Source organism: Nocardioides sp. Leaf285, assembly GCF_001422955.1.
Classification (GTDB): Bacteria; Actinomycetota; Actinomycetes; order Propionibacteriales; family Nocardioidaceae; genus Nocardioides; species Nocardioides kribbensis.
On record NZ_LMNH01000004.1, the window covers coordinates 455,226 to 685,911 of the forward strand.

Annotated in this window: 197 protein-coding genes and 3 tRNA genes (2 of these 200 only partly in view); 110 read left to right on the top strand and 90 right to left on the bottom strand. The window is 74.2% G+C overall.

The genetic code is table 11. The features are described 5' to 3' along the window. Positions 1-54, bottom strand: the 5' portion of a protein-coding gene (locus ASF47_RS21730) for a DUF2332 family protein (protein WP_200919172.1). The gene continues 636 nt to the left of window position 1, outside the view; only the first 54 of its 690 coding nucleotides appear in the window; its start codon is at positions 52-54; its stop codon lies beyond the left edge, outside the window. Between the two features lie 186 nt (positions 55-240). Here ASF47_RS21730 and ASF47_RS16385 point away from each other — a divergent pair, with 186 nt between their 5' ends. The 3 genes from ASF47_RS16385 (at position 241) to ASF47_RS16395 (ending at position 3,520) form a co-directional block, all read left to right on the top strand. Next, on the top strand, positions 241-753 hold the full coding sequence (locus ASF47_RS16385; protein WP_056865043.1) for an NfeD family protein: 513 nt from the start codon (positions 241-243) through the stop codon (positions 751-753). 128 nt (positions 754-881) lie between these two features. Continuing rightward, positions 882-2,405, top strand: coding sequence for a flotillin family protein (locus tag ASF47_RS16390; protein WP_056865044.1), 1,524 nt, complete (start codon positions 882-884; stop codon positions 2,403-2,405). Further along, complete coding sequence (locus ASF47_RS16395) at positions 2,402-3,520, top strand: hypothetical protein (protein WP_056865045.1); 1,119 nt, start codon at positions 2,402-2,404, stop codon at positions 3,518-3,520. Before ASF47_RS16390 ends, ASF47_RS16395 begins: the two co-directional genes overlap by 4 nt. 108 nt (positions 3,521-3,628) lie before the next feature. Here the strand turns inward: ASF47_RS16395 and ASF47_RS16400 are convergent, their stop codons facing one another. The 5 genes from ASF47_RS16400 to ASF47_RS16420 form a co-directional block, all read right to left on the bottom strand. After that, a complete protein-coding gene (locus ASF47_RS16400; protein WP_056865046.1) occupies positions 3,629-5,098 on the bottom strand; it encodes an NAD-dependent succinate-semialdehyde dehydrogenase in 1,470 nt (489 codons plus the stop codon). 245 nt (positions 5,099-5,343) lie between these two features. Then, complete coding sequence (locus ASF47_RS16405; RefSeq protein WP_082500421.1) at positions 5,344-8,220, bottom strand: helix-turn-helix transcriptional regulator; 2,877 nt, start codon at positions 8,218-8,220, stop codon at positions 5,344-5,346. 692 nt (positions 8,221-8,912) lie between these two features. Further along, entirely contained in the window at positions 8,913-10,916 is a 2,004-nt protein-coding gene (locus tag ASF47_RS16410) for a penicillin-binding transpeptidase domain-containing protein (protein ID WP_056865048.1), read from the bottom strand. A 123-nt stretch (positions 10,917-11,039) separates the two neighbouring features. After that, positions 11,040-12,143, bottom strand: coding sequence for an SGNH/GDSL hydrolase family protein (locus ASF47_RS16415; RefSeq protein WP_082500422.1), 1,104 nt, complete (start codon positions 12,141-12,143; stop codon positions 11,040-11,042). Positions 12,144-12,205: 62 nt separating this feature from the next. Next, entirely contained in the window at positions 12,206-12,625 is a 420-nt protein-coding gene (locus ASF47_RS16420) for a MerR family transcriptional regulator (protein ID WP_056865291.1), read from the bottom strand. Between the two features lie 221 nt (positions 12,626-12,846). On the opposite strand from ASF47_RS16420, the gene ASF47_RS16425 reads away from it, so the two are divergent. Beyond that, positions 12,847-13,914, top strand: a complete 1,068-nt coding sequence (locus tag ASF47_RS16425) for an NAD(P)/FAD-dependent oxidoreductase (RefSeq protein WP_082500424.1) — start codon at positions 12,847-12,849, stop codon at positions 13,912-13,914. Between the two features lie 15 nt (positions 13,915-13,929). Here ASF47_RS16425 and ASF47_RS16430 read toward each other — a convergent pair whose 3' ends face one another. The 3 genes from ASF47_RS16430 to ASF47_RS16440 form a co-directional block, all read right to left on the bottom strand. Next, the gene (locus ASF47_RS16430; protein ID WP_082500425.1) at positions 13,930-15,783 is read right to left on the bottom strand and encodes a DEAD/DEAH box helicase; all 1,854 of its coding nucleotides are present in this window, start codon (positions 15,781-15,783) and stop codon (positions 13,930-13,932) included. A 130-nt stretch (positions 15,784-15,913) separates the two neighbouring features. Further along, positions 15,914-17,743 (bottom strand): glutamine--fructose-6-phosphate transaminase (isomerizing), encoded by a 1,830-nt coding sequence (glmS, locus tag ASF47_RS16435; RefSeq protein ID WP_056865049.1) that lies wholly within the window; start codon positions 17,741-17,743, stop codon positions 15,914-15,916. 99 nt (positions 17,744-17,842) lie between these two features. Continuing rightward, on the bottom strand, positions 17,843-18,130 hold the full coding sequence (locus tag ASF47_RS16440; RefSeq protein ID WP_056865050.1) for a hypothetical protein: 288 nt from the start codon (positions 18,128-18,130) through the stop codon (positions 17,843-17,845). Between the two features lie 296 nt (positions 18,131-18,426). Here ASF47_RS16440 and ASF47_RS21205 point away from each other — a divergent pair, with 296 nt between their 5' ends. The 3 genes from ASF47_RS21205 (at position 18,427) to ASF47_RS16450 (ending at position 20,532) form a co-directional block, all read left to right on the top strand. After that, positions 18,427-18,576, top strand: coding sequence for a hypothetical protein (locus tag ASF47_RS21205; RefSeq protein WP_156697959.1), 150 nt, complete (start codon positions 18,427-18,429; stop codon positions 18,574-18,576). A 206-nt stretch (positions 18,577-18,782) separates the two neighbouring features. After that, a complete protein-coding gene (locus tag ASF47_RS16445; protein ID WP_056865051.1) occupies positions 18,783-19,391 on the top strand; it encodes a YceI family protein in 609 nt (202 codons plus the stop codon). A gap of 397 nt (positions 19,392-19,788) precedes the next feature. Further along, positions 19,789-20,532: a DedA family protein gene (locus tag ASF47_RS16450; protein ID WP_056865052.1), complete on the top strand. Its 744-nt coding sequence runs from the start codon at positions 19,789-19,791 to the stop codon at positions 20,530-20,532. 72 nt (positions 20,533-20,604) lie between these two features. On the opposite strand, the gene ASF47_RS16455 is transcribed toward ASF47_RS16450, so the two are convergent. The 4 genes from ASF47_RS16455 to ASF47_RS16470 all read right to left on the bottom strand — a co-directional run bounded on the left by ASF47_RS16455 (position 20,605) and on the right by ASF47_RS16470 (position 23,976). Then, complete coding sequence (locus ASF47_RS16455) at positions 20,605-21,366, bottom strand: TetR/AcrR family transcriptional regulator (RefSeq protein ID WP_082500426.1); 762 nt, start codon at positions 21,364-21,366, stop codon at positions 20,605-20,607. A gap of 67 nt (positions 21,367-21,433) precedes the next feature. After that, positions 21,434-22,072 (bottom strand): hypothetical protein, encoded by a 639-nt coding sequence (locus ASF47_RS16460; protein ID WP_056865053.1) that lies wholly within the window; start codon positions 22,070-22,072, stop codon positions 21,434-21,436. Between the two features lie 19 nt (positions 22,073-22,091). Further along, the gene (locus ASF47_RS16465; RefSeq protein WP_156697960.1) at positions 22,092-23,216 is read right to left on the bottom strand and encodes an FUSC family protein; all 1,125 of its coding nucleotides are present in this window, start codon (positions 23,214-23,216) and stop codon (positions 22,092-22,094) included. A 133-nt stretch (positions 23,217-23,349) separates the two neighbouring features. After that, positions 23,350-23,976, bottom strand: a complete 627-nt coding sequence (locus tag ASF47_RS16470) for a TetR/AcrR family transcriptional regulator (protein WP_056865055.1) — start codon at positions 23,974-23,976, stop codon at positions 23,350-23,352. 112 nt (positions 23,977-24,088) lie between these two features. On the opposite strand from ASF47_RS16470, the gene ASF47_RS16475 reads away from it, so the two are divergent. After that, on the top strand, positions 24,089-25,465 hold the full coding sequence (locus tag ASF47_RS16475) for a cytochrome P450 (RefSeq protein WP_200919174.1): 1,377 nt from the start codon (positions 24,089-24,091) through the stop codon (positions 25,463-25,465). An 82-nt stretch (positions 25,466-25,547) separates the two neighbouring features. Next, positions 25,548-26,375 (top strand): SDR family oxidoreductase, encoded by an 828-nt coding sequence (locus ASF47_RS16480; protein ID WP_056865056.1) that lies wholly within the window; start codon positions 25,548-25,550, stop codon positions 26,373-26,375. A 543-nt stretch (positions 26,376-26,918) separates the two neighbouring features. Here ASF47_RS16480 and ASF47_RS20755 read toward each other — a convergent pair. Next, a complete protein-coding gene (locus ASF47_RS20755) occupies positions 26,919-27,356 on the bottom strand; it encodes a DUF1707 SHOCT-like domain-containing protein (protein ID WP_200919176.1) in 438 nt (145 codons plus the stop codon). A 175-nt stretch (positions 27,357-27,531) separates the two neighbouring features. Between ASF47_RS20755 and ASF47_RS16490 the strand changes: the two genes are divergently transcribed. The 4 genes from ASF47_RS16490 to ASF47_RS16505 all read left to right on the top strand — a co-directional run bounded on the left by ASF47_RS16490 (position 27,532) and on the right by ASF47_RS16505 (position 31,666). After that, on the top strand, positions 27,532-28,671 hold the full coding sequence (locus ASF47_RS16490; protein ID WP_082500427.1) for an ABC transporter ATP-binding protein: 1,140 nt from the start codon (positions 27,532-27,534) through the stop codon (positions 28,669-28,671). Beyond that, positions 28,668-29,537, top strand: a complete 870-nt coding sequence (locus ASF47_RS16495; protein WP_056865058.1) for an ABC transporter permease — start codon at positions 28,668-28,670, stop codon at positions 29,535-29,537. The genes ASF47_RS16490 and ASF47_RS16495 overlap by 4 nt, the downstream gene beginning before the upstream one ends. Before the next feature lie 192 nt (positions 29,538-29,729). Continuing rightward, positions 29,730-31,055 carry a sensor histidine kinase gene (locus ASF47_RS16500; RefSeq protein ID WP_056865059.1) on the top strand — a complete coding sequence of 442 codons (1,326 nt, stop codon included), beginning with the start codon at positions 29,730-29,732 and terminating at the stop codon, positions 31,053-31,055. Further along, positions 31,052-31,666 carry a response regulator transcription factor gene (locus ASF47_RS16505; RefSeq protein WP_056865060.1) on the top strand — a complete coding sequence of 205 codons (615 nt, stop codon included), beginning with the start codon at positions 31,052-31,054 and terminating at the stop codon, positions 31,664-31,666. Before ASF47_RS16500 ends, ASF47_RS16505 begins: the two co-directional genes overlap by 4 nt. A gap of 159 nt (positions 31,667-31,825) precedes the next feature. Here the strand turns inward: ASF47_RS16505 and ASF47_RS16510 are convergent, their stop codons facing one another. The 3 genes from ASF47_RS16510 to ASF47_RS20760 form a co-directional block, all read right to left on the bottom strand. Beyond that, on the bottom strand, positions 31,826-32,893 hold the full coding sequence (locus ASF47_RS16510) for an LLM class F420-dependent oxidoreductase (protein WP_235558781.1): 1,068 nt from the start codon (positions 32,891-32,893) through the stop codon (positions 31,826-31,828). Positions 32,894-33,058: 165 nt separating this feature from the next. Beyond that, entirely contained in the window at positions 33,059-33,529 is a 471-nt protein-coding gene (locus ASF47_RS16515) for a DUF1707 SHOCT-like domain-containing protein (protein WP_056865061.1), read from the bottom strand. After that, positions 33,526-34,410 carry a PadR family transcriptional regulator gene (locus ASF47_RS20760; RefSeq protein WP_082500428.1) on the bottom strand — a complete coding sequence of 295 codons (885 nt, stop codon included), beginning with the start codon at positions 34,408-34,410 and terminating at the stop codon, positions 33,526-33,528. The genes ASF47_RS16515 and ASF47_RS20760 overlap by 4 nt, the downstream gene beginning before the upstream one ends. Positions 34,411-34,687: 277 nt before the next feature. Here ASF47_RS20760 and ASF47_RS16525 point away from each other — a divergent pair, with 277 nt between their 5' ends. After that, positions 34,688-35,107 carry a VOC family protein gene (locus ASF47_RS16525; protein ID WP_056865062.1) on the top strand — a complete coding sequence of 140 codons (420 nt, stop codon included), beginning with the start codon at positions 34,688-34,690 and terminating at the stop codon, positions 35,105-35,107. Positions 35,108-35,224: 117 nt separating this feature from the next. Here the strand turns inward: ASF47_RS16525 and ASF47_RS16530 are convergent, their stop codons facing one another. From ASF47_RS16530 to ASF47_RS16545, 4 genes are all read right to left on the bottom strand, one after another. Beyond that, positions 35,225-35,731 (bottom strand): DUF427 domain-containing protein, encoded by a 507-nt coding sequence (locus ASF47_RS16530; protein ID WP_056865063.1) that lies wholly within the window; start codon positions 35,729-35,731, stop codon positions 35,225-35,227. A gap of 23 nt (positions 35,732-35,754) precedes the next feature. Continuing rightward, positions 35,755-36,051, bottom strand: coding sequence for an antibiotic biosynthesis monooxygenase family protein (locus tag ASF47_RS16535; protein WP_056865064.1), 297 nt, complete (start codon positions 36,049-36,051; stop codon positions 35,755-35,757). A 64-nt stretch (positions 36,052-36,115) separates the two neighbouring features. Continuing rightward, positions 36,116-37,000 (bottom strand): DUF6885 family protein, encoded by an 885-nt coding sequence (locus ASF47_RS16540; RefSeq protein WP_056865065.1) that lies wholly within the window; start codon positions 36,998-37,000, stop codon positions 36,116-36,118. Then, complete coding sequence (locus ASF47_RS16545) at positions 37,000-38,400, bottom strand: glutamine synthetase family protein (RefSeq protein ID WP_082500429.1); 1,401 nt, start codon at positions 38,398-38,400, stop codon at positions 37,000-37,002. The genes ASF47_RS16540 and ASF47_RS16545 overlap by 1 nt, the downstream gene beginning before the upstream one ends. Before the next feature lie 148 nt (positions 38,401-38,548). On the opposite strand from ASF47_RS16545, the gene ASF47_RS16550 reads away from it, so the two are divergent. From ASF47_RS16550 to ASF47_RS16560, 3 genes are all read left to right on the top strand, one after another. Continuing rightward, a complete protein-coding gene (locus ASF47_RS16550) occupies positions 38,549-39,838 on the top strand; it encodes an MFS transporter (protein ID WP_235558782.1) in 1,290 nt (429 codons plus the stop codon). Positions 39,839-39,918: 80 nt separating this feature from the next. Continuing rightward, positions 39,919-40,704 (top strand): hypothetical protein, encoded by a 786-nt coding sequence (locus ASF47_RS16555; protein WP_156697961.1) that lies wholly within the window; start codon positions 39,919-39,921, stop codon positions 40,702-40,704. Next, positions 40,701-41,444, top strand: coding sequence for a peptidase E (locus tag ASF47_RS16560; RefSeq protein ID WP_200919177.1), 744 nt, complete (start codon positions 40,701-40,703; stop codon positions 41,442-41,444). Before ASF47_RS16555 ends, ASF47_RS16560 begins: the two co-directional genes overlap by 4 nt. A 73-nt stretch (positions 41,445-41,517) precedes the next feature. On the opposite strand, the gene ASF47_RS16565 is transcribed toward ASF47_RS16560, so the two are convergent. Together ASF47_RS16565 and ASF47_RS16570 are read right to left on the bottom strand one after the other, a co-directional pair. Next, positions 41,518-42,021, bottom strand: coding sequence for a mycothiol transferase (locus ASF47_RS16565; RefSeq protein WP_056865067.1), 504 nt, complete (start codon positions 42,019-42,021; stop codon positions 41,518-41,520). 116 nt (positions 42,022-42,137) lie between these two features. Next, positions 42,138-43,865 carry a DUF429 domain-containing protein gene (locus tag ASF47_RS16570; protein ID WP_056865068.1) on the bottom strand — a complete coding sequence of 576 codons (1,728 nt, stop codon included), beginning with the start codon at positions 43,863-43,865 and terminating at the stop codon, positions 42,138-42,140. Positions 43,866-44,133: 268 nt separating this feature from the next. On the opposite strand from ASF47_RS16570, the gene ASF47_RS20765 reads away from it, so the two are divergent. Then, complete coding sequence (locus ASF47_RS20765) at positions 44,134-44,742, top strand: GNAT family N-acetyltransferase (RefSeq protein ID WP_235558783.1); 609 nt, start codon at positions 44,134-44,136, stop codon at positions 44,740-44,742. A 117-nt stretch (positions 44,743-44,859) separates the two neighbouring features. Here ASF47_RS20765 and ASF47_RS16580 read toward each other — a convergent pair whose 3' ends face one another. The 4 genes from ASF47_RS16580 to ASF47_RS16595 all read right to left on the bottom strand — a co-directional run bounded on the left by ASF47_RS16580 (position 44,860) and on the right by ASF47_RS16595 (position 50,385). Beyond that, complete coding sequence (locus ASF47_RS16580; protein WP_056865069.1) at positions 44,860-46,107, bottom strand: PQQ-dependent sugar dehydrogenase; 1,248 nt, start codon at positions 46,105-46,107, stop codon at positions 44,860-44,862. 75 nt (positions 46,108-46,182) lie between these two features. Beyond that, positions 46,183-47,028 carry an Fpg/Nei family DNA glycosylase gene (locus ASF47_RS16585; protein ID WP_056865300.1) on the bottom strand — a complete coding sequence of 282 codons (846 nt, stop codon included), beginning with the start codon at positions 47,026-47,028 and terminating at the stop codon, positions 46,183-46,185. A gap of 142 nt (positions 47,029-47,170) precedes the next feature. Next, complete coding sequence (locus tag ASF47_RS16590) at positions 47,171-48,769, bottom strand: aldehyde dehydrogenase family protein (RefSeq protein ID WP_082500430.1); 1,599 nt, start codon at positions 48,767-48,769, stop codon at positions 47,171-47,173. After that, the gene (locus ASF47_RS16595; RefSeq protein WP_056865070.1) at positions 48,766-50,385 is read right to left on the bottom strand and encodes a GMC family oxidoreductase; all 1,620 of its coding nucleotides are present in this window, start codon (positions 50,383-50,385) and stop codon (positions 48,766-48,768) included. Before ASF47_RS16595 ends, ASF47_RS16590 begins: the two co-directional genes overlap by 4 nt. A 354-nt stretch (positions 50,386-50,739) precedes the next feature. Between ASF47_RS16595 and ASF47_RS16600 the strand changes: the two genes are divergently transcribed. Further along, positions 50,740-51,018: an HU family DNA-binding protein gene (locus ASF47_RS16600; RefSeq protein ID WP_056865071.1), complete on the top strand. Its 279-nt coding sequence runs from the start codon at positions 50,740-50,742 to the stop codon at positions 51,016-51,018. 101 nt (positions 51,019-51,119) lie between these two features. Here the strand turns inward: ASF47_RS16600 and ASF47_RS16605 are convergent, their stop codons facing one another. Next, positions 51,120-51,596: a hypothetical protein gene (locus ASF47_RS16605; RefSeq protein WP_056865072.1), complete on the bottom strand. Its 477-nt coding sequence runs from the start codon at positions 51,594-51,596 to the stop codon at positions 51,120-51,122. 56 nt (positions 51,597-51,652) lie between these two features. On the opposite strand from ASF47_RS16605, the gene ASF47_RS16610 reads away from it, so the two are divergent. Both ASF47_RS16610 and ASF47_RS16615 read left to right on the top strand, forming a co-directional pair. Beyond that, complete coding sequence (locus tag ASF47_RS16610; protein WP_056865073.1) at positions 51,653-52,741, top strand: WXG100 family type VII secretion target; 1,089 nt, start codon at positions 51,653-51,655, stop codon at positions 52,739-52,741. Further along, positions 52,738-53,166 (top strand): hypothetical protein, encoded by a 429-nt coding sequence (locus tag ASF47_RS16615; RefSeq protein WP_056865074.1) that lies wholly within the window; start codon positions 52,738-52,740, stop codon positions 53,164-53,166. The genes ASF47_RS16610 and ASF47_RS16615 overlap by 4 nt, the downstream gene beginning before the upstream one ends. Positions 53,167-53,247: 81 nt before the next feature. Here the strand turns inward: ASF47_RS16615 and ASF47_RS16620 are convergent, their stop codons facing one another. Beyond that, positions 53,248-56,091 carry an alpha-amylase family glycosyl hydrolase gene (locus tag ASF47_RS16620; protein WP_056865075.1) on the bottom strand — a complete coding sequence of 948 codons (2,844 nt, stop codon included), beginning with the start codon at positions 56,089-56,091 and terminating at the stop codon, positions 53,248-53,250. A gap of 120 nt (positions 56,092-56,211) precedes the next feature. Between ASF47_RS16620 and ASF47_RS16625 the strand changes: the two genes are divergently transcribed. Then, a complete protein-coding gene (locus ASF47_RS16625; protein ID WP_056865076.1) occupies positions 56,212-56,952 on the top strand; it encodes an ABC transporter permease in 741 nt (246 codons plus the stop codon). 57 nt (positions 56,953-57,009) lie between these two features. On the opposite strand, the gene ASF47_RS16630 is transcribed toward ASF47_RS16625, so the two are convergent. Both ASF47_RS16630 and dnaB read right to left on the bottom strand, forming a co-directional pair. After that, a complete protein-coding gene (locus tag ASF47_RS16630) occupies positions 57,010-58,257 on the bottom strand; it encodes a hypothetical protein (RefSeq protein WP_156697962.1) in 1,248 nt (415 codons plus the stop codon). 266 nt (positions 58,258-58,523) lie between these two features. Continuing rightward, positions 58,524-59,957, bottom strand: a complete 1,434-nt coding sequence (gene dnaB, locus ASF47_RS16635) for a replicative DNA helicase (protein WP_056865078.1) — start codon at positions 59,955-59,957, stop codon at positions 58,524-58,526. Between the two features lie 487 nt (positions 59,958-60,444). Here dnaB and ASF47_RS16640 point away from each other — a divergent pair, with 487 nt between their 5' ends. From ASF47_RS16640 to ASF47_RS16650, 3 genes are read left to right on the top strand one after another with little or no spacing between them, the layout of a single operon-like run. Then, the gene (locus tag ASF47_RS16640) at positions 60,445-61,770 is read left to right on the top strand and encodes an MATE family efflux transporter (RefSeq protein WP_235557708.1); all 1,326 of its coding nucleotides are present in this window, start codon (positions 60,445-60,447) and stop codon (positions 61,768-61,770) included. A gap of 43 nt (positions 61,771-61,813) precedes the next feature. Continuing rightward, positions 61,814-62,368, top strand: a complete 555-nt coding sequence (locus ASF47_RS16645) for a hypothetical protein (RefSeq protein ID WP_056865080.1) — start codon at positions 61,814-61,816, stop codon at positions 62,366-62,368. Between the two features lie 60 nt (positions 62,369-62,428). Then, the gene (locus ASF47_RS16650) at positions 62,429-63,631 is read left to right on the top strand and encodes a hypothetical protein (RefSeq protein WP_056865081.1); all 1,203 of its coding nucleotides are present in this window, start codon (positions 62,429-62,431) and stop codon (positions 63,629-63,631) included. A 128-nt stretch (positions 63,632-63,759) separates the two neighbouring features. Here ASF47_RS16650 and rplI read toward each other — a convergent pair whose 3' ends face one another. The 4 genes from rplI to rpsF all read right to left on the bottom strand — a co-directional run bounded on the left by rplI (position 63,760) and on the right by rpsF (position 65,609). After that, entirely contained in the window at positions 63,760-64,206 is a 447-nt protein-coding gene (gene rplI / locus ASF47_RS16655) for a 50S ribosomal protein L9 (protein WP_056865082.1), read from the bottom strand. A 14-nt stretch (positions 64,207-64,220) separates the two neighbouring features. Further along, positions 64,221-64,457: a 30S ribosomal protein S18 gene (gene rpsR / locus ASF47_RS16660; protein WP_056865083.1), complete on the bottom strand. Its 237-nt coding sequence runs from the start codon at positions 64,455-64,457 to the stop codon at positions 64,221-64,223. A 124-nt stretch (positions 64,458-64,581) separates the two neighbouring features. Continuing rightward, positions 64,582-65,172 carry a single-stranded DNA-binding protein gene (locus ASF47_RS16665; protein WP_056865084.1) on the bottom strand — a complete coding sequence of 197 codons (591 nt, stop codon included), beginning with the start codon at positions 65,170-65,172 and terminating at the stop codon, positions 64,582-64,584. 146 nt (positions 65,173-65,318) lie between these two features. After that, positions 65,319-65,609, bottom strand: a complete 291-nt coding sequence (gene rpsF / locus ASF47_RS16670; RefSeq protein ID WP_082500432.1) for a 30S ribosomal protein S6 — start codon at positions 65,607-65,609, stop codon at positions 65,319-65,321. Between the two features lie 285 nt (positions 65,610-65,894). On the opposite strand from rpsF, the gene ASF47_RS16675 reads away from it, so the two are divergent. Next, complete coding sequence (locus ASF47_RS16675) at positions 65,895-66,887, top strand: serine/threonine-protein kinase (protein WP_235558784.1); 993 nt, start codon at positions 65,895-65,897, stop codon at positions 66,885-66,887. Between the two features lie 199 nt (positions 66,888-67,086). On the opposite strand, the gene ASF47_RS16680 is transcribed toward ASF47_RS16675, so the two are convergent. Next, on the bottom strand, positions 67,087-68,571 hold the full coding sequence (locus ASF47_RS16680) for a hypothetical protein (RefSeq protein ID WP_056865087.1): 1,485 nt from the start codon (positions 68,569-68,571) through the stop codon (positions 67,087-67,089). A 443-nt stretch (positions 68,572-69,014) separates the two neighbouring features. Here ASF47_RS16680 and ASF47_RS16685 point away from each other — a divergent pair, with 443 nt between their 5' ends. The 3 genes from ASF47_RS16685 to ASF47_RS16695 all read left to right on the top strand — a co-directional run bounded on the left by ASF47_RS16685 (position 69,015) and on the right by ASF47_RS16695 (position 72,351). After that, positions 69,015-69,839 (top strand): deoxyribonuclease IV, encoded by an 825-nt coding sequence (locus ASF47_RS16685; RefSeq protein ID WP_056865088.1) that lies wholly within the window; start codon positions 69,015-69,017, stop codon positions 69,837-69,839. A 255-nt stretch (positions 69,840-70,094) separates the two neighbouring features. Next, a complete protein-coding gene (locus tag ASF47_RS16690; protein ID WP_235558785.1) occupies positions 70,095-71,264 on the top strand; it encodes a lipid II:glycine glycyltransferase FemX in 1,170 nt (389 codons plus the stop codon). Positions 71,265-71,268: 4 nt separating this feature from the next. Next, positions 71,269-72,351 (top strand): alanine racemase, encoded by a 1,083-nt coding sequence (locus ASF47_RS16695; protein ID WP_056865089.1) that lies wholly within the window; start codon positions 71,269-71,271, stop codon positions 72,349-72,351. On the opposite strand, the gene ASF47_RS16700 is transcribed toward ASF47_RS16695, so the two are convergent. Both ASF47_RS16700 and ASF47_RS16705 read right to left on the bottom strand, forming a co-directional pair. Next, positions 72,312-73,823, bottom strand: a complete 1,512-nt coding sequence (locus tag ASF47_RS16700) for a glycosyltransferase family 87 protein (protein WP_056865090.1) — start codon at positions 73,821-73,823, stop codon at positions 72,312-72,314. The two genes, ASF47_RS16695 and ASF47_RS16700, sit on opposite strands and share 40 nt — an antisense overlap. A gap of 6 nt (positions 73,824-73,829) precedes the next feature. Beyond that, the gene (locus ASF47_RS16705) at positions 73,830-76,166 is read right to left on the bottom strand and encodes a transglycosylase domain-containing protein (RefSeq protein WP_235558786.1); all 2,337 of its coding nucleotides are present in this window, start codon (positions 76,164-76,166) and stop codon (positions 73,830-73,832) included. A 218-nt stretch (positions 76,167-76,384) separates the two neighbouring features. Here ASF47_RS16705 and ASF47_RS16710 point away from each other — a divergent pair, with 218 nt between their 5' ends. Continuing rightward, the gene (locus ASF47_RS16710) at positions 76,385-77,011 is read left to right on the top strand and encodes a PadR family transcriptional regulator (RefSeq protein ID WP_056865091.1); all 627 of its coding nucleotides are present in this window, start codon (positions 76,385-76,387) and stop codon (positions 77,009-77,011) included. A 12-nt stretch (positions 77,012-77,023) separates the two neighbouring features. Then, positions 77,024-78,109, top strand: a complete 1,086-nt coding sequence (locus ASF47_RS16715; protein WP_056865092.1) for an inositol-3-phosphate synthase — start codon at positions 77,024-77,026, stop codon at positions 78,107-78,109. Between the two features lie 148 nt (positions 78,110-78,257). Here the strand turns inward: ASF47_RS16715 and ASF47_RS16720 are convergent, their stop codons facing one another. The 3 genes from ASF47_RS16720 to ASF47_RS16730 form a co-directional block, all read right to left on the bottom strand. Then, entirely contained in the window at positions 78,258-79,436 is a 1,179-nt protein-coding gene (locus ASF47_RS16720; protein WP_056865093.1) for a MerR family transcriptional regulator, read from the bottom strand. A gap of 97 nt (positions 79,437-79,533) precedes the next feature. Then, on the bottom strand, positions 79,534-80,007 hold the full coding sequence (locus ASF47_RS16725; protein ID WP_056865094.1) for an SRPBCC family protein: 474 nt from the start codon (positions 80,005-80,007) through the stop codon (positions 79,534-79,536). 32 nt (positions 80,008-80,039) lie between these two features. Then, positions 80,040-81,503: a CCA tRNA nucleotidyltransferase gene (locus ASF47_RS16730; protein ID WP_442937581.1), complete on the bottom strand. Its 1,464-nt coding sequence runs from the start codon at positions 81,501-81,503 to the stop codon at positions 80,040-80,042. A gap of 75 nt (positions 81,504-81,578) precedes the next feature. Here ASF47_RS16730 and ASF47_RS16735 point away from each other — a divergent pair, with 75 nt between their 5' ends. From ASF47_RS16735 to trxA, 7 genes are all read left to right on the top strand, one after another. Then, positions 81,579-84,089 (top strand): DUF6049 family protein, encoded by a 2,511-nt coding sequence (locus ASF47_RS16735; RefSeq protein ID WP_056865095.1) that lies wholly within the window; start codon positions 81,579-81,581, stop codon positions 84,087-84,089. After that, positions 84,086-85,879, top strand: coding sequence for a murein biosynthesis integral membrane protein MurJ (gene murJ, locus ASF47_RS16740; RefSeq protein WP_082500435.1), 1,794 nt, complete (start codon positions 84,086-84,088; stop codon positions 85,877-85,879). The genes ASF47_RS16735 and murJ overlap by 4 nt, the downstream gene beginning before the upstream one ends. A gap of 276 nt (positions 85,880-86,155) precedes the next feature. After that, on the top strand, positions 86,156-88,411 hold the full coding sequence (locus ASF47_RS22130; RefSeq protein WP_056865096.1) for a protein kinase domain-containing protein: 2,256 nt from the start codon (positions 86,156-86,158) through the stop codon (positions 88,409-88,411). Further along, positions 88,408-89,151 (top strand): RNA polymerase sigma factor SigM, encoded by a 744-nt coding sequence (gene sigM, locus ASF47_RS16750; protein ID WP_082500436.1) that lies wholly within the window; start codon positions 88,408-88,410, stop codon positions 89,149-89,151. Before ASF47_RS22130 ends, sigM begins: the two co-directional genes overlap by 4 nt. 136 nt (positions 89,152-89,287) lie before the next feature. After that, positions 89,288-90,124, top strand: coding sequence for a hypothetical protein (locus ASF47_RS16755; protein ID WP_056865097.1), 837 nt, complete (start codon positions 89,288-89,290; stop codon positions 90,122-90,124). A gap of 178 nt (positions 90,125-90,302) precedes the next feature. After that, positions 90,303-91,328 carry a thioredoxin-disulfide reductase gene (gene trxB, locus ASF47_RS16760; protein ID WP_056865098.1) on the top strand — a complete coding sequence of 342 codons (1,026 nt, stop codon included), beginning with the start codon at positions 90,303-90,305 and terminating at the stop codon, positions 91,326-91,328. 88 nt (positions 91,329-91,416) lie between these two features. Beyond that, complete coding sequence (gene trxA, locus ASF47_RS16765; RefSeq protein ID WP_056865099.1) at positions 91,417-91,746, top strand: thioredoxin; 330 nt, start codon at positions 91,417-91,419, stop codon at positions 91,744-91,746. Positions 91,747-91,776: 30 nt separating this feature from the next. Here the strand turns inward: trxA and ASF47_RS16770 are convergent, their stop codons facing one another. After that, the gene (locus tag ASF47_RS16770; protein ID WP_056865100.1) at positions 91,777-92,466 is read right to left on the bottom strand and encodes a GNAT family N-acetyltransferase; all 690 of its coding nucleotides are present in this window, start codon (positions 92,464-92,466) and stop codon (positions 91,777-91,779) included. 153 nt (positions 92,467-92,619) lie between these two features. Here ASF47_RS16770 and ASF47_RS16775 point away from each other — a divergent pair, with 153 nt between their 5' ends. Together ASF47_RS16775 and ASF47_RS16780 are read left to right on the top strand one after the other, a co-directional pair. Beyond that, the gene (locus ASF47_RS16775) at positions 92,620-93,939 is read left to right on the top strand and encodes an aminotransferase-like domain-containing protein (RefSeq protein WP_056865101.1); all 1,320 of its coding nucleotides are present in this window, start codon (positions 92,620-92,622) and stop codon (positions 93,937-93,939) included. Further along, a complete protein-coding gene (locus tag ASF47_RS16780; RefSeq protein ID WP_327138666.1) occupies positions 93,939-94,709 on the top strand; it encodes a lysophospholipid acyltransferase family protein in 771 nt (256 codons plus the stop codon). Before ASF47_RS16775 ends, ASF47_RS16780 begins: the two co-directional genes overlap by 1 nt. 101 nt (positions 94,710-94,810) lie before the next feature. Here ASF47_RS16780 and ASF47_RS16785 read toward each other — a convergent pair whose 3' ends face one another. From ASF47_RS16785 to rpmH, 8 genes are all read right to left on the bottom strand, one after another. Then, positions 94,811-95,860, bottom strand: a complete 1,050-nt coding sequence (locus ASF47_RS16785) for a ParB/RepB/Spo0J family partition protein (RefSeq protein ID WP_056865103.1) — start codon at positions 95,858-95,860, stop codon at positions 94,811-94,813. After that, entirely contained in the window at positions 95,857-96,777 is a 921-nt protein-coding gene (locus ASF47_RS16790; protein WP_156697963.1) for a ParA family protein, read from the bottom strand. Before ASF47_RS16790 ends, ASF47_RS16785 begins: the two co-directional genes overlap by 4 nt. A 206-nt stretch (positions 96,778-96,983) precedes the next feature. Next, positions 96,984-97,679: a 16S rRNA (guanine(527)-N(7))-methyltransferase RsmG gene (rsmG, locus tag ASF47_RS22135; protein ID WP_082500438.1), complete on the bottom strand. Its 696-nt coding sequence runs from the start codon at positions 97,677-97,679 to the stop codon at positions 96,984-96,986. Positions 97,680-97,781: 102 nt separating this feature from the next. Next, on the bottom strand, positions 97,782-98,405 hold the full coding sequence (locus ASF47_RS16800) for a Jag family protein (protein ID WP_414855745.1): 624 nt from the start codon (positions 98,403-98,405) through the stop codon (positions 97,782-97,784). Further along, positions 98,402-99,403 (bottom strand): membrane protein insertase YidC, encoded by a 1,002-nt coding sequence (gene yidC / locus ASF47_RS16805; RefSeq protein ID WP_056865106.1) that lies wholly within the window; start codon positions 99,401-99,403, stop codon positions 98,402-98,404. Before yidC ends, ASF47_RS16800 begins: the two co-directional genes overlap by 4 nt. Before the next feature lie 3 nt (positions 99,404-99,406). Further along, complete coding sequence (gene yidD, locus ASF47_RS16810) at positions 99,407-99,676, bottom strand: membrane protein insertion efficiency factor YidD (RefSeq protein ID WP_056865107.1); 270 nt, start codon at positions 99,674-99,676, stop codon at positions 99,407-99,409. Beyond that, on the bottom strand, positions 99,673-100,005 hold the full coding sequence (gene rnpA / locus ASF47_RS16815; RefSeq protein WP_056865108.1) for a ribonuclease P protein component: 333 nt from the start codon (positions 100,003-100,005) through the stop codon (positions 99,673-99,675). Before rnpA ends, yidD begins: the two co-directional genes overlap by 4 nt. A 25-nt stretch (positions 100,006-100,030) precedes the next feature. Beyond that, on the bottom strand, positions 100,031-100,168 hold the full coding sequence (gene rpmH, locus ASF47_RS16820; RefSeq protein ID WP_056156542.1) for a 50S ribosomal protein L34: 138 nt from the start codon (positions 100,166-100,168) through the stop codon (positions 100,031-100,033). Positions 100,169-100,723: 555 nt separating this feature from the next. On the opposite strand from rpmH, the gene dnaA reads away from it, so the two are divergent. The 17 genes from dnaA to ASF47_RS16900 all read left to right on the top strand — a co-directional run bounded on the left by dnaA (position 100,724) and on the right by ASF47_RS16900 (position 118,773). Then, positions 100,724-102,157, top strand: a complete 1,434-nt coding sequence (gene dnaA / locus ASF47_RS16825) for a chromosomal replication initiator protein DnaA (protein WP_082500439.1) — start codon at positions 100,724-100,726, stop codon at positions 102,155-102,157. A 461-nt stretch (positions 102,158-102,618) separates the two neighbouring features. Next, entirely contained in the window at positions 102,619-103,758 is a 1,140-nt protein-coding gene (dnaN, locus tag ASF47_RS16830; protein ID WP_056865110.1) for a DNA polymerase III subunit beta, read from the top strand. Between the two features lie 58 nt (positions 103,759-103,816). Beyond that, the gene (gene gnd, locus ASF47_RS16835; RefSeq protein ID WP_056865111.1) at positions 103,817-104,734 is read left to right on the top strand and encodes a phosphogluconate dehydrogenase (NAD(+)-dependent, decarboxylating); all 918 of its coding nucleotides are present in this window, start codon (positions 103,817-103,819) and stop codon (positions 104,732-104,734) included. Between the two features lie 13 nt (positions 104,735-104,747). Continuing rightward, entirely contained in the window at positions 104,748-105,980 is a 1,233-nt protein-coding gene (gene recF / locus ASF47_RS16840) for a DNA replication/repair protein RecF (protein WP_056865112.1), read from the top strand. Then, positions 105,973-106,596, top strand: a complete 624-nt coding sequence (locus tag ASF47_RS16845; protein ID WP_056865113.1) for a DUF721 domain-containing protein — start codon at positions 105,973-105,975, stop codon at positions 106,594-106,596. The genes recF and ASF47_RS16845 overlap by 8 nt, the downstream gene beginning before the upstream one ends. 184 nt (positions 106,597-106,780) lie before the next feature. Beyond that, positions 106,781-108,964, top strand: a complete 2,184-nt coding sequence (gene gyrB / locus ASF47_RS16850) for a DNA topoisomerase (ATP-hydrolyzing) subunit B (RefSeq protein WP_082500440.1) — start codon at positions 106,781-106,783, stop codon at positions 108,962-108,964. A gap of 138 nt (positions 108,965-109,102) precedes the next feature. Then, on the top strand, positions 109,103-111,778 hold the full coding sequence (gyrA, locus tag ASF47_RS16855; RefSeq protein WP_235558807.1) for a DNA gyrase subunit A: 2,676 nt from the start codon (positions 109,103-109,105) through the stop codon (positions 111,776-111,778). Then, a complete protein-coding gene (locus tag ASF47_RS16860) occupies positions 111,778-112,368 on the top strand; it encodes a DUF3566 domain-containing protein (RefSeq protein WP_056865115.1) in 591 nt (196 codons plus the stop codon). The genes gyrA and ASF47_RS16860 overlap by 1 nt, the downstream gene beginning before the upstream one ends. 117 nt (positions 112,369-112,485) lie before the next feature. Beyond that, a tRNA-Ile gene (locus ASF47_RS16865) sits at positions 112,486-112,562 on the top strand. A gap of 73 nt (positions 112,563-112,635) precedes the next feature. Then, positions 112,636-112,761: a DLW-39 family protein gene (locus ASF47_RS21995; protein ID WP_228941994.1), complete on the top strand. Its 126-nt coding sequence runs from the start codon at positions 112,636-112,638 to the stop codon at positions 112,759-112,761. A gap of 68 nt (positions 112,762-112,829) precedes the next feature. Then, a tRNA-Ala gene (locus ASF47_RS16870) sits at positions 112,830-112,905 on the top strand. Between the two features lie 174 nt (positions 112,906-113,079). Next, complete coding sequence (locus ASF47_RS16875) at positions 113,080-113,556, top strand: hypothetical protein (RefSeq protein ID WP_056865116.1); 477 nt, start codon at positions 113,080-113,082, stop codon at positions 113,554-113,556. Positions 113,557-113,716: 160 nt separating this feature from the next. Continuing rightward, a complete protein-coding gene (locus ASF47_RS16880; protein WP_056865117.1) occupies positions 113,717-114,625 on the top strand; it encodes a hypothetical protein in 909 nt (302 codons plus the stop codon). 794 nt (positions 114,626-115,419) lie between these two features. Continuing rightward, a complete protein-coding gene (locus ASF47_RS16885) occupies positions 115,420-116,430 on the top strand; it encodes an SURF1 family protein (protein WP_056865118.1) in 1,011 nt (336 codons plus the stop codon). Continuing rightward, positions 116,427-116,867, top strand: coding sequence for a DUF3817 domain-containing protein (locus ASF47_RS16890; RefSeq protein WP_056865119.1), 441 nt, complete (start codon positions 116,427-116,429; stop codon positions 116,865-116,867). Before ASF47_RS16885 ends, ASF47_RS16890 begins: the two co-directional genes overlap by 4 nt. A gap of 2 nt (positions 116,868-116,869) precedes the next feature. Continuing rightward, complete coding sequence (locus ASF47_RS16895) at positions 116,870-117,721, top strand: patatin-like phospholipase family protein (protein WP_056865307.1); 852 nt, start codon at positions 116,870-116,872, stop codon at positions 117,719-117,721. Beyond that, positions 117,718-118,773 (top strand): 1-acyl-sn-glycerol-3-phosphate acyltransferase, encoded by a 1,056-nt coding sequence (locus ASF47_RS16900; RefSeq protein ID WP_235558787.1) that lies wholly within the window; start codon positions 117,718-117,720, stop codon positions 118,771-118,773. Before ASF47_RS16895 ends, ASF47_RS16900 begins: the two co-directional genes overlap by 4 nt. Before the next feature lie 144 nt (positions 118,774-118,917). On the opposite strand, the gene ASF47_RS16905 is transcribed toward ASF47_RS16900, so the two are convergent. Beyond that, positions 118,918-119,721: a hypothetical protein gene (locus ASF47_RS16905; RefSeq protein ID WP_056865120.1), complete on the bottom strand. Its 804-nt coding sequence runs from the start codon at positions 119,719-119,721 to the stop codon at positions 118,918-118,920. A 165-nt stretch (positions 119,722-119,886) separates the two neighbouring features. Between ASF47_RS16905 and ASF47_RS16910 the strand changes: the two genes are divergently transcribed. Both ASF47_RS16910 and ASF47_RS16915 read left to right on the top strand, forming a co-directional pair. Then, on the top strand, positions 119,887-120,399 hold the full coding sequence (locus ASF47_RS16910) for a peptidylprolyl isomerase (protein ID WP_056865121.1): 513 nt from the start codon (positions 119,887-119,889) through the stop codon (positions 120,397-120,399). Positions 120,400-120,573: 174 nt separating this feature from the next. Beyond that, positions 120,574-121,398: a rhomboid family protein gene (locus ASF47_RS16915; protein ID WP_082500502.1), complete on the top strand. Its 825-nt coding sequence runs from the start codon at positions 120,574-120,576 to the stop codon at positions 121,396-121,398. Positions 121,399-121,750: 352 nt separating this feature from the next. Here the strand turns inward: ASF47_RS16915 and ASF47_RS16920 are convergent, their stop codons facing one another. Further along, the gene (locus tag ASF47_RS16920) at positions 121,751-122,209 is read right to left on the bottom strand and encodes a cell division protein CrgA (protein ID WP_056865123.1); all 459 of its coding nucleotides are present in this window, start codon (positions 122,207-122,209) and stop codon (positions 121,751-121,753) included. A 92-nt stretch (positions 122,210-122,301) separates the two neighbouring features. On the opposite strand from ASF47_RS16920, the gene ASF47_RS16925 reads away from it, so the two are divergent. Then, the gene (locus tag ASF47_RS16925) at positions 122,302-123,174 is read left to right on the top strand and encodes a DUF881 domain-containing protein (RefSeq protein WP_056865124.1); all 873 of its coding nucleotides are present in this window, start codon (positions 122,302-122,304) and stop codon (positions 123,172-123,174) included. Here the strand turns inward: ASF47_RS16925 and pknB are convergent. The 7 genes from pknB to ASF47_RS16960 all read right to left on the bottom strand — a co-directional run bounded on the left by pknB (position 123,146) and on the right by ASF47_RS16960 (position 132,359). Continuing rightward, on the bottom strand, positions 123,146-125,029 hold the full coding sequence (gene pknB, locus ASF47_RS16930; RefSeq protein ID WP_082500441.1) for a Stk1 family PASTA domain-containing Ser/Thr kinase: 1,884 nt from the start codon (positions 125,027-125,029) through the stop codon (positions 123,146-123,148). The two genes, ASF47_RS16925 and pknB, sit on opposite strands and share 29 nt — an antisense overlap. Next, positions 125,026-126,726 (bottom strand): serine/threonine protein kinase, encoded by a 1,701-nt coding sequence (locus tag ASF47_RS16935; protein WP_056865125.1) that lies wholly within the window; start codon positions 126,724-126,726, stop codon positions 125,026-125,028. The genes pknB and ASF47_RS16935 overlap by 4 nt, the downstream gene beginning before the upstream one ends. Further along, positions 126,723-128,222 (bottom strand): peptidoglycan D,D-transpeptidase FtsI family protein, encoded by a 1,500-nt coding sequence (locus ASF47_RS16940; protein ID WP_056865126.1) that lies wholly within the window; start codon positions 128,220-128,222, stop codon positions 126,723-126,725. Before ASF47_RS16940 ends, ASF47_RS16935 begins: the two co-directional genes overlap by 4 nt. A gap of 76 nt (positions 128,223-128,298) precedes the next feature. Beyond that, positions 128,299-129,711, bottom strand: a complete 1,413-nt coding sequence (locus tag ASF47_RS16945) for an FtsW/RodA/SpoVE family cell cycle protein (protein WP_056865127.1) — start codon at positions 129,709-129,711, stop codon at positions 128,299-128,301. Further along, a complete protein-coding gene (locus tag ASF47_RS16950; RefSeq protein WP_082500442.1) occupies positions 129,711-131,126 on the bottom strand; it encodes a PP2C family protein-serine/threonine phosphatase in 1,416 nt (471 codons plus the stop codon). The genes ASF47_RS16945 and ASF47_RS16950 overlap by 1 nt, the downstream gene beginning before the upstream one ends. Next, the gene (locus ASF47_RS16955) at positions 131,123-131,599 is read right to left on the bottom strand and encodes an FHA domain-containing protein FhaB/FipA (RefSeq protein WP_056865128.1); all 477 of its coding nucleotides are present in this window, start codon (positions 131,597-131,599) and stop codon (positions 131,123-131,125) included. Before ASF47_RS16955 ends, ASF47_RS16950 begins: the two co-directional genes overlap by 4 nt. Then, positions 131,592-132,359 carry an FhaA domain-containing protein gene (locus tag ASF47_RS16960; protein ID WP_227488770.1) on the bottom strand — a complete coding sequence of 256 codons (768 nt, stop codon included), beginning with the start codon at positions 132,357-132,359 and terminating at the stop codon, positions 131,592-131,594. Before ASF47_RS16960 ends, ASF47_RS16955 begins: the two co-directional genes overlap by 8 nt. A 174-nt stretch (positions 132,360-132,533) precedes the next feature. Between ASF47_RS16960 and ASF47_RS16965 the strand changes: the two genes are divergently transcribed. Beyond that, positions 132,534-132,617: transfer RNA gene (locus ASF47_RS16965), tRNA-Leu, on the top strand. Between the two features lie 376 nt (positions 132,618-132,993). Here the strand turns inward: ASF47_RS16965 and ASF47_RS16970 are convergent. Both ASF47_RS16970 and ASF47_RS16975 read right to left on the bottom strand, forming a co-directional pair. Continuing rightward, on the bottom strand, positions 132,994-134,703 hold the full coding sequence (locus ASF47_RS16970) for an alpha/beta hydrolase (RefSeq protein WP_162242286.1): 1,710 nt from the start codon (positions 134,701-134,703) through the stop codon (positions 132,994-132,996). A gap of 104 nt (positions 134,704-134,807) precedes the next feature. Continuing rightward, positions 134,808-135,209: a MarR family winged helix-turn-helix transcriptional regulator gene (locus ASF47_RS16975; protein ID WP_228941968.1), complete on the bottom strand. Its 402-nt coding sequence runs from the start codon at positions 135,207-135,209 to the stop codon at positions 134,808-134,810. Between the two features lie 146 nt (positions 135,210-135,355). Between ASF47_RS16975 and ASF47_RS16980 the strand changes: the two genes are divergently transcribed. From ASF47_RS16980 to ASF47_RS16990, 3 genes are read left to right on the top strand one after another with little or no spacing between them, the layout of a single operon-like run. After that, positions 135,356-137,440: an MMPL family transporter gene (locus tag ASF47_RS16980; RefSeq protein ID WP_056865132.1), complete on the top strand. Its 2,085-nt coding sequence runs from the start codon at positions 135,356-135,358 to the stop codon at positions 137,438-137,440. A gap of 57 nt (positions 137,441-137,497) precedes the next feature. Continuing rightward, positions 137,498-138,826: an AI-2E family transporter gene (locus ASF47_RS16985; RefSeq protein WP_200919179.1), complete on the top strand. Its 1,329-nt coding sequence runs from the start codon at positions 137,498-137,500 to the stop codon at positions 138,824-138,826. Positions 138,827-138,831: 5 nt separating this feature from the next. After that, positions 138,832-140,103: an MFS transporter gene (locus tag ASF47_RS16990; RefSeq protein ID WP_200919181.1), complete on the top strand. Its 1,272-nt coding sequence runs from the start codon at positions 138,832-138,834 to the stop codon at positions 140,101-140,103. On the opposite strand, the gene tpx is transcribed toward ASF47_RS16990, so the two are convergent. Then, complete coding sequence (gene tpx, locus ASF47_RS16995) at positions 140,073-140,567, bottom strand: thiol peroxidase (protein ID WP_200919183.1); 495 nt, start codon at positions 140,565-140,567, stop codon at positions 140,073-140,075. The genes ASF47_RS16990 and tpx overlap by 31 nt on opposite strands. A gap of 160 nt (positions 140,568-140,727) precedes the next feature. Between tpx and ASF47_RS17000 the strand changes: the two genes are divergently transcribed. Together ASF47_RS17000 and ppsA are read left to right on the top strand one after the other, a co-directional pair. After that, positions 140,728-141,627, top strand: coding sequence for a pyruvate, water dikinase regulatory protein (locus ASF47_RS17000; protein ID WP_056865134.1), 900 nt, complete (start codon positions 140,728-140,730; stop codon positions 141,625-141,627). After that, complete coding sequence (gene ppsA, locus ASF47_RS17005) at positions 141,624-144,098, top strand: phosphoenolpyruvate synthase (RefSeq protein ID WP_056865135.1); 2,475 nt, start codon at positions 141,624-141,626, stop codon at positions 144,096-144,098. Before ASF47_RS17000 ends, ppsA begins: the two co-directional genes overlap by 4 nt. 45 nt (positions 144,099-144,143) lie before the next feature. Here ppsA and ASF47_RS17010 read toward each other — a convergent pair whose 3' ends face one another. Then, positions 144,144-145,451 carry an ROK family transcriptional regulator gene (locus ASF47_RS17010; protein ID WP_235558789.1) on the bottom strand — a complete coding sequence of 436 codons (1,308 nt, stop codon included), beginning with the start codon at positions 145,449-145,451 and terminating at the stop codon, positions 144,144-144,146. Between the two features lie 83 nt (positions 145,452-145,534). On the opposite strand from ASF47_RS17010, the gene zwf reads away from it, so the two are divergent. From zwf to eda, 3 genes are read left to right on the top strand one after another with little or no spacing between them, the layout of a single operon-like run. Further along, a complete protein-coding gene (zwf, locus tag ASF47_RS17015; RefSeq protein WP_082500444.1) occupies positions 145,535-147,121 on the top strand; it encodes a glucose-6-phosphate dehydrogenase in 1,587 nt (528 codons plus the stop codon). Continuing rightward, the gene (edd, locus tag ASF47_RS17020; protein WP_235558790.1) at positions 147,118-149,103 is read left to right on the top strand and encodes a phosphogluconate dehydratase; all 1,986 of its coding nucleotides are present in this window, start codon (positions 147,118-147,120) and stop codon (positions 149,101-149,103) included. The genes zwf and edd overlap by 4 nt, the downstream gene beginning before the upstream one ends. Then, complete coding sequence (gene eda, locus ASF47_RS17025) at positions 149,087-149,767, top strand: bifunctional 4-hydroxy-2-oxoglutarate aldolase/2-dehydro-3-deoxy-phosphogluconate aldolase (protein ID WP_082500445.1); 681 nt, start codon at positions 149,087-149,089, stop codon at positions 149,765-149,767. The genes edd and eda overlap by 17 nt, the downstream gene beginning before the upstream one ends. On the opposite strand, the gene ASF47_RS17030 is transcribed toward eda, so the two are convergent. Continuing rightward, the gene (locus tag ASF47_RS17030) at positions 149,724-150,632 is read right to left on the bottom strand and encodes a hypothetical protein (protein WP_056865136.1); all 909 of its coding nucleotides are present in this window, start codon (positions 150,630-150,632) and stop codon (positions 149,724-149,726) included. The genes eda and ASF47_RS17030 overlap by 44 nt on opposite strands. 625 nt (positions 150,633-151,257) lie before the next feature. Here ASF47_RS17030 and ASF47_RS17035 point away from each other — a divergent pair. The 3 genes from ASF47_RS17035 (at position 151,258) to ASF47_RS17045 (ending at position 153,264) form a co-directional block, all read left to right on the top strand. Continuing rightward, positions 151,258-152,232: an SDR family NAD(P)-dependent oxidoreductase gene (locus ASF47_RS17035; protein WP_056865137.1), complete on the top strand. Its 975-nt coding sequence runs from the start codon at positions 151,258-151,260 to the stop codon at positions 152,230-152,232. Between the two features lie 73 nt (positions 152,233-152,305). Beyond that, positions 152,306-152,788 carry a glutathione peroxidase gene (locus tag ASF47_RS17040; RefSeq protein WP_056865138.1) on the top strand — a complete coding sequence of 161 codons (483 nt, stop codon included), beginning with the start codon at positions 152,306-152,308 and terminating at the stop codon, positions 152,786-152,788. After that, on the top strand, positions 152,785-153,264 hold the full coding sequence (locus tag ASF47_RS17045) for a CoxG family protein (RefSeq protein ID WP_056865139.1): 480 nt from the start codon (positions 152,785-152,787) through the stop codon (positions 153,262-153,264). Before ASF47_RS17040 ends, ASF47_RS17045 begins: the two co-directional genes overlap by 4 nt. 98 nt (positions 153,265-153,362) lie before the next feature. On the opposite strand, the gene ASF47_RS17050 is transcribed toward ASF47_RS17045, so the two are convergent. Further along, on the bottom strand, positions 153,363-155,804 hold the full coding sequence (locus ASF47_RS17050) for an MMPL family transporter (RefSeq protein ID WP_082500447.1): 2,442 nt from the start codon (positions 155,802-155,804) through the stop codon (positions 153,363-153,365). 91 nt (positions 155,805-155,895) lie between these two features. Further along, positions 155,896-156,540, bottom strand: a complete 645-nt coding sequence (locus tag ASF47_RS17055; protein WP_200919185.1) for a TetR/AcrR family transcriptional regulator — start codon at positions 156,538-156,540, stop codon at positions 155,896-155,898. A 158-nt stretch (positions 156,541-156,698) separates the two neighbouring features. On the opposite strand from ASF47_RS17055, the gene ASF47_RS17060 reads away from it, so the two are divergent. Further along, positions 156,699-158,036, top strand: a complete 1,338-nt coding sequence (locus ASF47_RS17060; RefSeq protein WP_056865314.1) for an NAD-dependent malic enzyme — start codon at positions 156,699-156,701, stop codon at positions 158,034-158,036. 52 nt (positions 158,037-158,088) lie between these two features. Here the strand turns inward: ASF47_RS17060 and ASF47_RS17065 are convergent, their stop codons facing one another. Continuing rightward, complete coding sequence (locus tag ASF47_RS17065) at positions 158,089-158,922, bottom strand: hypothetical protein (RefSeq protein ID WP_056865141.1); 834 nt, start codon at positions 158,920-158,922, stop codon at positions 158,089-158,091. A gap of 144 nt (positions 158,923-159,066) precedes the next feature. Here ASF47_RS17065 and ASF47_RS17070 point away from each other — a divergent pair, with 144 nt between their 5' ends. Further along, positions 159,067-160,176, top strand: a complete 1,110-nt coding sequence (locus ASF47_RS17070; RefSeq protein WP_056865142.1) for an alkaline phosphatase family protein — start codon at positions 159,067-159,069, stop codon at positions 160,174-160,176. 24 nt (positions 160,177-160,200) lie between these two features. Here ASF47_RS17070 and ppgK read toward each other — a convergent pair whose 3' ends face one another. Beyond that, positions 160,201-160,953, bottom strand: coding sequence for a polyphosphate--glucose phosphotransferase (gene ppgK, locus ASF47_RS17075; RefSeq protein WP_414855744.1), 753 nt, complete (start codon positions 160,951-160,953; stop codon positions 160,201-160,203). A 145-nt stretch (positions 160,954-161,098) separates the two neighbouring features. Between ppgK and ASF47_RS17080 the strand changes: the two genes are divergently transcribed. From ASF47_RS17080 to ASF47_RS17095, 4 genes are all read left to right on the top strand, one after another. After that, positions 161,099-162,598 carry a fatty acid desaturase gene (locus ASF47_RS17080; protein ID WP_082500448.1) on the top strand — a complete coding sequence of 500 codons (1,500 nt, stop codon included), beginning with the start codon at positions 161,099-161,101 and terminating at the stop codon, positions 162,596-162,598. A gap of 79 nt (positions 162,599-162,677) precedes the next feature. Beyond that, positions 162,678-163,391: a TetR/AcrR family transcriptional regulator gene (locus ASF47_RS17085; protein WP_268778321.1), complete on the top strand. Its 714-nt coding sequence runs from the start codon at positions 162,678-162,680 to the stop codon at positions 163,389-163,391. A 574-nt stretch (positions 163,392-163,965) separates the two neighbouring features. After that, positions 163,966-165,369 (top strand): MFS transporter, encoded by a 1,404-nt coding sequence (locus tag ASF47_RS17090; RefSeq protein ID WP_056865144.1) that lies wholly within the window; start codon positions 163,966-163,968, stop codon positions 165,367-165,369. Positions 165,370-165,612: 243 nt separating this feature from the next. Further along, complete coding sequence (locus ASF47_RS17095; protein ID WP_235558791.1) at positions 165,613-166,935, top strand: M15 family metallopeptidase; 1,323 nt, start codon at positions 165,613-165,615, stop codon at positions 166,933-166,935. Between the two features lie 33 nt (positions 166,936-166,968). On the opposite strand, the gene ASF47_RS17100 is transcribed toward ASF47_RS17095, so the two are convergent. Then, a complete protein-coding gene (locus tag ASF47_RS17100; RefSeq protein ID WP_082500449.1) occupies positions 166,969-167,826 on the bottom strand; it encodes an alpha/beta fold hydrolase in 858 nt (285 codons plus the stop codon). A gap of 92 nt (positions 167,827-167,918) precedes the next feature. Here ASF47_RS17100 and ASF47_RS17105 point away from each other — a divergent pair, with 92 nt between their 5' ends. Further along, a complete protein-coding gene (locus ASF47_RS17105) occupies positions 167,919-168,884 on the top strand; it encodes an NADPH:quinone oxidoreductase family protein (protein WP_056865319.1) in 966 nt (321 codons plus the stop codon). A gap of 42 nt (positions 168,885-168,926) precedes the next feature. Here ASF47_RS17105 and ASF47_RS17110 read toward each other — a convergent pair whose 3' ends face one another. After that, positions 168,927-169,223 (bottom strand): putative quinol monooxygenase, encoded by a 297-nt coding sequence (locus tag ASF47_RS17110; protein ID WP_056865145.1) that lies wholly within the window; start codon positions 169,221-169,223, stop codon positions 168,927-168,929. A 574-nt stretch (positions 169,224-169,797) separates the two neighbouring features. Between ASF47_RS17110 and ASF47_RS17115 the strand changes: the two genes are divergently transcribed. From ASF47_RS17115 to ASF47_RS17125, 3 genes are all read left to right on the top strand, one after another. Next, positions 169,798-170,196 (top strand): hypothetical protein, encoded by a 399-nt coding sequence (locus ASF47_RS17115; RefSeq protein ID WP_056865146.1) that lies wholly within the window; start codon positions 169,798-169,800, stop codon positions 170,194-170,196. Positions 170,197-170,274: 78 nt separating this feature from the next. Further along, a complete protein-coding gene (locus ASF47_RS17120; RefSeq protein WP_056865147.1) occupies positions 170,275-172,224 on the top strand; it encodes a M13 family metallopeptidase in 1,950 nt (649 codons plus the stop codon). 7 nt (positions 172,225-172,231) lie between these two features. Continuing rightward, complete coding sequence (locus ASF47_RS17125; protein ID WP_235558792.1) at positions 172,232-172,540, top strand: DUF2470 domain-containing protein; 309 nt, start codon at positions 172,232-172,234, stop codon at positions 172,538-172,540. A gap of 58 nt (positions 172,541-172,598) precedes the next feature. On the opposite strand, the gene ASF47_RS17130 is transcribed toward ASF47_RS17125, so the two are convergent. Next, positions 172,599-173,108 carry a hypothetical protein gene (locus ASF47_RS17130; protein ID WP_056865148.1) on the bottom strand — a complete coding sequence of 170 codons (510 nt, stop codon included), beginning with the start codon at positions 173,106-173,108 and terminating at the stop codon, positions 172,599-172,601. A gap of 44 nt (positions 173,109-173,152) precedes the next feature. Here ASF47_RS17130 and ASF47_RS17135 point away from each other — a divergent pair, with 44 nt between their 5' ends. From ASF47_RS17135 to ASF47_RS21210, 6 genes are all read left to right on the top strand, one after another. Continuing rightward, on the top strand, positions 173,153-173,341 hold the full coding sequence (locus tag ASF47_RS17135) for a hypothetical protein (protein ID WP_056865149.1): 189 nt from the start codon (positions 173,153-173,155) through the stop codon (positions 173,339-173,341). Between the two features lie 91 nt (positions 173,342-173,432). Further along, positions 173,433-175,538: a RecQ family ATP-dependent DNA helicase gene (locus ASF47_RS17140; protein ID WP_056865150.1), complete on the top strand. Its 2,106-nt coding sequence runs from the start codon at positions 173,433-173,435 to the stop codon at positions 175,536-175,538. A gap of 329 nt (positions 175,539-175,867) precedes the next feature. Continuing rightward, positions 175,868-176,515 (top strand): hypothetical protein, encoded by a 648-nt coding sequence (locus tag ASF47_RS17145; protein WP_156697965.1) that lies wholly within the window; start codon positions 175,868-175,870, stop codon positions 176,513-176,515. A gap of 131 nt (positions 176,516-176,646) precedes the next feature. Further along, positions 176,647-177,195, top strand: coding sequence for a hypothetical protein (locus tag ASF47_RS17150; RefSeq protein ID WP_056865152.1), 549 nt, complete (start codon positions 176,647-176,649; stop codon positions 177,193-177,195). Positions 177,196-177,247: 52 nt separating this feature from the next. Beyond that, positions 177,248-178,114 carry an LLM class flavin-dependent oxidoreductase gene (locus tag ASF47_RS17155; RefSeq protein ID WP_056865153.1) on the top strand — a complete coding sequence of 289 codons (867 nt, stop codon included), beginning with the start codon at positions 177,248-177,250 and terminating at the stop codon, positions 178,112-178,114. A gap of 868 nt (positions 178,115-178,982) precedes the next feature. Then, complete coding sequence (locus tag ASF47_RS21210; protein WP_156697966.1) at positions 178,983-180,236, top strand: hypothetical protein; 1,254 nt, start codon at positions 178,983-178,985, stop codon at positions 180,234-180,236. A 66-nt stretch (positions 180,237-180,302) separates the two neighbouring features. Here the strand turns inward: ASF47_RS21210 and ASF47_RS17165 are convergent, their stop codons facing one another. The 3 genes from ASF47_RS17165 to ASF47_RS17175 all read right to left on the bottom strand — a co-directional run bounded on the left by ASF47_RS17165 (position 180,303) and on the right by ASF47_RS17175 (position 184,507). Beyond that, positions 180,303-181,607, bottom strand: a complete 1,305-nt coding sequence (locus ASF47_RS17165) for an acyltransferase family protein (RefSeq protein ID WP_056865155.1) — start codon at positions 181,605-181,607, stop codon at positions 180,303-180,305. Continuing rightward, positions 181,604-183,595 carry a glycosyltransferase gene (locus ASF47_RS17170; protein WP_056865156.1) on the bottom strand — a complete coding sequence of 664 codons (1,992 nt, stop codon included), beginning with the start codon at positions 183,593-183,595 and terminating at the stop codon, positions 181,604-181,606. The genes ASF47_RS17165 and ASF47_RS17170 overlap by 4 nt, the downstream gene beginning before the upstream one ends. 423 nt (positions 183,596-184,018) lie before the next feature. Then, positions 184,019-184,507: a glutathione peroxidase gene (locus tag ASF47_RS17175; RefSeq protein ID WP_056865157.1), complete on the bottom strand. Its 489-nt coding sequence runs from the start codon at positions 184,505-184,507 to the stop codon at positions 184,019-184,021. Positions 184,508-184,676: 169 nt separating this feature from the next. Here ASF47_RS17175 and ASF47_RS17180 point away from each other — a divergent pair, with 169 nt between their 5' ends. The 3 genes from ASF47_RS17180 (at position 184,677) to ASF47_RS17190 (ending at position 189,751) form a co-directional block, all read left to right on the top strand. Further along, entirely contained in the window at positions 184,677-187,583 is a 2,907-nt protein-coding gene (locus ASF47_RS17180; RefSeq protein WP_056865158.1) for a DEAD/DEAH box helicase, read from the top strand. Beyond that, positions 187,580-188,341 carry an SWIM zinc finger family protein gene (locus ASF47_RS17185; RefSeq protein WP_082500452.1) on the top strand — a complete coding sequence of 254 codons (762 nt, stop codon included), beginning with the start codon at positions 187,580-187,582 and terminating at the stop codon, positions 188,339-188,341. Before ASF47_RS17180 ends, ASF47_RS17185 begins: the two co-directional genes overlap by 4 nt. Positions 188,342-188,500: 159 nt before the next feature. Continuing rightward, the gene (locus tag ASF47_RS17190) at positions 188,501-189,751 is read left to right on the top strand and encodes an MFS transporter (protein WP_056865159.1); all 1,251 of its coding nucleotides are present in this window, start codon (positions 188,501-188,503) and stop codon (positions 189,749-189,751) included. A gap of 34 nt (positions 189,752-189,785) precedes the next feature. Here ASF47_RS17190 and ASF47_RS17195 read toward each other — a convergent pair whose 3' ends face one another. Further along, positions 189,786-190,361, bottom strand: coding sequence for an SACE_7040 family transcriptional regulator (locus ASF47_RS17195; RefSeq protein ID WP_056865321.1), 576 nt, complete (start codon positions 190,359-190,361; stop codon positions 189,786-189,788). 120 nt (positions 190,362-190,481) lie between these two features. Here ASF47_RS17195 and ASF47_RS17200 point away from each other — a divergent pair, with 120 nt between their 5' ends. The 6 genes from ASF47_RS17200 to ASF47_RS17225 are packed head-to-tail and all read left to right on the top strand — an operon-like array spanning position 190,482 to position 198,828. Next, complete coding sequence (locus ASF47_RS17200; RefSeq protein WP_056865160.1) at positions 190,482-192,086, top strand: carboxyl transferase domain-containing protein; 1,605 nt, start codon at positions 190,482-190,484, stop codon at positions 192,084-192,086. A 5-nt stretch (positions 192,087-192,091) separates the two neighbouring features. After that, positions 192,092-194,170 carry an ATP-binding protein gene (locus ASF47_RS17205; RefSeq protein ID WP_082500453.1) on the top strand — a complete coding sequence of 693 codons (2,079 nt, stop codon included), beginning with the start codon at positions 192,092-192,094 and terminating at the stop codon, positions 194,168-194,170. Continuing rightward, positions 194,167-195,252 (top strand): hydroxymethylglutaryl-CoA lyase, encoded by a 1,086-nt coding sequence (locus tag ASF47_RS17210; RefSeq protein WP_235558793.1) that lies wholly within the window; start codon positions 194,167-194,169, stop codon positions 195,250-195,252. The genes ASF47_RS17205 and ASF47_RS17210 overlap by 4 nt, the downstream gene beginning before the upstream one ends. Continuing rightward, complete coding sequence (locus ASF47_RS17215; protein ID WP_056865161.1) at positions 195,249-196,391, top strand: hypothetical protein; 1,143 nt, start codon at positions 195,249-195,251, stop codon at positions 196,389-196,391. Before ASF47_RS17210 ends, ASF47_RS17215 begins: the two co-directional genes overlap by 4 nt. After that, entirely contained in the window at positions 196,388-197,608 is a 1,221-nt protein-coding gene (locus tag ASF47_RS17220) for a hypothetical protein (protein ID WP_056865162.1), read from the top strand. The genes ASF47_RS17215 and ASF47_RS17220 overlap by 4 nt, the downstream gene beginning before the upstream one ends. Further along, positions 197,605-198,828 carry a hypothetical protein gene (locus ASF47_RS17225; RefSeq protein WP_056865163.1) on the top strand — a complete coding sequence of 408 codons (1,224 nt, stop codon included), beginning with the start codon at positions 197,605-197,607 and terminating at the stop codon, positions 198,826-198,828. Before ASF47_RS17220 ends, ASF47_RS17225 begins: the two co-directional genes overlap by 4 nt. Here the strand turns inward: ASF47_RS17225 and ASF47_RS17230 are convergent. Further along, positions 198,789-199,481: an EcsC family protein gene (locus ASF47_RS17230; RefSeq protein ID WP_082500454.1), complete on the bottom strand. Its 693-nt coding sequence runs from the start codon at positions 199,479-199,481 to the stop codon at positions 198,789-198,791. The two genes, ASF47_RS17225 and ASF47_RS17230, sit on opposite strands and share 40 nt — an antisense overlap. Positions 199,482-199,513: 32 nt before the next feature. Here ASF47_RS17230 and aat point away from each other — a divergent pair, with 32 nt between their 5' ends. From aat to ASF47_RS17245, 3 genes are all read left to right on the top strand, one after another. Then, positions 199,514-200,218: a leucyl/phenylalanyl-tRNA--protein transferase gene (aat, locus tag ASF47_RS17235; RefSeq protein WP_056865164.1), complete on the top strand. Its 705-nt coding sequence runs from the start codon at positions 199,514-199,516 to the stop codon at positions 200,216-200,218. Between the two features lie 152 nt (positions 200,219-200,370). Continuing rightward, positions 200,371-200,850: a hypothetical protein gene (locus ASF47_RS17240; protein ID WP_056865165.1), complete on the top strand. Its 480-nt coding sequence runs from the start codon at positions 200,371-200,373 to the stop codon at positions 200,848-200,850. A gap of 157 nt (positions 200,851-201,007) precedes the next feature. Further along, a complete protein-coding gene (locus tag ASF47_RS17245; RefSeq protein ID WP_056865166.1) occupies positions 201,008-201,541 on the top strand; it encodes a hypothetical protein in 534 nt (177 codons plus the stop codon). A 56-nt stretch (positions 201,542-201,597) separates the two neighbouring features. On the opposite strand, the gene ASF47_RS17250 is transcribed toward ASF47_RS17245, so the two are convergent. From ASF47_RS17250 to ASF47_RS17265, 4 genes are all read right to left on the bottom strand, one after another. Further along, entirely contained in the window at positions 201,598-201,933 is a 336-nt protein-coding gene (locus ASF47_RS17250; protein WP_056865167.1) for a rhodanese-like domain-containing protein, read from the bottom strand. 803 nt (positions 201,934-202,736) lie between these two features. Then, complete coding sequence (locus ASF47_RS17255) at positions 202,737-203,750, bottom strand: hypothetical protein (RefSeq protein ID WP_056865168.1); 1,014 nt, start codon at positions 203,748-203,750, stop codon at positions 202,737-202,739. Next, positions 203,719-204,435 (bottom strand): hypothetical protein, encoded by a 717-nt coding sequence (locus ASF47_RS17260; RefSeq protein WP_156697967.1) that lies wholly within the window; start codon positions 204,433-204,435, stop codon positions 203,719-203,721. Before ASF47_RS17260 ends, ASF47_RS17255 begins: the two co-directional genes overlap by 32 nt. Positions 204,436-204,782: 347 nt before the next feature. Beyond that, positions 204,783-205,907, bottom strand: coding sequence for a DUF3800 domain-containing protein (locus tag ASF47_RS17265; RefSeq protein ID WP_056865170.1), 1,125 nt, complete (start codon positions 205,905-205,907; stop codon positions 204,783-204,785). Positions 205,908-206,600: 693 nt separating this feature from the next. Between ASF47_RS17265 and ASF47_RS17270 the strand changes: the two genes are divergently transcribed. Together ASF47_RS17270 and ASF47_RS17275 are read left to right on the top strand one after the other, a co-directional pair. Further along, a complete protein-coding gene (locus tag ASF47_RS17270; protein WP_056865171.1) occupies positions 206,601-207,371 on the top strand; it encodes a hypothetical protein in 771 nt (256 codons plus the stop codon). Continuing rightward, positions 207,368-207,943, top strand: a complete 576-nt coding sequence (locus ASF47_RS17275; protein WP_056865172.1) for a hypothetical protein — start codon at positions 207,368-207,370, stop codon at positions 207,941-207,943. Before ASF47_RS17270 ends, ASF47_RS17275 begins: the two co-directional genes overlap by 4 nt. Before the next feature lie 358 nt (positions 207,944-208,301). Here ASF47_RS17275 and ASF47_RS17280 read toward each other — a convergent pair whose 3' ends face one another. Beyond that, the gene (locus tag ASF47_RS17280; RefSeq protein ID WP_156697968.1) at positions 208,302-209,390 is read right to left on the bottom strand and encodes a hypothetical protein; all 1,089 of its coding nucleotides are present in this window, start codon (positions 209,388-209,390) and stop codon (positions 208,302-208,304) included. A 1,162-nt stretch (positions 209,391-210,552) separates the two neighbouring features. On the opposite strand from ASF47_RS17280, the gene ASF47_RS17285 reads away from it, so the two are divergent. The 4 genes from ASF47_RS17285 (at position 210,553) to ASF47_RS17300 (ending at position 215,662) form a co-directional block, all read left to right on the top strand. Further along, the gene (locus tag ASF47_RS17285; protein WP_056865174.1) at positions 210,553-211,224 is read left to right on the top strand and encodes a zeta toxin family protein; all 672 of its coding nucleotides are present in this window, start codon (positions 210,553-210,555) and stop codon (positions 211,222-211,224) included. A 133-nt stretch (positions 211,225-211,357) separates the two neighbouring features. After that, positions 211,358-211,849, top strand: a complete 492-nt coding sequence (locus ASF47_RS17290; protein ID WP_156697969.1) for a hypothetical protein — start codon at positions 211,358-211,360, stop codon at positions 211,847-211,849. Next, positions 211,846-212,832: an ImmA/IrrE family metallo-endopeptidase gene (locus ASF47_RS17295; protein ID WP_056865176.1), complete on the top strand. Its 987-nt coding sequence runs from the start codon at positions 211,846-211,848 to the stop codon at positions 212,830-212,832. The genes ASF47_RS17290 and ASF47_RS17295 overlap by 4 nt, the downstream gene beginning before the upstream one ends. A gap of 985 nt (positions 212,833-213,817) precedes the next feature. After that, positions 213,818-215,662, top strand: coding sequence for an AAA family ATPase (locus tag ASF47_RS17300; protein WP_082500455.1), 1,845 nt, complete (start codon positions 213,818-213,820; stop codon positions 215,660-215,662). Between the two features lie 505 nt (positions 215,663-216,167). Here the strand turns inward: ASF47_RS17300 and ASF47_RS17305 are convergent. Further along, entirely contained in the window at positions 216,168-217,034 is an 867-nt protein-coding gene (locus ASF47_RS17305; protein ID WP_056865178.1) for an Fpg/Nei family DNA glycosylase, read from the bottom strand. Positions 217,035-217,232: 198 nt separating this feature from the next. Between ASF47_RS17305 and ASF47_RS17310 the strand changes: the two genes are divergently transcribed. Next, the gene (locus ASF47_RS17310) at positions 217,233-217,493 is read left to right on the top strand and encodes a hypothetical protein (RefSeq protein WP_056865179.1); all 261 of its coding nucleotides are present in this window, start codon (positions 217,233-217,235) and stop codon (positions 217,491-217,493) included. A 75-nt stretch (positions 217,494-217,568) separates the two neighbouring features. Here ASF47_RS17310 and ASF47_RS17315 read toward each other — a convergent pair whose 3' ends face one another. Beyond that, entirely contained in the window at positions 217,569-219,950 is a 2,382-nt protein-coding gene (locus ASF47_RS17315) for a SulP family inorganic anion transporter (protein WP_082500456.1), read from the bottom strand. A gap of 403 nt (positions 219,951-220,353) precedes the next feature. Between ASF47_RS17315 and ASF47_RS17320 the strand changes: the two genes are divergently transcribed. Then, on the top strand, positions 220,354-221,613 hold the full coding sequence (locus ASF47_RS17320) for an ATP-binding protein (protein WP_056865180.1): 1,260 nt from the start codon (positions 220,354-220,356) through the stop codon (positions 221,611-221,613). Positions 221,614-221,687: 74 nt separating this feature from the next. Here ASF47_RS17320 and ASF47_RS17325 read toward each other — a convergent pair whose 3' ends face one another. After that, entirely contained in the window at positions 221,688-222,284 is a 597-nt protein-coding gene (locus ASF47_RS17325; RefSeq protein ID WP_082500457.1) for an OsmC family protein, read from the bottom strand. Positions 222,285-222,397: 113 nt separating this feature from the next. Between ASF47_RS17325 and ASF47_RS17330 the strand changes: the two genes are divergently transcribed. Next, the gene (locus tag ASF47_RS17330) at positions 222,398-223,288 is read left to right on the top strand and encodes a glycerophosphodiester phosphodiesterase family protein (RefSeq protein ID WP_082500458.1); all 891 of its coding nucleotides are present in this window, start codon (positions 222,398-222,400) and stop codon (positions 223,286-223,288) included. Positions 223,289-223,298: 10 nt separating this feature from the next. Next, the gene (locus ASF47_RS17335) at positions 223,299-224,249 is read left to right on the top strand and encodes a DUF5926 family protein (RefSeq protein WP_056865182.1); all 951 of its coding nucleotides are present in this window, start codon (positions 223,299-223,301) and stop codon (positions 224,247-224,249) included. A 260-nt stretch (positions 224,250-224,509) separates the two neighbouring features. On the opposite strand, the gene ASF47_RS17340 is transcribed toward ASF47_RS17335, so the two are convergent. The 6 genes from ASF47_RS17340 to ASF47_RS17365 all read right to left on the bottom strand — a co-directional run. Then, positions 224,510-225,961, bottom strand: coding sequence for an adenylate/guanylate cyclase domain-containing protein (locus tag ASF47_RS17340; protein ID WP_235558794.1), 1,452 nt, complete (start codon positions 225,959-225,961; stop codon positions 224,510-224,512). 13 nt (positions 225,962-225,974) lie between these two features. After that, positions 225,975-226,352, bottom strand: a complete 378-nt coding sequence (locus ASF47_RS17345) for a Crp/Fnr family transcriptional regulator (protein ID WP_056865183.1) — start codon at positions 226,350-226,352, stop codon at positions 225,975-225,977. A gap of 309 nt (positions 226,353-226,661) precedes the next feature. Next, the gene (locus ASF47_RS17350; protein ID WP_056865184.1) at positions 226,662-227,900 is read right to left on the bottom strand and encodes an arginine deiminase; all 1,239 of its coding nucleotides are present in this window, start codon (positions 227,898-227,900) and stop codon (positions 226,662-226,664) included. Between the two features lie 190 nt (positions 227,901-228,090). Then, positions 228,091-229,491 (bottom strand): nickel pincer cofactor biosynthesis protein LarC, encoded by a 1,401-nt coding sequence (larC, locus tag ASF47_RS17355; protein ID WP_235558795.1) that lies wholly within the window; start codon positions 229,489-229,491, stop codon positions 228,091-228,093. Beyond that, complete coding sequence (gene larB / locus ASF47_RS17360; protein ID WP_056865185.1) at positions 229,488-230,228, bottom strand: nickel pincer cofactor biosynthesis protein LarB; 741 nt, start codon at positions 230,226-230,228, stop codon at positions 229,488-229,490. Before larB ends, larC begins: the two co-directional genes overlap by 4 nt. Further along, positions 230,225-230,686 carry the 3' portion of a prephenate dehydratase gene (locus ASF47_RS17365; protein ID WP_056865186.1) on the bottom strand. The gene runs 378 nt beyond the window's last position, so 462 of the gene's 840 nt are visible here — the last part of the coding sequence; its start codon lies off the right edge, out of view; it ends in the stop codon at positions 230,225-230,227. Before ASF47_RS17365 ends, larB begins: the two co-directional genes overlap by 4 nt.

The window sequence follows — 230,686 nt, forward strand, 5'->3', positions numbered from 1 at the left end:
GGCGTAGGCCGCGAAGTCGACGTACCGCGCGGCGAGGTCACCCCACATCTCCATGCCCCGATCGTCCCCCACCGCCGCCCAGCACCACCTCCCGCCACCACCCGCCAGCTCCCACCACCACCGCCGGGCCCGGTCGGGGCCGGACGGACAGGGGCGGGGCCTCCCGGTGTTTCGCGCGCCGGGGCGCCGGACATGCTGAGGCCCAGCGCCCCACCCCGGGGCGCGGACGGGAGCGCAGCGGTGACGGTCTACCTGGTGGTCGGGCTCGTCGGCCTGCTCGTGCTCGCGGTCTCGCTGCTGCTCGGCGACGCCCTCGACGGGCTCCTCGACGGCGCGGTCGACGCTCTCGGCGACGCCTTCTCCACCGCGGTGCTCGGCGCCTTCCTCGCCGCCCTCGGCTTCGGCGGCGCGATCGCGGAGGCCCTCGACGCACCGCTGCTCGTCTCGCTGCCGGTCGGCGTGGCCTCGGGCGTGGTCTTCGGGTGGTTCGCCTCCTGGCTGACCCGGCTGGTGCGCGACGGCGGCAGCGACGCCACCCTCACCACCGACGACACCCGGGGCCGCGACGGGCGGGTGGTCACCGGCATCCCCGCCGACGGGTTCGGGGTCGTCGACGTCCTGGTCGGGGGGCACACGATGCGCCTCAACGCCCGCGCCGAGGAGCCGCTCGGCCCCGGCACCCCGGTGCACGTCACCAGCGTCCTCTCCCCCACCGCGGTCACCGTCGCCCCGCTGTGGCCCGAGGTCCGCTGACCCGTCCGCGGCACCCCTCCCCCCGGCTCCACCACCCCACGCCGCACCACCCCCACGCCGCACCACCCCCACGCCGCACCACCCCCACGCCGCACCACCCCCACGCCGCACCGTCCGAAAGGCCCCCCATGGACCTGCTCATCCCCCTCGGTGGACTCCTCGTCCTCCTCGTGCTCCTCGTCCTGCTGGTCACCAGCCGCTACAAGGTCGCCGGACCCAACGAGGCCTTCATCGTCACCGGGCGCAAGGGCAAGGCGGTGCTCAACCCCGAGACCGGCGCCCTCACCACCGACCTGTCGGGGCAGAAGGTCATCCTCGGCGGCGGCACCTTCGTGATCCCCTTCGTGCAGAAGCTCGCCACCCTCGACCTGTCCTCGCGCCGCATCTCGGTGCAGATCCGGGGCGCGGTCTCGGGCCAGGGCATCAAGCTCAACGTCGAGGGCGTCGCCATCGTCAAGGTGGGCGGCAACGCCGACCAGATCCGCCTGGCCGCCCAGCGCTTCCTCTCGCAGCAGGCCGACGTCGAGCCCTTCACCCAGGAGGTGCTCGCGGGCGCGCTCCGCTCGATCGTGGGCGGGCTGACCGTGGAGCAGATCATCCGCGACCGCGCCGCCTTCGCCCAGCGCGTGGCCGACGAGTCGGAGAACTCCCTGACCGGCCAGGGCCTGATCCTCGACACCTTCCAGATCCAGGACGTCACCGACGACGGCTCCTACCTCGCCGACCTCGGCCGCCCCGAGGCCGCCCGCATCGGCCAGGCCGCCTCCATCGCCGAGGCCAACGCCCGCCAGGCCGCCGAGCAGGCGCGGATCAAGGCCGAGGAGGAGATCGCCATCGCCCAGCGCGCGCTGGCCCTCAAGCAGGCCGAGATCAAGGCCGAGACCGACGCGGCCTCCGCCAACGCCGCCTCGGCCGGACCCCTGGCCCAGGCCGACCGCGACCAGGCGATCCTGCTGGAGCAGGAGAAGGTGGCCGTGCGGCAGGCGGCGCTCACCGAGCGCAACCTCGAGACCGAGGTGCGCAAGCCCGCCGACGCCGCGCGCTACCGCGTCGAGCAGGAGGCCGAGGCCGCCCGGTCGGCCGAGATCGCCGCCGCCGAGGCGCGCAAGGCCGCCACGATCGCGGCCGCCGAGGCTGCCGCCGAGCAGGCCCGGCTCAACGGTGAGGCCGAGAAGTCACGGCGTACGGCGCTCGCCGAGGCCGAGGCGATCGAGGGCGCACGACGCGGTGAGGCCGAGCGGTCGCGGCGCGTCGCGGAGGCCGAGGCCACCCGCGCCGAGGGCGAGGCCACCGCGGCCGCCACCCTCGCGGTCGGCCAGGCCGAGGCAGAGGCGATGGACAAGCGCGCCGAGGCCTTCGCCCACTACAACGACGCGGCGGTGCTCCAGATGCTCATCGAGGTGCTGCCGCAGATCGCCCGGGAGGTCGCGGCCCCGATCAGCGCCATCGACCAGCTGACCGTCATCTCCTCCGACGGCGCCGGCGCCCTGCCGCGCCAGGTCACCGACAACGTCACCCAGACGCTGTCGATGCTCAAGACCTCCACCGGCCTCGACCTCGAGGCCCTCATCAAGAGCTCCGTGGGCAAGGCGGCCGTCGGCACCGGCCTCGAGGCCCCGGCCGCCGGCGGCACCGGGCGCACCGGGGCGTGAGCGGGGGCGCGACCAAGGCCGCTCGCGCGGTCGGGACGGCGGTCCTGGCCATCGCCTCGGTGCTGGCGGGCCTCCTGCTGCTGGCCTTCGGGGCGCGGGCGGTCGCCGTGCCGTGGCTGCGGTGGATCGACCTGTGGGTCGCCGACGGCGACGAGCGGCGCGTGGTGCTGGCCGTCGTGGCGTGGTCGTGGGCGCTCGGGCTGCTCGTGGTCGGCGTGCGCGCGGCCCGGCGGCGGTGGGGGCGGGCGGCGTCGGCGGGCTGGTTGCTCGTGGCGGCGGCCGCGCTGCCGGTCTTCGCCTTCGTGCCCGGCCGCAGCAGCGGTGACAACGGGGCGAGCACCGTCACGCGCGAGGCCCTCGGCCCCCTGGCACAGGTCGGCGGCCCGCTGGCCGTCGCCGCCTTCGTGACCTTCCTGTCCGTGGTCGGCCTCGCCGTGGCCGTCGTGCGCCCCCGCCCGGGCGACTCGCCCCGCACCCGGTGGCTGCGCCGCCCGCTCGGCACGGTGGTGGCCTGGTCCCTGGTGGCGGCCGTGCTCGCCGGCGTCATGGCGGCCTACGTCGACCCCACCCCCACCCGCGGCTCCTGGCTGGACCGGACCGCGCGCGCCGTGGCCGGCGGCGACGAGGGGGTGACGGGGGGCTTCGAGATCGGCCTCGACACGCGGCGCGCCGAGGTCGTGCCCTGCGAGGAGGCGGCCGGGCTGCTGAGCGTCGAGGGGGAGGCGCCGGCCCTCGAGGGGTGCCGCTCCGCCCTGGTCGTCGACGCCGTCGGCCGCACGGGCGAGGGTGCGGCGCGCCGCGACACCGGGGCGCTGGGCGCCGTGGTGGTGCAGACCCGGACCCTCGACCAGCTCGACGCCCTCGACCGGGCCCTCGACGACGCCGAGCTCGTCGGCGACCTGACCCCCGACTCGGCCGAGCCCGTGCTGGTCAGCCCGGCCGCGCGGTCCTACGCACTCGTCATCGCCGCCGAGGACCCCGGCGACGCCCCGCTCGGCGAGGGCGCGGCCCATCGACCCCTCACCCGCGCCCTGGCCTACACCGTCATCGGCACCGCCGTCGGGCTCTACCTCGGCCCGCCCGAGGTCGGCGGCGGCCCGGGCGACGGGCCCTGACGCCCCGCCCGCGGACCTGCCGCCCCGTCGTGACGGGGCGCCGGAGGGGCGGCGGAGCGGCGGACAGGGCGTGACGGCGCGCGGCCGCGGCCGGGAGCGCGCCGCGGGTCAGCCGGCGGGGAGGGCGACGTAGGTGGTCTCGAGGTACTCCTCGATGCCCTCGAAGCCGCCCTCGCGGCCGAAGCCGCTGGCCTTGACGCCGCCGAAGGGGGCGGCGGGGTTGGAGATCAGGCCGGTGTTGACCCCGACCATGCCGAAGTCGAGCCGCTCGGCCAGGCGGATCGTGCGGGACAGGTCGCGGGTGTAGACGTAGGAGGCCAGGCCGTACTCGGTGTCGTTGGCGCGCTCGACGGCCTCGTCCTCGGTCTCGAACGTCGTCACCGGGGCGACCGGGCCGAAGATCTCCTGGCGGTTGAGGTCGGAGCCGACGGGCACGTCGAGCAGCACGGTCGGGGGGTAGAACCAGCCGTCGCCGCCCAGCGGGGTGCCACCGCACACGACCTTCGCGCCGCCCTCGACGGCGTCGGCGACCAGGGCCGTCACCGACTCCACGGCCTTGGCGTCGATGAGGGGGCCGACGTCGACGCCCTCGTCCTGGCCGCGGCCCACGGTGAGGGCGCCCATGCGCTTGCCGAGCTTGTCGGCGAACTCCTCGGCCACCGAGGAGTGCACCAGGAAGCGGTTGGCCGCCGTGCAGGCCTCGCCCATGTTGCGCATCTTGGCCACCATCGCGCCGTCGACCGCGGCGTCGACGTCGGCGTCGGCGAAGACCAGGAACGGCGCGTTGCCGCCCAGCTCCATCGAGACCCGCTGCAGCTGGTCGGCCGACTGGCGCACCAGCACCTTGCCGACGCCGGTGGAGCCGGTGAAGCTGACCTTGCGCAGCCGGTCGTCGCCCTGGAGCGCCTGGCTCATCTCCCCGGCCCGGGTCGAGGGCACGACGTTGAGCACGCCGTCGGGCAGCCCGGCCTCGCCGAGGATGCGGGCCAGCGCCAGCATGGTCAACGGGGTCTGGGCGGCGGGCTTGACCACCATCGTGCAGCCGGCGGCGATGGCCGGGCCGATCTTGCGGGTGCCCATGGCCAGCGGGAAGTTCCACGGCGTGACGAAGAAGCACGGCCCCACCGGCTTCTTCAGCGTCAGCAGGCGGCTGCCACCGGCCGGCGCCTGCATCCAGCGGCCGTGGATGCGCACGGCCTCCTCGGAGTACCACCGGAAGAACTCGTTGCCGTAGCCGACCTCACCGGTCGCCTCGGCGACGGTCTTGCCCATCTCCAGGCTCATCAGGCGGGCCAGGTCGTCGGTGCGCTCGCGGATCAGCTCGAAGGCCGAGCGCAGGATCTCCCCGCGCTCGCGCGGCGCGGTGGCGGCCCAGGAGGCCTGGGCGGCGACGGCGGCGTCGAGGGCCTCGCGGGCGTCGGCCACCGAGGCGTCGGCGACACGGGTCAGCACCGAGCCGTCGGCGGGGTCGAGCACGTCGAAGGTCTCACCGCCCTCCGCCTCGCGCCAGCGACCGGCGACCAGCAGGCCCCGGTGCTCGTCGGCCAGCAGCGTGCTCGGGACATCCAGACCAGTCATGGGTCCGATCCAACTCCGGCGACACAGTTGTGACAAGTTCCTGACACTCGACCACCGGCGTGGAAAACTCTGGGCTGTCGACTTCGGAGGGAGCACTTCGATGACGACGGTGGACCCCTTGCCGACCCCATGCGGCGAGGGGTTCATCCTTGTGCGGCTCCTGGCTGTCCCCACACACGGACCCCACACGGACGAGCGCGGGCCCTCGGGCCCGCGCTCGCGTCCGTCGACGGCGTCGGGCCGGCTCAGGCGCCGGGGTCGCGCAGCAGCGAGGCGAGCTGCGTGCGCGAGCGCACGTCGAGCTTGCGGTAGATGCGGGTCAGGGTCGCCTCGACGGTCTTGACGCTCACGTAGGTCCGGGCGGCGATCTCGCGGTTCGACGCCCCCGCGGCGACCTCACGGGCGATACGGGCCTCGGTCTCGGTGAGGCGGTCGAGCAGCGGGGTGCCGACGGTCGCGGCCGCCGGGTCGAGCTCGGCGCGCACCTGCTCCACCCACGTGCGGGCCCGCAGGTCGGTGAAGAGCGCCAGCGCCTCCTCCAGGCCGGCGCGCGCCGCCGCGGCCCGGCGCCGGCGCCGCTCCAGGTGGGCACGGGCCACCAGCGTGCGCCCCTGGTCGACGCGCATGCCGAGGTCGGCGCAGACCTTGGCCGCCCGGTCGAGCAGCAGCACGGCGCCCTCGGCGTCGCCGCGGGCGGTGAGCAGCTCGGCCTCGGCGCGGTCGAGCTGGGCGCCCACCCCGTCGGTGCCGCTGCGACCGTCGAGGGCGCGGCGGGCCTCGGCGAGCACGCCGGACGCCTCCTCCAGCCGCCCCAGGCGCACCAGGGCGGTGACCAGCTCGTGCTGCCACCGGTTGACCGTGGGGTCGACGACCCGGCTGCGCTGCTCCATGCCGCGCACCCGCTCCAGCGCCCGCGCCGCGCCCTCGGCATCGCCGCCGCGCAGCAGGGCCTGCCCCAGCAGCACGAGGTGGCGCTGGAGGTAGCGCGCGTCGCCGCTGTCCTCCGCGGCCGAGGCGCCCTGCCCGGCCAGCCGCCGGGCCCGGTCGAGGTCGCCGGCGACCAGCTCGGCCTGGGCCTGCACGAACCAGGCGGTGTGGGGGTCGAGCCCGAACTCCGCCCCGACGCGGGCCGCGCGCGCGGCGTACTCGACGACCTCGCGGCCGTGGCCGGCCCGGGCGCCGACCTCGACCAGGCAGCGCAGCACGTGGGCCTCGTCGGTGCCGGCGCCCCGCTCGACCTGGGCCAGCATGGCGCGGAAGGCGCTCCAGGCCTCCTCCAGACGGTCGTCGTAGAAGGCGAAGCGGGCGGCCATGTAGCCCGGCGAGGTGTGCACCAGCCCGTCGGCGCCGGGGCCGGGCCCGGCCAGGTCGACGGCGCGGGCCAGGGTGGCGTCGTGGGGGCCGCCGAGCCAGCGGTACGCCGCGGCCAGCGCCGTGAGCGCCGCGGCGCGCCCGGTGTCGTCGCCGGCACGGCCGAGCAGCTCCACGGCCTGCTCCGCGCGGCGGATCGACTCCTCGGGGCGCGCCTCCATGAGCGCCACGCGGGAGCGCTGCAGCAGCACCATCGCGACCAGCCGGTCGTCGTCGCCCGCGTCGGAGAGCGCCACGGCGAGCACGTCGTCGAGGGTGCCGGCCGGCGAGCCCGCCAGCTCGGCCAGCGCCAGACGCACCCGCACGGTCTGCTCGGCCGTCGGCGCGGCGTCGAGGAAGTCGGCGAGCGCGCCGCGCACCAGGTCGACGTGGTTGCCCGGCGCGGCGGTCTCGATGCCGGTGGCCAGCCACTCCGCGCGGCTCCCGGCCAGGTCGGCCGGGGCCCGGTCGGCGGCGAGCACGTAGAGCTCGGCGGCCAGGTCGCGCGCGCCCGCCGCGGCGGCGTCGCGGGCGGCGTCGGCCAGCTCCCGGGCCAGGTCGGCGCGCGGGCGGGGATCGGCCAGGGCCCGGTGGCGGGCCCGCTCGGCCGGACGCACCGCGGCCTCCGCCAGCTCCTCGTGCAGCGCGGCACGGCGCGCGGCCGGGGTGAGGTCGAGCAGCACCGAGGCCAGCCGGGCCGGGGTGAAGCGCACCTCGCCGTCGCCGGAGGCGTCGGCGAGGTGGGCGCCGCGGCCGTCGACGACGAGGCCCGCGGCCACCGCGACCCGGATGTCCTCCTCGGCGGCGATCCGACCGCTGCGACGCAGCTGGCGCACGGTCGGGCGGTGGAGCAGCGCGGCGCGCAGCAGGGTCTCGCGGGGCTCCTCCGGCAGGGCGAGCAGCCGCTGGCGCAGCACCCGCTCGATGCTGACCGGCAGCGGCACGGGTCGCCCGAGCAGCGCCGGCTGGTCGCGCAGCGCCCCGGCCAGCGCCAGCGCCAGCGCCGGCACACCGGCCGCGTCGAGGTGCACGCGGTGGGCCACCTGGGCGGGCAGGCCCAGCGGCGCGAGCAGGTCGATGGTCTCGGCGACCTCGAGCGGCGGCACGGTGAGGACGTGGAGGTCGACCAGCGCGGCGGGGTCGGAGTCGATGCCGTCGCCCGGCCCGAGCGAGGCCACCAGTCCCACCCGGTCGCCGAGGCGGCGGCGCGCGTAGCCGACGACCACCGACGACTCCGCGTCGAGCCACTGCACGTCGTCGAGCAGCAGCAGCACCCGCAAGCGGCGCGAGACCAGCTCGAGCAGGGCCTGCAGCGCGCGACCGAGGGCCACCAGGAGCGGCTCGTCGACCGCGAGGACGGCAGGGCGGGCCGGCTCGCCCGGGGGCGCGCCGGTCGGGGGCTCGAGGCCGGGGTCGGGCTCGAGCTCGGGCTCGGGGCGGGGGTCGCCGGAGGGGGTGGAGGGGGTGCCGCGCAGGCCGTCGGCCACCGGGGCCCGCGAGGTCGGGGGGAGGGCCTGGAGCACCTGCTCGACCGCGGCCGCCGGCAGCTGGGCGACCAGGTCGCGCAGCGCGGCGAGCGGCAGCGACCGCTCGGCCGGCACCCCCGCGGCGCGCAGGACGAGCTGGCCGGCCTCGCCGCCCGCGATCTCGAGCTCGTCGAGCAGCGCGCTGCGTCCGATGCCGTGCGGGCCCTGGAGGGCGACCGGCACTCCCCGCCCGAGCAGGTCCGTGACCGCTGCGAGCAGGCCGCGACGACCCACGAGTCGAGACATGAGGCGGTCAGCCTACGACCCCCGACGCGCTCGTCCCGCACCGACGAGCGTCGCCCCGAGGTCGGCCGGGTAAAGGTTCTGCCCCCCGCCGGGAGGGGCCTCGCGGTGCGCCCCACGGGCGCCTCCGGGTCGTCCGGGCGGGCCGCGCCGGGCCCGGATCGCCCCGCTGTGGGACCCCGCCGAGGGGCCCCGCCGAGGGCTCGGCCGTGCACATGACCGACCGAGGCGTTGTCCGGGGCCCTGGCGTCATGCGTTGGGTGGATGCGCATCCACGTCCCGTATGACGTCCTGTCCGAGGCTGTCCGCCCGGGTCCCGGGCGTCATGCGTTGGGTGGATGCGCATCCACGCCTCGTATGACGTCCTGCCCGAGGCTGTCCGCCCGGGACCCGAGCGTCATGCGTTGGGTGGATGCGCATCCACATCTCGTACGACATCCTGCCCGAGGCTGTCCGCCCGAGACCCGGACGTCATGCGCCGGGTGGATGCGCATCCACATCTCGTACGACGTCCTGCCCGGGGCCGTCCGCCCGAGACCCGGACGTCATGCGCCAGGTGGATGCGCATCCACATCTCGCATGACGTCCTGCCCGGGGCCGTCCGCCCGAGACCCGGACGTCATGCGCCAGGTGGATGCGCATCCACATCTCGCATGACGTCCTGCCCCGGCCGTGCGTCCGGGGCCCGGGACGGCTCAGCGGGCGGCGCGCAGGAAGCCCTCCAGCAGGGGGCCGGCGGTCGCCGAGCCCGACTGCCCCTCGTCGACGTACACCGCGACAGCGAGGTCGCCCTGGGCGGCGACCATCCAGGCGTGGGTCAGCACTCGGCCGTCGCGCTCGAACTCCGCCGTGCCGGTCTTGGCGATCACCGGCGGGCCGGGCACGTCGGCCAGGGCCGACCCGCTGCCCTCGGTGACCACGGCGCGCAGCATGCCGCGCAGGGCGCCGGCCTCCTGCGCGCTCAGCGGGTCGACGTCGCCCGACGGCGTCGCGCGCACGTCGTCGAGGAGCCACGGCAGCGTGAGCTCCCCGGCGGCGACGGTGCCGACGACCGAGGCCATGGTCAGCGGGGAGGCCAGCACCGTGCCCTGGCCGATGAGGTCGGCGGCGGCACCGGTCTCGGTGGTCGGGGGCTCGATGCTGCCGAAGTACGCCGGGAACCCCAGGTCGTGGTCGACGCCCAGGCCCAGGGTGGCCGCGGCGTCGGCCAGGTCGGTGTCGCCGAGCCGGTCGCGCTGGCTGATGAAGGCGGTGTTGCAGGAGTTGGCCACGGCCGTGCGCAGGGGCACCTCCCCGGTCGCGCCGGCGGGGTAGTCGGAGTAGTTGGTGAAGCGGCGCCCGTCGACGACGACCGAGGTGGTGCACGGCACGGTGCTGGCGGGGGTCAGCCCGGAGCGCAGCAGCGCCAGGCTGCTGACGATCTTGAACGTCGACCCCGGTGCGGCCTGGCCGAAGGTGGCGAGGTTGAGGCCGTCGCTGCCGGGCCCGTTGGCGGCGGCGAGCACCGCGCCCGTGCTGGGGCGCAGGGCCACGATCGCGCTGCCGGGGCCGACGTCGGCCAGCAGCCGCTCCGCGCTCGACTGCAGGTCGCGGTCGAGGCTGAGGCGCAGGTCGGTGCCGTCGACCTCGTCGAGGCGGAAGAGATCGCGCTCGCCGCGGTTGCGCACCATGGCCCCGGAGTCGGCGGGGGTCGCGTTGACCACCACCCCGGGGGTGCCGCGCAGCTGCGCGTCGTACCTCGCCTGGAGGCCCGACAGGCCCGCCTCGTCGCCGGGGGCGTAGACCGCGGGGTCCTCCTCGACCATCTCGGCCGTGACCGGGCCGACCGTGCCCAGGATCGGCGCGGCGAACTCCCGGGTCGGCGCCAGCGGGAGCGAGTCGGCCACGGCCAGCGCCCCGGTGATCGAGCGGTAGTCGCGACCCACCCGCTTCGGGACCTCGAGCTGGCGGTAGGTGATCGCCTCCACGAAGGCCTCCTCGCCCGCGGCCTCGACCCGGGCGGCGTACGGCGCGACGTCGACGCCCACCAGCCGGGCCAGCGCCCGGGCGGCCGGCAGGGCCTGGGCCGCGTCGCGGAACTGGCTGCGGTCGAGGCCGAAGCGGGTCACCGGCCGGTCGGTGACCAGCACCTGGCCGCCCGCGCCCACCAGGTCGCCGCGCGCCGGGGTCACCGGCGTGGCGTCGAGCACCTCGTCCTCGCCCAGCGTCGGCTCCACCAGCCGGGGCTCCCAGGCCACCAGCCAGGCGTCGTCGCGCTGCACGAGCCCGACCTCGGAGTCGTAGGTCCACGGCTGCGGGTCCTCGCTCCCGCTCTCGGCCCCCTCGGCGGCCGGTGCCGGCTCGACCAGGGGCCACGACCAGGTGAGCGTGGCGGTGGCGTCGGTGCCGTCCTCGACCACCTCGCCCGCGGTGACCACGGGGGTGACGTCGCCGAGGCCGCCGACCACCGCGTCGAGCAGGGCCTGCACCTCCTCGCCGCTGTCGCCGGCCCACGCCACCGTCGTCACGTCGCCCGCCGACAGCGCCGCGGCGAGGTCCTCGACCACCGGGGCCGGGTCGGGCCCGCCGACGGTGTCGGCCACCTGGTCGCAGCCGCTCAGCACGGTGGTGAGGCCGAGCGCGGCGGCCGCGAGCGTGCCGGCGCGCCGGCGACCGGGCCTCCGGGGGGTGCGGTCGTGGGTGGTGCGTGGTGCCTGCATGACGTCCCTTCTACGTGACGGTGGTCGTCTCCGCAGGGGTGACGCGCGGGAGGCCCGATCGGTTGCCGCCGAGCCGTGACCGGCCCCGGACCAGTGGCGGGTCGGTGGCGGGTCAGTGGCGGGTCAGTGGCGGGCGGCCCAGCGGTCGAGGTCGGTGATGCCGGCGCGGCGGGCGGCCGCGCGGGCGGCCGGGGTGGTCAGGTCGGGGGCGGTGACCGTCTCCGGCTCGATGGCGGCGTCGAGCCGGGCGTACCGGCGCTGCTGCGCGGCCAGGGTCGCGCCCTGGGCGTCGGCGGCCCGCAGCAGGTCGGCGTCGATGCGCGGGGCCGACGTGGCGACCCGACCCAGCGCGCTGCCGGTCAGCAGGGGCGAGACGAGCGGGGTGTAGCCGGAGGAGTGGCCGAGCTGGTTGGGGTGGTAGCTCTCGCTCACGGGGCTGGAGAAGCCGTTGAGCCACTCGACGTCGTCGCAGACCGCGTGGCCGGTGAACCGGCTGGTCGGGTTGGCGAAGCCGAAGCCGCGCGCGGACGCGGCGGCGGCCAGGCGGGCGTTGAGCTGGTCGGCGGTGGCGTTGAGGCGCGTCTCCTCGGCCGGGGAGAAGAACGTGGCGGCGTTGCAGTCCTCGCCCATGAAGACCCGCGGGTAGCCGACCACGACCACCCTCGCCTGCGGCGCGCGGCTGCGGATGGAGCCGTAGAGGGTGGAGAGCCGGCCCGGGAGCGTGCCGGCGATGAAGGCCTGGGCCTGGTCGACGGCACCGCCGCAGTCGCTCATCCAGCCGGGCAGCGCGCACTCGGTGAGCACGTCGGCGAAGCCCGCGTCGTTGCCGCCGACGGAGATCGTGACGTAGGCCGTGCTCGCCGAGAGCGCGCCGAGCTGCGCGGTGGTGACGTCGGGGATGGTCGCGCCCGAGCAGGCGCGGAAGGTCAGCGCGTAGCCGCGCTGGGCCGCCACGAGGCTGGGGTAGGCCCGCGTGGAGCGCTGGCAGGAGGTGCCGTCGTCGAGGTAGCTGCGGGTGCCGGTGCCGGAGGAGTAGGAGTCGCCGAGCGCGACGTACGACGGCGCCGCCGCGCTCGCGGGGGCCGCGGGCAGGGCCACCGCCGCCAGCGGGGCGAGCAGCACGGCGGCGAGGGCGGCCGCCCGCCCGGAGCGGGCCCGACGGGCGGGCCGCGGGCCCCGCGAGGGGGCCGGCGACCGGAACGAGCGTGACGACGCGAGCAGGGGCATGACGGACCTCCGGGTGCGCCCCCGTCCCGAGCGGCGCGGGGTCCCTCGCAACCTAGGCCCGCTCAGCCTCCGCGGGAAGGGCTCGCGGGAGCAGCAAGGGGTTTCCCGAAGGCGTGCTCGCGCCCGGCCAGGAGGTCCTCGACGCCAGCCTCGAAGCGCGGGCAGGTGGCGATGTCGTGGGCGCGGCAGCGCAGCGCGTGCTCGGTCATCTCGCGGGAGCGGCGCATCTCCTCCATGCGGCGGTCGAGATCGGCGAGGTGGCCCTCCAGCACCTCGTGGCGGTCGCGCGCCTCCGCGTCGAGCAGCACGACGATCTGCTCGAGGGTCATGCCCGCGGCCTTGCTGCGCAGCACGACCGCCACCCGCACGACGTCGTCGCGCACGTAGCGCCGGCGCCCGGCGCCGTCGCGGGCGGGCCGGAGCAGCCCGACGTCCTCCCAGTGCCGCAGCACGTGGGTGGCCAGACCGAAGCGCGCGGCCACCTCCCCCACCGACCACGGCGGCTCCCCACGGCCGGGCGGTGCGGCGGGGGCCGACGGGGTGGAGGGGGAAGGGGAGGGAGAAGCGGCGGGAGAGGTGCCCGGGCCGTCCTGGGGCGCCGGTGACCGGGGGCTTGACTTCATGTCGACATGAAGTCACAGCATCGTGGTGAGGGCAAGCGCCCCGCCCGTCAGGGCCCGACACCACCGCCGAGGAGCCAGCCATGAGCCACCCCACCGACACCGACCATCCCTCCGGTCCCTCCGACCCCACCGACGACCGCCGCAGCACCGCAGCGGACGCCCCGGTCACCTCCGAGCAGGTCGACGTCGTGGTGCTCGGCGGCGGGCCCGCCGGCCTCCAGGCCGCGCTGACCCTCGGCCGCTCGCACCGCCGGGTCCTGGTCGTCGACGGCGGTCACTACCGCAACGACCCCGCCGCTCACCTGCACAACTTCCTCACCCGCGACGGCACCCCGCCGGCCGAGCTGCGGGCGATCGGGCGCGCGGAGCTCGCGGCGTACGCCGGCGTCGAGGTGCGCGAGGCCCGCGCCAGCGCGGTGGAGGCCGCCGGCGACGACCTCGCCGACGGCTTCGTGGTCACCCTCGAGGTCACCGGGGAGCGCGCGGGCGCCGGGCAGCGCGTGCGTGCGCGCCGTGTGCTGCTGGCCACCGGGCTGCGCGACGTGCTGCCCGCGGTGGCGGGGCTGGAGGACCTGTGGGGCGACCTCGCCGCGCACTGCCCCTACTGCCACGGCCACGAGCTGTCGGGGCGGGCCGTGGCGCTGCTGGGCAGCCACGACCACCTGCCGCGCATCGCGGTGCTGCTCGAGCGCACCGCCTCGCGCCTGGTCGTGCTCACCGACGGCGCGTCGCTGCCCGAGGCGACCGCCGCCGCGCTCGCCGGACTCGGCGTGGCCGTGCGCAGCGAGCCGGTCACGGCCCTGCACCGCACCGGCGACGGCGTGCGCGCCGAGCTGGTGGGCGGGCCCGACGAGGAGGTCGGCGGGATCTTCGTGGCGCCGGTGCTCGAGCAGGCGGCGCCCTTCGCCGCCCAGCTCGGCCTGGAGGTGCTCGCCTCCGGCGGCGTGCGCGTCGACGCCATGGGCCGCACCAGCCGCCCCGGGGTCTTCGCGGCGGGCGACCTCGCCCACGTCGCCGAGCTGCCGATGGCCCCGGCCTCGGTGCTGGTGTCCGCGGCCGCGGGTCAGCTCGCCGCAGCCGCCGCCGACGCCGACCTGGTGGCCGAGCGCCTGGCGGGGCTCACGCGGCGGGTGCCCGCCCCGGCCTGAGGGCCGGAGCCGGGCTCAGCCCTTGTGGCGCGGCTTGCGCGGCGGGCGCTCGGCGCCGCCGGCCGAGCTGCCGCCCGCGCCACCGGAGGGGCCGGAGCGGCGCACGGGGCCGCCGCCGTCCTCGCGCAGCTCGATGAGCTTGCCGGAGATGCGGGTGCTCTCGAGCTTGGCGTAGACGCCCGGGTCGAGGTCGGCGGGCAGCTCCACCAGCGAGAAGTCGGGGCGGATCTGGATGTGCCCGAAGTCCCCGCGGCGCAGGCCGCCCTCGTTGGCGATGGCGCCGACGATCTGGCGCGGCTCGACCTTGTGGCGCTTGCCGACCGAGATCCGGTACGTCGCCATCGGCACGTCGCTCTGGCCGCGGCGCGGACCGCGGTCGCCGCGCTCGGGCCGGTCGCCGCGGCCCGGGCGGTCGGGGCGCTCGGCGGGCTGGCGCATGGCGCGGTCGGCCTCGGCGTCGAGCAGCAGCGGGGTGTCGCCCTGCGCGACCACGGCGAGCGCCGCGGCCACGTCGACCTCGGGCACGTCGTGCTCGTTCATGTAGTGGGTGACGATGTCGCGGAACCGCGCGATGCGGGCCGTCTCGCCCAGCGCGGCGGTGATCGCCTCGTCGAAGCGGGTCAGGCGGGTGGAGTTGACGTCCTCCACGCTCGGCAGCTGCATCGGCACGAGCGGGGAGCGCGTGGCCTTCTCGATGTGCTTGAGCAGGTAGCGCTCACGCGGGGTGATGAAGGAGATCGCGTCACCGGAGCGACCCGCGCGGCCCGTGCGGCCGATGCGGTGCACGTAGGACTCGGTGTCGGTGGGGATGTCGTAGTTGACGACGTGGCTGATGCGCTCCACGTCGAGGCCGCGGGCCGCGACGTCGGTGGCCACGAGGATGTCGAGCTTGGCCGCCTTGAGCTGGTTGACGGTGCGCTCGCGCTGCACCTGCGCGACGTCGCCGTTGATGGCGGCCGCGGAGAACCCGCGGGCGCGCAGCTTCTCGGCGAGGGTCTCGGTCTCGTTCTTGGTGCGGACGAAGACGATCATGCCCTCGAAGTTCTCGACCTCGAGGATGCGCGTGAGGGCGTCGACCTTCTGGGGGTAGCTCACCATCAGGTAGCGCTGGGTGATGTTGGCCGCGGTGGCGGTCTTGTTCTTGACCGTGATCTCGGCCGGGTCGCTCAGGTACTGCTTGGAGAGCCGGCGGATCTGCGGCGGCATGGTCGCGGAGAAGAGCGCGACCTGCTTGTCCGAGGGGGTCTCGGCCAGGATCGTCTCGACGTCCTCGGCGAAGCCCATGTTGAGCATCTCGTCGGCCTCGTCGAGCACGAGGAAGCGCAGCTCGGACAGGTCGAGGGTGCCCTTGTCGAGGTGGTCCATGATCCGGCCCGGGGTGCCGACCACGATGTGCACGCCGCGGCGCAGGGCGCTGAGCTGCACGCCGTAGGCCTGGCCGCCGTAGACGGGCAGGACGTGCACGCCCTTGATGCTCGCGGCGTACTTCTGGAAGGCCTCGCAGACCTGCAGCGCCAGCTCGCGGGTCGGGGCCAGCACGAGCGCCTGCGGGGTCTTCTGGGAGACGTCGAGGCGCGAGAGGATCGGCAGCGCGAAGGCGGCGGTCTTGCCGGTGCCGGTCTGCGCCAGGCCGACGACGTCGCGGCCGTCGAGCAGGGTGGGGATCGTGGCGGCCTGGATGGCCGAGGGGGTCTCGTAGCCGACGTCGCGCAGCGCCTTGAGGACCTGGTCGGAGAGGCCGAGGTCGGAGAAGGTCGGCTCGGTCCGCGCCTCGGCGGCGGGCGTCGCGGGCTCGGTCGCGGGCTGGGCAGCAGGCTCCGCGGCGCTCTCGGGAGCGGGTGCGTCGGCCGGTACGTCAGAAGGGCTCACCCGTCAACGGTAGTCGCTCGGCGCGGCGGCGGCGGATTCCGCGTCGCGGAGGGCTGGGTCACGTCGGCTCCCCGTCACCCCGCGCACGCCCCGCGCGCGCCCGCCCGCCGCCGTGCCGAGCGGCCCGCGCTCACTCGACGGTGACCGACTTGGCGAGGTTGCGCGGCTTGTCGATGTCGTGGCCCAGGTGCTTGGCGGCGTGGTAGGCCAGCAGCTGCAGCGGGATGGTCAGCAGGATCGGGTCGAGCTCGCGCTCGAGGTGGGGCACGTCGATGCGCACGACGTCGAGACCGCCGAGGTCGACGCCGGGGTGGGTCACCACGACGAGCGGACCCTTGCGCGCCGCGATCTCGTGCAGGGCGGCGACGTTGCGCTCGGTGAGCTCGTCGTCGGGCACCACCGCGACGGTGGGGACCTCCTCGGAGATCAGCGCGAGCGGGCCGTGCTTGAGCTCGGAGGTCTGGTAGGCCTCGGCGTGGCGGTAGCTGATCTCCTTGAACTTCTGCGCCCCCTCGCGCGCCACCGGGAAGCCGCGCACCCGCCCGACGAAGAACAGGCTCTCGGCCTCGGCCAGGCGCTGGGCCACCGCGGCGAGGGCGTCCTCCTGGGCCAGCACCTCCTCCACGGCCGCGGGCAGCGCCTGCAGCCCGGCGATGAGGCGACGCCCGTCGGCCACCGAGAGGTCGCGCACGCGTCCCAGCTGCAGCGCGAGCAGCGAGAAGCCGAGGAACATGTTGGTCAGCGCCTTGGTGCTGGCCACCGCCACCTCGGGCCCGGCGTGGAGGTAGATGCCGGCGCCGCACTCGCGGGCGATCGCGCTGCCCACGACGTTGACCAGGCCGATGACGCGCCCACCCTTGCGCTGGATCTCCTGCACTGCCAGCAGCGTGTCGACGGTCTCGCCGGACTGGCTGACCGCGACGTAGAGCGTGTCGGGCTCGATGACGGGGTTGCGGTAGCGGAACTCGCTGGCCGCCTCGGCGTCGGCGGGGATCCGGGCGAGCTCCTCGATGAGCGAGGCGCCCATCTGGCCCACGTAGTAGGCCGAGCCGCAGCCGAGCACCTTGACCCGGCGTACGGCACGGGTCTCGCGCGGGTCCATCTCCAGACCGCCGAGGTGGGCGGTGCCGAAGCGCTCGTCGAGGCGACCGCGCAGCACGCGCTCGGCCGCGGCGGGCTGCTCGAGCATCTCCTTGCGCATGAACGACTCGTGGTCGCCGGCGTCGTAGGAGGTCGGGTCGACGTCGACCTCGGCCGCGGTGCGGGCCACGCGCGTCAGGTCGTGGCGGAAGGTCGTGAAGCCGGCCGGGGTCAGCGTGGCGATCTCGCCGTCGGCGAGGTGGGCGACCGTCGTGGTGTGGCGCACGAGCGCGGCGAGGTCGGAGGCGACGAGCATCTCCTTCTCACCCACGCCGATGATGAGCGGGCTGCCGTTGCGGGCCACCACGATGCGGTCGGGGAAGTCGGCGTGGACCACCGCGATGCCGTAGGTGCCCTCGACCGCGGCCAGGGCCTCCACCACGCGCTCCTCGAGGGTCTCGGCGACCGAGCGGCCGATGAGGTGCGCGAGCACCTCGGTGTCGGTGTCGCTGGTGAGGGTCACCCCGTCGTCGGCGAGCCGGGCGCGCAGGGCGGCGGCGTTGTCGATGATGCCGTTGTGGACGACCGCGACGTCGCCCTTCTCGTCGGTGTGCGGGTGGGCGTTGACGTCGTTGGCCGGGCCGTGGGTGGCCCAGCGGGTGTGGCCGATGCCGCTGCGGCCCGAGAACCGCTTGGGCAGGTCGCTGCCGAGGTCGCGCACGCGGCCGGCGGCCTTGACCACCTTCACGGCGGGCTCGCGGCCCGCGCCGACGACGGCGAGGCCGACGGAGTCGTAGCCGCGGTGCTCCAGGCGGGTCAGGCCCTCCAGGATCAGGGGTGCTGCCTGCTGGGCGCCGATGTAGCCGACGATGCCGCACATGGTGGGTCCTCTCGGGGTTCGTGGTGCTGGTGCGTGGGTGCTGGTGCGTGGGTGCCGGCGGGTGGTGGCGCTCGGGTGGGAGCCGGCGCGCGGGCGGGCCTAGCCGTGGACGATGCGGCGCATCTGCCGGTCGGTGAGGCGGGGGGCGGCGACGAGTCGCTGGGCCAGCTCGTCGCGCACGAGGGCGAAGATGTCGGCGTTGCGCACGCCCGCGGAGCGCAGCTGGGCGTGGCGGCGGCGTACGACCTCCTCGACCGGCTGGGCGAGGAAGTCGACGACGTCCTGCGCGACGCGCAGGGCCTCGGGTCGGCTGAGGTCGGTCGTGGCGCTGAGGTGGTCGACGAGCGGGGCGAGCGGATGCTCTCGGAGGTCGTCGGGTGCGCGCACCGCCAGATCGTGACCGCGGCAGCCTCGACCTGCCAACTTCCTGCCCGATTTCGGGCAGGAACGACCGAGCCGGACGCCTGCTCGCCGACCGGGCCAGCGGCAGCTCCGGCCATGACCGGGTCGGGCGGGGCCCGGCCCGACCACGCGCCCGGATCGACCGGGTGGAGCGCCGTGGTGACGCCGCGCGGTCGATCACCCCTCCAGGTGGAGCAGGGGAGCGAAGTGGCGGCAAAATCCGCCCGTCCGTGTGGAGCCGTGCTACCTTTGGTGAACAGAAGATGAACAGGAGGTGTCCCATGCTGAACTCGCAGATGACCGGAGCCCTGACCCAGACCTGGGTGACCGTCACCGACAGCAGCGGCCGCACGCGCCTGGAGGCCCACTGGGTCGACCCGACGCTCGACGTCCGGAGCGCAGCTCCGATCCAGACGCCTCACGCAGCCTGAGCGACACGCACGAGGAGCCGCGACCCACCGGGGGTCGCGGCTCCTCGTCATTTCCGGGCCGACGGGGCCGTGTCGACGATGGTCCAGACCGCCTCACCACCGCGGGCCGACGGCGGGAATGAAAACGGACCTCGGTCCGGTTGTGGGTAATTGAAAGTTCCACTAGCGTGGACGAGCACCCACACCACAGACCTCAGGAGCACACCATGGGCATCTTCAGCCGCTCGAACGACAAGACCACCGGCGCCACCGCCACCTTCGACGCCCCCACCAGCGTCGTCTCCGACCTCACCGGCGACTACACCATCGACCCCAGCCACAGCCGTCTCGGCTTCAGCGCCCGCCACGCGATGGTCACCACCGTCCGCGGCCAGTTCAAGGACTGGAGCGGCACCGCCCACATCGACACCGCCAACCCCGCCGCCTCCTCGGTGACCCTCAGCATCGTCACCGCCTCGATCGACACCGGCTCCGCCGACCGCGACGGCCACCTGGTCTCCGGCGACTTCTTCGACGCCGAGAAGAACCCCACCATCACCTTCACCTCGACCGACGTCAGCCGCGACGGCGACGACTGGACCATCACGGGCGACCTGACGATCGCCGGCACCACCAACTCGGTCGCCATCGAGTTCGAGCAGACCGGCTCGGCCACCGACCCCTTCGGCAACACCCGCGTGGGCTTCGAGGGCGCCTCGGCCCTCAACCGCAAGGACTTCGGCCTCACCTGGAACGCCGCCCTCGAGACCGGCGGCGTCCTCGTCTCCGAGAAGATCAAGCTCGAGTTCGACATCTCGGCGATCAAGAACGTCTGATCCACCCGTCCCCGGCAGGGGACGCAGCAAGACCGCGCCGACCGGCACACCCGGCGGCGCGCGACACCACACGACGGGGCCCCGGTGATCCGGGGCCCCGTCGTCGTCCTGCGACGCGACCCCGGTGGGTCCACCAACCCGCCCGCCGCCGCCCGCCGCCGCCCGCCGCCGCCCGCCGCCGCAGGGCCGCCCTAGGCCCCGCACCGGCGCGTCCGGCCAGGCTGTCGGCCCAGACCCGCACCTGTCGGCCCACGCGTCGGCCGACCAGTGCGGGTTTCACCGGCCGACCGGTGAAACCCGCCACCAGCCACAGCGACCCAAACGGAATAAATCCTCCGGTTGCGTTGTCGGACCTGTCGTCCCACCGCACCCGGCGGCGGACGGAGCGGGGGACCCGATGACCTTCCTGCTGGGCTTCCTCCTGGCGCTCGCCGAGTCGTCGCTCGGCCTGGGGGCCGTACTGCCCGGCGAGGTCGCGATCACCGGGCTGTCGGCCGCGACCGACGGGACCGGAGCCTCGGCCCTGCTGGTGCTCGCGGTGGCCCTCGGGGCGACCAGCGGCGACCACCTCGGCTACCTGCTGGGCCACCACACCGGGCCGCGGCTGCGGGCCGGCCGTCTCGTGGGGCGCCTCGGTGTCGCGCGGTGGGACCGGGCCACCGACCTCGTCGCACGCCACGGCACGACCGCGGTGCTGGTGAGCCGCATGCTGCCCTTCGTGCGCACCGTCATGCCCGCGGTCGCCGGCGCTGCCCACCTGCCCTACCGGCGCTTCCTGCCCGCCTCCGTCGTCGGTGCGCTCGCGTGGGCCTCGGCCTGGGTCGTCGCCGGCAGCGCGATCGCGGCCAGCGGCGTGCTCGACCACCTCGGCACCGCCGTGGTCGTCCTCGCCGCGTCGCTCGTCGTCGTCCTGGCCGCACGCCACGTCGTACGCCGGCGCCGCGCGGCCGGTCGCACGCTCGCACCCGTGGCTGCCGTGGCCCCGGTGGCCGCCGCGGCGGTGCCGGCACGCGGACCGGTCGACCGGGAGTCGACCGGCGGGCACCTGACCGACGGGCACCCGGACGGCGGTGAGCCGAGCAGCGAGGAGCCTCCCGGGTCCCGACGCCCGCGGTGTCGCGACCGGCTGCCCGTCTGCTGAGCCGTCCCCACGGGTCCAGCCGCCCTCGAGCCCGACCTCGGTCCCGGCCGTGACCGACAGGTGGGGCCGGCCTCAGCGCCGGCGGCCCGGACGGGCCTTGTGCGCCACCCGGGCCAGCTCGGCCTCGTCGGGGCAGGCCCGCGGCAGCGGCGTGGGCCGCTCGGGGCGGGCGCGCAGGCCGTCGAGCAGGATGGCGAGGTAGCGGCGCCACAGGTCGGGGGTGGCCTCGGTGCCGATCTGGGAGACCGCGCGGGAGAGCACCGCCAAGTCGAGGGGAGCGACGTCGTCGCGCAGCAGCCCGGCGGCCTGGGCCCGCGCGACGACCGCGCCGACCGCCGGCTGCATGCGCTCCCGGGCCCGCTCGAGGCGCTCGGCCCCGCGCAGGCCGTCGCCCAGCACCTCGCTGAGCCCCCGGTCGCAGGACTGGGCCGCGACCGACTCCTCCAGGAACCACACCAGGGCCTCCCACGGGTCCTCCCTCTCACCCGCGCGCGCGGTGAGCGCGACCAGCTCGTCGAGGCGCCGGGCGAAGAGGGCGTCGATGAGGTCGTCGCGGTCGGGGAAGCGGCGGTAGACCGTGCCCACGCCCACCCCCGCGCGACGCGCCACCTCCTCGAAGCCGGCCTCCAGGCCGCGCTCGGCGAAGACCGCGCTGGCGGCGTCGAGGATCAGGCGCCGGTTGCGCTCGGCGTCGGCGCGCAGCGGCCGCTGGCCGTCCTCCACACCCGGGTCGCCCGGGTCACCCGGATCGGGCGCACGGCCCGGGTCGATCGAGCCACCGGGGTCCGGGTGCGCGGGGTCGGCCGCGTGGGGGCGCTGCGAGCCGGGAGCCATGTCCGGCACCGTAGCCGCCGGCGGCAGGCTCCGCTCGCGGCGAGGACCGGCGGCGCCGCTCCCGCCCTCAGCCGCGCTGGGCCCCGGGCACCTCGACGGTGGTCACCACGGTCGTGACCGACGGCCGGCGGGGCGTGGAGGAGAAGCCGAAGCGCGGGGGCGGGCTCACCGGCGCCAGCGCGCCGAGGTCGCGGCCCTCGAGGTGCCCCGTCGCGGCGCGCACGCGGTGGTGGTCGGTGGCGCCGTACCACTCCCGTCGACCGCCGCCGGCGCTGCCGCGGGTGCGGACCCCGCGCAGCACGAGACGGGCCACGACGTCGGTGAGCGAGCACCAGGCCGGGCTGGTCGCCACCCGGTCGGGCACCAGGGCCAGCAGCCGGCCCAGCGCGGTGCGGCGGCCGACGACGAGGTCGAGGTCGAGGGAGGGCGAGCGCACGGACCAGGCGGTCGCCGTGGCCACCGCCGTCACCGGCTCGATCCGCACCTCGTCGAAGGAGTACGTCGCCCCGATGAAGTCGGCCGCCTCCCGGTGCGGGGCGATCAGCACGCGGTGCCCGTCGGGCCCTTCCACCATCGCGTCGGAGAAGCGGCCCAGCGGGGTGTCGTGCCAGTGCCCGACCACCACCCGCACCCCGCTGGCGCTGCCGACGCCGGCGATGCGACCGACGAAGCGCTGCCGACGGGGACGCCCTGACCGGCGGGTCACTGGGGGGTCACTGGGCTGGTCACTCGGCGGCCTCTCCGCCCGCGGCCACCCGGGCCCGGCGGCGCACGACCGTGGACAGCGGCAGCGGCGGCTGGCCGAGGGGGTTGGCCGCGGCGACCTCGTCCATGGCGTCGAGGATGTTGCGCAGGTTGATCATCAGGCCGCCGAAGACCGGCCACAGCTCCGGGGTGGGCTCCTGCGCGCCGATCTGGTCCACCAGCAGATTGAGCCGGGAGCGCACCTCGCGCAGCGGCTCGGGATCGGCGTCCTTGACCGCCTCGCCGGCGGCCACCAGCAGCGCGACCCACCCGGCCCGGAAGGGGTCGGCCCAGTCGTCGCGGCAGGTGGTCTCGTGGCCGAGGGTGCGCGCCATGCTGCGGGTCTCCGCGACCGCCTGCTCCATGCGGCGCAGCAGGGAGTACCACTGCCGGGGGTCGCGCAGCTCGTGGGCCGAGCGGCGCGGGTTCATCCGCGCGCTCTCGCGGGCCTGGCGCACCAGCGACCAGGCGTTGTCGAGCTCGCCGTCGAGGTCGCGGGTGCGGTCGATCCAGTCGTCGACGTCCTCGTCGCTGCAGCCGTCGGTCAGCCCGCGACCGATGTCGACGAGGAGGGCGCCGATGGCGTCGTCGATGCGGTCGAGCGCCACGACCGCCGTACGCCGCCGCAGCGGCGGCCACACCAGCAGGTTGACCAGCAGGCCGACGCCGATGCCGATCGCGGTGTCGGCCAGGCGCGAGACGAGCATGCCGTCGTTGTCGGAGAAGCCGGTGGTGAGCACCACGAGGGCCGTGGCCGCCACGGCGGTGGACTCCTCGCCGAACCACGGCAGCGCGCCGATGGCCAGCCCGAGCGCCAGCACCATGACCACCGCCGCGGTGTCGAGGCCGAGCACGTTGCCGGTCGCCCAGGCGAGCAGCACGCCGGTCACGGCGGCGGCGACCTGGCGCACGCCGCGCGAGAAGGTGCGGTAGACCGTGGCGTGCACGACCAGCAGCGCCGCCCACGGCGCCAGGAACGACTGCGGCAGCTCGAAGACGCTCGTGGCCAGCACCCAGGCGAGCACCGCCGCGAGCACCGTCTTGGCCAGCTGCGTGACGTCGTTCCAGAAGATCGGGTCGCGCGCGCGTGCAGTCCAACCGGGCATCAGGCGACCGTAGCCAGCGCCGGCGACCGGCGTCACACCCCGGTGGTCGAGCAGCGCTCGCGTGCTCCGACGCCGCCGGGCCGGTCGGCCCGCGCCGGTCGGGTCGGGATGGGTCGGGCCGGATCGGGCCGACTCAGTCCTGCGCGCCCCGGGCGGTGGCCGCGAAGGCGCGGGTGGCGGCCTCGACGATGTCGTCGGGGGTGACGTCGAGCGTGCCGTCGAGCCAGGCGGTGACCAGCTCCTGGACCCCGCCGACGAACATCAGCCCGGCGAGGTCGCCGGGCTGGCCGGCCCACGCGTCGTCGCCGTAGAGCGCGCGACCCTCGCGGGTGGCCAGCTCGGCGAAGGCGCGCAGCAGCGCGTTGCGAGCCGGGCGCAGCTCGGGGCGCCCGGGGGCCTCGAGCATGGTGACCCGGCCCTTGCGGGGGTCGTCGGTGATGATCGCGACGAAGGCGCCGATGGCGGCGCGGATGCGCTCGGTGGGCCCGCCCTCGGTCTCCTCGATCGCCGCCAGGGCGGCCACGGTGATCTCGTCGCCGACCTGCTGCATGGCGGCGGTGAGGGCCTCGTCGAGGGAGGCGAAGTGCTCGTAGAAGTACCGCTCGGTGAGGCCGGCCTCGGCGCAGATGCGGGTCATGGTGACGCGGGGTCCGCCGTCGGCGCCCCAGACGTCGAGGGTCGCCGCGAGCAGCTGGGCGCGACGGGTGGCGGCGCGCTCCTGCGCCGACATGCCGCGATACCTCCCCGCCTTGACCGCCATGGGCCCATCCTCACACCCGCCGCGCGCCCGTCCCAGGGACCGGACCGGACCGGTGCGGCCAGGACGGACGCAGACATTGACAGGACGTCCTGTCTGAATCAGTCTGGTCGACGTGACCCAGGCCACGTCCCGCACCCCCGACCCGGCCGCCGGCGCGACGGCCCGCCCGCTCCCCGCCGTGGCCAGCGAGCACCGCGGCTGGCCCGTGATCGGGCGCAGCCTGGAGTACGCCCGCGACCCGGTCGCCCTCTTCGAGAAGCAGTGGGCGACCTACGGACCCGTCTCCCCGCTGCGCATCCTGGGCGACCCCTGGGTGATGCTGCTCGGCCCCGACGCCTGCGCCACGGCGCTCACCAACCCCGACAAGGCCTTCGTCAACGGGCCGGCCTGGAGCTACCTCGTCGGCCCGTTCTTCGACCGCGGCCTCATGCTCCTCGACGGCGAGGAGCACCACGTGCACCGCCGGATCATGCAGCAGGCCTTCACCCGCCCGCGGCTGGAGGGCTACGCCGCGGCCATGCACGCCCCGATCGCCCGCGGCCTCGACGCGTGGCGCCCGGGGCCGGGCTTCCCGGCGTACCCCGCCCTCAAGGAGCTCACCCTCGACGTCGCCGCCGAGATCTTCATGGGCGGCGCGGAGAGCACCGACCGCGCCGAGATGGCCCGGGTCAACGCCGCCTTCATCGACTGCGTGCAGAGCGCGGCCGCCCTCGTGCGCCGCGACCTGCCCGGCACCCGCTGGCGCAAGGGACTGCGGGGGCGGGAGGTCGTCGAGCAGTTCCTGCGCGACTACCTGCCCTCGCGGCGCGCCCGCGAGAGCGACGACCTCTTCTCCCAGCTGTGCCACGTCGAGAGCGAGGAGGGCGAGCGCTTCTCCGACGACGACGTCGTCAACCACATGGTCTTCCTCATGATGGCCGCCCACGACACCTCGACGATCACCCTCTCCACGATGCTCGAGCTGCTCGGCAAGCACCCCGCCTGGCGCGAGCGCTGCCGCGCGGAGTCGCTCGCCCTGGGCGAGGCACCCACCCTGGCCGAGCTCGACTCCCTGGCCTCCCTCGACCTGGTGATGAAGGAGTGCCTGCGGCTGCGCGCCCCCGTGCCCGTCGTCGTGCGCCGCACGGTCAAGGAGACCGTCGTCGAGGGCGTACGGGTGCCGGCCGACCGCTACGTCATCGTCGCCCCCCAGTTCAGCCACCTGATGCCCTCGCTGTGGAGCGACCCCACCGCCTTCGACCCCGAGCGCTTCTCCCCCGAGCGCCGCGAGGACCGCTCCCACCGCTTCGCCTGGGAGCCCTTCGGCGGCGGGGTCCACAAGTGCCTCGGGCTGTTCTTCGCCGGCGCCGAGGTCAAGGCGGTGATGCACCAGCTGCTGCGCCGCTTCGACTGGAGCGTCGACCCGGCCTACGTCGCGCCGATGAACAACCACTCGCTGCCCTTCCCCGCCGACGGCCAGCCCGTCGACCTCGTCCACCGCACCGCCTGACCCGCCCCTCCCCCGCCCGACCCGCACCCGCACCCGCACCCGCACCCGCACCCGCACCCGCACCCGACCGCAGGAGACCACCGTGACCGCACCCCGCGACCTCACCGACGCCCTCGTCGTCATCACCGGAGCCGGCCGCGGCATCGGCCTGGCCACCGCCCACCGCTTCGCCGCCGCCGGCGCCCGTGTGGTCATCGGCGACCTCGACGACGACGTGGCCGCCAAGGCCGCCGCCGCGGTCGGCCACGACGCCGTCGGGCTCGTGGTCGACGTCGCCGACCGCGGCTCCTACGCCCGCTTCGTCGAGCAGGCGGCGGCCCTCGCGCCGGTCGACGTGCTCGTCAACAACGCCGGCATCATGCCGCTGACCCCGCTGCTCGAGCAGAGCGACGACTCCGTCGACCGCACCCTCGAGATCAACCTGCGCGCCGTCGTCACCGGCACCCGCCTGGTCGCCCCGGCGATGGTCGCGCGAGGGCGCGGGCATGTCGTCAACGTCGCCTCCGCGGTCGGTCGGCTCGGCATGGCGGGCGCAGCGGTCTACAGCGCCAGCAAGTTCGGCGTGCTCGGCTTCTCCGAGGCCGCCCACGCCGAGCTGCGCCCGCACGGCGTCGACGTCTCCACGGTGCTGCCCACCGTGGTCGCCACCGAGCTCGCCGCCGGCGTCCACGCCACCCGGGGCATGCGGGCCTGCACCCCCGAGGAGGTCGCCGACGCCATCGTCTCGGTCGCGCAGCGCCCCCGGTTCGAGACCTGGGTGCCGGCCCACGCCAAGGGCGTCTTCCACTCCTCCAACGTGCTCCCCCGCCGGGTGCGCGACCTGGTCGGCCGCGCCATGGGTGCCGACACCACCCTCACCGACGTCGACGTGGCCGCACGCGCCGACTACGAGCGGCGCGCCAGCCGCTGAGCACCGCTCCGCCGACGCCACGGCGGAGGCCCGGCTGCGCCACGGTGCGGGGTGGGCCGGTGCGGCGCGGGGTGGGCCGGTGCGGCGCGGTGCGGCGGTCCGGTGCGAGGTGGGCGGATCCCTGAGGCAACACGTCGCGGCCGGCACTTACCGCAACAGCGCAATTGCGCGGACCGGCACCGGTCTCGCGAACGGGTTTGCGCGATCCGAGCAACCCCGCACCCCCGACACCCGCCGAACCAGCGCAATTGCGTGGACCCGCACAGGTCTCACCAACCGGTTTGCGCCGTTCGAGCAACCCCCCGCCCCCGAGACCTGCCGCAACAACGCAATCGCGCGGACCCGCACAGGTCTCACCAACGGGTTTGCGCGATCCGAGCAACCCCGCGCCCCCGACACCTGCCGCAACAGCGCAATCGCGCGGGCCCGCACCGGGCCCGCGAACGGGTTTGCGCGATCTGCGCAGCCCCCCGCCCCCGACACCTGCCGAACCAGCGCAATTGCGCGGACCCGCACCGGTCAGCGACCGGTCCGTCATACGGGTCAGGACCGGGGACGCCGGGGCCGGAGCACCACCAGCGCGACGACCGCGAGAGTCACCAGAAACCACCACCGGTCCCGGGTGAGCGACAGGAAGACCCCCGCGCCGGTGACGGCCAGGACCAGCCAGGTGGTGAGGCTCGTGCCGCTGCGGACCGGACCGTACGGCGTCGGGGCCGGACCGCCGACGACGGGCGGGTAGGCCGGCGGCGGTCCGGGGACCGCGGCGGCCGGAGCGTGGGAGGCCCAGCCCGGCTGCTGGTGCGGGCCCGGCAGGTCGGCGAAGAGCGGCACGAGGTCGCCCCGGGTGGTGGCGGCCCAGATGCGACCGACCCGGTCGGAGTGCTCCTCGGCGGTGAGCATGCCGCGCGCGTACATCGCCGCGAGGTAGGCCGAGGCCTGCTCCCGCTCGGCGTCGCCGATGCGCAGCTGGTCGCTCATGACACCACCCTGCCCCACGGCCGGTCGGGCCACACCCCGGTCCTGCCGCCGCGCGGCCACCCGGCACCCCCCGCCGGCACCCATGACACCTGTCATGGTCCGAGCGTGCACGGCCCACGTCGACCGGTGAGCGCACGCACTGCCGCCCGGCCGCCGCGACGGCGAGGCTGGACGCATGACACCGACCCCCCGCCGCCCGAGCACCGACCGCCCCGGCCGCCCCGGCCGTCCCGGACCCTCACCCCGCCGGTCGCCGGGCGATGCGACCGGCACTGCGACCGGCACTGCGACCGGGGCACCCGCCATCGAGCTGCGCGACCTGCGCCGCACCTACGGCCACGGCTCCAGCGCCTACGACGCCGTGCGCGGCGTCGACCTCGAGGTGGCGGCCGGGTCGGTCACCGCACTGCTCGGCACCAACGGCGCCGGCAAGACCTCCACCCTCGAGCTGGTCGAGGGCCTCGCCGCGCCGACCGGAGGGGAGGTCAGGGTGCTGGGGCTCGACCCCGTCGCCGACCGGGCCCGGGTGCGACCGCGCACGGGGGTGCTGCTGCAGTCCAGCGGCTTCCCCGCCGACCTGACCGTGCGCGAGACGCTGCGCATGTGGGCCGCCACCGTCACCGCGCCGCGCCCGGTGGAGGAGTCGCTGGAGCGGCTCACCCTCACCGACCGCGCCGACGTCAGGGTCGGCGCGCTCTCCGGGGGCGAGCAACGCCGCCTCGACCTGGCCTGCACCCTCATGGGGCGTCCCGAGGTCGTCCTGCTCGACGAGCCCACCACCGGGCTCGACCCCGAGTCGCGACGCGACGTGTGGCAGATCGTGCGCGACCTGCGCGACGACGGCGCCGCCGTCCTGCTCACCACGCACTACCTCGAGGAGGCCGAGGCGCTGGCCGACCACCTCGCGATCATGCACGCCGGGCGGGTCCGCCGCGCCGGCACGCCCGCCGAGATCGCCGAGGGTCACCCCTCGACGGTCAGGCTCGACACCCCCGACCGCACCCTGCCGGCCCTGCCGGCCGGCCGGGTCGAGGACGACGGGCGCACCATCACCCTGCACACCACCGACCTCCAGGCCACGCTGACCGCGCTGCTCGCCTGGGCCGACGCCGAGGGTGTGCGCCTCGACCGGCTCGACGCCCGCACCGCCAGCCTCGAGTCGGTGTTCCTCGCCATCGCCGAGGGCCGCGACGCCGCCTCCCCGGCCCGGCGCTCCGACCCGATCCCCAGCGAGACGACCGCGACCGCCGACCGGGCCAGCGCCACCGCCAGCGCCACCGCCACCGCCACCGCCACCGAGGGAGCCACCCGATGAGTACGTCGACCCCCCGCACCGAGCCCACCGCCCCGGCCACCCCGGCCACCCCGGCCACCCCGGCCACCCCGGCCACCGACGCAGCCGGCGGGTCCGAGCGCGGAGCCGGCGTACGGCGGGTGCGCGGGCTTGCCCGCGCCAACGCCACCCTCATGACGCGCAACCGGCTCACCCTGCTCTACGCCGTGGTGCTGCCCGTGCTGCCGCTGGTGCTGCTGCTCACCGGGCCGCGCGGCGACGTCGCCGTCGGCGCCGCCACCGTGGTGACCGCGCTCATGATGACGCTGCTCTTCCCGGTCTACTACAACCTGCTCTCGCAGTTCGTGACCCGCCGCGACGAGCTCGTCCTCAAGCGCCTGCGCACCGGGGAGACCCGCGACGCGGAGATCCTGGTGGCCCTGGCCCTGCCCGGCCTGGTGGTCGCGGTCCTCGTCTCGCTGGTCACGGTGGTCGTGGCGCTCGCGCTCGGCGCGCCCGCCCCGGTCAACCCCGTCCTGTACGCCGGGGCCGTGCTCCTCGGCGCCCTGATGTCGGTCGCGCTGGCCTACTGGACCGCCGCCTGGACCCGCAACGCCGAGGCCGCGCAGATGACCAGCCTGCCCGTCATCCTGCTGCTCGTGGTCGGCCAGGTGGCGATCAGCTTCCCCGACTCCGTGCAGCGCTGGACCGACTGGACCCCCGGCGCCGCCCTCACCGCGCTCGTGCGGATCGGCTGGTTCGGCCTCGACGACGGCTCCACCACCCCCAGCCTCGACCTCGCCGACACCTGGTCGGTCGGGCTCCAGCCGGTGCTCGTGCTGGTGCTCTGGACCGCCGTCGGCCTCGACCTGGCCCGCCGCTCCCTGCGGTGGGAGCCGCAGCGCTGACCCCTTGCCGACCGCAGCTGCCGACCGCAGCTCGCGTCGCCCGGGCCCGGACGTGTCTAGGGTGGTGAGGGGGCGAGCGGCGCGGTCGGCGCGGTCGGCGCGGTCGGCACGATCAGGGCCCGCCCCGCGGCACCCGCCGCCGCCCCCCTCCCCCGCAGCGCACCGACCACCCCCCTCCCCCGAGAGGACGCCATGAGCCCGACCGACGCCCACCTCGGCGACCCCCCTCTCGACGACCCCCCTCTCGACGACGCGCGGCCGGCCGGCGCGGGCGCGGGCGCGGGCCCCGCCCGAGGTCGTGACGCCGCCCGGCGCGGGCGCTGGAAGCGCTGGTCGGAGCGCAGCGAGGTCGAGCGCGTGGACCTCTACACGCGCCAGTCGATCTACCTCCTGCTCTGGTCGAGCACGGGCTTCATCCTGTGGCGTGGCTCCGCGGACTGGGGCGAGCAGCCACCCGCCCTGGTGGCGCTCGTGGTCGCGGCGGTCGCGGTGACCTGCGCGCTGGGCACGCCGGTCGTGCGCGACGTCGCCGCGCTCTACCCCGCGGCGCGCCCCGTGCCCTGGCGCAGCGTCGGCCCCCTGCTGGCGGCCACCGCGGTGGTGCTCGTCGGCGACCGGCTGCTGCCCGACGGGCTGCGCGGGGTCGGCGCCATGGTCGCCCTCAGCGTGCTGAGCTGGAGCATCGGCGGGCTGCGCGACGACCGGGTCTCCGCCGCCCTCGTCGCAGGCCTCGGGCTGGTCTTCTGGGCCACCACCGGGCTGCTCGTCGCCGGTCTCGGCGCCGCGGGCGTCACGGCCTTCTTCGTCTTCACCGCGCGCGTGTCGCTGTGGCTGCTCGGCGTGGTCTCCGAGCTCGACCGCGCCCGCGCCCTCCAGGCCGATCTCGCGGTGGCCGAGGAGCGGCTGCGCTTCTCCCGCGACGTGCACGACGTGCTCGGGCGCCGGCTCTCCGCGATCGCCCTGCAGTCGGAGCTGGCCGCCCGGCTCAGCGAGCGCGGCGACACCGCGGCCGCCGCGACCATGCTGGAGGTGCGCGGCGTCGCCCACACCGCCCTGCGCGAGGCACGCGCCCTGGCCCGCGGCTACCGCGCCACCGACCTCGCCCAGGAGCTGGAGGGGGCGCGCTCGCTGCTCGACGCGGCCGGCATCGCAGTGGCCCTGGACGTCGCCGACCTCCCCACCGCCTGGCACGAGCCGGCCGGCTGGGTGGTGCGCGAGTGCGTCACCAACGTGCTGCGCCACTCCGCCGCCACCCGGGTCGAGATCACCTACGCCGCGGGCGCCCTGGTCGTCGGCAACGACGGGGTCGGCCCGGCCGGTCCGGGCCCGACCCCCGGCAGCGGGCTCACCGGACTGCGGGAGCGCCTGGCGCCCCTCGGCGCCCGGCTCGACGCCGGTACGACGGGCCTCACCGGCGGCAGCAGCATCGGCGGCAGCGGCTGCGACGACGGCGGGACCGGGCGGTTCGTCGTACGGGTCAGCGGTCTGGACTCCCCGCCCGCGCAGGTGACGCCGTGAGCACGACGATCCGCGTCCTGCTGGCCGACGACGAGCACCTCATCCGGGCGGCACTGGCCCAGCTGCTCGCCCTGGAGGACGACCTCGAGGTCGTCGCCCAGGCCGCGTCGGGCCCCGAGGCGGTCGCCCAGGCGGTCGCTGCCGACGTCGACGTCGCGGTGCTCGACCTGCAGATGCCGGGGCTCGACGGCATCGCGGTCGCCGAGCGCCTGGGCGCCGACCTGCCGGGCTGCGCCACCGTCATCGTCACCAGCCACGGGCGACCCGGTCACCTCAAGCGGGCGCTCGCCGGTGGGGTGCGCGGCTTCCTGCCCAAGACCACGTCGGCCGCGACCCTGGCCGCGGTGGTGCGCACCGTGCACGCGGGCGGGCGCCACGTGGACCCCGAGCTCGCGGCCGAGGCGATCGCCGCCGGCGACAGCCCCCTCACGCCCCGTGAGGCCGACGTGCTCGAGCTGGCCGCCGACGGCGCGCCGGTGGAGGAGATCGCCGAGCGCGCGTCGCTCTCACCCGGCACCGTGCGCAACTACCTGTCCAACGCCGTCGGCAAGCTGGGCGCCGCCAACCGCCACGACGCCTGCGCGATCGCGCGGCGGATGGGCTGGATCTAGGCGCCCTGCTGCTCCTCGCCCGGCCGGCCCGGCCCGGCCCGGTCAGGCCGGGCCGGTCCAGCCCGGTCCAGCCCGGTCCAGCCCGGTCCAGCCCGGTCCAGCCCGGTCCAGTCCGGTCCAGCCTGGCGCAGCCGCCCGCGGCGGTGGACGGCAGGCGGGTCAACCGAGCAGCTCGGCCATCGTGCGCATGACGTCGGGGCGGGGCGGCACGATCATCGTGGTCAGCAGCGAGTCCTGCCAGCGGGGCAGCTCCGCGGCGATCTTGTCGCGCGGGCCGACGAGCGCGACCTGCTCGACCATGGCCAGCGGCACGGCGGCGACGGCCTCCTCCTTGCGACCCGAGAGGTAGAGCTCCTGGATGTGCTCGCACTCGGCCTCGAAGCCCATCCGGGCGAAGACGTCGTAGTGGAAGTTGGCGCCCTTGGCGCCCATGCCGCCGATGTAGAGCGCGTAGTGGGGTCGCAGGGTGTCGGCGGCGGCCTCCACGTCGTCGTCGAGCACGACCTGCACCATGCAGGCCACCTCGAAGTCCTCGGCGCTGCGGCGTGCGCCGGGGCGGGCGAAGCCCTCGGCCAGGGCGGCGCGGTAGTGCTCGTCGTGGGCCGGGGAGTAGAAGAGCGGCAGCCAGCCGTCGGCGATCTCGGCGGCCATGGCGACGTTCTTGGGGCCCTCGGCGGCCAGCAGCACCGGCAGGTCGGGGCGCACCGGGTGCAGCGTCGAGCGCAGCGCCTTGCCCAGCCCGGTGGTCGGCAGGTCGCCGCCGGTGACCGCGGCGCCGCCGGTGAAGGGCACCTGGAAGTGCTCACCGTCGAGCTGGAGCCTCTCGCGGGCGATCGCCTGGCGCACGAGTGCGACGTACTCCCTCGTGCGGGCCAGCGGCTTGGGGTAGGTCTGGCCGTACCACCCCTCCACCACCTGCGGGCCCGAGGCGCCGAGGCCGAGCACGAAGCGACCGCCGCTGAGGTGGTCCATGGTCATCGCGGCCATCGCCGTGGCCGCGGGCGTGCGCGCCGACATCTGCATGATGGAGGTGCCCAGGCGCAGCGTCGAGGTCTGCCCGCCGAGCCAGGCGAGCGGGGTGAGGGCGTCGGAGCCGTAGGCCTCCGCCGACCACACCGAGTCGAGACCGAGCTCCTCGGCCAGCGCCACCGCCTCGGCCTGGCCGGGCGGCGGGCCGGCGCCCCAGTAGCCCAGGGAGACGCCCAGCCGCAGCCCGCCCGCGCTCATCGCGACGCCCCGGTCACGTGCGGCGGCGTGCGGGCCGGCTGGACCGGCTGGACCGGCTGGATCGGCGGTGCGGTGAGCGGGTGGCCCATGCTCGTCCTCCTGGGGTGGCGTGACGCCCATCCTGCCCGGCCGCGCCGACGGCGGCGCGACACGACGGGCCGGTGCTCACCCGGCCTGGGGCCGACGCGCCCGCTGCGGGCGCGCCGCGCGGTGGCGGGTGTGGACGAAGAGCCACGCCCCGAGCCCGAGCAGCAGCAGCGGGAGGTGGGTGACCACGGTCAGCACCAGCAGCACGGCCAGCACGGCGACGACGGGCGCGGGCAGCCCGCGCGGTCGCAGCGCCCGGCCGCCCGACCAGTACGCCGCGCGTCCTGGCACCCAGCGACCCGGGTCGCGCGCGGCGCCGCCGGACCCGGAGCGCTGCGCGAGGGTCGCCGGGAGGAGGCCGTCGGGCCACGGGGCGGGCAGGTCGGCGAAGAGGGGGCCGAGGTCGGCCCGGGTGCGCGCGGTCCAGACCCGCTCGAGACGCTCGGCGTGCTCGTCGTGGTCGAGGCGGCCCCGGACGTAGTGCTCGCCCAGCGCGGCCGCCGCCTGCTCCCGCTCGGCGTCGCCGATGCGCAGGTGCTGCTCGCTCATGACTCGTCCGCCTCCCGGGCGGTCCCGTCGCGCGACCGGTCGGTCGGCGCGCCCTCGGCGCGCTCCGCGGCCGGGCCCCGGACGTGGTCGTGGCCGGTGCCGTGGCCGCCGTACCCGCCGGCCTCCCCGCCGGTCTCCGCGCCGGTCTCCGCGCCGGTCTCCTCGGTGTCACCGCCGTCGGCGAGCACGCCGTAGAGCTTGCGCCGAGCGTCGACGAGCACGTCGACGGCGGCGCGGCGCTGCGCGTCGGTGCCGGTGGTGACGATCTGCCACACCGCGCTCATCACCTGGCCGATCTCCGGGCGCAGGTCGACGCGCGGCCCGGTCGCAGCCTCGCGGGCGGTGGCCTCGAAGGGCGCCCAGACGGCGTCGAGCTCGTCGCGGTGCGTCGCGACGTACTCCTCACCGGCCGGCGTGAGGCGCAGGGTGCGGCGGCTGCGCTCGTCGTCGGACTCCACCAGACCCTCGTCCTGCAGCTGCGCGACGGTCGGGTAGACCGAGCCGGGGCTGGGGCGCCACGCGTCGCCGGAGCGCTCCGCGATCTGCTGGATCACCTGGTAGCCGTTGACGGCCTCGCCCGCCTCACCGGCGGCGCGCAGCACGTCGAGGATGGCCGCGCGCACGTCGCCGCGCCGCACCTTCGGGCCCCGCGAGGCCTCCGGGTCGCCGAGGCCGAAGAGGCCCGCGAGCCACGGCGGGGGGCCGGGGCGTCCCCCGCGACCGCGGGGTCCGCCGGGTCCGCCCGGTCCGGGACCGAAGGCTCCGAAGGGGCCGCCGAAGCCCGGCCCGGGCCCCCAGCCTCCGTGGCGGTGCTGGGCCCAGAGCGCCTCGGCGCGGTCGGCCCACTCCCGCTGCTGCTGCTTGTCGAATCCGTGCCTCATGGCCGGACTCCTCTCGCCCGTCGCGCCCGGCGACCGACTGTCGTCGAGTGTTTCGCGATATATCGTGAGCGTACGTCGGGGTGGTGGTGGTGACAAGGACCGCGCGGGTTTCACCAGCCGGCTGGCGAAACCCGCACCAGTCGGCCGGTGCGCGGGCCGACAGGTGCGGGTCCGGGCCGACAGGTGGCGCCGACCGGCCGCGGCGGCGTGGCGGGCGGGATCGCGGCCGGCGTGGTGGCGGCGGGGGACCGGCCCGGGGGCGGCGTAGGTTCACCGGATGACGACGCCCACCTTCCGCCTCGCCTCGACGGTGCTCGGCGCGCGCGACCCGGAGGCCCTGGCCGCCTTCTACGTCGCGCTGCTCGGCTGGCGCCACCGCGACAGCGCGCAGGAGCGCGCGGCCGACCCGGGGTGGGTGGTCGTCAAGCCGGTCGGGCCCGACGGCGCGGTCGACCCGGCCGCCGCGGGGCTGGCGTTCCAGCGCGAGGACGACCACGTGCCGCCGACCTGGCCCCCGGCACCGGGCGCGCAGCAGATACAGGCGCACCTCGACGTGGCCGCCGACGACCTCGCCGCCGCGGTCGCACGGGCGCTAGAGCTGGGCGCCGTGCTGGCGCCCCACCAGCCGCAGGACCTCGTGCGGGTGGTGCTCGACCCGGAGGGCCACCCGCTCTGCCTGTTCGCCCCCGGAGACTGAGGACGCGCGCCAGCGTCGCGCGGGTCGGGGGTGGCCCGAGACGGTCACCGGGGCCGGATCACCGGGGGCAGGGTCACCGGGCGCCGGATCGCCGGGGGCGGGCTCAGCCCGGGCGGGTCACCAGCCCCAGGTGCCGGGGGCGCCCTTGAAGGGGCCGACGACGCGCGAGGTGATCCAGCCGCCGTAGAAGCCGCCCTCCTGGGGCACCACCACCTCGTCGTTCACCGTGATCCGGTCGACCGAGGCCGGCATGATCGCGATCGCCCCGGTGATCGCCTCGAAGCCGGGGGTGGGCGTGAGGTAGGTCCAGGCGGCGCGCGGGGCGACGGTGTCGCCGGAGACGAGGTCGAAGTAGGTGGCCAGGCCCTTCCACTCGCAGAAGCTGTTGCCCTCCGCGTCGCGCAGCGCGCCGTCGACGAAGGCCTCGCGGGGCAGGTAGTAGGTCGGGGGGTGGCTGGTCTCCATGACCCGCCAGCTGCGGGTCGTGCGCGCCACGACGACGCCGCCGAAGGTGACCTCGATCGACTCCTTGCTCTCGTCGAGGGCGGGCGGGCGCGGGTAGTCCCACACCGATTCCTGTCCCGGACCGGGCTTCTCTCGCTTCAGCGGGTTCAAGGGGCGCACACCCCGACCCTAGGCGGCCGCGCTCACGCCTCCATCACCCTCTCGGCGTGCTCCACGACCGGGAAGGGGTCGTAGAAGTGGTGCAGCATCGCACGCCACTGCTCGTAGGCGGGCGAGCCGCGGAAGCCCTCGGTGTGGTCCTCGAGGCGCTCCCACTCGACGAGCAGGAGATAGGTGCCGGGGCGCTCCACGAGCCGCGAGAGCGTCAGCCCGCCGAAGCCGGGCGAGGCGGCGATGATCGAGCGCGCCTGGGCGAAGGCGGCCTCGAAGGCCTCCTCCTGACCGGGGCGGACGGGCAGCAGGGCGTGCTCGAGGACCATGCGGGCAGGCTAGCTGCCGCACACCGCCGCACCCCGCCGTACGCCGCCGCGGCGCCGGGCCCGCTCAGGTGGCCCACACGCCGCGGGGCAGCCCGGCGTCGTCGACGAGGCCGGCCACGGCCGCCTCGTCCTCGTGCCCCGCCAGCAGCAGCAGGCCGCGCCCGGGCGGGGCGGCGAGCGCCTCGGCCAGGGCCTCGACCGCCACCCAGCGGCAGCCCGGAGGCAGCCCGGGCGCGCCGAGCTCGGCGTAGGTGTCGCCCACCAGCGCCCGGCCCCCGGACTCGGACCCGGGGCCAGACCCGCCCTCGGGGTCGTGGGCGAGCAGCACGACGAAGTGCCCGACGTCCCAGGTGGCGCCGGGCGGGCTGATCGGGCCGGTGCGCACGTTGGCGACCACCCCCACGGGCCGCCCGGCCGCCCGGAGCCGCTCCAGCAGCGCTCCGAGCGCGCCGGCGTCGAGCGCCGACCCGGGCACGGGCACGACGACCACGCGGTCGCCCGCCGCGGCCTCGACGCCGCGCAGCAGACCGGTCGCGTCGGTGCCGCTGTGCTCGAGCGCGGCGGCCCGGGGCAGCTCGTCCCAGCCGGTGCGCAGCAGCGGGGCACCCTCCGGTCGCCAGTCGGCGACGTCGTGGGGCCAGATCGCGGTGCCGGCGGCCACCGCGATCGCCGTGGCCGAGGGCACCGCGGGGTCTGCCGGGGACGGCGCCGGGCCCTGCGTCGCCGCCGGCGCCGCGGCCCGGGTGCTGGCCGGCGGGGCGGCCCTGGTGGACGCGGGTGACGCCAGCACCGCGTGCAGGGCCAGGGCGGCGGCGAAGGGTCCGCAGAGCTGGTCGGGCTGGGGCAGCGCCGGGCCGTGGGCCGCGAGCACGCGCTCGGCGCCGGGCAGCAGCCCCGGCACCGCGAGGGGTGCGGCCGCCGGTCGGTCGGGCACCGGTCGACCGGGCATCAGTACAGCCACCGGTGGGAGGCGACGACCTCCTCGACGGTGTGCTCGGCGGCCCAGGCGGCGTCGGAGTCGCGGCAGGCGACGAAGGCGCCGAGGAGGTCGGCGCCGAGCACGTCGCGCACCAGCGCGCTGCCCAGCAGGTGGGCGCGCTGCTCCTCGTGGGTGGTGGCGAGGGCGACGATCCCGGCGGCGTCGCGGCGCGCGTCGTCCCAGGCGCCGACGTCCTCCTGCACCGGGTCGGGCAGCTCGGCCCCGTCGCGCACCCCAGCGAGGCCGGCGCCGATGACCACCGCGAGGGAGAGGTAGGGGTTGGCCGAGGCGTCGCTGGCCTTGAGCTCCACGTTGGTGTGCTCGGGGCCCAGCAGGCGCGAGGCGGGCACCAGCCGCAGCGCGGCCTCGCGGTTCTCGACGCCCCAGAAGCCGTAGGCGCCGGCCCAGTAGCCGGGCCGGCGGCGCAGCAGCGAGCCCGCGCTGGGGGCGGTGACGGCGACGATCCCGGGCAGCTCGCGCAGCAGGCCGGCGAGGTAGCCGCGGCCCACGTCGGAGAGCCCGTGGGGGCCGTCGCCGGTCAACGCGTTGCGGCCCTCGCGCACCAGTGAGGTGTGCAGGTGCCAGCCGTTGCCGGCGCCCGCGGCGGTCGTCACCGGCGCGAAGCTGACCCGCAGGCCCTCGGCCCGCGCGGCCGACTGCACGGTCTGGCGCACCAGCACCTGCGTGTCGGCCATGGCCAGCGGGTCGAGCGCGGAGAGGGCGAGCTCGACCTGCGACTCGCCGTACTCCGCGTGGAGCTGACCGATCGCGATGCCGTCGGCGGCGAGGTCGCGCAGCAGGCGACGGGTGAACTCGTCGACCTCGCGCAGCGCGTTGGGCCCGTAGGCCGGGCCGTGGTGGGCGGGGGTGAAGTCCTCGCCCTCGCGCACGACGACCATCTCCACCTCGAAGCCGGCGCGCACCGCGAAGCCGGCCTCGGCGGCGGCGGCGACCTGTCGCTCGAGCACGCTGCGCTGGCAGTAGGGCCACGGGTCGCCGTCGGCGTCGAGCTGGCGGCCGTGGACCCAGGCCAGGCCGGGCTGCCCGGCGAGGGGCACGACGCTGTCGGCGCGGTCGACCACGGGCACGAGCCGCACGTCGCCGGAAGGCGTGGCGAGTCCCTCGTGGGCGAAGGTGATGACGTCGTGGGAGTCGAAGACCGCGAAGACGGCCGTCACCCCGACCCCGCGGCGCGCGGCGGCCGGCAGCTCGGCGGTGGGCACGGTGCGGGAGCGGACGATGCCGTTGTTGTCGACCCAGCCGATGGTGACGCCCACGACGCCCTCGCGGGCCAGGCGGTCGGTGAGCTCGTGGACGTCGGGGGCGTGGACGTCGGGGGCGTGGACGTCGGGGACGCCGGTGGCGGTCATGACGGCACGCTACCGGCGGCGCGCCGGCCCTGCCCCGCCCATCCACAGCCGGCCCGTCCACGGCCGGCCCGTCCACAGCCGGCCCGTCGGGGAGGGCCACCCCGGGCGCGGGTGGGAACAGCGCGGACCCGACGTAGGTTGGCGACCCGTGGGCATCCGGGACCTCGTCGCAGACACGCGACCGCTGCAGAACCGTCACTTCAAGCGGCTGTGGCTGGCCAACATCGTCACCGTCGTCGGCGCCCAGCTCACCGTCGTCGCCGTGCCCGCGCAGATCTACGCCGACACCGGCTCCTCGGCCTACGTCGGCCTCACCGGCCTCTTCGGGCTGGTGCCCCTGGTCGTCTTCGGGCTGTACGGCGGCGCCCTGGCCGACGTCTTCGACCGCCGCACCATCCTGCTGGTCACCACCGTCGGGCTCATCGTCACCAGCGCGCTGTTCTGGCTGCAGGCCGCCGCGGGCTCGACGAACGTGTGGCTGCTGCTGTGCCTCTTCGCGGTGCAGCAGGCCTTCTTCGCCGTCAACCAGCCCACCCGCAGCGCCGTGCTGCCCAAGCTGCTGCCCCCCGAGCTGCTGCCGGCGGCCAACTCGCTCAACATGACCGTCATGCAGGCCGGCGCCATCGCCGGGCCGCTGGTGGCGGGGGTGCTCATCCCCGTGCTCGGCTTCGAGTGGCTCTACCTCATCGACACGATCACCCTGCTGGCCACGCTCGGCGCGGTGCTCGGCCTGCCGAGCCTGGCGGTGGTCGACGCGGCCACGACCACCCCCGGACTGCGCTCGGTGGTCGAGGGCCTGGCCTACCTGCGCCAGCAGCCCGTGCTGCTGATGTCCTTCGTGGTCGACCTGATCGCGATGGTCTTCGGCATGCCCCGCGCACTCTTCCCCGAGATCGCCGCGGTCGACTTCGGCGGCCCCGAGGAGGGCGGCATCGTCTTCGCGCTGCTCTTCGCCGCCATCCCCGCCGGCGCCGTGCTCGGCGGCGTGCTGAGCGGGTGGGTCTCGCGCATCGAGCGGCAGGGCCTGGCCGTCGTCGTGTGCATCCTGGTCTGGGGAGCGGCCGTCATCGGCTTCGGCACGGCGGTGCTGCTGGCCGGCGTCGACGGGTGGCGCACCCCGATGCTCGTGGTGGCGCTGCTGATGCTCATGGTGGGCGGCGCCGCCGACATGGCCTCGGCGGCCTTCCGCAACTCGATGCTGATGACCGCCGCCGACGACGCCGTGCGCGGGCGCCTGCAGGGGGTCTTCATCGTCGTGGTCGCCGGCGGCCCCCGCATCGCCGACGTCGCCCACGGCGCGGCCGCCGCCTCGGTCGGCGCCGGGGCCGCCGCGGCCGGCGGCGGGGTGCTGGTGGTCGTCGGCACGGTGGTCGCGGCGCTCGCCGTGCCGTCCTTCGTCCGCTACCGCCTCACCCGCACCGCCGCGCCCCTGACCTGAGCGACCCGGGGGCCCCTCCCGGCCCGGGCCTCGGCCCCCGGGGTGGAGCCGGGTGGGCCGGCGCGGCCTAGGTTGAGGTGATGAGACTCCCCCCGCTGCCCGGTCCCTCCGACGTCAGGTGGCTGGTGGACCAGGCCGTGGCCGCCGGTCCCCGCGTGGTCGGCCTGCTCGCGGGCGCCGAGGCGCTGCTCGCCTCGGCCCAGGGGCTGGTGGGCGAGGCCCGGCTGCTGCTGGAGCGCGTCGACGCCACCCGCCTGGCCGCCGACGAGGTGGTCGCGGAGGTCGACCGCACCCGGGCGCGGGCCGACCGGGCGCTCACGTCGTTCGAGCCGCTCGCCGACCGGGTCGCGGGCCTCCTCGACGACGTCGAGCCGCTGCTGGGCCGCGCCGACCGCCTCGTCGGGCAGGCCGCGCCGCTGCTCGGCCGCGCCGACGGGCTGCTGGACGCCGGGGCGCCGCTGGTCGAGCGGGCCGGCGGCCTCCTCGACGAGGGCGCCCCGCTCGTGGGCCGTGCCGAGGCGCTCGTGGGCCGCGCCGAGCCGATGGTCGAGCGCGTCGAGCCCCTGCTCGAGCAGGTCGTGCCGCCGCTGACCCGGCTGCTGCCGGTGCTCGACCGGCTCGCCGAGACCACCCACCCCCACGAGGTCGACGCGATGGTCGCGCTCGTCGACCAGCTGCCCCTGCTGGCGCAGAAGATGGAGTCCGACGTCGTGCCGATGCTGGAGTCGCTGAGCAGCGTCGCGCCCGACCTGCACGACCTGCTCGACGTCTCCCGCGAGCTCAACGAGATGCTGGGCAAGCTTCCCGGGCTGCGCGGCATCAAGAAGCGGGTCGAGCGGGAGCAGGACGAGGAGGAGAGAGCGTGAGCACCACCATCCTGACCCTCGGCGGGGGCGGCTTCCTGATGGAGCCCGACAACCCGCTGCTCGACGACTTCCTGCTCTCGCTGGCCACCCGCCGGCGCGGTGCCGGCGACCGGCCGCGGGTGCTCTACGTGCCGACGGCCGCCGGCGACGACCAGGGCCGGATCGCCGACTTCGAGGCCGCCTTCGCCGAGCGCGCCGAGACCGACGTGCTGAGCCTCTTCCGCCGCGACGGGCGCGACCTGCGCGAGCAGGTCCTGGCCGCCGACGTCGTCTACGTCGGCGGCGGCTCCACCCTCAACCTACTGGCCCTGTGGCGCCTGCACGGCCTCGACGAGGTGCTGCGCGAGGCCGGGGAGGCCGGGGTGGTGCTGGCCGGGATCAGCGCCGGCATGAACTGCTGGTTCGAGGGCTCGGTCACCGACTCCTGGGGCCCGCTCGACGCCCTGCCCGACGGGCTCGGGCTGCTGCGCGGCAGCGCCTGCCCGCACTACGACGGCGAGGCCGAGCGGCAGCCCACCTACGTCGACCTCGTCGGGCGCGGCGTCCTGCCCTCCGGCTACGCCGCCGACGACGGCTGCGCGCTGCTCTTCCGCGACGGCGAGCTGGTCGAGGCGGTCTCCTCACGCCCCGACGCCCGAGCCTTCCGGGTGCACCGCACCGGCGACGCCGACGGGCTCGACGACGCCATGGAGGCCGCGCCCGTGGCCGAGAGCCCCGTCGACGTCCGCTTCCTCGGCTGACCTCGGCTGACCTCGGCCGCCCGCCCGGGGCCGCCTCGGCGCGGGTCGGGCGGTGCGGATCGGGCGGCGCGGGTCAGGCGCCGAGCAGCCCGCGCACGTAGGCGGCCTGGCCGACGTGCTGGAGGTCGTCGTTGACCACGCTGACCAGGCGCACGGCCAGGGTCACCGGCGGGTCCCAGTGCTCGTCGACCACGCGGTCGAGGTCATCGGCGCCGAGCGTCGCGACGTACGCCGTGGTCTGCGCGTGCACCGCGCGCAGGTACTCCACCAGCAGGTCGGCCTCGGCCCGCAGCGCCCCGACCTCCTCACTGGACTGGCCGTAGCCGATGGAGGCGTCGTCGTAGGGCAGGTCGAAGCGGCGCGCGAAGCCCTGCGCGGTCCAGACCTGCTCGAGGTCGGCGACACCGGCGACGTGGTCGTCCTGCACGCGCGCGGCGTGCCAGACCAGCCAGCCGATCGGGTTGGCGTCGGCGCCCGGGCGGTGGGCGAGCTGGTCGGCGTCGAGCCCGTTGACCGCGGCGGTGCCCGCCTCGAGGATGCGCTCGAAGGCGTCGGTGAGCAGCTGTGCGGGAGTCATGCCCCGAACCTACGTCGCCCCCGCCACCGCCATCCTCGCCCGCACGGGCGGGCGGAGCGGCCGGGACGGGCAAGAGCGGGCGGGACGGGCGGGCCCGCCGGTCGGTCGGGCGCGGGTCAGCCGCGCAGCCGCTCCAGCCGGGAGGCCAGCAGCGCGACGCGGTGGGCGTTGCCGTGCAGGTCGACGTAGGTCTGGCCGAAGGAGGCGAGCAGGGCGTCGTCGAGGCGTCGCACCGCGCCGGGCGGGTAGCGGTAGTCCATGCGGGCGTTGAGGTCGAGGTCGGCGACCGGGCGCAGGGCGGTGGCCAGCTCGTCGAGGGAGGTGATCCCGAGCTCGAGCAGCAGCCCGGAGATCCAGGCGTAGTGGTCGGTGCGCGACCACCCGGCGTCGGCGTACTGCCCGGCCAGGAAGGCCGCCAGCTCTCGCGCGTCGAGGCGCGGGTCGAGGTCGCCGTCGATCTCGTCCTCGGAGGGCCCCACCGACCCGCGCGGCCCGGCGCGCAGCCGGTCGCGGATCTCCGCGAACTCCCGGTCGGCCAGCTCCAGCAGGCCCGCGGCGAGGGTGAAGCGGCGGTCGAAGTCGGCGGCGTGCTCCTCGGGCACGACGCCCTTGTAGCGGATGTCGTGCTCGAACTCCGCCCACGCGTGCTGCAGCACGGTGCGCACCTGCACCTGGGCGGTGCGGCCCTCGAGGTGGGCCAGCGCCGGGTCGCCCTCACGTGTCGGGTCGGGGGTGATGAGGAGGTGGCGGCTGGCGTAGCCGAAGCCGCCGGCGCTGATGGCGTCCTGGCCCATGTCGCGGTCGTCCTTGACGACGACCTGGTCGCCGAGCAGGTCGGCCACCGCGTCGACGTCGCTGACGACGTAGGCGATGACCCGCACGCCGACCTGGTCGGTGATCTGGGTCAGCGGGTCGGAGTAGAGCGGCACGCCGGCGCTGGTGCGCCCCGCCTTCTCGGCGAAGGACGCGACGCTCTTGGCCCGCGAGGTGACGGTGAGGTAGTTGATGCCGGCCTCGTCGAGGATCCGGGTGACCAGGGCGGCGGCCTCCTCGGCGGCCAGGCGGAGCTCGGCGTGCTGGGCGTCGTAGGCCCGCACGGCCGCGCGCACGACGTCCTCGCGGGCCAGCTCGGGCTCGGCGCCGGGCAGCGTGGGGGTGACGATGTAGCCGGTCTCGAGGTCGCCGTAGGTCGTGACCCGGTCGGGCGAGCGGGAGGCGAAGAGCGCGACGTAGGCGCAGACCACCGCGTCGACCTGGTCCTCGACCACCCGCAGCTCGCTCTTGCGCGTGGCCTGCTCGACCTGGGCGCGCAGTCCGCGCCAGGTCTCGTCGACGTCGACGACGGTCTCGACGTGCGACATCAGCGTCAGCAGCGCCTCGCGCAGCCCGTCGAGGTCGCGGCCGCGCTTGTTCTTGTACTTCAGCGTGCGCGGCAGGTCGAAGAGCACCACCGTCGCGGGGTGGGGGTAGACCTCGATCGCGCGGCGGCTGCGCGCCGAGCGGGGGTCGATGTCGAGGTCGAGGCGCTCCGCGACCCTTCCGCCGCGCGTGCCGTGCGCGAACTCGGGCTTGCCGGTGTTGGCCGGGTGGGCGCCGGCCTCGAAGCGGCGGAAGTCCTTGCTCAGCGCCTTCTCCGCGGGCCGCGACCCGGTCGGGTTGGTCACCACGAGCGGCGCGTCGATGGCCACCAGGCAGTCGCCGGTCACGTACGGCGCCAGCGCCTCCGCGATCTCGTCGTCGGAGCGCACCGCCGAGAGGTGCAGCAGCCGCGACGTCCCGTCCACCACCGCCAGGCCCGTCGGGCTCCGGTCTCCCCACGCGAGGTCGACGCCGATGAAGTACACCCCCTCACCCTGCCCTATCGGCCCTGGCCGCGGGGCGGGAGAGGTGGTTGGGCGGGTCGTGGGGGGTGCGGGTGGCTGCGGGTTTCACCGGTCAGCCGGTGAAACCCGCACCTGTCGGCCCAGACCCGCCACCTGTCGGCCCAGACCCGCCACCTGTCGGCCCGGACCCGCACCTGTCGGCCCGCGCGTGGGCCGACCAGTGCGGGTTTCGCCGGCCGGCTGGCGAAACCCGCGTGACCGCCCCCGCCCGACCAGGCACCATCGAGGCGTGAGCGAGCACGCCGTGGCCGACCCGTCGGACCCGCTGACCCGGGTGCCGTGGCCGGTGAGGACCGAGCGGCTGCTGCTGCGACGCGCCGAGCGGGCCGACGTCACGGCCACCTACGCGATCCGTCGTCGCCCCGAGGTGCACGAGTGGCTCTCCTCGGCCGCGCTCGGGCCGGGGGAGTACGCCGCGATGTTCACCCGCCCGCAGCGGCTGGCGACGTCGCTGGTGGTCGAGCGGTGCGAGCGGCCCGGCGTGGTGGTGGGCGACCTGATGCTCGCCGTCGAGGACGCCTGGGCCCAGACCGAGGTCGCCGACCGCGCGGCCGGCACGCAGGCGCGGCTCGGGTGGGTCCTCGACCCGGCGTACGGCGGGCAGGGCCTGGCCACCGAGGCGGTCGGGGCGCTGCTCGGCGTCTGCTTCGACGCCCTCGGGCTGCGCCGGGTGGTGGCCGACTGCTTCGCCGACAACACGCCGTCGTGGCGGCTGATGGAGCGCGTCGGGATGCGCCGCGAGGCCCGCACCGTGGGCGACTCGCTGCACCGCTCGCGCGGCTGGCTCGACGGCCTCACCTACGCCCTGCTGGCCGAGGAGTGGCGCGCCCGCTCGTGACCGGATCCCGCAGCGCGCGGTGCCGCCCGGTCGACGGCCGCCCGGTCGACGGCCGCCCGGTCGACGGCCGCCCGGTCGACGGCCGCCCGGTCGGCGCCGGCCGTCAGCGCCGGCCGGTCAGCGGGTCAGCTCGAGCACGCGGTCGTCGCCGTCGCGCACGTCGCCGCGGCCGTCGGTGTTGGAGGTCGCCAGCCACAGCCCGCTGCCGTCGGGCAGCGTGGTGACCGTGCGCAGCCGGCCGTACTCCCCGGCCAGGTGCGAGACCGGCTGCCCGACCTCGTCGGTCCGCGCCGACCCGTCGGCCCCGGCGCCGGACCCGCCCCCGGCATCGGTCCCGGCCCCGGACCCGTCGAGCGGCACCTCCCACAGCTGCTGCCCGCGCAGGGCGGCCATCCACAGCGAGCCGTCCCAGAAGGCCAGGCCCGAGGGTGAGGCGTCGGCGGTGCGCCAGACGGCGACGGGGTCGACGTACTCCGGCTCCCCGCCGGTGCCCTCGACCCGCGGCCAGCCGTAGTTGGCGCCGGCCTCGATGAGGTTGAGCTCGTCCCAGCTGGCGTCGCCGAACTCCGAGGCCCACAGCCGGCCCTCGTCGTCGAAGGCCAGGCCCTGCACGTTGCGGTGCCCGAGGCTGTAGACCGCGTCGCCGAAGGGGTTGCCGGGGGCGGGCTCGCCCTCGACGGTGTAGCGCAGGATCTTGCCGCCCAGCGACTCCGGGTCCTGGGCCAGCTCGACGTCGCCGGTCTCGCCGGTGCTGACGTAGAGGTAGCCGTCGGGGCCGACCAGCATCCGTCCGCCGTGGTGGTAGGTCGCGCCGGCGGGGATGCCGTCGACGATCACCCGCGGCTCGCCGAGGCGGCGACCGTCCCAGCTCATCGCGGCGATCCGGTTGTCCTCGGCGGTGGTGTAGTAGGCCAGCACGGTGCGCTCGTCGGGCGTGGCGGCCAGACCCAGCAGGCCGGCCTCGCCGGTGGGCTCGGCGGCCTCTACGGTGGCCACGACGCGCGGACGGCCGGGGTCGCCCGCGGGCAGCAGCTTGATGTCGGTGGTGTCGCGCTCGCTGACCAGCGCGCCGCCGTCCTCGAGCAGCACCATGCCCCAGGGGCTGGTGAGGCCCGTGGCCACCTCGGCGACGTCGAGGTCCTCGCCGGTGCGCGGGGCGTCGGCGCCCCGGTCCTCCCCGGCCGGCTCCTCCGACGCGGTCGTCGACGGCTCGGCCGTGCGGGTCGCGGGGTTGGGCTCGCCGGTGGCGGCGGTGTCCTCGTCGCCGCAGCCGACCAGCACGGCCGCCAGCAGACCGGTGGTCGCGAGGGTGGCGAGACGGCTCGCGGGGCGGCTCGGGAGGCGGCTCGGGAGGCGGGAGGTCATGCAGCCATGGTGGCAAGAGGGCCCAACCGGGCGGCCGCGATGTTTCACGTGGATCCCCCGCGCCTCACGGGCCGCTCACGGGTCGGGCTGGCAGGTGGGGCACCAGAAGACCCGCCGTGCGCCGAGCTCGGCCGCCTCGACGGGGGTGTCGCAGATCCGGCACGGCAGCCCCGTGCGGCCGTAGACGTACGTCGCGTCGACGCGACGCGGGCGCCCCGCCGGCCGCTCGCGGTGGTCGGGCTCGGTGGTGACGATGCGCCCGGCCCTGACCCCGGCCTCCATGAGCACCTTGAGGTCCTCCCACAGGTGGCTCCACGTGGTGGCGTCGAGGTCGCGCCCGGGCAGGAAGGGGCTCACGCGGCTGCGCAGCAGCACCTCGGCGCGGTAGACGTTGCCGATGCCGGCCACGACCGACTGGTCCATCAGCAGGGTGCCGATGGGGGCGCGGCTGCGCCCGATCCGGCGGGTGGCGGGCGCGGGGTCGCAGGCGGGGTCGAGCGGGTCGGGCCCGAGACGGTCGAGGATCGCCTGCCGCTCCCCCGGGGTCAGCAGCTCGCAGGCCGTCGGGCCCCGCAGGTCGAACCAGTGGGAGTCGGTCACCAGGCGCAGCCGCAGCGCACCCCGTGGCGCCTCGGGCTCACCGCGGCCGTCGGCCCACTTGCCGTAGAGGCCGAGGTGCACGTGCAGCCACCGGTCGTCGGGTCCGGCGGGCGCGTCGCGGTCCTGCGGCCAGGCCGCGGGGTCGACGTAGCGGTGGAAGAGGTGCTTGCCGCGGGCGTGGGTCTGGGCGAGCACCCGCCCGTCGAGCAGGGCCGCGCCCTCGGCGAAGCGGCCCTGCGGGCTGCTGGCCACGACACGGCGGCCGACGAGCAGGCGGTCGTGGCGCCGGGCCAGACGGTGGATGGAGTGGCCCTCGGGCATGCCCACCAGTGGAGCAGGCCGCTCCAAGCCGCCGTGCCGTGGTCGGGGTCCCGCCGACGCAGCGGCGGGACCCCGACCGGACCCGGCCGGACCCGGCAGGACCGGACCGGGCCGGAGCGGGCTGGGGCGGACCGGAGCGGGCTCAGTCCTTGCGGGTGCGCAGCGGCTTGCGCGGCTTCTTCGGCAGCTGGCTGGCGCGCCCGTGCAGCGCGGTGAGCAGGGTGGCGAAGGTGGTGTCCTGCTCGGGGGTGCGGTCGAAGGTCGTCAGGTTGAGCACCGGCTTGAAGCGCTGGCGGGTGACGGCCTTGGCGTAGGTGAACTCCTTGAGGCCGTCGGGGCCGTGGATGCGCCCGAAGCCGGAGTCGCCGACCCCGCCGAAGGGCAGCCCCGGCACGGCGGCGAAGGAGATGACGGAGTTGACCGCGGTCATGCCGGTGCGCAGCCGGCGGGCGATCTCGGGCCCGCGCTTGGCGGAGAAGACCGTCGAGCCCAGGCCGTACTTGCCGGCGTTGGTCAGCGCGACCGCCTCGTCCATGTCGCGCACCTTGCGCACGGTCACGGTGGGCCCGAAGGTCTCCTCGGTGACGGCGAGGGAGTCCTCGGGCACGTCGACGAGCACGGTGGGCTGCACGAAGCGCTCCCCGACCGTGTCCTCCCCGCCCACGACCGCGCGCCCGCCGCGCTGCAGGGCGTCGCTGACGTGGCTGCGCACGACGTCGACCTGGCTGGCCATCGTCATCGGGCCCAGCTTGGCGGCGGGGTCGTTGCCGGCGTGCACGGCGCGGGCGCGGTCGCTGAGCTCGGCGAGGAAGCGGTCGTAGACCTGCTCGTGCACGTAGACCCGCTCGACGCCGATGCAGGTCTGCCCGGCGTTGGAGAAGGCACCCCAGGCCGCGGCGTCGGCGGCGGCCGTGACGTCGGCGTCGGCGTCGACCAGCAGGGCGTCCTTGCCGCCGGCCTCGATCACCACCGGCGTGAGCCGCTCGGCGCAGGCGGCCATCACCCGCTTGCCGGTGGCCGTCGACCCGGTGAAGGCGAGCTTGTCGATGTCGGCGCGGCACAGCGCGGCGCCGGTCTCGCCGAAGCCGGTCACGACCTGGAGCAGCGCGCGGTCGCCGACGACCTCGCGCAGGCTGTCGGCCAGCCAGCGCCCGACGCCGGGGGTGAGCTCGCTGGGCTTGAACACCACGGCGTTGCCGGCGGCCAGGGCGTAAGCGATCGAGCCCATGGGCGTGAAGACGGGGTAGTTCCACGGGCCGATGACGCCGACCACGCCGAGCGGGAGGTACTCCACCGACGCCGTCTGGTTCGACAGCAGCAGGCCGGGCGAGACCCGCTTGCGGCCCAGCACCTTCTCGGCGTGCGCTCCGACCCAGGCCAGGTGGTCGATGGCCAGCCCGATCTCGAGGGCCGCGTCGGCGTGGGGCTTGCCGGTCTCGGCGTGCACGACGGCGGCGAGCTGGCCGAGGCGCCGGGTCATCACCCCGCGCCACTGGGCGAGCACCTCCTTGCGCCCGTCGAAGCCGAGCGCGGCCCACCAGCCCGCGCTCTGCCGGGCGCGGGCCACCGCGGCGTCGACCGCGGCGGCGTCGTCGACCGGGTGGGTGCCCACGACGTCGCCGGTGGCGGGGTCGAGGGAGTCGAAGGTCGGTCCGTCGGCGGGCCCGCCCTGGCCCTCCGGCAGGCCGAGGCCCTCGGCGTGGGGGTCGGCGTGGGCGTCGAGACCGGTGTCGAGGCTCATCGGTGGTCCTTCCCGGCGGCGGTGCGGCCTCGCAGGAGGTCCGCGGCGCGCTCGCCGATCATGATCGAGGGGGCGTTGGTGTTGCCGCGGGTGACCATCGGCATGACGCTGGCGTCGGCGACGCGCAGACCCTCGACGCCGCGCACGCGCAGCTCGGGGTCGACCACGGCGCGCTCGTCGGAGCCCATCGCGCAGGTGCCGACGGGGTGGTAGAGGGTCTGGGTCTGGGCGCGCACGTGCTCCACGATCTGCGCGTCGGTGGGGTCGGCGCCCCAGCCCTGCATCGTGGGCAGGCCGGGCCCGACGACGTGGGCCGCCAGCGGCCCGGTCGCGGCGACCTCCAGCATCCGGCGCACCCCCGCGGTCATGGCGTCGAGGTCGGCCTGGTCGTCGTAGTAGCCCGGGTCGATGTCGGGGTGCCAGCGCGGGTCGGTCGAGCGCAGCCGCACCGAGCCGCGGCTGGCCACGTGCACCAGGGTCGGGGCGAGGGTGACGTTGCGGGTGGTGGGCTCGTGCAGGCCGTTGTCGTAGAAGCCGGTCGGCGCGACGTGCACCTGCAGGTCGGGTGCGGCGAGGTCGTCGCGGGTGCGCCAGAAGCCGCCGCCCTCGCCGATGTTGGAGACCAGCGGCCCGGTGCCGGTGGCCTTGGCCCGGGCGAACTGCACCAGCGTGTTGTGGTCCATCAGGTCGGTGGTGTCGCGGGTGCGGAAGACCAGCGGCACGGCCGGGTGGTCGTGGAGGTTCTGGCCCACGCCCGGCAGGTCGACGAGCACGTCGACGCCGACCTCGCGCAGGTGGGCCCCCGGCCCGATACCCGAGAGCATCAGCAGCTGCGGGGAGTTCACCGCGCCGCCGGCGAGCACCACCTCGGCCTCGACGTACGCCGTGCGCACGGTCGGGCCCTGCTGGTAGCTGACCCCGACCGCCCGGCCGCCCTCGACCAGCACCTTCTCCACGAAGGCCCCGGTGCGCACCGTCAGGTTGGGCCGGTCGGCGGCGGGCTCGAGGTAGGCCTTGGCCACCGACCAGCGCCGTCCCTTGCGCTGGGTGACCTGGTAGAGCCCCGCCCCCTCCTGCTCGGCGCCGTTGAAGTCGTCGGTGGGCTTGAAGCCCGACGCGACCGCGGCGTCGACGAAGGCGTGGGTCAGCGGGTGGGTGTAGCGGCGGTCCTCGACGTGCAGCGGGCCGTCCTGGCCGTGGTGGGGCCCACCGAGGCGGGTGTTGCCCTCGGAGCGCACGAAGTAGGGCAGCACGTCGGCGTGCCCCCAGCCGGTGGCGCCGTGGGCGTCGCGCCAGGTGTCGAAGTCGGCGTGGTTGCCGCGGATGTAGATCATGGCGTTCATCGACGAGCAGCCGCCGAGCGCCTTCATGCGCGGCCAGTAGGCACGCCTGCTCTCGAGCTGCTTCTGCTCGGTGGTGGTGTAGTTCCAGTCCCACCGGGTCTTGAAGAGGTTGGCGAAGGCCGCGGGGATGGTGATCTCGTCGGCGTCGGCCGCTCCCCCCGCCTCGAGCAGCAGCACCGAGACCGACGGGTCCTCGGTCAGCCTGGCGGCCACCACCGCTCCGCCGCTGCCGGCTCCCACGACCACGTAGTCGAAGCTCTCGCGCTCGGCCACGGCACCTCCTCGCCCGGGCGGCCCCTGCCGGGCCGCGATCCCCCGAACCTACGGCGTGGTGGTGGGCGTCACAACGCGCTGTCCACGGCGTCCGCGGCGCGCGGACGTCCGCCGCCGACGCCGAGGCGCCCGCGGAGGGTCAAATCCGCGCCAGATCGGGCTCTTCCGGCCCGACGGCGGGCCCGCGACCGGTGCGTCGACTTGGCAGGAGCCCCCTCGGCGCGGTGGGATCGAGGCTGCGCCGTACGACGACGGCACCGGTCGCAGGCCCCACAACCCTGTGGACGAGCCCCGTCGTCGTCGCGTCATCCGATACTCGACCGGGGTGCTCCGCACCCGAGAGGTGGTTCCACCATGAACAAGACCGAGCTCCGCGACGCCGTCGCGTCCGCCGCCGACATCACCGGCGCCCAGGCCGACAAGGCCGTCAACGCCGTCATCGACTCCATCACCTCGGCCCTCGCCGCCGGTGACAAGGTCACCATCCCCGGCTTCGGCACCTTCGAGACCCGTGAGCGCTCGGCTCGCCAGGGCCGCAACCCGCAGACCGGCGAGACCATGGAGATCGCGGCCAGCACCGCTCCCGCGTTCAAGGCCGGCGCCCAGCTCAAGAAGGCCGTCGCCAAGAGCTGACCCGACCCCGGCCGACCGGCCGGACGTCGTACGACGAGGCCGCCCCCGGGACTCCCGGTGGGCGGCCTCGTCGCGTCCGGGCCGGGCCTGGCCGGCCCGGCTCAGCGGCCGAACCAGCGGTCGGCCTCGACCGGGTCGGTCGGCTCCTGCAGCTCGGGCTCGAGGGTGGCGCCCGCGCGGGCCGCACGCTCGCGCAGCTGGCGGATGAAGCCCATCCGGCCCGGGTTCACGATGTCGTCGCCCTCGGAGATCATCCACAGCTGGATCGCCTTGCCGTGGCGCGGCTGCACCCAGGCGGCGGCGAAGGTCGAGAGACCGACCTGGGTGATCTCGCGCAGGTCGAGGCGGCGGCGCGAGAAGCGGCCCTGCGCCACGAGGTGGTCCTCGTGCACGGTCACCTTGCGCCACAGGTTCGACACCATGGCGAAGCCGAGCACGACGAGCACCAGCCCGACGGGGTTGAGGCGCACCGCCACCAGGAAGAGACCGATGAGCAGCATCGGCACACCCGGCAGCACGGCCACCATCCGCTGCGTGGAGTGGGGTCGGCCGACGAGGTCGTTTGAGGTGGTCGCCACGAGGAGACCCTACGGGTGGCCGTCCGCCCGTCCGGTCACCCAGCCCAGGAGCAGCCATGTCCTTCCAGGTCGTCCCCGCCGACATCGACGCGTTCGCCGACTTCCTCACCAACTACGGGGGTGGTGCCACCATGAGCGGCGCCTGCCAGGAGGCGCAGTCCTACGTCGCCTCCTACTCCGGGGTGCCGCACGACGAGGGCGACCTCTTCGCCGACATCTACCTCGCCAACCGCGGCGTCGTCGAGCGCCTCGACGCCTCCTACCAGCAGCTCAGCTTCGTCTTCGGCGGGTGCGGCATCTCGCTGCGACAGGCGGCCGGCATCTACCGCCAGACCGACGACGCGCAGTCGGCGCGGATGGACGGGGTCCTCCCCGGCACGGCCGCCCCGCCGATGCCGGAGTCGACGGGCAGGCGGCCCGACGCCGGCGACACCACCTCGGCCTTGTCGGCCACGCCGTCGAAGGACGCGCCCATCCCCGACATGGTGCACTGGATCATGGACAAGGCCGGGTGGTTCTCCATCGCCGGCATGGCCATGAAGATCGCCAGCGTGCTGGGGCTCGACCCCGTCAAGGAGCTCACCCAGTCCGTCCTCGGCGACTACGACGAGCTGGCCCAGGCCGGCCACGCGGCCGAGGCGCTGGCCGACTTCGACCGCGCCCTCGCCGCCGCGCTCGAGCAGGGCCTGGTCACCGTGCGCTCGACCTGGAGCGGTCACGCCGCCGACGCGGCCCAGGCCTACTTCATGGAGCTGTCGGGCGCGATCACCGACCACGCCACCGAGCTCGACGAGCTCGGCGCCAAGTACGCCGAGCTCGTGCAGTGCTGCGCCCAGATCGCCGAGGTCGTCGGCGGGGCGCTGGCCACCGCCATCGACCAGGTCCTGATCTGCGTGGCCGAGCTGGCCGCCGCGGGGTGCCTGGCCAGCGTGCCCGGGATCAACGTCATCATCGCCGCGATCGGCGCCTACCAGGTCTTCGTGACCCGCGAGGCCATCGCGCTGTTCCTCAAGTACACCGGCAACATCGCCACGGTGGTGGAGAGCTTCGTGGGGCTGGTGCTCTACGTCGACCAGGCCTTCAAGGACACCGACACCACCGACCGGTTCCCGGCGATCCCCTTCACCAACGGCGTCCCCGGATGAGCGCCACCGGAGGCCCCACGGAGCCCGACTACTCCGGCATCGACGCGATGACCCGCGGCGACCAGCGCCAGGCCCGCCAGCTGCGGGCCACGCTCGCCGTGATCGCGCGACGCACCGAGGACCCCGACCTGCGCCGGCTGTGCGTGAGCGTGCTCGGCGGCGAGCAGAGCGTGCGTCGCGTCTTCGAGCACCCGACCTTCTGGGCCATGGCCAGCCGCAACTACGAGAACCTCGAGGAAGGCATCGCCCGTCTCTCCCCCGAGGAGCGCGAGCAGGTGACCGAGCGCCTGCACGACCCCGGCGGGGACATCACCGACGACGCGGTGGTCCAGACCCTCCAGGAGGAGGGGCGGATGCCGCCCGAGGACCCGCCGCCCGGCGGCGCTCCCGGCCGCGACGACCGGGGGCCGAGCCGCTGGGGGTGACCCCGGCGGTGACCGGGCCGGTGACCGGGCCGGTGACCGGGCCGGGCCGCGAGTCGTCGCGGCCCGGCTCGCACCGGGCGCTCAGCCCGCGGGCTCGACCGACGGCACGTGGCTGACCTGGTCCCAGGTGAAGAGGTAGTCACCGCCGCCGTCGGGCACGTCCAGGGCGAGGTTGTCGCCGCCGGCCGCGCCGCCGGCGCCGTAGTTCTCCTCCCAGCTGCCGTCGACCGCGATCTTCCAGCTGTAGGAGCCCGCCGGCAGCGCGAACCTCGCGTGCCAGCGCCCGTCGGTGGGGTCGAAGGCCAGCCGGCTCTGCTCGCAGGCGGGGTCCCAGTCGCCCGGGCACCCGATCTCGCTCTGCAGGTCGCCGGCCACGACCACGCTGTCGCGCTGGGCCACGGGCTCGGCGGTGCGCACCGTGACGACGTCGCTGCGCACGGCGGGCGACCCGGGCTCGAGCAGCGTGGCGCGGTAGCGGACCCGCGAGCCGACGGGCAGCCCGGTCACGTCGTCGCGCCAGGTGTAGACGGGCGAGGAGGAGTCGACCCCCAGGCGGGTCCAGTCGCCGGCGCCCACGCGTCGCTCGAAGCGCACCCGCTGGTCGGCTCGCTCGGGGTCGACGCCCGCGGTCACCGTCACGGGGTCGATGCTGCTCACCGTGCCGGCCTCGTCGGCCCCGGCGTCGAGGGTGAGCGCCGGAGCGGCGACCCGGGCCGCGCGCACCTGGCTCGACCGGGTGTGCCCGGCGTTGTCGAGGACCACGGCGCGGTAGTCCACGCGCGCCCCGGTGGGCAGCGCGCTGGTGTCGTGGAAGACGCGGTAGGGCGCGGAGTCGTCGGTGCCGATCGAGCGCCACGCCCCGCCGGCTCGTCGGGCCAGGAAGGTGACCTCGGCGAAGGAGGTGGTGTCGACGTCGGCGCGCACCTGCATCCGGCCGCGGGCGGCGGCCGCGGGCGCGGGGCGGTCGAGCTCGATCCGGGGCGCGCGGGTCGAGGCCGGCAGCGCGCGGGTGGCGCGGTAGACCACGGTGGACAGCGGGCCCACCTCGACGGGCAGGCTGCGGTCGCGGCCGGTCACGAGGTCGGCCGGCCCGTCGCCGTGCACCAGCCGGAAGCCGGCGCGAGCGGCGTACGTCGGGACCGCTGCGGTGCGTGCCTCGGTGGAGTTGTTGACGGCCACGACGTACTCGACCTGCTCGCGGGCGTCGGTGCGGGAGAAGGCCACGACGCCCGGCCCGTCGTCGGCGTGGCGCACCTGGAGGGCGCCGTCGCGCAGGGCGGGGTGCTCCTCGGTGAGCGCGTCGAGACCGGCGATGGCCTGGTAGAGCGGGTGGTCGGTGACGAAGTTGTCGTCGGCGCCGGTGCGGTCGGTGCCGAGCTGGGTGTCGTCGGCGTACTCCGGCACCTGGCTGGCGAACATGGTCTGGCGCGCCAGCTGGTCGCCGCCCTCGCCGGCGAAGCCCTGCTCGTCGCCGTAGTAGACGACCGGGTTGCCGCGGGAGAGGTACATCAGCTCGTGGGCCAGGACGTCGCGGCGCAGCAGCTCCGCGTCGTCGGCGCCCGGGTTGTCGGCGCGCAGGAAGTGCGCGAAGCGGCCCATGTCGTGGTTGCCGAGGAAGGTGGGCAGCTGGTAGGCGTTCGAGTCGGCGTCGGTGTACCAGTCGTCGGCGGTGAAGAAGCGGGCCACGGCCGCGGCCGAGCCCCCGCGCGAGGCGAACCCGCGGGCGGCGTCCTGGAAGGGGAAGTCGAGCACCGACTGCATCCGGTCGGTCGTGGTGTAGCGGGAGGTGAAGGCCTTGGCCGCGGTGCCGCTGCCGTCGAGGGCGACCTCGCCGAACATGAAGAAGTCGTCCTTGCCCTGCGCACGGGCGTAGTCGACCATCCCGGGGCCGAACTCCTGCCAGAACTCGTCGTTGACGTGCTTCATGGTGTCGATGCGGAAGCCGTCGATGCCGAAGTCGCCGACCCACGTGCGGTAGATGTCGAGCATGCCCTCGACCACCTCGGGCCGCTCGGTGAAGAGGTCGTCGAGGCCGAAGAAGTCGCCGTACTGGCTGTCCTCGCCGGTGAAGGTGGTGTTGCCGCGGTTGTGGTACATCCGCGGGTCGTTGAGCCACGCCGGGACCTTGAGGTCCTCCTCGCCCTCCTCCAGCACCGGGGTGTAGGGGAAGGACGTGGCGGCGTCGAGCTCGGGGAAGGCGCGGCCGGCGACGTCGCGGTCGTCGAAGGCCCGGCCGCCGGCGGTGCGGTAGGGCTCGACGTCCTTGGGCACGTAGGCGGTGCGCGCACCCTCCTCGTAGCCGATGACGTCGGCGGTGTGGTTGGTGATGATGTCGAAGAAGACCTTCATGCCCCGCTCGTGGGCCGCGTCGACGAGCGCCGCGAGGTCCTCGTTGGTGCCGAGGTGGGGGTCGACCTGGGTGAAGTCGGTGATCCAGTAGCCGTGGTAGCCGGCCGAGGGGCCGTCCTCCAGCTGCACCGGCTTGTTCTTGAAGACCGGCGTCAGCCAGATCGCGTCGGTGCCGAGGCCCTGCACGTAGTCGAGCTGCTCGCGCAGGCCGACCAGGTCGCCGCCGTTGAAGAAGCCCTTGCCGGTGGGGTCGAAGCCGGTGACCTCGCGCTCCCCCTCGAGGCCGCCGCGGTCGTTGGAGGGATCGCCGTTGGCGAACCGGTCGCCCATGACGAAGTAGAGGCTCTGGTCGGTCAGGTCGCCGCGCAGCGAGTGCCGGGCCCGCGCCGCCGGCCGCGGGTCGGCGGCCGGGGCACCGGGCGACCCCGTCGTGGTGGTGCCGGTCGCGGTGGCTGCGGACGCCGGGTCGGCGGCGGCCGGCGAGCTCGCCAGCGGCGCGGCGGCCAGCGGGGCGAGGACCGCGGCGACGGCGAGGCCGAGGAGGGCGGGACGGGCAGGACGGGTGGTGCGTGGCATGGGAGCTCCCGAGATCGATCCGGTGACGTGCGTCACAGCAGGCGACACCGTAGTGGGGGTCGCCGACACCCGTCACCTCCGGGACCCCCGCGCGTCCCCCGCCTCGGGGAGACTGGGCGCGTGACGGCCTGGCAGGACCACCTCGGGTTCGGCCTGGGTCTCGGCGCGCTCGTGGCGGCGACGGTGCTGCTGGCCCGGGCGGCGGGGCTGTCCCTGGGGCTGGCCCCGCTCACCGCGCTGCTGCGGGCCGTGGTCCAGCTGGGCGTCGTGGCGCTGCTGCTGCGCGGCATCCTCTCCGCGCCCTGGACGGTCGTGGCCTTCCTCGCGCTCATGCTGGCCACGGCGTCGTGGACGGCCCGCGGCCGCCTGCGCGGGCTGTGGGGCGGGCGCCGCGCGGCCGTGCTCGGCGTCGTCTGCGGCGCCGTGGTCGCCCTGGGCGCGGTGCTCGCGCTGCGGCTGGTCGAGCCGGAGGTGCGCTACGTCGTGGCGGTGGCCGGCATCGTCATCGGCAACGCGATGAGCGCCGCGACCCTCACCGGGCGCACCTTCCTGCGCAGTGCCACCCAGCGGTCCGGGGAGGTCGAGGCCTGGCTCTCGCTGGGCGCCACCCCGACCCGGGCGCACCGCGACATCGGCCGCGAGGCCACGCGCGAGATGCTCCTGCCCACGCTCGACCAGACCCGCTCGACGGGGCTGGTGACCCTGCCCGGCGCCTTCGTCGGCGCGCTCTTCGGCGGCGCGAGCCCGGCCGAGGCCGCGCAGTTCCAGCTCGTGGTGCTCGCGGCCATCGCGCTGGCGATGACCGTCACCGGCGTCGTGGTCGCCCGGCTGGTCGGTCGTTCGCCGTACGTCGCGGCGTGAGGCGCCGTTATCCGGACCGGCCGCTCGGCTCCTGCGTCTTGTCCGACACTTCCTCGGTCAGCGCAGCGGCCCCGATTCGCTGTACTCCACCGCACGTGGATCCATGCGAGTCGTGAGGATGTGCTGATAAGAGCAATCGACTTCGAAGCGCTCGTCGTCGTCCTCGGCCGGTCTGAAGACTTCTACGCCGACGTACCACCGCCATTCGGCGGGATCCATGTCCGCAGACTGCGATGCAACCGGACAGTCGAGGCACATCGGATCGAAGGACTCGTGAGCGTCGCAGCCCTGCAGGTCGGGCTCGCTGACGGAACCCTCAGTCCACAGACTCGCCCTTGGTGGCCAACTGACCTCGCACGACTCACCCTCCTCGAGATCGGCCGAGAAGGCGACGCGCACGACTTCCTGGTCCGATTCCGACCATCCCAAGATCGGCACGTAGGCGTAGTCCCCGGGAACTCCGCCCTCCATCCACTCCCCGGCGCCCCGCGTCCACACGGCTAGACCGCGATCAGACCAAGTCTCAACGATCTGCGGTCCGTCGTAGCCGGGAGGAAGCGGGCTCAAGGGCTCGTGATCGCAAGCGGTCGGGTCCACGGCGTCGGGCAACAGCGACTCGACGTGATACCCGGTGGACCCGGCCGGCAACTCGGCGATCACTGCGTCGAGACGGAACGCGAGAGAGTGTGAGTACGTGCGCCGTTTCCCCAGATCACGAAGCACAGCCTGGATCGGACGCCGCTGCCGAACCTGGTTCTCGTACGCTGCGAACTCTGCGAGCGCCAAACCCGCCTTTACGTAGTCCAACACGTGGGCCGGCGAGACTGGAGCACTTATCAGCGCCACCCGGAGGTGCCTCTCGTCGTTGAGAAGCAGCAAGTCTAGGAGGTCTCGTTGGCGCGGATGCCACCCTCCGTTCTCCAGCAGCACGGCAACCGTGACGTCTTCCCGAGACGCCCATCTCTGCGCAGATCTTGCGGTGAAGCCCGACTCCCGCCATTCCCGAGCAACCATCGCACGCTCAACTGGTCCCACGTGCGGCAGACAGTCGAACCAGGCGGGTACGTCCGCCAGTGAAAACCCGGCGACAACCCATCCCGCGGCCAATTGCGCGCACTCCTCCGCAGAGAGCGCCTTGGACTCCAAGCCACTCAGCTGGTCGAACCAATCCGCGGCTTCCTCGATTGAAAAACCCAAGTGCCGCCACGCTGCCTGTGCTTTGCCCCCATCGGCGAGGCATGACCACTCCACGCGGTCCCGCTGCTCCTCTACCCAGCCACTGCTAGCGATCACCTCGTTGACCACGATCCCCACTCCGACCAATCCCTCGTGCCGATCCGATTGCTGCGACGCCCCCACATGGAGCGCTCAGACTGCCTTGCATCAATCCCAGCGTCAGGCGAACAGATGTGTTCGCCGAGATCGGGCAACCGCGATCTAGGGCTGACTCGTCGGCGAGCATGTTTCCGCAGTAGCGGGTTGGCACTGCCCGATCCCGTCGCAGCCACAGGCTGCCGGTCTCCAGTGGCCCATCTGGTCTCCCGGGCTTCACCCAGTGCGCGCAATTCTCGTCAGTGGGCCATGTCGACGAAGCGGCTGTAGTGGCCCTGGAAGGCCACGGTGATGTCGCGGGTCGCGCCGTTGCGGTGCTTGGCCACGATGAGGTCTGCCTCGCCGGGGCGGGTCGACTCCTTCTCGTAGACGTCGTCGCGGTGGAGCAGGATGACCATGTCGGCGTCCTGCTCGATCGAGCCCGACTCGCGCAGGTCGCTCATCATCGGGCGCTTGTCGCCGCGCTGCTCCGGGCCACGGTTGAGCTGGGAGAGCGCGATGATCGGCAGCTCGAGCTCCTTGGCCAGCAGCTTGATCTGGCGGGAGAACTCCGAGACCTCCAGCTGGCGCGACTCGACCTTCTTGCCCGAGCTCATCAGCTGCAGGTAGTCGATGACGATGAGCTTGAGGTCGTGGCGCTGCTTGAGCCGGCGCGCCTTGGCCCGGATCTCCATCATCGTCATGTTGGGCGAGTCGTCGATGAACATCGGCGCCGAGGAGACCTCGCCCATCTTGCGGGCCAGCTTGGTCCAGTCGTCGTCGTTCATGTTGCCGTTGCGGATGTGGTTGAGCGGCACCTTCGCCTCGGCCGAGAGCAGGCGCATCGTGATTTCCGAGCGCGTCATCTCGAGGCTGAAGAAGACGCTGGAGAGGTTGTTGTGGATCGAGGCGGAGCGGCAGAAGTCGAGGGCGAGGGTCGACTTCCCCATGGCGGGTCGGGCCGCCACGATGATCATCTGGCCCGAGTGGAGACCGTTGGTCAGGTCGTCGAGGTCGGCGAAGCCGGTGGGCACGCCGTAGAGCCCGTTCTCCCGGTTGCCGATGGCCTCGATCTCGTCGAGGACGCCGTCCATGATGTCGGAGAGCGGCGCGTAGTCCTCGGTGCTGCGCTTGTCGGCGATCTTGTAGACCTCGGCCTGGGCCTGGTCGACGATGTCGTCGACGTCGCCCTCGCCGGCGTAGCCGATCTGGACGATCTTGGTGCCGGCGTCGACGAGGCGACGCAGGACCGCCTTCTCGTGGACGATCTGGGCGTACCACCCCGCGTTGGCCGCGATCGGCACGTTGGCCGAGAGCGTGTGGAGGTAGGGCGCCCCGCCGATCTTCTGCAGCTCGCCACGGCGCTGGAGCTCGTTGGCCACGGTGATCATGTCGACCGGCTCGGAGCGCCCGTAGAGATCGATGATCGCGTCGTGGATCGTCTCGTGGCTGGGGCGGTAGTAGTCGACGCCGCGCAGCACCTCGGAGACCTCGGCGATGGCGTCCTTGGAGATCAGCATCGAGCCGAGCACCGACTGCTCGGCGGCCATGTCCTGCGGGGGCGTGCGCGCGCCGGGGGTGGTCGGTCGCTCGCCCGGCGCGTAGGAGACCGGGCCGTCGCCCCAGTCCTCGAAGGGCGGCTCGTCGAGGGGAGCGGAGCCCCCGGAGTGACCGGCCTGCTCGGTGACGCTCATGCTGTGGCTCCTCCTCGTCCCGACCCCGGACCGTGCGTCGGCGACCCCGTCACCGGGTCGCGCCGGGGGTGCCCGGCCGCTGCCGACGGTAGGGACGTCCACCGACAGTCGTCGGACCGTACGTGGTCGGAGGGGGTCGGCGACACCACCTTGTCCACAGGCCCTGGGGATAACTCGGGGTGACCCGTGGACGACACGCGTGGCGTTGTGCACCGCCTGGGGACAACCCTGTGGACAACAAACGGACTTTCCCCGACCGCACCGCGCTGACCTGCGCAAACAGTGCTGAGGCCATGTGGAACCAAAGTATTTTCACGCCGTGGGCGTTCACACCCCGGCTACCGGGCGGATGCCTGGGTGTTTGTCGACAAAGCACCGGGCCCGTGCGATATGCACAGGCAGGCCCGAGTTATCCACTGGTCGCCACGGACTACGGCGGTCAGGACCGGAACGGCCGAGAGCCCCTTACGTGACTACACTGCGACCCGTGCGGCGGGCCGAGGACAGGGAGATCCTGCGCCTGGCCGTGCCGGCGTTCCTGGCCCTCGTGGCCGAGCCGCTCTTCCTGCTCACCGACGCCGCCATCGTGGGCCACCTCGGCACCCCGGAGCTGGCCGGTCTCGGCATCGCCGCCGTGGTCCTCCAGACGGCCGTCGGCCTGTGCGTCTTCCTCGCCTACGGCACCACGGCGGCCGTCGCGCGCCACCTCGGCGCCGGCGACACACGGCGGGCGATGGCGCAAGGCGTCGACGGGGTGTGGCTGGCCGTGGTCATCGGCGCCGTGGTGACCGTCGGCGGCGTCCTGGGCACCACGCCGCTGGTGGCCGCCTTCGGCACCGGACCCGAGGTCGCGGCGCAGGCCGAGACCTACCTGCGCCTGGCCTTCCTCGGCACCACTCCCCTGCTGGTCATGCTGGCCACGACCGGCATCCTGCGCGGCCTCCAGGACACCCGCACCCCCCTGGTCGTCGCCGTCGCCGGCAACCTGCTCAACGTCGTGCTCAACGTGCTGCTCGTCTACGGCCTCGACCTCGGCATCGCCGGCTCCGCGATCGGCTCGGTGCTGGCCCAGGTCGCCTCCGCCGCGGCGCTGCTCGCCGTCGTCGTGCGCGCCGCGCGACGCGAGGGCGCCCCCCTGCGGCCCGACCTCCCCGGCATCCGAGCCGCCGGCCGCGCCGGCGTGCCGCTGGTGGTGCGCACCCTCACCCTGCGGGCGGCGCTGCTCGTGACCACCTACGCCGTGACGCTCGGCGTCGTGGGCGGCGCCCAGGACGTCGACCTCGCCACCCATCAGCTGGCCATGACCCTGTGGACCTTCCTGGCCTTCGTGCTCGACGCCATCGCCATCGCCGCCCAGGCCCTCACCGGTCGCGCCCTCGGGGCCGGCGACCTGGCGGGCACCCGCGCGACCACCCGCCGCATGCTGCAGTGGGGCGTGGGCGCCGGGGTCGTGACCGGCCTGGGACTGGCCGCGGTCAGCCCCGTGCTCGGGCGGCTCTTCACCGACGACCCCGCCGTCGCCGAGCGACTGGTGCCGGTGCTGCTCGTCGCCGCCCTCGGACAACCGGTCGCCGGGGTGGTCTTCGTGCTCGACGGCGTGCTCATCGGTGCCGGCGACGGCGTCTACCTCGCCTGGGGCGGCGTGGCGACGCTGCTGGTCTACGCCCCGGTGGCGCTGCTGGCCGCACCGACGGGCGGGCTCGTGCTGCTCTGGGTGGGGTTCAGCGCGGTGTTCATGGGGGCGCGTCTGGTGGTGCTCGTCGCGCGCGCCCGCGGCGACGCGTGGATGGTCACCGGGCCGGCTCGCGCCTGACCGCCCCTCCGGCGGCGCAGGGGCGCGGCCTACCATCACGGCCATGAAGCCGCTCCAGTCCGTCGCGATGGGGCTGCTGATCATCCTGCTCGTCGCTCCCGTGCGCGGCCACGACCTGCTCGCCGACCCCGTCGGGTGGGTCCTCGTGCTGCTCGGCGTGCGCGACCTGCCGGTCGCGCGTCGCCTCCCGCTGCTGGCGCTGGGGTCCGTGGCGGGCGCGGTGTCGGTGGCGGTGTGGTTCCCCGAGGTCGCGACCCGCCTGGCCGAGGGCGACCCGGCGCTGCTGTGGAGCGCCAACCTGCCCCAGCTCGCGCTCGTGCTGCTGCTGTGCCACGAGCTGGCCGAGCGGGCGCGCGCCGCGGGCGACACCCGCGCGTCGGCCTGGCTGCGCACCCTGCGGCTGCTCGCCGTCGTCGTCGCCGTCCTGCCCCCGCTGGTCTTCGGCGCCGGCGTCGCCGCGCTCGAGGTGCCGGCGTACGTCACCGCGCAGCTGCTGCTGCTCGTGCTGGTCTGGCTCGGCTTCCGGTACGCCGCGCGCCCCTGGGCCACCCGCGAGCAGTTGTCTGGAGCAGCTGGGATTCCCGGCGCGGCTTCGTAGCCTGGGCGGGCCCCGGGGCGTTGTCCAGCCACCACCGGTCCCGCTGCCCCAGGAGTCGTCATGCCCACCTCGCCCCGCGTCCGCCACGTCCGCCGCGCCGGACGCCGCGTCGGACTCCTGGCCACCGGCGGTCTCGTCGCCGGGCTGCTCCCCCTGGTCGGCCCCGCCGGGGTCGCACAGGCCGCCGAGGCCTGCACCACCGAGGTGGCACCCCGCAGCGTGCTGGGCCTGCCCACCGGCCCGCCGTGCGACGACATCGCCCCGCCGGAGACCACGATCACCGCGCTCACCCCGCCGCCCAACGCGGCCGGCTACCTGCGCACCGACGACCTGACCTTCACCTTCTCGGGGCGCCACACCGACGGCGACACCGACCCGATCTCCTTCGAGTGCCAGCTCGACGACGACGGCGCGTCGACCAACGACCGCTGGGAGGCCTGCCAGAGCCCCCGGACCTACCAGGACCTCGACGACAGCTCCGCGGCCCCCTACACCTTCCGGGTGCGCGCGATCGACACCGCCGACGACGCCATCGACGCCACCGCGTCACCCGGTCTGCTGGTCGCGGGCGCCGAGACCGACCTGCCCGACCTCGACGAGTCGGCCGCGGTGAGCGTGGTGCGCGTCGACACCGTCGCACCCAACACCTTCGTACTCAGCTCCCCGCCCCAGCTCGAGGGCTACCGATTGCCGATCGCCGACTCGCTGAGCCCGCAGGTGCGACTGGCCGCCGACGAGGGCGGCTCGACCTTCGCCTGCGACGTCGACGGCGCCGCCGTGCCGTGCGCGGAGGGTGTCACGACCCTGCGCGGCCTCGGGCCGGGAGACAAGACGCTCACGGTGCGTGCCACCGACAAGGCCGGCAACACCGACCCCACCGTCAAGGACAGCACCGCGGTCTTCGCGGTGCCGGCCGACCTCACCGCGGGCGACGGCGGCCGCTGGCGCTCGCTGCGCTCCGCCGACGCGCTGGGCGGCAGCTTCCTGGAGACCCGGGAGAGGGGCGCGACCCTGCGCTACTACGGGCGCAACGTGCGCGAGCTGGTGCTCATCGGCCCCAGCGGTCCCGGTGCGGGCAGCGTCGAGGTCAAGATCGGCCGGGCCCGGAAGTGGCAGCCGGTGGACCTCGCCACCCCGACCGTGGACCGCCAGCACCTCTACACCGTGCGCGACCAGAACAGCCCGCTGCGCACCGGCACCATCCGCATCCGCGTCACCAGCGACGGTCGGCCCGTGCGGCTCGACGGCATCCTGGCCCACTGACAGCGGGCCACTGACACCCACCCAGCGACACCGAGGGCCCCGGGAACGCCGGACGGGGCCGCCCCTCCCGGAGGAGGGACGGCCCCGTCGGCGTGAGGGCCGCCGAGCGGCCCGGGGTCGTGCTGGGATCAGCCCTTGACGACGTTGAGGGCCACCGTGGCGGACACCTCGTCGTGCAGCTTGACCGACACCTGGTGGGCGCCGAGCGAGCGGATCGGGTTGGTCACCGCGATGGTGCGCTTGTCGACGGCCTCGCCGGTCGCGTCGGTGACCGCCGTGGCGATCTCGGTGACGCTGACCGAGCCGAACATGCGGCCACCCTCGCCGGCGCGCACCTTGACGGTGACGGGCGAGGCCTCGAGCTTGGCCTTGATCTCGGCGGCGTGGTCGTGGTCGCGGACCGCGCGCGAGGCGCGGGCGGCCTTGATCGACTCGACGGTCTTCTCGGCACCGCGGGTCCAGCGGATGCCGAGGCCGCGCGGGACGAGGTAGTTGCGGCCGTAGCCGTCCTTCACCTCGACGATGTCGCCGGGGGCACCGAGACCGGTGACTTCCTGGGTCAGGATGAGCTTCATCTTCTCCGCTCCTCTCAGCGACCGGTGGACGTGTAGGGCAGCAGGGCGACCTCGCGGGCGTTCTTGACCGCGGTGGCGACGTCGCGCTGGTGCTGGACGCAGTTGCCGGTCACCCGACGCGCGCGGATCTTGCCGCGGTCGGAGATGAACTTGCGGAGCAGGGTGGTGTCCTTGTAGTCGACACCGGTCGCCTTCTCCTTGCAGAACTGGCAAACCTTCTTCTTCGGCTTGCGGATCACTGCCTTGGCCATTGTGGTGCTTCCTTTCTAGAAGCCCGTCCCGGAGTGGCTACCAGGTCGGAATGGTTGAGGTGGACGGACAGGACGCCGGTCGAGCGACCGGCGGTGGTGCGGGTCGTGCAGGTGGTGCAGCGCGTCAGAACGGGGGCTCGTCCTGGACGCCGGGGGCGGCCCAGGGGTCGTTGCCGGCCGCAGGGGCGGGACGGGACTGCCCGCCGCCACCGCCGCCGCCGTAGCCACCGCCGGACCCACCGGCACCGCCCGAGGGAGCGGGGCTGGCCCACGGGTCGTCGCCGCCCTGGGAGGACCCGCCCTGCGAGCCTCCCTGGCCGCCGCCGGAGTAGCCGCCCCCGCCGCCCTGACGGGAGGCGCGGGTGACCTTGGCGGTGGCGAACTTCAGCGACGGACCGACCTCTTCGACCTCGAGCTCGAAGACGGTGCGCTTCTCGCCCTCGCGGGTCTCGTAGGAGCGGGCCTTGAGGCGGCCCTGCACCACGACACGCATGCCGCGCTGCAGGGACTCGGCGACGTTCTCCGCGGCCTGGCGCCAGATCGAGCACCGGAGGAACATGGCTTCGCCGTCCTCCCACTCGTTGGTCTGACGGTTGAAGGTGCGCGGAGTCGAGGCGACCGTGAAGTTGGCGACCGCGGCCCCGGACGGGGTGAAGCGGAGCTCCGGGTCGTCGGTCAGGTTGCCGACCACGGTGATGATGGTCTCGCCGGCCATGGGTTCTCCCTCAGGGTGTCGGGTGGTGCGTGCGCATCAGTCGGGTCCGATGTCGGTGCTGCCATGGTGGCGGCAGCCGCCGACAACGGCCAGAGGTCCTCCACAGGCGGCGGGGACGGGCTCGGGGCCCGACCTGCCGCCACGCCTCACTTGGCGTCGGGGCGGATGACCTTCGTGCGCAGGATGGACTCGTTGAGCGTGAGCTGGCGGTCGAGCTCCTTGACCGTGGCCGGCTCGGCGTTCAGCGAGATCACCGCGTAGATGCCCTCGGCGTTCTTCTTCACCTCGTAGGCGAGGCGACGACGTCCCCAGACGTCGACCGACTCGACGGTGCCACCGTCCTTGGTGACGACGTTGAGGTACTTCTCGAGCGAGGGCGCGATCGTGCGCTCCTCGAGGCTGGGGTCGAGGATGACCATCACTTCATAAGCACGCATAGCGGTCTCCACCTCCTCTGGACTCGGCGGCCACGGTCTCTCCGTGGCAGGAGGGCTGTGCGTCGCCCGAGCCCCGGCGCACCGGGGACATCGAGCGTGTCCCGCGCGAGCCCGATCCCATCGGTGGGGAGCGCGCGCGAGGACACTCAAGATTACCAGCGCCCCGACGCCGCCCGGCAATCCCCGTCCCGGCCGCCCCCGGGTCGCCCCCGGGCCGGCCGGCCCCGGTCGGGGGGCTGTGGAGAGCCGCTGCGGCGAGCCGGCGCTCCGGCTAGCGTCGTCACGGTGAGCCCGGTGCCGCCGATCCCGCCCCTGGCGGGTCGCTTCGTGCTGGCCGACCAGGTCGGCGCCGGCGGCATGGGCAGCGTGTGGCGGGCGTGGGACCTGCGTCAGGAGCGCTTCGTCGCCGTGAAGGTGCTGGGGCAGCACGACGCCTCGCTGCTGCTGCGCTTCGTGCGCGAGCAGTCGGTGCGGGTGCGCCACCCCCACGTGATCGCCCCCCACGGCTGGGCCGCCGACGACGACCTGGTCGTCCTGGCCATGGACCTCGTGCGCGGGGGCTCGCTGCAGACGCTGCTGGAGACCCACGGCCCCCTGCCCGCCGACTTCGTCGCCGTCGTGCTGGACCAGCTGCTGCAGGCGCTCGCCGCCGTGCACGCGGCCGGCGTGGTCCACCGCGACGTCAAGCCGGCCAACCTGCTCCTCGACGCGACCGGCTCGGCGCGGCCGCACGTGCGCCTGGGCGACTTCGGTGTGGCCGCGCTCGCCGAGGACGTGCGCCTGACGCGCACCCCCGGTGCCGTCGGCACCGACGGCTACATGGCCCCCGAGCAGGCGGCGGGCGAGCCCCCCGACCCCGGCCAGGACCTCTACGCCGCCGGCGTCGTCGCCCTCCAGCTGCTCAGCGGTCGTGCCCCGACCCGCTCCGGACCGCCACCCACGCCGCCCCCGGGGCGTCTCGTGCCACTGCTCGACGCCCTGACCGCGCACGACCCCCGGCGACGGCCGGCCTCGGCGGCCGCGGCGCTGGGCCTGCTGCGGCGGGCCGGGGTGCCGTCGGGCGCCCCGTGGAGGGACGGTGCCCGGCCCCCGGTGGTCGTGGACCGGCTCGGACCCCCGCCCTGGCCGGCGCCGCCGGGGGCGCGGCCCGTGACGGACCCCTCCCGGGCCCGCCCGCCCGACCGCGCGCACCGATGGGCCCTGGGGCTGGCCGGCGCGGGCTGCCTCGGTGGCGCCGGCGGGCTCGCCGCCGCGGGCGTCCGGCTGCTGGCCGGCTGAGCGTCACCCGGCCCCACGCGCCCACCTCCCCGGGCGGAGGCGGACCCCCGGACGCGGACCCGGGGACGCGGACCCGGGACCGCGTGCGCAGGGCGCGGGCGAGGGCACCAGTGGGACCAGACCCCGGGGGGACATGGCGCGGCGCCGGTCCGGCGCCGCCGAGCGCGGGCACGACCGAGGGCGAGGGCTCCGCCTCGGGTCAGCGACGCCGGGCCCGGCGCAGCAGGACCGTCCCCGCGCCGCCGAGGGCCACCGCGCCCAGGAGCAGTGCCACGCCGCCGACCGTGCGGCCCGGGACCGCGGGGGTCCGGGCCGCCGACTCCTGGGAGGCGTCCGAGGTCCCGGCACCGCCGACGTCGCCGGCCGCGCCGGGCCACGCCGCGGGTGACGCTCCGGAGGGGAGGGGCAGGGCGCGCGGCGGACCGGCGTACGACGCGCCGGCGCTGGACCGTGGCTCGCCCGGCACCGCCGCGGTGGTCACCGTGACCTCGGCCGTGCCCGACCCCGCCACCCACAGGGCGACGAGGTGCACCCCGGGCTCCGACGCGGCGCCCGCGCCGGAGTCGCCGCCGGCCCGGGAGGCGGGGGTCACCACCGCGCCGTCGGCCCCGAGCACGAGCGGCCCGGGCCCGGCGCGGCCCCGGGAGCCGGCGTCGGGCGGGCTGGCCAGGCCGCCGGCGGGGCCGACCAGAGCCAGCTCCGCGGCCGGTCGGCCGGGCAGGGGGTCGACGTCGGCGCGCACCGCCAGCTCCTCCCCCACCCCGACCGGTACGCCGAGCCAGCCGACCCGGCCGCGGGCGAGCGCGACGTGGACGCCCGCGCCCGGCTCGAGCACCGGTGCCGTGGCGGGCGACGCGGCCGCGACGACCGTGGTGGTGGCGACGCCGGCGTCGGGGTGCGCCCCGGCGCCCGGGGCCGGCTCCGGCAGCGACGTCCCACCCGGCGCGGGGACCTCCCACACGTCGAGCTCGTAGGCACTGCCGACCGGCACCCCGGACGTCCGCACGGCGAAGACCGCGACCCTGAGCTCGGCCCGGGCCGGGCAGCCGCGGGCCTTGGCCGACCAGGCGACGTCGGTGGACAGGGGCATCCGCGCCGCGCGGGTCAGCGGCGAGCGGTCGGAGCGCCCGCAGGGCACGAAGCCGCCACCGTCGGCGCGGGGGTAGCCCAGGAGCACGGTCAGCCGACCGGGCCCCGGGGCGCCCGTGCCTGCGGGAGCGCCCTGGCCACCCTGGCCGCCCGGCCCGTGGGTGACGGTGGCCCCGACCACCACGGTCGAGCCGGGCAGGGCGCGGCGCACGGAGTAGATGTTCTGCGAGGTCGGCTCCACCGTGCGGTCGCGGTAGCGCCCGGTCGTGAGCACCGGCGGCCGCCGGAAACCGGTGGCCCCGTCGACCGGGCGGAGCCCCTCGTCGCCGACCGACCCTCGCGCGGTGAGCGGGCCGCCCACCGCGGAGCCGGGCGACCACGCGGTCGCCGCGGCGGGGGTCAGGGCCTCGGCCCCCGCGGCTGGGGGCACGACGGCAGTGAGGACCGCGGCAGTGAGGACCGCGGCGACGAGCACCGCGGCCAGATGCACCGCGGCGACGGGCACCGCGGCGACGACGGCACGGCGGGCGGTGCCGCACCGGGCGGCACCGGCGGCGACGGGAGCACCGGGGTCACCGGGAGGCCACGGGGTCACGCTCCCCCCTCCCGGTCGACCGGCCTGACCCTCCGAGGCTGTCACCGCACCCGATCGCGCGCGACCGCTCCTCCACAGGCACCGCTCCCCAGGCACCGGGTGGGCGGGCCCGTCAGGTGCGCCCGCGGACGGTTTGCGTGGTTGGGGCAGTTCTCGACGATTCAGAACGGTGCGAACCACGCAAAGCCGCACCCGGCAGCCCGTCCGCTCCACGCAATTGCGCGATCCACGACCCCACACCACGCGGCCACACCCCGCCGCCCACCCGGTCCACGCAATTGCGCGATCCACGACCCAGCACCACGCGGTCGCAGCCAGCACCGCACCCGCTCCGCGCAATCGCGTGATCCTCGACCCCGCACCCCCGGCCGCACCCCCGGACGCACCGCCGGCCGCACCGCCGGAGCGCACCCGGCGTCGGCGGGCGCTCGTAGGGTGGCGCCATGAGCGAGGCAACCCAGGCAGCGGGGCAGGCAGGCATCGAGATCGGGGCCCACGTCGACCAGGTCGACCCGATCACCGAGGCCCAGGAGCGGGGCGCGCCGCTGGTGCAGCTCTTCCTCGGCGACCCGCAGAGCTACAAGGGCCCGGTCGTGGCCTACGCCGGCGGCGCGGCCGGGCTGCGCGACGCCGCCGAGGCCGCGGGGGTGGCCCTCTACGTCCACGCCCCCTACGTCATCAACGTGGCCACGACCAACAACCGCATCCGCATCCCGAGCCGCAAGCTGCTCCAGCAGCACGTCGACGCCGCCGCGGAGATCGGCGCCCAGGGGCTCGTCGTGCACGGCGGCCACGTCGGCAAGGCCGACGACCCGGAGAAGGGCTTCGACAACTGGCGCAAGGCCGTCGAGGCCACCGACCTCAAGGTCCCGCTGCTGATCGAGAACACCGCCGGCGGCGACAACGCCATGACCCGCCACCTCGAGCGCATCGGCCGGGTCTGGGACGCGATCTCCGGCGCCGAGCAGGCCGACCGCGTCGGCTTCTGCCTCGACACCTGCCACGCCCACGCCGGCGGCAACGCGCTGGAGAGCGTCGTCGCCGACGTCCTCGCGATCACCGGGCGCATCGACCTCGTGCACTGCAACGACAGCCGCGACGACTTCGACTCCGGCGCCGACCGCCACGCCAACTTCGGCGCCGGACGCATCGACCCCGACCTCCTCGCCGCGGTGGTCCGCGACGCCGGCGCCCCGGTCGTCTGCGAGACCCCCGGCCCCGCCGAGGCCCACGTCGCCGACTTCGCCTGGCTGCGCGCGCGGCTCTGACGTACGCCGGCCCCCGTCCCGCCGCCCGCACGACCGGGCCCGCACCCCTGGCCCGCACCCCTGGCCCGCACCCCTGGCCCGCACCCACCGCCCGCACCACGGCCCCCGCACCCACCGCCCGCACCACGGCCCCCGCACCACGAGCCGCACCACGAGCCGCACCACGACGGGCGGCCCGTGGCCCGCACCACGGGCCACGGGGAGCCCCCGGAGGGGTGCCGGGACCGGCCGGCGAGGACCGGTAGCCTCGCAGCCGTGCCCCGTGACAAGACCGCCAGCGCCCTGAGCGTGCGCCCGATCTCCGACGCGGAGCACCTGGCCTTCCTGGCCACGCAGCGCTCCGCCAGCTTCCTGCAGACCCCCGCGTGGGGCCGGGTGAAGGCGGAGTGGCGCCGCGAGTCGATCGGCTTCTTCGAGCCCGGCGGCGCCGCCCCCGTCGGCGCCGCGCTCGTGCTCTACCGCCAGCTGCCCAAGCTCAGGCGCTACCTCGCCTACCTGCCCGAGGGCCCCGTGATCGACTGGGCCGGCGACGACCTGCGCGCCTGGCTCGACCCGCTCACCGAGCACCTGCGCGGCCAGGGCGCCTTCGGCGTGCGCATGGGCCCGCCCGTGGTCTGCCGCCGGTGGAGCGCCGCCCAGGTCAAGGCCGGCATCGCCGACGACGGCGTGCGCACCCTGGGCCAGGTCGCGCCCTCCGAGCGCGACCACACCGGCGCGCGCGTGGTCTCGCAACTGCGCGAGCTGGGCTGGGTGCCGCAGCAGGTCGAGGGCGGCTTCGCCGCCGGTCAGCCGCAGTACGTCTTCCAGGTGCCGCTGCGCACGGCCGACGGCAGCCCCCGCAGCGAGGACGACGTGCTCAAGGGCATGAACCAGCTGTGGCGGCGCAACATCAAGAAGGCCGCCAAGGAGGGCGTGGTGGTCACCGCCACCACCGGCGCGGCCGAGGCCCTGGCCGAGCTCGAGGCCTTCCACGCCCTCTACGTCCACACCGCGGAGCGCGACCACTTCACCCCGCGACCCCTGTCCTACTTCCGCACCATGGTCGAGGCCCTCGCCGCCGAGGACCCCGACCGGATCAAGCTCTTCCTGGCGCGCCACGAGGGCGACCTGGTGGCCGCGACCATCGCGATCCGTGTCGGCGCCCACAGCTGGTACTCCTACGGCGCCTCCTCCACCGAGAAGCGCGAGGTGCGCGGCTCCAACGCCGCCCAGTGGGCGATGGTGCAGGACGCCCTGGCCGCCGGCGCCGACGTCTACGACCTGCGCGGCATCACCGACACCCTCGACAGCGACGACTCCCACGTCGGGCTGATCCAGTTCAAGGTCGGCACCGGCGGCGAGGCCGTCGAGTACGCAGGCGAGTGGGACCTGCCGCTGAGCACGGTCCTCTACAAGGCCTTCGACCTCTACATGAAGCGGCGCTGACGACATGAGCCTCACCCTGACCGTCGACGGCGAGCGCTGGCGCCAGCACCTGCTCGCCACCGCCGAGAAGCACCCCGGCCTGGTGCCGGTCTGCAAGGGCAACGGCTACGGCTTCACGCTGGGCCGCCTGGCCCGCAGGGCCCAGTGGCTCGACGAGCGCGGCCACGGCGTCGACACCATCGCCGTGGGCACCTACGACGAGCTGCCGCACCTGGCCAGCCGCTTCGACGGCGACCTCCTGGTGCTCACCCCGTGGCGGCCCTTCGAGTCGGCGCTGGAGGTCGACCCCGCGCTGTCGGGGCGCCTGGTGCACACCCTGAGCCGCCCCGAGGACGTGCGCGACCTGCTGGCGCGCCAGCCCGACGCCCGCTTCGTGCTGGAGCGCCTCACCAGCATGCAGCGCCACGGCCTGAGCGCACGCGACCTGTGGGCCGTCGCCGCCGAGCTGCGCTCCCACCCCCGGGCCCGGCTCGAGGGCATCGCCTTCCACCTGCCGCTGCAGCAGGGCTCCCACGTCGGCGAGGTGCACCGCCTCATGACCGACGTGGCGGGCGCCGAGCTGCCCGACACCCCCGGCGCGCGCACCATCTGGGTCAGCCACCTGACCGACGCCGAGCTGGCCGAGCTGCGCGCGGCGTACCCCGACTTCCGGCTGCGCCCGCGCATCGGCACGGCGCTGTGGCTGGGCGCGCGCGAGGCGATGCGGGTGACCTCGACCGTGCTGGACGTGCACCCGGTCAGCCGGGGCGACGCCTTCGGCTACCGCTCGCGCACCGCCCCCAAGGACGGCCACCTGCTCATCGTCTCCGGCGGCACCGCCCACGGCATCGGCCTGGAGGCGCCCACGGGCGACTCGAGCATCAAGGCCCGCGCCGGCGCCCTGGCGCGGGGCGGCCTCGACGCCGTCGGGTTCGTGCGCTCGCCCTTCTCCACCGACGGCAAGCAGCGACTCTTCGCCGAGCCCCCGCACATGCAGGCCTCGATGCTGTTCCTGCCCGGCGGCGCCCGCGTGCCGCAGGTGGGCGAGCTGGTCGACGTGCGGGTGCGCTACACCACCACGTCGTTCGACCGCGTCGTCGTCGCCTGACCCGCCCCGCCGCCCGGCGGCAGGTCCGGCGCGGCTGAGCCCCGACCCAGGTCGGGCGCGGCCCGCGCGGGGTCGCGCTCCGGGCGCAGCACGTCGCGCACGACGAGCGCGGTGAGGTAGAGCTCGCCGGCGACGCGCACGACGATCGCGACCCAGTAGAAGCCGGCGTCGCCGCCGCCGCCCGGGGCGAGGTAGCCGCCGAGGTACCACCACACCGAGGCGAAGTAGAGGATCTCGGCGCCCTGCCAGACCACCTGGTCGCGCCAGCGCGGGCGGGCCAGCACCGCCAGCGGGAGCAGCCACAGGACGTACTGCGGCGAGTAGACCTTGTTGACCAGCAGGAAGCCGACCACGACGAGGAAGCCGAGTTGGGCCAGCCGCGGGGTCTGCGGGGCGCGCAGCCCCAGCACCAGCACGCCCAGGCACCACGCGCCGAAGAACAGCCACGAGCCGACGTTGACGGTGTGAGCGGTGATGTCGGTGTCGAGGGCGTCGCGCGCCACCAGCCACAGCGAGCCCAGGTCGGGTCCGCGCTCGGAGTTGAAGCTCCAGAAGACCCGCCACTGCTCGGGTCCGGTGAGCAGGGCCGGCAGGTTGGCCACCAGCCACGCCGCCACCGCCACCGCGATGGTGACGCCGAGGTCGCGGTAGCGCCGCTGGCGCAGGCACACGACGAGCACCCCGCCGAGCAGGAAGAGCGGGTAGAGCTTGGCCGCCGTGCCGAGGCCGACCATGACGCCGGTGAGCACGGGCCGGTCGCGCGACCAGGCCCACACCGCGCCGGCGGTCAGGGCCACGGCGAGCAGGTCCCAGTTGATCAGCCCCGTCAGCAGCAGGGTCGGCGAGGCGGCCAGCATCGCGGCGTCCCAGGGGCGGCGCCGGTGGGTGCCGGCCACGAACCACGTCGTGAGCAGGGCCAGCGCGGCGAAGACCAGCGCGCTGACGACCATGAACCACCGGATCTCCTGGCTGACCTCGGGGTCGACGAAGAGCTGGTCGGTCGCGAGCGCCTGACGGGGCGCGAGGTCGGGCCACCCGACCACGGCCTGGGTGAGCAGGCTCGTGCCGTAGGCGAGGTAGGAGATCCCCACGGGGTACTCCATGACCTCGGGGAAGCGCTCGCGCACGGCCGGGTCGTCGGAGTAGGGCCAGGCCCGCTCCACCAGGCCGCGGCCGGTGTAGAGGTAGGGCAGGTCGGAGTAGCACATCTGGGCGTAGCCGGCCTGGTTGTCCTGCCAGGTCCGCTCGAAGCACCCGCTCTTCTGCACCATGCCCAGGGCGAAGCACACCGCGGTGAGCGCGAGCAGCACCCGCACCGGCGTCCACCACCGGTGGCGCCCGGCGTGCTCGCCCACCGGGCCGCCGAGGCCCTCGCTGAGCGCGCGGGCCACGGCGTCGTCGCGCGTGGGGTGGACGTGGCCGTCGAGGGGGCGCACGCCGGTGGCCCCGGCGTCGCCGGCGACCTCACCCACGCGGGGTCACCACGGCCAGAGCCAGCCGGTCGTCCAGGGTGACCGGGCCGCCATCACGGGAGTGGACGTCGCCGTCGTACGCCGCTCCGCGGGACCCGTGTCGGCCGCGGGCGAGGGACTCGCGCCTCGGCTCCCGCCCTGGGAGGGCGTCGGGCTGGGCGTCGGCTCCTCCGGCGGGGGCGGCGGCAGGATCGTCGGGTCGTCGGTCGGCTCGGTGGGCGTCGGCTCCTCGGTGGGCGTCGGCTCCTCGGTCGGGGTGGGCTCCTCCGTGGGCGTCGGCTGGGCCGAGGGGGTCCGGCTCGGCTGCGGCTGGGGCTGCGTGGGCGCCGGCTCGGGGGCCTCGGTGCTCGGCGGCACGTAGTCCTCCTGGCCGTCGGGGGCGTCGCCGTCGACGTAGACGGGGTCGGCCAGCTCCTCGACCTCGCGGCCCTCCATCAGCGGCTGCATCACCGCCAGCCAGGTGTCGGTGGGGTAGTCGGAGCCGAAGTACGACGGCAGCCAGCCGTCGAGCTGGTCGTCGCCGTCGCCGCGCACGTACATCACCGCGGTCGACAGCTGCGGGGTGAAGCCGACGAACCACGCCGAGGAGACCTCGTCGTCGTCGTTGGTCGCCGTGCCGGTCTTGCCCGCGGCCGGTCGGCCCAGGTTGCTCGCGGTGGCGCCCGTGCCCTCGAGCACGGTCTGCTCCATCGTGTACGACACGTCGGCGGCGATGTCCTCGTCGAGCGCACGGCGGGTGGGGCCGTCCCACTCGTAGTCGTCGCCGGTGGGGCTGACGACCTTCTCGATCAGGTGCACGTCGGCCCGCTCGCCGCCGTTGGCGATGGTGGCGTAGGAGTTGGCCATGTTGATCGGGCTGATCCGCGCGCGACCGAGGGTGATGAGGGTGTCCTCGGGGCTCAGGTCGACGCTGGTGCGCGGGATGCCGGGGTACTCCTGGTCGGCCTCCGGCGGCGGCACGCCCATCTTCTCGGCCGTCTCGTAGATCTTGGCCGGGCCGTCGTCCATGCTCGCCGACATGTCGACGAACGCGGTGTTGATCGACTGCTCCATGGCGTAGACGCCGTCGACGCTCGAGCCGTAGTCGTTGCCGAGACCGTCGGGGCCCACACCCTCGTTGCGCACCTGCAGGCCGTCGGGGAACTCGTAGGGGGAGTTGCCCTCGAAGCTGTCGCGGATGGAGTAGCCCTGCTGGATCGCCGTCGCCAGGGCGAAGGGCTTGAAGGTCGAGCCGACCATGCCGCCCTCGACGGCCCAGTTCAGCTGCGACTGCAGGTAGTCCTGGCCGCCGTAGAAGCCGCGCAGCGCCCCCGTGCCGGGCTCGACGCTGGCCACCGCGATGTGCAGCTGCTTGTCGCCGAAGCCCTCGGGCTTGGCCGCGAGCACGCCGTCCTCGGCGGCCTTCATCGCCTGCGGGGTCAGCGTGGTGGTCACCTCGAGGCCCCCGCCGTCGATCTCCTCGTCGGAGTAGCCCAGCCGGCGCAGCTCGCTGCGCACGAGGGTCAGCACGTGGCCCTTCTGGCCGCCGTAGGTGCTCTCGGCGTCGATCTCGGGGAACGTGGGGAGCCGCTTGAGCGCCTTCTCGGCGGCGGCGGGCTCGACCATGTCGAGCTCGGCCATGCTCTCGAGCACGTAGTCGTAGCGGCCCTTGAGCTCCTGCCGGGCGTCGCGGCCGTTGTCGGGGTCGAGGTTGGTCGGGTTGTTGAGCACCGAGGCGAGCACCGCCGACTCGCGCAGGGTGAGGTCGCCGACGTCCTTGGTGAAGTACGCCTGCGCCGCCGCCTGCACGCCGTAGGCGCCGCGACCGAAGTAGATGGTGTTGAGGTAGTTGGTGAGGATCTCGGTCTTGCTCTGCTGGCGCGCCACCTTCAGCGACAGGATCGCCTCCTTCACCTTGCGGGTGTAGGAGCGCTCCTGGGTGAGGTAGAGGACCTTGACGTACTGCTGGGTGATCGTCGAGGCGCCCTGGGTCGACTCGCCGGTGGCGTTGTTGAGGAACGCCCGCGCGATGCCCTTGGGGTCGATGCCGCTGTCGGTCCAGAAGGTGCGGTTCTCGGCGGCGACGACGGCGTCGCGCAGCTCCTGGGGGATCTCCTCGAAGGCGACCGGCACGCGGTTCTGGGTGGCGTAGCTGCCGATCTCCTCGGTGCCGCCGGCGTAGTAGACGAACGACGTCTGCGCCTCGAAGTCCTCGTTGGCGTCAGGGATGTCGGTGACGGTGTAGAGGTAGTAGAAGCCGCCGGCGGCCAGCAGCAGGCCCACGACCCCGAGGATCGAGAGCCACTTCACCGTCTTCAGAAGGCGGCGCTTCAGGGCACCCTTCTGCTTCGGGGCCCGTGTCACGGGGGGCCCGTCGGCCCTGCGCTTGCCACTCACGTCGTCTCTCCCGGGGGTGCTCGAGGGTCGTCCCGGCCCGCAGCGCGCCGCGCGGCGCCCCCGGACCGTCCCTCAGGGTACGCACCCGGCCCGCGCCGACACCGGCGTACGACGTGTCACGCGACACGGTGACCTGGATAGGTCCAGCGTTCGCGTTCGACGGATATATCGCTACGATAGGTCGCATGGCACGTCGTGGAGAGACCATCGAGCTGGCAGTCCTGGGGCTGCTGCACGAGGGACCCATGCACGGCTACGAGCTGCGCAAGCGGCTCAACCTCATGCTCGGGTGGGGGCGGGTGCTGTCCTACGGCTCGCTCTACCCCACGCTGAAGAAGATGCTCAAGGGCAGCCTCATCGAGGAGGTCGCGGCCACGCAGGCACCGGGCACCCCGGTCAGCCGCCGGCCGCGCATCGTCTACCAGGTCACCGACGCCGGCCACCGCGAGTTCGAGCGGCTGATGTCGGAGGTCGGTCCCACCGCCTGGGAGGACGACAACTTCGACATCCGGTTCGCCTTCTTCGGACGCACCGACATGGAGATCCGGCTGCGGGTGCTCGAGGGACGGCGCACCCGCCTGCAGGAGCGGCTGGACCGGGTCCAGGGCCAGCTCTCGATGACGCAGAAGGAGGTCGACCGCTACGCGGCCGAGCTCCAGCGACACGGGGTCGAGTCGGTCGAGCGCGAAGTGCGCTGGCTGTCCGACCTCATCGACGCGGAGCGGGTCGCCGACGACCTCGCCCGTCGTCCCGACCGCATGACCAGCACGACCACACCGCCCGCGAGCCCCGCGGCCGACCAGCAGAAGTAAGGAAGGAATCCGATGGGTTCGGTTCGAGTAGCCATCGTGGGAGTCGGCAACTGCGCCACCTCCCTCATCCAGGGTGTCGAGTACTACAAGGACGCCACCCCCGACACCACCGTGCCTGGTCTCATGCACGTGATGTTCGGCGACTACCACGTCAGCGACGTCGAGTTCGTGGCGGCGTTCGACGTCGACGACAAGAAGGTCGGCAAGGACCTCTCCGAGGCCATCAACGCCTCCGAGAACAACACGATCAAGATCGCCGACGTGCCGACCCTCGGTGTCGAGGTCCAGCGCGGCCCGACCCTCGACGGCCTCGGCAAGTACTACCGCCAGACCATCGAGGAGAGCGGCGCCGAGCCGGTCGACGTGGTCCAGGTTCTCAAGGACACCCAGGCCGACGTCATCGTGTCCTACCTCCCGGTGGGCTCGGAGGAGGCCGACAAGTTCTACGCCCAGTGCGCCATCGACGCCGGCGTGGCCTTCGTCAACGCCCTGCCCGTCTTCATCGCCTCCGACCCCGAGTGGGCCAAGAAGTTCGAGGACGCCGGCGTCCCGATCGTCGGCGACGACATCAAGAGCCAGGTCGGCGCCACCATCACCCACCGCGTGATGGCGAAGCTGTTCGAGGACCGCGGCGTCGCGCTGGACCGCACCTACCAGCTCAACGTCGGCGGCAACATGGACTTCAAGAACATGCTCGAGCGCGAGCGCCTGGAGTCCAAGAAGGTCTCCAAGACCCAGGCCGTCACCTCCAACCTGCACGGTGAGCTCGCGGACAAGATCCACGACCGCAACGTGCACATCGGCCCCTCGGACTACGTCCAGTGGCTCGACGACCGCAAGTGGGCCTACGTCCGCCTCGAGGGTCGCGCCTTCGGCGACGTCCCGCTCAACCTCGAGTACAAGCTCGAGGTCTGGGACTCCCCGAACTCCGCCGGCATCATCATCGACGCCCTGCGCGCCGCGAAGATCGCCAAGGACCGCGGCATCGGCGGCCCGATCATCTCGGCCTCGTCCTACCTGATGAAGTCCCCGCCGGTGCAGCTGCCCGACGACGAGGGCCGCCGTCGCGTGGAGGCCTTCATCCGCGGCGAGGAGTGACCTAGCAGCACCGGTCACCCAGCAGCACCCAGCAGCACCCGGCAGCGCCGGTCCCCGCGAGGGGGCCGGCGCTGCCGTCGTACGTCGGCCGGGCCGGGCCGGGCCGGATCGGATCGGGCCGGATCGGGTCGGGTCAGGTCGGGTCAGGTCAGGCCACGTCGACGACGACCACGGCGAGGTTGTCGTCGGCGCCGGCGGCCTCCACCGCGGCGACGACGGCGTCGGCGACCTGCTGCGGGTCCCCGCCACCGGCGAGCAGGTCGGCCAGCACCGCCGGTCCGACGCGACCGTGCACGCCGTCGGTGGTGAGCACCAGCCGGTCGCCGGGCCGCACGGCGTGCACGGCGAGGTCGGGCTCGGCGGGGCGGCCGCTCTCGAGCGCACGGTTGAGCTGCACCCGCCGCTCGTCGGAGCGGGCCTCCTCGGTGGTGAGGCGGCCCTCGTCGACGAGGGTCTGCACGACCGTGTGGTCGCGGGTCAGCCGGGTGAGCCGGCCCTCGCGCACCAGGTGGGCCCGCGAGTCGCCCACGTGGGCCACGACCAGCTGACCGGCGTGCAGCGCCAGCGCCGTCAGGGTGGTGGCGTCGCCGGGCGCGAGCGCCGCGGCGGCCCGGGCGAGCACCGTCTCGACGGCGCCCAGCGCCGCTGCCCCGTCGAGCCGACCGTCGAGGAGCCCGTCGAGGAGCCCGTCGCGCTCGGCGGCCGCGAGGGCGGCCACGGCGCGCTCGCCGCTGCCGCTCGCCGAGCCCACGCCGTCGGCGACGGCCACCAGCCGGGTGCCGACCAGGACGGCGTCCTCCTGGGTGGCCCGGCCGCCCTGCTCGAGTCGGGCGGCGCAGCGCAGTTTCGGCCCGGGGAGCGCGGGGCCGCCGGGGCCGCCGCGGTCGGTGCTGCGGTCGGTGCTGCCGTCCGGGGTGGGGCGGGGGTCGTCGGTGCTCATGGGGGTCTCCTCGTCCGGCGCGTGGCCGAGCTCGTCGACGAGGGACGCCAGGAGGGCGCGGGCGCTGGCCGTGTCGGCGCTCAGCTGGCGGCCGTAGGAGACCAGCTCCGCCACGGCGGCGGCGGGCCCGAGCCCGGCCACCACGCGGATGCGGGCCAGCGGCATGCCGACCAGACGCAGCCGCGCGACCAGCCGGGCGCGGGGGAGCTGCTGCTCGGCGTACCAGCGGTAGCCGGTGTGCGGGTCGACCTCGGCCGGGTCCAGCAGGCCCGAGTCGTCGTAGAGCCGCAGCGCCTTGGGCGTGAGCCCGCTGGCGCGCGCGAAGTCGCCGATGCTCATCAGCCGCGGCGGGTCCGCGGTGCCGCTCCTGCCGGCCGGTCCGTCCACGCCGCCTCCTGGGTCCTCGTCACCGGTGGGGGATCCACCGGTGAGGAGACCGTGGGGCCTGCCGCAGGGTCAAGGTCAAGGGCCCCACGGCCCGGGCTCAGCGCTCGAGCTCGGCCTTGATCCGCTCGAGCGTCTGGCGCATGCCCTGCCGGAGCTCGCCGACGAAGGTCGGCACCCCGCCCATGGCCACGCCCACCAGCTTGTTGGACAGCGTCGAGATGCCGTCGGGCGCCTCGCGGCGCTGCACGATCCGCGTGCCACCGCCGTCGGTGGGCTCGAGGGTGAAGGACCAGATCGTGCGGTTCTCCGCGACCCGGAAGGCCACGCTGGTGTGGGGCTCGAAGCGCACGACCTTCGCGGTCGTCGGCCACACCAGCGCGCCGCGGTGGTTGACGTTGATCATGCGGCTGCCGAGCCTCACCGGCCCGCCGGGGATGAACGTGCGCAGCACCTGGGGGCTCCACTCGCGCATGCGGCGCAGGTCGGAGACCAGGGCCCAGGTCTGGGCGGGGGAGGTGGAGACCTCGACGGAGGCCTCCAGCTCGTCGGGGGCGGCTGTGGTGTCGGTCATGTCCGGACCGTACCGTCAGTACGCCGCCCGCGTCAGCGTGTCGACCACCATGCGAGGAGCTCCTCGCGCGCCACCTCGGGCTCGACCGGTCCGCGGTCCATGCGCCGCTCCAGCAGCCACCGGTAGGCCTCGCCGACCTCGCGGCCCGGCGGGAGGCCCAGCAGCTCCATGATCGCGTTGCCGTCGAGGTCGGGTCGCAGGGCGTCGAGCTCCTCGGCCTCGGCCAGGACGGCGATGCGCTCCTCTAGCTCGTCGTAGGTGCGCCGCAGCCGCTCGGCCTTGCGCCGGTTGCGGGTCGTGCAGTCGGCGCGGGTCAGCACGTGGAGGCGCTCGACCTGGTCGCCGGCGTCGCGCACGTAGCGGCGCACGGCGGAGTCGGTCCACTCCCCCGAGCCGTAGCCGTGGAAGCGCAGGTGCAGCTCGACCAGCCGGCTGACCGCCTCGATCTGGTCGTTGGAGAAGCGCAGCGCCTTCATTCGCTTGCGGGTCATCTTCGCGCCGACCACGTCGTGGTGGTGGAAGGTGACCGTGCCGTCGTCGAGGAACTTGCGGGTGCGGGGCTTGCCCACGTCGTGCATGAGCGCGGCGAAGCGCGACACGAAGTCGGGCCCGCCACCGAGCCGCTCCTCGAGGTCGATCGACTGCTCGAGCACCGTGAGGGTGTGCTCGTAGACGTCCTTGTGGCGGTGGTGCTCGTCGCGCTCCAGCGCCAGCGCCGGCAGCTCGGGCAGCACCTTCTCGGCCAGGCCGGTCTCGACCAGCAGGGTCAGCCCGAGGCGCGGGTGCGGGGCGCAGACGAGCTTGACCAGCTCGTCGCGCACGCGCTCGGCGGAGATGATCGAGATCCGGTCGGCCATCGCCGTCATCGCCGCGGTGACGCCCGGGTCCACGGTGAAGCCGAGCTGGGCGGCGAAGCGTGCGGCACGCAGCATGCGCAGCGGGTCGTCGGAGAAGGAGTCCTCCGGCGTGCCGGGTGTGCGCAGCACCCGGTGGGCCAGGTCGACGACGCCGCCGAAGGGGTCCTCGACCTCGCGGCCGGGCAGGCGCACGGCCATGGCGTTGACGGTGAAGTCGCGCCGGCCCAGGTCGCCGGCCAGCGAGTCGCCGTACTGCACCTCGGGGTTGCGCGAGGACGGGTCGTAGACCTCGGAGCGGTACGTCGTGATCTCGACCTGCCACTCGCCGCGGCGGCAGCCGATGGTGCCGAAGGCTCGGCCCATGTCCCAGGTCGCGTCGGCCCAGCCCTTGATCAGCCGCTCGGTCTCCTCCGGGCGCGCCGAGGTGGTGAGGTCGAGGTCGTTGTGGGCGCGGCCCAGCATGGCGTCGCGCACCGGCCCGCCGACCAGGGCGATCTCGTGGCCCGCGGCGCTGAAGCGGCGGCCCAGCTCGTCGATGACCTCGGCGATGCGGTCGAGCTCGGTCGTGACGGCCCGTTGCACCTCGACCACGCTGAGGGGGCCGGGGGTGCGCAGCAGTGCGGGATCGTCGGTCGACACGGGCGGGCAGTCTATCCGCGCCCGGGCGGTGCCGCGCTCCCCGGGAGCCACAGCGACACCGTCTAGCATCGGGGGGTGTCCCGCCCGTCCTCGCTGCTGCCTGCCCTCGCGGCGGTGGTCGCGGTCGCCGGTGGCGCCGCGGGACTCGGGCCGGGCGTCGCACCCGCCGTCGCGTCCACCCCGACGAGCCTGTCCGCCGCGCCGCCGCCCGCCACCGTGCAGCCCGGGTCGGTGCTGCGCCCGGCGACCGGTCCCCTGCCGCGCCGCGCCGACGAGGAGCCGGTCGAGCCGCTGTCGGTGACCATCGAGTCGATGACGCCCTCGGTCGTGCCCGAGTCAGGACCGGTGCGCGTGACCGGCACCGTGACCAACCTCGACGACACCGCGTGGTCGGCCATCAACCTCTACCCCGTGGTGGGCGACGCGCCGCTGACCACCGCCGGCGACCTCCGGGCCGCCGTGGCCTCCGACCCGCTGTCCTACGTCGGGGAGCGGATCACCGACCCCGGGCCCTACGACACGATCGACTCCCTGGCCCCCGGCGAGAGCGCCGACTACCGGATCACCCTGCCCAGCAACCGCATCGAGGTCACCGAGCCGGGCGTCTACTGGTTCGGCGTGCACGCCAACGGCGAGAACGAGGACGGTCGCGAGGACACCGCCGACGGCCGCGCCCGCACCTTCCTGCCCCTCGTGAGGCTGCGGGAGCGCTCGCTGCCGGTCTCCATCGTCGTGCCGCTGCGCCGCCAGCTCGACTACACCCCCGAGGGCGCGCTCGACGACGTCGCGGACTGGGACGAGGACCTCGGCGAGGGCGGCCGGCTGCGGTCGCTGCTCGACTTCGGGGCCGCGGCCGGGTCGCGTCCGGTGAGCTGGCTGGTCGACCCCGCGCTCACCGACGCCGTCACCCGCCTCGCGGCCGGCAACCCCGAGCGCTCGCTGGCCCCCACGATCGACCCGCAGCAGCCCGGTGGCGACGGGGAGGGCTCCGACGGGGACTCCCCGGCCGACGGCGGGTCGGGCGCCGTCGGCGACACGGGGGACTCGTCCGGCTCCCCCTCCGCCTCCCTCGGCACCGCCGGTGCGGAGCCCACGAGCCCCGGCGACCCGACGACCGGCCCGGGTGACGGGGGCAGCGGCGAGGGCGACGACGAGGGCGAGGACGTCGACCCGCTCGACCCGGTGACAGCCGCTGCGGCCGAGACCGGCCAGACCTGGCTCGACGACCTCGGCGACGCCCTGGGCGCCAACAGCCAGGTGCTGGCGCTGCCGTACGGCGACGTCGACGTGGCCGGAGCGCAGGCCCACGACCCCGACCTCTACGACCGCGCCCGGCGTCGCGGCGGGTCGACCCTCGCCCCCTTCGGCGTGGAGACCACCCCGGCGATCGGCTCCCCGGTGGGCTTCCTGCCCGGGGCCGCCGTCGCGGGTGCGGTCGACGGCGAGACCGTCCTCCTCACCGATCGCGCCATGCCCCGCGACCGGGCGGCCGAGCTGCGCGACGACGCCGGCACCCTGCCCGCGGTCGCCTCCGTCGACGGTCGCCGGGTCGTGCTCACCTCCTCCGGCGCGGTGGCGGGCGGACCCGGACCGGGCGAGCCGCGCACCGCGACCGCCATGCGTCAGCGGATCCTGGCCGAGGCCGCCGTGCGCGTGCTGGCCAAGGGACGCCACCACCCGCTGGTCACCGTGCTGCCCTTCGACTGGCTCCCCGAGGACGGTGAGGAGTTCTTCTCCGGCCTCGACCAGGGCTGGGTCGACCTGGCCACCGTCGAGGACGCCACCGCCGACGAGACCGCGCGCGACGCCTCCGTGGCCGGCGACGACCTCACCTACCCCGAGCACCAGCGCGAGATCACGCTCCCCGCCTCGGGCTTCCAGGCCGCCGACGACCTCATCACGGCCGGCGAGTCGCTCCAAGACCTGCTGACGCTCAACGACCAGGTGGGCACCGCCGTGCTCGACCAGGCCCTGGCCTCGGTCTCCTACACCGCGCGCACCGCCCCGCTCGACGCCCTCGCCTCGGCCGGCGCCGCGGAGGCGAGCATCGACGCCCTGCGGGGCCAGGTCGACGTGATGGCGCCTCGCGCGGTGACGCTGTCGAGCGAGAGCGGGCGCTTCGGCGCCACCATCGTCAACGGCCTCGACCAGCCGGTGACGATCCGGCTGCGCTACGAGTCCGACCGGCCGATGACCATCGAGGGACCGCCCGGCAGCATCGAGGTGCCGGCCGACAGCGCCACCACGGTGCTGCTCAACGCCAGCACCTCCGAGCTCGGCGTGCACGACCTGCGTCTGGTGCTCACCGACGAGGAGGGCCGCGTGCTCGGCTCCAGCGACGACCTCGCCGTGCGCTCCGCGCAGGTCAGCCAGGTGATCTGGCTGATCATGGGCACCGGCCTGGTGCTGCTCTTCGGCACCATCGGCCTGCGCCTCGTACGCCGGCTCCGCGACGCGCGACGCGGCGGGCCGTCCGACCAGCCGTCCGACCGGCCGTCCGACGCCGGCCCCGCCGACGACCTCCCCGCCACCACCCCCGGCAGCGCCGGCGACCCGGCGCCCGCGCCGAGAGGCACCCCCGCATGAGGCACCGCGCCCCCGGCCCCCCCGTCGTCGGCTACAGCGACGCCGCCGACGCCGTCGACGACCCCACGGGCTCCTTCGAGGCCGTGGGCGCCGCCCGCGAGGAGGCGCGCCCCTCCGACTCCTCCGACCCCGGGAGCCCCGGCACCGCCGAGTCGTCGGCGGCCGAGCAGCGCTCGATCCTGTCCTCCAGCGCGGTCATGGCCGCCGGCACGGTGGTCTCGCGGCTCAGCGGCTTCGTGCGCTCGGCCCTGCTGGCCGCGGCGCTGGGCATCCAGCTGCACGGCGAGATCTTCACCGTCGCCAACACCATCCCCAACATGCTCTACATCCTGCTGGCCGGCGGGGTGTTCAACGCGGTGCTGGTGCCCCAGCTCGTGCGCTCGATGAAGCACGACCCCGACGGCGGAGAGGCCTACGCCAACCGGGTGGTCACCCTCGCGCTGCTGTTCCTCGGGGCGGTGACGCTGCTGCTGGTGGCGGTGGCGCCCTGGGTGATGGCGATCTACCTGCCCGACTCGTGGCCGCCCGGGGCGCGCGACTCCGCGATCGACTTCGCCCGCTACTGCCTGCCGCAGGTCTTCTTCTACGGCATGTTCGTGCTGGTCGGGCAGATCCTCAACGCGCGCGGCCGCTTCGGGCCGATGATGTGGGCCCCGATCGCCAACAACGTCATCGCCGTCGCGGTGCTGGTGGTCTACCTGGTGGTCTTCGGCGCCGCCTCCGGTGCGGAGGTCGTGGGCCCCTTCAGCGCCTCCCAGGAGCTGCTGCTGGGCCTGGGGTCCACGCTCGGCATCGCCGCGCAGCTGCTCATCCTCGTGCCCTACCTGCGCTCGGCCGGCTTCCGGTTCCGCCCGCGCTTCGACTTCCGCGGCACGGGCCTGGGCCACACCCTGCGCCTGGCCCGCTGGACGGTGGCCTTCGTCATCGTCAACCAGGTCGCCTACACCGTGGTGGTGCGCCTGGCCGGCACCGGCGTGGCCGACGGCAGCGCCGACGGCACCGGCAACGCCGTCTACGCCTCGGCCTTCCTCATCGTGATGGTGCCCCACTCGATCATCACGGTCTCGCTGGCCACGGCGATCCTGCCGCGGCTCTCCCAGCGCGCCGCCGACGGCGACCTCGCCGGGCTGGGCCGCTCGCTGGGCGCGACGCTGCGCACCTCGCTGGCCGTGCTGCTGCCCTTCGCCGCGCTGCTGCCGGTGGTCGCGCCCGAGGTCGCCCGGGTGGTGTGGGGCTACGCCGCCGCCTCGCAGTCGTGGCCCAACGCCGTGCCGACGCTGGCCCTCTTCGGCCCCGGGATCGTGCTCTTCACCGTCCACTACCTGATGCTGCGCGGCTTCTACGCCCTCGAGGCCACCCGCACCGTGTTCTGGATCCAGTGCGGCGTCGCGGCCACCAACATCGGCGCGGCCGTCGTCCTCGTGGCCCTCACCGACGCCGCCGCGACCTCGGCCGCCCTGGCCACCGCCTACGCCGCGGCCTACCTCGTCGGCACCGCCCTCTCCTACTCCGTGCTCGAGCGCCGCACCGGCGACCTCGGCGGGCGCACGACCTCGCGCTTCCTGGTGCGCCTGGGCCTGGTGGTCGCGCTGTCCACCGGCCTGGCCTACGCCGTCTCGGCCCTGCTGGGCGACCTGCCGCTCGACGCCGCCGTGCTGCCGACCCTGGCCCGCGGCGTGGGGGTGACCCTGGTCGACGTGGTCGCCTTCCTGGCGCTAGCCCGGGTCTTCCGGCTCACCGAGGTCACCGACGTGCTGGCCACCGTGACCGGGCGCCTCGGGCGCCGCTGACCCGGGGCTCCTCGCACTCCCCGCACTCCCCCCGGTCCCCCCTGCCCCTCTCTCCTGCCCCTCCCCCGGGACCCGGCACCACCGGCCCGGCGCCCGGGCGAGGGGCGGTTCGGACCCGGCGTACGGCACCCGGCGCGGGCGTCTCGCGGCTGTGCGACGTCGGTCGCCCCGTCCCGACCCGGGCGCCTACCATGGTCCGGGCGCCGCTGGCGCCCGCGCGCCCGGCTCACCCGGGCCCGACGCCCGCCCCCAGCGCACGAAGGAGCCAGGACCGCGGTGCCCCACTCGATCAGGCACGGAGACCAGCTCGCCGGTCGCTACCGGCTGGTCGACCTGCTCAGCGAGAGCGGCGACGGTCGCTTCTGGCGGGCCCACGACCGCGTGCTCGAGCGGCAGGTGGCGATCCACGTCATCGCCGCCGACGACGACCGCGCCGCCGGCCTCCTCGAGGCCGCGCGACGCTCGGCCACGGTGCACGACCCCCACGTGCTGCGCGTGCTCGACGCCGAGCGTACCGACGCCCTCTGCTACGTCGTCAACGAGTGGGGGTCGGGCACGTCGCTCGACATCATGCTGGCCGCGGGCGGTCCGCTGGCCCCGCGGCGGGCGGCCTGGCTGGTCGCCGAGGTCGCGGCCGCCGCCGCCACCGCCCACCGGGCCGGGGTCTCCCACGGGCGGCTCAACCCCGAGAACGTCCTCGTCGACCGCAACGGCTCGGTGCGGCTGATCGGCCTGTGCGTCGACGCCGCCCTGCACGGGCTGACCCACACCGACCCCGACGACGACCTCACCGACCTCGCCGGCCTGCTGTACGCCGCCCTCACGGGCCGGTGGGCCGGCATCTCCGGGTCGGTCGTCGTGCCGGCCCCGCAGGAGCACGGGCGCCTGCTGCGACCGCGCCAGGTGCGCGCCGGCATCCCCCGGATGCTGGACCAGCTGTGCGACAACGTCCTCAACCCCGCCACCGCCGCCCAGCGGGGCCACGACCCCCGCTGCCCCGCCACGGCCCAGGCGCTCGCCGACCAGCTGGTCGAGTTCGTCGGCGACCCCGTCGGCATCCCCGAGGAGCTTGCCACCCGCCTGGTCGATCGCGGCGACGAGACCATCAGCCTGCCCGCGGTCCCCGGACCGACCCCGGCCCCGGCCCCCGTGACGACCGCGGTGACGACCGCCGGGCCGACCGTGGCGGCGACGCCCGCAGCGGCCCCGGTCCGCTCGAGCGACCCGCTGGGTCCCGCGCCCTCCCCGGACTCCCGGACCCCCGGCCCGGAGCCTGCCGACCAGGAGCCCACCACGGTCGTGCCCCTGACCGCCGGGACCCCCGAGACCCCCGCCGACACCACCGACACCGCCGACACCGCCGGTGAGAGCCCCGACGCGGCCACCGACGCGCCCACCACCGTCGTGGCGCTCCCCGACACCGGGGCCGACACCGCGGCCGACACCGCGGCCGACACCGACACCGCGGCCGACACCGGGGCCGACACCGACACCGACGCGGGCACCGGTACCGCGACGCACCCGGCGGACGACACCACCCGGGCCGCGCGCGCCGACGAGCCCGCCCGCCCCTCGGCGCCCGGCGACGGCCTGCTCGCGGGCTCCTCCCCCACCCCGGCGGCCGCCGAGCAGCCCACCCAGGCCGGGCTGCCGATCTTCGACGACGAGACCGACGACGTGTCCTGGCTGCAGGCGCGCAGCGAGCCGGTGCCCCCGCCCCCGCCCTTCGAGGACCCGCCCGAGCGGCCGCTCTTCGCCCCCGAGCCCGACGACGGCGGCCCCGTGCGTCGCGCCCGCCCCGGCGCCGAGCAGGCGGAGTCGGGGGAGTTCTGGCCGTGGGGGCCCGCGGCGCCGCCGCCCCCGCCGGGCAGCGACGACGCCGAGCCCGACGACGGCGCCGCCGGCGAGGTCCCCGGTCGCAACACCTTCCGCCTGGCCGCGGCGCTGCTGCTGGGCCTCGTGCTGCTCGTCGGCGTCGTGGTCGCCGTCAACGTCGGCCGCGGTCGCACCCCGCTGGGCGCCGAGCCGGAGCCCGAGGGGTCCAGCTCCCCGAGCGCGTCGGCGTCGGCCACGCCCACCGCGGCGCCGACCCCGCTCACGGGGCTCAGCGCGAGCGACCTCGACCCCCAGGGCGACCCCCCGCAGGAGGAGTACCCCGAGCTGACCCCGCTCGCCGTCGACGGCGACCCCGCGACGGTCTGGCGCACCGCGACGTACCTCCAGAACTTCGGGCCGGGCGGCCTCAAGACCGGCGTGGGCCTGGTGGTCGACCTCGGCGGCGAGCAGGAGGTCAGCGAGGTCGACCTCACGCTCGTCGGCGAGGGCACCACCACCGCGCTCTACGTCACCGACACCGCCCCCACCGACGTGGAGGGTCTCGACCCCGTGGCCGAGACCTCCGGCGGCACCCAGCAGCAGGCGGTGCTCGACGAGCCCGCCGCCGGCTCCTACCTCACGGTCTGGCTCACCTCGCTGCCCGCCGTCGAGGGCGGCTGGCGCGGCGAGGTGGCCGAGGTCGAGGTCCGCGGGTGAGCGAGCCCGGGGCGGCGGGGCCGCGACCCGACGACGCCGAGGACGCCGACGACCCCACTGCCGCCGAGGCCGGCGCCGGGTCCCGCAGCGACGCCGAGCTCCTCCACGCCCACGTCGGCGGTGACCACGCGGCCTTCGGCGAGCTCTTCGCCCGCCACCGCGACCGGCTGTGGGCGGTGGCCCTGCGCACGACCGGGCACCCCGAGGACGCCGCCGACGGCCTGCAGGACGCCATGATCGCGGCCTACCGGCGCGCGGGGTCCTTCCGCGGCGACGCCGCCGTGACGACCTGGCTGCACCGCATCGTGGTCAACGCCTGCCTCGACCGCCTCCGCGCGGCGCGCGTGCGCCGCACCGACGCCCTGCCCGACGACCTCGAGGAGTACGGCGACCGCGGCTCGCGCCTCTCCGCCGCGCCGGAGGCCGAGGACCCCGCCGACCGGTCGGTGCGCGCCGAGCAGCGGCGACAGGTGCTCGCCGCGCTGGCCTCGCTGCCCCCGGAGCAGCGCGCCGCCCTGGTGCTGGTCGACATGGAGGGCTACTCGGTGGCCGAGGCGGCCGCCGTCCTCGACTGCGCCGTCGGCACCGTGAAGTCGCGGTGCTCGCGCGGGCGGGCCCGGCTGGCCCCGCTCCTCGGGGTGCTGCGCGAGCGGCGTGACGACGACCACCCCGAGCCTCGGAACCCGACCGCGCCGTCGGCCGTCCGATCCGAGGCCGACCCACGAGGCCCACCGGCCTGACCGGGCCCCCGCCACACTGGACCAGCAGCCCACCCGGACCGACGCCGGCACCGGACCCCCGGCCGGCACGACCAGCCCCGCACCCACCACCTTCACCACCACCAGCACCAGCACCGGCCCCGAGAGGAGGAGCCCGATGGCCCACGACCCCGACCTCACCCCCGAGCAGCAGCGGGAGGTGACCCGGCGGCTGGCCGACGCCCGCCACACCGAGCCCCTCCCGGTCGACGTGGCCGCGCGGCTCGACCAGGTGCTGGCCCGTCTCGACGCCGGCGAGGACGTCGCCACCTCCCCGGCCCCGATCGACCTCGCCGCCCACCAGGCGCGCCGGCGACGCCGCGTCACCCGGCTCCTCGTGGCCGCCGCGGCGGTCGTCGTGGTCGGTGTCGGCGCCGCCCAGGTCGTCCCCGAGATCACCCTCGCCGGCTCGGGCGACGCCAACGAGTCCACCGCCGACGTCGGCGCCGAGGCGGCCGGCTCCGCCGGGTCGGGCGCCGACCCGTCCCAGACCGCTCCCGCCACCGAGGACCGGGCCGACGTGGAGTCCGACACCGCGGCCGCCGACGGCTTCCTCGAGTCGGCCCAGCTCGCGGTGCCCGGCGTACGCCGCCTCACCGAGCGCGACTTCACCGGCTCGGTCTCGCGGGTGCGCGACGAGGCCTCCGCCGCCGCCCGCCGCGTCGCCGCCTTCGCCGCCGAGGACGACGGCTCCGAGGAGCTGGCCGGTCCGAGCAACGACAGCAGCCTCAACGCCCTCGCCGAGCGGTCGGCGCGCCGGGCCGCCCGCGCCCTCGCGGGGTGGGACGTCTGCGAGAGCGCCGACTGGGGGCCCGGCCTGCTGGTGCGCGTGCGCTACGCCGGCGAGCCCGCGGTGCTGGCCTTCCGCAGCCCCGCCGGCGACACCCAGGTCGTCGACCTGCTCCAGTGCGGCACCGCCGAGGTGCTCCGCTCGGTCACCCTCCCCCGGCGCTGAGCCCGCCACCGCCACCACACACCGCCGCCACCACCCACCGCCGCGACCCGGCGCCCGGCCACCCTGGCGCGACGGCGCCGGCCCGGGAATGCCGCTCACCTAGGATCGGTTCCACCCGCAGGTGCCACAGCACTTCTTCCCAGGCACCGCCCCCGTCATCCCGAGGAGACTGGACTCCATGTCCGACACCCGCCCAGACGTCACCCGACAGGTCATCATCATCGGCTCGGGTCCCTCCGGCTACACCGCCGCGGTCTACGCCGCGCGCGCGAGCCTGGAGCCCCTGGTCTTCGAGGGCTCGGTCACCGCCGGTGGTGCGCTGATGAACACCACCGAGGTGGAGAACTTCCCCGGCTTCCGCGACGGCATCATGGGCCCGGCGCTGATGGACGAGATGCGCGCCCAGGCCGAGCGCTTCGGTGCCGAGTTGGTCTCCGACGACATCGTCGAGGTCGACCTCACCGGCGACGTCAAGACCGTGCGCACGGCCACCGACACCTACACCGCGCGCTCGGTGATCCTCGCCACCGGCTCGGGCTACCGCAAGCTCGGCATCGCCCACGAGGACGAGCTGTCGGGCCGCGGCGTCTCGTGGTGCGCGACGTGCGACGGCTTCTTCTTCCGCGAGCAGCACATCGCGGTCGTGGGCGGCGGCGACTCCGCGGTCGAGGAGGCCACCTTCCTGACCCGCTTCGCCTCCAAGGTCTCCCTCATCGTGCGTCGCGACGAGCTGCGCGCCTCCAAGATCATGCAGGAGCGCGCCTTCGCCGACCCCAAGCTCGAGATCGTCTGGAACTCCGCGGTCAAGGAGATCCACGGCGCCGACAAGCTGGAGTCGCTCACCCTCGAGGACACCACCACGGGCGAGACCCGTGCGCTGGAGGCCACCGGCCTCTTCATCGCCATCGGCCACGACCCGCGCTCGGAGCTGCTCACCGGCCAGGTCGACCTCGACGACGAGGGCTACGTGCTCGTCGAGCACCCCTCGACGGCCACCAACATCCCCGGCGTCTTCGCCTGCGGCGACCTGGTCGACCACCACTACCGCCAGGCCATCACCGCGGCCGGCACGGGCTGCGCCGCCGCCCTCGACGCCGAGCGCTACGTCGCCGAGCTCGACCACACCGCGGCCACCCGCGCCGAGGCGCAGGACGCCGTGGCCGGCTCCGCCGCCACCGACGCGGTCAAGACCGCCGGGCTCTGAGCGCCCCCGCGCGGCCGCCGCGGGGAACAACCACCCCGCGCGCCGCGTTCCACCACCACAGACGTCAGCAGAGAGAGTAGGGATCATCGTGGCCAACATCAGTGCCGTCACCGACGCCGAGTTCGAGGCTCAGGTGCTCAAGTCCGACAAGCCGGTCCTCGTGGACTTCTGGGCCGAGTGGTGCGGCCCGTGCCGCCAGGTCGCCCCGATCCTCGACGAGATCGCCACGGCCCACGGCGACAAGATCACCTTCATGAAGATGAACGTCGACGAGAACCCCGTCACGCCCTCGTCCTACCGCGTGACCGGCATCCCGACGATCAACGTCTACCAGGGCGGCGAGGTCGTCAAGACCATCGTCGGCGCCCGCCCCAAGGCGACGCTGCTCAACGAGCTGTCGGACTTCATCAACGCCTGAGGCACCGGAGCACCCGCGGTCGTCGCGGGCTCACTCCTCCGTCCCCGGCACCCCTCGTGGGGTGCCGGGGACGCGTGCGTCCGGGCTCGGCGCGGGCGCGGGTGCCGGGCGCACCACCCCGCGCAGCCGCTCCAGCGCCACCTCGACCTCGTCGCGCCACGTCAGCGCCGAGCGCAGGTCCATCCGCATCCGCGGCACCCCGCCGTGGGCGCGGCGCGTGCCGAAGCCCACGCGGCCCAGGAAGTCGGCCGGCAGCAGGCACTGCCGTCCTCGCCGGCCCGGCGCGCCGGGACCGTCGACCCGGCCGAAGGCCTCGACCGCGCGGTAGCCGCCGCGCTCCACGAGGTCGCGCGCCATCGCCTGCACGAGCAGCCGGCCCAGCCCGACGCCCGCGTGCGCGGGGTCGACGTACGCCGAGGCGAGCAGGACGGCGTCGGGCGAGACCGGCGAGGTGGGGAAGGCGTCGGCGCTCGGCAGCAGCGCCGGCGGCGCGTAGACCACGTGGCCCACGGGCCGTCCGTCGACGAGCACCACCCGCCCGCAGGAGCCCCAGTCGCGCAGCACGGCCGAGAGCCACGCCCGCTTCTCCTCCCCCGCGTCGCCCTCCAGGTCGACGCGGGCGCGCCGCACCGGGTCGAGCTGCCAGAACACGCAGTCGCGGCACGGCGCGTCGAGCGCGGCGAGGTGGTCGAGGGTGAGGTGCACGACCTTGCGCGACATGGGACCTCCCGGACTCCCCCGCACCGGGCGGGGCTCGTGGCCGCTCGACCCTGCCTCCACGCCGGCCCGCGTCACGGGCCAGGGCAAAGGTGGCCGACCGAACAGCGATCCGCGCGTGCGCGAGCCGCCTCCATCCTTCATGCTAGAGGGGTCATGGAATCCACGCCTGCGCGCTCACAGTCCCGTCTCGACTCCTACGTCGACCGATACGCCGCGCGCACGGCCGGCATGACCGCCTCGGAGATCCGAGCTCTCTTCGCCGTCGCGTCGCGGCCCGAGGTGGTCTCGCTCGCCGGCGGCATGCCGAACATCTCCGGGCTCCCCCTCGACGTCGTGAGCAGCGCCATCGGCGACCTCGTGACCCAGCAGGGCCCGGTGGCGATGCAGTACGGGTCGGGCCAGGGCGTGCCGGAGCTGCGCGAGCAGATCACCGACGTCATGCGCCTCGAGGGCATCGAGGCCCACCCCGACGACGTCGTGGTCACCGTGGGCTCCCAGCAGGCCGTCGACCTGGTCACGCGGATCTTCTGCGACCCCGGTGACGTCGTGCTGTGCGAGGCCCCCTCCTACGTCGGCGCGCTCGGCGTCTTCAAGGCCTACCAGGCCGACGTCGTGCACGTGGAGATGGACGCCCACGGGCTCGTGCCCGAGGCCCTCGAGCAGGCCATCGCCTCGGTGCAGGCCTCCGGTCGCCGGATCAAGTTCCTCTACACGATCCCCAACTTCCACAACCCCGCCGGCATCACGCTCTCGGCCGAGCGGCGCCCCCGCATCCTCGACATCTGCCGCCGCGAGGGCGTCCTGGTGCTCGAGGACAATCCCTACGGTCTGCTCGGCTTCGACCAGGAGCCGATGCGCGCGCTGCGCGCCGACGAGGCCGAGGGCGTCATCTACCTCGGGTCGTTCTCCAAGACCTTCGCCCCGGGCTTCCGGGTCGGGTGGGCGCTCGCGCCGCACCCGGTGCGCGAGAAGCTCGTGCTGGCCCAGGAGTCGGCCACGCTGTGCCCGCCGCAGTTCTCGCAGATGGCGGTGTCGGCGTACCTCGCCAACCACGACTGGCAGGGCCAGATCAAGCAGTTCCGCGAGATGTACCGCGAGCGGCGCGACGCCATGGTCTCGGCGCTCGAGGACCTCATGCCGGCGGCCTGCCAGTGGAACGTCCCCGACGGCGGGTTCTACGTCTGGCTCACCCTCCCCCCGGGCATCGACGCGAAGTCGATGCTCCCCCGCGCCGTGACCGCCCGGGTGGCCTACGTGCCCGGCACCGCCTTCTTCGCCGACGGCTACGGCTCGAGCTCGATGCGGCTGTCCTTCTGCTACCCCACGCCCGAGCGGATCCGTGAGGGCGTGCGCCGCCTCGCCGGCGTGCTCGAGGCCGAGATGGAGCTGCGGGCCACCTTCGGTGCCGCCGCCCCCGAGCGCGGGGTCGGTCCCTACCAGGGCTACGACGCGCCCGGGACGGACCTGTCCTGATGGACCTCACCTACCCGCCGATCATCGTCGCGGCCAAGACCGGCTTCAAGCTGCTCGGGCAGCGCTTCGTCATGACCGGCACCGAGCACGTGCCCCGCAGCGGCGGAGTGCTGCTGGCCTACAACCACATCGGCTACGTCGACTTCGTCTACGGCGGCCTGGCCGCCAACCCGTCGGGTCGCCTGGTGCGCTTCATGGCCAAGCGGGAGATCTTCGACCACCGCCTGGGCGGACCGCTGATGCGCTCGCTGCACCACATCGAGGTCGACCGCGGCGAGGGCGTCGCGTCGTTCCGCACCGCCGTCGACCGGCTGCGCGAGGGCGAGGCCGTCGGCATCTTCCCCGAGGCCACGATCTCCCGCTCCATGGAGCTCAAGGAGTTCAAGTCCGGCGCGGCGCGCATCGCTGCCGAGGCGGGCGTGCCGCTGGTGCCCGTCATCATGTGGGGCACCCAGCGGATGATGACCAAGGACCACCCCCGCGACTTCTCCCGCGGCAAGACCATCGCCCTCACCGTCGGCGCCCCCCTGCACCCGACCGGTGCCGACCCCGTGGGCGAGACCGCCGAGCTCCGCTCGGCGATGTCGCGCATGCTCGACGAGACCATCGCGGCCTACCCCGCCGACGAGCAGCCGCCCGGATCGTGGTGGCTCCCCGCCCGTCACGGCGGTTCGGCGCCCACTCCCGAGCGCGCTGAGGAGCTCGACGCGGCCGAGAAGCGCGATCGCGCGGCGCGGCGCGCGGCCAAGCGCGCTCAGAATCGCTCCTGACGAACTCCGGAGCACCGCTCAGACGCCTGTCGGCGCTTGATCGCGCCGCACATGTCGTCGTTTGATCGATAGATTGCTTTGTCGACAAAGCAATCTATCGATCAATCGCCCGATGTCCCGGTGTCCGGGTCCATCAGGTCGATGATCCGCTGCAGGTCCTCCAGCGTCGCGAACTCCACGGTGATCCGGCCCTTGCTCTTGCCCAGGTCGATCTTCACCCTGGTCTCGAGCCGGTCCGCCAGCCGGTCCGACAGGTCGGCCAGACCCGGTGCCGCCGGCTTGCGGCGGCGCACGCGCGGCTCGTCCTCGGCGCCGGTCTCCCCCAGCGCGACGATCTCCTCCAGCGCCCGCACGCTGATGCCCTCGGCCACCACCCGGCTGGCCAGCCGGTCCTGCGCGTCGGCGTCGGCCACGGCGAGCAGCGAGCGGGCGTGGCCCGCGCTCAGCACGCCCGCGGCCACGCGCCGCTGGACCGCCGGGCTCAGCCGCAGCAGCCGCAGCGTGTTGCTGATCTGCGGGCGCGAGCGCCCGATCCGCTGCGCCAGCTCGTCGTGGGTGCAGCCGAAGTCCTCGAGGAGCTGGGCGTAGGCCGAGGCCTCCTCGAGCGGGTTGAGCTGGCTGCGGTGGAGGTTCTCCAGCAGCGCGTCGCGCAGCATGTCGGTGTCGTCGGTCGAGCGCACGATCGCCGGGATGGTGCCCGTGCCGGCCTGCTGGGAGGCACGCCAGCGCCGCTCCCCCATCACCAGCTCGTAGGACTCCGGCCCCATGCGCCGCACCACCACGGGCTGCAGCAGCCCGACCTCGGAGATCGAGTGGACCAGCTCGGCCATCGCCTCCTCGTCGAAGACCTGCCGTGGCTGCGCGTGGTTGGGGTGCACCTGGTCGAGCGGGATCTCGGCGAAGTAGGCGCCCGCCACCGGGGCCAGCTCCTCACCGGTGCTCCCGGGCGCGGGCCGGCGTACGTCGGCCTGCGCGGGCGCCGCGCCGCCCACGGCGTGGGTCGGGGCCGAGCCCTCGGCGGCGCGTCCCGGGCTGACCCCGTCAAGAGACGTCGAGGCGTCGTCGGCCTCCGCCGGCGGGGCGGAGGTCGGGATGAGCGAGCCCAGGCCGCGTCCGAGGCCCCGACGCGCGGGAGGCCGGGAGCCGCTCACACCGCCACCGCCTTCGTCGCGATCTCCCGGGCCGCCTCCAGGTAGCTGAGCGCGCCGGGGGAGCCGGGGTCGTAGGTCATCACGGTCTGGGCGTAGGACGGCGCTTCGGAGACCCGCACCGAGCGGGGGATGTTGGTGCGGAGCACCTGCTCCCCGAAGTGCTCGCGCACCTCGCTGGCCACGCCGGCGGCCAGGCGGGTGCGCGCGTCGTACATGGTGATGAGGATGGTCGAGACCGACAGCTCCGGGTTGAGGTGCTTGCGCACCATGTCGACGGTCTCCAGGAGCTGTCCGAGCCCTTCCAGCGCGTAGTACTCCGCCTGGATCGGGATCATCATCTCGTCCCCGGCGACCAGGGCGTTGAGGGTGAGCAGCCCCAGGGACGGCGGGCAGTCGATGAGCACGTAGTCGATGCGCTCGTCCCCGATCTCCTCGAGGCTGCCGACCAGGGGATGGCCGTGGATGGCCTTGCGCAGCCGGCCCTCGCGCGCCACGACGCTCACGAGCTCGATCTCGGCGCCGGCCAGGTCGATGGTCGCCGGCACGACCATGAGGCCCGCCACGTCGGGGCACGCCACGGCGACCTCCTCCAGGGGAGCGCCGTCGACCAGGGCGTCGTAGGTCGACGCGACACCGCGCCGGTGCTCGATGTTCAGCGCGGTCGAGGCGTTGCCCTGCGGGTCGAGGTCGACCACCAGCACCTTCTGGCCCAGCTGGGCCAGGGCGGCGGCGACGTTCACCGTGGAGGTGGTCTTCCCGACCCCGCCCTTCTGGTTGGCCACCACGAAGACGCGGGTCTCGCGGGGCCGGGGGAGGGCCGGTCCCGTGCGCCGCCCCTCGCGTGCCAGCACCGTGTGCTCGGCCGCGCGGGCCAGGGGAGTGGCGTCGTCGTGCAGCGAGGGCTCGTAGGCCGCCATCTCGCCCGCCGTCCTCACCGTGTAGCCCGAGGACCCCGCGGCCCCGGGGCCGATGCTCGCCGGTCCCGTTTCACGTGAAACGGACTGGTCTGACGACGTCGGTACGCCCTGTGGAGAATGGTGTGCCATCTGTGGAGAACTGGCCTCTCTGAGCGTGGAACAGGCGGAATGCAGGGGCGCGTCCCGGTGGATAACTCCGGGGCCCCTCAGCGGGGGCGGCGACCGCCACGACGACGGGCGGGCCCCCCGCGGGCGGGTCTGCGGGGCTCGTCGCGCGTCGGCGCAGGAGGCCAACGTACCGTCGCCGGGTCGGACCAGGCCACCCGGAGGGCCGTGGTCGGGGGATCGACGGTACCGACCCCCAGCGTGAGCACCTCAGGCTCCGCGCATCCCCAGCGTTGCAGCGCGCCGCGCGCCTCCTCCACCTCGTCGGCCACCGAGGACCCCTTCATCGCCACCAGGGCGCCCTCCGACGCCACCAGGGGCATCGACCATCCCAGCAGCCGCTCCAGCGGCGCCACGGCCCGGGAGGTGACGACGTCGAAGGTCTGCTCGCCATGGAGGTCGTCGGCGCGTCCACGGCGTACGACCACGTTGTCGAGGCCGAGCTCCTCCACCGCCTCGCCGAGGAACGTCGTGCGCCGCAGCAACGGCTCGACCAGGGTCAGCCTCAGGTCGGGCCGTCGCACCGCGAGCACGAGCCCGGGCAGGCCGGCCCCGGACCCGATGTCGCACACCGAGGACCCCGCCGGCAGGGCGTCGGCGAGCACCGCACAGTTGAGGAGGTGCCGGTCCCACAGTCGCGGGACCTCGCGCGGGCCGATCAGCCCCCGGACCACGCCGGCGTCGGCCAGCAGCTCCCAGAGCCGGACGGCCAGGGGAAGGCGGTCGAGCGAGAACACCCTCCCGGCCACGTCGGGCGGGGAGGGTGTTTCACGTGGAACGTCAGCCTCGGACACGCCGGTCCACCGAGGCGGCCCGACCGCGGGCGGGGGAGTGGACCGTCACTCCGGCAGCACCACCACGTACCGCCGCGGCTCGACACCCTCGGACTCCGAGGACAGCCCGGCCTCGGCGACCGCGTCGTGGACGACCTTGCGCTCGAAGGGCGACATCGGCTGCAGCGAGAGACGCTCCCCGGAGTCACGCACCTGCGCCACGCTGTCGGCCGCGAGGGCCTCCAGCTCGGTCCGCTTCTGCGCGCGGAAGCCGGAGATGTCCAGCATGAGACGCGAGCGCTCGCCGGTCTCGCGGTAGACCGCGAGACGGGTCAGCTCCTGCAGGGCGTCCAGCACCTCGCCGCGCTGCCCGACGAGCTGGCTGAGGTCGGCACCGACGATGGAGACCGACGCCCGGTCGCCCTCCACGTCCATGTCGAGGTCGCCGTCGAGGTCGGCGATGTCGAGGAGCTCCTCGAGGTAGTCGGCGGCGATGTCGCCCTCGGCCTCGAGCTCGGCCAGGCGACGCTCGGCGGCCGACGACTCGCTGCCGGGCCCCTGGGCCGCCTGGGCGGTGAGGTCGTGGGTGACCTCCTCCACGCCGGCGACGGTCGAGGTCCGGGCGTCGTCGGTCGAGGCGGCCTGCTCCTCGCCCTCGAGGGCCTCCTGCTGGGCGGACTCCTGCGTCACTTCTTGCCTCCCTGGGTGCCGCCGCCGGGCTTGCTACCGCCCGACTTGCGCTGCTGCTTCGTGGTCTTCTTGGGCTGCTGCCGCACGGCGGGACGGCGGGGCTCCTCGACGGGTGCCTCCACCTCCTCGACGACCGTGCCGTGCTTCGCAGCCTTGGCCTTGTCGCGGTCCGCCTTGGCCGCGAAGGCCGGCGTGCCGGGCGCGGGGTTGTTGCGGATGACGTAGAACTGCTGACCCATGGTCCACAGGTTGGAGGTGGTCCAGTAGAGGAGCACGCCGATCGGGAAGGCCACGCCGCCGAGGCCGAAGGCGACGGGCAGGACGTAGAGCAGCAGCTTCTGCTGCTGGGCGTAGGGGCCCGAGAGGGCGTCGGCAGGCATGTTCTTGCTCATCAGCTGACGCTGGGTGAAGAACGTCGTGGCGGTCATGGCGAGCACCAGGAAGAGCGCCAAGAGCATGACGCTGAGGTCGCCACCGCCCTCGCGCCAGACGCCCGAGCCCCAGAAGCTGTCGGCCAGGGGGATCGACCCGAAGAGCTTCGAGTCACCGAACTGCCGGGCCAGGGTGCTGGTCAGGAAGCCGCGGGCCGTGTAGTCCTTCGCGGCCTCGTTGAGCAGGTGGAACAGGGTGAAGAAGATCGGCATCTGCAGCAGGATCGGCAGGCACGAGGCGAACGGGTTGGTGCCCGTGTCCTTGTAGAGCTTCATCGTCTCCTGCGCGAGACGCTCCCGGTCGTGGCCGTACTTCTTCTGCAGCTCCTTGACCTTGGGCTGGATCAGCTGCATGTTGCGGCTGGACTTGATCTGCTTGACGAACAGCGGGATCAGCGCCGCGCGGATCACCAGCGTCAGGCCCACGATCGACAGCGCCCACGAGGCGCCACCGGCCGGGTCGAGGCCCACGGCCGTGAACAGCTTGTGCCACAGGATCAGCACGCCCGAGATCGCGTAGTAGAGCGGGGTCGCGATGAAGGTGAAGAAGTCGCCGATTGCGCCCACCGATCAGGCTCCTTGCTGGGATGTCGAGACGGGTCCCGCCGAGCGGCGGGTGGGACGGACAGAGGGTGGCACGGGGTCGTAGCCGCCGGCGGCCCACGGGTGGCACCGCGCCACACGACGGGCCGCGAGCCAGCTGCCGCGGGCACTGCCGTGCACGGTCACCGCCTCCAGCGCGTAGGCGGAGCACGACGGGTGGTAGCGGCAGACCTGACCGTAGAGCGGGCTCACCACCGCGCGGTAGAGCCGGAGGAAGCCGATGAGCAGGTACTTCACACCATCACCCGCTGGAGGCAACGCTCGAGGTCGGAGCGGAGTTCCGCGCTGGGGGCGCCGGCGGCGGCCGGCAGCGCACGGACCACGAGCACAGCAGCGCCCGGGAGCGTGTCGAGCTGCTCCCGGGCGAGGTGTCGCAGCCGCCGCTTGACGCTGTTGCGCGCCACGGCGTTGCCGACGGCCTTGCTGACGACGAAGCCGACCCGTGCCGGTCCCGCGGCGTCCGGGGTGCTCAGGTGCACCACGAGCGTGCGGCTCCCCGCGCGCCGACCGCGCCCCGCGCGTCGGAACGAGTCCGAGTCGCGGAGCCTGTGGTCGCGGGGGAGCACCGGGTGGCCGAGGCCGTCGTCAGGCTCAGACGGCCAGGCTCTTGCGGCCCTTGCGGCGGCGCGAGGAGAGGATCGACCGGCCGGCGCGGGTGCGCATGCGCAGGCGGAACCCGTGCACCTTGTGGCGACGACGGTTGTTCGGCTGGTACGTACGCTTGCTCACGAGCTTCTCTTTCGGTTCAAGGGACTGGCGGTCAACGGCTCTGCGAGCCCGGACCCCGGGGGCGTCCGGCGGACCGGACCCCCGACGCACCTGTCGGCTGGTACCGCCCACCCAGGTCCACTGCTGCACCTGGACATGCGGCACCCGTCGACGCCGGATGACCGGCAAACGGTACGCGTTCGAATTCCACAGGGTCAAACCCTCGGGCGGCCCCAGCCTACGGGGTCGCCCCAGCCTGTGGATGACGTCTTGCTCGCGGCTCGCGCACCGCGTTACGTTCGCGGTCTCCGACGACCCGTGCACCCACGGCTCCGACGAGGTGGCCAGCACCGCCACACCGCGCCGCAGCACCGGCGCATCACCCCTTTGACCTGGGAAGACGCTGGGGGGAGCGGACGCACCCGGCTCCTCGGCACCACGGCGACGACGAGGTCGCGACGGAGTTTCACAACCTGTGGACAAAGGTGTGGAGAAGTAGAGCACCGTGCGGCCCGCCCGGGCCGGGGTCCCCTCCGGAGGGCCGAACCAGAAGGTCAACCAGAAGGCGGCAAGGACGTGGACCAAGACGTGGACCAGACGCCCCCGGAGCTCGGCCCGGCCTGGCGGTCGGTGGTGGCGGACCTGCAGCCCAACCAGCGCGCCTGGCTCAACGCCAGCGAGCCGGTAACGCTCCACGGCAACACGGCGATCATCGCCGTGCCCAACGACTTCACGCGGGGACAGCTCGAGGGGCGGCTGCGTGGTCAGCTGGAGGACGCCCTCACGGTCTCCTTCGGCCGGGAGATCCGTATCGCGGTCACGGTCAACCCCCAGCTCGAGGACGAGCCCCGCCCCACCAGTCCCGACCCGACCCCGGTCGAGACCATTGATCGACATGTCGACATAGACCGACGGCGCGCCGAGCCCGCCCCCGTCGCGGAGCAGGCGGGCAGCCGCCAGACGAGCGCGCTGGAGACCCGGCTCAACCCCAAGTACACCTTCGAGACGTTCGTCATCGGCTCGTCCAACCGCTTCCCTCACGCGGCGGCCGTCGCTGTCGCCGAGGCTCCCGGCAAGGCCTACAACCCGCTGCTGGTCTACGGCGACTCCGGGCTGGGCAAGACCCACCTGCTCCACGCCATCGGCCACTACGTGCGCTCGCTCTACACCGGCGCCAAGGTGCGCTACGTGTCGAGCGAGGAGTTCACCAACGAGTTCATCAACGCGATCCGCGACGACCGGCAGGACCGCTTCAAGCGGCGCTACCGCGACGTCGACGTGCTGCTGATCGACGACATCCAGTTCCTGGAGGGCAAGACCCAGACCCAGGAGGAGTTCTTCCACACGTTCAACACCCTCCACAACGCCAACAAGCAGATCGTGCTGACCTCCGACCGCGCGCCCAAGCGGCTCGAGGCGCTCGAGGACCGGCTGCGCAACCGCTTCGAGTGGGGGCTGATCACCGACGTCCAGCCCCCCGACCTCGAGACGCGCATCGCGATCCTGCGCAAGAAAGCCGCCATGGACCGCCTGACCGCGCCGCCGGACGTGCTGGAGTTCATCGCCTCGAAGATCCAGACCAACATCCGCGAGCTGGAGGGCGCGCTGATCCGGGTGACGGCCTTCGCCAACCTCAACCGCCAGGAGGTCGACATGACCCTGGCCGAGATCGTGCTGAAGGACCTGATCCCCGAGGGCGGGGAGCCCGAGATCACCGCTGCGCTGATCATCGCCCAGACGGCGGCGTACTTCGGTCTGTCCATCGAGGAGCTCACCGGCCCCTCACGCGGTCGGCACCTCGTCATGGCCCGCCAGATCGCGATGTACCTGTGCCGCGAGCTCACCGATCTGTCGCTGCCGAAGATCGGCGCGCAGTTCGGCAACCGCGACCACACCACGGTCATGTACGCCGACCGCAAGATCAACCAGCTGCTGGCCGAGCGCCGCGCCGTCTTCAACCAGGTCAGCGAGCTCACCAACCGCGTGAAGATGCAGGCCCGCCAGGTCTGATCGACTCGTCGCCACCTCGTCGGTGCGCGGGTGAACTACACCGTTGTGTGATGTGGAGCCGCCTGTGCGCCGGCCCCGGATCGGCGGGAGAGGCTGTGGACGAGCGGTGGACGGAGCTCACGGGCCGCCCGCGACTGCACACCGGTCCTTGTGGTTCCACGGCGTCGTGCACAGGGCCTGTGAGCGAGCGCCACGCGGCCTGACCTGCACAGACGCTGGCTGTCCACAGATTCCACCGCTGCTATGACTCCTCCGTACCTCCAGACGTCCAGATCCTCCGTGAACATGTTCCGACCCCCCTGCCTGTGCACAACTCGCTCGCCCGGCGCCTGCGACGGACCGAGGAGCGCAGGGCGAGCACCCGGTGCACGGAGCACGACAGGACGCACCGGACTCCCAGCGGCCGGGACGACGTGGCAGGATCAGCCCCCCAGAGCCCAGCCGCACCCGAAGGACACACCGTGAAGTTCCGCGTCGAACGCGACGTGCTCGCCGATGCCGTCGCCTGGGCTGCCCGCAGCCTGCCGGTCCGTCCGAGCGTCCCCGTCCTCGCCGGCCTGCTGATCGAGACCGACGACGAGGGCCTGGTGCTCTCGACCTTCGACTACGAGACCTCGGCCCGCGCCACGCTCAAGGCCGACGTGACCACCGAGGGCCGCGCCCTGGTCAGCGGCCGGCTGCTCGCCGACATCTGCCGCAGCCTGCCGGCCAAGCCGGTCGAGATGGTGCTCGACGGCTCACGGGTGTCCCTCACCTGCGGCTCGGCCCGCTTCAGCCTCCAGACCATGCCGGTGGCCGACTACCCGTCGCTGCCCGACATGCCCGCCGCGACCGGCACGGTGCAGAGCGACGTCTTCGCCCACTCGGTGGCCCAGGCCGTCACGGCGGCCGGGCGCGACGACATGCTCCCGGTGCTGACCGGCGTGCGGCTCGAGATCGACGGGTCGAGCATCTCGCTGCTAGCCACCGACCGCTTCCGCCTCTCCCAGCGCGAGCTGGGCTGGGACCCCCGCACCCCCGACGAGACCCTCGCGGCGCTGGTGCCGGCGAAGGTGCTCGGCGACACCGCCAAGTCGCTGACCGCCGGCAGCGAGGTCGTCATCGCGCTGGCCGCCAGCGGCAGCGGCGAGGGCATCATCGGCTTCGAGGGCGCGGCGCCGGGCGGGGTGCGGCGTACGACGACGCGACTGCTCGACGGTGAGTTCCCCAAGGTCCGCAGCCTCTTCCCCAGCGAGCACCTCACCGTGGCCAAGGTCGACAAGGCGGCGCTGATCGAGTCGGTCAAGCGCGTTTCGCTCGTCGCCGAGCGCAACACCGCCGTGCAGCTGGCCTTCAGTGACGGTGTGCTCACCCTCGACGCCGGGTCGGGCGACGAGGCGCAGGCCTCGGAGTCGATCGAGGCCCAGATCGAGGGCGACGACATCACGACCGGCTTCAACCCCCAGTTCCTGCTCGACGGGCTGAGCGCCATCGACGAGCCGATCGTCGAGCTGGCCTTCACCCAGGCCGCCAAGCCGGTCGTCATCAGCGGGTCGCCGGCCGAGGCGGGCACCGACACCGGCTTCCGCTACCTGCTCATGCCGCGTCGCCTGCTCTCCTGACCCACCACCCCTCGGCCCCCGCCGGGGCCCACCCCTGCCCGCGCACCCGGAGGTACTCATGGACATCGGACTCGTCGGACTCGGGAAGATGGGCGGCAACATGCGCTCGCGCCTGCGGGAGGCCGGCCACACCGTCGTCGGCTACGACCGCAACCCCGACCTGGCCGACGCCGACAGCCTGGCCTCGATGGTCGAGCAGCTGCCCTCGCCCAAGGTCGTGTGGGTGATGGTGCCCGCGGGCGACCCCACCCGCGAGACCGTCGTGGCCCTGGGGGAGCTGCTCGGCGAGGGCGACCTGGTCGTCGACGGCGGCAACTCCAAGTGGACCGACGACCAGGCCAACGCCGCGATGCTCGCCGAGAAGGGCGTCGGCTTCGTCGACTGCGGTGTCTCCGGCGGTGTGTGGGGCCTGCAGAACGGCTACGCCCTGATGTGCGGCGGCTCCGACGAGGACGTCGCCAAGGTCCAGCCGGCCCTCGACGCCCTTAAGCCCGCCGAGGGCGGGTTCGTCCACGCCGGCCGCAAGCCCGGCGCGGGCCACTTCGCCAAGATGGTCCACAACGGCATCGAGTACGCCATGATGCAGAGCTACGCCGAGGGCTGGGAGCTGCTGGAGAAGGTCGACCTCGTCGAGGACGTCCCGGCCGTGTTCGACTCCTGGCGCTCCGGCACCGTCATCCGCTCGTGGCTCCTCGACCTGCTCGTGGCGGCCATCGAGGACGACACCCACCTCGACCAGCTCCGCGGCTACGCCGACGACTCCGGCGAGGGCCGGTGGACGGTCGAGGCGGCCATCGACAACGCCGTACCGATGAACGTCATCGCCGCCTCGCTCTTCGCCCGGTTCACCTCGCGCCAGGACGACAGCCCGGCGATGAAGGCGATCGCGGCGATGCGCAACCAGTTCGGCGGTCACGCCGTGCACACCGAGGCCCCCGTCGGCGGCGACGCCAACCCCGACGTCCGCGGCGGCTAGGCCCGGCCGCCGGGTGTACGTCTCCCACCTCACCCTCCACGACTTCCGCTCCTACCCCGCGGCCGACGTCGCGCTCGAGCCGGGCGTCACGGCCTTCATCGGCCGCAACGGCCAGGGCAAGACCAACCTGGTCGAGGCGATCGACTACCTCTCGCGCCTGGCCTCCCACCGGGTGGCCAGCGACGCCCCGCTGATCCGGGCCGGCGCGGAGCAGGCGATCGTGCGGGCCGCCGTCGTGCGCGACGGGCGCACGGCGGTGCTCGAGGTCGAGCTCAACCCCGGCAGGAGCAACCGCGCCCGGATCAACCGCTCCCCGCTGCCGCGGGCCCGCGACCTGGTCGGTCTGGTGCGCACCGTGGTCTTCTCGCCGGAGGACCTCACGCTGGTCAAGGGCGACCCGTCGGACCGGCGCAAGTTCCTCGACGACCTGCTCGTGCTGCGCACCCCGCGCCTGGCCGGGGTCCGCTCCGACTACGACCGGGTGCTGCGCCAGCGCAACTCGCTGCTCAAGACCGCGGGCGCCGCGCGCCGCGGCAGCTCGGCGCAGGAGGGCGCGCTGTCGACGCTCGGCGTCTGGGACTCCCACCTGGCCACGACCGGCGCCGAGCTGCTCGCCGAGCGGCTGGCGCTGGTCGAGCAGCTGCGGCCCTACGTCGGCTCCGCCTACGCGACCGTCGCGCGGGGCGCGCGCCGCGACGACGCCGACATCGAGTACCGCCCCAGCCTCGAGCTCGGCGGTGCCCGCACCCAGCCCGAGCTGGCCGAGGCGCTGCTGGCCGAGGTGGAGCGGCGTCGCAAGGACGAGCTCGACCGCGGCATCTCGCTGGTGGGACCCCACCGCGACGAGCTGCTGCTCACGATCGGCCACGGCGCCGGGCCCTCGGCCGATGCGGCGGCCGAGGCCGACGCCGACCCCGGCGCCGGTGACGGCGAGGAGGCCCCGACCAGCGGCGGGCCGCGGCTGCCGGTGAAGGGCTACGCCTCCCACGGCGAGTCGTGGTCGTTCGCGCTGGCGCTGCGCCTGGCCTCCTACGACCTGTTGCGCTCCGACGGCGACGACCCGATCCTGATCCTGGACGACGTATTCGCCGAGCTCGACACGGAGCGGCGGGCGCAGCTCGCCGAGCTGGTCGCGGGGGCCGAGCAGGTCCTGGTGACCGCGGCCGTCGCCGCCGACGTGCCGGCCGCGCTGGCCGGAGCGAGGTTCCTGGTGGGGGAGGGGAAGGTACGCCGCGACGATGCCTGACCCCACCGAACCCGCTGACGGCCCCCGCCCCGACCGCCCCGAGCGGCCCGACCGCCCCGAGCGGCCCGCCGGGCCCGCCGCCTCCGACGGCCCGACCGCGGCGGAGCCCGACGAGCAGCCGGAGCACCGCCCCGACGGGCTGGAGCTGGCCCGGGCGATCGCACGGGCCACGGCCGGCACGACGTCGGCGGCGCGCCGGCGCAGGCCGCGCCGCGACCGCGGCAGCGGCGGTCGGGTCAGCGGCTCGCACCCCGACGACCGCGACCCCCAGCTGCTCGACGCCACGCTGGCGCGGCTCGTGGGCGACCACGGCTGGGAGCTCGACCTGCGGGTGCACGGCGTCTTCGGGCGCTGGCCCGAGCTGGTCGGCCAGGAGGTCTCCTCGCACTGCACGCCGGAGTCGTTCGCCGACGGGCGCCTGGTCGTGCGCACCGACTCCACCGCCTGGGCCACCCAGCTCAAGCTGCTGGCGCCGACGCTGGTGCGCCGGCTCAACGAGGAGCTGGGCCACGGCACGGTCGTGGTGATCGAGGTGCTCGGCCCCCACGGGCCGACGTGGAAGAAGGGCCCGCGCTCGGTGCGCGACGGTCGCGGCCCGCGCGACACCTACGGCTGACCCGCGGCCGCGTCGCGCCTGCGCCGCTCGGCGCCCCACGGAGCGGCTCCGGCGTACCCGTCCCTGTCCGACCCCCTCCCATGCGCTCCACGAGGCCCTCAGGGAGCGCTCAGGGCGGTTTTTTCCACAGTGAGGACCCCCGGCTGGGGACGCCTGCGTGAGCAGAGGCCCCCAGCGGGCTATCATGGGACTCTGGGTCGCCTCGCGCGACCCTGCTCATGTCACGCTCCTCGCGGAGCCGGAGTCTGAAGAGGTGGACGTGTCCGAGGACAACCAGGCAGAGATCCCGGAGACGACAGCCCCCCAGCCGCCCAACGGCGTCGAGTACGACGCCTCCGCGATCCAGGTCCTCGAGGGCCTCGAGGCCGTGCGCAAGCGTCCGGGCATGTACATCGGCTCCACCGGCGTGCGCGGCCTGCACCACCTGATCTGGGAGATCGTCGACAACGCGGTCGACGAGTCGCTCGCGGGCTACTGCGACCGGATCGTCGTGACGCTGACCGACGACGGCGCCATCCGGGTCGAGGACAACGGGCGCGGCATCCCCACCGACACCGCCCCGGGCCAGGAGATGCCGGCGGTCACGATGGCGCTGACCATGCTCCACGCCGGCGGCAAGTTCGGCGGGGGCGGCTACAAGGTCTCCGGTGGGTTGCACGGCGTCGGCGTCTCCGTGGTCAACGCCCTGTCGACCCACCTGGTCGTCGAGGTGCGCAACCGCGGCCACCTGTGGCGCCAGTCCTTCACCATCGGGGTGCCCGACGGCCCGCTCGAGCAGGTCCGCGCGATGGAGCCCGGCGAGCGGACCGGCACGACGGTCACCTACTGGGCCTCGCCGGAGATCTTCGAGACCACCGAGTACTCCCTCGAGACCATCTCCGCCCGCTTCCGCGAGATGGCCTTCCTCAACAAGGGCCTCGAGATCGTCCTGCGCGACGAGCGTCCCGCGGCCAGCGAGGTCGCCGACGCGGTCGAGGACAACACCGTCGACCCCGACGACGAGGGCGGCATCGACGACGCCGGCCACGACGCGATCAAGCGCGGCGACGCCGGCGGCCTGGAGCAGGTCTTCAAGTACGACCGCGGCCTGGTCGACTACGTCGAGCACCTCAACCGCCGCAAGACCGCCGCCAACCCGACGGTGATCTCCTTCGAGGCCGAGACCCCGGAGTCGGTGGAGAACCACATGTCGCTCGAGGTCGCGATGCAGTGGAACACCAGCTTCACCGAGTCGGTCCACACCTTCGCCAACACCATCAACACCCACGAGGGCGGCACCCACGAGGAGGGCTTCCGAGCGGCGCTGACCGGGCTGGTCAACACGTGGGGCTTCGAGTGGGGCCTGATGAAGAAGCAGGAGGACCGCGTCTCCGGCGACGACATCCGCGAGGGCCTCACCGCGATCATCTCGATCAAGATGGGCGAGCCGCAGTTCGAGGGCCAGACCAAGACCAAGCTCGGCAACACCGAGGCCAAGGGCTTCGTCCAGCGCCTGATGAACGAGCAGCTCGGCGACTGGCTGGAGAAGAACCCCGCCGAGGGCAAGGACATCGTGCGCAAGGCCCAGGCCGCGCAGTCGGCCCGCCTCGCCGCCCGCAAGGCGCGCGACCTGGCCCGCAACCGCAAGGGCCTGCTCGGCGGCGGCGGCCTTCCCGGCAAGCTCTCGGACTGCCAGTCGACCAACCCCGCGGAGTGCGAGGTCTTCATCGTCGAGGGCGACTCGGCCGGCGGCTCTGCCCGCCAGGGCCGCGACCCGCGCATCCAGGCGATCCTCCCGATCCGCGGCAAGATCCTCAACGTCGAGAAGGCCCGCATCGACAAGGTGCTGGGCAACACTGAGGTGCAGTCGATCATCTCCGCCCTGGGCACCGGCATCCAGGAGGAGTACGACCCCGCCAAGCTGCGCTACCACAAGGTCGTGCTGATGGCCGACGCCGACGTCGACGGCCACCACATCAACACCCTGCTGCTGACGCTGCTCTTCCGCTTCATGCGCCCCCTCATCGAGGGCGGCTACGTCTACATGGCCCAGCCCCCGCTCTACCGCCTGCGGTGGAACAAGCCGGCCGAGCACGAGTTCGTCTACTCCGACGCCGAGCGCGACGCGCTGCTGCGCGAGGGCCAGGCCGCGGGCAAGAAGCTGCCCAAGGAGAACCCGGTCCAGCGCTACAAGGGCCTCGGCGAGATGAACGCCAAGGAGCTGTGGGAGACCACCATGGATCCCGACCAGCGGCTGATGCTGCAGGTCACCCTCGACGACGCCGCCCACGCCGACGAGATCTTCTCGATCCTCATGGGCGAGGACGTCGAGCAGCGGCGCTCCTTCATCCAGCGCAACGCCAAGGACGTCCGATTCCTGGATATCTAGCTCTCTCGCGAGATCGCTAGATTCCGGTAGAACCGACCAGAGAGACCGAGACACGTGACCCAGACCCCGACCGACGGCACCCCTCCCTCCGACGGAGGACCCGGGGGGCGCATCGAGCCCGTCGAGCTGCAGACCTCGATGCAGCGCGCCTACATCGACTACGCCATGGCAGTCATCGTCGGGCGCGCGCTGCCCGACGTGCGCGACGGCCTCAAGCCGGTGCACCGCCGCGTGCTCTACGCGATGTTCGACGGCGGCTACCGCCCCGACCGCGGCTTCTCGAAGTGCTCGCGCGTGGTCGGCGACGTCATGGGTCAGTACCACCCCCACGGCGACACCGCGATCTACGACACCCTGGTGCGCCTCGCGCAGCCGTGGGTGATGCGCGCCCCGCTCATCAACGGTCAGGGCAACTTCGGCTCGCCGGGCAACGACTCCGCCGCGGCCATGCGGTACACCGAGTGCCGGATGGCGCCGCTGGCCATGGAGATGGTCCGCGACATCGAGAAGGAGACCGTCGACTTCCAGCCCAACTACGACGGTCGCTCGCAGGAGCCCGTCGTCCTGCCCTCGCGCATCCCCAACCTGCTGGTCAACGGCTCGGCCGGCATCGCCGTCGGCATGGCCACCAACATCCCGCCGCACAACCTGCGCGAGGTCGCCGCCGGCGCCCGCTGGGCCCTCGAGCACCCCGACGCCACCCGCGAGGAGCTCCAGGACGCCCTCATCGAGCGGATCAAGGGCCCCGACTTCCCCAACGGCGCGCTCATCACCGGCCGTCAGGGCATCGAGCAGGCCTACCGCACCGGTCGCGGCTCGATCACCCAGCGCGCGGTGATCGAGGTCGACGAGGACGCCAAGGGCCGCACCTGCCTGGTGGTCACCGAGCTGCCCTACATGGTCAACCCCGACAACCTCGCGCTGAAGATCGCCGAGCTCGCCGACTCCGGCAAGGTCCAGGGCATCTCCGACGTCCGCGACGACACCTCCGACCGCACCGGTCAGCGCCTCGTGGTCGTGCTCAAGCGCGACGCGGTGGCCCGCGTCGTGCTCAACAACCTGCTCAAGCACACCGAGCTGCAGACCAACTTCAGCGCCAACATGCTGGCGCTGGTCGACGGCGTGCCGCGCACCCTGAGCATCGACCAGTTCATCAGCAACTGGGTCGAGCACCAGGTCGAGGTCATCCGCAGGCGCACCGAGTACCTGCTGCGCGAGGCCGAGCGGCGCGCCCACATCCTGCGCGGCCTGGCCAAGGCCCTCGACCAGCTCGACGAGGTCATCGCCCTGATCCGCCGCTCGCCCGAGGTCGCCGACGCGCGCGACGGGCTGATGGAGCTGCTCGAGATCGACGACGTGCAGGCCATGGCGATCCTCGACCTCCAGCTGCGCCGCCTGGCCGCGCTGGAGCGGCAGAAGATCATCGACGAGCTGGCCGAGATCGAGCTGACCATCGCCGACCTCCAGGACATCCTGGCCAACGTCACCCGCCAGCGTCAGATCGTCTCCGACGAGCTGGGCGAGATCGTGGAGAAGTACGGCGACGACCGGCGCACCCAGATCATCGCGGCCGACGGCGACCTGTCGATGGAGGACCTGATCCCCGACGAGGAGCTCGTCGTCTCCATCACCCGCGGCGGTTACGCCAAGCGCACCCAGCGGGCGCAGTACCGCACCCAGAAGCGTGGCGGCAAGGGCGTGCGCGGCGCGACGCTGCGCGGCGACGACGTCGTCGAGCACTTCATCGCCACCTCCAACCACCACTGGCTGCTCTTCTTCACCACCGCCGGCCGGGTCTACCGCACCAAGGCCTACAACCTGCCCGAGGCCTCCCGCGACGCCAAGGGCGGCCACGTGGCCGGCCTGCTGTCGTTCCAGCCCGACGAGTCGATCGCCCAGGTGCTCGCGATCCGCGACTACGACCAGGCCGACTACCTCGTCCTGGCGACCCGCAGCGGGCTGGTGAAGAAGACCCGCCTCGGCGACTACAACAGCCCGCGCCAGGCCGGCGTCATCGCGATCAACTTCCGCGAGGACGACGACGAGCTGATCGGCGCCGAGCTGGTGGGCTCCGAGGACGACATCCTGCTGGTCTCGCGCAAGGGCCAGTCGATCCGCTTCCGCGCCGACGACACCCAGCTGCGCCCGATGGGCCGCGCGACCTCGGGCGTCTCGGGCATGAAGTTCCGCGATGGCGACTCGCTGCTGTCGATGTCGGTCATCCGTGCGGCGCAGGTGGCCGCGGAGATGGCCGCGGGCCTCGACACCGAGACCGACCACGACGCCCCCGACGTGGAGGCCTCCCCGGAGCAGGTGGAGGAGGTCAAGCCGCAGTACGTCTTCACCATCACCGACGGGGGCTTCGCCAAGCGCACCCGGATCTCGGAGTACCGCCTTCAGTCGCGCGGCGGCATCGGCATCAAGGCGATGTCGCTGGCCAACGAGGACCGCGGCGGCCTGGTCGGTGCGTTCATCGTCGAGGACGGCGACGAGATCATGGCCATCACGCAGAGCGGCCAGGTCGTGCGCAGCCCTGTCAACGAGGAGTTCCGCCCCACGGGCCGCTCCACGATGGGCGTGAAGTTCGTCGGCCCGAAGGCCGGTGACGCGGTCGCCGTGGTGGCCCGCTCGGTCGAGGCCAAGGTGGAGGAGCAGGTCGAGGAGTCGGCCGATGCAGACGCGGATGCAACAATCGAAGGCGGTGACGCGTCGCAGGGCGTGAGCGCCACCGCTGATGATGTCGCCGACGCCGCTGTCGACGGCGCCGCCGACGAGACCACCTCCGTGACCGATGACGGGGAGGGCGAGGACTGATGACCGACCGACCCGCCGAGCGGGGCGCCACCCGCACCGATCCCCAGCCCGGGGGCAGCGCCTCCGGCGCGAGGGCCGCCGACGACCCCGACGCCACCGCCACGCGGCCGGCGCTGACCGACCGGGTGCAGTCGGCCTTCTCCTCGATGACGCAGGAGAAGAAGGCCAAGGCGACGGGCACCACCGTCACCCCGGCGGCCGGCGGCGCTCCCTCCCGGGGCCCGCGGCGGGCGCGCTTGCGGCTGACCCGCATCGACCCCTGGTCGGTGATGAAGACGTCGTTCCTGCTGGCCATCGCCTTCGCCGTCGTCACCGTCGTCTCGGTGCTCATGGTCTGGTCGGTGCTCGGCGCCGCCGGCGTGTGGGACTCCATCAACGAGACCGTGCGCAACATGATCGGCGGCCAGGAGGCCGGCGACTTCGACGTCGAGAACTACGTCGGCACCTCCCGCGTCCTGGGCTTCACGATGCTGGTGGCCGCCATCGACGTCGTGCTGATCACCGCCGTCGCCACCCTCGGCGCGTTCCTCTACAACATGGCCGCCGCGCTGCTCGGCGGCATCGAGGTCACCCTCTCCGAGGACAACTGACACCTCGCGGCGCCGCGGCCGGACCACCGGCCGCGGCCCGTTTTGTCCCGGCCCGGCGCGGTGGGGTAACGTCACGCCTCGGTCGCCCGGCGTCCGCCCCGATCCAGGTCGGGAAGAGGGCCTATAGCTCAGACGGTTAGAGCGCTTCCCTGATAAGGAAGAGGTCACAGGTTCAAGTCCTGTTAGGCCCACCAGCACGACCACCGCCTCCCGCTCCACGAGGCACAGCCGGAGTCACCGATCGCCCCACCACTGCGGAGGCACACCGTGAAGAAGATCGTCCTGCTGGCCCTCGCCGCCGCCGGAGCCGTCCTCACCAAGCGCAAGCTCGACGAGAGCCGCTCGGAGCAGGCCCTGTGGGCCGAGGCCACCGACCCGGTCGCCCGCTCCTGAGGCCTCGGCCTCCCACCGACTGATCCACCCGGTGGCCCCCGCGGCCACACCCGCGGCTCACGCCGTACGGGGCCTTGGCGCAATTGGTAGCGCACCTGCTTTGCAAGCAGGGGGTTAGGGGTTCGAGTCCCCTAGGCTCCACCACTCGGTCGCCGTCATGACCCCTCGCGGCTCGATGCGCCGGCCCGCTGGAGTCCGTCGAGTCGTGCTCGCGCTGGACGACTAGCTTCCTCGAGGGCGAGCTGCGAAGCTTCGCCCGATGGAGGGCTATGCGCGCGGCACGTCAAGGCGTCCCTCTCGCCGGACCAAGCCCTGGAGATGCAGGCCGTTGACGCCCTCGCCGCCCGGTTGCTGGCCCACATCGCATCGACAGCTGACGAGATCGCGACGTTGCACGTCCACAATGCCAAGAGCAAGGCGATCCAGGACCACTTCGCCGTCCTCCTGCGCGAGGAGTTGGGATTCGGCGAGGAGGTGGTGCTGACTCCCCAGACGGGTCTCGTCACGCAGGCCCGGCCGGACTTCTTCTTCACGCTCGCGGCGCAGCGGGGAATCATCGCCGAGGTCGAGCGCGGTGGCACCATGACCAACAACCACGATCTCAAGGACCTGTGGAAGGCCCAGGTGGCGGCCGACGCACACCACCTCTTCTTGATCGTTCCTCACAACAACTGGCGCGAGGACGGCTCACCCAGAGAGCGTCCATTCCTCACGGTCTCCCGTCGGCTGGGGGCGTTCTTCGGTGATGAGCGGCGTGAGATCGACGTCCTGAGCGTCCACGTCTTCGCCTACTAGACCCGATGACGTCGATGACGTCATCGGCTGAGGGTCTCGATGTTCCACGGGAAACACCCTTGTCGTCGGCCGGGATGGCGTCGGGCCGCTGCTTGCGATGGACGGGCGGACTTCGGCGGACTCGACCCGCTCACGGTGGCCGGGTGGCAGACTGCCGCGCGTGCTTCCCCGCCTGACTCTCGCCGTCTGCGCGGCCACCCTGCTGCTCGGCGGGTGCGCCGAGGAGATCCCGCCGCCCGACGCTGACCAGCCGCCGCCCGCCGCGGTGGAGACGGTGGTCGCCGGCGGCGTGCCGGAGCCCGCGGTGCTGGCGCTGCCCTATGTGCCGGCCGACGCGGCACGCCTCGAGGTCACCGACTTCGCCCGCGTGGCGGTGCAGCTGGGCGTCGAGGACCCGACCTCGCAGGACCCCGCGGCCGACCGGGCGGCCTTCGAGCGGCGTACGACGGCCGAGACCGCGGCGCTCACCGACGGCACCCTGCTGCCGGTGGACGAGCAGCTCGTGCAGCGATTCGGCTTCGGGCAGGCCGACGTCACCTGGGAGGCCCACGTCTTCGCCGAGGACGGCACCGAGACCGGCTTCGTGCTCGGCATCGACCGGGTCGTCGACCCCGAGGCGCTGACCCGCGCGGTGGAGGCGGGCTTGGGCCCGCTGGCCGGGGCGAGCGTGGTGGCCGAGGACAGCGTCATCGTGCAGGGGCTCGACGCCTCCGGCGGCTCGTACGCCGACGACCCGGCGGTCGTCGCGCTGGTGGGGGCGCCGGCGATCTCGACCTACCTCGCCCGGGGCTGCCTCGACCCAGACGGGGCGGACGTGTCGGGGCTGGACGACCTCCAGGTGTGGGCCATGTCCTTCCAGGGCGGGCTGGCCACGGCCACGCTGGGCCCCGACCGGGCCGACCTCTTCGACCGGCTGGAGGTGGCCGAGGCCTCGACGAGCTTCGCGCGCAGCTTCACCGACGGGGTGGCCGACCCCTCCACGGGGCGCATCGGCTTCCGGCTCAGCGACCCGCCAGCGGCGGCGGACCTGGTCGCCTCGAGGGACGTGCCGGTGGCCTACTGCGACTGACCGCGCTCCAGGCTGGTCTGTCGGAGGACGGTGGTTGCGAGGCTGCGATGATCGCGTTGCCGCCCCGTCGGCGATGGCTGTGGTCTGGTGGCTGCGGGCGTGACCCGCTCTGAGACCGGCTTCGCGCCTTCGACCGACCTGTCCGCTGATGGCTTCCGACCCGGGCTGGTCGGAGGTGCCGACCTGATCGGGATCTCGGCCGATCCGTGTCCGCACGCGGGTCAACCCGCCGCCCGGCCCGATGGCCGGCGTCGGCAAGTGGCGGGAGACGACACCTGCGGTGGCCGTCGACCGGTCGTGTGCCGCCACTTCTCAGGCGCGCCGGCCCGGAGACGAGATCCAGCCGCGCGTGGCCGGGCTGGTGCTGGTGGCACTTGCGGTGACCGGCTGTGGGGCAAGTGGCGGGAGACGACAGCTGCGGCGGCCGTCGACCGGTCGTATGCCGCCACTTCTCGGGCGACCCGGCCGGGGACGCGAGGCAGCCCCGCGTGGCCGGTCGGCGGCGCTCGCGGTGACCGGCCGTCCGGGGCCGGGTGCTCGAGACCTCCACCGACTACTCGGGCACCGACGGGTCACGACGCGACGATCCATGGGAGCGCCGGTGGGTCGCGCTCCATCCCCAACACCGTGAGGGTGGGGTGGTTTCGAGACGGTCGCTGGCGCTCCCTCCTCAACCACCGTGCGGGTGTGGGTTTCCCTCCTCGACCAGCGCGGCTGAGTCGTGGGTCACGGGGAAGCGGGGTGCCTGCCTTCGTCGGGGCGGTGCGGCGTGGGGGGCTTCGTAGACTGGGGGCGTGTCGTCGCCGCTCGCCCCGCGCCTGTGGGGCGTGCACGCCCTGGGGGTCGCTGCGATCGTGGCGGCGTCGGGGCTGGGCATGTGGCAGCTCGACTCGTGGCAGGCCCAGCGCGCGGCCGAGGCCTCCGACCTGACCCGGCTCGACCCCGAGCCGCTGGCCGACGTGATCGGGGCCGACGACCGGTTCCCCGGTGACAAGGTCGGGCAGCCGGTCGTGGTGAGCGGGGTCTGGGTGCCCGACGGCACCGTCTACGTCTCGGGTCGCGAGCTCGACGGGCAGGACGGCTACTGGGTCGTGACGCCGCTGGCGATCGGGCCGGTCGACGCCGCCGACGAGCCGGGCGCGAGCGACGCCCCCGCCCTGCCGATCGTGCGGGGCTGGACCGCCGACCCGGCCGAAGCGCCCGCGCCGCCCGAGGGCGCGGCCGAGATGGTCGCCTGGCTGCAGCCCGCGGAGGGCACGGGCGAGGCCGACACCGACCGCAGCGACGACATCATCCCGCAGGTGCGCACCGCCGACCTGATCCAGCGCGTCGACCAGGACCTCTACGGCGCCTACGGCGTCGTCGCCACCGACGTGGCCCCCGGCGACTGGCCCACCGGCGACACCGCGGTCAACGACGGCACCGAGGGCCTCTCCGCCGCGACCCTGGAGCAGCTGCCGGCCGCCGACCGGTTCACCGGGCTGCGCAACTTCCTCTACGCCCTGGAGTGGTGGATCTTCGCGGCCTTCGCGGCCTTCGTGTGGTGGCGCTACGTGCGCGAGGTGACCGCGGAGCCGGAGGACGACGCCGAGCTCCTGGACGAGGACGGACAGGGCGACGGCCGTGGAGGCGGCTCTGGAGGCGGCCCCGGCAACGGACCCGGAGACGAGCCCGGGGGAGACCCCGCCCCGGGCCCCGGCGAGCCCGCCCGCGCCGGGGGTGGTGAGGTGGCCGACACCGACGACGCCTCCGCCCCGGGAGCGGGCACGCGGCCGGTGGCCGACCCGGTACCGTCGAAGCCGTGAGCACCGCACCCGCCTCGTCCCGCCGCACGACCACGCTGACCGAGTCGGAGGTGCGCGGCACGCTGCTGCGCTACCGGATCATGGCCAGCGTCGTCGGCGTGCTGCTCGTCGTGCTCATCCTGGTCGGCGTGCCCCTGGCCAACTTCGACGGCAGCTCGATGTGGGGCTTCATCCCCGGCACCCCCGAGCTGGTCACCCCGGGCTCGGGCGTGCAGCAGGTGGGTGAGGACATCACCGAGTACCTCGGCGTCGCCCACGGCTGGCTCTACATGATCTTCCTCGTCACCGCCTTCCTGCTGGCCCGCAAGGCGCGCTGGGAGCCCGGCTTCACCGTGGTCACGCTGCTGTGCGGCACCGTGCCGCTGCTGAGCTTCTGGGCCGAGCGCCGCGCCACCCGCGCGACCCGCGCGCTCACCGTGCCCGACCCGGTGGCCTGAGCATCACCACCGCCTTCGTCCTCGGCGGGGGCGGCGCCCTGGGCGCCGTCGAGGTCGGCATGCTCCGGGCCCTGCTCGAGCACGGCGTGCGCCCCGACCTCGTGCTCGGCACCAGCGTCGGCGCCCTCAACGGCGCCCTGGTGGCCCGCGAGCCCACCCTCGACGTCGTCGAGCACCTCACCGGGCTGTGGCAGGCCGCGGCCGGCGCGGCGAGCGGCGTACGGCGTGCCCGCGAGGAGGCGGTGTTCGGCGACCGCCCGCTGCGCAGCGTGCGGCGGGCGGTGGCCAGCGGCACCCACCTGTGGTCGGCCGGTCCGCTGGAGCGTCGGCTGCGTGCGGAGCTGGGCGAGGTCACCTTCGCCGAGCTCGCCGTGCCGCTGCAGGTGTGCGCGGCCAGCATCGAGCGCGCGGCGGAGCACTGGTTCGACTCCGGGCCGGTGGTCGACGCGGTGATGGCCAGCGCCGCGGTGCCGGGCCTGCTCCCGCCCGCGCGCGTGGGCGGGGAGCACTTCCTCGACGGCGGCATCGTCAACTCCGTGCCGCTGGCGCGCGCCCACCAGCTGGGCGCGACGCGGGTCTTCGTGCTGCAGGTCGGTCGCTTCGACCGCCCGCTGCGCCCGCCGCGGCGGCCCTGGGAGGTGGCCCGGGTGTCCTTCGAGGTGGCCCGGCGCCACCGCTTCACCCGCGAGCTGGCCGAGCTGCCCGCCGGCGTGGAGGCCCACGTGCTCCCGGCCCGCGGCACCAGCAGCCGCGACGACGGGCTGCGGGCCGGCAGCGACTTCCGCGACGTGGAGACCCGGGTGCAGCTGACCTATGAGGCCTCCCGCGACTACCTGCGCGAGCACCTGCCGTGAGCACGCCCGGTCGTCGCCGCCTGCCCGCCGGGGCGACCCGCCTGCTGCGCCTGGGCCTGGTGGCCCCGCTGGTGGTGGGCCTCACGGCGGTGCTCTGGCTGGCCCTGCCGCTGTGGCTGCTCGGCGCCGCGGCGGTCTCGCCGTGGGTGCCCGGGCGCTGGCGCGCGCTGCGCCTGGCCTGGCTGGCGGTGGTCTACCTGACCATGGAGACGGTGCTGCTCGCGGTGCTGCTGGGGCTGTGGCTCTCGTCGGGCTTCGGGCGGCGCCTGCGCACGCCGTACTTCGAGGGGATCCACTACGACCTCGTGCAGGGCGTGATGTGGGTGCTGTTCTCCGAGGCGCGCCGGGTGCTGCACCTGTCGATCACCACGGTCGGCCCGGCGCCCGACGCCCACCCCGGCCACCCGCTGCTCGTGTGCTGCCGCCACGCCGGGCCGGGTGACTCCTTCACCCTCGTTCACGCCCTCATGGACTGGTACGACAGGGAGCCGCGGGTGGTGCTCAAGGACACCCTCGCGTGGGACCCCGTCATCGGCTGCCTGCTCACCCGGCTGCCGGCGCGCTTCATCTCCCCCAGACCCGGCGACGGGGAGGACCTGGAGTCGCAGATCGCCTCGCTGGCCACCGGCCTCGACCGCGACGACGCCTTCGTGATCTTCCCCGAGGGCGGCAACTTCTCCCCCGAGCGGCGCGAGCGCGCCATCGCCCGGCTGCACCGCCTCGGCCTGCACGCCATGGCCGGGCGCGCGGAGGCGATGCTCCACGTGCTCGCCCCCAAGCCGGGTGGGCTGCTCGCCGCGCTCGAGGCCGCGCCCGAGGCCGACGTGGTGATGGTGGCCCACACCGGCCTCGACCACGTGCTCGGCGTGCGCGACCTGTGGCGCGAGCTGCCGATGGACAAGCGGATCACCATGCGGTGGTGGCAGGTGCCGCGCGCCGAGATCCCCACCGACCGCGACGAGCAGATCGCCTGGCTCTACGACTGGTGGGAGCGCATCGACGCCTGGGTCGAGGAGCACCGCCCCGAGGACCTGCCCGCCGGGCGGCGCTGACCCTGCGCCGACCCCGCCGACCCCGCCGTCCACCCGGGGTGCCCGCGGACACGACGAGGGCGCCGGACCGTGGTGGTCCGGCGCCCTCGTGGCGGTGCCGTGGTCTCGCGGGGGTCGTGCGGGCCGCGGTGGCGGCCCCGGGTGCTACTTCTTGTCGCCGTCGAGGTCGACGACCTCGGCCGGCTCGTCGGGGGTGGTGATCGGGTGGGCGGCCTCGGCGCGGTCGGCGATGGCCTCGTCGGGCGAGGAGCCGGCGGCGTCGTCGGCGTCGTCCTCGCTGACACCGGCCAGCGGCGCGGCGGGGGAGGCCGGGGTCGCCGGGGCCGCGGGAGCGGGGCTCGGCACGTAGGACGACTGCCAGTTGTCGGCCTGCTTGCCGCCCTGGAGCTTCTTGGCCACGACGCCGCCGACGGCGGCGAGCACGACGACCAGGAGCAGCTTCTTCAGCTTGCCGCCCTTGGAGGGGGCCGGCTCGCCCTTGACCTGGGCGATCTTGGCCTGCGCGAGGTCCTGGAGGTCGGAGGCCTTGCTGCTGGCCAGCGCCGTGCCGGTGGCGCCGAGCGCCGCGGCCTTGGTCTTGGCGTCGCTGGAGACCGAGGAGGCGGTGTCGGCGGCCTTGCTCCGGGCCTCCGCGCCCAGCTCGGCGGCCTTGCTGCGGGCCTCGGCGGCGCGCTCGGCGGCCTTGCTGCGGGCCTCCGCGCTCAGGTCGGCGGCCTTGCTGCGGGCGTCGGCGGCGCGCTCGGCGGCCTTGTCGCGGGCGTCGGCGACGTAGGGGGCCGCCTTGTCGCGCGCGTCGGAGACGTAGGGGGCGGCCTTGTCGCGGGCCTCGCCGAGCAGGTGCACGGCCTCGTCGCGGGCGGTGGAGACGGCGGCCTCGATCTGGGGCCGCACGGACTCGACGTAGTCACCCGCCTGCTCGATCAGGGTCTTCTTCTTGCGCAGACGCATCGCGCCACTTCCTCTCGTCGGGTGCTCAGCCATCAGACCACGCCCGCACCGGCGGGGCGAGCCCGGCCGGGACGGGCCTGCTCTTGCGGCTCGTGCGAGGATCGTCCCGCACGGGTGGGCACGTAGCGCACACCCCGAAGTACCCAATCAGCGCGAAAGGCAGTCATGGCGCAGCCGCAGGCGGTCCTCAAGACCAACCAGGGCGACATCGTCCTCGACCTCTTCCCCGACCACGCCCCGGAGACGGTGGCCAACTTCACCGGTCTCGCGACCGGCGAGAAGAAGTACGACGCCGGCAACGGCAAGACCGGTCCGTTCTACGACGGTCTCGGCTTCCACCGCGTCATCGCCGGCTTCATGATCCAGGGCGGGTGCCCCCTCGGCACCGGCACCGGCGGTCCGGGCTACACGTTCAAGGACGAGCCGCACCCCGAGCTCACCTTCGACAAGCCCTACCTGCTCGCGATGGCCAACGCCGGCCCGGGCACCAACGGCTCGCAGTTCTTCGTCACCGTGGGCGCGACCCCGTGGCTGAACTTCAAGCACACGATCTTCGGCGAGGTGGCCGACCAGGCCTCCCGCGACGTCGTCGACAAGATCGCCGCCACGAAGACCGGCCCGGGCGACCGTCCCGTGGAGCCCGTCGTCTTCGAGTCGGTGGAGATCCGCGAGGGCTGAGCCCTCCCCGACGCCCGCTCCTGACCCCTCGCCCCCGCTCCGACCACACGACCAGGCCGAGCCGTGACCGCTGACCCGACCTCCCAGACCGGGGTGCCCACCTGCTACCGGCACCCCGACCGGGAGACCTACATCCGGTGCCAGCGGTGCGGCCGGCCCATCTGCCCCGACTGCATGCGTGATGCCGCGGTCGGGTTCCAGTGCCCGTCGTGCGTGGCGGAGGGGGCGAAGAGCACCAGGAGCGGGCGCACGGCGTACGGCGGGCTGCGCCCGACCAAGGCGTCGACGACGTCGATGGTGCTCATCGGCGTCAACGTGGTCGTCTTCCTGATGGCCCTCGCCTCGGGGGGCACCGCCGGCAAGCTGGTCGCCTACCTCGGCCAGCACACCCTCGGGCGCTGCGAGCTGCCCGACGGCCGCTACTTCCCCGGGGTCACGCAGGCGGTGTGCGAGGGCGCCGGGCCCAGCAGCGCCTACTTCGCCCCCGGCGTGGCCGACGGGGCGCTGTGGCAGCTGCTCAGCAACGGCTTCCTGCACGCCTCGATCCTCCACATCGGGCTCAACATGCTGGCGCTCTACGCCCTCGGCCCGCAGCTCGAGGTGGCGCTGGGCCGCACCCGCTTCCTCGCGCTCTACGTCGTCTCGCTGCTGGGCGGCTCCACGCTGGTGCTCTGGGCGGCCGACGAGAACACGCTCACCCTCGGCGCCTCCGGCGCGATCTTCGGGCTGCTCGGCGCCACGCTCGTCATCGCCTACAAGGTCGGCGGCAACGTCCAGCAGATCCTGCTGTGGGTCGGCCTCAACGCGCTGATCACCTTCACGGTGCCCTACATCTCCTGGCAGGGCCACCTCGGCGGCTTCCTCGGCGGCGCCGCCGTCGCCGCCGTGCTCGTCTACTCGCCCCGCGGACCCCGACGCTCCGTCGTCCAGGCCGCCGGGCTCGCCGGCGTCGTCGCCGTGCTCGCCGCCGCCGTCGTGCTGCGGCTGCTCACCGTCTGAGCCGAGCCTGGCCCTCTCCGGCCACCCGTGGTGCGGGTGGTTTCGAGACGCTCGCTGGCGCTCGCTCCTCAACCACCGGGGTGCGGGTGGTTTCGAGACGCTCGCTGGCGCTCGCTCCTCAACCACCGTGGTGGTTGAGGAGCGAGGAGCGCTAGCGACGAGCGTCTCGAAACCACCGGCGCGGGGGCGAGTTGTCCACAGCTGTGGAATCACATGTGGAGAACTACACGCGTGTAGTTCTCCACAGGTTTGTCCCCAGATGTGCAGAACCGCCCGCCGTCCGGGGGGACGACGGGCGGTGCGGGTGCTGCGGCGGGGACGGGTCCGGGGGCCGGCGAGGGCCCCGGGGGACTCACTCCCAGCGGGTGGCGAAGACGAAGCCGACGGCCATGAAGGCGATGCCGACGATGAGGTTGGACTGGTTGAGGTCGTTGAAGACCGGCACGTCGGTGAGGTCGTTGCTGAAGACGTAGAACGTGCAGATCCAGATCAGGCCGACCACGAAGCAGCCCAGCATGCCGACGACGACGCCGCGCCCACGACCCAGCGGGGTCGAGGGGTGGGCCGAGACCACGAGTCCGAGGAGGACCAGGCCGAAGCCGATGACGTAGTTCCACCGCTCGATGTCGCCCATGAAGGCCGGGCCCGAGGCCTCGGCGTCCAGCACGGACGGGTCGGCGCGGACCCCGAGGTAGTAGTAGGCGATCCAGGCGATGCCGGCCGCGACGAGCAGGAGCGCGACGACGAAGCGGGGGCCGACCGCCGGGCCCTGGCGGGGTTCGGCGAAGGGGTCCTTGTCCTTCAACTTCACGGTGGTGCTCCTCGTCGAGGGCGTGGACGCCTCGGGGTTCGGGGTGGGCGGGGACGGGGTCCCGTCGCTTGTCGCGGGTTACCTTAGTCGGCATGACCCCGACTTCCCACGCCGCGCCGCCGCAGCCGCCGGACCCGTCGGGGCCGTCGGGGCAGCGGGAGCCGCAGGACGGCTCGGGGGCCGCGGCCGGGTGGCACCGCATCGCGGCGTCGCTGCGCGCGCGCCGCCGGCCGGGCGCCGCGCGTCCGCTGGCCTGGCGGGTCGGCACCCCCCTGGTGGTGCTGCTCAGCGGGTCGCTCTTCGTCATCAGCGCCCAGTCCAGCGAGGGCACCGACCTGCGACCGGGCCGCTACACCGACCTGTCGTCGCTGGTCGGCGCGGAGGCCGACCGGTACGACGAGCTGCGCCAGCGGGTGCAGGACCTCACCGGCGAGGTCGCCACGCTCGGCGCCCAGGTCGGCGACGCCGACACCCGGCGGGTGCAGGAGCGCATCGAGACCCTGCGCGACCCCGCGGGTCTCGAGCCGCGCGAGGGCGCCGGTGTCTCGGTCACGCTGGCCGACGCCCCCCTCGAGGTCGCCCAGGTCACCGAGCAGCCGCTCGAGCTGCTCGTCGTGCACCAGCAGGACATCCAGGCCGTCGTCAACGCCATGTGGCGCGGCGGGGCGACGGCGGTGACCGTCGCGGGCCAGCGGGTCGTGTCGACCACCGGCATCAAGTGCGAGGGCAACTCCGTGCTGCTGCAGAACGTGCCCTACCCCCAGCCCTACGTCATCGAGGCCGTCGGCGACCCCTCCGCGCTGGCCGCCTCCATCGAGGGCGACGACTACCTCGCGCGCTACCGCGCGCAGAGCGAGCTGCCCGACGTGCAGATCGGCTGGGACTTCGCCGCCGAGTCCGACGTCGTCGCGCCCGCCTTCGACGGGCTGCTCGACCTCAGCTACGCCGAACCGCTCGAGGGCTGAGGCGACCCCCGCCGGGGCCGCGGCGCCCCGTCGTACGCCGGGAGGGCGTGGTCGGGAGCACGGCGCGGTCGTCACCGCGCAGGTCGGGGAGGACCCCGTCGCTGGGCGACGGCGAGGGCGATCCCGACGGGGTCCCGCTCGGCGACTCCGACGGCGACTCCGAGGGCTCCTCGCTGGGCTGCTCGAAGGTGGTGACGAAGATGTAGACGTCATTGCCCTGGGCCAGCTCCTCGCCGGCCTCGGGCACCTGGTCGACCACGGTGCCGGTCTCGGCGTCGGTCTCGCCGTCCTCCTCGCGCACCACGGGGTTGAAGCCGGCCGCGATGATCTGGCGCCGCGCCTCGGCCTCGGTGAGACCCTCGACCGAGGGCACGGTCTCGGGGCCGTCGGAGACGGTGAGGGTCACCGTGGAGCCCGACTCGACCTCCTGGCCGGCCTCCGGGGCCGTGGAGACGACCTGGCCCGCGGGCAGGTCGGACTGGGTCTCGGCGACCCGCGCCACGAGGTCGACGTCCTCCAGCGCCGCGACGGCGGCGCGCTGCTGGAGGCCGACCACGCTCGGCACCGGCACCTCGGGGGTGCCGGTGGAGACGGTGAGGTCGATGGTGCTGCCGGGGTCGACGAAGCTGTCGCCGGAGGGGTCCTGGGAGATGACGCGGTCGGCGGCGACGTTCTCGTTGGCGACGTAGTTGATGTCGCCGAGGGTCAGCCCGGCCTCCCCGATGGCGGCGCGGGCGCGGTCGATGTTGGTGCGCACGACGTCGGGCACCTGGGTCTGCTCGGGCGCGGTGGGGAAGAGCCGCGGCCACAGCAGGACGCCGGCCACGATCAGCCCGATGAGCAGCAGCACGAGGGCCACGACCAGACCGCCGCGCGAGGAGGAGGACTCCTCCGCAGGCGTGGCGTCGGGGGTCGGAGCCGGGGCGGCGACGGGCATGGGGCGCGGCGGCGGGGTCTGCGAGACGGGCAGGAGCGGCGGCGGGGGCGTGGCCTGCACCGGGCGGCCGGCGAGGTAGCGCTCGATGTCGCTGCGCATCGCGGCCGCGGACTGGTAGCGGTCCTCGACCCGCTTGGCCAGCGCCTTCATCACGATGGCGTCGATCTCCGGCGGCAGCGAGGTGTCGTGGTCCGAGGGCGGCTGGGCCTGCTCGCGCACGTGCTGGTAGGCCACGGCGACCGGGCTGTCGCCGACGAAGGGCGGGCGGCCGGCGAGGAGCTCGTAGAGCAGGCAGCCGGCGGAGTAGACGTCGGAGCGGGAGTCGACGGTCTCGCCGCGGGCCTGCTCGGGGGAGAGGTACTGCGCGGTGCCCACGACGGCGGCGGTCTGGGTCATCGTGGAGGAGGCGTCGCTGATGGCGCGGGCGATGCCGAAGTCCATGACCTTGACGTCGCCCGACGGGGTCAGCATGACGTTGCCGGGCTTGATGTCGCGGTGGATGATGCCCGCGCGGTGGCTGTAGTCGAGGGCCGAGAGCACGCCGCTGGTGATCTCCAGGGCCCGCTCGGGCAGGATCTTGCGGCCCTCGCGCAGGATGTCGCGCAGCGTCCGGCCGGCCACGAACTCCATGACGATGTAGGGCTGCTGCACCCCCGAGCCGTCGGCGGCCGGCTCCTCGCCGGTGTCGTAGACGGCCACGATCGAGGGGTGGTTGAGCGAGGCCGACGACTGCGCCTCGCGGCGGAAGCGGGCCTGGAAGGTGGCGTCGCTGGCCAGGTCGGTGCGCAGGCGCTTGACGGCCACCACCCGTCCCAGCCGGGTGTCGGTGCCCTTGCGGACCTCGGCCATGCCGCCGCGACCGAGCAGCTCACCGATCTGGTAGCGCCCGCCGATGAGGATCGGCTGCGAGCCCGTCATGGCGTGGTCCCTTCGGTGCGGGCGGTGTCGGCGGTGTCGGCTGTGTCGGCGGAGCGGCCGGAGGTGGTGGTCCCGCCGGACCCGGTGGCGGTGGAGGGGCTGGTCGTGGTGGCGGCCGGGTCGGTGGCCCCGGGGGTCGCGTCGGGGGCGGGAGGTGCGGCGGGGTCGGCCGGGGCCCGTCCCTCGGCCGGCGACGCCGCGGTCGGCGTCGGGGTCGGCGTCGGGGTCGGTGTGGGAGTGGGCGTCGGGGTGGGGGTCGGCGTCGGGGTCGGGGTGGGCTCGGGCTCGGGGGCGGCGCCCCAGAAGCTCACCGTGACGGTGTCGCCCTCGGTGAGGGTGCCGGTGGGGTTGACCGAGTCGACGATGCCCTGCTCCTCCTCGCCCGGGTTGTCGACCTCGTTGAGGGTGACGTTGAGGCCGAGGGCCTCCAGCGCCTCCTGCACGTCGCGGTAGTCACGCCCGACGTACTGGTCGGGGTCGACCTCGACGGTGGCCGGGGCCTCCTCGGTCGGGCTGGAGCTCGGCGACTCGCTGGGGCTCTGCTGCGTGCGCGTCGGGCTCGGCCGCTGCTGCGGGGTCTCCTCGGTGTCGTCACCGCCGCCGGAGAGGGCCAGCCACAGCACCAGGGCGCCGACGGCGAGCAGCGCGAGCAGCACCAGGGCCCACACCCAGCCGGCGGTGCCCCTGCGGCGCTCGTCCTCGGCCGGCGGCGGGGTGGACGCGGGCGTCGGGGTGGGGTCGGGCGTCACGGGGGCGCCGACGCCGGTCATCACCTGGGTGCGGTCGGCGGGCACCGCCCCGGGGGCGAGCACCTGGGTCGAGGCGGCCGAGGGCGCGTCGGGTCCCAGCGAGGAGGGGTCGCGCAGCGCGGCGGCGAAGGCCGCGGCGTCGGCGTACCGCTCGGCGGGCTCCTTGGCCAGGGCCCGGCGCACGACGCGGGCGAGGTCGGCGGGCACCGCGGCCGGCAGGTCGGGCACGGGCTGGTTGAGGTGGGCCAGGGCGGTGGTGACCGGGGTGTCGCCCTGGAAGGGGCGACGCCCGGCCAGGCACTCGAAGGCTACGACGCCGAGGCTGTAGACGTCGGAGACGCCGGTCGCGGTGGTGCCGCGGGCCTGCTCGGGGGAGAGGTACTGCGGCGTGCCCATGACCTGGCCGGTCTGGGTCAGCCCGACCGACTGGGCCGCGCGGGCGATGCCGAAGTCGGTGATCTTGACCTGCCGGTCGGCGGTGACCAGCAGGTTGGCCGGCTTCACGTCGCGGTGCACGATGCCCGCGGCGTGGGCCGCGGCCAGGCCGTCGGCGGCCTGGGCCACCAGGTCGCGGGCGACGTCGGGGTCCATCGGCTGGCCCGGGCGCAGCAGCGCCGAGAGCGGCTGGCCCTCGACGAGCTCCATCACGAGGTAGGGCCGCGGCACGCCGGACCCGTCGGCGCTCTGCGCCTCGCCGAAGTCGTAGACCGCGGCGATGTGGGGGTGGTGCAGCGAGGCCGCGTGGCGGGCCTCGGTCTCGAAGCGCGACCGGAACGACGGGTCGTCGGCGTACTCGCTCTTGAGCAGCTTGACCGCCACCGTGCGGCCCAGCGTCGTGTCGGTGGCCCGCCAGACCGCGCCCATGCCGCCGGTGGCGATGCGGGCGTCGAGGTGGTAGCGGCCGGCGTCGTCGGCGGAGCCGCCGATCTCGGGCATCGAGGTGGTCATCGGATCACGGCCTCCATGACGGCCTTGGCGATGGGCCCGCCGAGCAGGCCGCCGGCGATCTCGCCGCGGTCGATGCCGGGGGCCTTCTGGATGACGATGGCCACGGCGACCTGGGGGTCGTCGGCCGGGGCGAAGGACGTGAACCAGGCGTAGGGCGGCACGTCGTCGATGCCGCTCTGGGCCGTGCCGGTCTTGCCGGCCACGCTGATGCCGTCGATCGCGGCCGGCGAGGCCGTGCCGTTGTCGACGGTGGAGACCATGAGCTCGGTGACCTGGTTGGCCGTCGACTCGCTGACCGCCTCGGAGAGCAGCTCGGGCTCGGTGGCCTCGATCCGCTCGAACTCCGGCGACTGCACCTCGTCGACGAGGTAGGGCCGCATGACCTTCCCGTCGTTGGCGATGCCGGCCGCGACCATGGCCATCTGCAGCGGGGTGGCCCGCACCTCGAACTGGCCGATGCCGCTCTGGCCGGTCTCCGGCTCGTTCATGTCGGTGGGGAACACCGACTCGGCCTGCGGCTGGAGGTCGTCGAAGTACTCCTCGTTGAAGCCGAACGCCTCGGCCTGGTCGCGCATCGCGTCGGCGCCGACCTCGACGGCCAGGCGCGCGAAGGTGGTGTTGCACGACTGCTCCATCGCCTGGGCGAAGGGGATGAGGCTCGTGCCGCAGGAGCGGCCCTCGTTGTCGATCAGCCCGGTCTCGCCCGAGGTCAGCGGCAGCTGGTACGTCGCACCGCCGGGCACCTGGTCGGCGGCGGTGTACTCGCCGCTCTCGATCGCCGCGGCGGCCGTGACGATCTTGAAGGTCGACCCCGGCGGGAGCGTGGTCTGGATGGCGCGGTTGTTGAGCGGGTCGTCCTCGTCGGCGTCGAGCTGCTCGTAGGCGGCGTTGACCTCGCTGAGGTCGTGGGAGGCCAGCCGGTTGGGGTCGAAGGACGGCAGCGAGACCATCGCGAGGACCTTGCCGGTGCGCGGGTCGAGCGCGACGACCGAGCCCTGGCCGTCGGGGCCGATGGTCTGGCGCAGACCGTCGAAGGCGGCCTGCTGGGCCTCGGGGTCGAGGGTGAGCTGGACGTTGCCGCCCTTCTGGCCCTGGTTGCTGAGCAGGTCGACCAGCCGGGTGACGAAGAGGCGGTCGTCGTCGCCGGAGAGGATGTCGTTCTGGGTCTGCTCGATCCACTGCTGGCAGGTCGTGCAGTCGCTGGACTGGGCGTTGTAGTAGTTGAACCAACCCGTGGCGTGGGCGTAGAGCAGCGGCTTGGCGTAGGTGCGCTGGAACTCGTAGCGGTCGTCGGAGGGCACGCTCTCGGCGACGGCCTGCCGACCCACGAGCACCGCGCCCCGCTCCTGGGAGAAGGTCGCGTCGACCGCGCGGCGGTTCTCGGGGTCGCTGTCGAGGCTGTCGGCGCGCCAGTACTGCAGGTAGGTCACGTTGAGCATCAGGGCGAGGAACAGCAGCATGATGCCGACCGAGACCGTGCGGATGGGCTTGTTCACCGGTGGTGCTCCTCTCCTGGGCGGGTGCTGGCGGGGGCGCTGACGGGGGTGGACCTCGGTCGGCGGGTCGGGGTGGTCAGAGCTTGATCACCTGGGTCGACTCGTCGGCGTCGTCCTCGGCGTCGGCGGTGAGGTCGGGCACCGGGCTCCGGGCGAGGTCGGAGATGCGCAGCAGCAGGGCGATGACCACCCAGTTGGCGACCAGCGAGGACCCGCCCTGCGACAGGAACGGCGTGGTGAGACCGGTGAGCGGGATCAGGCCGGTGACGCCGCCGATGACGACGAAGACCTGCAGCGCGAAGACGCTGCCCAGGCCCGTGGCCAGCAGCTTGCCGAAGCCGTCGCGGGAGATGATCGCGGCGCGCAGTGCGCGCTCCACGATGAGGCCGTAGAGCAGCAGGATGGCGATGACGCCGGTCAGGCCGAGCTCCTCGCCGAGGCCGGCGATGATGAAGTCGGACTCCACGATCGGGATGCGGGTCGGGTCGCCGCCGCCGAAGCCGCGGCCCAGCAGGCCGCCCCAGGCCATGCCGAAGAGGCCCTCGACGTTCTGGAAGCCGGTGTCGTTGGTGCCCTCGCCGTAGTAGGCGAAGGGGTCCAGCCACACCGACACGCGGGTCTGCACGTGGCCGAAGAGCCGCCAGGCGGTGAGGGCGCCGCCGAGGAAGAGGGCGCCGCCGACCACGAGCCAGCCGGGCCGCTCGGTGGAGACGTAGAGCATCACCAGGAAGAGGCCGAAGAAGAGCAGGCTCGAGCCCAGGTCCTTCTGGAAGATGAGGATGCCCAGGCTGACCAGCCACATGCCGAGGATCGGGCCCAGGTCGCGCCCGCGGGGCAGGTCGACGAAGAGCACGCGGCGCCCTGCGAGCGCGAGCGCGTCGCGGTGGAGCACGAGGTAGCCCGCGAAGGCGATGACCAGCAGGACCTTGGCCACCTCGCCGGGCTGGAAGCTGAAGGGGCCCAGCGAGATCCAGATCCGCGCGCCGCGGATCTCGGTGCCGAGCACCGGCATCATCGGCAGCAGGAGCAGCACGATCGCGCTGAGCCCGGCGGTGTAGGTGAAGCGGGTCAGCACCCGGTGGTCGCGCAGCACGACGAGGGTGACCATGAAGAGCACCGCGCCGAGGGTCATCCAGATCAGCTGGTTGCGGGCCAGGTCGGTGCCGTCGACCAGGTCGACGCGGTGGATGAAGGCCAGGCCGAGGCCGTTGAGCGCGGCCACGACCGGCAGCAGCACCGGGTCGGCGTACGGCGCGACGATGCGCACGACCACGTGGGCGGCCACCACCAGCGCGGTCAGCCAGCCGCCGTAGCCGACGATGTCGGCCGGCACCCGACCCTGCACGCCGATGCCGACCGCGGCGTAGGCGCCGATGCCGACCGCGAGGGCGAGCACCAGCAGGAAGAGCTCGGCGCCGCGGCGGCGCCGGTGGACGAAGCCGATGATCGGGTTGGCGCCCTGCGCGGGCAGCGCGGTGCGGGCGGCCATCAGCGGGCTCCCGCGGTGGCCGGGCTCGACGAGGCGTCGGCGCCCGGCTCGACGCCGGCCTCGCCGTTGCCCGAGTCGGTGCCCGAGTCGGTGCTGGAGTCGGCGGTCTCGTCCTCCATCGCGGCCACCAGGTTCTCGATGATCTGGCGGGCGCCGTCGAGGCTGCCGGCGCTCATGCCCTGGCGGACGTTGTCGGCCTGCAGCTCGGTGAGCCGGTCGAGGTCGACGTTGGTGCGCTCGTAGGGCTCGTAGAGCGAGGCACCGGGCAGCTCGGTGTTGACGCCGCGGTAGATGTAGACGACGCCCTCCTCCTCGCTGACGAAGTACTGCTGCTGGCTCCAGGACCAGGCCGCGGCCGCGGCGATCCACACCAAGCCGCCGACCACGGCGGCCACCATCACCCAGCGCAGCCAGGCGAAGCGGGCCGGCGGGCGCAGGGCGTAGCGGGCGGCCTCGGGGTCGATGGGGTCCGACGGGATCGCGTGGGCGTCGGGGGGCAGGCCCTCGGGGATCTCGGCGAGCACGGGCTCGAGCTCACCGGTGTCGCCGGAGCGGTGGCCGCGGAAGAGGCTGGGGCTGCGGGTGCCGCGCGGCACCCGGCGGCGCAGCTCGGCGGCCGCACCGACCAGCAGCGGCTCGAGGGCGGCGAGCTCGTCGGCGCGCTGGGCCGCGCCCGTCTCGTCGAGCACGTCGGCGACGATGCAGGTGACGTTGTCGGAGCTGCCCGCCTCGAGGCTGGCGCGCACCAACTCCACGGCGGCGTAGTCGGGGGTGCCGGAGGAGAGGATGTCGGCCAGCCGGGCGTCGTCGAGCACGCCGCAGGCGCCGTCGCTGCACAGGAAGAGCCGGTCGCCGGCCTCGAGCTCGACGAGGAAGAGGTCGGGCTCGGCCTCGTGGATGCCGTCGAGGGCCTTGAGGATGAGGTTGCGGTGGGGGTGGACCCGCGCCTCGGCCTCGGTGATGCGGCCCTCGTCGATGAGGCTCTGCACGAAGGTGTGGTCGCTGGTGAGCTGGCTGATGCGGCCGTCGCGGTAGAGGTAGGCCCGGCTGTCGCCGACGTGGCCGACGGCGACGCGGTGGCCGTCGAAGAGCAGCACGGTGGCGGTGGTGCTGGTGCCGTTGAGGGCGGGGTCCTCGTCGACCAGCTCGCCGATGCGGTCGTGCGCGCGGTGCAGGGCGCCCGCGACCTGGCCGACCAGGTCGTCGGGGGCCAGCTCGCCGGGGGGCTGCTCGTCGAGGCGGCGCAGCTGCTGCACGGCGGTGCCGCTGGCGATGTCGCCGCGCGCCGCGCCGCCGACGCCGTCGCAGACGCTGAGCAGCCAGGGGCCGGCGTACCCGGAGTCCTGGTTGTCCTTGCGCACCCGCCCGACGTCGGAGATGGCGGAGTAGTCGAGGACCAGCGTCGGGGAGCTCACTTGCGCAGCTCCAGGATGGTCTTGCCGATCCTCACCTGGGTGCCGAGGGTGATCGTGGTCGGCTGCGTGATGCGGACCGTGCCGATGTAGGTGCCGTTGGTGGAGCCGAGGTCCTCCACGAACCACTGGTCGCCGGCGGCGGCGATCCGGGCGTGGCGGGTGGAGACGTAGTCGTCCTCGAGGCGGATCGCCGCGTCGTTGCCGCGGCCGATGAGGATGGGGGCCTGGTCGAGCTCGGCGCGCTCGCCGGCGCTGGAGCCCTCCACGACCAGCACGTGGGTGGGGGAGCCGCGCCGGGGCTTGGCCGCCTTGGCCTTCTTCTCCTTGGGCGCCTTCTGCCCCCGGCCGCGGGCGGCCTCGGGCACGCGCGCGCCGAACATGTCGGAGCGGATGACCGAGATGGCCGAGAGCACGAAGATCCACAGGATCGCCAGGTAGGCGATGCGGACCAGCAGCAGGGTGAGCTCAGACATCGATGCGCTCCTCGACGATGCGGACCGTCAGCGTGGTGTTGCCGATGCGCACCTCGGTGCCGTCGTCGGCGATCGAGCGGCTCATCTTCTGGCCGTTGACGAGCATGCCGTTGGTCGAGCCCAGGTCGTGGACCTCGATGTGGACGCCCTCGCGGGTGCCGATCGTGCGGGCCGCGACGCGGAACTCGATGTGGCGCCGGCTCACGCCGGGGTCGTTGATGCGCAGGTCGGCGTCGTTGCCGCGACCCACGACCACGCCGGGCGGGTGCAGCGGCTGGCGGGTGCCGTTGACCTCGAGGATCGCGCGGGCCCGGCTGACCTGGGTGTGGGTGGCGTTGCCCGTCACGCGCGCCTGCGCGCGGCTGCGGATGCGGAAGCGACCGGTGGTGAGGTCGCCGGACTCCTCGAACTCGATGCTGATCGGGCCGGGGAAGGAGTAGCCCTGAGCGTCGGCGTGCTCCTGGAGCTGGCCGGTGAGGTCGTCGGCCAGCGCGGTGTCGTAGGGCGCGAGGCGGTCGAGGTCGGTGATCGACAGCTCGACGTGGAAGGCGTTGGGCACGAGGCGGCGCTCGCGGGAGAGGATCTGCGCGTTGTTGTCGCACTCGCGCTGCAGGGCGGCCGCGATCTCCACCGGCTGCACCGCGGAGCGGAAGGCGCGGGCGAACGCGCCGGAGATCATGCTCTCGAGCCGCTGCTCGAACTTCTGGATCCCACCCACCGTGTCGCCTCCTTCCCTGGTGTCGGCCCTGGTGCTGGCCATCGTGTCGGCACTGGTCGGTGCGCGGCCCGCGCACGGCAGGCCTAGCGACCCGGTGTGTGCCCGGGTTGCCGACGATCGTAACGGGACGGGGCCGTGCGGCTGGTCACCCCGAGCGGGGGGTCGGCCCGGGTTTGGGGATGGCCTCGCGTCTGGGATACCGTGCAGTCGCTTCACGCGCGAGTGGCGGAATAGGCAGACGCGCACGGTTCAGGTCCGTGTGTCCGAAAGGACGTGGGGGTTCAACTCCCCCCTCGCGCACGTGGATCCGAGGACAGCTCCTCGGGACAGCACGACGACGGAAGGCCGGATCACCCCAGGGTGATCCGGCCTTCTGCTGTTCCCGGCCCCTCGCCGACGCAGGGGGCGACAATCGGGGCGGCGGTCGGGTGCCGGTAAATGCGACCCGCCCCCGAGGGCCGGTGCGTGACCGGGTCGGGGGCGGGGAGCGCTTGTTCTGGGTGCCTGACACCTTCATGCCCGGGCCCGTACTCGTTGAAACTCGAAAGATGCAGATTTTTTTCGAGGTTCTGTTGAGGTCCCGTGTGCGGCGGTCGCGGACGGGCCGGATCGGGCCCGTCCGCGACCTCTCACGCGGGGAAGTGCAGACGTCCGGGGGTGCCCCTCGCCGGGAGGCTCACCCGAAGGGACCGACCCCCGAGCAGGTCCGGTCGGCCGCCGGGGCGAGGCCCGAGACCAGGAAGTCCGACACCGCGCGGGTGGCGCAGCGGTTGGTGCCCGTGGCGACGTGGCCGTAGGCCTGGGCGGTGACCAGGCGGGCGCCCGTCTCCCCCTGCAGCGCCAGGGCGCCGGTGAGCGGGGTGGCGGGGTCGTAGCGGTTGTTGACGATGAGCATCCGGTCGGCGGCGTCGGTGGTGAAGGGGCCGCGGTAGGCGTCGTCGCCCGAGCCGGGCCAGCCCACGCACGCCGAGGAGGACCAGGTCCACAGCGGTCCGAAGTCCGGCGCGGCGGCGTCGGCGGTGTCGGCGGCGGTGGGCCAGACGTCGGTGGACGGCGGGTTGACGCTGTCGGAGCAGAGCACGCCGTGGAAGGCGCCGCTGATCGCGATCCGCGCCCGCGCCGAGGTGCCGGCGGCGGAGGGCGTCGAGCCGGCGCGGGCGAGCACGGTCTCGTCGGGGCCGGGGAAGGGCAGGGCCTCGACGGTGCGCGCGGCGGCGCGGCGTACGGCGGCGAGGTCGGCCACGGCCGCGCCGGTCCCGGCGCCGCGACCGCGGGCGTCCTGGGCGCGGATGGCGCGGCGGGCCTGGGCGGTCATCTGCGCGACGGTGGACAGGTCGCCGGCGTAGAGCAGGCCGAGGGTGGTGCCGACGAAGTCGTCGTAGCCCAGCCGGATCGCGCGGCCGAGGGCGCGGTCGTCCTGGAGCCGGTCGGCCACGGTGTCCCAGGCGCCGAGGGCGTCGCCGGCCACGGGGCAGGCGGGGCGCCCGGCCGCGTCGCACGCGGCGAGGCCCGCGACGAGGGCCTCGCGGGAGCCCTCGCCGCTGCCGAGGCGGGTGGTGACGGGCACGGTGGTGCCGGTGCCGTCGCGCCCGCTGGTCCACGCGACGGGGTCGAGCACGCCGTCGACGACGAGCGCGCGCACCGAGGAGGGGAAGAGCGCGGCGTAGGTGGAGCCGAGCATGCTGCCGTAGGAGGCGCCGAAGTAGCTGACGGTGTCCTCGCGCAGGGCCCGGCGCACGTGGTCCATGTCGCGGGCGACGTCGGCGGTGCTCATGTGGTCGAGGATCCGGCGGCCCTCGCACAGCCGCCGCTCCTGGAGGTCGAAGGCCAGCCAGCGGTCGATCTGCCTCGACGTGCGGGGATAGGCCTGGCGGGGGTACCCGACGTGGCCCTTGCCCTCGCAGAGCAGGTCGGCCGTGCCGCCCACGCCGCGCGGGTCGATGCCGACGATGTCGAAGCGGTTGCGCACCGTCGGGCCGAGGAACTGCCCGGCGTAGGTGGCGAACTCGGTGGCCGAGCCGCCGGGGCCGCCGGGGTTGACGAAGAGGGTGCCGATGCGGCGCGACGGCTTGCGGGCCGGGACCTTGAGCACGGCGAGGCTGACCGTGGCGCCGTCGGGGGCGTCGTAGTCGAGGGGAGCGGGCACGCGGGCGCAGCGGAAGCGGCCGCAGTCGCGGAAGCGCACGCGCGGCACGGCGCGGTCGGAGCCCGGGGTGTCGGCGACGCGCACGGTCGCGGCCGGGGTCGTGGTCGCGGGGTCCGCGCTCGGGGCGGCGACTGCGCCGCCGGGGGCGGAGGCGAGTCCGAGGGCCAGCACGGCGGCGAGGCCGGCGGCGAGCACCGCGGGGAGGGGTCGGGGGCCTGAGAGGTGTCTTGTCCTGCGCACCTCCGCCATCCTGCTGCCCGGCGACCGGCCTGGCAACAGGCGCCCGGGTCGCGGGTGGGGCCGGGTGACGCTCGGCCGGTGGTCAGGCGGTGGTCAGGCGGTGGTCACGTGGTGGGGCGCGGCGCGGGAGGAGGGCCGGTGACGGTCTCGAAGGCGGCGGCGGCGCCGCGCAGGTAGCGGGCGACGACGGCGCGCTCGGTGTCGTCGAGGTCGGCGTCGAGGGCCCGCAGCGCCTCGAACATCGGCATCAGGTGGCCCAGGATCTCGGCGCGCCCGGAGTCGGTGAGAGTGACGACCGTGCGCCGGCGGTCCTCGGCGTGGGGCTCGCGCTGCACGTGGCCCTTGGTCTGGAGCCGGTCGACGACGCCGGTGGACGCCGCGGTGCTGACCTCGAGGAGCCGGGCCAGCTCGGCCGGGCCCATCGGCTCGCGCACGAGGTGCTCGAGGGCGGAGAGCTCGGAGTCGCTGACCCGCGAGCGGCGGGCCAGCTCGTGGCGCACCCGCACGGCGCGGTCGACGACGTCGCGCAGCAGCTGGGCCGAGAGGGGACCCTCGGGCGGGGTGGGGGCCTCGGAGATTTTGTTTCACCAACTTAGTGACTAAGGTTCCGAACCAACGCCCGCAAGCCTACGTCGAGCCCCAGGAGCCTGCCATGTCGTCCTCGCTGAGCGACCGCGTGACCGGGGTGGTCACGGGTCGTCGCACCGCCGCCCTGGTGGCCCTCGTGCCCCTCCTGCTCGCCGTGCTCGCGATCCTCTTCGTGGGCGAGGGCGAGCGCGAGGCCCGCAGCACCGACAGCGTGCCGGCCGGTCTCGACAGCACCCAGGGCACCGAGCTGCGCGACGCCCTGCCCGAGGACGACTCCAGTGCGGCCGTGGTCGTGCTGACCGCCGACGAGGGCACCTTCGACGACGCGACCGTGCGCGAGCTCGGCCGGCTGGGCGAGCAGGTCGGCGGCGTGGCCACCGGCCCCGACGGCCCGGTCACCGTGGCCGAGGACGGCACCGCGGCGATCGTGGTCGTGCCGGTGGCGGCGGGCTCGGCCACCGACACCGCCGACGCCGTGACCGAGCTGCGCGAGCGGCTCGACGAGGGCGTGCCCGCCGGGGTGACGGCCCAGGTCACCGGGCCCGCCGCGATCCAGGCCGACCTGGCCGCGGTCTTCGACGGCGCCGACTTCCGGCTGCTCGGCGCCACCGCCGCGGTCGTGGCGATCCTGCTGATCCTCACCTACCGCAGCCCCGTGCTGTGGCTGGTGCCGCTGACCGTCGTCGGCGTCGCCGACCGCCTGGCCGCGGTGGCCTCGACGCAGGCGATGGCCGGGCTGGGCGTGGCCTGGGACGAGTCGACCGTCGGCATCCTCTCGGTGCTGGTCTTCGGCGCCGGCACCGACTACGCACTGCTGCTGATCTCGCGCTACCGCGACGAGCTGCGCCACGAGGAGTCGCGGCACCGGGCGATGGCCACGGCGCTGCGGCGTACGGCGGAGGCCGTGCTGTCGAGCTCGGTGACGGTGGTGCTCGGCCTGCTGACCCTGCTGCTCTCCCTCGTGCCGACCACCCGGGGCCTCGGGCTGGCCTGCGCCATCGGCGTGGTGATCGCCGCGACCTTCGCGCTCGTGGTGCTGCCGGCCGCGCTGGTGTGCTTCGGGCGCTGGGTCTTCTGGCCCCGCGTGCCCCGCGTCGGCGAGGCCCCGCTGGCCGAGAGCGACTCGCTGTGGCACAAGGTCGGCGTGCAGGTGGCCCGCCGCCCCGCCGCCTTCGTGGCCGGGACCCTCGTGCTCCTCGCGGTGCTCGCCGTCGGGCTCTTCCGCATCGACACCGGCCTCGACCAGGCCGAGCAGTTCCTGGAAGAGCCCGAGGCCATCGCGGCCTCGACCCGGCTCGGGGAGTCCTTCCCCGCGGGGGTCTCCGACCCCACCCAGGTGCTGACCCGAGCCGACGGCGAGGAGGTGCTGGCCGCCGTCGAGGGCAGCGCCGGCGTGGCCAGCGCCAGCATCGGTGCCAGCGGCGCCGGCATCACCCAGGTCGACGCCGTGCTCGACGCCGCCCCCGGCAGCACGCAGGCCGCCGACGCGATCGAGACCCTGCGCGAGGACCTCGAGGGCTTCGACGACACCCACGTGACCGGCAGCGAGGCCCAGGCCCTCGACGCCGGGGAGGGCGCCGCCCGCGACCGGCTGCTGATCCTGCCGATCATCCTGCTGCTCGTGCTGGGCGCGCTGCTGCTCCTGCTGCGCTCGGTGGTCGCGCCGCTGCTGCTGGTGGCCACCGTGGTGGCGACCTACGCCGCCAGCCTGGGCGCCTCGTGGTGGCTGTTCACCCAGGTGCTGGGCTTCAGCGCCCTCGACAGCGGCGTGCCGCTGCTGGCCTTCCTCTTCCTGGTGGCCCTGGGCGTGGACTACAACATCTTCCTCGTCACCCGCGCCCGCGAGGAGGCCGCGGCCCACGGCTCGCGCGAGGGCATGCTGCGGGCGCTGACCGCCACCGGCGGGGTGATCACCAGCGCGGGCATCCTGCTCGCCGCGGTCTTCGCGGTGCTCGGCGTGCTGCCGCTGGTGGTGCTCGCGCAGCTCGGCACGATCATCTGCGTCGGCGTGCTGCTCGACACCCTCGTCGTGCGCACCGTGCTCGTGCCGGCGCTGGCCGTGCTGCTGGGCGACCGCTTCTGGTGGCCGCGCCGGGTGGGCGGCGACGCGGGGCCGCAGCACGCGGCGCGGCCCGCCCGCACGGTCTAGACGCTCCCCCCACGCGGTGTAGGCCCGGGGGCCCGAGCGCTGACAGGATGGCCGATCGTGACCTCCTCCTCCGAGCAGACCCCCGCCGCGCGCCACCCGGGCGCGGCCACCCGCGAGCAGGAGATCGGGCGCGGCGTCCACTGGCTCTCGCGCTGGACGCTGCGCTGGCTGGTGATCGTGGTCGGCGCCTACGTGCTGGGCGAGGCCGTGCAGTACCTGTGGAGCATCCTGCTGCCGATCATCCTCGCGCTGATCGTCACCACCGTGCTCGCCCCGGCGGCGCACTGGCTGCAGCGCCGCACGCCGGTGCCGGGGGGCCTGGCCGCCGGCCTCGTCATCATCGGTGCCCTCGCGGTGGTGGCCGGCGTGGTCACCTTCATCGCCCCCTCGGTGGGCTCGCAGGTCGCCGACATCGCCGACAGCGCCTCGAAGGGCCTGCTCAAGCTGCGCGACCAGCTGCTGAGCAGCAGCCTGCCGGTGACCGAGGGCCAGCTCGACGACGCGGTGGCCGCCGCCCAGTCGCAGCTGCAGTCGAGCGCCAGCTCGATCGCCTCGGGCCTGCTGGTCGGGGTCAGCGCGGTCACCAACGCGCTGGTCAACCTCGTGCTGACCCTCGTGCTCACCTTCTTCTTCATCAAGGACGGCCACCGCTTCCTGCCGTGGCTGACCCACGTCTCCGGCGGCGGCGTCGGCTCCCACCTCTCCGAGGTGCTGCGCCGCGCCTGGTCGACCCTCGGCAGCTTCATCCGCACCCAGGCGCTGGTCGGCCTCATCGACGCCGTGCTCATCGGCCTCGGCCTGGTGATCGTGGGCGTGCCGCTGGCCGGGCCGCTGGCCGTGCTCACCTTCGTGGCCGCCTTCGCGCCCATCGTCGGCGCCATCACCATCGGCGCCGTCGCGGTGCTGGTCGCGCTGGTGGCCAACGGCTGGGTCGCCGCCGTGATCGTGCTGCTCATCGTGCTCGCCGTGCAGCAGCTCGAGGGCAACGTGCTGCTGCCGTGGCTGCAGGGCAAGAGCCTGCGCCTGCACGCCGGCGTCGTGCTGCTCTCCATCGTGCTCGGCTCGACCCTCTTCGGCGTCGCCGGCGCCTTCCTCTCCGTGCCGGTCGTGGCGGTGGTGGCCGTCGTGCTGCGCTACCTCGACGAGCTGCTGCTGGCCCGCACCGGCCAGGGCCCCGCGCCCCACCGCGGCTCCGACGCCGAGCTGGCCGAGCAGGGCGACGCCGAGCGGGCCGAGATGGACCGCCACGACGACGCGCTGCGCCGCGGCGAGGTCGACGCCGACGAGCTGCGCGCCCGCGCCCACGAGCGCGGTCCCGGCCAGGGTCCTGCCGACGACACCGGCGACGACACCGGCGACGACACCCGGCCGCTGCGCGGCCACTGACCCGGGTGCCCCCCGCCACGACGACGGACGCCGGGCCGCGCAGCTCGCCGGCCTGGGCGCTGGCGGTGGTGGCGGCGAGCACGCTGCTGACGATGGGCGTGTGGTTCTCCGCCACCGCCGTCGTGCCGCGCCTCGAGGTCGCCTGGGGGCTGGGCAGCGGGGGCGCCGCAGCGCTGACCATCGCGGTGCAGGTCGGCTTCGTGCTCGGCGCGGTCGGCTCGGCCGTGCTGGGGCTGGCCGACGCGCTGCCGGGCCGGGCCCTCATGGCCGCCGGGGCGCTCGGCGCGGCCGCCTGCACCGCAGGGCTGCTCCTCGCCGACGGCCTCGCGCTCGCCGTGCCGCTGCGGCTGCTCACCGGGGTCTGCCTGGCGCTCTTCTACCCCGTGGCGCTCAAGGAGGTCTCGGCGTGGTTCCTGCGCGGGCGGGGGGTCGCGCTGGGGCTGATGATCGGTGCGCTCACCCTCGGCTCGGCCCTGCCCCACCTGGTGGGCGGCCTCGCCGGAGGTGGTGGCGGCGCCGAGGCCGCGGGGCCCGACTGGCGGGTCGTCGTGGGCGTCACCAGCGCGCTGGCGGTGGCGGGCGGCCTGCTGCTCGCCGCGGTGCGGGGGGAGGGGCCGCACGCGGTGGCCCGCGGCCCGGTCAGTCTCGGCGCCGGCTTCCGGGCGCTGTCGCGCCGCGACGTGCTGCTGGCCGACCTCGGCTACGTCGGGCACATGTGGGAGCTCTACGCCATGTGGGCCGGCGTCGGCGCCTTCCTGCTGGCGCTGCCGCAGGTCGCCGCCCGCCCCGACGCGGCGGCGTACGCCGGGGTGCTGGCCTTCGCCTGCATCGGGGTCGGCGCGCTGGGCTGCCTGCTCGGCGGCGTGCTCGGCGACCGGTGGGGCCGCCCGCGCGCGGCGCTGCTGAGCCTGGTCTGCTCCGGTGGCGCCGCGCTGGTGCTGGCCGCGAGCTACCCGGTCGCTCCGCTGGGGGTGGTCGTGGCGCTCTGCGCCTTCTGGGGCTTCTGGGTGATCGCCGACTCCGCGCAGTTCTCCGCCATGGTCACCGAGAGCGCCCCGCCCGGCAGCGTGGGCGGCGCGCTCTCGGTGCAGCTCGCGCTGGGCTACGCCACCACCACGCTCACCCTGTGGCTGGTGCCGGCGCTGGTCGACGCGGTGTCGTGGCGCCTGGCGCTCGTGGTGCTGGCGCTGGGGCCCGCGGTCGGGGCGGCGGCCATGGTCGCGGCCGAGCGTGGCCGCGGGAGCGCTCAGCCCAGCGCGGCGACCGCGGCGTCGTAGTCGGGCTCCTGGCCGATCTCGGGCACCAGCTGCGAGTGCAGCACCGTGCCGTCGGCGTCGAGCACGACCACCGAGCGGGCCAGCAGGCCGGCGAAGCCGCCGTCGGCCAGGCGCACGCCGTAGTCGTCGCCGAAGGTGGAGCGGAATCCCGAGGCCACGGTCACGGCCTCGATGCCCTCGGCGCCGCAGAAGCGCTTGAGCGCGAAGGGCAGGTCCTGCGAGACGCACACGACCTCGGTGGCGGCCAGGTCGGCGGCCCGGGCGTTGAACTCGCGGACATTGGCCGCGCACACGCCGGTGTCGACGCTGGGGAAGATGTTGAGCACCGTGCGCAGGCCCGGGGTGCGGGTCACCTCCGACAGGTCGGAGCCGACGAGGCGGACCTCGGGCGCGGTGGCGCCGACGGCGGGCAGGTCGCCGACGGTCGTGCAGGGGGTGCCGCCCAGGGCGGTGGTCATGGTCATGGCCAAGGTCTAGCAGGTACGTCGAGCCCGCGGCCCGCGAGGCCGGGTGGTGCCCGCGCCGGCACCGTCGTGGTGGCGGACGTCACCTGCGTCCGGGCGCGGTGCGCGGTAGCCTCCCGAGCACCGCGCCGCACGGGGCGGGAGCCGCTGGAGGGCCCACATGTCGCAGACCGACCCGATCCCGGAGGAGGCGCGTCCCGGGGCCGACGACGTGGTGCCGGTCTTCTTCCTCTCCGACTCCACCGGCATCAGCGCGGAGACGATGGGCAACGCCCTGCTGCTGCAGTTCCCCGACCGCACCTTCGACCGCACGGTCATCCCCTTCATCTCCACCGTCGCCGACGCGCAGGAGGTGGTGGCGGCCCTCGACACCCTGCTCGACCACGGCCAGGCCCCGCTGGCCTTCGTGACCGCGGCCAACGACGAGGTGCGCGCGGAGCTGCTGCGCACCCGTGCCCCGGTGATCGACTTCTTCGGCGTCCACATCGAGCAGGTCGAGGGGCTGCTGGGCCAGCGCGGCGTGCGCCAGCCGCTGCGCCTGCACGGCGTGGGCGACGTGCACCGCTACAACGAGCGGATGGCCGCGGTGGAGTTCACCATCGAGCACGACGACGGGCAGAGCCTGCGCGCGCTGGACAAGGCCGACGTGATCCTGCTGGCGCCCTCGCGGTGCGGCAAGACCCCCACCAGCATGTACCTCGCGCTCCAGCACGGCCTCTTCGTGGCCAACTACCCGCTGGTCGACGAGGACCTCGAGCGCAGCCACCTTCCCGAGCCGGTGCAGCAGTACCAGGAGCGGTGCTTCGGTCTCACCACCACCGTCGACCGGCTCAGCCGCGTGCGCAACGAGCGCCGGCCGGGGTCGCGCTACTCCTCGGCCGAGCAGTGCCGCTGGGAGCTGCGCCGCGCCACCGACCTCTTCAACGCCCACCGGGTCCCGACGATCGACTCCTCCGCGAAGTCGGTCGAGGAGATCTCGGCCCTCATCATCCAGTCCCTGCGCCGCGAGCAGTCCCGGCGAGGCGAGCAGACCCGTCGAGAGAGAGGCACCACCCCATGACCGAGACCTCCACCCCCAGCCCGGCCGGCGAGCAGCCGGCGGGCGGGTCCACCGTCAACGTGCGGTGGTTCTCCGACCTCGGCATGGGCGACATCGAGCAGGTCGGCGGCAAGAACGCCTCCCTCGGCGAGATGGTCTCCCACCTCACCGACCTCGGCGTGCGCGTGCCCGACGGCTTCGCCACCACCTCCGAGGCCTTCCACCACTTCATCGGCGACACCGGCCTGAAGGAGCGCATCAGCGGGCTGCTGCGCGACCTCGACACCGACGACGTGCGGCGCCTGGCCGAGGTCGGCCGCACCATCCGCGAGGAGGTCGTGGCCCAGCCCTTCCCGGCCGACCTCGAGGCCGACGTGCGCGCCGCCTACGACCAGCTCGTCGCCGGCGCCGGCGGCTCCGACGCGGGCGCCGGGTCGGGGGAGCAGCCGTCGTTCGCCGTACGGTCCTCGGCGACCGCGGAGGACCTGCCCGACGCCTCCTTCGCCGGGCAGCAGGAGACCTTCCTCAACGTGCGCGGCATCGACGCGGTGCTGCTGTCGATCCGCGAGGTCTACGCCTCGCTCTACAACGACCGCGCCATCGCCTACCGCGTGCACCACGGCTTCGAGCACGACGCCGTGGCCCTCTCGGCCGGCGTGCAGCGCATGGTGCGCTCCGACATCGGCTCCTCGGGCGTCATGTTCACCATGGACACCGAGTCGGGCTTCGACGACGCCGTCTTCGTGACCTCGGCCTACGGGCTGGGCGAGGGCGTCGTGCAGGGCGCGGTCAACCCCGACGAGTTCTACGTCTACAAGCCCGCCCTGCGCGCGGGCCGGCCCGCGCTGCTCAAGCGCGGCATCGGCGGCAAGGCCACCAAGATGGTCTACACCGACGACCAGACCGTCGGCCGCACCACGGAGTTCGTCGAGGTCGACCCGGCCGAGAGCCGGCTCTTCAGCCTCACCGACGACGAGGTCGAGGAGCTGGCCCGTCACGCGCTGACCATCGAGGAGCACTACGGGCGCCCGATGGACATCGAGTGGGGCAAGGACGGACTCGACGGGCTGCTCTACGTGCTCCAGGCCCGCCCCGAGACCGTGCAGTCGCGCCGCGGCGGCACGCTCGAGCGCTTCAAGATCGACGCCAAGGCCACCGCGGGCGCCGACGTCGTCGTCGAGGGCCGCGCCATCGGGCAGAAGATCGGCGCCGGCGCGGTGCGCGTGATGCGCTCCATCGACGACATGCACGAGTTCCACGAGGGCGAGGTGCTCGTCGCCGACATGACCGACCCCGACTGGGAGCCGATCATGAAGCGCGCCTCGGCCATCGTCACCAACCGCGGCGGGCGCACCTGCCACGCCGCGATCATCGCCCGCGAGCTCGGCATCCCCGCCGTCGTCGGCACCGGCAGCGGCACCCGCGACCTCGCCGACGGCCGCGAGGTCACCGTGTCGTGCGCCGAGGGCGACACCGGCCTGGTCTACGACGGCGTGCTCGACTTCAGCGTCGAGCGCACCGAGCTCGACTCGATGCCCGACGTGCCGGTGAAGATCATGATGAACGTCGGCACCCCCGAGCAGGCCTTCGCCTTCTCCCGGCTGCCGCACAAGGGCGTGGGACTGGCCCGCCTGGAGTTCGTGATCAACCGCCAGATCGGCATCCACCCCAAGGCGCTGCTCGACCTCGCCGCCGACCCCGACTCGCTGCCGGGCGACCTGCGCGCCGCCATCGAGGAGACCATCGCGGCCTACGCCGGGCCGCGCGAGTTCTTCGTGCAGCGCGTCGCCGAGGGCATCGCCATGATCGCGGCGGCCTTCGCGCCCGAGCCGGTCATCGTGCGGATGAGCGACTTCAAGTCCAACGAGTACGCCAACCTCGTCGGCGGCACGCGCTACGAGCCGGAGGAGGAGAACCCGATGATCGGCTACCGCGGCGCGTCGCGGTACCTCTCGGCCGACTTCGCGGAGTGCTTCGCGATGGAGTGCGAGGCGCTGCGCCACGTGCGCGACGAGATGGGGCTGACCAACGTCAGGGTGATGATCCCCTTCGTCCGCACCGTCAAGGAGGCCGAGGGCGTGATCGCGCTGCTGGGCGAGCACGGCCTGCGCCGCGGCGAGAACGACCTGAAGGTCGTCATGATGTGCGAGGTGCCCTCCAACGCCGTGATCCCGGAGGCCTTCCTCGAGCACTTCGACGGCTTCTCGATCGGCTCCAACGACATGACCCAGCTGACCCTGGGCCTGGACCGTGACTCCGCGCTGGTCGCCGACGGCTTCGACGAGCGCGACCCGGCGGTGCTGCACATGCTCTCGTCGGCCATCGAGGCCTGCAAGCGCCAGGGCAAGTACGTCGGCATCTGCGGCCAGGGCCCCTCCGACCACCCCGACCTCGCCGACTGGCTGGTGGAGCAGGGCATCGAGTCGATGTCGCTCAACCCCGACACCGTCGTCGACACCTGGCTGCGGCTGGGGGGCGTCAGCGCCGGCTGAGCGCGGCGCGGCCGGCCTGCGTCGGCCTCGGCGGCCCCCGCCTGCTCAGGCGCGCAGGTGCGCGTCGACGGCGGCGGGGGTGAGCGCGGCGTCGATCGCGAGGGCGGCGCAGCCGACGAGCCCGGCCGACTCGCCGTGGGTGGCGGGGGCGAAGCGGAGGTCGCGCACGACCGACGCGGCGGCGCGGGCGTAGACCGTCTCGCGGATGCCCGCGGTGTAGAGGTCGAAGGCCGCGCCCATGTCGCCGCCCACGACGACGAGGCCGGGGTGCAGGAGGTTGACCGCGGTGGCGAGCACCTCGCCGAGGTGGCGCCCGCTCTGGCGCAGCAGTTGCCGGGCGAGGGTGTCGCCGTCGAGGGCGAGCTGCACCAGGTCGCGCACGTGGCGTACGTCGTGGCCCTCGTCGACCATGGTGTTGACCAGCGCCCAGCCGCCGGCCAGCGACTCCAGGCAGCCGGTCGCTCCGCAGCGGCACAGCAGCCCGTCGGCGGCGTCGATGCGGGTGTGGCCCAGCTCGCCGGTGATGCCGCGGTGGGCGCCGAGCAGGCGGCCGTCGGCGACGACGCCGAGCCCGAGGCCGGTGGAGGCCTTGACGACCAGCACGTCGGCGGGCGGCACGACGCCGAAGAGCTCGGAGTGGGCCAGGGCGGCGGTGTCGTTGGCCAGGTGGAGCGGCGCGGGGCAGACCTCGGCCAGGTAGGGGCCCAGCGCGACGCCGTCCCAGCCGCCCATGACCGGGGCGTCGAGGCTCATCCGGGTCTCGGGGTCGACCGTGCCGGGCAGGCTCATCCCGATGCCGGCGACCGGCACGGTGGTGCCGGCGAGCAGCGCGGCGAGGCGGGCGGCGACGTCGGGCATGAGCACGCCGGGAGCGGTGCCGACGACGTGGTCGCGGGTGTCGCCGACGATCTCGCGCCCGGCGAGGTCGAAGAGCCCGAGCTGGCTGCGCGAGCGGCCCACGGCGATGCCGACGACCACCGCGGCGTCGACGTCGAGGCCGAGCGTGCCGGGCGGGCGACCGCCGGTGGAGGTCGACCCGCCGCCCTCGACGAGCAGCCCGGCGTCGAGCAGGGCGTGTACGCGCGAGGTGACCGCGCTGCGCGAGAGCCCAGTGACGCGGGCGAGGTCGGAGCGGGTGGCGGCGCGACCGGTGCGCACGAGGTGGAGGAGCGCGCCCGCCGACGTGCCGGTGCCGCTGGTGCCGCCGGGTCCCGTGTCGGGAAGGGCCGCCGAGCCGGGCAGGGCCGAGGTCGCGGGGGTCGTCGGAGCCAGGACTGTGGCCGGGACCGGGCCGCGCGCGCCGTCGGGCGGGGCGGGCCGGGAGCCCGGGCGCGAGGCGGTGCTGTCGGTCACGACGAGGAGTCAAGCACAGACTTTGTTCACAAAAAAGCGTAAGAGCGCTTGTATCGATCCAAAAGTCCTGCGACCGTAGAGGCATGGACCAGAAGCACCCCCCGCTCGGCGGCCATCCCAGCGGCCAGCCCGGCAGCCAGCCCGGCACCCCCGCCGGGGCGGCGGCCGCGCTGCCCGAGCACTGCGACTTCACCGTCTTCGGCGGCACGGGCGACCTCGCCTTCCGCAAGCTGCTGCCCGCGCTCTTCCACCGCGACCTCGAGGGCCAGCTGCCCGACGACTTCCGCATCATCGGCGTCTCGCGCAGCGACCTCGACACCGAGGGCTACCAGCAGCTCGTGCGCGAGGCCCTGCCCGGCCACGTCGACCCCGCCGGCCACGACCCGGCCACCTACGACGCCGCCCTCCAGCGCCTGGTCGGGCGCCTGCACCACCTCGTGCTCGACGCCGAGGAGCCCGACGACTGGCACCAGCTGCACGGCCTGCTCAAGGACCGCGGACGCACCGAGGCCGTCGGCGGCCCCGACGAGGCCGTGCGCGTCTTCTACCTCGCGGTGGCACCGGCCCTCTTCGGGCCGATCTGCGCGCGCCTCGACGAGATCGGCGTGGTCGACCCGACCGCGCGCGTGGTGATGGAGAAGCCGATCGGGCGCGACCTGGCCTCGGCGCGCGCGGTCAACGACGCCGTCGGTGCGGTCTTCGACGAGTCGCAGATCTTCCGCATCGACCACTACCTGGGCAAGGAGAGCGTGCAGAACCTCCTGGTCACGCGCTTCGCCAACACCTTCCTCGAGCCGCTGTGGAACTCCCGGTGGGTCGACCACGTGCAGATCACCGTGGCCGAGTCGCTCGGCGTCGGCGAGCGCGGGGGCTACTACGACGGCTCGGGCGCGCTGCGCGACATGGTGCAGAACCACCTGCTCCAGCTGCTCTGCCTCACCGCGATGGAGCCGCCGACCTACGTCGGGCGCGAGACCGTGCGCGACGAGAAGCTCAAGGTGCTCCAGGCGCTCAAGCCGATGGGTCCCCAGGACGTCGACCGCGACACCGTGCGCGGGCAGTACCGCCAGGGGCTCGTCGAGGGCCAGGCGGTCGCGGCGTACTCCGACGACCTGGGGCGCGCCGGCTCCTCGACGGAGACCTTCGTGGCGCTCAAGGCCGAGGTGCAGAACTGGCGCTGGGCCGGCGTGCCGTTCTACCTGCGCACCGGCAAGCGGATGGACCGCCGCGTCTCGGAGATCGTCGTGGTCTTCAAGGAGCCGCCGCACGCGATGTTCCCCGGCAGCGAGGGCGCCACCACCGCCAACCGGCTCCACATCCTCGTGCAGCCCGACGAGGGCATGCGCCTGCACCTCACCGCGAAGGAGCCGGGCCCCGGCGGGATCCGGCTGCGGCCGGTGTCGCTCGACCTGTCGTACGCCACGACCTTCACGCAGCGCTCGCCCGACGCCTACGAGCGGCTGCTCATGGACGTCGTGCGCGGCAACCCCACCCACTTCATGCGCCGCGACGAGGTCGAGGCGGCCTGGTCGTGGGTGGAGCCGATCCTCGAGCGCTGGGACGAGCTCGGCGAGCGGCCCCTGCGCTACCCCGCCGGCACGACCGGCCCCACCGCCGCCGCGATGCTCCTCGAGCGCGACGGCCGAGCCTGGCAGGAGACCGACCAGTGAGCACCCCCGAGACGCCCGCCCCCTCCGGGGCGCCCGTGCTGCCCGAGCGGCTGCACCCCGTGCTCGAGGAGGTCACCGAGCGGATCGTCGCGCGCAGCGCCGGCTCCCGCGCGGCCTACCTGGCCCGGATCGCCCGCGCCGCCGAGACCGGCCCCGCGCGGGGCCGGCTGGCCTGCGCCAACCTCGCCCACGGCTTCGCCGCCTCCGACCCGGCCGAGAAGGCCGAGCTGCGCTCGGGGGTCAAGCCCAACCTGGCCGTCGTCACCAGCTACAACGACATGCTCTCGGCCCACCAGCCCTTCGAGACCTACCCGCGGCAGCTGAAGAAGGCCGTCATCGGCGCGGGCGGGCTGGCCCAGGTCGCCGGCGGCGTGCCCGCGATGTGCGACGGCGTGACCCAGGGCCGCGCCGGCATGCAGCTCTCCCTCTACAGCCGCGACGTCATCGCGATGTCGGCGGCGATCGCGCTCTCCCACGACATGTTCGACGGCGCCCTCATGCTCGGCGTCTGCGACAAGATCGTGCCCGGCCTGCTCATCGGCGCCCTGTCCTTCGGCCACCTGCCCACGGTCTTCGTGCCCGCCGGGCCGATGACCTCGGGGCTGCCCAACAAGGAGAAGGCCGCGGTGCGGCAGCGCTACGCCGAGGGCCTGGCCAGCCGCGAGGAGCTCCTCGAGGCCGAGTCGGCCTCCTACCACTCCCGCGGCACGTGCACCTTCTACGGCACCGCCAACTCCAACCAGCTGCTCATGGAGGTGCTCGGGCTGCACCTGCCCGGGTCGTCCTTCGTCAACCCGGGCACCGAGCTGCGCGAGGCGCTCACCGACGCCGCGGCCGCCCGCTCGGTGGCCCTGGCCCGCGGCAGCGCCGGGCTCGCCGGCCTGCCGCTGGGCGAGTGGTCGCAGCGCGCCGCCCAGCCCGACCGCGCGCCGGTCGGCGAGGTCGTCGACGAGAAGGCGATCGTCAACGCCTGCGTGGCCCTGCTGGCCAGCGGCGGGTCGACCAACCACACGATGCACCTCGTGGCCATGGCCCGCGCCGCCGGGATCGTGCTCACCTGGGCCGACCTCTCGGACCTCTCCGCGGTCGTGCCGTCGCTGTGCCGCATCTACCCCAACGGCTCCGCCGACGTGAACCACTTCCACGCCGCCGGCGGCATCGGCTTCCTCGTGCGCACCCTGCTCGAGGCCGGCCTGCTCCACGACGACGTGCAGACCGTCGCGGGGCCCGGCCTGTCGCGCTACACCCGCGAGCCGCGCCTGGTCGAGGGCCCCGAGGGCCCCGAGGGCCGCAGCAGCCTGGAGTGGGTGGAGGGCACGCCCGCCAGCCTCGACACCGACGTGCTGCGCCCCGCCAGCGACCCCTTCGCCCCCGACGGCGGCCTGCGGGTGCTCGGCGGACCGCTGGGCTCCGCGGTCATCAAGACCTCCGCGGTGAAGCCCGAGCACCGCGTCGTCACCGCGCCCGCCGTCGTCTTCGACGACCAGGCCGACTTCCTGGCCGCCTTCGCCGCGCACGAGCTCGACGACCGCGACTTCGTGGCCGTCATCCGCTACCAGGGCCCCGCCGCCAACGGCATGCCCGAGCTGCACAAGCTCACCCCGGCCCTCGGGGTGCTCCAGGACCGCGGTCACGCGGTCGCCATCGTCACCGACGGCCGCATGTCGGGCGCCTCGGGCAAGGTGCCCGCCGCGATCCACGTCACCCCCGAGGCCGCCCTCGGCGGTGCGCTCGCGCGGGTGCGCGACGGCGACGTCGTCACCGTCGACGCCGAGCGGGGCCTGCTCGGCCTCGCCGACGCCGAGACGGTCCTGGCCCGCCCCGCCACCGGCTCCGCGCCCCAGGGCGAGGACTGGGCCGGCACCGGCCGCGAGCTCTTCTCCGCCTTCCGCGCCACGGTCGGCCCCGCCAACGCGGGCGCCTCGGTGTTCCCGGCGTACGACGCCCCTCAGCAGGAGGTCCCCCTTGCCCAGCACGTCTGACACCCGCTCCTCGACCGGCTCGCCGCTCGCCGCCCCGGCGCCGCTGGCCTCGCTGCTCGACCTCGTGCCGGTCGTGCCGGTCGTGGTCGTCGACGAGCTCGACACCGCCGTGCCGATCGCCCGGGCGCTGGTCGAGGGCGGCCTGCCCGTCATCGAGCTCACCCTGCGCACCCCGGTGGCGCTCGACGCCATCCGCGCCATCGCCGCCGAGGTGCCCGAGATCGTGCTCGGCGCCGGCACCGTGGTGACGCCGGCCCAGGCCCGTGAGGCGCAGGACGCCGGCGCGCAGTTCCTCGTCTCGCCCGGCGCGACGCCGGCGCTGCTCGAGGCGATGCTCGCCACCGGGCTGCCCTTCCTGCCCGGCACGGCCACCGTCTCGGAGGTGCTGGCCGTGCTCGAGGCGGGGCTGAGCGAGATGAAGTTCTTCCCCGCCGAGGCCTCCGGGGGAGCGCCGTTCCTGAAGGCGATCTCCTCGCCCGTGCCCGCGGCGCGCTTCTGCCCCACGGGCGGCATCACCGCGGCGAGCGCGGCGTCCTACCTCGCCCTGCCCAACGTCGGCTGCGTCGGCGGCTCCTGGCTCACCCCGGCCGACGCCGTGAGGGCCGGCGACTGGGCCCGGGTCACGCAGCTGGCTCGCGCCGCCGCCGACCTCCGAGGCGCCTGAGCAGCAGCAGCACGACCAGCACCGCCGGTCCGGCCACGACGACCAGCAGCGCGAGCCGCTCGAGGTCGGCCACGAGCACGTCGTACATCGCGGCGAGCAGGTTGCGGTCGGCCGTCGGGGCCCGGTCGAGCAGCAGCGTGCGCGCCGCGCCCAGGCCGAGCCACACCACGACCGCGGCGAGGGCCGCGCCGACGAGCAGGATGCCGGCGGTGACCATGCGCCGGGCACTGACGAGCAGGGCCACGGCGGCGAGCAGCAGCACCGCCACCGGCAGGCCGAGGCCCGCAGCGTCGACGACCTGGTAGCCCGCGCGGGCCTGGTCGAGCTCGCCGCTCGAGGCCACCGAGAAGGCCGCGTCGAGCCCGGAGGCGTCGACGGTCACCGGCAGGCCCTGCTCGCTCAGCGAGTCGAGCACCGCCTGCAGCAGCGGGCCCAGGTCGACGCTCACCTCGGCGCCGCTGTCGGAGCGCAGCGCGCGCAGCAGCTGGGTGTGGGTGGCCCGCATCGCCTCCTCCCACGCCGGGGGGAAGACGTCGCTGGAGACCACCCGCACCACCACCTGGCGCACCGCCTCGCGCAGCGCCTGCTCGGTGCGCGCTCCCGCGCCGCCCAGGTCGGCTCCGAGGATGTCCTCCAGGGCGCGCTCGGCCCCGCCGACGTCGACCGTGCCGACCGCGAGGTCCTCCAGGCGCACCGCCACCGCGTTGACCACGTCGGGGTCGGTGGCCAGCGGCCCGACCGTCTCGACCCAGCGGTCCTCGTCGTTGACGACCGCGGAGGACCATGCCGAGGTCAGCGCCAGCGGCATCAGGAGCACGGCCACGACGGCGATCAGGTGGGCGAGGGCGGAGCGGACCCGGTTCATGGGCGCGATCGTCCCACGGCCCCGCGTCGGCGCCGGGGTCGGCGACGCGGCGCCGTGGGGGCGGCGCGGTGGGGTGGCGCGGGGCTGGGTGCGGACGTCATGCGGAGGGTGGATGCGCATCCTCGGATCGCATGACGTCCGACGTCGGGCGTACGACGGCGGGTGGCGGGTGGCGGGTGGCGGGTGTGGGGCGCGGGGCGTGGTGGGGCGGCGTGGTGGGGTGGCGCGTGGCGTCGGGTGCGGACGTCATGCGGAGGGTGGATGCGCATCCTCGGAACGCATGACGTCCGATGTCGGGCGTACGACGGCGGGTGGCGGGTGGCGGGTGTGGGGCGACGGGGCGTGGTGGGGTGGCGCGGGGCCGGGTGCGGACGTCATGCGGAGGGTGGATGCGCATCCTCGGAACGCATGACGTCCGACGTCGGGCGTCCAACGGCGGGTGGCGGGTGGCGGGTGTGGGGCGCGGGGCGTGGTGGGGCGGCGTGGTGGGGTGGCGCGGGGCCGGGTGGGGACGTCATGCGGAGGGTGGATGCGCATCCTCGGATCGCATGACGTCCGACGTCGGGCCTCGCGACGCATGACGTCCGACGTCGGGCAGCGGGGGCGGTCTGGCTAGGTTGGGGCCATGAGTCTCACCCGGGTCCTCGACGCCGCGCTCGACCGCTCGGTGGTGCTGGGCTATACCAAGGTGGGCTCCTCACTGCGCCGCCGCTGGTGGCCCGCCGACCCCGAGCCGGGGTCGATGACGGGGCGCCGCGTGCTGGTCACCGGGGCCACCTCGGGCATCGGCGAGGCGATGGCGGGCTCCTTCGCCGCGCTCGGCGCCACGGTCCACGTGCTGGGGCGCAACCCCGCCAAGACCGCCGACTCCGCGCGGCGCCTGCGGCTGGCCCACCCGACGACCGAGGTCGTCGAGGAGCTGTGCGACCTCAGCGACCTCGACGCGGTGCGCGCCTGGGCCACCGACCTCACCTCCCGCGTGCCCTCCCTCGACGGGCTGGTGCACAACGCCGGCGTCATGACGACCGACCGGGAGGAGAGCGCGCAGGGCCACGAGATGTCGCTGGCCGCGCACGTGCTCGGCCCGCACCTCGCCACCGACCTGCTCGCCCCGCTCCTCGCGGCCGCCGACGGCTCGTCGGTGGTCTGGATGAGCTCGGGCGGCATGTACGGCGCACGCCTGCGCGCCGAGGACGACGACGCCATCGAGTACCGCACCGGCCGCTTCAGCGGCGTCCAGGCCTACGCGCGCACCAAGCGGATGCAGGTCGTGCTGGCCGACGCCTGGGCGCGCCGGCTCAGCGCCGACGACGTGCGGGTGGAGAGCATGCACCCCGGCTGGGTGGAGACGGCCGGCTTCGCCGAGAGCCTGCCGGGCTTCAACCGGCTCACCGGTCCGCTGCTGCGCGACGCCGAGGACGGCGCCGACACCGCGGTCTGGCTCGTCGCGACCCGACCGGAGTCGCGCCCGGGCCACTTCTGGCACGACCGCGCCCAGCGCCCCACCACCTACGGCTGGCAGCGCTCCGACGACCCCGCGCTGGTGGCGCGCCTGCTCGCCTACGTCGCCTCGGCGACCAACACGCCCGTCCTCGACTGACCCACCCCGACCCGCACCCCGACCCGCCCGCCGGGCCGCCACGGCGGCTGGTCCGCGCTGGCAGACTGTCGGTATGACGACCCTCCAGGACTTCTCCGCGCGCAGCATCGACGGCCACGACGTCGACCTCTCGACGTACCAGGGCCAGGTGGTGCTGGTGGTCAACACGGCCTCGCAGTGCGGCTTCACCCCCCAGTACCAGGGCCTGCAGCAGCTCCAGGACAGCTACGCCGGCCAGGGCTTCGCCGTGCTGGGCTTCCCGTGCGACCAGTTCGGCAACCAGGAGCCCGGCGACGACGCGGAGATCGCCGGCTTCTGCGAGCGCAACTTCGGCGTCAGCTTCCCGCTCTTCTCCAAGATCGAGGTCAACGGCGACGGCGCCCACCCGCTCTTCCAGTGGCTCAAGGACGAGAAGTCGGGCCTGCTGGGCGGCAAGATCAAGTGGAACTTCACCAAGTTCCTCATCGGCAAGGACGGCCAGGTGCTCGGCCGCTACTCCCCGACCACCAAGCCGGAGAAGATCGCCAAGGACATCGAGAAGGCGCTCGCCCGGTGACGGTCTTCACCGCGAGGACCTCCGCCGAGGCCGTCGTGGCGGCGCCGCGCCAGGCGATCTGGGACGCGCTGACCGACCCCGACACGCTCGCCTCGCTCACGCCCTTCCTCAAGCGGATCACGCCCGAGGGCGACTCGCACTGGCGCTGGGAGATGACCGGCCTCGACGTGCTGCCGATCGAGGTCGCGCCGGTCTTCACCGAGAAGATGGAGTTCGTCGAGCTCGAGCGCATCGACTTCCACCACGACCCGCCCGCCGGTCGCACCGAGCGGACCGCAGTGACGGGGTGGTACGTCCTGAAGGAGGTCGAGGGGGGCACCCACCTGGCCACCAGCCTCGAGATCGCCCTCGACCTGCCGCTGCCCAAGCTCTCCTCGAAGGTCGTCACCACCGCGATGCGCGGCGTCATCGACCAGATGGGCGACCGCTTCTCGCGCAACCTGCTCGACCACCTCGGGATCGACCCGAAGGCCTGACGCCCGCGCTCCCGCGCCGGACCGCGGGAGGCGAGCACGCACACGGGCCCCGGTGACCAGCAGGTCACCGGGGCCCGTCGTACGCCGGGGCGCTGCGGTCAGGAGCGGGTGCGCTCCTCCTCGGAGCGGTCCGCGGCGAGGTGGCCGCGGGCCGCGTGGGCGCCGCCGTGGTGGGCGGCGTCCTCGGTGTCGGCGACGGCGCCTGCGTGGGCCCCGCCGGCCCCGACGCCGGCCGGGCGGCCGAGCTTCTCGCCCTCGACGTCGACGTCGGGCAGGATCCGGTCGAGCCAGCGCGGCAGCCACCAGGCCTTCTCGCCGAGCAGGTAGAGCAGGGCGGGCACGAGCACCATGCGCACGACGAAGGCGTCGAAGACGATGGCGATGGCCAGCGCGAAGCCCATGGACTTGATGATCGGGTCGTCCTCGAGCATGAAGCCGGCGAAGACGGCGGTCATGATCGTGGCGGCGGCGGTGACGACGCGGGCGCTGTTGCGGAAGCCGTCGACCACGGCCTCGCGGGTCGTCATGCCGTGCACGTGCGCCTCGCGCATGCGCGTCACCAGGAAGACCTGGTAGTCCATCGCCAGGCCGAAGACCACCCCGATGAGGAAGATCGGGATGAAGCTGACGATCGGCTGGCCCTCGAAGATGCCGAAGGCGCCCTCCTGGAAGATCGCGACGGTGGCGCCCAGGGTGGCCAGCACCGAGAGCAGGAAGCCCAGCGTGGCGGTGAGCGGCACGAGGATCGAGCGGAAGACGATCATCAGCAGGATGAAGGCCAGCCCGATCACGATGACCAGGTAGATCGGCAGGGCGTCGGCCAGCCGGTCGGAGACGTCGGTGGTGATGGCGGTCAGGCCGGTGACGCCGGTGGTGGTGCCGGTGGAGGCCTCGATGTCGGACTGCCCGTCGCGCAGGGCGGTGAGCAGGTCCTGGGTGTCGGGGTCGTCGGGGCCGGAGGCCGGGGTGATCTGCACGAGCGCGCCGGTGGGCGCCGACGCCGGGTCGGCGGGGTCGGCCGTCGGGTCGGCGTTGGTCGCGACGATCTGGGCGTTGACCACGTCGTCCTGGCCCGCGGCCCAGGCCGCGACCTCGCCGAAGGCGGCGTTGCGGTCGGCTGCGGCCACGTCGCGCGCGTCGACCACGACGAGCAGCGGTCCCTCGCGGCCGGCGCCGAAGGCCTCGGCCATCAGGTCGGAGGCCTGGCGCTGGGTGGTGTCGGTGGAGGCCGTGGAGTCGGTGGGGAAGGCCAGGCGCAGGTCCTTGAGCGGGATCGCCAGGGCGCCCAGGGCGACCACGACGAGCAGCACGAAGGCGACGGGGCGCTTGCCGAGCACGCGCGCCCAGCGCACGCCGTTGTTGAGCAGGCGCCCGTCGGCCTCGCGCTTCGGGGCGTAGCGGCGCACGCGGCCGCCGAAGGACTTCGACTTGAGCATGCCGAGCACGGCGGGGAGCAGGGTCAGCGCGATGAGCACGGCGATGAAGACCGTGGCGGCGGCGGCGACGCCCATGGCGGTGAGGAACGGGATCCGCACGACCGAGAGCGCCGAGAGCGCGATGAGCACGGTCAGGCCGGCGAAGACCACCGCGGAGCCCGCGGTGCCGACGGCGCGGCCGGCGGCCTCCTGCCGGTCGTCGGTGTGCTCGAGCTCGGTGCGGTAGCGGGCGAGGATGAAGAGCGTGTAGTCGATGCCGACGGCCAGGCCGATCATCACCGCGAGCACGGGGGTGAAGGAGCTGACGTCGACCAGGGCGGTGGCGGCGGTGATGCCGAGGCTGCCGATGGCCACGCCCACGAGGGCGATGAGGATGGGCAGGCCCGCGGCCACGAGCGAGCCGAAGGTCAGCAGCAGCACGACCAGGGCGATGCCGACGCCGATCAGCTCGGCGGTGCCGCCCGGGGCGGTCTGGGTCTGCGAGCCGGCGCCGTTGGCCTCGACCACCAGGCCCCCGTCACGGGCGTCGTCCATGACCGACGTGAGGTCGTCGATGGTGGTGGGCTCGACGTCGGCGACGGTGTCGACGTCCCAGGCGAAGGTGATGAGTCCGACGCGGCCGTCGGAGGACAGCGGCGAGACGGCGGCGGCGTCGGCGCGCGCGGCGTCGACGTCGCCCCCGGACTGTCGTGCCTGCTGCACCAGCTGCTGCTCCTGGCCGGCGGCCACCTGCACCGGGTTGCCGAGGCCGGGGTTGGTGGCCTGCGGGTCCTCGGGCAGCTGCGGCAGCCCCGACAGCGCGGCGACGAGGTCGTCCACGGCGCCCGACCACTGCGGGTCGCTGAGGCTCTCGCCCTCCGGCGCGGCGACGACCACGGTGACGTTGGCCTGGTCGAAGGCGTCGGTGGCTCCGGGGAAGAGCTCGGCCTGCAGGTCGGCGGCCTGCTCCGAGGGGATCCCGGGGATCGAGAAGGAGTCGGAGGTGGGCTTGGCGAAGCCGGCCGCCAGCGCGCCGATGGCGAGCAGCACGGCGACCCAGCCGGCGATGAAGAGCGGCCAGCGGCGGAAGGCCGTCGTGCCGAGGCGGTGGAGCAGGGTGGCCATCGAGGTCTCCTGGTCGGGGTGGGGAAGCGGTGGGACGAGCGGATCAGGGGTACGCCGCAGGGGCGGGGACGCCGGCGGGCCGGCGCCGTGGTCAGGCGAGGAGCGCCCGCGCGGTCGCGAGGTGGTCGCTGAAGACGTCGGCCAGGGGCCGGTCGGGCACGTCGGGCACGCCGTCCCCGTGGGCCCCGTCGGCGCCACCGGCGCCACGGCCCTCGGCGGAGGGGTCGAGCAGGAGGGAGGAGTCGAAGACCGCGACGAGCAGGCGCATCAGCAGCCGGGCCCGCGCCCGGCCGAAGTCGGCGCCCTCGCGGGTCAGGATGTGCTCGACGAGGGCCTCGGAGAAGGCCTCGAAGCGCTCGTGGGCGGTGACGATCAGCCGCGGGTTGGCGAAGAAGACCCGCTGGCTCAGCTCGAGCTGCTCGCGGCTGAGGGCCTCGTCGGTGAAGATCACGCGGGCCAGCTCGCCGAGGTCGTCGACCAGGTCGCCGTGGGGCCCGCCGGCCTCGAAGGTGGCCAGCGCCGAGGCGGAGAGCACGGGCATGTTGCCCAGCACGGCGTCGAGCTTGCTCGGGAAGTAGTTGAAGAGGGTGCGGCGCGAGACCTCGGCGGCCTCGGCGAGGTCGTCCATGGTGAAGCCGTCGAGCCCGTGCGCCTCGGTCAGCTGCTGGGCGCAGTGGTTGATGTGGTGCTCGGTGCGTCGACGCTTCGACGCCCGCAGCGTTGCACTCTCCAACATGGAGTGCATTCTTGCACTATCGTCCAAGAAGTGCAGAAAGGTGACGGCGGTCACTTCTGGTCGTTGCGGCCGCAGGTGACTTGCTGGTAACCCCGTGCCGGGTCGACAGTGACCCCGTGACCTCCCGTGCCGCCACCACGTCGTCGTACTCGATCACCATGCGCCTGCACACGGCGCCCGACCACGGGGTGGTCGGAGCGGTCGCCACCGCGATCGCCCAGGCCGGCGGCATCGTCATGGCCGTCGACGTCGCCGAGTCGAGCCACGAGCGCCTCGTCGTCGACGTGACCTGCTCCGCGGGCGACGCCGACCACGCCAAGCTGCTCGAGCAGGCCGTCGACGCCGTCGACGGCGTCACGGTGCACAAGACCAGCGACCGCACCTTCCTGCTGCACATCGGCGGCAAGATCGAGGTCCGCTCGAAGGTCCCGATGCGCAACCGCGACGACCTCTCCATGGCCTACACCCCTGGGGTGGGCCGGGTCAGCATGGCCATCGCCGAGCACCCCGAGGACGTCTGGCGCCTGACCACCAAGGGCAACACCGTCGCCGTGGTCACCGACGGCTCGGCCGTGCTGGGGCTCGGCAACATCGGCCCCGGCGCCGCCATGCCGGTGATGGAGGGCAAGGCGGCGCTCTTCAAGCGCTTCGCCGACATCGACGCCTGGCCCATCTGCCTCGACACCCAGGACACCGACGAGATCGTGCGCGCGGTCGAGATGATCGCCCCCGGCTTCGGCGGCATCAACCTCGAGGACATCGCCGCCCCCCGCTGCTTCGAGATCGAGCGCCGCCTGCGCGCCAGCCTCGACATCCCCGTCTTCCACGACGACCAGCACGGCACTGCCATCGTCGTGCTCGCCGCCCTCACCAACGCGCTGCGCGTGGTGAAGAAGCAGCTCGCCGACGTGCGCATCGTCGTCTCGGGCGCCGGCGCCGCCGGCACGGCCATCGTCACGCTGCTGCTCGCCGCGGGCGCCGTCGACGTGGTCGTGTGGGACCGCGAGGGCTGCCTGTCGCGCGACGACGACGCGCTGCCGCCGGCCAAGCACGAGCTGGCCCAGGTCACCAACCCGCGCCTGGTGCGCGGCGACCTGCACGACGGGCTCACCGGCGCCGACGTGTTCATCGGCGTCAGCGGCCCCAACCTGCTCGACCCGCTGTGGATCAAGGACATGGCCGACGACGCCGTCGTCTTCGCCCTGGCCAACCCCGACCCCGAGGTCGACCCCGCCGAGGCGGAGAAGTACGCCGCCGTCGTCGCCTCGGGCCGCTCCGACTACCCCAACCAGATCAACAACGTGCTGGCCTTCCCCGGGGTGTTCCGCGGCCTGCTCGACGCCCGCGCCTCCGACGTCACCCTCGACATGCTGCTGCGCGCCGCCGAGGCCATCGCGCTCGTGGTCAAGGACGAGGAGCTCAACCCCAACTTCATCATCCCCACCGTCTTCCACCCCGACGTGCCCAAGGCCGTCGCCGACGCGATCCGCGGCTGACCCCACGGCCGGCCCCACGGCCGGCCCGTGGCTGGCCCCGCGGCCGGGCGCCTCAGTCGGGGCGCACGGCCAGCTCGTCGACGGGGCGGATCTCCACGACCTCCTCGAAGGCGGCCTCCACCGCGGTGGTCGAGCCGCTCTCGACGGTGACGGCGTAGGGGTAGCCCTGCAGCATGAGCGTGCGTGAGCTGCGCCGGTCGCCGGCCTCGTCGAGCCAGACCCAGGCGGCGTCCTGGCCGTCGTAGCCCGGCACCTCGGTGCGGTTCTCCCGGCCGTGGCGCTGGTCGAAGAAGCGCAGGGCGGCGCGCTGGCCGGTCAGCTCGTTGTAGGTGACCACGACCGGGAGGTCGTCGACCACCACGTCGCACTGCCACATGGTGGGGCGGTTGAACTGCGGGTTGCGGAGCAGGAAGTCGCGGCAGGTCTGCTCGTCGGGGCGGAACGACGGGAACACCCACTCCAGGCCCTCGACGCCGGTGGGCAGCTCGCACCCGGCGTCGGTGACCCGGCCGTCCCAGCAGGTCTCGGTGGCGGCGGCGAGGGCCTCGCCGCGCTCGCCGGAGACCGCCCGCTGCACGACCAGGCCGGCGGCGACCAGCAGCACGACGAGCGGCACCACCACCGAGACCACCCCCCAGGCGCCCGTGGGGGAGGCCGCCAGCGGGGGCGGCTCGCCGACGAGCGGGTCCTCGCCGTCGGGGGCGGACCCGTCGCCCGCCACGTCGTGCCCGTCGGCCTCCGACCCGCCGGCGGTGCTCGCGGTGCTGGCGGCCGGGCGGACGGTGCCGGGGCGGGGCGTGCCGCAGTTGAGGCAGTACCGCGAGGCGCCGAGCTCCTCGCCGCAGGTGGCGCACTCGGCGCCCGGCTGCGCCTGGGTCTCCGGCATGGGGCCTCCTGTCGTCTGCGCGCCATTGTGACCGACGACCCTGGCGCACGTCCGGGGAAGGTGCAGGTCGACCGTGGCCCGGTGCTCGCGGCGTCTGCGCCGTCCCGGGGACCCGGGCGCCCGAGCGGGCATAGGGTCGCCGGCATGACGCCCCGGCCCACCGCGCCGTCCCCCTCCGCCGCACCCCCCTCGGGTCGGCGTCGCGGCACGGCCGCGGCGCTCGCGGCGGCGCTCGCGGTCGGTACCCTCGCGTCCTGCGCCACCGGCGGCGCGCCCGACCGCGAGCGCGCCACGGCCCGTGTCGTCGCGGCCGGCACGGCCCCGACCGCCGACAGCACGGCCCCGGTGGCGGGTGACGACGCCGCCCGGGTGCTCGCGGTCTCCCTCGACGGCTTCAACGTCGCCGCCCTCGACCGGCTCGGTCGCGACCGGACGCCGGTGCTGCACCGGCTGCTGCGCGAGGGCGCGGCCACCACCCACGCCCGCACCGAGCGGGAGCTGACCGACACCCTGCCCAACCACACCGGCATGCTCACCGGGCTGCGGGTCGACGCCGACCGCGGCGGCCACGGCGTGACGTGGAACGTCGAGCGCCCCGGCACGACCGTGCAGGAGGCGGCCGGGCGCCCGGTCGGCTCGGTCCTCAGCGCCGCCCACGACGCGGGCCTCACCACGGCGCTCTTCGCGGGCAAGGCGAAGTTCCGCCTGTTCGACGACTCCTGGCCCGGCGCGGTCGACACCTTCGTGCTCGACGAGCGGCCGCGCTCGCTCGTGGCGCGGGCGGCGGCCGACCTCGCCGAGACCGACCGCGACCTGACCTTCGTCCACGTCGCCCTGCCCGACCTGGTGGGCCACGCGGAGGGCTTCATGGGTCCGGCCTACCTCGACGCGGTGGTGCGCACCGACCGTCTCGTCGGGCGGCTCCTGGCCGCGCTGGCCGCCGATCCCGAGGACGCCGCCGAGGTGAGGGTCGTGCTCACCGCCGACCACGGCGGTCGCGGCCCGGGGCACTCCGACCCCACGAGGTTCGTCGACTACCGGGTGCCGTTCCTGGTGTGGGGCCCCGGCGTCGCCGCGGGCGACCTCTACGCGCTCAACCCGGACTACCGCGACCCCGGCCGCAGCCGTCCGTCGTACGACGGGGAGCAGCCGGTGCGCAACGGCGACCTGGCCAACGTCGCCCTCGACCTGCTGGGTCTGCCGGCGCTGGCCGACAGCCTCCTCGACGCCGACCAGGACCTCGACTGGGAGTGACCCGGCACCGCACGCGCGGGTCGCTCAGCGGGGGAGGGAGGCCCACCAGGCCGCGCCGACGACGCCGGCGCGGTTGCGCAGCCGGGCCGGGACGATCTCGGTGTCGAGGTCGAGCAGCGGCAGGAACTCCTCCGAGCGCTTGCTGATGCCGCCGCCGACGACGATGAGCTCGGGGGAGAAGAGCCTCTCCAGCGTGCGGTAGTAGCGGGTCAGGCGCTTCGCCCACTGCTCCATGCTGAGGTCCTCGGCCTCGCGCACGCTGTTGGCCGCGCGCGACTCGGCGTCGTGGCCGTCGACCTCGAGGTGGCCGAGCTCGGCGTTGGGCACGAGCACGCCGTCGTGGACCAGCGCGGAGCCGATGCCGGTGCCGAGGGTGGTCACGATGACCAGGCCGCTGCGGTCGCGGGCGGCGCCGTACCTCACCTCGGCCAGGCCGGCGGCGTCGGCGTCGTTGACCACGTGCACCTCGCGACCGGTGGCCGCGGTGAAGAGGGCGTCGGCGTCGGTGCCGATCCAGGAGTCGTGGATGTTGGCGGCCGAGCCGACCACGCCGCGCCGCACCACCCCGGGCACGGTGACCCCGATCGGGGCGTCGGAGGGCTCGAACCGGGCGAGCAGGTCGACGAAGACGGCGGCGACGGCCTCGGGGGTGGCGGGCTGGGGGGTCTTGATCCGCACGCGCTCGGCGGCGAACTCCCCGAGCGCGGTGTCGACGGGGGCGCCCTTGATGCCCGTGCCGCCGAAGTCGATGCCGAAGGGGTGCTGGTCGTGGCTCACCGGGCTCATTGTGCCGGGCACGGCCTCCCGAGCGCCGACGGACCCCGCCGGCTTTACATCACAGACCCCCTTGTCAAGCGGCTTGACAATCCCTATGGTTCTGTCAACCCGATGTCGTGATCGGGGTCACCCCCTGGAGGACGCGATGCCCACGAACCCCCGCACGAGCCCGCCCGCACCCGGCACCCCCGAGTCGATCCCGCACAGCACGGTGTCGGCCGCGTCGACCGAGCAGTGGAAGGACGGCAAGCGCTACCTGTGGCTGATCGGCCTCGTCGTGCCGTCGCTGGCCTTCGTCGCGCTCGGCGGGTGGGCGGCGACCGGGTGGGGCGTGTGGCTGTGGATCGGCCCGATCATCGTGCTCGGACTCGTGCCGGCGATCGACCTCGTCGCCGGGCTCGACCGCACCAACCCGCCCGACGACGCGATCGAGGCGCTGGAGAAGGACCGCTACTACCGCTGGATCACCTACCTCTTCCTGCCCATCCAGTACCTCGGGTTCGTGGCGGCCTTCTACGTCATCGCCCGCGGCGCCCCCTTCGGCCTCGGCGAGCTCGGCACGGTCGGCGAGGTCGGCCTGGCGATCACCATCGGCACGATCGGCGGCATCGGCATCAACACCGCCCACGAGCTCGGGCACAAGCGCGAGGAGAACGAGCGCTGGCTCTCCAAGGTCGCGCTGGCCCAGAGCTTCTACGGCCACTTCTACATCGAGCACAACCGCGGCCACCACGTGCGCGTCGCGACCCCGGAGGACCCCGCCTCCTCGCGGCTCGGGGAGAGCTTCTACGCCTTCTGGCCGCGCACCGTCTCCGGCGGCGTGCGCAGCGCCTGGAGCCTGGAGCGCAAGCGCTACGCCCGCAAGCAGCAGCACCCCTTCCGGCCCGGCAACGACGTGCTCAACGCCTGGGTGATGTCGCTGGTGCTGTGGGGCGCCCTCGTCGCGTGGCTCGGGTGGTCGATCCTGCCCCTGCTCGTGCTCCAGGCCGTCGTCGGCTTCTCGCTGCTCGAGGTCGTCAACTACATGGAGCACTACGGCATGCTGCGCCAGAAGGTCGGCGCCCGGCAGCGCTACGAGCGCGTCGACCCCTCGCACTCGTGGAACTCCAACAACATCGCCACCAACGTGCTGCTCTACCACCTGCAGCGCCACAGCGACCACCACGCCAACCCGACGCGGCGCTACCAGACCCTGCGCGACTTCGAGGAGAGCCCGGTGCTGCCGACGGGCTACGCCGGGATGATCGTGCTCGCCCTCGTGCCGCCGTTCTTCCGCCGGGTCATGGACCCCCGCGTCCTGGCCCACTTCGACGGCGACGTCACCCGCGCCAACGTGCACCCCTCGAAGCGCGAGCGCTACCTGGCCCGCTACCCCTCCGCCGCCGCCCGCGCCGAGCAGGCGGCCACCGCGGCGGCGCTCACCGGCGGGGCGGTCGACGCGATGCCCGGCGCGGTCGCCGAGGAGGTGCTGGCCGCCCGCTGCCCCGGCTGCGGCCACACCTACGAGGTCGAGAAGGGCAACGAGCTGGAGGGCTTCGCCGCCGGCACGGCCTGGGCCGACATCCCCGACGACTGGTGCTGCCCCGACTGCGGCGTGCGCGAGAAGGTCGACTTCGTGCCGCTGTCCACCGCCGAGGCGGCCTGAGCCTCCCCGCCGGCGCGCCCGCCTCCGCCGACCCGGTCCCCCCGGTCGGGTCGGTCGGGGCGGGTGCGCCGGTCGGGACGTGCTGGTCGTCCGGCTGGTCGGGCTGGTCGGGCTGGTCGGGCTGGTCGGGTCGGTCCGGGGGCCGCTGGTGGGCCTTCCTAGACTGACCGGCATGGAGTCCTCGGGCGCGCGGGTGGGGTCGGCGGGCGACGCGGGCCCGGTGCGGCGTACGGCGGGCAGCACGCGCGACCGCGTGGTCGAGGCCGCGGTCGAGCTCACCGCGGAGGTGGGCTGGTCGCGGGTCACCATGGCCCGGCTGGCCGACCGGGTGGGCGTGAGCCGGCAGACGGTCTACAACGAGGTCGGCACCAAGCCGGGCCTCGCCGAGGCGATGATCCTGCGCGAGCTCGAGCACTTCCTCGCGCTGGTGTCCTCCGCCTTCGACGACCACCCCGACGACCTGGTGGCCGCGATCCACGACTCGGCGCTGCTGGTGCTGCGCAACGCCCACGGCAACCCCCTGCTGCACGCGGTCGTCTCGGCCACCCACGGCGCCGACACCGAGCTGCTGCCGCTGCTCACCACCCACGCCGAGTCGCTGCTCGCCGTGGCCAAGACCGTGGTCGGCGAGCGGCTGCCGCCCTACGGCCTCGACCTGCCCGGCGAGCGCCTCGACGCCGCGATCGACATGGTCGTGCGGCTCGTGCTGAGCCACGTCATGCAGCCCACCGCGACCCCCGAGGCCTCCGCCGACGCCATCGCCTGGGTCTCCGCCCGGGTGCTGCGGCCCTAGCCGCACCGGGCGGGCGCGGGCCGCAGGGTCGGGCGGTGCGGCCGGGGCGGGACGTCATGCGTGGGGTGGATGCGCATCCACGGTGCGCATGACGTCCGACCCGCGGTGCGGCGGGCCGGACGGGGCGTCATGCGTGGGGTGGATGCGCATGCACGGTCCGTATGACGTCCGCGGGGCTGGGGCTGGGGCGGGGGTGGCGCCGGCGGGGTCTGCCCGCGGTGCGGCCCGGGCGGGACGTCATGCGCAGGGTGGATGCGCATCCTCGATCCGCATGACGTCCGCGCACCGGCGGGTCGCGGGCGGGCGGGGTCAGGCGGTGCGGCCGGGTGGGACGTCATGCGCAGGGTGGATGCGCATCCTCGGTCCGTATGACGTCCGGGGTGCTGGGGCGGGGGTGGCGCGGGCGGGTGGTCGCCCTGCGGTACGGCGGGCTGGGCGGGACGTCATGCGCAGGGTGGATGCGCATGCACGGTCCGCATGACGTCCGCGCAACGGTGGTCCGCGCACCGGTGGTCCGCGCCCCGGCGGGTCGCACGCGAGGGGGACCCGGGGGCGCAGCCCCTACGGTGGGCCCATGACCGTCGAGCCCGCCGCGGGAGGCGTCGCGCGCACCAGCCCCGCCGGTCGCCGCGTGGTCGCGGCGGCGGTGCTCGGCTCGGGCATGACGATGCTCGACGGCACCGTGGTCAACGTGGCGCTGCGCTCCATCGGGGAGGACCTCGACGCCAGCCTGGCCCAGCTGCAGTGGGTCACCAACGGCTACCTGCTCGCCCTGGCCAGCCTGATCCTGCTCGGCGGTTCGCTCGGTGACCGGCTGGGGCGGCGCCGCGTCTTCGTGGCCGGCACGGTCGGCTTCGCGCTGGCCAGCCTGCTGTGCGGCCTGGCGCCGACCCCCGAGGTGCTGGTCGCCGCCCGCGTCGCCCAGGGGGTGGCCGCAGCCGCGCTCGCGCCCGGCAGCCTGGCCATGATCCAGGGCGCGGTGCGCCCCGCCGACCGCGCGGCCGCCATCGGCACCTGGACCGGTCTCGGCGCGATCGCCGCCGCGGCCGGGCCCTTCGTCGGCGGTCTGCTGGTCGACCACGCCTCGTGGCGGTGGGTGTTCCTGGTCAACCTCCCGCTCGCCGCGGCCACCGTGTGGTTGGCCCGCGGCGTGCCCGAGACCCGCGACCCCCACGCCGCCCCGCGGCTCGACTGGGCCGGGGCGGCCCTGGCCACGCTGGGGCTGGCGGGCGCGACGTACGCGCTGATCGAGTGGGGCCGGCCGCTGGCGACCGCGGCGGCTGCGGTCGGGGTGGCGGGGCTGGTCGCCTTCGTCGTGGTCGAGCGGCGCGAGCGCTGGCCCATGCTCGAGCCCGGGCTCTTCGCCGACCGCACCTTCGCCGCCGCCAACGCGATGACGCTGCTCGTCTACGGCGCGCTGGGCGCCATGACCTTCTTCCTCACCCTGCAGATGCAGGTCGTGGGCGGCTACACCGCGCTGCAGGCCGGTCTCGCGAGCCTGCCGCTCACCGTGTGCATGCTGTTGCTGGCCTCCCGCGGCGGGGCCCTCGGCGCCCGCACCGGGCCCCGGCTGCCGCTCAGCCTCGGTCCGCTCGTGATGGCCGCGGGCGTGCTGCTGCTGCTCGGCGCGGGGGAGCGGCCCTACGTCGTCGGTGTGCTGCCCGGCATCACCGTCTTCGGCCTCGGCCTGGCGCTGCTCGTCGCGCCGCTCACCGCCACCGTGCTGGCGGCCGCCCCCGACGAGCACGCGGGCGTCGCCAGCGGCGTCTCCAACGCCGTGGCCCGCGCCGGCACGCTGCTCGCCGTGGCCGCGCTGCCGATGGCGGTGGGCCTCGGTGGGGAGGAGTACGCCGACCCCGCCCTCCTCGACCCCGCCTTCGGCCGGGCCATGCTGGCCTGCGCCGGGCTGCTCGTCGCCGGCGGGGTGCTGTCGTGGCTCACCGTGCGCGCCGACGTGCTCCGCGACCCGGTGCGCTGACCCGGTGCGCCGACCCGGTGCGCTGGCGGCGCTGGACGTGGCGCCGCTGCGTCTTACTGACCGTTGCGACCACTACCTGACCGTCAGGACGCCCGCCCAGAGGGTGCAACGGTCAGTAAGAGCGGCGGGCGGCCCCCGTCCGGTCGGGCCGCGGCGACGAACACCCGTCGACGCGCACGACTTCCGGGGAGCGTGCCCGCCGTCACAGCGCGCCGCCTACGCTGGGCCAGGGGAGGGATCGACGTGAGGACGCTGCACCTGGGAGCACCGCTGCGCCACCGGCGCACGGCGGCCGGGCCCGCGCGCCGTCGGGCCGCCGCGGCCGCGCTCGCGGCCCTCGGGCTGCTGCTCGCCGCCTGCGGCCAGGACACCGGTGGCGACCCCGCCGCCGACCCGACGCCGGCCGGCGCCTCGACGACCGCCGAGCCCGGTGCCGACGCGCCCGGGACCGGCGACGACCGCGGTGACGGCGCGGGTGACGGCGAGGGCTCGAGCGCGGCGCCCGCGCTCGACCCGGCCTTCGCCGTGGAGGCGCCGGGCCCGCTGGAGGGCCCGCCGCAGTACGCCGACATCCTCGTCGTCGCCCAGGACACCATCGACCCCGAGACCGTGGCCGCGATCGACGCCCTCGACGACGTCTCGGTGGAGTCGATGTCCCTGGCCCAGGCCAGCATCGAGGGCAAGGTGCTCAACGTCGCGGTCGTCGACCCCGCGAGCTACCGCGCCTGGACCACCCAGCCCAGCCCGGAGGCCCAGGAGGTCTGGGACCGCGTGGCCGCAGGCGAGGTGGCCGTGGCCTCCGACCTGGAGAAGAAGCTGCCCACCGACGACGACGGCTTCCTGCGGCTGGGCAGCGCGGAGGACTCCGAGGAGGTCCACGTCGGGGCCTTCGCGCCCCAGATCCCCAACGCCGTCGACGCGGTCGTCAACGAGAAGTGGGGGGCCGCGATCGGCGCCAAGCCGGCCAACGCCCTGCTCGTCTCGACCGGCACCACCGCCCCCGACCGGGTGGTGGGACCGCTGCAGCGGATGCTCCCGGGGCAGACGTCGATCCAGCGCCTCGACGTCGTGGCGACCCTGGGCCTCGACATCGACGCCGCCCAGACCGCCTTCGTGGTCGGCGCCGTCGCCGACGCGGTCGGCACCTTCAACTACACCGTCATCGGCGGCGGGCGCATCGCCCCCGAGCCGTCGTGGGTCTCCAGCCACATCGTCACCGCCGACGTGCCGATCCTCGGCTCGGTGACCTGCAACAAGGCGATCATCCCGCAGCTCACCGCGGCCCTGCGCGAGGTCGTCGAGCGCGGCCTGGGCGACGCGATCATCCCGGGGCAGTACGGCGGCTGCTACTACCCCCGCTTCATCGCCGGGTCGACCACGCTGTCCAACCACTCCTTCGGCCTGGCCCTCGACTTCAACGTGCCGGGCAACCTGCGCGGCACCGTCGGCGAGATCGACCGCGGGGTCGTCGACATCTTCAAGAAGTGGGGCTTCGCCTGGGGCGGCGACTGGAGCTACACCGACCCCATGCACTTCGAGGCCAACCGGATCGTCGACCCGCGCTGAGCCCCGACCGGCGGGTGCCGCCGCTCAGCCCGCTCAGTGGCCGAGCAGGGCCTCGCGCACGGCGGTGGCGGCCATCGCCATCGTGGTGCGGGCCCGGGCGGGGTCCTCGGTGAGGAAGTAGTGGTCGACCCCGGGGGTGACGTCGTGCACGACCGGCACCCCGGCCTCGCGCAGCCGCTGGGCGTAGCGGTCGCCGTCGCGGCGCAGCGTGTCGCGCTCGGCGGTCATCACCACCGCCGGGGGCAGCCCGGCCAGGTCGGGGGCCAGCAGGGGCGAGGCGTACGCCGCCGAGCGCGTGGCCGGGTCGGGGAAGTAGACGCGCCGCACCAGCGCGCGCAGCGAGGGCGAGATCATGCCCGCGCCGGTGGGCAGGTCGCCGGCCAGGTCGAGGGCCGGCACGCCGAGCAGCTGCAGGCGCGGGGTGAAGGAGCCGGTGTCGCGGGCCATCAGGCACACCGCCGCGGCCATGCCGCCGCCGGAGGAGAAGCCGCCGACCGACACGGGGTCGCCGCCGTCGGCGACCCAGGCGGCCACGTCGTGGCTCTCCTCCTGGGCCACGGGGTAGGTGACGTAGGGGCCGGTGCGGAAGTCGACGTTGAGCACGCGCACGCCGGCGGTGGCGGCGAGGTAGCGGCACCACCAGTCGTCCATCGCGGCGTGGCGCATCAGCCACGCCCCGCCGTGGAGGTGCACGTGCGCGGGGCCCGAGCCGTGCGTGGCCGCGGGCGCGACGTACTCCATGACGCGGACGTCGCCGTGACGCGTCGGCACGCGCAGGCGGGTCGGGGCGGGCAGGTCGGAGCCGGCGAAGCGCAGGTCCTCGCCGTAGCGCACCGTCCAGCGGGCCGTCGCGTGCATGAGCGTGGCCTGGACGCGGTCGGCGAGCCTCATGGGGGTGCTTCGACGCCGCGGGCATGACGGATGGCACGGCGATGGGCGCGGCGATGGGCGCCGGGGTCGGCGCGGGTGGCTACGGTGCCCCCATGCGCGCAGTCCAGGTCGTCGACACCACCGGTCCCACCCACCTCGAGATCCGCGACGTCGCCGAGCCGACGCCCGGGCCCGACGACGTGCTGGTGGAGGTGCACACGGTCGGCATCTCCTTCCCCGACCTGCTGCTGAGCCGCGGGGAGTACCAGCTCAAGCCCGAGCCGCCCTTCACCCTCGGCGTCGACTTCGCCGGCGTCGTCGTCTCCGGGCCCGAGGGCTACGAGCCCGGCACGCGGGTGGCCGGCGTCGGGCCCTACGGCGGCGCCGCCGAGCTGGTCGCCAGCCCCGCGATCTTCACCTTCCCCGTGCCCGACGAGGTCTCCTTCGATGAGGCCGCGGCGCTGCCGATGAACTACCTCACCGCGCAGTTCGCCCTCGACGAGCGCGGTGGCCTCCAGGCCGGGGAGACCGTGCTGGTCCACGGCGCCGCCGGCGGGGTCGGCACCGCGACGATCCAGGTGGCCAAGGGCATGGGCGCCCGGACCATCGCGGTGGTCTCGACCGAGGAGAAGGCCGCCGTCGCCCGCACCGCCGGCGCCGACGAGGTCGTGCTGCTCGACGGGTTCAAGGACGCCGTGCAGGAGCTCACCGGCGGCGCCGGGGTCGACGTGGTGGTGGACGTCGTCGGCGGCGACGTCTTCACCGACTCCCTGCGCCTGCTCGGCGCCCAGGGCCGCCTGCTCGTGGTCGGCTTCGCCGCCGGCCAGGGCATCCCCCAGGTCAAGGTCAACCGGCTGCTGCTCAATAACACCGACGTGCGCGGCGTCGGCTGGGGCGCCTACGCCATGACCCGCCCCGGCTACATGCACCAGCAGTGGGAGAAGCTCGCCCCGATGATGGCCTCGGGCGTGGTGAAGCCTCCCGTGGGCGCGACCTACGCCCTCGAGGACTTCGGCCGGGCGCTCGTCGACATGGACGAGCGCCGCACCCTCGGCAAGTCGGTCGTGCGGATGCGCTGAGGCCCGCCTGTCGGCGGCCGGTGACCGGCCGTCGGCCGCGGGTCAGGCCAGCGGGGTCAGCGGGTGGATGGCCACCTCGCCGACGAGCGCCGCACCGAGCACCTCGAAGGCGCGCGCGATGTGGGCGGTCTGCATGTGGGCGTCGAGGTCGGCCTGGCTGCGCCAGGTCTCGACGGTGACGAAGACACCGGGGGCGGTGGCCGACTCGTAGGCGGTATAGGCCAGGCAGCCGTCCTCGGCGCGCGTGGCGGTGACCAGCTCGGCCAGCCCGGCCTGCACCGCCTCACGGTGGGCGGGGTCGGTGGGGATGGTGGCGACGACCTGCAGCTCGGAGCTCATGCTCGGACCGTACTCCCGCGCGGCACCGCTCCCGGCGCGTCGCGACCGCGCGTGCCGTCGGGGCGCGGGCGGACGCGGCCCGCGGTCCCGCTGCGGCGTCGTCGGCCCTTCCTCCGCCCGCTGCGGCCGTGCGGGTGTCGGGGTGGCGCAATGGCGCGGTTGGCGCAGCCTTCGGGGGTGGCGGGTCGCGTGGATCGCGCAGACCCCTGCGGTGGGGGTGCCGGGGGAGCGCAATTGCGTGGTTGCCGCCCTCGCCGGGCACGGCGGGTCGCGTGGGCGCCCCGCGGCGTGTGGATCGTGGTGATCCGCGGCCGTGCGGATGTGGGGGTGGCGCGATTGCGCGGTTGGCGCAGCCTTCGGGCGCGGCGGGTGGCGTGGATCGCGCAGACCCCTGCGGTGGGGGTGCCGGGGGAGCGCAATTGCGTGGTTGGGGCAGTCCACTGCGGGTGGCGGGTCGCGTGGATCGCGCAGACCGCCGCCGTGCGGGGGGCGGGGCACGCGACGGCGCGGTCGGCGTGCTCCACCGGCGCGCGCCACCCGCCGGCACCGGACCGGCCCGCGAGATGATGGCGCCATGACCCACGACGACGGCCACGACCACGCCGCGGACCACCAGCACCACGACCAGCCCCAGGACCACGACCAGCCCGGTCCCTTCGCCGACCTGGGCGACGAGGAGCGGATCCGCCGGGCGGGCCACATCATCCTCGACGGCGTCACCGCGGCCGACGCGCAGGGCGTCGACCCCGACGTCGACCCGATGGAGCTGGCCTTCTCCCACCTGCTGGAGATCGAGGCGATCGCGCTGGCCTTCGACGAGGCGGCCGAGGAGGTCGAGCTCGACATCTCGCCGCTGATGGGCGGGGTGATGCTCGTCGTGCGCCGTCTCGTCGCCGAGCTCGCCGTGCGCGAGGGCGTGAGCCAGGAGAGCGTCGTGATGGCCGTGCGCGCCGCGATCGACGACGCGGTCTGACCCGGCCGAGCCCCCCCGGCGGGCACGACCCGCGCCGGTCGCGTGCCCGCGGTCGGGGCGCCCGGCTAGGGTCGCTGCGTGAGCATCCTCGACGACGCCCGCGCGGGCATGGACCCTGCCACCCGCCCCCAGGACGACCTCTTCGGCCACGTCAACGGCCGGTGGCTGGAGGAGACCGAGATCCCCTCCGACCGCTCCAGCTGGGGGCCGTTCGTGCAGCTGGCCGACGCGGCCGAGCAGCACGTGCGCACGATCGTGGAGGAGCTGGCCGCGGGCGAGCCCCGCGACGACGACGCCCGCAAGATCGGCGCCCTCTACGCCTCCTTCATGGACACCGAGACCATCGCCGCCCGCGGCACCCGCCCGATCCAGCCGCTCGTCGACGCGGTCGCCGGCCTGCGCGACGTGCGTGACCTGGCCGCCTTCCTCGGCGAGTTCGAGCGGATCGGCGGCCACGGCCTCTTCGGGTCCTACGTCGACACCGACAGCCGCGACTCCGACCGCTACCTCTTCCACCTGGGCCAGGGCGGTCTCGGCCTGCCCGACGAGTCCTACTACCGCGACGAGAAGTTCGCCGAGACCCGCGAGAAGTACGTCGCCTACCTCACCCGCCTGCTCGGCCTGGTCGGTCACGCCGACCCGGCCGGCGCCGCGGCGACCGTGCTGGCGGTCGACACCCGCATCGCCGCCGGCCACTGGGAGCGCGCCGAGACCCGCGACGTGCAGAAGACCTACAACCTGCTCACCCACGACGACCTGCTGGCGCTGTGCCCGGCCTTCGACTGGGACGCCTACGTCACCAACCTCGCCGGCCCCGGCATCGACCAGGCCCTCGTGCTGGCCGAGGTCTGCGTGCGCCAGCCCTCGTTCTTCGAGCACCTCTCCTCGGTGCTGACCGAGGTCGACCTCGACGACTGGCGCCCGTGGCTGCTCACGCACGTGCTGCGCTCGGCCGCGCCGTACCTCACCGACGAGTTCGTGGAGGCCAACTTCGACTTCTACGGTCGCACCCTCAACGGCACGCCCGAGCTGCGGGCGCGCTGGAAGCGCGGCATCGCGCTGGTCGAGGGCGCGATCGGCGAGGCGGTGGGCAAGGAGTACGTCGCACGCCACTTCCCGCCGGCCTCCAAGGCGATGATGGACGACCTGGTCGCCAACCTGCTCGCGGCCTACCGCGAGTCGATCGCGGCGCTGGACTGGATGACCGAGGAGACCAAGGAGCGGGCCTACGAGAAGCTCGCGACCTTCCGGCCCAAGATCGGCTACCCCGACCGCTTCCGCGACTACTCGCGCCTGCAGGTCACCCCCGACGACCTCATGGGCAACGTCGCCGCCACGTCGGCCTTCCAGACCGACCGCGAGCTGGGCAAGCTCGGCGGGCCGGTCGACCGCGACGAGTGGTTCATGCTGCCGCAGACCGTCAACGCCTACTACAACCCCGGCACCAACGAGATCTGCTTCCCCGCGGGCATCCTGCAGAAGCCGTTCTTCAGCCCCGACGCCCACCCGGCGGAGAACTACGGCGGCATCGGCGCGGTCATCGGCCACGAGATCGGCCACGGCTTCGACGACCAGGGCGCGCAGTACGACGGCGCCGGCAACCTCAACGACTGGTGGACCGCCGACGACAAGGCCGCCTTCGAGGTCAAGTCGCAGGCGCTGGTCGAGCAGTACGCCGCCTTCGAGCCGCGCGCCCTGCCGGGTGAGAAGGTCAACGGCTCGCTCACCGTCGGCGAGAACATCGGCGACCTGGGCGGGCTGACCATCGGCCACAAGGCCTACGTCATCTCCACCGGCGGCGCGGCCAGCGTCGAGGACCGCGAGCGGCTCTTCCTCAACTGGGCCTTCGTCTGGCGCACCAAGCGCCGCGTGGAGCAGGAGCGGCAGTACCTCACCATCGACCCGCACTCCCCGCCGGAGTTCCGCGCCAACATCGTGCGCAACCTCGACGAGTTCCACGAGGTCTTCGGGACCCGCGAGGGCGACGGGCTGTGGCTCGACCCCGCCGACCGGGTCAGGATCTGGTGAGCCGGCCGTGACCGCCGGGCCCGGGGCCTCGGACGGCGGCCTCGGCGAGGAGGTCGTCGACGCCGTGCTCGCACACATGAACGACGACCACGCCGAGGACTCGCTGCGGATCGTGCGCGCCCACGGCTACCCCGCGGCCACCTCTGCGGAGATGACCTCGCTCGACGCCCACGGCGGCACCTGGCACGTCGTCGACGCCACGGGGGAGGCCTCCCTGCGGGTGGCCTGGCCCGGCGGCCCGGTCACCGAGCGGGCGCAGCTGCGACGCGAGGTCGTCGCGCTGCACGAGGCCGCCCGGGCCGCGCTGGGCGGCTGAGCCGGCGCGCGGCGGCGTACGACGGTCCGCTGCGGCAGGGCGGCCGGCGGGCTGCGGCTCAGAACGTGCCGGCGCGGAACTCCTGCCACCAGCGGCGCTCGTGCTCGTCGGCGAAGAGCTGCGCGCCGCGGTGCTCGACCTCGGGGTCGAGTCGTCGGGCGAGCGGCTCGAGGTCGCCGACGTAGGACCGCGAGACCGGGAAGACCACCTCACGCCCCTCCGGGTCGGTGCCCCACAGCGTGACCGTCAGGACGTAGGGCTCGCGCTTGACCCGCACCCGGGTGACGTCGGCGTAGGCGATCCGGTGGGCCACCCGACCACCGAGGGTGCGCGTGACCGCGTCGGGACCGACGTGGACCCGGACCCGCAGCAGTCCACGGGCCAGCAGCAGGGGCCCCACGACGAGGACGAGGGCCATGCCCAGGCCCAGCACGACCGAGCCCACCGACCCGTCCACGGCGCGCAGCAGCACGAGTGCCGTGGGCACGGCCAGCACCACCGCCCCCGCCATGAGCGACAGGGCCAGGGCCGTGGACCGGGGCAGGGGCGTCCCGAGACCAGGGTTCATGCGGCCACCCTCGGGGCCAGGTAGCCACGGGGTGCCGGACGTTCATGAAGGGTCTCTCGGCTTCCCTCGACAGGTTCGCCGACCTCGTCGGAGAGATCAGTCCCGCGATGAAGTCGGCCACCACGGTGCTCTCGGAGTACGTCGTGAAGGGAGCCTCCCTCCCCGTCGACGCCGGCCTCACACTGAGCTTCTCGATGGGCAAGGGGGTCACCGGGGGCGACCACGACCTCTGAGTCGCGGGCCGCGGGCCCGGGGGTGCGCCGGGCGGACGGGCCTGTGGACGGCGGCCCCCGGGCCGTCGGCGGACGCTGGTAGACAGGCCGCATGAGCGCAGCAGCCACCGAGGCCACCCCCGCCGAGGTCCGTCACGAGGCCGAGGCCCACCTGCGCGCCCTGGTCGGCCGCGACGACGCCGTGCTGCGCGAGGACCAGTGGTCGGCCATCGAGGCGCTCGCGGTCCACCGCCGGCGCGCGCTGGTGGTGCAGCGCACCGGCTGGGGCAAGTCGGCGGTCTACTTCGTGTCCACCCTGCTGCTGCGCTCGCGCGGCGCCGGGCCCACCGTGATCGTCAGCCCGCTGCTGGCCCTCATGCGCAACCAGATCGCCGCCGCCGAGCGCGCCGGCATCCGCGCGGTGACCATCAACTCCACCAACATCGGCGACTGGGAGCCGATCCACGACGCGATCAACGCCGGCGAGGTCGACGTCCTGCTCGTCAGCCCCGAGCGGCTCAACAACCCCGGCTTCCGCGACGAGGTGCTGCCCCGGCTGGCCGCCACCGCCGGCCTGCTGGTGGTCGACGAGGCCCACTGCATCTCCGACTGGGGCCACGACTTCCGCCCCGACTACCGCCGCATCCGCACGATGCTCGACGACCTGCCCGAGGGCATCCCGGTGCTCGCCACCACGGCGACGGCCAACGAGCGCGTCACCGAGGACGTCCAGCAGCAGCTGGGCCGCGACGTGCTCGTGCTGCGCGGCTCGCTCGACCGCGAGTCGCTGCGCCTGGGGGTCGTGCGGCTGCCGACCGCCGACCAGCGGCTGGCCTGGCTGGCCGACCACCTCGCCGAGCAGCCCGGGTCGGGCATCGTCTACTGCCTCACCGTGGCGGCCACCCAGGAGATCGCCGACTACCTGCGCTCGCGCGGCCACGAGGTCGCGGCGTACTCCGGGCAGACCGAGCCCACCGAGCGCCAGGCCCTCGAGGGCGACCTGATCGCCGGCAAGGTCAAGGCGCTCGTGGCCACCAGCGCGCTCGGCATGGGCTTCGACGCCACGCTCGGCTTCGTGGTCAACATGGGCGCGCCGTCCTCGCCGGTGTCGTACTACCAGCAGGTCGGCCGCGCCGGGCGCGGCACGAGCGAGGCCACCGTGGTGCTCCTGCCCGCCACCGAGGACCGCGACATCTGGGCCTACTTCGCCTCCCTCGCCTTCCCCCGCGAGGAGCTGGTGCGTCAGACCCTGGAGGTGCTGGCGCAGGAGGGCCGGCCGATCAGCACCGCCGCGCTCGAGCCGCGCGTGGAGCTCAACCGCACCCGCCTGGAGACGATGCTCAAGGTCCTCGACGTCGACGGCGCCGTGCGCCGGGTGCGCGGGGGCTGGGAGTCGACGGGGCAGGAGTGGAGCTACGACGAGGAGCGCTACGCCCGCGTGCGCGAGGCCCGCGAGCGCGAGCAGCGGGCGATGCTGGACTACCTCGACACCGATCGCTGCCGCATGTGGTTCCTGCGCGACCAGCTCGACGACCCGGCCGCCGAGCCGTGCGGTCGCTGCGACAACTGCGGCGGGCTGACCCTGTCGAGCGCGGTGTCGCAGGCCGCGGTGGAGGAGGCCCAGCAGCGCCTGGCCCGGCCCGGCGTGCCGATCGCGCCGCGCAAGATGTGGCCGGTGGGCATGGACCGCCTCGGCGTCGAGCTCAAGGGCAAGATCGCCGCCGCGGCCGAGGAGGGCCGCGCGGTCGCGCGGCTCACCGACCTCGGCTACGGCCAGGCCCTGCGCGAGCTGTTCCGCCCCGAGACCCCCGACGGGCCGGTGCCGGTGCCCCTGGTGCGCGCCGTGGTGGAGGTGCTGGGCGACTGGCGGCCCCCGGTGGACGGCATCGTCGTGGTCGAGTCGGCCACCCGCCCGACGCTGACCGCCGACCTCGCCGACGGCCTCTCGCGCTACCTCCAGGTGCCGGTGCTCGGGCGCTGGGCCGTGGTCGACCCCGACGTCGCGCCCGGCAAGGGCTCCATGAACTCCGCCCAGCGCGTCGCCGCCGTCGGGCGCCGCAGCGCCCTGGAGGCCGAGCCGGGCGCGCTCGAGGGTCGATCCGTCCTGCTCGTCGACGACCTCGTCGCCACCGGCTGGAGCCTCACCCTCGCCGCCCGGGCGATCCGCGGCGCCGGCGCCGCCGCCGTCCACCCGCTCACGCTGGCCGCACAGGCCTAGGCACACCCCGGGCCCGCCCAGCTCCCGATCCCGCCCGGGGCATGGCCCGCCCAGCCCCCGATCCCGCCCGGGCCGCTGCCCCGGGCGGCGAGCCCGCGTGGTCGTGACCCGCCGGTGACTGCGGGGCACTACCGTCACCGGGCATGACCCCGCGACCCACCGGCCCCCGCAGGACGAGCCGCGCTCGGCGTCGGGGCGAGGGATCGGTGGGCCACGGACCTCGGGAGGCCGCCGAGGCGACGCGACCGGGGCCGGCCCTCACCGGGCGTGACGGCGCTCCGCGGAGAGGCTGGTCCGTCGCGGTCGCGACGCTGTCCCTCACCCTGACCGTGTCGCTGGCGGCCTGCGCGGGCGGCGCCGGCCCCGCCGACCGCTCCGACGACGAGCGCCCCACCTCCGAGTCGACGACCTCCCGCGCCCTCGCCGCTGCGGTCATCGACCACGTCGGCCAGTCGGCGTCGGCCGCGGCGCCGCTCTTCCGCCGCGACGGGGTGCCGAGCAGCGCCCTCGGGGTGGAGGTGGCCTTCCCCGACGACCGCGGGATCAGCACCCACGTCAGGGTCGTGGTCAGCCGGCGCACCGAGGCCTTCGAGCGTTTCACGTGCAACAGCCGGGCCACGCGGTTCGCCGCCGGCTGCGAGGAGTCGAGCCCCGGGGGAGTGCGCACCGCGCTCAGCTGGGAGGCGGGCTACCCCGAGGAGGACCCCGGCTACCTCAGCGTCGCGAGCCTGCACGACGGCTGGATCGTCACGGTGGGCACCTACGGACCGTTCCTCCAGGAGGACCTGGGCGACGAGCGGGCCCTGGCCGACCGGTTGGTCGCCCTCGCGGCCGACCCCGCGGTCGGCTACCGCACCAGCGCGTCCTACGTCGAGGCCGGCGCGGCGCTCGGCGACGACGTGTGGCTCGACTACTACGGGCAGGGCAACGGCTACCCGCCGCCGCCCGAGCTCGAGGACGCCGGCGCCACCGGCTGACCGGCCCCGTCGACCGGGCGAACCCGCGGCGAGCGGCCGACCCGGACGCCGCGGCCCCGGCAGCGGGAGGCGGCGGGCCAGCCGTGCGGCGTGTCGCGTGACGCCGGGCCGTCGGTGTGGGAGCAAGGACCATGCGCCTCCTCCCCGCGGCTGCGGCCGCCGCCCTCGTCCTCGGGGTCGCCGCCCCGCTCGCCCTCACCTCCCCGGCGTCGGCCGCCACGGTGGTCGTCACCGACGCGACCGGTGACGCAGGCGGCGCCAAGCGGCTCGACGTGACCCGGGTCAAGGTCGCCAACGACGACCGCCGCGTCGTCGTGCGCACGACCTTCGCCGCCGACCGGTCCGGGGTGCTGGTCGTGAGCCTGGACCCCCGCGGCGACACCGGGCTGAGGCTGGTCGCCCGCAAGAACGGCAGCGGTGACGTGAGCGCCGAGGTCGTGGAGGGCGCCTTCACCGACCGCGAGCCCACCGAGGCGCCGCTGGAGTGCGACGGGCTGCGGCTGCGCTGGGCCGACGACGTCGCGCGGCTGACGATGCCCTCGACGTGCCTGCACGACGGCGACTACGGCGCCGTCCGGTTCTCCGTGCTCACCGAGGGCGCGGGCGGCGGCGACTCCGACGAGGCGCCGCAGACCGCGCAGGGCGAGATCGGGAGCTCGGTCTGGATCCCGCGGGGCTGACACGGGCCGCCGCCCCGACCGGGCGGGGGCTCCAGCCCCTAGAGTCGCGGGCATGCGCTTCGGACTGACGATCCTGCCCGAGCTGCCCTGGGCGCAGTCGCGCCCGCGGTGGGAGGCCGCCGAGGCCATGGGCTTCGACCACGCCTGGACCTACGACCACCTCGTGTGGGGCGGTCTGCCGGAGTCGCCGTGGTACGGCACGACCCCGACCCTCACCGCGGCCGCCCTGGTCACCGAGCGGATCGGCCTGGGCACCTTCGTCTCCTCGCCCAACTTCCGCCACCCGGTGGCCCTGCACCGCGACGTGCAGTCGCTCGACGACGTGTCGGGCGGCCGCTTCCTGCTCGGCGTCGGCACGGGGGGCGACCTCGACTCGCGCATCCTCGGCGGCGAGGAGCTCAGCACCCGGGAGCGGGTCGACCGGTTCCAGGAGTTCGTCGAGCTGCTGGTGCGGCTGCGCACCGAGGACCACGTCGACGCCGACGGCCGGTGGTTCTCCGCGCGCGACGCCCGCACGCTGCCACCGCTGCGCGACGTGCCCCTCGTGGTGGCCGCCAACGGCCCGCGCTCGCTGCGCTTCGCCGCCCGCACCGGCGACGCGTGGGTCACCACGGGTCCGCGCGTGGACACCCTCGACGCGTGGTTCGACGGCCTCGACCAGGCACGGCGGACCCTCGAGGAGGCGCTGGTCGAGCACGGTCGCGACCCCGCCGAGGTGCCGCGCTACCTCAACCTCGACTCGGCACCGCAGTTCTCGCTGGAGAGCGCCGGTGTCTTCACCGACATGACGGGGCGGGCCGCAGAGCTCGGCTTCACCGACGTCATCACGCACTGGCCCCGCCCCGACGGCCCCTACGCCGGCGACGAGGCGGTCCTCGAGCAGGTGGCCGCCGACGTGCTGCCGGCCCTGCGCGGCTGACCCTCGGCATGGGCGGTGCGGTCGGTGCGGTCGTCGCGCTCGTGGCCCGGGGCCCGGCCCACGGCCCGTCCTGCCCGGCCTGACCGGTCGCGCCCGGCGGTGCGGCGCAGCCGCGGACCCCGGGTCGTCCGCGCCGCGGTGTGGCCGACGTTGGAGGAGTGCCGCGGGTTGGTCGAACGTTCGTCCGACCCGGGACGTGCGGGCCCCAGGTCGTCCGCGCCACGGTGCCGCCGACGTTGGAGGAGTGCGTCGGGTTGATCGAACGTTCGTTCAACCGCAGGACGTGTCGCGGCCCGGGGGTGTCGGCAGGCAGGCCGAGGACTCGGGCGACGGCGCAGCCCGGGACACCTGCGGTCCGCGGCGCCGCGCGGGCACCCTGCGAGGTGGCGCCGCGAGCGGGGCGGCGGGGGCAGGGCCGCGAAGAACGCTGCGGAGGTAAAGAGCCGGCCCCTAGGCTGCCGGGATGACGCAGCCCCCCGACGCCGGGCCCCCCACCGGCCCCCCTCCCGCCAGTCCGCGCCCGTCCGGTCCGCCCGCCCCCGGTCCGCCCGCCCCCGGTCCGCCCGCCCCCGTGCCGCCTGCCCCCGTGCCGCCTGCCCCCGTGCCGGTCCCGGCGGACCCGCCTCCGTCCGAGCCTCCGCCGGCGGGATCCGCCGCCCCGGGGCCGACCGGGCCCCGGCCGAGCGCCCCGCCGCCGAGCGCCCCGCCGAGCGCCCCGCCGAGCGCCCCGGCGTCGGCGGCGTACCCCGGTCCTGGCGCGGGTGGCGGACACCCGGGCGGACCCGGGCAGCCGCCCGGCCCGTCGCTGCTCGACCGGCTGCACGTCGACGGGCCGCTGGACCCGGAGCGCGCTGCGGTCGGGCTCGGGGTGGCGTTGCTGTCGACCGCGGTGGCGCTGTCGACGCTCTACTCCCGCTTCGACGGGGAGCTCGACTGGTCCAACTACGTCGTCGGCCTGCTCGCGACGCTCGGTCTGCTGGGCGTCGCCGCCCTCGGCGTGGTGACCAGCCGCGCGGGTGCCGCCACGGCCGGCTCGGGCGCGGGCCTCCCCGGGGGGACCGGTGCGCCCGCGGCCCCGGGGTCCGCTCACGGCCGCCCGGTCGGCGCGAGCCCGACCGGCCCGGTGGCTGTCCCGGCGAGCGGCTCGGCCGGCGGCGGGACCGCCGGCGGCGCCGACGACCGGCGCGACCGCCACGACCTGGTCTCCTGGCCGGGTGCCTTCGGTGCCCTCGCGGCGGCTCTGATGGTGGGCGTCGGGCTCGACGACAGCGACGCGACGCTCTACCTCGCGGGTCTCGCCGCGGTGCTCCTCGCCGCCGGCGGCTACGTGCTGACCCGCCGGGCGCCCTTCGTGGTCGTGGTCGTGCTGGGGCTCTTCGTCGTCTACGGCCAGCTCGTCGACGACGTGCTCGGCACCTCCGACAGCGGCGACGACCTCGGCGCGGTCGGCCCCGCCGTCGCGCTGCTGCTCTTCGCCGTGCTGGTCACCGCCGGCGGCTGGCTGCTGCCCACGCGGGCGCTCAGCGGCGTGGTGGTCGGGGCGCTCACGGTCGTCGGCTACGCCACGCTCACCGGGGTGCTGGCCGTCACCGGCTTCTTCGAGCGGGCGCTGGCCGGCTTCAGCCTGGAGGACCCGGGCCAGCCCCTGCCCGACGTCGACCGCTTCGACGACGACGCCTGGGTGGTCCTCGTGCTGGCCCTGCTGCTCATGCTCGGGTGGTCGGCCTGCGCCGCGCTCACCCGCCACGTGGGCTTCCGTGTGCTGGTGGTGGCCATGGCCGTGACCGTCACCCCGCTGGCGACGATCGTGCTGGCCGTCGAGCACCCCACCTGGTGGGGCGTCGTCCTGGGCGCGCTGGGCGGGGCGCTGCTGGTGCTGGTCGTGCTGCGCGCGCTCGGCGGACCGGGCGGCCTGGCCCGCGCCGGCGGCCGCGGTGGTGGGCCCGCGAGCCAGTCGCTGCCCCCGCTGCCCCCGGCGTACGCCGACCAGGCCCGCCCCGCCTGGGGCCCGGCCCCCGGCGAGCCGCCCAGCGGCGGCTGGGGTCCGCCCGGCACCGGTCCCGAGCCCGACGGCACGCGCATCCGGCCCTCGGCCCCGCCGCCCGCGCCACCCGCGCAGTAGCCACCCGCGCAGTAGCCACCCGGCCCCGGCCGTCGGGCCGGGGCCGGGTGGCCGGGGTCGATCTCGTCAGGCGCGCCGGGACCCGGCGGTCGCCGGCTCCTCGAGGTGGGCGTAGAAGTCGCGCGGCGAGCCGTCGCGCTCCATGAGGCCGAGCATCCGCTGCCCGGCGGCCTCCACGGTGCGCGAGCTGACCCAGGCCAGCGCCACCGAGGGCACGGCCACCAGCACCGCGGTGACGAGGAAGCGCCAGCCGGGAGCGGGGTCGGGGAAGAGGCCGAGGGACCCCAGGAAGCGCATGACCGGCTCGTGGATGAGGTAGATGCCGTAGCCCAGGCCGCCGAGCCAGGCGAGCGGGCGCCACGACAGCCAGGACGGGTAGGGCCCGTCGTGCAGCACGATCGACGACAGCGCCACGCAGATGGCGAGGGCGTAGAGCGGGTGCCACCACTCGCCGGCCACCGAGAGCGGGCGGGTGATCACCAGGGCGAGCAGCGCACCCAGCCCGAGGGCCAGCAGTGCCCCGCGGGCGACGCCGCCGAGGCGGACGCCGGCGACGGCGAGCAGGGCCAGGCCCATGCCGAGGCCGAAGTCGGTGGCCCGCGAGAGCGGGGAGAACCACGTCGACCAGTCGGTGTGGGGGACGCCCGCGAGCATCGCCCAGGCCAGGTAGACCGGGCTCACGACCACCAGGGCGGCGGGCAGCGCCGAGGCGACCGCCAGCCGGCCGCGGCGGGTGGTGGCACGGCGGACACCGGCGTTGACCAGCGGCACGCTCAGCGCGACGAGCACGTAGAAGTGGAACTCCACCGCGAGCGACCAGGCCGGGCCGTTGGTCCAGAAGATGTACTGGTCGCTGTAGATGTGGGTGAAGGTCAGGTGGGTGACCAGGTCGACCCAGTGACCGGGGAAGGTCGGGTTGGTCAGCGACCACACCAGCAGCACGAGCACGACGTAGAGCGGCAGCAGCCGGGCCATGCGCCGGTAGAGCAGGGTGCGCCCCGACCGGCTGGCCACGCCGCGCTCGGCGGCGCGGGCGATCGGCAGCCACAGCACCAACCCCGAGAGCACGAAGAACATGTCGACGAAGAGGTCGGTGCCGCCCATGAGCTGGTGCCCGATCCCGCTGAAGGGCCAGGCGGAGTCGGGCCCCGAGCGGTTGTTCTGGTAGGCGTGGAAGGTCACGACCGACAGCGCCGCGAGCGCGCGCAGCCAGCCGAGCGGGTAGACCGGCGAGGACGGCGACGCGGTGGCCGCGACCGGGTCCTGCGACGGCGTGCGGCCGGTCGCGCCGGTGGCGAGGCCGGCGTCCTGGCTGGTGTCCTGCGTGGTGTCGGGGTGTGCGGTGGGACGTGAGGTCAGGGTCGAGCTCATGCGGCCACCTCCTCGGTCTCGGCGGACGTGCGGTCGGTCGTGCGGTCGGACGGGGGGTGCTCGGCGGAGGCGGCCTCGTCGCCGCGCGAGCGCCGCGGGGTGACGACCCACTGGTGCTCCCCGCGAAGCTGCTTGAGCTGGGCCACGCGGTTTACGAGGTTCTTGGCCTCGGTGTAGAGCAGCAGGTTGGCCACCATCGCGCCCCAGAACCACGCCTTGTGGGCCCGGATCTCCGGAGCGGCGAGGCGGTAGGCCGCCAGCGTCTGCAGCGGGCCCGAGACGCTCACGAAGAGGGTGATGAGCAGGAAGAGCGGCGAGGTCATGTCGAGCCCGCCGTCGCGCCAGGCCAGGAACCCGAAGAGCGGCCAGGCGGTGATGGAGATCCACGGGTAGAGCTCGCGCCAGGCCAGCAGGTAGGACGCGCCGATCTTCTGGCGCAGGCTGAGGCTGCGCGAGCGCAGGATCGGGCCGAGGTGGCGCAGCGAGACCTGGAACCAGCCCTGGGCCCAGCGCATCCGCTGCTTCCACAGCGCGCGGGGGGTCTCGGGGGCCAGCTCGCGCGAGATCAGGCCCGGGTCGTTGACGATGCGACCGCCGGCCTCCAGCACCCGCATCGAGGCCTCGATGTCCTCGGTGAGGAAGGAGCCGCGCAGGCGGATCCGCTCGAGGGCGGAGGCGCGCCAGTAGCCGTTGGAGCCGCCGAAGATGCCGAAGCCGTGGAGGCGGGCGCGGCCGGGGTGGGAGACGGCGTAGATCTGCTCGAACTCCACCGCGACCAGCTTGGCCAGGGCCGACTCCGATCCGTTGCGGATGACGCAGTGGCCCTGCACGACGTCGGCGGGGTCCTCGTCGGCGCCGATCCAGTGCCACGCGCGCTCGAAGGCGCCGGGCATGGGGTGGTGGTCGGCGTCGAAGATGCCGATCAGCTCGCCCTCGGCCACGCGCAGCGCGGCGTTGACGTTCTGCGCCTTGGAGGTCGAGTCCTTGACCTTGAGCAGGGTCAGGTCGGGGTGGGCCTCGGCCATTGCGCGCAGGTCGTCCTCGACCGGCAGGGCGAAGGGGGTGTTGTAGGCCAGCACGACCTGCAGGCCGCCGGAGTACTCCTGGGCCAGGAAGGTCTCGAGGGTCTCGACGATGGTGTCGGCCTCGTTGGGCAGGTACGCCGCGATGACGGCGCTCGCCCGCGGCGCCGGGGCGCTCGGGCGGGCCGGCAGCCGCGGCGGGTCGAGGGCGTAGGAGCTCTCGGCCCACAGCGTCAGGGCGGTCACGCCCAGCGAGCCGACGAGGACCCAGTAGAGGGCGCTGGAGACGTCGAGGCCGAAGGAGTAGAGGCCGACCAGCGCGAGGAAAGGCAGGAAGACCGCGCCGACGGTGGCCATGGCGACCTGGTTGCCGGCCGACCACCAGTCGATGTGGGGGCGGCGCACGCGCAGGTGGCGACCCAGCTGTCGCGGCTGCAGGTCGCGCTGCAGGACCGACTCGGCGGCGGCGGAGGCGGCGTACTCCTCGGCCTGGTGGGCGTCCTGCTTGCGGCTCACGGGGGCCCAGCCGACGCCGAGGTCCAGCACCGCGGGCCGGTCGCCCTCGCGGTGGTCGACCGACTCCAGCGCCTCGACGGCGTGGTAGGCCATGGCCTGCAGACGCTCGGGGCGCGCGGCCTTGTCCTCGTGGCGCAGCCGCAGGCGCAGCTGGCCGTCGTCGGTGGGCGCGACGAGCTCGCCGGGCTGGAGGTGGCGGGTCAGCCGCTCGGCGGCGGCCGCCAGCACCTCCTCCTCGGTGCGCACCGAGGAGGTCGCGTCCTCGGGGTCGGCGCGCACGGGGTCGAGCACGGCGACGATCTCGCGCGGGCGCGGACCGGGCAGCGAGACCCGGCTGCGCACGGTGAGGTCGAGGACCTCGTCGGCGGAGACGACGCGGCCGGTCTGGCCGGCGGGCGCACCGGTGTGGTCGGTGTGGGGGTCGTTGAAGTGTCGTTCGAGCAAGGACATGGAGAAGCCTCTCGGTGGACGCGCTGATGCGCAGAACTGATGAGATGGGTCGGACGGCGCACGACGGGGTCGTGGGTCCTGACTGCCGGTGGGCGCTGCGTGAGGCCCGTCGACCGGTGCGGCTGCTTGAGCCGCGAGGCAACGACCACCATGACGAGGCCGGTCTGGATCGTTCAAGTCGGCGGATCGTGCGCGCCGTCACTGAGAGAGGTCTTGTCGGCGCAGGCACGCTGGATCGCCCCTGCGTTACGTCGGCCCCGTCACACGGGTTTTACCCGGGGCCCACCCGTGGGGGTGAGGTCGAGCCGCGGCCGGGGGCCTGCGCACGACAGCGGACCCGCCTCCCGCCGGAGGGCGGGGGACGGGTCCGTCGGGTCGGGTCGGGTCGGGGGCCGGCAGGTGTCGGCGGGTGCCGCCGGCGGGTCAGCCGACGAGGGCGGCCACGGCGTCGACGAGGCGGGGGTCGTGGGGCTCCACCCGGGGTCCGAAACGCGCGACGACGGTGCCGTCGGCGGCGAGGAGGAACTTCTCGAAGTTCCACGACACGTCGCCGGCCTCACCCTGCTCGTCAGGGGTGCGGACCAGCTCGGCGTAGACCGGGTGGCGCCCCTCCCCGTTGACCTCGACCTTCTCGGTCATCGGGAAGGTCACGCCGTAGGTCGCGGAGCAGAACTCCTCGATCTCCTCGGCCGAGCCGGGCTCCTGGCCGGCGAACTGGTTGCACGGCAGGCCGACCACGGTGAAGCCCTGGGGGGCGACCTCCTCGTGGAGCCGCTCGAGGCCGGCGTACTGCGGGGTCAGGCCGCAGCGGCTGGCCACGTTGACCAGCAGCGCCGGGCGACCGCCGGTGATCTCGCGCAGGGTGCTCGGCGTGCCGTCGAGGCGGGCGATCGGGGCGTCGAGGATGCTCATGGCCCGACCTTACGGCGCGCCGGGGTGCCCCTCCGGCGGGCGGGCCCGGCCCCGGGTGCGGGCCGCGGCGCGCGGCCACCGGCGCCGGGGGAGGCCGGGCGGCGGGGCTGGTCGGCGGGGGCGGCTACGGTCGGTGTCCCCTCCCCGACCCGGCTGCGAAGGTGCTGCGTTGAGCTTCGTCCCCGTCACCGGCACGGCCTCCTTCCGGCCGGCCGACCCGCCCCGCGAGAGCGTGGTGGAGTTCGTCGACGAGCGACGCACGGTCGCGCTGCCGATGCGGGCGGCGCTGCCGGTGCTCACCCGGGCCCACACGCGCGACGACCTCCACCCGAGCGTGGCCCTGCTCTCCGGGGCGGCCCTGCTGGGGCTGCGGCTGGTGGCCGCGGGCCGGTTCGAGCCCGCGGTCGGGGCCGGTGACCCGGAGGGCGGGACCGGCTCGGCCTCGTGGCGCGCCGCACCGCTCGACGACGCCGACGCCGACCGGGTGGCGATGCTGGCACGGGCCCGCCACCACGACGACCTGAGCGAGCAGGAGGCGGAGGCCGTCGTGCGGCAGGTGCTCGACGCCGTGTGCGACGCCATGCCCCGCGGCGCCCCCACCGGAGGGCGCGACGCGGCCCGGCCCGGCGGCGCGGACGCGCCGGGCGCGCGGCGGGCGGCGGGCGCTGCCCGGCGTACGGGGTCGGGCTCGGGGTCGGGCTCGGGCTCGGGCTCGGGGGAGACCTTCGCCGACCGGCTGCGCCGGCGCATCGAGGCCCACCGCGAGGAGCCGGCCGACGACCGCCCGCAGCTGGTGACGGTGTCGCTGCGGGTGGAGGCCGACGAGGAGGAGCTGGTGGCCGGTGCGGTGCGGCTGGTGCCCCAGGTGCACGACGAGCGCAACCCGCTCCACGTCTGCGACGCGGCGCTGCTGTGGACGCAGGACCCGGGCGAGCCCGGCGGCCACGGGTTCGGCGACCGGGCCCGCACGCACGCCCTCGTCGCGCTGCGCGCCGCCGCCGACACCTGGCCGGTGCTCGAGCGGCTGCTCGAGCTGCGCGTGCCCGACGAGATCACCCTCGACGCCGAGGAGCTGGTCAGCCTGCTCGAGGTCGGCGTGGGCGCGCTCGGGCAGCGCGGCGTCGACGTGCTGTGGCCGCGCTCGCTGGGCCGCGACCTCACCGCCACGGCGGTGCTCGACGCCCGGCCGGCGGCGCCGGGTCGGGCCGCACCCGGCCCGCGGGAGGAGGCCCTCCAGGACAGCATCCTGGCCCCCGACCAGCTCTTCGCCTTCCGCTGGCAGGTCGCTCTGCACGGCGACCCGCTCACCGAGGAGGAGATGGAGCAGCTGGCCACCGCCGCGGCCCCGGTGCTGCGGCTGCGGGGCGGCTGGACCGTCGTGGACCCCGCGGTGGCCCGCAAGGCGCGCCAGCGGATGGTGCGCTCGCTCTCGGCGGTCGAGGCGCTGGCGACGGCGCTCACCGGCGTCGGGGTGGTCGAGCGGCGCCGCGCCGACGCCGAGCCCGCCCCCCTGGAGCAGGTGGTGGTCGGGGCGAGCCTGCTGAGGATGCGCGACCGGATCACGCAGGCCGCGGTCAGGCCCCCCGTCGAGACCCCCGCCGGGCTGCGCGCCACCCTGCGCGACTACCAGCGCCACGGCCTGACCTGGCTGGCCGAGCTGACCTCGCTCGGCCTGGGGGCCTGCCTGGCCGACGACATGGGCCTGGGCAAGACCGTCACCCTCATCGCGCTGCACCTGCACCGCCACGACGAGGGCGCCACCGGCCCGACCCTGGTGGTCTGCCCGACCTCGCTGCTGGGCAACTGGGAGGCCGAGATCGCGCGCTTCGCCCCCGGCGTGCCGGTGCGCCGCTTCCACGGCGGCCAGCGCTCCCTCGACGACCTGGAGGCGGGCCTGACCGGCGACCCCGGCTTCGTGCTGACGACCTACGGCACGATGCGGGTCTCCCACGAGCAGCTGGCCGGCGTGGCCTGGGACCTCGTGGTCGCCGACGAGGCCCAGCACGTCAAGAACCCCCGCTCGGCCACGGCCCGCCACCTGCGCCGCATCCCCAGCCGCGCCCGGGTCGCGCTCACCGGCACCCCGGTCGAGAACGACCTCACCGAGCTGTGGGCGATCCTCGACTGGGCCACCCCGGGGCTGCTGGGCAGCCGCAACGCCTTCCGCAAGGTGTGGGCCGCGCCGATCGAGTCGGGCCTCGAGCCGACCAAGGCCCGGCAGTTCGCCGACCTCGTCGAGCCCTTCCTGCTGCGCCGGCGCAAGTCCGACCCCGGCATCGCCCCGGAGCTGCCGGCCAAGACCGAGACCGACCACCCGCTCTCGCTGACCCGCGAGCAGACCGTGCTCTACGAGGCCTTCGTGCGCGACACGATGGAGCGCATCGAGCGGGCCGACGAGGAGACCCGCCGCGGTCTGGTGCTGGCCCTGCTCACCGGGCTCAAGCAGATCTGCAACCACCCCGCGCACTTCCTCAAGCAGTCGGGCGGCCGCGTCGCGGGACGCTCGGAGAAGATCGACCTGCTCGACGAGCTGCTCTCCACGGTGCTCGCCGAGGGCGGCGCCGCCCTGGTCTTCACGCAGTACGTCGCGATGGCGCGGCTGGTCGAGTCCCACCTCTCGGCCCAGGGGATCGCCCACCAGTTCCTCCACGGCGGCACCCCCGTGCGCGAGCGCGAGGCGATGGTGCGGCGCTTCCAGGACGCTGCGCCCGACGAGCCCGCGCCGGTCTTCCTGCTCTCGCTCAAGGCCGGGGGCACGGGGCTCAACCTCACCCGTGCCGACCACGTCGTCCACCTCGACCGCTGGTGGAACCCCGCGGTCGAGGAGCAGGCCACCGACCGCGCCTACCGCATCGGCCAGACCCGCCCGGTGCAGGTGCACCGCATGACCACCCGCGGCACGATCGAGGAGAAGGTGGGCGAGCTGCTGGCGCGCAAGCGGGCGCTGGCCGACGCCGTGCTCGGGGGCGGGGAGGCCGCGCTCACCGAGCTGAGCGACGCGGAGCTGCGCGACCTCGTGACCCTGCGCCGCGACCCCGCCGGGGGCGCCGCGGCCGGCGGGCCGGACCTCCCGTGAGCGCCCTGCTCCACCCCCGGCTCGCCCCGCGCCGCTCGCGCACCCGGGCGAGCACGTGGTGGGGCAAGGCGTGGGTGCGCGCGGTCGAGGAGTCGGCCTACGCCGAGGCCGACCTGGCCGCCGGCCGCAGCCTGGCCCGTGGCGGGCGGGTGGGGCAGGTGAGCGTCGACGACGGGTCCTTCCTCGCCTCCGTGGAGGACGCCCACGGCCTGTGGACGGTCTCCGGGGAGGTCCCCGTGCTCGACCGGCCCGGCGCCGAGGCCCTGGTGGAGGCGGTGGCGGCGGCCTCGGGCCGGGTCGCCGCGCTGCTGGGCGGCGACCTGCCCCACGACCTGGTCGAGCACGCCGAGGAGGCTGGCGTCGAGCTGCTGCCCTACGGCGGCGAGCTCGCCACCACCTGCACCTGCCCCGCCTGGACCGACCCCTGCGCGCACGCCCTCGCGGTGCTCTACCAGCTGACCTGGCTGCTGGAGGCCGACCCCTTCGTGCTGCTGCACCTGCGCGGCGTGGGCCGCGAGGAGCTGCTGGCGCGGCTGCACGCCGACCACGCCGACCATGCCGGGGACCCCGGCCCGGCCGGTCGCGGGGAACACCCCGGCCAGGGCGACGCGGCCGGCGCGGGGGAGGACCTCGACGACCTGACCCTGGCGCTCGACGCGAGCGTGCGCGCCGCGCGGCTGCTCGACCTGCTCGAGCGCGGCGCCGGCGACCCGGGCGCCGACGGCGGCCCCGGGGCCGCGCTCGACCGTCTGTTCTGAGCGACCCGGCCCGGGGCCGCGGCGCGAACGAGGACTTCCCGGCACGACGTAGCACTCGCTACGATGGCTGGAGCAGAGGGTTCCTGCGCGTCTCGGAGGTGGGTTCGACGCGCGCCGGACGTGTCGCGCCCCGACACCAGCAAGATTCGAGATCGATCCGTGTCACCCCTCGTCAGCTACCGCCGTCTCCTCGGCCTCACCGGTCCGCTCTACGTCGTCGTCGCCTTCGTCGGCCGCCTGCCCGCGGCGATGAGCCAGATGGGCGCCCTGCTCCTCGTCTCCTCCGTCACCGGCTCCTACGCCGCGGGCGGCCTGGCCGCCGGCAGCCTCGCCGTGGCCAACGCGGTCGGCTCGCCGGTCGCCGGCGCGCTCGCCGACCGCCTGGGCCAGCGCCCCGTCGTGGTCGTGCAGTCGCTCCTCGGCGGGGCGGGCCTGCTCGTGCTCGTCGCACTGGCCCACCGGGGCGCCGCCACCGGCGTGCTCGTCGCCGCGGCCGGCGCGGCCGGCCTGCTCATCCCGCAGGTGGGCCCGCTGGCCCGCGTGCGCTGGCGCCCGATCACCCGCGGCACCGGCGCGGCCCGCTCGCGGCTGGTCGACGCCGCGTTCTCCTACGAGGGCGCGGCCGACGAGGCGTCGTACGTGCTGGGCCCGGCCCTGCTCGGCGTCGTCGTCGCCATCGCCAGCCCCGGCACCGCGGTCGTGGTGGCCGCCGCGCTCCTGCTGGCCTTCGGCACGTGGTTCGGCCTGCACCCGACGGCTCGTCTGGTCGACCCCGACCACGCCGGCGCCGCGCGCGGCCGCCTGGTGACCGGCACCTTCGCGGCGCTCTTCGGGGCGCAGCTGCTGGTGGGCGTGCTCTTCGGGTCGGTGCAGACCGGCACGTCGGTGCTCGCCGAGGCCCAGGGCCAGCTCGGCCTGGCCGGCCTGGTGCACGCGACCCTCGGCATCGGCTCGGTGCTGGCCGGCCTCGCGATGGTGCTGCTGCCCGACTCCTTCCACCCCGCCCGCCGGCTGCTGGCCTTCGCGGTCGGCATGCTCGTGCTGTCCGCGCCGCTGCTGCTGGTCGACGGCCTCGGTCCGCTGGTCGCCGTCGTGATGGTGCTCGGCACGGTGATCGCGCCTTACATGATCACCACCTTCACCCTCGCCGAGCGGGTCGCCCCGCGCGCCCGCGTCGGCGCCGCGATGACGCTGATGGCCGGCGCCACCGGGATCGGCTACGCCCTGGGCTCCAGCACCGCCGGGCGCCTGGCCGACGCCTCGGGCCACACCGCGGCCTTCGCGGTCTCGGTGACCGGGGCCGGCCTCGCGGTCGTGCTCGCCCTCGTCGCCCAGCCGGCGCTGCGCCGCATCGAGCGGGTCGCCGACCCCGTCGCCACGCCCGAGCCCGCGGTCAGCCCCGTCGCCTGACCCCGCGGCCCCGCGCGCGGTCGCCCGGCCCGGGTCAGGCGTCGGCGCGCAGGGCGCGGACGGCCATGGCGCGCAGCAGGTCGCGCATGGCCGCGTCGTCGAGCAGGCCGCTGTGGGGCGTGGAGTTGATCAGCCCGAAGGCCGCGTGGGCGGTGGCGCGGGCGGCGCCGAGCCCGAGGTCGGGGTGCAGCAGCCGCAGCTGCTCGGCCCAGACCTCGACGTACTGCCGCTGCAGCAGCCTCACCTGCTCGCGCGCGGCGGGGGGCAAGGACTCCCAGTCGCGGTCCTGCACCACGATGAGCGCCCGGTGGCGCAGCGCGAAGTCGACGTGCCAGCCGACGAGGGCCTCGAGCGCGGCCGCCGGCGAGTCGGTCGCCGCGGCCCGCTCGCGCCCGACGGCCAGCAGCTGCTCGCTGATCGTGACCAGCATCTCGGCCAGCACGGCGTCCTTGCTGGCGAAGTGCTTGTAGAGCGCCGGGCCCGAGATGCCGCACGCCGCGCCGAGGTCGGCGACCGAGACACCGTGGAAGCCGCGCTGGGCGAAGAGCTCGGCGGCCGTGTCGAGGATCTGCTGCCGCCGGCTGGGCGGGGCGTCCTGCTCGGTCGTCACCGGCACAGGTTAGCGCTCGTTCACCGGCGCACCGGGCGACGTTCCAGCCCCCGGCCGCCCCGGACGGGCCGGCGGGGGCATCCCGTGGACGCTGCGGTTAACGATCGCTAACCTGGGCGCGTGACAGACCTCAGGGAGCTCACCGCCGACCTGCACGAGCGGCTGGCCGCGGCGCGGCGCGGCGGCACCGAGGCCGCGCGGGCCAAGCACACCGACCGCGGCAAGCTGCTGGTGCGCGACCGGGTCGACCGGCTGCTCGACCCCGGCAGCCCCTTCCTCGAGCTGAGCCCCCTCGCCGCCACGGGCATGTACGGCACCCCGGGCCAGGCCGGACCCGGGGTCGACGCCGGGGTCGACGCCGGGATCGACGCCGTGCCCAGCGCCGGCATCGTCACCGGGGTCGGCCAGGTCAGCGGCCGGCTCTGCGTGGTGGTGGCCAACGACGCCACGGTCAAGGGCGGCACCTACTACCCGCTCACGGTCAAGAAGCACCTGCGCGCCCAGCAGGTCGCGGCGGAGAACCACCTGCCCTGCGTCTACCTCGTCGACTCCGGCGGGGCCTTCCTGCCGATGCAGGACGACGTCTTCCCCGACCGCGAGCACTTCGGGCGGATCTTCTTCAACCAGGCCACGATGTCGGCGCGGGGCATCCCGCAGATCGCCAGCGTCATGGGCTCCTGCACCGCCGGCGGCGCCTACGTGCCGGCGATGGCCGACGAGAGCGTCATCGTGCGCGAGCAGGGCACGATCTTCCTCGGCGGCCCGCCGCTGGTGAAGGCCGCGACCGGCGAGGTCGTCACGGCCGAGGAGCTCGGCGGCGGTGACGTCCACGCCCGCACGTCCGGGGTCGTCGACCACCTCGCCGACGACGACGACCACGCCCTCGCGGTGGTGCGCGGCATCGTCGACACGCTGCGACCGACCCCGCCGCCGCCGTGGGAGGTGCGCCCGGTGGAGGAGCCGCTGGAGGACCCCGCCGGCCTGCTCGACGTCGTGCCCGCGGAGGTCCGCACGCCCTACGACGTGCGCGAGGTGATCCGCCGCGTCGTCGACGGCAGCCGCTTCCAGGAGTTCAAGCAGCTCTACGGCGAGACCCTGGTGTGCGGCTTCGCCCACGTGTGGGGCCACCCGGTCGGCATCGTGGCCAACAACGGCATCCTCTTCAGCGAGTCGGCGCTCAAGGGCGCGCACTTCATCGAGCTGTGCAACCAGCGCGGCATCCCGCTGGTCTTCCTGCAGAACATCTCGGGCTTCATGGTCGGGCGCGAGTACGAGAACAACGGCATCGCGCGCGACGGCGCCAAGCTGGTCACCGCGGTCGCGTGCAGCGTCGTCCCGAAGTTCACCGTCGTCATCGGCGGCTCCTTCGGCGCGGGCAACTACGGCATGTGCGGGCGGGCCTACGACCCGCGCTTCCTGTGGATGTGGCCCAACGCGCGGATCTCGGTGATGGGCGGCGAGCAGGCCGCCTCGGTGCTGGCCACGGTGCGCCGCGACGGGCTCGAGGCCCGCGGCGAGGACTGGTCGGCCGAGGCGGAGGAGGACTTCCGCGCCCCGATCCGCGAGCAGTACGACGCGCAGGGCTCGCCGTACTACTCCACGGCCCGGCTGTGGGACGACGGCGTCATCGACCCCGTCGACACCCGCCGGGTGCTCGGCATGGGCCTGGCGGCCGCCGCGCACGCGCCGGTGCCCAGCCCCTCCTACGGCGTCTTCCGGATGTGAGCGAGATGACGATCCACACCCTGCTCGTCGCCAACCGCGGCGAGATCGCGCTGCGCGTCTTCCGCACCGCCGCCTGCCTGGGCCTGCGCACGGTCGCGATCCACACCGACCTCGACGCCACGGCGCCCCACGTGCGCGCCGCCGACGCCGCGGTGCGCGTGGAGAGCTACCTCGACGTCGACGCGGTGGTCGCCGCCGCGGTGGCCGTGGGCGCCGACGCGGTGCACCCCGGCTACGGCTTCCTCTCCGAGCGGGCGGCGTTCGCGCGGGCGCTGGAGGCCGCCGGCGTCGTCCTGGTCGGCCCGTCGGCCGAGGTGATGGACCGCATGGGCCGCAAGGACGCCGCGCGCGAGATCGCGGTGGCCGCCGGGGTGCCGGTGGTGCCGACCGGTGAGGACGCCGCCTACCCCGTGCTGGTCAAGGCCGCCGCGGGCGGCGGTGGCAAGGGCATGCGCGTGGTGCGCTCGGCCGCGGAGCTCGAGGAGGCCACGGCCGCCGCGCGCCGTGAGGCGCTGGCGGCCTTCGGCGACGACACCATGCTGGTGGAGAAGTACGTCGAGCGCGGTCGCCACGTCGAGGTCCAGGTCCTCGGCGACGCCCACGGCACCGTGCTGCACCTCTTCGAGCGCGACTGCTCCACCCAGCGCCGGCACCAGAAGGTGCTCGAGGAGGCGCCCGCGCCGACCCTCGACGAGGCCACGCGCGCCCGGGTGCGCCAGGCCGGCGTCGACCTGGCCGCCCACGTCGGCTACACCGGCGCCGGCACGGTCGAGTTCCTCCTCGACGCCGACACCGGGGAGTTCTACTTCCTGGAGATGAACACCCGCCTCCAGGTCGAGCACCCGGTCTCCGAGCTGGTCGCCCGCGTCGACGGCGCTCCGGTCGACCTGGTCGAGCTGCAGCTGCGCGTGGCGGCCGGCCAGCCGGTCGGCCTGGCCCAGGACGACCTGACCCTGGTGGGCCACGCCATCGAGGCGCGGGTCTACGCCGAGGACGCCTACGCCGGCTTCCTCCCGCAGGCCGGTCGGGCCAGCCTGGTGCGCTGGCCCGCGGCGACCTCGGCTGCCCCTGCCGCTGGCCCTGCCGCGGACCCCCGGGGCGCCACGGTGGTCCGCGTCGACCACGCCCTCGCCGACGGCCAGGTGGTCTCGACCGCCTTCGACCCGATGCTCGGCAAGGTCGTCGTGCACGGGCCCGACCGCGAGAGCGCCCGCCGCGCCCTCGTGGCGGCCCTCGACCGCACCGCCATCCTCGGTCTCACCACCAACGCCGGCTTCCTGCGCGCGCTGGTGGCCTCCGAGGAGTTCCGCGACGCCACGATCGACACCGCCTGGCTCGACCGCCACGAGCTGCCTCGGCCCGAGGAGTCGCAGGCCCGGGTCGTCGCCGCGTGGACCCAGGCGATGCTCACCGCGATCAGCGGCACCGGCGAGGTCGGCGACACCGGCCGGGCCCGCTCCGGCGCCGGGCCCTTCCACGCCGACGGGTTCCGCCTCGGCGGACCGCCCGCCCCGCAGCGGGTGGGCCTCGACCGACCCGTGGTGGTCGAGCGGGCCGCCGACGGCCTCCGCGGCGCCGTCGACGGGGTGCGGGTCGTGCAGCTGCGCGCCGAGCACCACACGGTGCTCCTCGACGTCGACGGCGAGCGCCTCGAGGCCGTCGTCGACGCCCGGGCCCACGAGGTCGAGGTCGTCCTGCGCGGTCAGCGCCACGTCTTCCGACGACCCGACCCGGCCGCCGACCGCGGTCCCGCCGCGGGCGACGGCACGCTGGTCTCCCCGATGCCGGGCACCGTGCTCGACGTGCGCGTGGTGGTGGGCCAGGTGGTCGCCGAGGGCGACGTGCTCGGCGTGGTGGAGGCGATGAAGATGGAGCTGGCCCTGCGGGCGCCCTTCGCCGGCACCGTCACCGAGGTCGACGCCGTCGCCGGACGCCAGGTCGCGCTGGGAGCGACGCTCTTCGTCGTCGAGGCCGCGCCCGACGCGCCCGGCTCCGCCGGCACCGGGGCGGACAGCGCCGGCACGGGAGCACCCAGCGACGGAGCACACAGCAGCGGAGCACACCGCGACGGAGGGGCCCGGTGACCGGCGGCGAGCAGCCCCGCACGGGCGGCCCCGGCGCTCCCGCCGCCGGCGACGCCGCGGCCGCGGCCCCGGCCGGTGCCGGCGACACGCCCGGCGCGGGCCCGACGGCGGCGACCCCGGCGGGCGAGCCTGCGGTGGGCGCCCTGCCGATGGTGGTGCGCGACCCGGCCCTGCCGCAGCGGGTGAGGATCTACGAGGTCGGGCCCCGCGACGGCCTGCAGAACGAGGCGTCGCTGGTGCCGGTCGAGGTGAAGGCGGAGTTCGTGCGCCGCCTGCTCGACGCAGGGCTCACCACGGTCGAGGCGACCAGCTTCGTGCACCCGCGGTGGGTGCCGCAGCTGGCCGACGCCGCCGAGCTCATGGGCCGCCTGGCCGACGACCTCGGCGAGGCCTCGCGCGACCTGCCCGTGCTCGTGCCCAACGAGCGCGGCCTCGACCGCGCCCTCGAGCTGGGCCTGCGCCACGTCGCGATCTTCGGCTCGGCCACCGAGACCTTCGCCCGGCGCAACCTCAACCGCGGGCTGGAGAGCCAGCTGGAGATGTTCGCCCCCACCGTCGCCCGCGCCCGCGCGGCCGGCCTCGACGTGCGGGCCTACGTCAGCATGTGCTTCGGCGACCCCTGGGAGGGTCCGGTGCCGGTCGCGCAGGTCGTGGCCACCGGCCGCCGCCTGCTCGACCTGGGCGCCGGGCAGCTCAGCCTCGGCGACACCATCGGCGTCGGCACCGCCGCCCACGTCACCGCGCTGGTCGAGGCCTTCGCCGACGCCGGCATCGGCCCCGACCGGCTGGCCCTGCACTTCCACGACACCTACGGCCAGGCCCTCGCCAACGCCGCCGCGGGCCTGCGCGCCGGGGTGACGACGTTCGACGCCTCGGCCGGGGGGCTCGGCGGCTGCCCCTACGCCGCCAGCGCCACCGGCAACCTCGCCACCGAGGACCTCGTGTGGCTGCTCACCGGGCTGGGGGTGGAGCACGGGGTCGACCTCGACGCCCTCGTGGGCACCAGCACCTGGATGGCCGAGCGGCTCGGACGCCCCAGCCCGTCGGCGGTCGTGAGGGCGCTGGCACAATCAGCACCGTGAGTGCCGCCGCCCGCCGCCGGGTCTACCTGCACATCGGTGCGCCGAAGACCGGCACGACCTACCTCCAGGACCGGCTGAGCCTCAACGCCAAGGCGCTGGCGGCCCACGACGTGCACTTCCCGACCCGCTCGGCGCTGGTCAGCCCCGCGCTCTTCCACTTCCGCGCCGCCCTCGACCTCCAGGGGCAGGACTGGGGCGGCGAGCCGGGCCACGCCGAGGGCAGCTGGGACGCGCTCGTACGCCGGGTCCGCCGCCGCACCGGCACCGTCGTGGTCAGCCACGAGATCCTCGCCCCCGCCGGCGCCGAGCACGTGGCCAAGGCCAAGCGCGACCTCGCCGGGCCCGGCGACGACACCGAGATCCACGTCGTCTACAGCGCCCGCGACCTCGGCCGGCAGCTGCCCGCCGCGTGGCAGGAGAGCATCAAGCAGGGCCGCACGTGGAGCTACCGCCGCTTCCTCAAGCGCGCGCGTCGCGGCCGCACGTGGTTCGCCCGGTCCTTCGACCTGCCCGCCGTGCTCGGCACCTGGTCGGCCGGTCTCCCGCCCGAGCGGGTCCACGTCGTCACCGTGCCCCAGCGGGGCTCGGGGGTCTCGGTGGCCGGCCCCGGCGCGCCCGGCGGCGACGAGCTGTGGCTGCGCTTCTGCCGCGCCTTCTCCATCGACCCCGCCTGGGCGCCCGCCGAGAGCGAGCGCACCAACCCCTCGCTGGGTGCCGCGGAGAGCGCCCTGCTGCGCCGGCTCAACACCAGCCTCGGGCGACGCACCCGCGGTGGTCCCGACTTCGACGCCCTCGTGCGCGGCCTGCTGGCCGAGCAGGAGCTGGTGGGTCGCGAGTCGGGTCGCGTCGGTCTGCCGCCGCGCTTCCACGACTGGGCCGAGGAGCAGTCGGAGCGCTGGATCGAGTGGGTCGAGGCCAGCGGCGTGCACGTCGTCGGCGACGTCGCCGACCTGCGCCCCGTGCGCCCGGGCCCCGACGAGTCGTGGAACGACCCCGACCGGGTGCCCCCGCGCCGCCAGCTCGCCGCCGCCGTCGACGCCCTCGCCGCCATGACCCGCGAGGCCGCGCGCCGCGAGGACCCCGACCGTCAGATCGGCAGCCGCGTGCGCGACCAGGCCCGCCGCCTGCTCGACTCGTGAGCGGCACGCCCGGCGAGGGACGCGCCTGGGCGTGGCTCGACCACCTGCAGGCCGGCGGCACCACCCCGTGGGCCCGGTGGTCGGCCGAGGTGCCGACGCGCGGCCGGGTCCTGCCCGGCGCCCAGCAGCTCGAGCTCCTGCGCCGCCTCAACCTCGCCGGCGGGGTCTCTCCGCGGCTCGCGCAGCGGGTGCTGGGCGCGAGCGCGCCGGGCCGCGGGCGACCCGACCTCGAGCTCGTCGGCGCCACCGAGGTGCGCGGCTTCGGCTGGGCCCCCGTCGACCCCGCCGACCTGCCCGACGACGAGCTCGTGCGCGTGGCCACCGGCCTGGTCGCCGAGGACGTCCGGGAGGCGGCCGCGCGCGCGTCCGACCCGGCCGCGGCGGGCCACCGCACCGCGCGCCCGGCCCTGCAGCGGGTGCGCACGGCGTGGCCGTGGGCCCGACGCGCCCCGGCGTACCGTCTGGCCGGTGACCCGTGGCTGGGCTCGCTGTGGCGCCGCGAGCTCGCCGCCGCGGGCCGACCCCCGGGCGGGCGCGCGCCCGAGGTGCTGGTGCTCGCCGGTCGGCTCTCGGTGGGCCTGGCCCACACCTGGACCGCCCGCAGCGCCGGGGTCGACGGGGCCCCACCGTGGCCGCAGTGGCTCGCCGCCGCCACCGAGCGCCGCCACGTGCCGCGCCCCCTCGACGTCGCGGCCGTCGCCGACCGGTGGGCCGCGCGGGTGGGTCGCGAGCGCGTGCGTGTCGTGGTCGACCTCGACCGGCTGCCCGCCGTGGTCGACGCCCCGGTGCGCCCCCACGCGCCCCGGCTCTCCGGCGACGCCGTCGAGCTCGTACGCCGGGTCGGCGTGGGGCTCGGGCTGCTCGTGCTGCCGCGGGCGCGCCAGGAGCTGCTGCGCGGGGTGCTCGTGCCGATGCTCCACGACCTCCCGGCCGCCACCGCCGGGTCCCGCCTCGTGGTGCCGCCGGAGCACCACCGGTGGGTGGCGCGACGCTCCGTGCAGGTGCGCGCCGCGGTCCTGCGCGCTGGCTACCCTGTGCTCGGCGACCCCGACGCGCTCGTCGACGCCCCCGACGCGCTCGCCGAGGCCGAGGGCGCCCCGCCCTCGGACGCCGCCGTGCTCGACCTCGCCGTGGCCCTGCTGCGGCGTCACGACGACCGCGGCGCCATCAGCCCTGCGACCCCGACGATCCCCACGACCCGAGAGGACGAGCGATGAGCCAGCGCGTCCTGCTCCACGTGGGCACCCCCAAGACCGGCACGTCGGGGCTGCAGGACGTGCTCTTCCGCAACCGCGAGCGGCTGCTGGAGCACGGCATCCTCTATCCCGCGGAGCGCTTCGACGCCCACTTCCTCGCCGCCCTCGACCTGATGCGGCTGCCGTGGGGCGGTCTGGAGACGGAGGCCTTCGGCGCCTGGGACGCCCTCGCCGCGCAGGTGCGCGCCCACGAGGGCACGGCGATCATCAGCCACGAGATCCTCGCGACCGCCTCGCGCTCGCAGGTCGGTCGTGCCCTGGAGTCGCTGGGCCACCGCGCCGACGGCACCGGCGCCGAGGTGCACGTCGTGCTCTCGGTGCGCGACCTGGTGCGCCAGGTGCCGGCGGAGTGGCAGGAGAACGTCAAGCACCGCAGCACGATCACCTTCGAGCGCTTCCTCGAGCAGCTGCGCGACCCGGCCCGCGAGAGCCGGATCGCCACCTGGTTCTGGGGCGTGCAGGAGATCCCCGACATCCTCGACCGCTGGGGCCACGCCCTGCCGCCCGAGCGGATCCACGTGGTCACCGTGCCGGCGCCCGGCGGCCCGCCCGACCTGCTGTGGCAGCGCTTCACCCGCGCCTTCGGCCTCGACGGCCTCGAGCTCGACCTCACCGTCGAGCGCGCCAACCCCTCGCTCGGCGCGCCCGAGACCGCGCTGGTGCGGCGCATCAACCAGGCCGTCAACCAGCGCCTCGAGCCGGCCGACTACCGGCCGCTGGTGCGCGAGCTGCTGGCCCACCGCACCCTGTCGCAGCGCTCGCGCTCTCCCCGCCTGGCGCTGCCGCCCGACGTGCACCCGTGGGCCGCCGACCTGTGCGCGCGCTGGGTCGGGGAGGTCCGCGCGCGCGGCTACGACGTCGTCGGCGACCTCGAGGACCTGCGCGGACCGTCGGCCAGCACCGCCTGGGCCGACCCCGACGCGCCGTCGGAGACCCAGGTCGCGGGCGCCGCGGTCGACGCGATCGCGGCGCTGCTGCTCGACAACGCGCGGCTCGGCCACGAGGAGCAGCGCCTGCACGCCGAGCTGGCCGAGACCCGCGACGCCCTGCAGCGGTCCTACCTTCGCCCGTCGTACCGGCTGCGCGAGCGGGTCGTGGGCCGGCTCCAGGGCGGGCGGGGCGGCCGCGCGGCGCTGCGGGCCTACCGCGCGGTGCGGGGCAGGAGCTCGCGCTCGGCGTAGCGGCCGATCTTCCAGGTCGAGTAGCCGTCGGCGCCCATGCCGACGACGCCGCCGACCACCGGCACGCGACGACCCACGGTGACGGCCAGGCGCTTGCCCATGACCCGGGTGACCAGGTCGGAGGCGACCTCGGTGGAGACCGCGCGGTCGGTGTCGGGCGAGCCCGACGGGGCCGTGGCCAGCGCCATCGGCGGCGCGGGCAGCTTCTTGGCCTTGACCAGGGAGTTGACGGTGTCCTCGCCCATCAGGCAGGCGAGGATCGCGTTGCGCACCCGGGCGTCGTCGAGGTCGTAGCCGCGCAGGTGGGCGATGCCGGCGATCATGCGGCACTGCACGAGCGCGAGCCCGGTGATGTTGGTGGGGATGGTGACGGCCGCGGTGACGACGCCGCCGATGTTGGTGAGGAAGCCCTGGGCCCCGGCGTAGCGCACGTGGTTCTCGATCACCTCGTGGATCGCCTTGTCGACGTCGCCCCCCTGCTCCTCCAGCTGCTTGTCGGCGGCCGCGGCGGCGGGCGGCAGCGGGCCGGCGCCGGCGATGGCGCGGGCCAGCGCCTCGCGCACGAAGGAGGTGGTCAGCCCGGGGGCCATGCCCGTCACCTTCGGGGCGATCTTGCGGGTCACGGTGCCGGTCAGGGTGCGTCGGGCGCTCATGACTTACAGCGTACGGGGGCTACGGTCGGCAGGTGCCCGTCGAGCCCCCGCCCAGCCCGTGGTCCTTCGGCGACCCGAGCCGCTTCCCCGACGACGACGACCTGGTCGGCATCGGCGCCGACCTCGAGCCCGGCACGCTGCTCGAGGCCTACCGCCAGGGTCTCTTCCCGATGCCCTCGGGCCACCGCGGCGACCCGATGTACTGGTTCTGCCCGCTCGAGCGGGGCGTGCTGCCGCTCGACGGACTGCGCGTCTCGCGCTCGCTGCGCCGCGCGACGCGCGACTTCGGGATCCGCGTCGACACCGCCTTCGCCGAGGTCCTCGACGCCTGCGCCGACCCCCGCCGCCCGGCGGGCTGGATCGACGGCGACATCCGCGCCGCCTACCTGCGCCTGCACGACCTGGGCTGGGCCCACTCGGTGGAGGCGTGGCAGGACGGGCGCCTCGTCGGGGGCCTGTACGGCGTGGCCAGCGGCGGGCTCTTCGCGGGGGAGTCGATGTTCCACCGCGTGCGCGACGCCTCCAAGGTCGCCCTGGTCGGTCTCGTCGACCTGCTCGCCGCCGACCTCGACGCCCACCCCGACCGGCTCCTCGACGTGCAGTGGAGCACCGAGCACCTGGCCAGCCTCGGCGTCGTCACCCTCAGCCGTGCCGACTACCTCGCCCGCCTCGCCCGCGCCCTGGAGTGCCCGCTGCCGGCGGCCTTCGGCGGCCCGGGCGCCCCCGGTCCGTCGTGACGCCGGTCGTGCCGGCGCGGCCGGGAAATCCTCGGGGTGGGAGGAGGCATGAACCGCGCGCGCTGGGGCAGGGTCAGCGTGCTCGGGCCCTCACGGGCGAGGACCACGCGGTCCCCGACGACCCCCTACCGACCCCCACGTCTGGAGATCGCATGTCCCTGACCCGCCTGCGCCGCGGAGCCGCTGCCGGCTCCCTCGTCCTCCTCGCCTCGATGGCCACCGCCTGCGGTGGCAGCGACGACGGGGCCTCGACCCCCGACGACGCCTCGTCGGACGACTTCTGCTCGACCTACTCCGAGATCATCAGCAGCACCGCCGACCAGGAGGAGCCCGACGCCGGCGCGATCAAGGACTTCGCCGACCAGCTGGCCGAGGTCGGCACCCCGGAGAACATCTCCGAGGACGGTCGCGAGGGCTTCGAGATCTTCATCGACACCATCAACGAGCTGCCCGACGACGCCTCCGCCGCCGAGATCGAGGACTTCGACCCCGACATCTCCGACGAGGACGACGCCAAGGTCGACGCCTTCTTCGAGTACACCGCGACCGAGTGCGCCGACGCCCTGGGCATCCCCTCCGACCTGCCCAGCGCCGAGGTGCCCGACGACTCCTCCAGCGAGTCCACCGAGTGACTCCCGCGGGTCGGGCCGTCGCGCCCCGACCCACCGCGGGCCCGTCCCGCACCGCTGCGCACCGGCGGGCGGTGACCCGACACGGGGTCGCCGACCGCCGGTGCGGGGTCAGCACCCGCCCAGGCTGCTCTCAGGTGCGCGTGCCACGCTCGCACCCATGCTGCTCTCCCGCTCCGTCCGACCCGCCCGCCCCTCGGCCGCCCGCCCCGCACGCGGGCCCCGGCGTACGCCGCTGCTCGTGGCGGGCCTCGCGGTCTCGGCCCTCGCGCTCGTGGGCTGCGGGTCCGACGACTCCGAGTCGGCCTCCGACGCGGCCAGCCCGGCGGCGTCGAGCAGTGCCGCGGCGCCCGACCTCGGCGAGGCCCAGGGCCTCTGCGAGGCGCTGACCAGCGTCGACGGGCTCGACACCGGATCCGACGTCGCCACCTTCGCCGAGGCCCTGGGCTCCGCCGAGGTGCCCTCCGACGCCCCGGCCGACGCCGCCACCGGCTACGACGTCTACCTCGAGAAGCTCGAGGAGGTCGACCCCGACCTCACCGCCGAGGAGCTGGCCGCCGAGGGCGACTTCCAGCTGAGCAAGCAGGAGAAGACCCAGGTGGCGGCCTTCGTGGGCTACGTCAGCCAGGTCTGCGCCGGTGCCGCGGCGTCGGAGTCGCCCTCGGGGTCGCCCTCGGAGTCGCCCGCCGAGTGAGGCCGGGCGGCCTCGGGGCGACCGGCCTCACGACGACCGGGCTCAGACGACCTGGCTCAGACGACCTGGGGCGGCTGGCCGGTCTCGCTGACCATGGGCCGGCCGGCGGCCTCCCAGTCGAGCATGCCGCCGTCGAGGTTGACGACGTCGTGACCCTGCTGGGCGAGGTAGCCGGTGGCCTGGGCCGAGCGGCCGCCGACCTTGCACACCACGAGCACCTGGCCCTCGGGCACGTCGGCGAGGCGCTGGGGCAGGTCCATGAGCGGGATGTGGACCGCGCCCTCGATGTGGCCGTGCTCCCACTCGACGGGCTCGCGCACGTCGAGCACCGCCAGCCCCTCGGGCAGGGGCTGCGGGACGCCGTCGACGGAGACGGTGGGGATGGCGGTCATGAGGGCCTCGATCCTGGTGCGGGGGTGCGTCGGGTCCGTGCTGGGGCTCGCCGGTCGTGCCGGGGCTCGCCGGGCGTGCCGGGTCTGACTGCGAACTTCCACTTTGACTGAGCACTTCGCGCCTTTTGCTGAGCGTGAAATTCCATGCGTGAGCACTCCGCATTCCTCTTAGCGTGAGTAGTCGCGATCATTCTTTCAGACAGTGCGAGCAGCATGTGTTCTTCGGTTCGGGATCACACTCGTACTGTGCGATCAGTTTCTCTTAGCGTGAACACGGCTGGCCGGGCGCGGTCGTCCGTGGGCGGGGAGTTTCATCTAGCATGAGCGCCAGTTCGCCCGTCTAGTGCTTGCTTCAGCTAGCGGGATGCTGGCCCCAGGTGGGTAGGGAGGGCGGCGCCCGTGACACCAGAACCATGACCCACCGGGCGTGTGCCGGGCGCGGGTGAGGGTTTGTTGTCGACCTGGCGTCCGCCGAGGCACTTGGTCCCAACCGAGTGGCTTGGAATTGGGACGACCGCGTTGGACGTCCAAGAGGCCTTCGACCCAGGTTCGGTACCACCAGGTTAGCGGTGGGCGTGTGAGTTGCCGGTTTTGGGCAGTAGGTCGTTCATGGCCAATAGGTGGGTGAATGAGGTCTGGTGGCGCGATTGATTGTTCTGGGTTAGTGCGGCACTCGCTACGGCCAACCTGGGGTATGGCCTGACTGATGAGGACGTACCGTGGTGGTCCCACCCTTTGCGGTGGCTGGCCGCGTTCGGACTGATCGCTGCGGCCCTAGGTTTTGTGCGCGTGGTGGTGCGGACTTATCGCGAGCCAACTCCGTCCGATGAGTAGGCCGCAGGCAGGGCTGCGGGGTGGGTCGTCGCGAGGGCACGGACAGCGGTCACTGCGCGGTCGTGCAGTGGCCCATTGGCCTCTGTTATCGCTAGGAGGCTGAAAGTCTCGGCGAGGCGGACACAGGCTGCTGGGTAGGTGAAGAGTGCGGCGGAGTCCTTGATCTGGTTGGCCAGGTCGAGGGGGTCGTCGAGGAACGGTTCGGCCTGGGTGAGGAGTTCTTGGGCGGTCACGGTGAAGAGGCGCAGGGCGGCCGCAGATGTGGCGTTCGGTGCTGTGGGTGCGGGTGACCAGGCGGAGCGGTAGAGCTGGAGCGCGAGGTAGGCGGTGAGGTCGAGTCGCTGGGCGGTGCGCAGTTCGTGGGCGATCATGGCCGCCTCGATGGAGGCGCGTCCGACGGTCGCGGCCGTGGGTTCGGTTTCGATCCAGGTTCGCGTGTGTCTCTCGAGCATCGGTTCCGTCGCCCGGTGGCGTGCGATCTGGTTGAGCAGGGTGACGAGGTCGTCCTGAACTCGGCGTGTGGTGAGGCCGAGCGCGGGGTCGAGGCACAACCAGTCGGTGATCGTTTCGCGGTCCCAGACCTCGAAGTCGGCGAGTCCACGGCTGGCGTGAGCTTGCTTGTACTCCTGGGCGTCGACGGCTGCCGCGCCCTTGAGGACGCCGGTTGTCACGAGGACGGCGACCCGGGGCAGGTTCGCGTCGAAGCTTGGATGAGCGCGAGTGTTGTAGTCGCACTCTTCGAGTTGAGGACGAACATTTCGCCAGTCACCCTGCGTGAGGTCTCCGGCTTTCGACTGGATGGAGTACTGCCTCACGACTCCGTCGTCGGCCCGTTTGGCGACAACGTCCTTGCCGAACTCGAAGCCGCCGTGGGTGAAGTGAATGTCGTGGAACCCCTGAGACGCGAGAAGAGCGAGAAGTGGTGCGTCGAACTCCCGTTCGCCGAGGGTCTCAAGGAAGTTCCTGACGACGGCGCGAAGCATTCCACTCCTCTCGCTTCTTCTCGATGATCGCGTCCATCCTGGCCTGTTGTTCCTCGGTTGGCGGGTTCTCGGCCAGTTCGGCGATGACGTCGGAGTTCGTGACCAGGGTGGGCAGGTTCGGGTTCCCGTCTGTGTCGAAGGTCAAGTCCATCGCCTCCAGGGCGGCTATATGAGCCTCCACGAACCCGCCTGCCCCGACGTTGACGGTCTGTCCGTACTGATCAGAGACGTCCCCTATGTGTTGGAACATCCCGTCGGTCAGTTGACCGCCGACCTCATCAGCCAGCTCGAAGATGGCCGACAGGAACGGCTCCACATCTCCCGCGACCATGGGTCGTACGTCTCCGGCGACCTCGTGACGCACGGCAATGCCCCGGTACAGAGGGGACGCGAGGTGCTCGGTGTCAGGGGCGTGATCCTCGGGGCGAGGCAAATCGTTTACGGGTTCGGAAAAGACTTCCGTGAGCACGGGGTGGAGTTCCTTCGCCAGCGCCATGACCGACCCACGCATCCACGCGGCGCCGGCAGCGGAGTACTCCACTGGATGTGCCCACAGTCGCGTCTCCATCGATGACCTCCCGCCCGTTGGAGGGAGCGTATCGACGCCTGCCGACACCCGGGGAAGGACGCGTGGCATCGTCGTGTCGTCTGACCAGCCCGCACCGCCGAGGGTGCTCTCCTCCACGTCGGTAGTCACAAAAAAACTGGCCGCCCAGTGGCGGTTCCGCCGCGGGCTCGGACGCCTCCCGCTGGGGTTGCGCGGACCCTGAGCGGACACGAGCGGCGGGTGAGATGCAGTCGGGCGCTCCATCGTGAACTGGTCACAGTCACCTGCCTACGAAACGAAGAGCGGTGCGGCGGCCCAGTCGTCGGCCTGATCAGGTCGTGTCGGGAGGTGGGTCGACCGAGAGGGGAGAATGCGCTGCTGGCAGTCCGGGGAGCTTGCGAGTCGGAACTGGCGTCGCTCGTCGACGGCTGCATTGCGGGTTAGCCCGGCGTGACGGTGCCTTAGGTCATGGCACCGGGCGGGGGTTAGGTCTCGATCGGTGGATGTGCGATGCGGTCGCGTTCGTCGTGGGGGAGGAGACTGTTGACGTCCACGGAACTCAGGACTGCCCTACGCAGGACGCCCGGGACGCGTCGGGTGTCGTCGAGTTCCGAACGGGCGACGGCCAACCCGGCGCCGGCGATCAGGTCGGCCACCTGAATGGAGGGATGGTCGACCGAGCGGCCGCGGTGGACCGTGGCTCGGGGTCCTCGACGCTGCCATCCCGTCCGGTGCTCGTTCAGCGTCATGGGGGAGATCCGGGAGACGGTGTCCAGTACTTCGTCAGTGAGGGTCAGTTGCTCGTCGGCGAGAACGGAGACCGGCCCCAGTCGCTGGACCCAGTTGCCGACAAGGGCCGCAATGGCCGGGACCAAGGGTTCCAGCGGAGCGACTCCCGGATCGTCGTCGCGGCTCAGCCGCCGTAGGTGATGTAAGTGTTCGTGTGCTTGTTTCTCGCATCGTGTCGCGAGCTCCAGCACGCGTCGTGGGAGGCCGCCGGTGGTTGCCTCGTGGGCACGCGCGATGCAGTCCATGAGTGCGGTGACGGCCACTACCTCGCCGTCTGCGTTAGGCATGCTCGCGAAGTCCACGACAGTTTGCAGCAGTTGGAGATGGAGTTCGTCGCCGATCTGTGCGGCGGCTTCCGTGGCGAGGGCCCGGCTCATGACGACGTTCATGGCGTCGGCGTAGAGGTTGATCCGACGTTCGTGCGCGTACTCCTCGATCAGCAGGTCGACCAGTTTCGCTGCCGCCATGTAGTGCTTGTCGACTACGTAGATGGAGCACCGGCCTCCGAGTAGGTCCTTGGAGACCACGACCTCGCCGAGGGCTTCGAGGCGACGCTGGCTACGTGCGACGTGCTTGAACTTCAGCTCGCCCGTCGCCGTGATGCCTCCGGTTCGGCGGAGGTGGTCGAGGACCGCTTCTGCGTTGATGTCGTCACAGGCGACGGAACCGATGGTCATGAACCGGTCGTAGCGGCCGATGAGTTGTTCCCCGTCCCAACCTGACTCATCTGTGGCGACCCAACGAGTGTCAGGTGCGTCGCGCGTCGCGTCATCGAAGTGGGCGGCGTGTGAGGTGCCGTGCAGGCCTCTTCTCTCGCTCACGCTCCCGCCTTCCTCTCATCGGCGTTGTCCGGTCTATCAGAGACGGGGTCGTCGGTTCGAAGGATCTCCACGGATCCCACTTCGAGGTGGCCCACTCGCGAATGGGTACCGCGGCGGCTCTTGGGTGCGGTTCGCTCGCTGCCTCGTCGCCGACGGCGGATCCTTGCATTGTCGCGCCTGCCAGGATCGGGGAATGCTGCGGCAGCTGCAGAGACCGCGCGGACCAGTGCTTACGCGAAGAGGTTCCTGCCAGATCACGCGCCGCGTGGCGGCACCGACGTGCTCAGCTACCTACGGTTGGGCACGTGGCAGGGAGGCGTGGGCCTGACCCGGCCGCATCTGCCGCCGGGACGGCGAGGCGGGTTGCGGGCTTCCCGACTTCTGCACGACGCTGCCGTCCGAGGAGTGAACGCTCGCGACAAGCACAGCCAACACCTACGTCTAGGGACTCAACTTGCCTGTCCTGGAAGCACTGTTCGACTTCAACGGCATACTGAAGGGCTCCCGAGGACGATCCCGAGAAGGATCCCGAATGGACAGCGGCCCAGTCCGGGGGTCTGACGTCAGCCCGCTGGCGCCCGCAACTGTTGACCGGCCGCTGGACCGCAGACTTGCCCACCCGGGCCAAGCGTCACTCGGGCGGAGCAAACCTAGCGGTCCGTCGGTACACCTGGAATCGGATAACCCTGACTGATGACGGCCGCCGCACTACTTCCCCCGGGCCTGCGGGACCGCGTCGAGGCCGCCATCGACTCCTCGGCATTGGCTCTCGGTCAGTTCGTCCGGAACAATCTCGAGGTCCGAACGTTCGGCCGTCCTCAGCTGCCCCTGGCCGTGAAGTGGGTCGCCAGCGAGTACGCCCACGACTACATGAGCGTCAACAACGGTCTCTACATCGGCTCGAACAACTACACGTGGGGACAAGGGGTCTACGTCACCGGGATCTCAGAACCCATCTCGACCGCCATGTACGGTCGCGCTGGTGTCGTTGCGCGATTCGACCCCTCCGCCTGGCGTTGCTTCGACGCTCGAACGATGACGAACCAGCGCATCTACCTTCGATGGCTCAAGGCGCAGCCCAACTACTCGGAGGCACTGCTCACGGTTCACTCCGGTCACTGGCTCCAGATCCTCCGCAATCACTTCCGCGAGCAGTTCAAGATCGATGTCGTGTTGTTCCGGCCGGATGAGTACGACACCCCCGGCTGGTACACCGACCCGCAGCACACCTGGCTCGCCGTCTCGGACTGGACGCCGTTCGGGACCCTCGCGGAGAAGTGGTCGCAGCGATTCGTCGACGCGCGGCTCGCGGCCGTCGCCGAGGAAGACTTCCGCGCCGACCCGGGCGTCCTCACCCGGTCTCCGAACCTCACGCTCAGTGCCGCGAGCCCACATCACGGCGGGCTCGCGACCGCCGTGAAGATGGCATACTCGAACGGAACCGTCCTCAGGATCCCGTCGTGAGTGTCATCGTCGCGGCGTCGGAACTCATCCGGAGGGCCTCGACTGACTCGCTGGCGCAACAACGGCTCGACGTCGCCGCAGATGACCCGGACACTCGTGAGAGCCTCGTCTTCGCGCCTGTCCGTTCGGAGGACCTGCGCTGGCTTTCCACCAGCGAATGGTTGTGGTTCGCGACGTGGCGCCAGCACCGTGGCGGCCGCTTGGATCCCCTGATCCTGGAACGACTCCGCGCAATCAACATGACTGGGTCACGGTTCGCCCGGTTCGAGTTCCGGGGGCTCATTTTTCGCGACCCTGAGACTCAACAACTCGCCCGAGAGGCGATGAGCCGACGCGACGTGTTCGACCAGACCGGGCTCGACTGGATACTGGACCACTGCCGCGAGTTCACGAACCCACGAGAGATCGCCCGCGACGCTCTGCAATACGGAACCGAGGCGTCTTGGTTCGCGCTGCGGGTCATCAACGATATGCCGGACCGTAGTGCTGACCCCGTGCGGCGAACTCTCGCCACCCTGAGTAGCCGGCAAGTTGACGACAGAATGGTCCAACGATGGACGTTCCAGGGATGACGTGACATGGCTCTGAGACGAGGAAGCGAGTCGAGGGGACCAGTCTGTGCCCGTCGATTCACCACCGCTGCTCGTTCGTCGCTTGATCGTGGAATCGTGGTCAGAGAACCGCGTCGGGCCCTCGAAATCGCCTCTCGCGTGGCGTCAGGCACTTCGCCGGGCTTCGCGTCACCTGCCGGGCTGGTCCGACCGGGGCACTGCCAATAGCGGTGCTCGGCCCATCCACCGAGCGGCAGCCAGGCCGCGAGAGACCCCCGTAGCGGCCCTGAATGTTCGCGCAGCATTGGACCGACCCCTCACCCGACCCCTCACCCGATGACGCACGACGCGAAGCGGCCGCTATCGCCGTCTTCGGGACTTACCGGCGGACGAGGGCCCGAAGTTCGAGGCCCAGCACGACGAGTTTGCCCGCGAGTTCCGCAGCCGGCTCGTCTCTGAGCTCGTCTTCAACCGTTGCCGCGAGGGGGTCGGCGAGCCTGTGGTCTGGGACGGCCATCAGGGCGGCCCGTGCCCCTTCCAGTACGCACAGGAGTTCGCGTTCTACGAGCAGTGGTGACCTCTCGGCCCAGAAGGATTGACGGAACTGTCGGACGGAAGCTCGTTCGACGCCCAGGAGCGCGTCAACAAGGTCATCCACGTCCTCGCCCACCGGGGTCCCCCTTCGCGCGACTCCCGTCGCGGACAAAGCGAGCGCGTCCGCCGACGCCGCGAACTCACGAAGCGCGGCCTGGAGACGAGTTGACCTGGAGATGGACCACCCCACCTGCGCGAGAAAGGAGCCGATCAGTAACGGGATGACGGCTCGACTGTCGCGCACGGCCAACGAGAGTGCTGCGGCGGAACCCAGCACCAAGCCGCACCACGAGGTCGCGTCCCCGATTCGGCGGATCGTCTGATCGGCGCGCATTGGTGTCGCCGTCACGGGCGCCGGGTCGGCGGTCACGATGAGTCGAGTACCGACCGCGAGTAGCGAAGTGACCAAGGTCGTCGTCAGGTATGCGCGGGCGTTACTCGTCCACTGCGGTTCGGACAGGGCGAGCACCAGGCCGGCGGCTGCAACGGCGGCTGCGACCGTCGATAAGAGAACGGCAGCCGCTGAGACCAGCCGCATGGTTCGCGCTGCCCACCGCGCCACTAAGGCGAGCAGCTTGTCGGAGAGGAGCGGCGAACCGGCCACGAAGGTCGCGAGCACGCCGACGTCGAGGAGTACCGGCCACAGCGGTTGCAGAACTCCGCCGCGGGTCCCGAGTACGGCGCTGAGGGCCAAGAGCGTGCACCCTACGGTGAGGCCGAGGAGATAGGGCCACGTCGATCGATCTCCGACGCGACGCCCGTTCTGGTCGAGGGGTTCGCCTCGAAGGTCGATGGCTCGTTGCAGCAACTCTCCGTGGTCGGGCTTACGGCGCCGCCCGTCCGTTGCGGGCGGCGAAGACGGGGCGTTGATCACGCAGGGAAGGTACGCGTCCGCGTGGCCGTCAAGGCGGTGAGCTCTCCGGGGCAGCCAGGAACCGGGTTGCCGAGCAGGCGGGCCTCTGGGGGTGAGTCTCGGTCCAGCAGTGCTCTGTACGGGCATGGACGCCCCGGTGAGTGATTGCGCGGCAACCGGGCAGACCGGCGCGGAGCGCAACTGCGGCGGGCGCGGCCGAGCCGGCCGACGGACCCCGTCGGTCGGCCGGGCTGTCTGGCGTGCGGAGTGCGTGGGCTCGCGGACGTCCGGGCTCCCGGACGTCCGGACAGAGCTGGCACGCCCCGCTCCGCCACCCCGGAACTCTGACCTACGTCCTCACGAAGTGCGGGAACGGCCTGCTTTTCCCGAGCATGGGAATCTTCGCCTAGAGCTCGCGGTAGCCGAATAACGCCCGGCACCTCGAACAGAGGTGCCGGGCGGTTCAGCGTCCTTCCCAACAGCGGCGCCACGTCCCACCCAGAAAACCGCCGAGAGAACGACACGGCGCCGCACAAGCAAGAGCACCAGAAGCACGGAGGAGGCGACCTGGACGTCCCCGCACCTGGGGCGAGCGCACCGGACTCGCCGACGTCGGCGGCGCAATGTGGCTGGGGTGCTCACGGGCAACGTGAGAGGACGACGTCGCGACGGAACCGAAGCGCGACACCATTGTTGGGGTTCAGTGCAATCCGGGAGAGCACCAAGAGGTCGTAGTCCGCGCGCGTTTAGTCGTCGTGCGCGATCCCGCGGTTCCTTGCCCGTTCCTCCTCGAACTGTTCGAAGGCAGGTGCCGCCGTGCGTCTCCCCGAAGCGGACACTCGCCAGGCCTGGCTGAGACCCGACATCGAACAGAGCACGGGAGCGCGTCGTCGACCACCGCGCTCTAGCGGGGACCGACGTCCCCAACAGTTAAGGTTCGACCTGCTCGCGCATCGGACGACGGAGGACAGCTGGTGGTGGATGAGGCGCTCCTCGCGCGATTCGCGGCGCGGGTCGTCGATGTCGACGCGTACTCGCGCACCTGGTGGGCGAAGCGCGAGGAACCACAACTGTCCTTCCTGCAAGCCAACCCCGGGTCCGGCTCAAACTCCTCGACCTCACCGCACGGGACCAGCCGATCGGTACCGAGGACGTCTACTCGACCGACCATGGAACGACTTGGGTGGACGAGCGGCTGGACCTGCAGGCCGAGTTGCTGGCACAGATGGACGAGACCGATGCCGGGGCGGACGGGGGCGACGTTGAGTCGATCTACTTCCTGCTGGGTCTGCCTGGCTCGGGCAAGAGCAGCTCGTTGCGTCCGATCGCCGTCCAGCATGCTGGACTGGGCGGGGTGCCGCCGGTCGTCGACGCGGACGCCGTCCGCGTCCGCTTCCCGGAGTACGCCGACGGTCTCGGATCTGGCGTGGTGCAGGCGGAGACAGCCGTGCTGACCTACGGGCGCGGCTACAGGTGGGGTGAGGGTCGCCAGGGACGCGTGCTTCTCGGGGGAGCGCCGGTGATCATGTTGGACACCATCGGAGACGCGGAGCACCTTCCTCGCACCATCGCGCGCGCTGTCGAGCTGGGTAGGCGCGTCTACGTTCTGCGGACTGACTGTCCTGTAGAGGTCTGCCGGGAGCGTGCGATGCGTCGAGCGTTGGACAACCGGCGAGTCGTTCCTCTTGAGCTCATCGACGCGAAGGCCGGGGTCCCCGAACATGCCTTCGAGGCGGCTGTGGCCACGGGCGTGGTGGACGGGTGGGCCGTGGTCAACACCGCCGGCGAGACGGCCGACATCAGTTCAGCGAGCGCCGACTTTGCCGCTATGACCATTGCGGAGGTGCCCGCTTAGAGCACTCGCGCTCGATCGGTGCAGTTCAAGGCGGCGTGTCGGGGAAGTTTGTCGATCAAGACGGCGTTGTTATGAGTGACACTCCGCTAGAACGGATAGTGTGAAGTAGTCAAGGTTTGAGGCGGTGAGTCGGATGAGCAAGCGCACTGTTGAGCTGGAGCGCTCAGACGCTCTCGAGCAGTACGCCTACGCCGCCGTCGTCGACGACGCCGTCGGCATGCAGGCCGCTCTCGACCGCTACTCCGCAGCCGCCCCGGACGACGGCGAACCCTCAGACGCCGTGAAGAGCGCCCTCATCGACGCCGACCCGGTCGCTGCTGCCGCAGCGGGGTGGATGACCTTCCACGAACTGGTGGCAGTCGTCGCGCCCGACCCGGAGGCTTACCTCGACCCCGACGAGGTGGCCGCGTTCGAGGCCGCCGGACCACACATCCTTCGTCGTGTCGTGGCGAGCCGAAAGGCTGGCGAGACCTTCACCGCCGGCACTAAGACGTCGGCCGACGCTCGCTCCAACAAGAGCGCGTTCGCCCTGGCCGCTCGGGGCCGCGCTCTCGACCCCGAGGCACTCGTCCGACTGCTGAAGGAGCACGGACTCGAACCGGACGACGAAGACCTCAACGAGTGATCGGAGTCGTCTCGCCATCGGTGACGCCAGCACAGAGGCTCGCCGACACGATTGTCGACGCGCTCGACCTGAACCCACCGATCCCGATCCGGGACCTGGTGGCCGCAGTCGCCGACATCAAACTCGCTCGGGTCCGCGAGATTGGTCTCGACGCGGTTCTGCACGGCCTGCACTCGTCCGGGCGGCCGACCCTCCTGATCGACGAGGACTCTCCGAACACGCGCCAGATTTTCACGCTCGCCCACGAGTACGGCCACCTCTGCATGGCCTGGCACCAAGGCACCCTCGAGTGCTCAGTGACGCCGTCGGAGTCAGGCGACGGTGAGCACAGCACCCTCACCCAGACGTTCTCGTTCGAACGCGAAGCGAACCAGTTCGCGTCCCGGCTCCTGGTCCCCAAACGGTTCGTCGCCGACCTGGACCCAGACGACCCAGTGACCCTGTTCGAAGCCGTCGGCAAGTGTGGCGTCTCGGCCGAGGCGGCCGTTTACGCCGTCGCCGGGTACATGCCCCCCGGATGGACCTTCGTCCTCCTCGACGCCTTCGGAACGAACGCGCGAGCCATCGCACGCAGCCCCGGGACCCTCGACCTGCGCGTCGTCCCAGGCAAACCCGTCGACATCGACTTCGTCGGGCAGTTCCTCTCAGCCTCCGGCGACGTGCACCTCGCCGGATCGCACATCTACTGGGGCCGACACGAACAAGCGATGGACCTGGCGACCAGCAGCGTCGACTGGCGACCCATCCTCACCGAAATCATGGCCGCCCACGGATACGACCCGACACCCTCGGGCGAGGACTGGCGCAGCGTCAACGGGGTCGCGTCCTGGAGCCACGGCAGGGTCGGTCACGACGACGTGAACCTCCTCGCGAACTCCATCAAGCAGTCCTTCCTCCGTAACACCGACCATCAAGAACTCACCGCCCATCCACGGTTTGACGAGTTCGTCAGTAGCCGGGCACTCAGCTTCGCGAACAACTAAGTCGAGAGCAGCGACACAGACGCCAAACACGCTGGCGTCCCGGAGTCGTGATCTCGCGGACTAGTCAATCGCTACGCAGCAAGCACTGTCGCCGACGCGAGACCGGCCTCAAATGAATCATCGCCAGCGCCACAGATGGTCGCCTATGGCCTCGCAATCGTTCATGCGCCTACAGGCAGGTCCTCTCCCGGACTTATCGATATGTACGCGTGCAGCCCCTTGGCGCAGTACCTTCGCGCAATGCCATCTGACAAAGACCCCGCTAAAGGGCCCAGGGTATGCCGAGACCATCTGCCCTGCGAGCCCCGAGGGTCGCGATCATGTTCCCAGCGGCCGGAGACAACTGGAACTTCGCGAGACTGTCACTGTGGGAGGCGCCGACCATCGAAATCGATCGTTGGCCCGAGGTCCTCAATGACCAACTTGAGGGCCGTGAAAGCGAGTTAAGGCCGAAACTCAGTTCACTCGCATCGTTTAGATAACGTACGTCCGACGCCTAAATTCGCGAACTTGAAGATCCCTTACAGCCGGCTTTAATTTGTGCAGTGCCAGAAGAGGTCTACATCCCCTTTTGGGTTCGCCTCGCCTGTCATAGTCCAAACTACTGGACCGCGCTGAGGGTCACGTCGGTCAGGTAGTGAGGCCAGTCCCAGAGAAGCCCGCGCTCTTAACGCAACGGTTCTCAGGATGCTCCAGTGGACGACATCCTGTACCCCAGGAGGCACTCGCACGACCTTCCGCGTGGCCTGCATCAGGGGCGGGACCAACTTCAAGATCTGCTCAGCGAGCAAGCGGACCAACCCACCGGCCCGCAGGACGCCGTGACCGCGATTGTGGCTGTCCCCGGACGCCGCGCCCCGACGCCGACACAGACCACGAATGCCGCAGCCAGCTGGCAGGGATGGCTCACGACTGAGTCGCCCCGAGGGCGCGCAACCACGGCGATCCCAAGTACATCGCTCCTCGGTTCTGGAACGCTACGAGCATGAGGATCGGTCCACACGGCATGCACAAGTCTCTTCGTCAGGACGAGCTGGCAGCCACTGAACTGCCCGACTTCGCGGTAGTCACCGGGACCAACGGCTCAGGGAAGACTCATCTCCTCGAGATGCTGTCCTCAGCGTTGTTCGGCGACCGACGAGACGAGCCCCTGCTTAGGACTACGCCCGTTCACTTCGTCGGAGCTGGGGATTTGCTGCATTTGACGAATCCCTCGGCCGTCCACCTCAGCGGCCAAGTCACCGACGGCGGTCATCAACTGCAGCGCGGACTCGCCGCCCTCGCTGAACAGTTGCGTCAAGAGCCCACCATCGAAGGGCCGGAGCCACTGTCGCTGCGGAAACGGGTAGCAACCGCAGCAGTCGAGGACGGCATCATCACCTACGAAGCGATGTCTCAACTCCTGGCACGCACTCTGGGTGACCCTTGGGAGCTGCCCCCTACCGCACTTGCATCGTTTGCCCCCCTAGCGGGGGCCCAAATGAATCCGTTCGCAGACAACATCGGTCTCATCTTCCGCAACTGGCTGCAGGCGCACCTGCTCAACGACCTGCAAGAGCTGCGAGCGGCCCGCGGTCAGGACAGCTACGTCCGATCGCCCGAACAGATGCGGGTCTTGATCGGCCCGCCCCCGTGGGAAGTCTTCAATCTGACACTCCATGAGGTCGGTTTGCCCTTCGAGGTCACGGCGCCACCTGATCTCCTAGATCCCTACTCGGTCAATGCTGAGCTGATCAGAACAGCGGCAGACGGACCCACCGCCGCCCCAGCAAGCCGACTACGCATGGAAGATCTCTCGTCTGGTGAAAGAACCCTCCTCGGCCTAGCCCTCGTGCTTCTAAACATCACCGCCACCGGGATGACGCCGCGCGTGCCTTCGATGGTCGTCCTCGACGAACCCGACGCAACGCTGCATCCCTCGATGGTCAAGAACCTCGTCACCATGCTGCAGAACGTCTTCTGTCAACGGTTCGGAGTACGTGTAGTCCTCACGACGCACTCACCGTCAACCGTCGCCCTCGCGCCGCCCGAAAGCATCATCCTGATGAGCCGCGAAGGACCACGGCTACGTCCCGTCTCGACCGACACCGCCCTCGCCGCACTCACCGTCGGCATCCCGACGCTCAGCGTTCGGTCGGAGAACCGCCGCCAAGTGTTCGTCGAGGCCCCCTTCGACGAACGCGCCTACACCACGATGTGGGCGCTGCTCGGCAACCGGTTGAACACGCCTATCACCCCCGTATTCATTGCTAGTGGTGGCGATGCGACGACGGAGGGTCGCTCCGGGGGCAATACAGCAGTCAAGAACTTTGTACGACGTCTACGCGAAGCCGGTTCACGCACCGCCGTCGGTATCGTCGACCGCGACAACAGCGAAGGTTCGCCCGACGGAATCTTTCAGTTGCAGGGTCGTTACGCAATCGAAAACCTGCTCCTGGACCCACTCCTTCTCGGAGTTCGGCTGGTCAACATCGGCGCAGTGACCATGGATCAACTCGGCGTCCCAATCAACACGACGACCCACCAGCTCATTCGCGAACACTGCCAACAGCTGGTGGATCACATCTGCACCTCCCTCGACATGGCTGACGGCGAAACTAGAGACGTGCTCTATCTCGGGGGACAGACGGCCCGCGTGCCGTCCATGCTCCTGAACCTTCAGGGCCATGACCTCAACGACCGAGTACTGCACCGCTTCGGGAAGCTTCACCGTGACCGAGGCGCATCGCCGTATGGACACCTAACCGCGATTTTCCACACCACCGTGCGCGAGTACCCGGAGGCAGTTCCGCAGGCCCTCCTGGAGTTGTTCGCCTCAGTGACTAGGTAGCCCCCGTTCGTCTCCTGAGCGGACGACACCGCGTCGGGCGCGACATGGTCGCGAGCAGTCGTGACGGGACCCCCGTCCGGGGGGAAGGATCACCGATCATCCCGGCCGAGGAGAGGTCCCTGGCATCAACGCCCCCTGGCCGCCGGAATCGAGTGACCCGTGTGCCGGCATGCACGACGGCCTGCGCGACGGGCGCGCCCACTGCCCCACCGCCGCCCGCGACACCAGCGACCCGCCACGGCAACCCCAACGACACCCAGCCCTGCGCGGAAACGCCCAGATCCGCATGAAACCGGCAATCGCCGGTCGTGCTCGCGCTATCTGAAACACGCGAGTGGCGCGGACGCACTTGTGCTCGCCCTAACTGAAACCGGGCCGCGATGATGCTCGTCTTAACTGAAAGTGGCAGAGAACGCTGCTCGCCTTATCTGAAAACCCTGCTGCGCAGGCAAAATGCTCACCTAAAGTGGCAAATGCTCACTCAAAGTGGAAGTTCACACTGACGCTACTTGAGCAGCCGGCTCATCCGGCGGTCGGCCAGCGGCTTGCCACCGGTCTGGCAGGTGGGGCAGTACTGCAGGCTGGAGTCGGCGAAGGAGACCTCGCGCACCGTGTCGCCGCAGACCGGGCAGGCCTCGCCGGCGCGGCCGTGGACGGCGAGGTGGGACTTCTTCTCGCCCTTCAGCTCGCTGGCGGCCAGGCCGCGGGAGCGCTCGACGGCGTCGCCGACGGTGCGGCGCAGGGCGGCGTACAGGGTGGCGAGCTCGTCGTCGGTGAGGCTGTTGGCCGGCTTGTAGGGCGACATCCGCGCGGCGTGGAGGATCTCGTCGGAGTAGGCGTTGCCGATGCCGGCGATGGTGCCCTGGTGGCGCAGCACCCCCTTGACCTGCTTGCGACCCTCGCGCTGCAGGATCGCGCCGAGGACGTCGACGGTGAAGCCGTCCTCGAGGGGGTCGGGGCCCAGGCTCGCGATGCCGGGCACGTCGTGGGGGTCGCGCACGACGTACATCGCCAGGCTCTTGCGGGTGCCGGCCTCGGTGACGTCGAGACCGGTGCCGTCGTCGAGCTCGATGCGCACCGCGAGCGTCGACTTGCTGCTCGGCTTCGGCGGCACCATCGGCAGCTCCTCACGCCAGCGCACCCAACCCGCCCGGGCGAGGTGGAGCACGAGGTGGACCCCCGAGGCGTCGATGTCGAGGAACTTGCCGTGGCGGGTCACGTCGTCGACCAGCGTGCCCTCCAGCGCCGACAGCGGCGGGTCGAAGGTCTTCAGGGCGCTGAACGCCGCCACGTGGACCTTGACGATCGCACGTCCGTCGAGCCGGCCCCTGAGGTCCAGGGCCAGCGCCTCCACCTCGGGTAGCTCGGGCACGTCGCCGAGTCTAGGGGGGTGGGTGCGCCCGACCGGCGGGTTTCACCGGCCGGCTGGCGAAACCCGCACCTGTCGGCCCTCGCGCGGGCCGACAGGTGCGGGTGCGGGCYGACAGGCTCGGGTACGCCGCAGTCCSGGGGTCGCAGGCGTGCGGACCGACCCGGTGACAGACGGGCGCGGGCGGAGCATCATGGGCAGATGTCACGCGTGCGCACGCTGCCCGAGACGGGGTCGATCCACCTCGACGCCCGCGGCGACGACCGCGCGCTGCGGGTCTCCTGGCACCCCGAGGCCGAGGTCGTCGTGCTGTCGCTGTGGCGCGACAACGTCTGCGCTGGGTCCTTCCGGCTCAGCGTCGACGAGGTGCCCGAGATGATCGAGGTGCTGCGCCGCGGCCTCGACCAGGCCTACGACGCAGCGCGCGCCCGCCGCCACGCGGCCTGGGCCGAGCCGGCCTGAGGGTGCTGGCCGGTCCGGGAGCCCGGGCCGCGCGGGTGCGGGTCGTCCGCGACCGCGGGCGGTCGCGGGGTGCGCTCAGCCGGCCAGGTGGGCCAGCCGGTCGAGCTCGGCGTCGGTGAGGTCGACGAAGGCGTCGTCGCGCAGCACCGAGAGCGAGCCGTCGTCGATGCGGAAGAACAGCCCGACGAGCCGCACCCGCTCGAGCCGCTCGGCGCCGAGCACCTCGCGCAGCCGGTCGAGGGTGACCGCGACGTTGACCTGGGCGAGCTGGTCGACCTCGCCGTCGCCGGCGGCCGCCGCCGACGCGCCCACCGGGTGCTGGGCCCGCCAGGCCGACACCGAGGGTGCGGCGTGGCGCAGCCAGCGGTCGACCGGGTCGCTGGCGTCGGCGCCCGCGGCGCCCGCGGCGCCCGCAGCCCCCGCGTCCGGGCCGACGGCCTCGTCGGAGGCGACCGCGGCGGTCATCGCGCCGCAGCCGGAGTGACCGCAGACGACGACGACCTCGACGCCGAGCTGGTCGACGGCGTAGAGCACCGGCGCGGAGACCGCGCCGTCGTCGTCGCCGTCGGCGGGGGCGAGGTTGCCCATGGTGCGGATGGTGAAGAGGTCGCCGGGCCCGCTGCTGGTGAGCTGGTTGGGCACCAGCCGCGAGTCGACGCAGCCCAGGAAGGCGGCGCGGGGGGCCTGGCCCTCGCGCAGCTCGTCGTAGACCGGCTGGAGCGAGGCCGAGGTGCGGCGGTGGTACTCGCGCACGCCGACCGCCAGCGGGTGGGCCGGGGTGGTGGTGCCGAGCTCGGCGCCGCCGTTCTGCCACGCGCCCCAGGGCAGCCAGGCGCGGGGCGAGACGGGCCGCGACTTGGCGGCGCGCTCGGCGGCCGCCTCCTCGCCGGCCGGGCCGGAGTGCTCGACGACGACCTGGCCGCCCTGCGCCTCGTAGCGGCTGCGCCAGTCGTCGATCTGGTCGCGGGCCGCGGGGTCGAGGTAGTCGACGAGCAGGTCGACCTCGACCACCTGGCCCTCGGGCACGGTGGCGAGCCGCCGGGCCAGCACGGGCAGGGCAAGGAACGACACGCTGCCGTGGACCTCGACGACCCACAGCGCCCGCCCGTCGGGGGCGGGGCCGGCCTCGCGCACGTCGACCTTGACCTGGGCGGTGCGCCACAGGGTGAGCAGCAGGGCGCCGACCAGGCCGATGAGCACGCCCTCGACCAGGTTGAGCGCGAGGACGCCGACCACGGTGGCGACGTAGATCCACAGCTCGCCGCGGGCGCGGGAGCGGCGTACGTCGGCCGGCTTGACCAGCCCGGTGCCCATGACCAGCAGCAGGCCGGCGAGCGCGGCCAGCGGGATCTGCTCGACCAGGCCGACCAGCAGCAGGGCGAAGACGAGCACCCACACGCCGTGCAGGATCGCGGAGGCGCGGGTGCGGGCGCCGGCGGCGACGTTGGTGGCGCTGCGCACGATGACGCCGGTGACGGGCAGGCCGCCCAGCGCGCCGGAGGCGGTGTTGGCGACGCCCTGGCCGACCAGCTCGCGGTCGAGGCGGGCGCGGGGCCCGTCGTGGAGCTTGTCGATGGCCACCGCCGAGAGCAGGCTCTCGACCGAGGCGATGAGGGCGACCGTGAGCACGGCGCCGGCCACGGCCAGGGGCGTGCCCTCGGGCATGGCGACGGTGCCGATCTGGTCGAGCAGCGCGCCGCCGAGGTCGACGCGCTCGGCGTCGGGCAGCCAGGCGGCGGCCATCAGGGTCAGCAGCGTGACGGCGACGAGCGGGCCGGGCACCGCCCTGACCCGGGCGGGCATCCGCGGCCAGAGCAGCAGGATCACCACGACGCCGGTGGCCGCGAGCAGGGCGTGGGAGTCGGGGGAGAGCAGCGACGAGCCGATGGACTGCAGGTTGGCCCAGGCCGAGGGCTGCGAGGTCGAGCCGAGGGCGACGTTGAGCTGGCCCAGCACGATCGAGATGCCGATGCCGGCCAGCATGGCGGCGACCACGGTGGGCGAGATGGCCAGGGCGTAGCGGCCCAGGCGGGTGGCGCCGAGCACGAGCTGGAGCAGGCCGGCCATGGCGGTGATCGCGCAGGTGGCCTCCCAGCCGAACTCGGCGACGACCTCGGCGACGACGACGGTCAGCCCGGCCGCCGGTCCGCTCACCTGGAGCGGGGCGCCGCCGACGATGCCGGCGAGGATCCCGCCGACGGCGGCGGCGATGAGGCCGGCGGCGACGGGGGCGCCGGAGGCCACGGCGATGCCGAGCGAGAGCGGTACAGCGACGAGGAAGACCACCAGCGAGGCCGGCACGTCGAAGCGGGCGTCGCGCCGGGCCCAGCCGGTCAGCGAGCGGCCCAGGTCGCGGGGGGAGGGCAGGCCTCCGGGTGGTCCGGACCCGGCGGGGGAGCCGGGGGAGCCGGGGGAGGAGGCGGAGTGGGCAGCGGGGGGTGCGTGCGTGTGGGTCACCGAGAATTCCCTGGGATCGACGGAGTGTGCGGTCTGTGGGGGAAGGGCGAGAGTAGGCAGACGCCTGGGCGCGACACCCGGTCGTGTGACCGGGATCCCGGTGGTCGTAAGAGGATTCTCATCCCCGTCTCAGACGGGGCTCGTGAGGCGGGTGTGGCCGCTGGGGCTCGCTCGCGCTCTCTGGAAGCGTCTAGGGCTGACCCGAGACAGCTCGATAGTCGGGTAGGGCGGCGCGCGGGCGGGGCGCGGTCGGGGGCGGGCGACGCACGGGCAGCCGACGGCGGACGGAGGAGGAGGGAGGCTGAGGAGAAGGGAGGCGGACGAGGGCGGAGGCCGCGGAGCGCGTGGCTCGGTCCCGCGCGTCGTCTACGACTGACACTAGAGAGGCGGATACGGTCCTGTCATGGACCCGATCCGCAACCCCTACGCGCCCGGCGCCGGCCAGCGCCCGCCCGAGCTGGCCGGTCGCGACGAGGAGCTGGCGACCTTCGAGGTGGTGCTCGAGCGCGTCGCACGCGGTCGGCCCGAGCGCTCGCTGGTGCTCACCGGGCTGCGCGGGGTGGGCAAGACGGTGCTGCTCAACGCGCTGCGCTCCGCGGCGGTGCGCCGCGGCTGGGGCACCGGCAAGCTCGAGGCCCGCCCCGACCAGCGGCTGCGCCGGCCGCTGTCGTCGGCGCTGCACCAGGCGGTGCGCGAGCTCGGCGTACCGGGTCCTGGCGGCGGACCCGGTGGTGGGCCTGGTGGTGGGTCGGGGTCGGGGGAGGAGCAGGTCGACCACGTGCTCGGCGTGTTGCGCTCCTTCGCCCAGCGCGACGCCGGCGCCGACGCGCGCCTCAAGGACCGGTGGAGCCCGGGCATCGACGCCCCGGCCGTGCGCGGGCGGGCCGACTCCGGCGACATCGAGATCGACCTGGTCGAGCTGCTCACCGACGTCGGCGGGCTGGCCGCCGACGCGGGCAAGGGGGTCGCGGTCTTCATCGACGAGATGCAGGACCTCGGCCCCGACGACGTCTCCGCGCTGTGCGCGGCGTGCCACGAGATCAGCCAGTCGGGCCTGCCGCTGATCGTGGTCGGCGCGGGGCTGCCGCACCTGCCCGCGGTGCTCTCGGCGAGCAAGTCCTACTCCGAGCGGCTCTTCCGCTACGCCCGCATCGACCGGCTCACCCGGGAGGCCGCCGACCGCGCGCTGAGCGCCCCGGCCACCGACGAGGACGCGGCGTTCACCGAGGCGGGGCTGGCGGCGATGTACGACGCGACCGGCGGCTACCCCTACTTCATCCAGGCCTACGGCAAGACCGTCTGGGACGTCGCGCCCCGCTCGCCGATCACCGAGGACGACGTGGCCGTGGCCGCCCCCGAGGCCGAGCGCGAGCTGGCCGTCGGCTTCTTCGGCAGTCGCTACGAGCGCGCGACCCCGGCGGAGCGGGAGTACCTGCGCGGCATGGCCGACGCCGCCGTCGCCCTGGCCGCCGGCGGCACCGACGTCGACGCGGTCGGCTCGGTGGCCACCGCCGACGTCGCCGCCACCCTGGGCAAGAAGCCGCAGTCGCTCTCCCCGGCGCGCGACGCGCTGATGAAGAAGGGCCTGGTCTACTCCGGCGAGCGGGGCCGGATCGCCTTCACCGTGCCCCACTTCGGGCGCTACCTGCGCGAGCAGGCCTGACCCGTGCGCCCCCGGTGGCGTGGCGGCGACGTGCGCGGGTCGGTGCGGGGTCAGGTGCGGGGTCAGGTGCGGGGTCAGGCGCGGCGTACGACGACCCGCGGCGGCTCGCGCAGCGACCGCCCCACGACGCAGTAGCGCTCGGTGGTCGCGGCCAACCGCGCCAGCTGCTCCTCGTCGACGCCTGAGTCCTCGGGCAGGGTGAGGTCGAAGGTCACGACGACGTCGGTGACCCCGACCGGGGCCTCGCGGTCGACGCCGAGGGTGCCCCGGGCGTCGAAGACGGCCTCCGCGGTGCCGGTGGCGGCGAGCACGTCGACCCCGCTGGCCAGCGCGACGCTGCGCAGGGTCACCCCGGCGCAGGCGAGCAGCGCCTCGAGCAGCATGTCGCCGGAGCAGGCGTCGCTGCCGTCGCCGCCGGTGGCCTCGTGCAGCCCGGCTCGCGCGGGGCCGGCCCAGGTGTCGACGGTCGCGGTGACCCCGGGGTCGGCGAAGCCGGCGCGGGCCCGCAGCGGGGTGCGGGCGCTGGCGGGGTCGTCGCGGTAGCGCTGCTTGAGCGGCGCCTGGGCCGCGCGCACCTGCGCGCGCAGGTCGGAGGGCCCTGGCCCGGTCGAGGGCCCGGTCGAGGGCCCGGTCGAGGGCGAGGTCGAGGGCGAGGTCGGGGGTGCGGTCATGGCGCCAGTCTGCGCGGCCCGACGGGCCCGCGGACCGTCCGGTCGGACGGGGCGAGACCGGCCCGACACGCGATCGTCACCCGCGCGGGCGCGGGCAGGAGCACACTGGGTCGATGAGGTCCGGCGCACGACGCCCCGACGCTCCGCACGGCCCGCGGGCCGAGCCGGCAGCGGCTGCGGCCGGCGCGCTCCCGCAGGTCGTGGCGCACCGGGGGGCCAGCCACGACAACGCCGAGCACACGCTGGGTGCCTACGTCGCGGCGCTCGACGACGGTGCCGCCGCGCTGGAGTGCGACGTACGCCTGACCGCCGACGGGCACCTGGTCTGCGTGCACGACCGCACGCTGCGACGCACCGCGAGCGCCGAGGGGTCGGTCTCCACCATGGAGCTGGCCCAGCTCTCCCAGCTCGACTTCGCCTCCTGGAAGCACCCGTGGGCCGACCTCGACGACGAGGCACCCGAGCGCGACCCTGCCCACGACACCGTGCTGACCCTGCGCCGGCTGTGCGAGGTGGCCGCCGACTACGACCGGCGGGTGGAGCTGGCGATCGAGACCAAGCACCCCACGAGGTACGGCGGGCTGGTGGAGCGCCGGCTCGTCGACGTGCTGCGCGACTTCGGGTGGGACCGCCCGGGCACCCCGGCGCGGGTGATGAGCTTCTCCCACACCGCCCTGCAGCGCGTGGAGCGGCTCGCACCCGCCGTGCCGCTGGTGATGCTGCTCGACAAGGCCGCGCTCTGGCCGATGGTGCACCGCGTGATCGGCCCCGACTGGCGGGTCGGGCCCGGCGTCGAGGTGCTCGCCGGGCACCCGCGGCTCGGCCCGCGGATCACGGCCTCGGGGCGGCGGATGCACGTGTGGACGGTCAACACCCGCGACCAGCTCGACCTGTGCGTGCGGCTCGGGGTGGAGGCGGTCATCACCGACCGGCCGGCCTACCTGCTCGACCTGCTCGAGGCGCGGGGACGCACCGGCGCCGACGGGTCGGGGGGCGGCGTATAGGTTCACGCCCATGGCGAAGAAGTCCCGCACCAAGGCCCGTGAGACCACCACCCCCGGCGAGGTCGGCCCGCGCCAGCCCTGCCCCTGCGGCTCCGGCAAGCGCTACAAGGCCTGCCACGGCGCCCCCGGCGGCCCCGCGGCGACCTTCGTCAACCGCCCCTTCGAGGGCCTGCCCTCGGAGTGCGACGTCATCGCGCTGCGCGAGCTCGTGCCCGCCGGCACCGCCCCGCTGACCCTCAAGGACGGCGTCACCGGCTCCGGGCGCGCCGTCACGCTCTGCTCGCTGCTGCCGATGGCCGCGCCCGCCATGGTGCGCGACTCCGGCGAGGTGTGGCTGGGCCTGCAGGTGCAGCACAACTTCGGCGACCCCGCCCGCGACCTCGGCGCCGTGCTCACCAAGGCCCTCGAGCAGGCCGAGCGCGGCGAGGCCGGCATCGTCGGGCTCACCGGCGACCCCGGCGAGGGCCCCCGCCTGCAAGACCTCGTCGAGGGCGGCACGCTCGACGTCACCGTGCACGAGGGCTTCGACTACTGGATCGCCGACGTCGACGACCGCGACGGCATGGCCGCCGCGCTGGAGCAGGCCAACGAGGCCGCCGCCCCGACGGCCAGGCTGACCTCGGTGGAGTCGGCGTACTGGACCAACGTCGGCACCAAGGAGCACCTGCGCTGGGTCATGCCCGAGCCCGAGGACCGGCTGCTCGACGCCCTCGCCCGCCTCCACGCCGCCGGCAAGGACGACATCGCCCCCGGCTCGCGCCTGGTCGGCATGTTCCGCGCCCACGGCCTGCTCGCCCCCGTCTGGGACCTCCCCGTCGGCACCGGCCCCGAGGCGCTCGAGGAGCCGGCCGCGCAGTACGCCGCCGACCTCGCCGCCGCCCTCGCCGACGACGCGCCCCTCACCCCCGAGGAGCGCTCGGCCCGCAACGGCCTGGCCAACCGGCAGCTGACCATCCGCTGAGGGCTGGGCCGGCTCGGCGGGTTTCACCGGCCGGCTGGTGAAACCCGCGCCTGTCGGCCCACGCGTCGGCCGACAGGTGCGGGTCCGGGCCGACAGGTGTGACCCGTGGGGCCGGTGTGACCGGTCGGCGAGGTCGGCGAGGTCGGCGAGGCCTCAGTCGAGCCGGCGCAGCAGCCGCCCGCCCGGCGTCAGCCGGAGGTACGCCGCGAGCGCCCGCGACCGGCCACGGCGAGGCGTCGGGCCACGGCGTGAGCCCGCGGTCAGCGGGGCCGCACGACGTAGGCGGGCAGGCGGGAGTAGCCCTTCACCGAGACCCGCCGCAGCCGCTTGAAGCGGTACGCCGCCGCCCCGTCGCCCGCCGGCGCGTCGCCCGTCGGTCCGGTGCCGGCGGGCCCGGTGCCCGCGTCGTTGTCGCCGTCGCCGTCGGCGTCGAGTCGCTCGCCGCGCCCGTGCTCGGCGCCGCCACCGCCGTCGCGGTCGTCGGGCTCGCTCCGGTCGGCGCCGGTGAGCACGTCGTGGGCGCCGCGGTCGACGAGCACGGCGCCAGGTCGGGCGACGGAGGTCAGCCGGGAGGCGACGTTGACGGTGGGCCCGAAGACGTCGCCGAGGCGGCTGACGACGTCGCCGTGGGCGACACCGGCCCGCACGGCGGGGAAGTCGTCGTGCTCGTCCTCGCCGCGGGCGGCCATGGCGAGGGCGACGTCGACGGTGGCGGCGACATCGTCGGCGACGAAGAGCACCTCGTCGCCGATGTTCTTGATCACCCGGCCGCCGGCCTGCACGACGAGGTCGGAGACGGCGGCCTCGAAGCCCTCCAGCCACGCGACCAGCTCGGCGTCGCCGAGGGACTTGGAGCGCGAGGTGTAGCCGACGATGTCGACGAAGCAGACCGCCATCGCGGAGGTCTGGGTGCCGGCGGCGCCGGTGGTGTCGACGGCGAGCAGGCGGCTGGTGGCCGTGGCCAGGTGGCGGCGCCACACGTAGGACTGCAGGTGCTCGACCCGCTCGAGCGCCTCGGTGGCGAGCACGGCGAGGGTCTCGGCGGGGTCGCGCCCGCCGGGCCCGCCTTCGCCGCCGACCGCCCGCGCCGACTCCAGGGTCACGTCGGCCAGCAGCGCGGCCTGCCACTCCGCGAGGCGGGCGTAGCTGCGGCCCCAGGTGCGCACCAGCGCCGACTGGCGCTCGGGGCTCAGCACCCCCAGGCGCACCAGGTCGCTGCTCCACCGCAGCGCCTGCACGTCGGCGGCGGTGAAGGCCACGTCGTCGTCACCGGCGGTCGGGAAGCCCAGCAGCCGCCACAGCTCCTCGGCCAGCTCCGAGGGCACACCGGCCCGCTCCGCGACCTGGCGCCGGGTCAGGCTCGGTGGCTCGCCGAGCAGGTAGGTCTCCAGGGGGGCCAGGGCCGCGGCCAGCACCGCCGGGTCGACGTCGCGGGCCTCTCCCGAGCCCTCGCCCGCTGCGCCGTCAGCCGGGCCGTCGGTCGGGCCGTCGGTCGGGCCGTCAGTCGGGCCGCCGGCCGCGTCGCTGCCGCCCGAGGCGGTCCCGTCGGCCGGAGCCGCCGGGGCGCCCGCGGCTGCCCCGCCCGCCTCGCCCGCCGGGCCTGCCGGGCCTGCCGGGCCTGCCGGGCCTGCCGCGTCGGTCGCGCCGTCGACCGCCGCGCGCTCCCCCGACCCGCGCCTGTCACCGGGGCGGTCGGCGTCGCGGCGGCTCACGGCGTACGCGGGGTCAGGACTTGTCGCCGAAGCGCTCGCGCGCCACGGCCTCGAGCGCGTCGGAGAACTTCGGCATCTCCACGCGCAGCCTGGCGATCGCGTCGTCGGTGAAGTGGATCAGCTCGAGGGGGGTGAGCGCGACGACGCTGGCGGTGCGCAGCGAGTGGTTCATCAGGGCGGCCTCGCCCATGATGTCGCCCTCGCCGAGCTGGGCGATCTCGGTGCCCTTGTGGCGCACCGAGACGGTGCCGGAGAGGATGACGTAGGCCTTGTCGGCGGGGGTGCGCTCCCAGATCGGCGACCAGCCCTCGGGCAGGGTCACCCGGGTGCCGGCGGAGCTGATCTTGGCGATCTCCGCCGGGCTGAAGGCGCTGAAGAACGAGTCGGCCATGGCTGGTGCCTCTTCCTGGTGCGTGCGTGTCGCGTGGTGCTCCCCGCGCGGGATCCTCCCGGAGTCGCTGCCGCGTGGCAAGCGGTCCGGGGGGCCCGACGGCGAGCGGGTCGGCCGCCGTGGCCGCGGCCGCCGCAGCGCACCGTGGTGACGCCCGGTGCGCGCGACTGCCGCCCCGTCACGACGGGTCGGGAGGAAGTGTAACTGCGCGTTACAGCGGGCGTACGCCGATGCAGCCGCGCCGCCCGGGTGGTCTGGTCGGGTGGCGCGGCCGGCTGGCCGGTGCGGTGCGGTGCCGCGCGGTGCGGGTCAGGCGGTCGGCAGCGGGTCGCGGGTGACGGGGCAGCTCATGCAGCGCGGGCCGCCGCGCCCGGAGCCGAGCTCGGAGCCGGCGATGCGGACGACCTCGATCCCGGCGTCCTCGAGGCGGGCGTTGGTCTCGTCGTTGCGCTCGTAGGCGACGGCGACCCGCGGGGCGAGGGCGAGGGTGTTGTTGCCGTCGTCCCACTGCTCGCGCTCGGCGGTGACCGGGTCGAGGCCGGTGTCGATCTGGTGCAGCTGGTCGATGCCCATGGCGTCGGCGGCGGCCTCCAGGAAGGGCCGCGGCTCGCCGACCCGCAGCACCAGCTCGTCCTCGCCGGCGGCGGGGTCGGCGGCGGTGACGGTGTAGGCCTGCAGGGTGTGCGCGACGTTGGGGTACATCACGATCTTGTCGACGTCGACCAGCGTGCAGATCGTGTCGAGGTGCATCGTCGCGCGCTCCTGCGCGATCGGCACGGCCAGCACGGTGTGGGCGAGGTCGGCGTGGAAGACCTGGCGCGCCAGCGACTCCACGCCGGCGGGGGTGGTGCGCTCCCCGACGCCGATGGCGATGACGCCGGGGGCCAGCAGCAGCACGTCGCCGCCCTCGACGTGCTCGGCGTGCCAGCCGTGGATGCGCAGCGACCCGGCGAAGCGCGGGTGCTCGGTGTAGATCAGCTCGGTCAGCTGGGTCTCGCGGCGCCGCGCGGGCATGGCCAGCGAGGTGATCGCGACCCGGTTGCGCACCCACACGCTGGAGTCGCGGGTGAAGAGCAGGTTGGGCAGCGGGTCGACCAGGAAGTCGTCGCTGGCCAGCAGCGAGGTCACCAGGCCGTGGCCGCCGCGCACCTCGTCGTTGCGGATGCCGGCGGTGAGGTAGCCGGCCAGCTCGCTCGGCGTCGCGTCGCGCAGCGCGCGGGAGAGGTAGGTGCGCAGGGTGTCGCCCAGGTGCAGCCCCGACAGGCCGGTGGTGATGGCGTGGTTGCGCGCCGACTCGCTCTCGAGGGTCTCGGCGAGCAGCTCGGTGAGGTAGAGCACCTCCACGTCGCGCGCCCGCAGCGCCTCCGCGAAGGCGTCGTGCTCCTCCTGCGCGCGCGCCACCCAGGGCAGACCGTCGAAGAGGAGGCGGTCGTTGTTGCGCGGCGTGAGGCGCTTCAGCTCGTCGCCGGGGCGGTGCAGCATCACCGTGCGCAGCCGCCCGACCTCGCTGTCGGCGTAGTGCGTCGGGTTCTCGTGCGTCGAGGTCATGGGCCCAGCCTAGAGAGGTACGCCGGTCGCGCGCCGCTGGCCCGCCGCGTGGTGCGCGGAGGGGGCCGTCGGTGACGTCGCACGCGGTCACGTCCTACTGACCGTTGCGACCACTGGCCGGGCGTGGTGACTGTCAGGTGGTGGTCGCAACGGTCAGTAGGACGCGGAGCGGGCGCGGATCGGGCGGGGCTCAGTCGAGCAGGTCGCGGGCCAGGGCGGCGGCGCGGGCGAGCACGGTGCGGGCGGGCAGGCCGAGGGCGGTGGCGGCGCGGGCGACGTCGTCCCACTCGGGCTGGGCGGTGACGACGCGGCCGTCGAGGGTGGAGAGCTTGACCGCGACGCGGTGGCCGTCGAGGTCGACGCCGGCGAGGGTGCGGGGGAGCGCGTGCTTGGTGACGGGGTGCTCGCGCAGCCCGATCGCGGAGGTCTCGCGCAGCACCACGTCGCGCACGGCGGCAACGCGGGCCGGCACGACCAGCACCGACAGGGTGTGGGCGGGGCGGCCCTTCTTCATCAGCACCGGGGTCAGCCACGCGTCGGCCGCCCCGGCCGCGAGCAGCGCGTCGAGCACGCCCGGCCACACGCGGGGGTCGAGGTCGTCGACGTTGGTCTCCAGCACGACCTCGGTGGTGGTGTCGCCCGCGCCGGGCGCGCCCCCCGGGCCGCCCGCTCGGGGGGCGACGTCGACGGGGTCGCCGAGGAGCAGGCGGAGCACGTTGGCGTGGCCGGCCGGGTCGCGCCCGCCGGCGCCGACGCCGACCGCGCAGACGCGCAGCGCCGGCTGGGGTCCCCAGCCGGCGGCCAGCGTGGTGAGCAGGGCCGCCCCGGTGGGGGTGCACAGCTCCTGGGCGGGGGCGCCGGCCGGTCCGGCGTACGACGGGGCGCCGCGCAGCAGCTCCACGACCGCGGGCGGCGGCACCGCCAGCACGCCGTGGGCGCTGCGCACCGTGCCCGACCCCACCGCGACCGGGCTCACCGTGAGCCCGCCGGGCTGCGCTGCGGGCTGTGCTGCTGCGGCGGCTCCGGGGTGCAGGCCGAGGTGGACCACGCCGGCGCAGACGCCCACCACGTCGGCGATGGCGTCGAGGGCGCCGACCTCGTGGAAGTGCACCTCGTCGGCGGGGTGGCCGTGCACGGCGCCCTCGGCCGCCGCGAGGCGGGCGAAGACCGCCAGCGCGAGGTCGCGGACGGCCGGCGCGAGGTCGGCGGCGCCGAGGAGGGTGCGCACGTCGCGCCACGTGCGGTGGGTGGTGGAGTCGGCGACGACGACGTGGCAGCGCACGGCCGCGAACCCGCCGCGCCGCACCTTCTCGACCTCGAGGCGCACCGGCTCGGGGGAGACCGCGTCGACGGCCGCCTGGAGCACCGCCAGCGGCACCCCCGCGCCCAGCAGGGCGCCGAGGAGCATGTCGCCGCTCGCGCCGGAGGAGGCGTCGACCCAGGCCGACGCGCGTGCGGCGCCCTCGTGGTCCGCGCCGCCGGCCTCGCCCGCGCCGTCCGCCTCGCCTGCGCCGTCCGCCTCGCCCGCGCTGTCCGGGTGACCGGCGGGCCGCACCGGGTGGTCGCCGCTGGGGGCGTCGGGGGCGCTCACGGGCGCGGCGCCGCCCGCCGGGCCACGCGGGCGGCGAAGACGCCGGCGCCGTAGCCGTTGTCGACGTTGACCACGCTCACGCCGGGCGCGCAGGAGCTGAGCATCGCCAGCAGGGCGGTGACCCCGCCGAGCGAGGCGCCGTAGCCGACCGAGGTGGGGCAGGCCACCAGCGGCACCCCGACCAGCCCGCCGACCACCGAGGGCAGGGCGCCCTCCATGCCGGCCACCACGACCAGGCAGTCGGCCGCCTCGAGTCGCTCGCGCACGGCGAGCAGCCGGTGCAGGCCCGCGACGCCGACGTCGTCGATGCGCTCGACCCCGGCGCCGTGCACCCGCACGGTGAGCTCGGCCTCGGCCGCCACGGGGGCGTCGGAGGTGCCGGCGGCCACCACGAGCACCCGTCCGGCGGGTGTCGGGAGCGGGCCGAGGGTGGCCGCGCGGGCCACCGGGTGCAGCGCGGCCTGGGGCAGCTCCTCGGCGACCGCGGCCAGCGCCTCGGGGGCCAGCCGCGTGGCGAGCACCGCGCGGTCGGGGTGCTGGGCGTGCAGGCGGCGCAGGATGGCGACGACCTGCGCGGGGGTCTTGCCCTGCCCGAAGACGACCTCCGGGTCGCCGGTGCGCGCGGCCCGGTCGAGGTCGAGGCGGGCGAAGCCGAGGTCCGCCGTACGCCCGTCGGGAGCGTCGGTGGCGTCGGCCCCGTCCGCGCCGTCCGGGTGCTGCTCCGAGGGCGAGGTCATGCGCGGAAGGGGTCGGCGGGGTAGACGCCGAGGATCTTGACGTCGGTGGTGAAGAAGGCCAGCTCCTCCAGGGCCCGCTTGAGGCCGGGGTCGTCGGGGTGGCCGTCGACCTCGGCGAGGAACTGGGTGGCGGTGAACTGCCCGCCGACCATGTAGCTCTCCAGCTTGGTCATGTTGACGCCGTTGGTGGCGAAGCCGCCGAGCGCCTTGTAGAGCGCGGAGGGCAGGTTGCGCACGTTGAAGATGAAGCTCGTGACCACCGGGCCCGAGCCGGGCGCGGCCTCGACGAGGTCGCGGGAGAGCACGACGAAGCGGGTGGTGTTGTGGTCCTCGTCCTCGACGTCCTCGGCCAGCACCTGCAGGCCGTAGATCTGCGCGGCCAGCGGCGGGGAGATCGAGGCCTGGGTCGGGTCGCCGGCCTCCGCGACCTCGCGCGCCGCTCCCGCGGTGTCGCCGGA

Bases quoted from the DNA above. Each gene is read 5' to 3' on its own strand.
- ASF47_RS16875 (WP_056865116.1), top strand. From the start codon at position 113,080: ATGCAGGCCGTTGACGCCCTCGCCGCCCGGTTGCTGGCCCACATCGCA.
- rplI (WP_056865082.1), bottom strand. From the start codon at position 64,206: ATGAAGCTCATCCTGACCCAGGAAGTCACCGGTCTCGGTGCCCCCGGC.
- ASF47_RS16390 (WP_056865044.1), top strand. From the start codon at position 882: ATGGACCTGCTCATCCCCCTCGGTGGACTCCTCGTCCTCCTCGTGCTC.
- ASF47_RS20760 (WP_082500428.1), bottom strand. From the start codon at position 34,410: ATGAGGCACGGATTCGACAAGCAGCAGCAGCGGGAGTGGGCCGACCGC.
- ASF47_RS17240 (WP_056865165.1), top strand. From the start codon at position 200,371: ATGTCCCTGACCCGCCTGCGCCGCGGAGCCGCTGCCGGCTCCCTCGTC.
- ASF47_RS16650 (WP_056865081.1), top strand. From the start codon at position 62,429: ATGCCCACCTCGCCCCGCGTCCGCCACGTCCGCCGCGCCGGACGCCGC.
- ASF47_RS16715 (WP_056865092.1), top strand. From the start codon at position 77,024: ATGGGTTCGGTTCGAGTAGCCATCGTGGGAGTCGGCAACTGCGCCACC.
- ASF47_RS16790 (WP_156697963.1), bottom strand. From the start codon at position 96,777: ATGGCGGCCTACGAGCCCTCGCTGCACGACGACGCCACTCCCCTGGCC.
- ASF47_RS16450 (WP_056865052.1), top strand. From the start codon at position 19,789: ATGACCTTCCTGCTGGGCTTCCTCCTGGCGCTCGCCGAGTCGTCGCTC.
- ASF47_RS16545 (WP_082500429.1), bottom strand. From the start codon at position 38,400: ATGACCGCCACCGGCGTCCCCGACGTCCACGCCCCCGACGTCCACGCC.
- ASF47_RS17080 (WP_082500448.1), top strand. From the start codon at position 161,099: ATGCCCACGAACCCCCGCACGAGCCCGCCCGCACCCGGCACCCCCGAG.
- ASF47_RS16955 (WP_056865128.1), bottom strand. From the start codon at position 131,599: ATGTCTGAGCTCACCCTGCTGCTGGTCCGCATCGCCTACCTGGCGATC.
- dnaB (WP_056865078.1), bottom strand. From the start codon at position 59,957: ATGAGCGTCACCGAGCAGGCCGGTCACTCCGGGGGCTCCGCTCCCCTC.
- ASF47_RS17225 (WP_056865163.1), top strand. From the start codon at position 197,605: ATGAGCCAGCGCGTCCTGCTCCACGTGGGCACCCCCAAGACCGGCACG.
- ASF47_RS17100 (WP_082500449.1), bottom strand. From the start codon at position 167,826: ATGAGGCTCGCCGACCGCGTCCAGGCCACGCTCATGCACGCGACGGCC.
- ASF47_RS16510 (WP_235558781.1), bottom strand. From the start codon at position 32,893: ATGAGCGCGGGCGGGCTGCGGCTGGGCGTCTCCCTGGGCTACTGGGGC.
- ASF47_RS16500 (WP_056865059.1), top strand. From the start codon at position 29,730: ATGAGCCCGACCGACGCCCACCTCGGCGACCCCCCTCTCGACGACCCC.
- ASF47_RS17135 (WP_056865149.1), top strand. From the start codon at position 173,153: ATGAAGGGTCTCTCGGCTTCCCTCGACAGGTTCGCCGACCTCGTCGGA.
- ASF47_RS17330 (WP_082500458.1), top strand. From the start codon at position 222,398: ATGAGGTCCGGCGCACGACGCCCCGACGCTCCGCACGGCCCGCGGGCC.
- ASF47_RS17170 (WP_056865156.1), bottom strand. From the start codon at position 183,595: ATGTCCTTGCTCGAACGACACTTCAACGACCCCCACACCGACCACACC.
- ASF47_RS17320 (WP_056865180.1), top strand. From the start codon at position 220,354: ATGGACCCGATCCGCAACCCCTACGCGCCCGGCGCCGGCCAGCGCCCG.
- ASF47_RS17300 (WP_082500455.1), top strand. From the start codon at position 213,818: ATGAGGATCGGTCCACACGGCATGCACAAGTCTCTTCGTCAGGACGAG.
- zwf (WP_082500444.1), top strand. From the start codon at position 145,535: ATGGACCAGAAGCACCCCCCGCTCGGCGGCCATCCCAGCGGCCAGCCC.
- ASF47_RS16495 (WP_056865058.1), top strand. From the start codon at position 28,668: ATGAGTACGTCGACCCCCCGCACCGAGCCCACCGCCCCGGCCACCCCG.
- ASF47_RS16580 (WP_056865069.1), bottom strand. From the start codon at position 46,107: ATGACCTCCCGCCTCCCGAGCCGCCTCCCGAGCCGCCCCGCGAGCCGT.
- ASF47_RS16600 (WP_056865071.1), top strand. From the start codon at position 50,740: ATGAACAAGACCGAGCTCCGCGACGCCGTCGCGTCCGCCGCCGACATC.
- ppsA (WP_056865135.1), top strand. From the start codon at position 141,624: ATGACCGAGACCTCCACCCCCAGCCCGGCCGGCGAGCAGCCGGCGGGC.
- ASF47_RS16535 (WP_056865064.1), bottom strand. From the start codon at position 36,051: ATGGTCCTCGAGCACGCCCTGCTGCCCGTCCGCCCCGGTCAGGAGGAG.
- ASF47_RS16615 (WP_056865074.1), top strand. From the start codon at position 52,738: ATGAGCGCCACCGGAGGCCCCACGGAGCCCGACTACTCCGGCATCGAC.
- ASF47_RS16665 (WP_056865084.1), bottom strand. From the start codon at position 65,172: ATGGCCGGCGAGACCATCATCACCGTGGTCGGCAACCTGACCGACGAC.
- ASF47_RS21205 (WP_156697959.1), top strand. From the start codon at position 18,427: ATGCTGAACTCGCAGATGACCGGAGCCCTGACCCAGACCTGGGTGACC.
- ASF47_RS16610 (WP_056865073.1), top strand. From the start codon at position 51,653: ATGTCCTTCCAGGTCGTCCCCGCCGACATCGACGCGTTCGCCGACTTC.
- ASF47_RS17130 (WP_056865148.1), bottom strand. From the start codon at position 173,108: ATGAACCCTGGTCTCGGGACGCCCCTGCCCCGGTCCACGGCCCTGGCC.
- ASF47_RS16905 (WP_056865120.1), bottom strand. From the start codon at position 119,721: ATGCGTCTGCGCAAGAAGAAGACCCTGATCGAGCAGGCGGGTGACTAC.
- ASF47_RS16490 (WP_082500427.1), top strand. From the start codon at position 27,532: ATGACACCGACCCCCCGCCGCCCGAGCACCGACCGCCCCGGCCGCCCC.
- ASF47_RS16910 (WP_056865121.1), top strand. From the start codon at position 119,887: ATGGCGCAGCCGCAGGCGGTCCTCAAGACCAACCAGGGCGACATCGTC.
- pknB (WP_082500441.1), bottom strand. From the start codon at position 125,029: ATGACGGGCTCGCAGCCGATCCTCATCGGCGGGCGCTACCAGATCGGT.
- ASF47_RS17250 (WP_056865167.1), bottom strand. From the start codon at position 201,933: ATGACCGCCATCCCCACCGTCTCCGTCGACGGCGTCCCGCAGCCCCTG.
- gyrB (WP_082500440.1), top strand. From the start codon at position 106,781: ATGGGACTCTGGGTCGCCTCGCGCGACCCTGCTCATGTCACGCTCCTC.
- ASF47_RS17245 (WP_056865166.1), top strand. From the start codon at position 201,008: ATGCTGCTCTCCCGCTCCGTCCGACCCGCCCGCCCCTCGGCCGCCCGC.
- ASF47_RS16770 (WP_056865100.1), bottom strand. From the start codon at position 92,466: ATGTCGCGCAAGGTCGTGCACCTCACCCTCGACCACCTCGCCGCGCTC.
- ASF47_RS16400 (WP_056865046.1), bottom strand. From the start codon at position 5,098: ATGACTGGTCTGGATGTCCCGAGCACGCTGCTGGCCGACGAGCACCGG.
- ASF47_RS17150 (WP_056865152.1), top strand. From the start codon at position 176,647: ATGCGCCTCCTCCCCGCGGCTGCGGCCGCCGCCCTCGTCCTCGGGGTC.
- rpsR (WP_056865083.1), bottom strand. From the start codon at position 64,457: ATGGCCAAGGCAGTGATCCGCAAGCCGAAGAAGAAGGTTTGCCAGTTC.
- ASF47_RS16645 (WP_056865080.1), top strand. From the start codon at position 61,814: ATGAAGCCGCTCCAGTCCGTCGCGATGGGGCTGCTGATCATCCTGCTC.
- ASF47_RS16410 (WP_056865048.1), bottom strand. From the start codon at position 10,916: ATGCAGGCACCACGCACCACCCACGACCGCACCCCCCGGAGGCCCGGT.
- ASF47_RS16685 (WP_056865088.1), top strand. From the start codon at position 69,015: ATGAGCGAGGCAACCCAGGCAGCGGGGCAGGCAGGCATCGAGATCGGG.
- ASF47_RS17345 (WP_056865183.1), bottom strand. From the start codon at position 226,352: ATGGCCGACTCGTTCTTCAGCGCCTTCAGCCCGGCGGAGATCGCCAAG.
- ASF47_RS17000 (WP_056865134.1), top strand. From the start codon at position 140,728: ATGTCGCAGACCGACCCGATCCCGGAGGAGGCGCGTCCCGGGGCCGAC.
- ASF47_RS17310 (WP_056865179.1), top strand. From the start codon at position 217,233: ATGTCACGCGTGCGCACGCTGCCCGAGACGGGGTCGATCCACCTCGAC.
- glmS (WP_056865049.1), bottom strand. From the start codon at position 17,743: ATGTGCGGCATCGTCGGCTACATCGGCGCCCAGCAGGCAGCACCCCTG.
- ASF47_RS16980 (WP_056865132.1), top strand. From the start codon at position 135,356: ATGTCGTCCTCGCTGAGCGACCGCGTGACCGGGGTGGTCACGGGTCGT.
- murJ (WP_082500435.1), top strand. From the start codon at position 84,086: ATGAGGCACCGCGCCCCCGGCCCCCCCGTCGTCGGCTACAGCGACGCC.
- ASF47_RS17335 (WP_056865182.1), top strand. From the start codon at position 223,299: ATGGCGAAGAAGTCCCGCACCAAGGCCCGTGAGACCACCACCCCCGGC.
- ASF47_RS16915 (WP_082500502.1), top strand. From the start codon at position 120,574: ATGCGTGATGCCGCGGTCGGGTTCCAGTGCCCGTCGTGCGTGGCGGAG.
- ASF47_RS16425 (WP_082500424.1), top strand. From the start codon at position 12,847: ATGAGCCACCCCACCGACACCGACCATCCCTCCGGTCCCTCCGACCCC.
- ASF47_RS17255 (WP_056865168.1), bottom strand. From the start codon at position 203,750: ATGCTTCGCGCCGTCGTCAGGAACTTCCTTGAGACCCTCGGCGAACGG.
- ASF47_RS16845 (WP_056865113.1), top strand. From the start codon at position 105,973: ATGCCTGACCCCACCGAACCCGCTGACGGCCCCCGCCCCGACCGCCCC.
- ASF47_RS16935 (WP_056865125.1), bottom strand. From the start codon at position 126,726: ATGACCACCTCGATGCCCGAGATCGGCGGCTCCGCCGACGACGCCGGC.
- ASF47_RS16585 (WP_056865300.1), bottom strand. From the start codon at position 47,028: ATGCCCGAGGGCCACTCCATCCACCGTCTGGCCCGGCGCCACGACCGC.
- ASF47_RS17325 (WP_082500457.1), bottom strand. From the start codon at position 222,284: ATGACCGCACCCCCGACCTCGCCCTCGACCTCGCCCTCGACCGGGCCC.
- ASF47_RS16555 (WP_156697961.1), top strand. From the start codon at position 39,919: ATGAGACTCCCCCCGCTGCCCGGTCCCTCCGACGTCAGGTGGCTGGTG.
- ASF47_RS17105 (WP_056865319.1), top strand. From the start codon at position 167,919: ATGCGCGCAGTCCAGGTCGTCGACACCACCGGTCCCACCCACCTCGAG.
- ASF47_RS16960 (WP_227488770.1), bottom strand. From the start codon at position 132,359: ATGGCCAGCACCAGGGCCGACACCAGGGAAGGAGGCGACACGGTGGGT.
- ASF47_RS16710 (WP_056865091.1), top strand. From the start codon at position 76,385: ATGGCACGTCGTGGAGAGACCATCGAGCTGGCAGTCCTGGGGCTGCTG.
- gnd (WP_056865111.1), top strand. From the start codon at position 103,817: ATGGACATCGGACTCGTCGGACTCGGGAAGATGGGCGGCAACATGCGC.
- ASF47_RS17165 (WP_056865155.1), bottom strand. From the start codon at position 181,607: ATGAGCTCGACCCTGACCTCACGTCCCACCGCACACCCCGACACCACG.
- ASF47_RS16695 (WP_056865089.1), top strand. From the start codon at position 71,269: ATGAGCCTCACCCTGACCGTCGACGGCGAGCGCTGGCGCCAGCACCTG.
- ASF47_RS16860 (WP_056865115.1), top strand. From the start codon at position 111,778: ATGACCGACCGACCCGCCGAGCGGGGCGCCACCCGCACCGATCCCCAG.
- larB (WP_056865185.1), bottom strand. From the start codon at position 230,228: ATGACCTCGCCCTCGGAGCAGCACCCGGACGGCGCGGACGGGGCCGAC.
- gyrA (WP_235558807.1), top strand. From the start codon at position 109,103: ATGCAGCGCGCCTACATCGACTACGCCATGGCAGTCATCGTCGGGCGC.
- ASF47_RS17230 (WP_082500454.1), bottom strand. From the start codon at position 199,481: ATGAGCGCCCGACGCACCCTGACCGGCACCGTGACCCGCAAGATCGCC.
- trxB (WP_056865098.1), top strand. From the start codon at position 90,303: ATGTCCGACACCCGCCCAGACGTCACCCGACAGGTCATCATCATCGGC.
- ASF47_RS17290 (WP_156697969.1), top strand. From the start codon at position 211,358: ATGAGCAAGCGCACTGTTGAGCTGGAGCGCTCAGACGCTCTCGAGCAG.
- ASF47_RS17350 (WP_056865184.1), bottom strand. From the start codon at position 227,900: ATGACCTCGACGCACGAGAACCCGACGCACTACGCCGACAGCGAGGTC.
- ASF47_RS16515 (WP_056865061.1), bottom strand. From the start codon at position 33,529: ATGAGCGAGCAGCACCTGCGCATCGGCGACGCCGAGCGGGAGCAGGCG.
- ASF47_RS17055 (WP_200919185.1), bottom strand. From the start codon at position 156,540: ATGTTGGAGAGTGCAACGCTGCGGGCGTCGAAGCGTCGACGCACCGAG.
- ASF47_RS16775 (WP_056865101.1), top strand. From the start codon at position 92,620: ATGGAATCCACGCCTGCGCGCTCACAGTCCCGTCTCGACTCCTACGTC.
- ASF47_RS16565 (WP_056865067.1), bottom strand. From the start codon at position 42,021: ATGACTCCCGCACAGCTGCTCACCGACGCCTTCGAGCGCATCCTCGAG.
- ASF47_RS20755 (WP_200919176.1), bottom strand. From the start codon at position 27,356: ATGAGCGACCAGCTGCGCATCGGCGACGCCGAGCGGGAGCAGGCCTCG.
- ASF47_RS17050 (WP_082500447.1), bottom strand. From the start codon at position 155,804: ATGGCCACCCTGCTCCACCGCCTCGGCACGACGGCCTTCCGCCGCTGG.
- ASF47_RS16780 (WP_327138666.1), top strand. From the start codon at position 93,939: ATGGACCTCACCTACCCGCCGATCATCGTCGCGGCCAAGACCGGCTTC.
- ASF47_RS16405 (WP_082500421.1), bottom strand. From the start codon at position 8,220: ATGTCTCGACTCGTGGGTCGTCGCGGCCTGCTCGCAGCGGTCACGGAC.
- ASF47_RS16725 (WP_056865094.1), bottom strand. From the start codon at position 80,007: ATGACCGACACCACAGCCGCCCCCGACGAGCTGGAGGCCTCCGTCGAG.
- ASF47_RS16525 (WP_056865062.1), top strand. From the start codon at position 34,688: ATGACGACGCCCACCTTCCGCCTCGCCTCGACGGTGCTCGGCGCGCGC.
- ASF47_RS17040 (WP_056865138.1), top strand. From the start codon at position 152,306: ATGACGACCCTCCAGGACTTCTCCGCGCGCAGCATCGACGGCCACGAC.
- ASF47_RS16590 (WP_082500430.1), bottom strand. From the start codon at position 48,769: ATGAGCCTCGACACCGGTCTCGACGCCCACGCCGACCCCCACGCCGAG.
- ASF47_RS16755 (WP_056865097.1), top strand. From the start codon at position 89,288: ATGGCCCACGACCCCGACCTCACCCCCGAGCAGCAGCGGGAGGTGACC.
- ASF47_RS16945 (WP_056865127.1), bottom strand. From the start codon at position 129,711: ATGGCCGCCCGCACCGCGCTGCCCGCGCAGGGCGCCAACCCGATCATC.
- ASF47_RS17035 (WP_056865137.1), top strand. From the start codon at position 151,258: ATGAGTCTCACCCGGGTCCTCGACGCCGCGCTCGACCGCTCGGTGGTG.
- ASF47_RS17030 (WP_056865136.1), bottom strand. From the start codon at position 150,632: ATGAACCGGGTCCGCTCCGCCCTCGCCCACCTGATCGCCGTCGTGGCC.
- ASF47_RS16540 (WP_056865065.1), bottom strand. From the start codon at position 37,000: ATGCCCGGTCGACCGGTGCCCGACCGACCGGCGGCCGCACCCCTCGCG.
- ASF47_RS16455 (WP_082500426.1), bottom strand. From the start codon at position 21,366: ATGGCTCCCGGCTCGCAGCGCCCCCACGCGGCCGACCCCGCGCACCCG.
- ASF47_RS17115 (WP_056865146.1), top strand. From the start codon at position 169,798: ATGACCCACGACGACGGCCACGACCACGCCGCGGACCACCAGCACCAC.
- ASF47_RS16465 (WP_156697960.1), bottom strand. From the start codon at position 23,216: ATGCCCGGTTGGACTGCACGCGCGCGCGACCCGATCTTCTGGAACGAC.
- ASF47_RS16445 (WP_056865051.1), top strand. From the start codon at position 18,783: ATGGGCATCTTCAGCCGCTCGAACGACAAGACCACCGGCGCCACCGCC.
- ASF47_RS17060 (WP_056865314.1), top strand. From the start codon at position 156,699: ATGCGCCTGCACACGGCGCCCGACCACGGGGTGGTCGGAGCGGTCGCC.
- ASF47_RS17070 (WP_056865142.1), top strand. From the start codon at position 159,067: ATGACGCCCCGGCCCACCGCGCCGTCCCCCTCCGCCGCACCCCCCTCG.
- ASF47_RS16415 (WP_082500422.1), bottom strand. From the start codon at position 12,143: ATGCCCCTGCTCGCGTCGTCACGCTCGTTCCGGTCGCCGGCCCCCTCG.
- ASF47_RS17155 (WP_056865153.1), top strand. From the start codon at position 177,248: ATGCGCTTCGGACTGACGATCCTGCCCGAGCTGCCCTGGGCGCAGTCG.
- tpx (WP_200919183.1), bottom strand. From the start codon at position 140,567: ATGACCATGACCACCGCCCTGGGCGGCACCCCCTGCACGACCGTCGGC.
- ASF47_RS17110 (WP_056865145.1), bottom strand. From the start codon at position 169,223: ATGAGCTCCGAGCTGCAGGTCGTCGCCACCATCCCCACCGACCCCGCC.
- ASF47_RS16925 (WP_056865124.1), top strand. From the start codon at position 122,302: ATGACCCCGACTTCCCACGCCGCGCCGCCGCAGCCGCCGGACCCGTCG.
- ASF47_RS17065 (WP_056865141.1), bottom strand. From the start codon at position 158,922: ATGCCGGAGACCCAGGCGCAGCCGGGCGCCGAGTGCGCCACCTGCGGC.
- ASF47_RS17270 (WP_056865171.1), top strand. From the start codon at position 206,601: ATGACGGCCGCCGCACTACTTCCCCCGGGCCTGCGGGACCGCGTCGAG.
- ASF47_RS17205 (WP_082500453.1), top strand. From the start codon at position 192,092: ATGACGATCCACACCCTGCTCGTCGCCAACCGCGGCGAGATCGCGCTG.
- ASF47_RS17140 (WP_056865150.1), top strand. From the start codon at position 173,433: ATGAGCGCAGCAGCCACCGAGGCCACCCCCGCCGAGGTCCGTCACGAG.
- rpsF (WP_082500432.1), bottom strand. From the start codon at position 65,609: ATGCGTGCTTATGAAGTGATGGTCATCCTCGACCCCAGCCTCGAGGAG.
- ASF47_RS16470 (WP_056865055.1), bottom strand. From the start codon at position 23,976: ATGGCGGTCAAGGCGGGGAGGTATCGCGGCATGTCGGCGCAGGAGCGC.
- ASF47_RS16620 (WP_056865075.1), bottom strand. From the start codon at position 56,091: ATGCCACGCACCACCCGTCCTGCCCGTCCCGCCCTCCTCGGCCTCGCC.
- ASF47_RS17175 (WP_056865157.1), bottom strand. From the start codon at position 184,507: ATGAGCATCCTCGACGCCCCGATCGCCCGCCTCGACGGCACGCCGAGC.
- ASF47_RS17090 (WP_056865144.1), top strand. From the start codon at position 163,966: ATGACCGTCGAGCCCGCCGCGGGAGGCGTCGCGCGCACCAGCCCCGCC.